General features: G+C 56.7%; 203 protein-coding genes, 1 tRNA gene, 1 other RNA gene, 1 pseudogene and 1 other annotated feature (2 of these 207 running past the window's edge). Of the genes and pseudogenes, 84 read left to right on the top strand and 122 right to left on the bottom strand.

Annotation, left to right across the window (positions count from 1 at the left end; genetic code table 11):
* The 3 genes from WFO70_RS11410 to ybbA all read right to left on the bottom strand — a co-directional run.
* A protein-coding gene (locus WFO70_RS11410; protein WP_337016224.1) for a porin crosses the window boundary here: on the bottom strand, nt 1–583 show its 5' portion. Its footprint begins 563 nt before the window's first position; the window shows 583 of its 1,146 coding nt (coding positions 1–583); its start codon is at nt 581–583; its stop codon lies off the left edge, out of view.
* 182 nt (nt 584–765) lie between these two features.
* Nucleotides 766–3,180 (bottom strand): putative ABC transporter permease subunit YbbP, encoded by a 2,415-nt coding sequence (gene ybbP / locus WFO70_RS11415; protein ID WP_337016226.1) that lies wholly within the window; start codon nt 3,178–3,180, stop codon nt 766–768.
* Nucleotides 3,177–3,863 carry a putative ABC transporter ATP-binding protein YbbA gene (ybbA, locus tag WFO70_RS11420; RefSeq protein ID WP_337016228.1) on the bottom strand — a complete coding sequence of 229 codons (687 nt, stop codon included), beginning with the start codon at nt 3,861–3,863 and terminating at the stop codon, nt 3,177–3,179. The genes ybbP and ybbA overlap by 4 nt, the downstream gene beginning before the upstream one ends.
* Between ybbA and tesA the strand changes: the two genes are divergently transcribed.
* From tesA to WFO70_RS11455, 7 genes are all read left to right on the top strand, one after another.
* Nucleotides 3,831–4,457 (top strand): multifunctional acyl-CoA thioesterase I/protease I/lysophospholipase L1, encoded by a 627-nt coding sequence (gene tesA, locus WFO70_RS11425; RefSeq protein WP_185902338.1) that lies wholly within the window; start codon nt 3,831–3,833, stop codon nt 4,455–4,457. The genes ybbA and tesA overlap by 33 nt on opposite strands.
* Nucleotides 4,447–5,253, top strand: a complete 807-nt coding sequence (locus tag WFO70_RS11430; RefSeq protein WP_337016230.1) for an SDR family oxidoreductase — start codon at nt 4,447–4,449, stop codon at nt 5,251–5,253. The genes tesA and WFO70_RS11430 overlap by 11 nt, the downstream gene beginning before the upstream one ends.
* Nucleotides 5,254–5,310: 57 nt before the next feature.
* A complete protein-coding gene (locus WFO70_RS11435) occupies nt 5,311–6,165 on the top strand; it encodes a co-chaperone YbbN (protein WP_337016232.1) in 855 nt (284 codons plus the stop codon).
* Between the two features lie 173 nt (nt 6,166–6,338).
* Entirely contained in the window at nt 6,339–7,253 is a 915-nt protein-coding gene (locus WFO70_RS11440; protein WP_337016234.1) for an SPFH domain-containing protein, read from the top strand.
* Complete coding sequence (locus tag WFO70_RS11445; RefSeq protein WP_337016235.1) at nt 7,250–7,708, top strand: NfeD family protein; 459 nt, start codon at nt 7,250–7,252, stop codon at nt 7,706–7,708. The genes WFO70_RS11440 and WFO70_RS11445 overlap by 4 nt, the downstream gene beginning before the upstream one ends.
* A 15-nt stretch (nt 7,709–7,723) precedes the next feature.
* On the top strand, nt 7,724–9,868 hold the full coding sequence (locus WFO70_RS11450) for a hypothetical protein (protein WP_337016237.1): 2,145 nt from the start codon (nt 7,724–7,726) through the stop codon (nt 9,866–9,868).
* Nucleotides 9,838–10,572, top strand: a complete 735-nt coding sequence (locus WFO70_RS11455) for a DUF3142 domain-containing protein (protein WP_337016238.1) — start codon at nt 9,838–9,840, stop codon at nt 10,570–10,572. The genes WFO70_RS11450 and WFO70_RS11455 overlap by 31 nt, the downstream gene beginning before the upstream one ends.
* On the opposite strand, the gene cueR is transcribed toward WFO70_RS11455, so the two are convergent.
* Nucleotides 10,551–10,961 (bottom strand): Cu(I)-responsive transcriptional regulator, encoded by a 411-nt coding sequence (gene cueR / locus WFO70_RS11460; protein WP_337016240.1) that lies wholly within the window; start codon nt 10,959–10,961, stop codon nt 10,551–10,553. The genes WFO70_RS11455 and cueR overlap by 22 nt on opposite strands.
* A gap of 107 nt (nt 10,962–11,068) precedes the next feature.
* Between cueR and copA the strand changes: the two genes are divergently transcribed.
* From copA to ybaK, 3 genes are all read left to right on the top strand, one after another.
* Nucleotides 11,069–13,567 (top strand): copper-exporting P-type ATPase CopA, encoded by a 2,499-nt coding sequence (gene copA, locus WFO70_RS11465; RefSeq protein ID WP_337016242.1) that lies wholly within the window; start codon nt 11,069–11,071, stop codon nt 13,565–13,567.
* A gap of 78 nt (nt 13,568–13,645) precedes the next feature.
* The gene (locus WFO70_RS11470; RefSeq protein WP_337016243.1) at nt 13,646–14,440 is read left to right on the top strand and encodes a TraB/GumN family protein; all 795 of its coding nucleotides are present in this window, start codon (nt 13,646–13,648) and stop codon (nt 14,438–14,440) included.
* Between the two features lie 200 nt (nt 14,441–14,640).
* Nucleotides 14,641–15,120, top strand: a complete 480-nt coding sequence (gene ybaK / locus WFO70_RS11475; RefSeq protein ID WP_337016244.1) for a Cys-tRNA(Pro)/Cys-tRNA(Cys) deacylase YbaK — start codon at nt 14,641–14,643, stop codon at nt 15,118–15,120.
* Nucleotides 15,121–15,210: 90 nt separating this feature from the next.
* Here the strand turns inward: ybaK and ushA are convergent, their stop codons facing one another.
* Nucleotides 15,211–16,863: a bifunctional UDP-sugar hydrolase/5'-nucleotidase UshA gene (gene ushA, locus WFO70_RS11480; RefSeq protein WP_337016246.1), complete on the bottom strand. Its 1,653-nt coding sequence runs from the start codon at nt 16,861–16,863 to the stop codon at nt 15,211–15,213.
* 163 nt (nt 16,864–17,026) lie between these two features.
* Here ushA and WFO70_RS11485 point away from each other — a divergent pair, with 163 nt between their 5' ends.
* Nucleotides 17,027–18,232, top strand: coding sequence for an MFS transporter (locus tag WFO70_RS11485; protein ID WP_337016248.1), 1,206 nt, complete (start codon nt 17,027–17,029; stop codon nt 18,230–18,232).
* A 234-nt stretch (nt 18,233–18,466) separates the two neighbouring features.
* Nucleotides 18,467–20,143: a YbaL family putative K(+) efflux transporter gene (ybaL, locus tag WFO70_RS11490; protein WP_337016250.1), complete on the top strand. Its 1,677-nt coding sequence runs from the start codon at nt 18,467–18,469 to the stop codon at nt 20,141–20,143.
* Between the two features lie 76 nt (nt 20,144–20,219).
* On the opposite strand, the gene WFO70_RS11495 is transcribed toward ybaL, so the two are convergent.
* From WFO70_RS11495 to WFO70_RS11535, 9 genes are all read right to left on the bottom strand, one after another.
* The gene (locus tag WFO70_RS11495) at nt 20,220–21,524 is read right to left on the bottom strand and encodes an inosine/guanosine kinase (protein ID WP_337016252.1); all 1,305 of its coding nucleotides are present in this window, start codon (nt 21,522–21,524) and stop codon (nt 20,220–20,222) included.
* A 62-nt stretch (nt 21,525–21,586) separates the two neighbouring features.
* Nucleotides 21,587–22,549 (bottom strand): ferrochelatase, encoded by a 963-nt coding sequence (gene hemH / locus WFO70_RS11500; RefSeq protein WP_142488475.1) that lies wholly within the window; start codon nt 22,547–22,549, stop codon nt 21,587–21,589.
* Between the two features lie 124 nt (nt 22,550–22,673).
* A complete protein-coding gene (adk, locus tag WFO70_RS11505; RefSeq protein WP_337016254.1) occupies nt 22,674–23,318 on the bottom strand; it encodes an adenylate kinase in 645 nt (214 codons plus the stop codon).
* 169 nt (nt 23,319–23,487) lie between these two features.
* The gene (htpG, locus tag WFO70_RS11510; protein WP_337016256.1) at nt 23,488–25,362 is read right to left on the bottom strand and encodes a molecular chaperone HtpG; all 1,875 of its coding nucleotides are present in this window, start codon (nt 25,360–25,362) and stop codon (nt 23,488–23,490) included.
* 111 nt (nt 25,363–25,473) lie between these two features.
* Nucleotides 25,474–26,079 carry a recombination mediator RecR gene (gene recR, locus WFO70_RS11515; protein WP_337016257.1) on the bottom strand — a complete coding sequence of 202 codons (606 nt, stop codon included), beginning with the start codon at nt 26,077–26,079 and terminating at the stop codon, nt 25,474–25,476.
* Complete coding sequence (locus WFO70_RS11520; protein ID WP_032616874.1) at nt 26,079–26,411, bottom strand: YbaB/EbfC family nucleoid-associated protein; 333 nt, start codon at nt 26,409–26,411, stop codon at nt 26,079–26,081. Before WFO70_RS11520 ends, recR begins: the two co-directional genes overlap by 1 nt.
* A 53-nt stretch (nt 26,412–26,464) precedes the next feature.
* Nucleotides 26,465–28,399: a DNA polymerase III subunit gamma/tau gene (gene dnaX / locus WFO70_RS11525; RefSeq protein ID WP_337016259.1), complete on the bottom strand. Its 1,935-nt coding sequence runs from the start codon at nt 28,397–28,399 to the stop codon at nt 26,465–26,467.
* Nucleotides 27,071–27,135: a sequence feature (DnaX frameshifting element), on the bottom strand. It overlaps the preceding gene by 65 nt.
* Before the next feature lie 89 nt (nt 28,400–28,488).
* Nucleotides 28,489–29,040: an adenine phosphoribosyltransferase gene (gene apt / locus WFO70_RS11530; protein ID WP_000127359.1), complete on the bottom strand. Its 552-nt coding sequence runs from the start codon at nt 29,038–29,040 to the stop codon at nt 28,489–28,491.
* A 152-nt stretch (nt 29,041–29,192) separates the two neighbouring features.
* On the bottom strand, nt 29,193–29,561 hold the full coding sequence (locus WFO70_RS11535; RefSeq protein ID WP_337016261.1) for a DUF454 family protein: 369 nt from the start codon (nt 29,559–29,561) through the stop codon (nt 29,193–29,195).
* 50 nt (nt 29,562–29,611) lie between these two features.
* Here WFO70_RS11535 and priC point away from each other — a divergent pair, with 50 nt between their 5' ends.
* Nucleotides 29,612–30,139, top strand: a complete 528-nt coding sequence (priC, locus tag WFO70_RS11540; protein WP_337016263.1) for a primosomal replication protein N'' — start codon at nt 29,612–29,614, stop codon at nt 30,137–30,139.
* Nucleotides 30,140–30,151: 12 nt separating this feature from the next.
* The gene (rsmS, locus tag WFO70_RS11545) at nt 30,152–30,310 is read left to right on the top strand and encodes a pleiotropic regulatory protein RsmS (RefSeq protein WP_337016265.1); all 159 of its coding nucleotides are present in this window, start codon (nt 30,152–30,154) and stop codon (nt 30,308–30,310) included.
* 63 nt (nt 30,311–30,373) lie between these two features.
* On the opposite strand, the gene mscK is transcribed toward rsmS, so the two are convergent.
* A complete protein-coding gene (gene mscK / locus WFO70_RS11550) occupies nt 30,374–33,721 on the bottom strand; it encodes a mechanosensitive channel MscK (protein ID WP_337016267.1) in 3,348 nt (1,115 codons plus the stop codon).
* A 111-nt stretch (nt 33,722–33,832) separates the two neighbouring features.
* Nucleotides 33,833–34,486, bottom strand: coding sequence for a multidrug efflux transporter transcriptional repressor AcrR (gene acrR / locus WFO70_RS11555; RefSeq protein ID WP_337016269.1), 654 nt, complete (start codon nt 34,484–34,486; stop codon nt 33,833–33,835).
* A 142-nt stretch (nt 34,487–34,628) separates the two neighbouring features.
* On the opposite strand from acrR, the gene acrA reads away from it, so the two are divergent.
* The 5 genes from acrA to WFO70_RS11580 all read left to right on the top strand — a co-directional run bounded on the left by acrA (nt 34,629) and on the right by WFO70_RS11580 (nt 40,752).
* Nucleotides 34,629–35,822 carry a multidrug efflux RND transporter periplasmic adaptor subunit AcrA gene (gene acrA / locus WFO70_RS11560; protein WP_337016271.1) on the top strand — a complete coding sequence of 398 codons (1,194 nt, stop codon included), beginning with the start codon at nt 34,629–34,631 and terminating at the stop codon, nt 35,820–35,822.
* Nucleotides 35,823–35,844: 22 nt separating this feature from the next.
* Nucleotides 35,845–38,985, top strand: a complete 3,141-nt coding sequence (acrB, locus tag WFO70_RS11565; RefSeq protein ID WP_337016272.1) for a multidrug efflux RND transporter permease subunit AcrB — start codon at nt 35,845–35,847, stop codon at nt 38,983–38,985.
* A gap of 491 nt (nt 38,986–39,476) precedes the next feature.
* On the top strand, nt 39,477–39,869 hold the full coding sequence (tomB, locus tag WFO70_RS11570; RefSeq protein ID WP_337016273.1) for an Hha toxicity modulator TomB: 393 nt from the start codon (nt 39,477–39,479) through the stop codon (nt 39,867–39,869).
* Nucleotides 39,870–39,877: 8 nt separating this feature from the next.
* Complete coding sequence (locus tag WFO70_RS11575) at nt 39,878–40,096, top strand: HHA domain-containing protein (RefSeq protein ID WP_032616864.1); 219 nt, start codon at nt 39,878–39,880, stop codon at nt 40,094–40,096.
* Nucleotides 40,097–40,287: 191 nt separating this feature from the next.
* A complete protein-coding gene (locus WFO70_RS11580) occupies nt 40,288–40,752 on the top strand; it encodes a YlaC family protein (RefSeq protein ID WP_337016275.1) in 465 nt (154 codons plus the stop codon).
* Between the two features lie 59 nt (nt 40,753–40,811).
* Here WFO70_RS11580 and ykgO read toward each other — a convergent pair whose 3' ends face one another.
* Nucleotides 40,812–40,952, bottom strand: coding sequence for a type B 50S ribosomal protein L36 (gene ykgO, locus WFO70_RS11585; RefSeq protein WP_142488461.1), 141 nt, complete (start codon nt 40,950–40,952; stop codon nt 40,812–40,814).
* Between the two features lie 268 nt (nt 40,953–41,220).
* Between ykgO and WFO70_RS11590 the strand changes: the two genes are divergently transcribed.
* Nucleotides 41,221–42,789, top strand: a complete 1,569-nt coding sequence (locus tag WFO70_RS11590) for an EAL domain-containing protein (RefSeq protein WP_337016277.1) — start codon at nt 41,221–41,223, stop codon at nt 42,787–42,789.
* A gap of 32 nt (nt 42,790–42,821) precedes the next feature.
* Here the strand turns inward: WFO70_RS11590 and WFO70_RS11595 are convergent, their stop codons facing one another.
* The 4 genes from WFO70_RS11595 to yczE all read right to left on the bottom strand — a co-directional run bounded on the left by WFO70_RS11595 (nt 42,822) and on the right by yczE (nt 48,184).
* Nucleotides 42,822–43,175, bottom strand: a complete 354-nt coding sequence (locus WFO70_RS11595) for a DUF1428 domain-containing protein (RefSeq protein ID WP_337016279.1) — start codon at nt 43,173–43,175, stop codon at nt 42,822–42,824.
* A 59-nt stretch (nt 43,176–43,234) separates the two neighbouring features.
* Complete coding sequence (locus tag WFO70_RS11600) at nt 43,235–46,321, bottom strand: beta-galactosidase (RefSeq protein WP_337016281.1); 3,087 nt, start codon at nt 46,319–46,321, stop codon at nt 43,235–43,237.
* 104 nt (nt 46,322–46,425) lie between these two features.
* Nucleotides 46,426–47,499 carry a LacI family DNA-binding transcriptional regulator gene (locus WFO70_RS11605; RefSeq protein ID WP_337016283.1) on the bottom strand — a complete coding sequence of 358 codons (1,074 nt, stop codon included), beginning with the start codon at nt 47,497–47,499 and terminating at the stop codon, nt 46,426–46,428.
* A gap of 76 nt (nt 47,500–47,575) precedes the next feature.
* On the bottom strand, nt 47,576–48,184 hold the full coding sequence (yczE, locus tag WFO70_RS11610) for a membrane protein YczE (RefSeq protein WP_337016285.1): 609 nt from the start codon (nt 48,182–48,184) through the stop codon (nt 47,576–47,578).
* Nucleotides 48,185–48,268: 84 nt separating this feature from the next.
* Between yczE and yczR the strand changes: the two genes are divergently transcribed.
* On the top strand, nt 48,269–49,690 hold the full coding sequence (gene yczR, locus WFO70_RS11615) for a MocR-like transcription factor YczR (RefSeq protein WP_337016287.1): 1,422 nt from the start codon (nt 48,269–48,271) through the stop codon (nt 49,688–49,690).
* 123 nt (nt 49,691–49,813) lie between these two features.
* Here yczR and WFO70_RS11620 read toward each other — a convergent pair whose 3' ends face one another.
* The 3 genes from WFO70_RS11620 to ffs form a co-directional block, all read right to left on the bottom strand.
* Nucleotides 49,814–50,032, bottom strand: coding sequence for a hypothetical protein (locus WFO70_RS11620; protein WP_032616855.1), 219 nt, complete (start codon nt 50,030–50,032; stop codon nt 49,814–49,816).
* Nucleotides 50,029–50,280 (bottom strand): hypothetical protein, encoded by a 252-nt coding sequence (locus tag WFO70_RS11625; RefSeq protein ID WP_039032396.1) that lies wholly within the window; start codon nt 50,278–50,280, stop codon nt 50,029–50,031. The genes WFO70_RS11620 and WFO70_RS11625 overlap by 4 nt, the downstream gene beginning before the upstream one ends.
* Nucleotides 50,281–50,553: 273 nt before the next feature.
* Nucleotides 50,554–50,650: signal recognition particle sRNA small type (ffs, locus tag WFO70_RS11630), an RNA gene on the bottom strand.
* Nucleotides 50,651–50,829: 179 nt separating this feature from the next.
* On the opposite strand from ffs, the gene WFO70_RS11635 reads away from it, so the two are divergent.
* Nucleotides 50,830–51,141: an MGMT family protein gene (locus tag WFO70_RS11635; RefSeq protein WP_442913062.1), complete on the top strand. Its 312-nt coding sequence runs from the start codon at nt 50,830–50,832 to the stop codon at nt 51,139–51,141.
* 32 nt (nt 51,142–51,173) lie between these two features.
* On the opposite strand, the gene WFO70_RS11640 is transcribed toward WFO70_RS11635, so the two are convergent.
* Nucleotides 51,174–51,743, bottom strand: a complete 570-nt coding sequence (locus tag WFO70_RS11640; protein WP_337016289.1) for a YbaY family lipoprotein — start codon at nt 51,741–51,743, stop codon at nt 51,174–51,176.
* A gap of 208 nt (nt 51,744–51,951) precedes the next feature.
* Here WFO70_RS11640 and tesB point away from each other — a divergent pair, with 208 nt between their 5' ends.
* The gene (tesB, locus tag WFO70_RS11645; RefSeq protein ID WP_337016291.1) at nt 51,952–52,812 is read left to right on the top strand and encodes an acyl-CoA thioesterase II; all 861 of its coding nucleotides are present in this window, start codon (nt 51,952–51,954) and stop codon (nt 52,810–52,812) included.
* Between the two features lie 94 nt (nt 52,813–52,906).
* On the opposite strand, the gene amtB is transcribed toward tesB, so the two are convergent.
* From amtB to WFO70_RS11670, 5 genes are all read right to left on the bottom strand, one after another.
* Nucleotides 52,907–54,193, bottom strand: coding sequence for an ammonium transporter AmtB (gene amtB / locus WFO70_RS11650; RefSeq protein ID WP_337016292.1), 1,287 nt, complete (start codon nt 54,191–54,193; stop codon nt 52,907–52,909).
* A 33-nt stretch (nt 54,194–54,226) separates the two neighbouring features.
* Nucleotides 54,227–54,565 (bottom strand): P-II family nitrogen regulator, encoded by a 339-nt coding sequence (gene glnK / locus WFO70_RS11655; protein ID WP_032616849.1) that lies wholly within the window; start codon nt 54,563–54,565, stop codon nt 54,227–54,229.
* 196 nt (nt 54,566–54,761) lie between these two features.
* Nucleotides 54,762–56,540 (bottom strand): SmdB family multidrug efflux ABC transporter permease/ATP-binding protein, encoded by a 1,779-nt coding sequence (locus WFO70_RS11660; protein ID WP_337016294.1) that lies wholly within the window; start codon nt 56,538–56,540, stop codon nt 54,762–54,764.
* Nucleotides 56,533–58,305 carry a SmdA family multidrug ABC transporter permease/ATP-binding protein gene (locus WFO70_RS11665; RefSeq protein ID WP_337016295.1) on the bottom strand — a complete coding sequence of 591 codons (1,773 nt, stop codon included), beginning with the start codon at nt 58,303–58,305 and terminating at the stop codon, nt 56,533–56,535. The genes WFO70_RS11660 and WFO70_RS11665 overlap by 8 nt, the downstream gene beginning before the upstream one ends.
* 42 nt (nt 58,306–58,347) lie before the next feature.
* A complete protein-coding gene (locus WFO70_RS11670) occupies nt 58,348–58,806 on the bottom strand; it encodes an Lrp/AsnC family transcriptional regulator (RefSeq protein WP_106992153.1) in 459 nt (152 codons plus the stop codon).
* 116 nt (nt 58,807–58,922) lie between these two features.
* On the opposite strand from WFO70_RS11670, the gene WFO70_RS11675 reads away from it, so the two are divergent.
* Nucleotides 58,923–59,969: a PLP-dependent cysteine synthase family protein gene (locus WFO70_RS11675; RefSeq protein WP_337016299.1), complete on the top strand. Its 1,047-nt coding sequence runs from the start codon at nt 58,923–58,925 to the stop codon at nt 59,967–59,969.
* 40 nt (nt 59,970–60,009) lie between these two features.
* Here WFO70_RS11675 and cof read toward each other — a convergent pair whose 3' ends face one another.
* Nucleotides 60,010–60,828 carry an HMP-PP phosphatase gene (gene cof / locus WFO70_RS11680; protein ID WP_337016301.1) on the bottom strand — a complete coding sequence of 273 codons (819 nt, stop codon included), beginning with the start codon at nt 60,826–60,828 and terminating at the stop codon, nt 60,010–60,012.
* Between the two features lie 101 nt (nt 60,829–60,929).
* Between cof and WFO70_RS11685 the strand changes: the two genes are divergently transcribed.
* Complete coding sequence (locus tag WFO70_RS11685; protein WP_337016303.1) at nt 60,930–62,630, top strand: SgrR family transcriptional regulator; 1,701 nt, start codon at nt 60,930–60,932, stop codon at nt 62,628–62,630.
* Between the two features lie 66 nt (nt 62,631–62,696).
* The gene (gene queC, locus WFO70_RS11690; protein WP_337016305.1) at nt 62,697–63,392 is read left to right on the top strand and encodes a 7-cyano-7-deazaguanine synthase QueC; all 696 of its coding nucleotides are present in this window, start codon (nt 62,697–62,699) and stop codon (nt 63,390–63,392) included.
* 54 nt (nt 63,393–63,446) lie between these two features.
* Here queC and WFO70_RS11695 read toward each other — a convergent pair whose 3' ends face one another.
* The 9 genes from WFO70_RS11695 to bolA form a co-directional block, all read right to left on the bottom strand.
* Nucleotides 63,447–63,845, bottom strand: coding sequence for a YbgC/FadM family acyl-CoA thioesterase (locus WFO70_RS11695; RefSeq protein ID WP_337016307.1), 399 nt, complete (start codon nt 63,843–63,845; stop codon nt 63,447–63,449).
* Nucleotides 63,846–63,940: 95 nt separating this feature from the next.
* On the bottom strand, nt 63,941–64,309 hold the full coding sequence (locus WFO70_RS11700; protein ID WP_337016309.1) for a helix-hairpin-helix domain-containing protein: 369 nt from the start codon (nt 64,307–64,309) through the stop codon (nt 63,941–63,943).
* A gap of 148 nt (nt 64,310–64,457) precedes the next feature.
* Complete coding sequence (gene ppiD / locus WFO70_RS11705; protein ID WP_337016311.1) at nt 64,458–66,329, bottom strand: peptidylprolyl isomerase; 1,872 nt, start codon at nt 66,327–66,329, stop codon at nt 64,458–64,460.
* 211 nt (nt 66,330–66,540) lie between these two features.
* The gene (gene hupB / locus WFO70_RS11710; RefSeq protein WP_002444653.1) at nt 66,541–66,813 is read right to left on the bottom strand and encodes a nucleoid-associated protein HU-beta; all 273 of its coding nucleotides are present in this window, start codon (nt 66,811–66,813) and stop codon (nt 66,541–66,543) included.
* A gap of 210 nt (nt 66,814–67,023) precedes the next feature.
* Nucleotides 67,024–69,378 (bottom strand): endopeptidase La, encoded by a 2,355-nt coding sequence (gene lon / locus WFO70_RS11715; protein WP_337016313.1) that lies wholly within the window; start codon nt 69,376–69,378, stop codon nt 67,024–67,026.
* A 184-nt stretch (nt 69,379–69,562) separates the two neighbouring features.
* Nucleotides 69,563–70,837, bottom strand: coding sequence for an ATP-dependent protease ATP-binding subunit ClpX (gene clpX, locus WFO70_RS11720; RefSeq protein ID WP_032616836.1), 1,275 nt, complete (start codon nt 70,835–70,837; stop codon nt 69,563–69,565).
* 127 nt (nt 70,838–70,964) lie between these two features.
* Entirely contained in the window at nt 70,965–71,588 is a 624-nt protein-coding gene (gene clpP / locus WFO70_RS11725) for an ATP-dependent Clp endopeptidase proteolytic subunit ClpP (protein ID WP_032616835.1), read from the bottom strand.
* Between the two features lie 260 nt (nt 71,589–71,848).
* Complete coding sequence (tig, locus tag WFO70_RS11730; protein WP_337016315.1) at nt 71,849–73,147, bottom strand: trigger factor; 1,299 nt, start codon at nt 73,145–73,147, stop codon at nt 71,849–71,851.
* A 331-nt stretch (nt 73,148–73,478) separates the two neighbouring features.
* The gene (gene bolA / locus WFO70_RS11735) at nt 73,479–73,796 is read right to left on the bottom strand and encodes a transcriptional regulator BolA (RefSeq protein WP_039032378.1); all 318 of its coding nucleotides are present in this window, start codon (nt 73,794–73,796) and stop codon (nt 73,479–73,481) included.
* Between the two features lie 304 nt (nt 73,797–74,100).
* Between bolA and WFO70_RS11740 the strand changes: the two genes are divergently transcribed.
* The 9 genes from WFO70_RS11740 (at nt 74,101) to WFO70_RS11780 (ending at nt 83,692) form a co-directional block, all read left to right on the top strand.
* Nucleotides 74,101–74,679, top strand: a complete 579-nt coding sequence (locus WFO70_RS11740) for a lipoprotein (protein WP_337016317.1) — start codon at nt 74,101–74,103, stop codon at nt 74,677–74,679.
* Between the two features lie 45 nt (nt 74,680–74,724).
* The gene (gene ampG / locus WFO70_RS11745; protein ID WP_337016319.1) at nt 74,725–76,200 is read left to right on the top strand and encodes a muropeptide MFS transporter AmpG; all 1,476 of its coding nucleotides are present in this window, start codon (nt 74,725–74,727) and stop codon (nt 76,198–76,200) included.
* A 477-nt stretch (nt 76,201–76,677) separates the two neighbouring features.
* Nucleotides 76,678–77,625: a cytochrome o ubiquinol oxidase subunit II gene (cyoA, locus tag WFO70_RS11750; RefSeq protein WP_337016321.1), complete on the top strand. Its 948-nt coding sequence runs from the start codon at nt 76,678–76,680 to the stop codon at nt 77,623–77,625.
* A gap of 16 nt (nt 77,626–77,641) precedes the next feature.
* On the top strand, nt 77,642–79,633 hold the full coding sequence (cyoB, locus tag WFO70_RS11755; protein WP_337016323.1) for a cytochrome o ubiquinol oxidase subunit I: 1,992 nt from the start codon (nt 77,642–77,644) through the stop codon (nt 79,631–79,633).
* Entirely contained in the window at nt 79,623–80,237 is a 615-nt protein-coding gene (locus WFO70_RS11760) for a cytochrome o ubiquinol oxidase subunit III (RefSeq protein WP_337016325.1), read from the top strand. The genes cyoB and WFO70_RS11760 overlap by 11 nt, the downstream gene beginning before the upstream one ends.
* Nucleotides 80,237–80,563: a cytochrome o ubiquinol oxidase subunit IV gene (locus WFO70_RS11765; RefSeq protein ID WP_032616827.1), complete on the top strand. Its 327-nt coding sequence runs from the start codon at nt 80,237–80,239 to the stop codon at nt 80,561–80,563. The genes WFO70_RS11760 and WFO70_RS11765 overlap by 1 nt, the downstream gene beginning before the upstream one ends.
* A gap of 11 nt (nt 80,564–80,574) precedes the next feature.
* Entirely contained in the window at nt 80,575–81,462 is an 888-nt protein-coding gene (gene cyoE, locus WFO70_RS11770) for a heme o synthase (protein WP_337016326.1), read from the top strand.
* A gap of 238 nt (nt 81,463–81,700) precedes the next feature.
* On the top strand, nt 81,701–82,033 hold the full coding sequence (locus WFO70_RS11775) for a hypothetical protein (protein ID WP_337016327.1): 333 nt from the start codon (nt 81,701–81,703) through the stop codon (nt 82,031–82,033).
* Nucleotides 82,034–82,330: 297 nt separating this feature from the next.
* Nucleotides 82,331–83,692, top strand: coding sequence for an MFS transporter (locus tag WFO70_RS11780; protein ID WP_337016328.1), 1,362 nt, complete (start codon nt 82,331–82,333; stop codon nt 83,690–83,692).
* Nucleotides 83,693–83,721: 29 nt separating this feature from the next.
* Here the strand turns inward: WFO70_RS11780 and WFO70_RS11785 are convergent, their stop codons facing one another.
* Nucleotides 83,722–84,213: a YajQ family cyclic di-GMP-binding protein gene (locus WFO70_RS11785; RefSeq protein WP_106992136.1), complete on the bottom strand. Its 492-nt coding sequence runs from the start codon at nt 84,211–84,213 to the stop codon at nt 83,722–83,724.
* Between the two features lie 129 nt (nt 84,214–84,342).
* Between WFO70_RS11785 and panE the strand changes: the two genes are divergently transcribed.
* Both panE and yajL read left to right on the top strand, forming a co-directional pair.
* Nucleotides 84,343–85,254, top strand: coding sequence for a 2-dehydropantoate 2-reductase (gene panE, locus WFO70_RS11790; RefSeq protein WP_337016330.1), 912 nt, complete (start codon nt 84,343–84,345; stop codon nt 85,252–85,254).
* Nucleotides 85,217–85,810, top strand: coding sequence for a protein deglycase YajL (gene yajL / locus WFO70_RS11795; protein WP_337016331.1), 594 nt, complete (start codon nt 85,217–85,219; stop codon nt 85,808–85,810). Before panE ends, yajL begins: the two co-directional genes overlap by 38 nt.
* Before the next feature lie 83 nt (nt 85,811–85,893).
* On the opposite strand, the gene thiI is transcribed toward yajL, so the two are convergent.
* The gene (gene thiI / locus WFO70_RS11800) at nt 85,894–87,342 is read right to left on the bottom strand and encodes a tRNA uracil 4-sulfurtransferase ThiI (RefSeq protein ID WP_337016333.1); all 1,449 of its coding nucleotides are present in this window, start codon (nt 87,340–87,342) and stop codon (nt 85,894–85,896) included.
* Nucleotides 87,343–87,534: 192 nt separating this feature from the next.
* Here thiI and xseB point away from each other — a divergent pair, with 192 nt between their 5' ends.
* The 4 genes from xseB (at nt 87,535) to WFO70_RS11820 (ending at nt 91,604) form a co-directional block, all read left to right on the top strand.
* A complete protein-coding gene (gene xseB / locus WFO70_RS11805; protein ID WP_103824033.1) occupies nt 87,535–87,777 on the top strand; it encodes an exodeoxyribonuclease VII small subunit in 243 nt (80 codons plus the stop codon).
* The gene (gene ispA / locus WFO70_RS11810) at nt 87,778–88,677 is read left to right on the top strand and encodes a (2E,6E)-farnesyl diphosphate synthase (protein ID WP_142488423.1); all 900 of its coding nucleotides are present in this window, start codon (nt 87,778–87,780) and stop codon (nt 88,675–88,677) included.
* 24 nt (nt 88,678–88,701) lie between these two features.
* Nucleotides 88,702–90,564 carry a 1-deoxy-D-xylulose-5-phosphate synthase gene (gene dxs, locus WFO70_RS11815; RefSeq protein WP_337016334.1) on the top strand — a complete coding sequence of 621 codons (1,863 nt, stop codon included), beginning with the start codon at nt 88,702–88,704 and terminating at the stop codon, nt 90,562–90,564.
* Nucleotides 90,565–90,629: 65 nt separating this feature from the next.
* Nucleotides 90,630–91,604 carry an aldo/keto reductase gene (locus WFO70_RS11820; protein WP_337016335.1) on the top strand — a complete coding sequence of 325 codons (975 nt, stop codon included), beginning with the start codon at nt 90,630–90,632 and terminating at the stop codon, nt 91,602–91,604.
* A gap of 99 nt (nt 91,605–91,703) precedes the next feature.
* On the opposite strand, the gene thiL is transcribed toward WFO70_RS11820, so the two are convergent.
* From thiL to nrdR, 5 genes are all read right to left on the bottom strand, one after another.
* A complete protein-coding gene (gene thiL, locus WFO70_RS11825; RefSeq protein WP_337016337.1) occupies nt 91,704–92,675 on the bottom strand; it encodes a thiamine-phosphate kinase in 972 nt (323 codons plus the stop codon).
* Between the two features lie 78 nt (nt 92,676–92,753).
* Nucleotides 92,754–93,173, bottom strand: coding sequence for a transcription antitermination factor NusB (gene nusB, locus WFO70_RS11830; protein ID WP_032616814.1), 420 nt, complete (start codon nt 93,171–93,173; stop codon nt 92,754–92,756).
* A gap of 21 nt (nt 93,174–93,194) precedes the next feature.
* Entirely contained in the window at nt 93,195–93,665 is a 471-nt protein-coding gene (gene ribH / locus WFO70_RS11835; protein ID WP_039032362.1) for a 6,7-dimethyl-8-ribityllumazine synthase, read from the bottom strand.
* 90 nt (nt 93,666–93,755) lie between these two features.
* Entirely contained in the window at nt 93,756–94,862 is a 1,107-nt protein-coding gene (gene ribD, locus WFO70_RS11840; protein WP_337016338.1) for a bifunctional diaminohydroxyphosphoribosylaminopyrimidine deaminase/5-amino-6-(5-phosphoribosylamino)uracil reductase RibD, read from the bottom strand.
* Nucleotides 94,863–94,866: 4 nt separating this feature from the next.
* Nucleotides 94,867–95,316, bottom strand: a complete 450-nt coding sequence (gene nrdR / locus WFO70_RS11845; protein WP_032616812.1) for a transcriptional regulator NrdR — start codon at nt 95,314–95,316, stop codon at nt 94,867–94,869.
* Between the two features lie 153 nt (nt 95,317–95,469).
* Here nrdR and WFO70_RS11850 point away from each other — a divergent pair, with 153 nt between their 5' ends.
* Nucleotides 95,470–96,009, top strand: coding sequence for a DUF3251 domain-containing protein (locus WFO70_RS11850; RefSeq protein ID WP_337016339.1), 540 nt, complete (start codon nt 95,470–95,472; stop codon nt 96,007–96,009).
* 262 nt (nt 96,010–96,271) lie between these two features.
* Nucleotides 96,272–97,156: a nucleoside-specific channel-forming protein Tsx gene (locus WFO70_RS11855; RefSeq protein WP_333851069.1), complete on the top strand. Its 885-nt coding sequence runs from the start codon at nt 96,272–96,274 to the stop codon at nt 97,154–97,156.
* 113 nt (nt 97,157–97,269) lie between these two features.
* Here the strand turns inward: WFO70_RS11855 and WFO70_RS11860 are convergent, their stop codons facing one another.
* From WFO70_RS11860 to queA, 7 genes are all read right to left on the bottom strand, one after another.
* On the bottom strand, nt 97,270–97,950 hold the full coding sequence (locus WFO70_RS11860; protein WP_337016340.1) for a helix-turn-helix transcriptional regulator: 681 nt from the start codon (nt 97,948–97,950) through the stop codon (nt 97,270–97,272).
* Nucleotides 97,951–97,963: 13 nt separating this feature from the next.
* On the bottom strand, nt 97,964–98,329 hold the full coding sequence (locus WFO70_RS11865; protein ID WP_337016341.1) for a VOC family protein: 366 nt from the start codon (nt 98,327–98,329) through the stop codon (nt 97,964–97,966).
* A gap of 142 nt (nt 98,330–98,471) precedes the next feature.
* Nucleotides 98,472–99,443 (bottom strand): protein translocase subunit SecF, encoded by a 972-nt coding sequence (secF, locus tag WFO70_RS11870; protein WP_142488414.1) that lies wholly within the window; start codon nt 99,441–99,443, stop codon nt 98,472–98,474.
* 10 nt (nt 99,444–99,453) lie between these two features.
* A complete protein-coding gene (gene secD, locus WFO70_RS11875; RefSeq protein ID WP_337016342.1) occupies nt 99,454–101,301 on the bottom strand; it encodes a protein translocase subunit SecD in 1,848 nt (615 codons plus the stop codon).
* Nucleotides 101,302–101,326: 25 nt separating this feature from the next.
* Nucleotides 101,327–101,659: a preprotein translocase subunit YajC gene (gene yajC / locus WFO70_RS11880; protein ID WP_032616800.1), complete on the bottom strand. Its 333-nt coding sequence runs from the start codon at nt 101,657–101,659 to the stop codon at nt 101,327–101,329.
* Nucleotides 101,660–101,681: 22 nt separating this feature from the next.
* Nucleotides 101,682–102,809 carry a tRNA guanosine(34) transglycosylase Tgt gene (gene tgt / locus WFO70_RS11885; protein ID WP_106992120.1) on the bottom strand — a complete coding sequence of 376 codons (1,128 nt, stop codon included), beginning with the start codon at nt 102,807–102,809 and terminating at the stop codon, nt 101,682–101,684.
* Between the two features lie 53 nt (nt 102,810–102,862).
* Entirely contained in the window at nt 102,863–103,933 is a 1,071-nt protein-coding gene (queA, locus tag WFO70_RS11890) for a tRNA preQ1(34) S-adenosylmethionine ribosyltransferase-isomerase QueA (protein ID WP_337016343.1), read from the bottom strand.
* A gap of 91 nt (nt 103,934–104,024) precedes the next feature.
* On the opposite strand from queA, the gene acpH reads away from it, so the two are divergent.
* Nucleotides 104,025–104,606: an ACP phosphodiesterase gene (gene acpH, locus WFO70_RS11895; RefSeq protein WP_337016344.1), complete on the top strand. Its 582-nt coding sequence runs from the start codon at nt 104,025–104,027 to the stop codon at nt 104,604–104,606.
* Nucleotides 104,607–104,733: 127 nt separating this feature from the next.
* Nucleotides 104,734–105,336 carry a peroxiredoxin gene (locus WFO70_RS11900; RefSeq protein ID WP_040076949.1) on the top strand — a complete coding sequence of 201 codons (603 nt, stop codon included), beginning with the start codon at nt 104,734–104,736 and terminating at the stop codon, nt 105,334–105,336.
* 43 nt (nt 105,337–105,379) lie between these two features.
* On the opposite strand, the gene WFO70_RS11905 is transcribed toward WFO70_RS11900, so the two are convergent.
* The 7 genes from WFO70_RS11905 to phoB all read right to left on the bottom strand — a co-directional run bounded on the left by WFO70_RS11905 (nt 105,380) and on the right by phoB (nt 116,606).
* Nucleotides 105,380–106,765, bottom strand: a complete 1,386-nt coding sequence (locus WFO70_RS11905; protein ID WP_337016345.1) for a DUF3999 domain-containing protein — start codon at nt 106,763–106,765, stop codon at nt 105,380–105,382.
* Complete coding sequence (locus WFO70_RS11910; protein ID WP_337016346.1) at nt 106,762–109,377, bottom strand: DUF2339 domain-containing protein; 2,616 nt, start codon at nt 109,375–109,377, stop codon at nt 106,762–106,764. The genes WFO70_RS11905 and WFO70_RS11910 overlap by 4 nt, the downstream gene beginning before the upstream one ends.
* Nucleotides 109,378–109,468: 91 nt before the next feature.
* Nucleotides 109,469–111,286, bottom strand: a complete 1,818-nt coding sequence (gene malZ / locus WFO70_RS11915; RefSeq protein ID WP_337016347.1) for a maltodextrin glucosidase — start codon at nt 111,284–111,286, stop codon at nt 109,469–109,471.
* Nucleotides 111,287–111,417: 131 nt separating this feature from the next.
* Nucleotides 111,418–112,791: a proline-specific permease ProY gene (gene proY / locus WFO70_RS11920; RefSeq protein WP_156263075.1), complete on the bottom strand. Its 1,374-nt coding sequence runs from the start codon at nt 112,789–112,791 to the stop codon at nt 111,418–111,420.
* A gap of 79 nt (nt 112,792–112,870) precedes the next feature.
* Nucleotides 112,871–114,190, bottom strand: coding sequence for a branched-chain amino acid transporter carrier protein BrnQ (gene brnQ, locus WFO70_RS11925; RefSeq protein WP_337016348.1), 1,320 nt, complete (start codon nt 114,188–114,190; stop codon nt 112,871–112,873).
* Nucleotides 114,191–114,599: 409 nt separating this feature from the next.
* Nucleotides 114,600–115,895 (bottom strand): phosphate regulon sensor histidine kinase PhoR, encoded by a 1,296-nt coding sequence (gene phoR, locus WFO70_RS11930; RefSeq protein WP_337016349.1) that lies wholly within the window; start codon nt 115,893–115,895, stop codon nt 114,600–114,602.
* Nucleotides 115,896–115,916: 21 nt separating this feature from the next.
* A complete protein-coding gene (gene phoB, locus WFO70_RS11935) occupies nt 115,917–116,606 on the bottom strand; it encodes a phosphate response regulator transcription factor PhoB (protein WP_032616792.1) in 690 nt (229 codons plus the stop codon).
* A gap of 194 nt (nt 116,607–116,800) precedes the next feature.
* Here phoB and sbcD point away from each other — a divergent pair, with 194 nt between their 5' ends.
* Nucleotides 116,801–118,006 carry an exonuclease subunit SbcD gene (gene sbcD, locus WFO70_RS11940; protein ID WP_337016350.1) on the top strand — a complete coding sequence of 402 codons (1,206 nt, stop codon included), beginning with the start codon at nt 116,801–116,803 and terminating at the stop codon, nt 118,004–118,006.
* Nucleotides 118,003–121,134 (top strand): exonuclease subunit SbcC, encoded by a 3,132-nt coding sequence (gene sbcC, locus WFO70_RS11945; RefSeq protein WP_337016351.1) that lies wholly within the window; start codon nt 118,003–118,005, stop codon nt 121,132–121,134. The genes sbcD and sbcC overlap by 4 nt, the downstream gene beginning before the upstream one ends.
* A 36-nt stretch (nt 121,135–121,170) precedes the next feature.
* On the opposite strand, the gene mak is transcribed toward sbcC, so the two are convergent.
* Nucleotides 121,171–122,076, bottom strand: a complete 906-nt coding sequence (gene mak, locus WFO70_RS11950) for a fructokinase (protein ID WP_337016352.1) — start codon at nt 122,074–122,076, stop codon at nt 121,171–121,173.
* A gap of 124 nt (nt 122,077–122,200) precedes the next feature.
* Between mak and rdgC the strand changes: the two genes are divergently transcribed.
* Nucleotides 122,201–123,112: a recombination-associated protein RdgC gene (rdgC, locus tag WFO70_RS11955; protein ID WP_337016353.1), complete on the top strand. Its 912-nt coding sequence runs from the start codon at nt 122,201–122,203 to the stop codon at nt 123,110–123,112.
* A 57-nt stretch (nt 123,113–123,169) separates the two neighbouring features.
* On the opposite strand, the gene ppnP is transcribed toward rdgC, so the two are convergent.
* The 5 genes from ppnP to WFO70_RS11980 all read right to left on the bottom strand — a co-directional run bounded on the left by ppnP (nt 123,170) and on the right by WFO70_RS11980 (nt 125,936).
* The gene (gene ppnP / locus WFO70_RS11960) at nt 123,170–123,454 is read right to left on the bottom strand and encodes a pyrimidine/purine nucleoside phosphorylase (protein WP_106992107.1); all 285 of its coding nucleotides are present in this window, start codon (nt 123,452–123,454) and stop codon (nt 123,170–123,172) included.
* 72 nt (nt 123,455–123,526) lie between these two features.
* A complete protein-coding gene (locus WFO70_RS11965; protein WP_337016354.1) occupies nt 123,527–124,204 on the bottom strand; it encodes an AroM family protein in 678 nt (225 codons plus the stop codon).
* A gap of 238 nt (nt 124,205–124,442) precedes the next feature.
* Nucleotides 124,443–124,634 (bottom strand): protein YaiA, encoded by a 192-nt coding sequence (gene yaiA, locus WFO70_RS11970; RefSeq protein WP_032616784.1) that lies wholly within the window; start codon nt 124,632–124,634, stop codon nt 124,443–124,445.
* 46 nt (nt 124,635–124,680) lie between these two features.
* Nucleotides 124,681–125,205, bottom strand: coding sequence for a shikimate kinase AroL (aroL, locus tag WFO70_RS11975; RefSeq protein WP_337016355.1), 525 nt, complete (start codon nt 125,203–125,205; stop codon nt 124,681–124,683).
* A gap of 272 nt (nt 125,206–125,477) precedes the next feature.
* On the bottom strand, nt 125,478–125,936 hold the full coding sequence (locus tag WFO70_RS11980; RefSeq protein ID WP_337016356.1) for a YaiI/YqxD family protein: 459 nt from the start codon (nt 125,934–125,936) through the stop codon (nt 125,478–125,480).
* A gap of 85 nt (nt 125,937–126,021) precedes the next feature.
* On the opposite strand from WFO70_RS11980, the gene proC reads away from it, so the two are divergent.
* Nucleotides 126,022–126,831: a pyrroline-5-carboxylate reductase gene (gene proC, locus WFO70_RS11985; RefSeq protein WP_337016357.1), complete on the top strand. Its 810-nt coding sequence runs from the start codon at nt 126,022–126,024 to the stop codon at nt 126,829–126,831.
* Between the two features lie 14 nt (nt 126,832–126,845).
* Here proC and adrA read toward each other — a convergent pair whose 3' ends face one another.
* The 6 genes from adrA to WFO70_RS12015 all read right to left on the bottom strand — a co-directional run bounded on the left by adrA (nt 126,846) and on the right by WFO70_RS12015 (nt 132,558).
* On the bottom strand, nt 126,846–127,961 hold the full coding sequence (gene adrA / locus WFO70_RS11990) for a diguanylate cyclase AdrA (protein WP_337016358.1): 1,116 nt from the start codon (nt 127,959–127,961) through the stop codon (nt 126,846–126,848).
* 90 nt (nt 127,962–128,051) lie between these two features.
* Nucleotides 128,052–128,372, bottom strand: coding sequence for a phosphate starvation-inducible protein PsiF (psiF, locus tag WFO70_RS11995; RefSeq protein ID WP_337016359.1), 321 nt, complete (start codon nt 128,370–128,372; stop codon nt 128,052–128,054).
* A gap of 92 nt (nt 128,373–128,464) precedes the next feature.
* Nucleotides 128,465–129,883: an alkaline phosphatase gene (gene phoA, locus WFO70_RS12000; protein ID WP_337016360.1), complete on the bottom strand. Its 1,419-nt coding sequence runs from the start codon at nt 129,881–129,883 to the stop codon at nt 128,465–128,467.
* A gap of 99 nt (nt 129,884–129,982) precedes the next feature.
* Nucleotides 129,983–130,243 (bottom strand): anti-adapter protein IraP, encoded by a 261-nt coding sequence (iraP, locus tag WFO70_RS12005; RefSeq protein ID WP_337016361.1) that lies wholly within the window; start codon nt 130,241–130,243, stop codon nt 129,983–129,985.
* A 239-nt stretch (nt 130,244–130,482) separates the two neighbouring features.
* Nucleotides 130,483–131,706 carry a multidrug efflux MFS transporter gene (locus tag WFO70_RS12010; RefSeq protein ID WP_337016362.1) on the bottom strand — a complete coding sequence of 408 codons (1,224 nt, stop codon included), beginning with the start codon at nt 131,704–131,706 and terminating at the stop codon, nt 130,483–130,485.
* A gap of 132 nt (nt 131,707–131,838) precedes the next feature.
* Nucleotides 131,839–132,558 (bottom strand): extensin-like domain-containing protein, encoded by a 720-nt coding sequence (locus WFO70_RS12015; protein ID WP_337016363.1) that lies wholly within the window; start codon nt 132,556–132,558, stop codon nt 131,839–131,841.
* Between the two features lie 106 nt (nt 132,559–132,664).
* On the opposite strand from WFO70_RS12015, the gene ddlA reads away from it, so the two are divergent.
* Complete coding sequence (gene ddlA, locus WFO70_RS12020) at nt 132,665–133,765, top strand: D-alanine--D-alanine ligase (protein WP_337016364.1); 1,101 nt, start codon at nt 132,665–132,667, stop codon at nt 133,763–133,765.
* On the opposite strand, the gene WFO70_RS12025 is transcribed toward ddlA, so the two are convergent.
* Nucleotides 133,762–133,980: a DUF2754 domain-containing protein gene (locus tag WFO70_RS12025; RefSeq protein WP_106992097.1), complete on the bottom strand. Its 219-nt coding sequence runs from the start codon at nt 133,978–133,980 to the stop codon at nt 133,762–133,764. The genes ddlA and WFO70_RS12025 overlap by 4 nt on opposite strands.
* Before the next feature lie 247 nt (nt 133,981–134,227).
* Here WFO70_RS12025 and WFO70_RS12030 point away from each other — a divergent pair, with 247 nt between their 5' ends.
* Nucleotides 134,228–134,530: a DUF2755 family protein gene (locus WFO70_RS12030; RefSeq protein ID WP_337016366.1), complete on the top strand. Its 303-nt coding sequence runs from the start codon at nt 134,228–134,230 to the stop codon at nt 134,528–134,530.
* Here WFO70_RS12030 and WFO70_RS12035 read toward each other — a convergent pair.
* A complete protein-coding gene (locus tag WFO70_RS12035) occupies nt 134,527–135,627 on the bottom strand; it encodes a DUF1615 domain-containing protein (protein WP_337016368.1) in 1,101 nt (366 codons plus the stop codon). The genes WFO70_RS12030 and WFO70_RS12035 overlap by 4 nt on opposite strands.
* Before the next feature lie 14 nt (nt 135,628–135,641).
* A complete protein-coding gene (gene sbmA, locus WFO70_RS12040; RefSeq protein ID WP_337016370.1) occupies nt 135,642–136,862 on the bottom strand; it encodes a peptide antibiotic transporter SbmA in 1,221 nt (406 codons plus the stop codon).
* Between the two features lie 285 nt (nt 136,863–137,147).
* On the opposite strand from sbmA, the gene ampH reads away from it, so the two are divergent.
* Complete coding sequence (gene ampH / locus WFO70_RS12045) at nt 137,148–138,317, top strand: D-alanyl-D-alanine-carboxypeptidase/endopeptidase AmpH (RefSeq protein ID WP_337016372.1); 1,170 nt, start codon at nt 137,148–137,150, stop codon at nt 138,315–138,317.
* Here the strand turns inward: ampH and WFO70_RS12050 are convergent.
* Together WFO70_RS12050 and WFO70_RS12055 are read right to left on the bottom strand one after the other, a co-directional pair.
* Nucleotides 138,314–138,940, bottom strand: a complete 627-nt coding sequence (locus WFO70_RS12050; protein ID WP_337016374.1) for a helix-turn-helix domain-containing protein — start codon at nt 138,938–138,940, stop codon at nt 138,314–138,316. The genes ampH and WFO70_RS12050 overlap by 4 nt on opposite strands.
* 67 nt (nt 138,941–139,007) lie before the next feature.
* Nucleotides 139,008–141,782, bottom strand: coding sequence for an autotransporter outer membrane beta-barrel domain-containing protein (locus WFO70_RS12055; protein WP_337016376.1), 2,775 nt, complete (start codon nt 141,780–141,782; stop codon nt 139,008–139,010).
* A 527-nt stretch (nt 141,783–142,309) separates the two neighbouring features.
* Between WFO70_RS12055 and hemB the strand changes: the two genes are divergently transcribed.
* Together hemB and WFO70_RS12065 are read left to right on the top strand one after the other, a co-directional pair.
* On the top strand, nt 142,310–143,284 hold the full coding sequence (hemB, locus tag WFO70_RS12060; protein WP_337016378.1) for a porphobilinogen synthase: 975 nt from the start codon (nt 142,310–142,312) through the stop codon (nt 143,282–143,284).
* A gap of 118 nt (nt 143,285–143,402) precedes the next feature.
* The gene (locus tag WFO70_RS12065; protein ID WP_337016380.1) at nt 143,403–145,091 is read left to right on the top strand and encodes a lysophospholipid acyltransferase family protein; all 1,689 of its coding nucleotides are present in this window, start codon (nt 143,403–143,405) and stop codon (nt 145,089–145,091) included.
* Between the two features lie 44 nt (nt 145,092–145,135).
* Here the strand turns inward: WFO70_RS12065 and tauD are convergent, their stop codons facing one another.
* The 13 genes from tauD to WFO70_RS12130 all read right to left on the bottom strand — a co-directional run bounded on the left by tauD (nt 145,136) and on the right by WFO70_RS12130 (nt 155,892).
* On the bottom strand, nt 145,136–145,987 hold the full coding sequence (tauD, locus tag WFO70_RS12070) for a taurine dioxygenase (RefSeq protein ID WP_337016382.1): 852 nt from the start codon (nt 145,985–145,987) through the stop codon (nt 145,136–145,138).
* Entirely contained in the window at nt 145,984–146,811 is an 828-nt protein-coding gene (gene tauC / locus WFO70_RS12075; protein WP_337016384.1) for a taurine ABC transporter permease TauC, read from the bottom strand. The genes tauD and tauC overlap by 4 nt, the downstream gene beginning before the upstream one ends.
* Nucleotides 146,808–147,575 (bottom strand): taurine ABC transporter ATP-binding subunit, encoded by a 768-nt coding sequence (gene tauB, locus WFO70_RS12080; protein WP_337016386.1) that lies wholly within the window; start codon nt 147,573–147,575, stop codon nt 146,808–146,810. Before tauB ends, tauC begins: the two co-directional genes overlap by 4 nt.
* Nucleotides 147,576–147,584: 9 nt before the next feature.
* Complete coding sequence (tauA, locus tag WFO70_RS12085; RefSeq protein WP_337016388.1) at nt 147,585–148,547, bottom strand: taurine ABC transporter substrate-binding protein; 963 nt, start codon at nt 148,545–148,547, stop codon at nt 147,585–147,587.
* A gap of 131 nt (nt 148,548–148,678) precedes the next feature.
* Nucleotides 148,679–149,398: a cytochrome c-type biogenesis protein gene (locus WFO70_RS12090; RefSeq protein ID WP_337016391.1), complete on the bottom strand. Its 720-nt coding sequence runs from the start codon at nt 149,396–149,398 to the stop codon at nt 148,679–148,681.
* Nucleotides 149,395–149,952, bottom strand: a complete 558-nt coding sequence (locus WFO70_RS12095; RefSeq protein WP_337016393.1) for a DsbE family thiol:disulfide interchange protein — start codon at nt 149,950–149,952, stop codon at nt 149,395–149,397. The genes WFO70_RS12090 and WFO70_RS12095 overlap by 4 nt, the downstream gene beginning before the upstream one ends.
* Nucleotides 149,949–151,832, bottom strand: a complete 1,884-nt coding sequence (locus WFO70_RS12100) for a heme lyase CcmF/NrfE family subunit (protein WP_337016395.1) — start codon at nt 151,830–151,832, stop codon at nt 149,949–149,951. The genes WFO70_RS12095 and WFO70_RS12100 overlap by 4 nt, the downstream gene beginning before the upstream one ends.
* A complete protein-coding gene (gene ccmE, locus WFO70_RS12105) occupies nt 151,829–152,296 on the bottom strand; it encodes a cytochrome c maturation protein CcmE (protein WP_337016398.1) in 468 nt (155 codons plus the stop codon). The genes WFO70_RS12100 and ccmE overlap by 4 nt, the downstream gene beginning before the upstream one ends.
* Nucleotides 152,280–152,471: a heme exporter protein CcmD gene (gene ccmD, locus WFO70_RS12110; RefSeq protein ID WP_337016400.1), complete on the bottom strand. Its 192-nt coding sequence runs from the start codon at nt 152,469–152,471 to the stop codon at nt 152,280–152,282. The genes ccmE and ccmD overlap by 17 nt, the downstream gene beginning before the upstream one ends.
* On the bottom strand, nt 152,468–153,205 hold the full coding sequence (locus WFO70_RS12115; protein ID WP_337016402.1) for a heme ABC transporter permease: 738 nt from the start codon (nt 153,203–153,205) through the stop codon (nt 152,468–152,470). Before WFO70_RS12115 ends, ccmD begins: the two co-directional genes overlap by 4 nt.
* A gap of 19 nt (nt 153,206–153,224) precedes the next feature.
* Nucleotides 153,225–153,884 (bottom strand): heme exporter protein CcmB, encoded by a 660-nt coding sequence (gene ccmB, locus WFO70_RS12120; protein ID WP_337016404.1) that lies wholly within the window; start codon nt 153,882–153,884, stop codon nt 153,225–153,227.
* Complete coding sequence (gene ccmA / locus WFO70_RS12125) at nt 153,875–154,483, bottom strand: cytochrome c biogenesis heme-transporting ATPase CcmA (RefSeq protein ID WP_337016406.1); 609 nt, start codon at nt 154,481–154,483, stop codon at nt 153,875–153,877. Before ccmA ends, ccmB begins: the two co-directional genes overlap by 10 nt.
* A gap of 11 nt (nt 154,484–154,494) precedes the next feature.
* Nucleotides 154,495–155,892 (bottom strand): cytochrome-c peroxidase, encoded by a 1,398-nt coding sequence (locus tag WFO70_RS12130; RefSeq protein ID WP_337016408.1) that lies wholly within the window; start codon nt 155,890–155,892, stop codon nt 154,495–154,497.
* A 391-nt stretch (nt 155,893–156,283) separates the two neighbouring features.
* Between WFO70_RS12130 and WFO70_RS12135 the strand changes: the two genes are divergently transcribed.
* From WFO70_RS12135 to fbpC, 6 genes are all read left to right on the top strand, one after another.
* Nucleotides 156,284–156,913, top strand: a complete 630-nt coding sequence (locus tag WFO70_RS12135) for a response regulator transcription factor (protein ID WP_337016410.1) — start codon at nt 156,284–156,286, stop codon at nt 156,911–156,913.
* The gene (locus tag WFO70_RS12140) at nt 156,913–158,454 is read left to right on the top strand and encodes an MASE1 domain-containing sensor histidine kinase (protein ID WP_337016412.1); all 1,542 of its coding nucleotides are present in this window, start codon (nt 156,913–156,915) and stop codon (nt 158,452–158,454) included. The genes WFO70_RS12135 and WFO70_RS12140 overlap by 1 nt, the downstream gene beginning before the upstream one ends.
* Nucleotides 158,455–158,539: 85 nt before the next feature.
* Nucleotides 158,540–159,841 (top strand): MFS transporter family glucose-6-phosphate receptor UhpC, encoded by a 1,302-nt coding sequence (uhpC, locus tag WFO70_RS12145; protein WP_337016414.1) that lies wholly within the window; start codon nt 158,540–158,542, stop codon nt 159,839–159,841.
* Between the two features lie 13 nt (nt 159,842–159,854).
* Nucleotides 159,855–160,886, top strand: coding sequence for an ABC transporter substrate-binding protein (locus tag WFO70_RS12150; protein ID WP_032616757.1), 1,032 nt, complete (start codon nt 159,855–159,857; stop codon nt 160,884–160,886).
* 74 nt (nt 160,887–160,960) lie between these two features.
* Nucleotides 160,961–163,039, top strand: coding sequence for an ABC transporter permease (locus WFO70_RS12155; protein ID WP_337016416.1), 2,079 nt, complete (start codon nt 160,961–160,963; stop codon nt 163,037–163,039).
* 4 nt (nt 163,040–163,043) lie between these two features.
* Nucleotides 163,044–164,090 (top strand): ferric ABC transporter ATP-binding protein, encoded by a 1,047-nt coding sequence (gene fbpC / locus WFO70_RS12160; RefSeq protein ID WP_337016418.1) that lies wholly within the window; start codon nt 163,044–163,046, stop codon nt 164,088–164,090.
* Between the two features lie 114 nt (nt 164,091–164,204).
* Here fbpC and mmuM read toward each other — a convergent pair whose 3' ends face one another.
* Nucleotides 164,205–165,137, bottom strand: a complete 933-nt coding sequence (mmuM, locus tag WFO70_RS12165; RefSeq protein WP_337016420.1) for a homocysteine S-methyltransferase — start codon at nt 165,135–165,137, stop codon at nt 164,205–164,207.
* The gene (gene mmuP, locus WFO70_RS12170; protein WP_337016422.1) at nt 165,124–166,521 is read right to left on the bottom strand and encodes an S-methylmethionine permease; all 1,398 of its coding nucleotides are present in this window, start codon (nt 166,519–166,521) and stop codon (nt 165,124–165,126) included. The genes mmuM and mmuP overlap by 14 nt, the downstream gene beginning before the upstream one ends.
* Before the next feature lie 412 nt (nt 166,522–166,933).
* Between mmuP and WFO70_RS12175 the strand changes: the two genes are divergently transcribed.
* Entirely contained in the window at nt 166,934–168,043 is a 1,110-nt protein-coding gene (locus WFO70_RS12175; protein WP_337016424.1) for an AI-2E family transporter, read from the top strand.
* A gap of 14 nt (nt 168,044–168,057) precedes the next feature.
* Complete coding sequence (locus WFO70_RS12180; RefSeq protein ID WP_337016426.1) at nt 168,058–169,842, top strand: diguanylate cyclase; 1,785 nt, start codon at nt 168,058–168,060, stop codon at nt 169,840–169,842.
* A gap of 49 nt (nt 169,843–169,891) precedes the next feature.
* On the opposite strand, the gene WFO70_RS12185 is transcribed toward WFO70_RS12180, so the two are convergent.
* Complete coding sequence (locus WFO70_RS12185; RefSeq protein WP_337016428.1) at nt 169,892–170,209, bottom strand: helix-turn-helix domain-containing protein; 318 nt, start codon at nt 170,207–170,209, stop codon at nt 169,892–169,894.
* Nucleotides 170,206–170,457: a toxin gene (locus WFO70_RS12190; protein ID WP_337016430.1), complete on the bottom strand. Its 252-nt coding sequence runs from the start codon at nt 170,455–170,457 to the stop codon at nt 170,206–170,208. The genes WFO70_RS12185 and WFO70_RS12190 overlap by 4 nt, the downstream gene beginning before the upstream one ends.
* A 108-nt stretch (nt 170,458–170,565) precedes the next feature.
* Here WFO70_RS12190 and WFO70_RS12195 point away from each other — a divergent pair, with 108 nt between their 5' ends.
* The 3 genes from WFO70_RS12195 to WFO70_RS12205 all read left to right on the top strand — a co-directional run bounded on the left by WFO70_RS12195 (nt 170,566) and on the right by WFO70_RS12205 (nt 171,692).
* On the top strand, nt 170,566–171,021 hold the full coding sequence (locus tag WFO70_RS12195; RefSeq protein ID WP_337016662.1) for a GNAT family N-acetyltransferase: 456 nt from the start codon (nt 170,566–170,568) through the stop codon (nt 171,019–171,021).
* 71 nt (nt 171,022–171,092) lie between these two features.
* The gene (locus tag WFO70_RS12200) at nt 171,093–171,425 is read left to right on the top strand and encodes a DUF1294 domain-containing protein (protein ID WP_337016433.1); all 333 of its coding nucleotides are present in this window, start codon (nt 171,093–171,095) and stop codon (nt 171,423–171,425) included.
* Nucleotides 171,426–171,515: 90 nt separating this feature from the next.
* Nucleotides 171,516–171,692 (top strand): hypothetical protein, encoded by a 177-nt coding sequence (locus WFO70_RS12205; RefSeq protein WP_337016435.1) that lies wholly within the window; start codon nt 171,516–171,518, stop codon nt 171,690–171,692.
* Between the two features lie 318 nt (nt 171,693–172,010).
* Here the strand turns inward: WFO70_RS12205 and WFO70_RS12210 are convergent, their stop codons facing one another.
* Genes WFO70_RS12210 through WFO70_RS12225 form a run of 4 tightly spaced genes read right to left on the bottom strand, consistent with a single transcriptional unit; the run spans nt 172,011 to nt 176,877 of the window.
* A complete protein-coding gene (locus tag WFO70_RS12210; RefSeq protein ID WP_337016437.1) occupies nt 172,011–173,048 on the bottom strand; it encodes a fimbrial protein in 1,038 nt (345 codons plus the stop codon).
* A gap of 12 nt (nt 173,049–173,060) precedes the next feature.
* Entirely contained in the window at nt 173,061–175,583 is a 2,523-nt protein-coding gene (locus WFO70_RS12215) for a fimbria/pilus outer membrane usher protein (RefSeq protein ID WP_337016439.1), read from the bottom strand.
* 41 nt (nt 175,584–175,624) lie between these two features.
* Nucleotides 175,625–176,284, bottom strand: a complete 660-nt coding sequence (locus WFO70_RS12220) for a fimbrial biogenesis chaperone (protein ID WP_337016441.1) — start codon at nt 176,282–176,284, stop codon at nt 175,625–175,627.
* A 41-nt stretch (nt 176,285–176,325) separates the two neighbouring features.
* Nucleotides 176,326–176,877, bottom strand: a complete 552-nt coding sequence (locus WFO70_RS12225; RefSeq protein WP_337016443.1) for a fimbrial protein — start codon at nt 176,875–176,877, stop codon at nt 176,326–176,328.
* 701 nt (nt 176,878–177,578) lie between these two features.
* Between WFO70_RS12225 and paoA the strand changes: the two genes are divergently transcribed.
* Genes paoA through WFO70_RS12250 form a run of 5 tightly spaced genes read left to right on the top strand, consistent with a single transcriptional unit; the run spans nt 177,579 to nt 182,897 of the window.
* Complete coding sequence (paoA, locus tag WFO70_RS12230; protein WP_337016445.1) at nt 177,579–178,253, top strand: aldehyde dehydrogenase iron-sulfur subunit PaoA; 675 nt, start codon at nt 177,579–177,581, stop codon at nt 178,251–178,253.
* A complete protein-coding gene (locus tag WFO70_RS12235) occupies nt 178,250–179,206 on the top strand; it encodes an FAD binding domain-containing protein (protein WP_337016447.1) in 957 nt (318 codons plus the stop codon). The genes paoA and WFO70_RS12235 overlap by 4 nt, the downstream gene beginning before the upstream one ends.
* Nucleotides 179,203–181,401, top strand: a complete 2,199-nt coding sequence (gene paoC / locus WFO70_RS12240; protein ID WP_337016449.1) for an aldehyde oxidoreductase molybdenum-binding subunit PaoC — start codon at nt 179,203–179,205, stop codon at nt 181,399–181,401. The genes WFO70_RS12235 and paoC overlap by 4 nt, the downstream gene beginning before the upstream one ends.
* Nucleotides 181,402–181,410: 9 nt before the next feature.
* Entirely contained in the window at nt 181,411–182,334 is a 924-nt protein-coding gene (locus tag WFO70_RS12245; protein WP_337016451.1) for an XdhC family protein, read from the top strand.
* Nucleotides 182,334–182,897, top strand: a complete 564-nt coding sequence (locus WFO70_RS12250; protein ID WP_337016453.1) for a nucleotidyltransferase family protein — start codon at nt 182,334–182,336, stop codon at nt 182,895–182,897. Before WFO70_RS12245 ends, WFO70_RS12250 begins: the two co-directional genes overlap by 1 nt.
* Before the next feature lie 17 nt (nt 182,898–182,914).
* Here the strand turns inward: WFO70_RS12250 and WFO70_RS12255 are convergent, their stop codons facing one another.
* The gene (locus tag WFO70_RS12255) at nt 182,915–183,307 is read right to left on the bottom strand and encodes a VOC family protein (protein ID WP_337016455.1); all 393 of its coding nucleotides are present in this window, start codon (nt 183,305–183,307) and stop codon (nt 182,915–182,917) included.
* A gap of 33 nt (nt 183,308–183,340) precedes the next feature.
* The gene (locus WFO70_RS12260) at nt 183,341–184,252 is read right to left on the bottom strand and encodes an alpha/beta fold hydrolase (protein ID WP_337016457.1); all 912 of its coding nucleotides are present in this window, start codon (nt 184,250–184,252) and stop codon (nt 183,341–183,343) included.
* A 92-nt stretch (nt 184,253–184,344) separates the two neighbouring features.
* Here WFO70_RS12260 and WFO70_RS12265 point away from each other — a divergent pair, with 92 nt between their 5' ends.
* The 4 genes from WFO70_RS12265 (at nt 184,345) to WFO70_RS12280 (ending at nt 187,765) form a co-directional block, all read left to right on the top strand.
* Entirely contained in the window at nt 184,345–184,920 is a 576-nt protein-coding gene (locus WFO70_RS12265) for a CGNR zinc finger domain-containing protein (protein ID WP_337016459.1), read from the top strand.
* Between the two features lie 130 nt (nt 184,921–185,050).
* Entirely contained in the window at nt 185,051–185,617 is a 567-nt protein-coding gene (locus WFO70_RS12270; protein ID WP_337016461.1) for a TetR/AcrR family transcriptional regulator, read from the top strand.
* Nucleotides 185,618–186,098: 481 nt separating this feature from the next.
* Nucleotides 186,099–186,575, top strand: coding sequence for a nuclear transport factor 2 family protein (locus WFO70_RS12275; RefSeq protein WP_337016463.1), 477 nt, complete (start codon nt 186,099–186,101; stop codon nt 186,573–186,575).
* A gap of 215 nt (nt 186,576–186,790) precedes the next feature.
* Nucleotides 186,791–187,765, top strand: coding sequence for an alpha/beta hydrolase (locus WFO70_RS12280; RefSeq protein ID WP_442913375.1), 975 nt, complete (start codon nt 186,791–186,793; stop codon nt 187,763–187,765).
* 211 nt (nt 187,766–187,976) lie between these two features.
* On the opposite strand, the gene WFO70_RS12285 is transcribed toward WFO70_RS12280, so the two are convergent.
* The 5 genes and pseudogenes from WFO70_RS12285 to WFO70_RS12305 form a co-directional block, all read right to left on the bottom strand.
* Nucleotides 187,977–190,871 carry a UvrD-helicase domain-containing protein gene (locus tag WFO70_RS12285; RefSeq protein ID WP_337016467.1) on the bottom strand — a complete coding sequence of 965 codons (2,895 nt, stop codon included), beginning with the start codon at nt 190,869–190,871 and terminating at the stop codon, nt 187,977–187,979.
* A gap of 312 nt (nt 190,872–191,183) precedes the next feature.
* Nucleotides 191,184–194,315, bottom strand: coding sequence for a type I restriction endonuclease subunit R (locus WFO70_RS12290; RefSeq protein WP_337016469.1), 3,132 nt, complete (start codon nt 194,313–194,315; stop codon nt 191,184–191,186).
* Entirely contained in the window at nt 194,315–195,502 is a 1,188-nt protein-coding gene (locus WFO70_RS12295) for a DUF4268 domain-containing protein (protein WP_337016472.1), read from the bottom strand. The genes WFO70_RS12290 and WFO70_RS12295 overlap by 1 nt, the downstream gene beginning before the upstream one ends.
* Nucleotides 195,495–196,979 carry a restriction endonuclease subunit S gene (locus WFO70_RS12300; protein WP_337016474.1) on the bottom strand — a complete coding sequence of 495 codons (1,485 nt, stop codon included), beginning with the start codon at nt 196,977–196,979 and terminating at the stop codon, nt 195,495–195,497. Before WFO70_RS12300 ends, WFO70_RS12295 begins: the two co-directional genes overlap by 8 nt.
* Nucleotides 196,969–198,678 (bottom strand): annotated as a pseudogene (locus WFO70_RS12305) (class I SAM-dependent DNA methyltransferase). Before WFO70_RS12305 ends, WFO70_RS12300 begins: the two are co-directional and overlap by 11 nt.
* A 360-nt stretch (nt 198,679–199,038) precedes the next feature.
* Here WFO70_RS12305 and zorA1 point away from each other — a divergent pair.
* The 4 genes from zorA1 to zorD are packed head-to-tail and all read left to right on the top strand — an operon-like array spanning nt 199,039 to nt 206,903.
* On the top strand, nt 199,039–201,228 hold the full coding sequence (gene zorA1, locus WFO70_RS12310) for a type I Zorya anti-phage system protein ZorA1 (protein WP_337016476.1): 2,190 nt from the start codon (nt 199,039–199,041) through the stop codon (nt 201,226–201,228).
* A gap of 13 nt (nt 201,229–201,241) precedes the next feature.
* On the top strand, nt 201,242–201,982 hold the full coding sequence (gene zorB1, locus WFO70_RS12315; RefSeq protein ID WP_262802443.1) for a type I Zorya anti-phage system protein ZorB1: 741 nt from the start codon (nt 201,242–201,244) through the stop codon (nt 201,980–201,982).
* Entirely contained in the window at nt 201,979–203,661 is a 1,683-nt protein-coding gene (gene zorC, locus WFO70_RS12320) for a type I Zorya anti-phage system protein ZorC (RefSeq protein WP_337016480.1), read from the top strand. Before zorB1 ends, zorC begins: the two co-directional genes overlap by 4 nt.
* Nucleotides 203,661–206,903, top strand: coding sequence for a type I Zorya anti-phage system protein ZorD (zorD, locus tag WFO70_RS12325; RefSeq protein WP_337016482.1), 3,243 nt, complete (start codon nt 203,661–203,663; stop codon nt 206,901–206,903). Before zorC ends, zorD begins: the two co-directional genes overlap by 1 nt.
* 31 nt (nt 206,904–206,934) lie before the next feature.
* On the opposite strand, the gene WFO70_RS12330 is transcribed toward zorD, so the two are convergent.
* Nucleotides 206,935–207,010, bottom strand: a tRNA-Thr gene (locus WFO70_RS12330).
* Nucleotides 207,011–207,327: 317 nt separating this feature from the next.
* On the opposite strand from WFO70_RS12330, the gene WFO70_RS12335 reads away from it, so the two are divergent.
* On the top strand, nt 207,328–209,958 hold the full coding sequence (locus WFO70_RS12335; RefSeq protein WP_337016484.1) for a bifunctional diguanylate cyclase/phosphodiesterase: 2,631 nt from the start codon (nt 207,328–207,330) through the stop codon (nt 209,956–209,958).
* A gap of 34 nt (nt 209,959–209,992) precedes the next feature.
* Here WFO70_RS12335 and proA read toward each other — a convergent pair whose 3' ends face one another.
* Together proA and proB are read right to left on the bottom strand one after the other, a co-directional pair.
* The gene (proA, locus tag WFO70_RS12340; RefSeq protein WP_337016486.1) at nt 209,993–211,246 is read right to left on the bottom strand and encodes a glutamate-5-semialdehyde dehydrogenase; all 1,254 of its coding nucleotides are present in this window, start codon (nt 211,244–211,246) and stop codon (nt 209,993–209,995) included.
* A 10-nt stretch (nt 211,247–211,256) separates the two neighbouring features.
* Nucleotides 211,257–212,360, bottom strand: coding sequence for a glutamate 5-kinase (proB, locus tag WFO70_RS12345; RefSeq protein ID WP_032616689.1), 1,104 nt, complete (start codon nt 212,358–212,360; stop codon nt 211,257–211,259).
* Nucleotides 212,361–212,664: 304 nt separating this feature from the next.
* Between proB and phoE the strand changes: the two genes are divergently transcribed.
* Nucleotides 212,665–213,717, top strand: a complete 1,053-nt coding sequence (gene phoE, locus WFO70_RS12350; protein ID WP_337016488.1) for a phosphoporin PhoE — start codon at nt 212,665–212,667, stop codon at nt 213,715–213,717.
* Nucleotides 213,718–213,785: 68 nt separating this feature from the next.
* Here the strand turns inward: phoE and crl are convergent, their stop codons facing one another.
* From crl to gpt, 3 genes are all read right to left on the bottom strand, one after another.
* Nucleotides 213,786–214,187, bottom strand: coding sequence for a sigma factor-binding protein Crl (crl, locus tag WFO70_RS12355; protein ID WP_337016490.1), 402 nt, complete (start codon nt 214,185–214,187; stop codon nt 213,786–213,788).
* A 57-nt stretch (nt 214,188–214,244) separates the two neighbouring features.
* Complete coding sequence (frsA, locus tag WFO70_RS12360; protein ID WP_337016492.1) at nt 214,245–215,489, bottom strand: esterase FrsA; 1,245 nt, start codon at nt 215,487–215,489, stop codon at nt 214,245–214,247.
* Nucleotides 215,490–215,587: 98 nt separating this feature from the next.
* Nucleotides 215,588–216,046 carry a xanthine phosphoribosyltransferase gene (gpt, locus tag WFO70_RS12365; RefSeq protein WP_337016494.1) on the bottom strand — a complete coding sequence of 153 codons (459 nt, stop codon included), beginning with the start codon at nt 216,044–216,046 and terminating at the stop codon, nt 215,588–215,590.
* 260 nt (nt 216,047–216,306) lie between these two features.
* On the opposite strand from gpt, the gene pepD reads away from it, so the two are divergent.
* Nucleotides 216,307–217,764 carry a cytosol nonspecific dipeptidase gene (pepD, locus tag WFO70_RS12370; RefSeq protein ID WP_337016496.1) on the top strand — a complete coding sequence of 486 codons (1,458 nt, stop codon included), beginning with the start codon at nt 216,307–216,309 and terminating at the stop codon, nt 217,762–217,764.
* Between the two features lie 94 nt (nt 217,765–217,858).
* Here the strand turns inward: pepD and dinB are convergent, their stop codons facing one another.
* The 8 genes from dinB to WFO70_RS12410 form a co-directional block, all read right to left on the bottom strand.
* Nucleotides 217,859–218,917, bottom strand: a complete 1,059-nt coding sequence (gene dinB, locus WFO70_RS12375) for a DNA polymerase IV (protein WP_337016498.1) — start codon at nt 218,915–218,917, stop codon at nt 217,859–217,861.
* A 91-nt stretch (nt 218,918–219,008) separates the two neighbouring features.
* Nucleotides 219,009–219,209, bottom strand: a complete 201-nt coding sequence (gene nqrM / locus WFO70_RS12380) for a (Na+)-NQR maturation NqrM (protein WP_442913376.1) — start codon at nt 219,207–219,209, stop codon at nt 219,009–219,011.
* 2 nt (nt 219,210–219,211) lie between these two features.
* A complete protein-coding gene (gene nqrF / locus WFO70_RS12385; protein ID WP_337016502.1) occupies nt 219,212–220,435 on the bottom strand; it encodes an NADH:ubiquinone reductase (Na(+)-transporting) subunit F in 1,224 nt (407 codons plus the stop codon).
* 11 nt (nt 220,436–220,446) lie between these two features.
* The gene (gene nqrE / locus WFO70_RS12390; protein WP_337016504.1) at nt 220,447–221,043 is read right to left on the bottom strand and encodes an NADH:ubiquinone reductase (Na(+)-transporting) subunit E; all 597 of its coding nucleotides are present in this window, start codon (nt 221,041–221,043) and stop codon (nt 220,447–220,449) included.
* A 6-nt stretch (nt 221,044–221,049) separates the two neighbouring features.
* The gene (locus WFO70_RS12395; protein ID WP_032616678.1) at nt 221,050–221,688 is read right to left on the bottom strand and encodes an NADH:ubiquinone reductase (Na(+)-transporting) subunit D; all 639 of its coding nucleotides are present in this window, start codon (nt 221,686–221,688) and stop codon (nt 221,050–221,052) included.
* Nucleotides 221,681–222,475 carry a Na(+)-translocating NADH-quinone reductase subunit C gene (locus WFO70_RS12400; RefSeq protein ID WP_337016506.1) on the bottom strand — a complete coding sequence of 265 codons (795 nt, stop codon included), beginning with the start codon at nt 222,473–222,475 and terminating at the stop codon, nt 221,681–221,683. The genes WFO70_RS12395 and WFO70_RS12400 overlap by 8 nt, the downstream gene beginning before the upstream one ends.
* Nucleotides 222,468–223,706, bottom strand: coding sequence for an NADH:ubiquinone reductase (Na(+)-transporting) subunit B (locus WFO70_RS12405; protein ID WP_337016508.1), 1,239 nt, complete (start codon nt 223,704–223,706; stop codon nt 222,468–222,470). Before WFO70_RS12405 ends, WFO70_RS12400 begins: the two co-directional genes overlap by 8 nt.
* Nucleotides 223,707–223,709: 3 nt before the next feature.
* Nucleotides 223,710–225,053 (bottom strand): Na(+)-translocating NADH-quinone reductase subunit A, encoded by a 1,344-nt coding sequence (locus tag WFO70_RS12410; protein ID WP_337016510.1) that lies wholly within the window; start codon nt 225,051–225,053, stop codon nt 223,710–223,712.
* 425 nt (nt 225,054–225,478) lie between these two features.
* Here WFO70_RS12410 and dpaA point away from each other — a divergent pair, with 425 nt between their 5' ends.
* Nucleotides 225,479–226,219: a peptidoglycan meso-diaminopimelic acid protein amidase gene (gene dpaA / locus WFO70_RS12415; protein ID WP_337016512.1), complete on the top strand. Its 741-nt coding sequence runs from the start codon at nt 225,479–225,481 to the stop codon at nt 226,217–226,219.
* On the opposite strand, the gene WFO70_RS12420 is transcribed toward dpaA, so the two are convergent.
* Together WFO70_RS12420 and lpcA are read right to left on the bottom strand one after the other, a co-directional pair.
* The gene (locus WFO70_RS12420) at nt 226,190–226,957 is read right to left on the bottom strand and encodes a class II glutamine amidotransferase (RefSeq protein WP_337016514.1); all 768 of its coding nucleotides are present in this window, start codon (nt 226,955–226,957) and stop codon (nt 226,190–226,192) included. The two genes, dpaA and WFO70_RS12420, sit on opposite strands and share 30 nt — an antisense overlap.
* 45 nt (nt 226,958–227,002) lie before the next feature.
* A complete protein-coding gene (lpcA, locus tag WFO70_RS12425) occupies nt 227,003–227,581 on the bottom strand; it encodes a D-sedoheptulose 7-phosphate isomerase (protein WP_095280885.1) in 579 nt (192 codons plus the stop codon).
* 238 nt (nt 227,582–227,819) lie between these two features.
* On the opposite strand from lpcA, the gene fadE reads away from it, so the two are divergent.
* Together fadE and WFO70_RS12435 are read left to right on the top strand one after the other, a co-directional pair.
* Nucleotides 227,820–230,264 carry an acyl-CoA dehydrogenase FadE gene (gene fadE / locus WFO70_RS12430; RefSeq protein WP_337016519.1) on the top strand — a complete coding sequence of 815 codons (2,445 nt, stop codon included), beginning with the start codon at nt 227,820–227,822 and terminating at the stop codon, nt 230,262–230,264.
* 109 nt (nt 230,265–230,373) lie between these two features.
* Nucleotides 230,374–230,686: the start of an amidohydrolase gene (locus WFO70_RS12435; protein WP_337016521.1), read on the top strand. 458 nt of this gene lie beyond the right edge of the window; the window shows 313 of its 771 coding nt (coding positions 1–313); the start codon lies at nt 230,374–230,376; the stop codon falls past the right edge of the window.

Below are 230,686 nucleotides of genomic sequence, written 5' to 3' on the forward strand. Positions count from 1 at the left end.
AGATGTCAGCATCGCCGAGGGTTTTCTTGTACTTCAGCATCTGGCGTGAACGGTATGAGCCGTCGTAGTCGCCGTTGATGCCGTTACCCGGTGCCTGGCCGATCATGTCGTAGTCCCAGATATCGGTTTTCGCGCCCACCACATCGTAATAAACGCTGTTCTGCTGGCCGAAGGTCAGGGTGCCCCAGGTGTCGCTCTTCAGGCCGGTGTAGAGCATACGGCGGGAGGTGTCGTGCGCGCCGTCAGCATGGTGATTGTCCCAGTCGAACTGGGCCGGAATGTTCACACCCAGCTCGTAGTAGCTGATCCAGCTGATGTCATCAAAGAGGTAGTAATCGGCTGCGAAACGGAAGCGGGTGCCGCCATCAAAGCCGTTACGCTTGTAGCTGTTCTTGCCGTCGTCGCCGGTCATGTTCTGGAACTGCGGACGGATGCTGCCGCCAACGGTGAAGTTCAGACGGCTCAGCGGGTTACCCGCCTGCGGATCCTGTTTCAGGACGGTGATTTCAGCCTGGGATGCAAAAGACGCCAATGCCACTGCTGCGCCGATCGATACCGCCAGCGCTTTTTTAGTTATGGTCATTATTTTTCCTTAATAGACACACTGCCACTTATTTAGCAGGTGAATATTAACCAGGATTTATCTGCTCGTGTTGTCCGGTTTTTAATGATTTGTGCTACTAAAACGCAGTGTTTTATCTTTTTATGCTACTTAGACATCACGTGCCGGTATAAAAACCGGCACGTGATGGTTACGGAGGGGGATTAACCGGAGAACTGACGGAACAGCGCTTTGCCTTTCAGCAGACGGGCACCCAGCCAGCCGCCGCACAGGGAGAGCATCACCGCCCCGCTGAGCGGTAGGATCGCCCACAGCCGCCAGTCCGGCTCCCACGGGAAGTCGAACACCCGGGTTTGCAGCACCGCCAGCGCGGTTTCTGCACCAATGGCCGCCACCAGGCCCGCCACCAGCCCCAGCAGGGCAAACTCGCTCCACAAGGTGGTGCGCAGCAGCTTTTTGCCCGCCCCCAGGGTGCGGTAGACCACCAGCTCCTGATGACGCTGGCGCATCCCGACCTGCACCTGAGCCAGCAGTAACAGCACGCCGCAAATCGTTACCAGCACCACCATCACCTCCAGCGCCCGACTCACCTGCTCCAGCACCTGGCCGACCTGTCTGAGGATCGCCCCGATATCCAGCAGGCTGACGGTCGGGAACTCGCGGTTAAGCTGGGTGAGCATGCCGTTGCCATTCTCCCAGCGGAAGCTGGTCAGCCAGCTCTGGGGCTGCCCGTCCAGCGCCCCGGAGGGGAAGATAAAGAAGAAGTTCGGCCGCAGGCTCTCCCAGTCCACCTTGCGCAGGCTGGTCACTTTGGCGCTGAAGTCCTGAGTATCGCCGGTAAAGGTCACCGTATCCCCCAGCCCGACGTTAAGGCGCTTTGCCAGCCCCTCCTCCATCGAGACCTCACCCGCTTTCGGCGGCCAGCTGCCGGCGACGATCGGGTTATGATCCGGGCGTTTATCCTGCCAGGTGAGGTTCAGCTCGCGGTTAAGCGACTCATCCTTATTGCCCTCGGTGGACTGGCCGTTAATCTGCGTCAGACGCGCCCGCACGATGGGGTAGAAAGACTCCGGGATAATCTGGTGCTCAGAGAGGAACCCCTTCAGCGGCGTCACCTGCTCCGGGGCGATGTTGATGAGGAAATAGTTCGGGCTCTCCGGCGGGAGCTGCTGTTGCCAGCGATCCAGCAGGTCGCCGCGTAGCACCAGCAGCAGCGCCAGCAGCATAAACGACAGCGAAAACGCCGACAGCTGGCTGAGGGTCGACCACGGCTGGCGCAGCAGGCGGTTCACCGCCAGACGCACCGGGAGCGATTTCACCGTCAGCCCTTTCAGCACGCTGAGCAGCATCCAGCCCAGCACGCCGCAGAGCAGCGCCAGTACCACCGCCCCGGCCAGCACCGCCCACAGCAGCATGCTGCCGCCCATCAGCCAGGCGAGCAGCGCCACGACCACCGCCACGATAACCGGCAGATAAAATTTCAGCGGCCAGACGCTGGCGACCACGTCACGACGCAGGACGCGCAGCGGCTGGGTCGCCAGCAGGAGGCGGTACGGACGCAGCCCCACCAGCAGCGAGATGACGATCATCGCGCCAATCGCCCACAGCCACGGCCAGAGGCTGGCAGGCGGCAGCGCCGCAGGCAGGACCGGCTTGAGCAGCACCATCAGCACCTTTTCAAACAGCAGCCCCATCGCCCCGCCGGTAATGGCGGAGAGCGCCAGCACCGCCAGCCACTGGCCGACAATCAGCTTACGCAGCTGCGCCCTGCCCGCCCCCAGGGTTTTGAGGATCGCCACCAGGTCGTAGCGGCTGCGGCAGTAGTGGCTCATCGCCACCGCCACTGCGGCGACCGCCAGCAACAGCGTCAGCAGCGCCGAGAGCAGCAGGAACTGCTGGGAACGCTCCAGCGATTTGCCAAGTGCCCCGTCTTCCTGCTCCATCCCGGACCAGCGGTGCTCCGGCTTCAGCTGCGGCAGCAGCCACTTCTCGTAACTGGCTAATTGTGCAGGGGTGCCGCCAAACTTAATGCGCCAGGTCACGCGGCTGCCGGGCTGTACCGCCCCGGTTTTGGCTACGTCCGCGGTATTCATCAGCAGACGCGGCGCCATCTGGAAGGGGTTGAAGCCGGAGTCGGGCTCCTGGAGCACCTCCCCGGCAATTTTCAGGGTCGCATCCCCGACATCGATGCTGTCGCCGGTTTTTAAATTCAGCAGCGCCATCAGACGCGAGGCCAGCAGCACCGTGCCCGGAGCCGGTTTCAGCCCCGGCGGGTTGGTCTGTAGCGCGCCGTACATCGGATAGATATCATCCACGGCCTTTACGCTCGCCAGCTGCGGCGTGTCGGCGGCAAAGGTCATGGTCTGGAAGCTCAGCTGCTCGCTGACCTTCAGCCCCGCTTTTCTCGCCTCCTCAAGCCACGCCTGCGGCACCTCGCGGGAGCTGCGCAGCGTTCGGTCGCCGGCCATAAACTCGCGGCTTTGCTGGCTAAGCCCCTTTTCCATCCGATCGCTGACGCTGCCCAGCGCCAGCACGCAGGCTACCGCCAGGCTTAACGCCAGCCAGACGATCAGCAGCGAGGGGGAGCGCCATTCGCGCCAGAACCAGCGGGCAATCATGCTTCCTCCCGCAATTCGCCATTCACCAGGCGCAGGCGGCGATCGCAGCGGGCCGCCAGCTGCGGATCGTGAGTAACGAGGATCAGCGTGGTGCCGTGCTCGCGGTTCAGGGAAAACAGCAGATCGGCGATTTTATCCCCGGTCTGGCGATCGAGGTTGCCGGTGGGTTCATCGGCAAAGAGCACTTCCGGCCGGCCGTTAAATGCCCGGGCCAGAGCCACGCGCTGCTGCTCGCCGCCGGAGAGCTGCGCCGGAAGGTGATCGAGACGCTTGCCGAGCCCCAGCTGCTCCAGCAGGGCTTTGGCGCTTTCGCGGCTGTGGGCGCTATTCTCGCCGCGCAGCAGGCCCGGCAGCTCGACATTCTCCAGCGCATTGAGGGTCGGGATTAACATAAACGACTGGAAAACAAAGCCGATGTGCTTTGCGCGCAGGGCGGCGCGCGCCTCTTCATCCAGGTTGTGCAGCGGTTGCCCGACGAGGTGAACCTCACCGCTGCTGCCGTCATCCAGACCGGCAAGGATCGCCAGCAGCGTCGACTTTCCGGAGCCCGACTCCCCAATCAGGGCGATGCTCTGCCCGCGTTTGACAATGAGTTCAACTCCGGTAAGGATGGAAAGCTCGTGCTCACCCTGACCCACGGACTTCTTAAGATGATGAACTTCAACAATGTTTTCCGCTGGCATTTGCCCTTCCTGTTTCTGATTCTGATGACATTTCGCGCCGCGGCGGCGGACACGTTATTAATTCTGGGCGATAGCCTCAGCGCGGGCTACCGGATGGCGGCCAGTGCCGCCTGGCCTGCCCTGCTGAACGATAAATGGCAGACTAAAACGTCGGTGATCAACGGCAGCATCAGCGGTGATACCTCCCAACAGGGGCTTTCGCGCCTGCCGGCCCTGCTGAAGCAGCATCAGCCGCGCTGGGTGTTGGTTGAGCTCGGCGGCAATGACGGCCTGCGCGGCTTCCAGCCTCAGCAGACCGAGCAGACCCTGCGCAAAATTTTGCAGGATATCCGCGCCGCCAATGCCCAACCGCTATTGATGCAAATTCGCCTGCCCGCCAACTACGGTCGTCGGTATAATGAAGCCTTCAGCGCGATCTATCCGAAGCTTGCCAAAGAGTTCGATGTGCCGCTGCTGCCCTTTTTTATGGAAGAGGTCTACCTGAAGCCGCAGTGGATGCAGGATGACGGTATTCACCCCAATCGGGACGCACAGCCGTTTATTGCCGACTGGATGGCAACCCGGCTGGCTCCTTTAGTTAAACATGACTCGTAATTCAGCGGAGATCCTGACAGGTAAAGTTATGCAAAAATCGGTCTTAATAACAGGATGTTCCAGTGGTATTGGCCTTGAAAGTGCCCTTGAACTGAAGCGCCAGGGATTCTGGGTACTGGCCGCCTGCCGTAAACCCGAAGACGTTGAAAGGATGAACGGGATGGGGTTGACCGGCGTGCTGTTGGATCTGGATTGTGCCGACAGCATTGAGCGCGCCGCCGACGAGGTGATCGCGCTCACCAATAATCGTCTGTACGGGCTGTTTAACAATGCCGGTTTCGGCGTTTACGGCCCGCTGCAGAGCGTCTCCCGCCAGCAGCTTGAGCAGCAATTTTCCGCCAACTTTTTTGGCGTCCACCAGCTCACCATGCGCCTGCTGCCCGCCATGCTGCCGCACGGCGAAGGGCGAATTGTCATGACCTCCTCGGTGATGGGGCTGATCTCCACCCCGGGCCGCGGGGCCTACGCCGCCAGCAAATATGCGCTGGAGGCCTGGTCCGATGCGCTGCGTATGGAGTTGCGCCACAGCGGCATTAAGGTGAGCCTGATTGAACCTGGCCCCATCCGCACCCGCTTTACCGACAACGTCAACCAGACCGCCGATAAACCGGTAGAAAATCCCGGCATTGCCGCGCGTTTTACGCTGGGGCCGGAGGCGGTGGTCGCCAAAGTGCGCCATGCTTTTGAGAGCAAAAACCCCAAAATGCGTTATCCGGTCACGCTGGTGACTCACGCCGTCGGCCTGCTGAAGCGCCTGCTGCCTGGCCGGATGATGGACAAAATTTTACAGGGCTGAGTTGAAGCCACGCGCCACGCCCCCATGTAAATACAAACTCATAACAGAGAATGCCGCATGTCCGTACAGAATATTGTCAACATTACCGAAGCCAACCTGCACCAGATCCTTGAACAGTCGATGACCAAACCGGTGCTGTTCTACTTCTGGTCTGAACGGAGTCAGCACTGTCTGGAGCTGACGCCGGTGCTCGAGAAGCTTGCGGCCCAGTACAACGGTCAGTTTATTCTGGCGAAACTGGACTGCGACGCCGAGCAGATGATCGCCTCCCAGTTTGGCCTGCGCGCCATCCCAACGGTGTATCTGTTCCAGAACGGTCAGCCGGTTGATGGCTTCCAGGGACCGCAGCCGGAAGAGGCGATCCGCGCCCTGCTGGATAAAGTGCTGCCGCGCGAAGATGAACTGAAAGCGCAGCAGGCAGCGGCCCTGATGGCCGAAGGCAAGCACGACGAAGCCCTGCCGCTGCTGAAAGAGGCCTGGCAGCTCTCCGGTCAGAACAGCGAAACCGGCCTGCTGCTGGCGGAAACGCTGATTATCCTCAAGCGCTCCGACGATGCCGAAGTCGTGCTGAAGACCATCCCTCTGCAGGATCAGGATACCCGTTATCAGGGTCTGGTGGCGCAGATTGAACTGCTGAAGCAGGCCGCGGATACGCCGGAGATTCAGCAGCTGCAGCAGCAGGTCGCCGCCAACCCAACCGACGCCGCGCTGGCCAGCCAGCTGGCACTGCAACTGCATCAGGTAGGTCGTAACGAAGAGGCGCTGGAACTGCTGTTCGGTCATCTGAAAACCGATCTGGCGGCCGCTGACGGCCAGGCGCGTAAAACGCTCCAGGATATTCTGGCGGCGCTCGGAACGGGTGATTCCCTGGCCTCGACCTATCGCCGTAAGCTTTACGCCCTGCTGTACTGATCTTCTGGTCGCATTATTCATCAGGCCCCGCCATTTTTAGCGGGGCTTTTTTATGTCTGGATCCTGCCCGCACCGTTGATTCGGCGCGAATTCGTCCCTGTTTGTCGGTATACTTATGGACAACAAACGAACAGTTGTTATCGCAACATGGAAGACAAAACAGGAGGTTTTATATGTTCATCGTTATCCCCATTCTGATCTTCGTCGCGCTGGTTATTGTTGCCGCCGGGGTGAAAATCGTTCCCCAGGGCTATCAGTGGACGGTTGAACGTTTTGGCCGTTACACCAACACCCTGCAGCCGGGCTTAAGCCTTGTGGTGCCGTTCATGGATCGCATTGGTCGCAAGATCAATATGATGGAGCAGGTGCTCGATATTCCTTCCCAGGAGGTTATCTCCAGGGATAACGCCAACGTTACTATCGACGCGGTCTGTTTTATTCAGGTGATCGACGCGCCGAAAGCGGCCTACGAGGTGAGTAACCTTGAGCTGGCGATCATCAATCTGACGATGACCAACATCCGTACCGTTCTGGGCTCTATGGAGCTGGACGAGATGCTCTCCCAGCGCGACAGCATCAATACCCGCCTGCTGCACATCGTCGATGAAGCCACGAACCCGTGGGGCATCAAAGTCACCCGAATTGAGATTCGCGACGTGCGTCCGCCCGCCGAGTTGATCACCTCCATGAACGCCCAGATGAAGGCCGAACGAACCAAACGCGCCTACATTCTGGAGGCCGAAGGGGTGCGCCAGGCCGAGATCCTGAAGGCCGAAGGGGAGAAACAGTCGCAGATCCTCAAAGCCGAGGGGGAACGCCAGTCTGCGTTTTTACAGGCGGAGGCACGGGAACGCTCCGCCGAAGCGGAAGCCCGCGCCACGCAAATGGTCTCAGAGGCCATCGCGGCCGGGGATATCCAGGCGATTAACTACTTTGTGGCGCAGAAATATACCGAAGCGCTGCAGCAGATCGGTTCGGCGGACAACAGCAAAGTGGTGATGATGCCGCTGGATGCCAGCAGCCTGATGGGCGCCATCGGCGGCATCGCGGAACTGATCAAAACCAGCGGCAACGAGCGCAAATCATGATCGAGACAATCGCGGCACATCCGCATGTCTTCTGGCTGAGCCTCGGCGGCCTGTTGCTGGCGGCTGAAATGCTCGGCGGTAACGGCTACCTGCTGTGGAGCGGCGTGGCGGCGGTGATCGTCGGCCTGCTGGTGTGGGTACTGCCGTTCGACTGGGCGTGGCAGGGGGCGCTGTTTGCGGTGCTGACCCTGACCGCCGCCTGGCTGTGGTGGCGCTGGCTCTCAAGGCAGGTGCGCCGGCAAAAGCCCGCCGATGCCCGGCTCAACCAGCGCGGACAGCAGCTGGTGGGGATGCAGTTTACTCTGGATACCGCCCTGGTTAACGGGCGCGGTCATATGCGTGTCGGCGACAGTTCGTGGCCGGTTATTGCCGACGATGATTTAAGCGCCGGCACCAAAGTTGAGGTAGTGGCCGTCGAGGGGATCACCCTTCGCGTCCGGGCCCTTTCCCGATAAAGACAGGATGAGATGATGGTCAGGAAGACAACGCTGGCATTCAGCGTTAGCGCATTACTGGCGAGCGCCGCCCCGGCATTCGCCTCCTTTGATATGGAAGACTGCAACTGGAGCGATACGCACTGTCTGCTGAAGGGCGACCCGGTGCTGACGCCCGGCAACGACTCCCGCGACAACCTGCTGCGTCTGCTGAGCGAAGCCAAATCCTTCCCTCTGCCGGTTCAGGCGATGCCTGCGGATATTACCCGCTCCCGGGATTTCTACTTTGCTTATCATCCGGAGTGGGATGACCTGGAAGCACCGACCCGCGCAGCGACGGATAAACCGGCTGAAGAGTCCCCTCTCAACCAGCAGCTGGCCGTGTTGCAGCTTGAACCGGTCGATACCCATCAGGACGGCGAGCAGGAAAACCGCTTCGTCTCGAACAGTGCCGACAGCATGAGTCAGTTTTTTGCCGCGCTGCTGGCCGACGACTCGCTGACGGCGGAACAGCGCCATGCGCTGGGTCAGGCGCGTCTGGGTCTCTACTCGGGTGCCACCGACGAGCAGATTTCCGCTGCCCTCGCGTCTCTCCCGGCAGGCTCCTCTGCCCTGCTGTATAAAACCTATCTGACCGGGGCGGCCCTTTTTTATGCCGGCGATTACACCGGCGCGGATGGGGCCTTTACCTCGCTTATCGACAGCGATCGTCCGTGGCTGGCAGAAACCGCCAGCTATATGCTGATGCGCACGGCGCTGAACAAAAGCAGCCAGAACAGCACCGGCGAGTACGGCGATTTTGATATCGCCCGCATCGACCGCCCGGCCGCTGAACAGGCGCAGAAAGCGGCCCAGGCCTACCTCCAGCGCTGGCCGGAGGGGCGTTACGCTGATTCGGCGCGCGGCATGCTGCGTCGCATTAACTGGTATCTGCAGGCGTGGCCACAGCTGGCGGGGCTGTACGAGCAGCGATTCCAGCAGGCGGAGAACGCTGAGTCGCTGCACGCCCTGGTGACCGAATATGACAATGTCTACGGCATGCAGTTTTACGGTCGCGCCGTGCGGGAGGCCTTCCCCGACGCGCCGCAGGTCAGCTATATCGAACTGCTGCGCGCCCTGCGCCTGAACAGCGACGAGAAACCGACCCTGACGCAGGAAGATCTCAACGGCAGCAAACCGGCGTTTGAACAGAGCGGCAAGCTGGCGCTGTGGCGCAATTTACAGTTGAACCTGTGGCAGGCGACCGATAACGCTGCCGCCATTCTTCAGGACGTTAAACCAGCGGACAAACTTCCGCCGCACGATATTCTCGCCTTCAGCGAGCAGGTACTCTACGGCCAGGCGCTGATGGCGCAAAAGCAGTGGCCCGCCGCGCGCGATTTCTGGCTGAAGCTGCTGAAACTCAGCCAGGATCCTGAGCAGCAGCAGTACGTACAGTCCAGACTGGCGGCGACTCAGGTCTTTAGCGGCAATGCGGAGGCGATGTTTGCCGCCGACAGCGCCGTCACCAGCCTGCGTTTTCGCTCTCAGGTGCTGAAGACGGTGGCCTCGCCCGAGCGGTTGCGCCAGCAGGCCAGCCAGGGGCCCAACAACGAAGAGCGCACCATTGCGCTGCATACCCTGCTGGTGCGCGACTTAACGGAGCACCGCTTCAGCGACTGGTTAAGCGACAGAAAACTCGTCAGCGCCATTACGCCACCCGTGGTGGGCAAGGCGTTTGACGATGTGAATCTCAGCACCTTCGACTGGAACGGCGATACGGCCGAAGCCGGTTACGTCTGCCGTAGTCTGGATAAAACCGTGCAGGTACTCAGCCAGAACGCCAAAGACGCCCATGCCCTGAACTGCCTGGGCGAGTTTTTCCGCACCACCAACACCCATGTTGATATCTGGAAGGACAGCGCGGGCAACGGCGTGCTGGAGACGGCGGTCCACCGCAAAGAGCCTTACGGACAGTTCAACAGACAGGCTTACTACCAGCAGGTCATCGCCTCACCGAAGGCGGAACCGGAAGATAAAAGCTACGCGCTCTATCGGGCCATCATGTGTTATGCCCCGTCCGGCTATAACGAATGTGGCGGAGCTGAGGTGGACAAAGCCCAGCGCAAAGGCTGGTTCTCGCAGTTAAAAAGTCAGTATCCGGGCAGCCCGTGGGCGCAAAAGCTCAAATACTACTGGTAGCCGCGCTGCTGGCCGGACAGGCGCATGCGGCGGAAACCGTCACCGCCCGCGAGCATCCGGCCTTCTGGCTCTGGTCGGGCGTGAAAGCCAGCGACGCCCTGAAGGGGGCGCACACCGTCTATCTTCATCAGGGGGAAGTGCTGGCCCGACCGAATGAGGTGGTGTTTCAGCGCCTCGGGCTGCCGGTCAGCCGCCTGACGTTTCCCACCCTCTGGCTGACCGTGCGCTTTACCAGCCTCGACGTGCCGCCGACCATCGTGCCGAAAATTGTCCGCCTGATGCAGCGCTGGCAGGCCGCCGGTAATCAGGTGGTGGGTTTGCAGGTCGATTTCGATGCGGCCACCCACCAGCTGGCGGACTATGCTCGCTTTCTGCGGGAATTACGCCAGCAGCTGCCGCCGGAATTTGCGCTGGGGGTGACCGGGCTGCTGGACTGGGCGAAAACCGGAGATGTCGCCACGCTGAACGCACTGGCGGTGGATGAGCTGGTGATCCAGAGCTATCAGGGCCGCCATACGGTGGACAACTATCAGGCTTATCTGCCCGCCCTTACCCGGCTGCGCATTCCGTTTAAGCTCGGGCTGGTTCAGGGCGGCAAGCGGGATGTTCAGGCCGAAGCGCAGCTCCAGCGCTCTCCCTGGTATCGCGGGACGGTGGTGTTTATGCTCAACCCGCCGCGCGGTCAGGACGTCGCCTTGCGGTGACAGCAGCCGGAGAGGTTATCGATGATCGGGCAGTCGGCGCTCTCATCCCCCGGGCAGCTCTCGGCCAGCGCCAGCAGCTGGTCGCGCATCGCCTGTAACTCCAGGATATGGCGTTCAATTTCGGCCACCTTCTCCAGGGTCCGGCTTTTGACATCGGCGCTGTGGCGGGCGGGATCGTTAAACAGGTTCACCAGGTCGCCGCACTCGTCCAGATTGAACCCCACCTGACGGGCCTGGCGCAGCAGCGTCAGTTCATCGAGGTGCTTTTGGGTGTAGCTCCGGTAGCCGTTCTCGCTGCGCAGCGGCGGCGTCACCAGCCCCTTCTCTTCGTAAAAGCGGATAGCTTTGCTGGTTAACCCGGTTTTTTTGGCAACATCACTGATATTCACGTTTCCCCCTTGACCTTCCCCTTGATGGAAGGTTTAACCTTCATAACAGTTAGATGAAAGTGTCCCTCCGGTCAATATCTGGCTGGAGATTTATAAGGAGTATTCGTATGTCTCACACCATCGATCTGACACTGGACGGCCTCTCCTGCGGCCACTGTGTCAAACGCGTTAAAGAGAGTCTGGAGCAACGCCCGGACGTTGAAACCGCAGACGTCACCATCGACCACGCCGCCGTCACCGGCAGCGCCAGCGCCGATGCCCTGATCGACACCATTAAACAGGCCGGTTACGGTGCGGCGTTAAGCCACCCAAAGGCTGATCCGCTGACAGCGTCAACAACGCCGTCGGAAGCACTGACAGCGGACCCCTCTGAGCTTCCGGCAGCTCACGACGGTGATGACAGCCAGCAGCTGTTGATCAACGGCATGAGCTGCGCCAGCTGCGTCACCCGGGTCCAGAACGCTTTGCAGGCGGTTCCGGGCGTGGCACAGGCACGGGTCAACCTGGCGGAACGCACTGCGCTGATTATGGGCAGTGCCTCCGCCGCTGATTTAGTGCAGGCCGTCGAAAAAGCTGGCTATGGTGCCGAGGCGATTGAAGACGACCTTAAACGTCGTGAACGCCAGCAGGAGACCGCCATCGCCACCATGAAGCGTTTTCGCTGGCAGGCGATTGTTGCCCTGCTGGTGGGGATCCCGGTGATGGGCTGGGGAATGCTCGGCGACAACATGATGGTCACCGACGACAACCGCACGCTGTGGCTGGCCATCGGCGTTCTTACCCTCGGGGTGATGATCTTCGCTGGCGGCCATTTTTATACCAGCGCCTGGAAGAGCCTGAAAAACCGCACCGCCACCATGGACACGCTGGTGGCGCTGGGTACCGGCGCGGCGTGGCTCTACTCAATGAGCGTCAACGTCTGGCCGCAGTGGTTCCCGATGGAAGCACGCCACCTCTATTATGAAGCCAGCGCGATGATTATCGGCCTGATTAACCTCGGCCATATGCTGGAGGCGCGGGCCCGTCAGCGCTCATCGAAAGCGCTGGAGAGATTGCTCGATTTAACCCCGCCGACCGCCCGGGTCGTCACAGAAAGCGGCGAACAGAGCGTTCCGCTGGCGGAGGTCCAGGCGGGGATGATCCTGCGCCTGACCACCGGAGACCGCGTCCCGGTGGACGGGGAGATCACCCAGGGCGAGGCCTGGTTTGACGAAGCCATGCTTACCGGCGAGCCGGTACCGCAGCAGAAAAGCGACGGGGAGAGCGTTCACGCCGGTACGGTGGTGCAGGATGGCAGCGTGCTGTTCCGCGCCAGCGCCGTCGGCAGCCACACTACTCTGTCGCGCATCATCCGCATGGTGCGTCAGGCCCAGAGCAGCAAGCCGGAGATCGGCAAGCTGGCGGATAAAATTTCGGCCATCTTCGTGCCGGTGGTGGTGGGGATTGCCCTGTTCAGCGCCGCTATCTGGTATTTCTTTGGCCCCGCGCCGCAGATTGTCTACACCCTGGTGATCGCCACCACGGTGCTGATCATCGCCTGTCCGTGCGCCCTGGGGCTGGCGACGCCGATGTCGATTATTTCCGGCGTTGGCCGGGCCGCAGAGTCCGGCGTACTGGTACGCGACGCCGATGCCCTGCAGCGTGCCAGCACGCTGGATACGCTGGTGTTTGATAAAACCGGCACCCTCACCGAGGGTAAACCGCAGGTGGTCGCTGTCGATACCACAGGCGGGATCGGTGAAGCCGAGGCCCTGCGGCTGGCGGCTGCGCTCGAACAGGGTTCCAGCCACCCGCTGGCGCGGGCGATTCTGGAGAAAGCCGACAGCGCCCTGCCGCAGGTGAATAACTTCCGCACCCTGCGCGGGCTGGGAGTCAGCGGCGAGGTGGATGGCCGCAGGCTGCTGTTGGGCAACCAGGCCCTGCTGGCCGAAAACGGCATTGATACCGGAGCGCTGGATGCGCAGCTTCAGGCCCATGCCGCTCAGGGCGCCACCCCGGTGTTGCTGGCGGTAGAGGGTCAGATTGCGGCGCTGTTTGCCGTTCGCGATCCGCTGCGCGCTGACAGCGTAAGTGCGCTGCAACGTCTGCACCGCGCGGGCTATCGTCTGGTGATGCTCACCGGGGATAACGCCGTCACCGCCCAGGCTATCGCCCGCGAGGCCGGTATTGATGAGGTGATTGCAGGCGTCCTGCCGGATGGCAAAGCGGACGCGATTATCAAACTGCAGGGCCAGGGCCGCCGGGTGGCGATGATTGGTGACGGTATCAACGACGCCCCGGCGCTGGCTCAGGCGGATGTCGGGATTGCGATGGGCGGCGGCAGCGATGTCGCTATCGAAACAGCGGCTATCACCCTGATGCGCCACAGCCTGATGGGGGTGGCCGACGCGCTCGCCATCTCGAAAGCGACCCTGCGCAACATGAAGCAGAACCTGCTGGGGGCCTTTGTCTATAACGCCCTGGGCATTCCGATCGCCGCCGGGATCCTCTGGCCGCTGACCGGGACGCTGCTCAACCCGGTGGTGGCAGGTGCCGCGATGGCGCTCTCCTCGATTACCGTGGTGAGCAATGCCAACCGCCTGCTGCGCTTTAAACCCAAAGCGTAACGAGGTGCATAAGACAAGGACGTCTTGCACCGCCCCTCCCCACGCGCTAGCATGAATTTTTCCCTTCCTGGAGCGCGTATGAGTCTGTTTCAACGTATAAAAGCATCGTTTCGCGCCCTGTTCCCCCGTCGTTACCGCTGGCCGGGCCTCGATATCTCCCTGCCCGGCGGCCAGCATCTGCATCTGGTTGGCAGTATTCATATGGGTACCCGGGATATGTCTCCTCTGCCCGAGGGGCTGATTGCCAGGCTGCATCACGCCGATGCGCTGATCGTGGAAGCGGATATCTCCGGGAATGAGTCGCCCTTCGCCGATCTGGCGATCCCGCCGCCGCTGGATGAGCGTCTCAGCCCTGACCAGCTGGCCGAGCTGGAGCGGCTTGCCGACGAGCTCGGGTTATCGCTCTCCATGCTTGAGAGCCAGCCTTTATGGCAGATCGCGATGGTATTGCAGGCTACCCAGGCCCAGCGTCTGGGGCTGCGGGGCGATTACGGCATCGATTATCAGCTGTTGCACGCCGCACGGGCGCAGCAGTTGCCCATTATCGAGCTGGAGGGTGCCGCCAGCCAGATTGCCCTGCTGCGCCAGATGCCGAACGACGGGCTGCTGCTGCTGGAAGATACCTTGACCCACTGGCACACCAACGCGCGGTTGCTACAGACCATGGTGAGCTGGTGGCTGGATTCGCCCCCCATCGTCGACAGACTGGCGCTGCCGGCAACCTTCAGCGAATCGCTGTATGACGTGCTGATGCACGAGCGTAATCAGGCCTGGTGCGAGAAGCTGAACGGACTGCCTGCGGGGCGGTATGTGGTGGCGGTTGGGGCGCTGCATCTGTACGGCGAGGGAAATTTGCCGTCGTTGCTGAGATAAAAAAGTGGCCAATATTTCTATTGGCCCGTCAAAGAGGAATTTCATCGTTGTTATTATGCCGGAGGAGACCCCCGGTTGAGCCGATTGTCGCTCAAAGTGACCATCACTGCCAACACTATATGCGCAAGATGGTGCTATTTTTTAGCCTCTTCTGAGGCGTATGCTTAGGGCGTTTATTGTCCGGGCTAAGAAGGATTGCTATGACTCCCGCCGTTAAATTACTCGAAAAAAACAAGATTAGTTTCCGGATCCATACCTACGACCACGATCCCAGCGAAACCAATTTTGGTGATGAAGTGGTGCGTAAGCTGGGGCTGAACGCCGACCAGGTCTATAAAACCCTGCTGGTGGCGGTCAACGGTGATATGAAGCACCTCGCCGTGGCGGTGACGCCGGTTGCCGGACAGCTGGATCTCAAGAAGGTGGCGAAGGCTCTGGGCGCGAAAAAAGTGGATATGGCTGACCCGATGGTGGCGCAGCGCACCACGGGATATCTGGTGGGCGGTATCAGTCCGCTGGGGCAGAAAAAGCGCCTGCCGACGCTGATTGATGCGCCCTCTCAGGCTTTTGAGACGATCTATATCTCGGGCGGCAAGCGCGGGCTGGATATTGAGCTGGCGGCCAGCGATCTGGCCAAAATGCTGGACGCGCAGTTTGCGGATATTGCGCGCCGGGATTAAAACATTGCCCGGTGGCGCTTCGCTTACCGGGCCTACAAAACCCCGAACGTAGGCCGGGTAAGCGAAGCGCCACCCGGCACAGCAGCACGGTTACTGCCAGCTCACTTCACCTTTCGGTTCATAGGCATTCACATCCAGCGGAGAGTTCTGCTGGATGTACTGCTTCAGCACCTCGGCGTCGATAAAGCCGGTATTCACATAGCCCGGTTTATTATCGATCTGCGGATAGCCATCGCCGCCGGTGGCATTAAAGCTCAAGGTCGCCATCCGGTAGGTTTTCGCTGGATCCACAGGTTCACCTTTGATCTTCAGGTCGTTGAGCACCCCATCCTTCGCCACAAAGCTCACGTTGGCGAACTGCGGATAGGCTCCGGAGTCAGGCTTCATCTGCGCTACCGCGGTCAGGTAGTCCGTCACCTCTTTGCCGCTCATATCGACATACACCACCACGTTGCCGAACGGCTGCACTTTCAGCACATCTTTGTAGGTGATATCGCCGCCTTCAATGGAGTCGCGGATCCCGCCGCCGCTCATCACCGCAAAATCGGCATTGGTGCGCGCCATCTGCGCCGCCAGCACCAGATGGCCCATATTGGTCTGCACGAAGCGGACTTTGCTGCGATCCCCTTCCAGACGACCATTCAGCGTGCCAATCTTCACCTCCAGCTGCGCTTTACCTTTGTTCTGGAAAGGCGTCAGCAGGGAGAGCATCTGCGGGTTCTCTGCGATTTCCGGGGTGTAGAGGACGCGCTCGCTCTGGCCGTTATCGTAGGTCACCTTCTTCTTCAGGTTGACCGGGATCAGCTGGTAATGCACCAGCTTCATCTCGCCGTTGCGGAATTCAAAATCGGCGCGACCAACGTATTTGCCCCACTCATGGGCCTGCACAATCCAGATGCCGTTCTGTTTGTCCGGCGCGCACGGCGTGCCTGGCACATAGTCCACCTGCTTTTTATTCTCTGAGGCCATGCAGACCGGATCCTGGGAGTGACCGCCCACAATCATCGCCAGCGAACCCGCCGGCAGGCTGCGCGCCATCTCCACATCGCCCGGGGCATTCGACCCGTGCTCGCCATTATCGTAATGACCCATATGGGTGGTAGCGATAATCACGTCCGGTTTTTCGTTCTGCTGTAGCTCCTGGATCACCAGCTTCGCTTCGTCGGCCGGTTTACGGAATTCGATGTCAGTGAAATATTCCGGGTTGCCAATTTTTGCCGTGTCGTCGGTGGTCAGCCCCACCACGGCAATTTTAAGATCCTGACGTTTGAAGATGGCCCAGGGTTTAAATAAACGCTCTCCGGTGCTTTTCTGATAAATATTGGCGGAGAGGAACGGGAATTTGGCCCACTTCTCCTGCTGGCGTAATACTTCGATTGGGTTATCAAATTCGTGGTTACCGACGGCCATCGCATCGTAGCCAATCAAATTCATGCCGCGGAAATCGGGCTCCGCATCCTGTAAATCCGATTCCGGCACGCCGGTATTAATGTCGCCGCCGGAGAGTAACAGCACGCTCCCCCCCTTGGCCGCTACCTCTTTGCGGATCCCGTCCACCAGCGTCTTCTGCGCCGAGAGGCCATATTCACCGTATTCACTGCGCCAGAAGTGGCCGTGATGATCGTTGGTATGCAGGATGGTGATGTTATAGGTTTTATCCTGTTCCCAGGCCTGGGCCGGCAGGCTTAACAGACCGCATGCCGCGATTATTGCCAGCGCTACGCCTCGCTTCATTAACTTCATCTCTTCACTCCCTGACTCATAGACAAACGCAAAAATTACAATGAGTAATCAGAATAGACAAATATGTTTTCAGAATTGCGACTTTCCTCAAATGTCGGGGACAGGTATGTTAGCGGGATAATAATGACTCCCTGCACTTCCTATAACAATCGACGTGGTATTTATGGCAATCAGTGAATCTACTCCTCCGGTGTCGACCGCTAAGGCGCGCACCTCCTTTGGTATTCTCGGTGCAATCAGTCTTTCACATCTGCTGAACGATATGATCCAGTCGCTTATTCTGGCGATCTATCCGCTTTTACAGTCCGAGTTCTCTCTCACCTTCGTGCAGATCGGCATGATCACCCTCACCTTCCAGCTGGCGTCGTCGCTGCTGCAACCGGTGGTAGGCTACTGGACGGATAAATATCCGATGCCCTGGTCGCTGCCGATTGGCATGTGCTTTACCCTCAGCGGCCTGATCCTGCTGGCGATGGCGGGCAGCTTTGAGGGCGTACTGGTGGCCGCCGCGCTGGTGGGTACCGGCTCGTCGGTCTTCCACCCGGAGTCGTCCCGCGTGGCGCGCATGGCTTCCGGTGGCCGTCACGGGCTGGCGCAGTCGCTGTTCCAGGTGGGCGGTAACTTCGGCAGCTCCCTCGGCCCCCTGCTGGCGGCGGTGATCATCGCCCCGTACGGTAAAGGCAACGTGGCCTGGTTCGTGCTGGCCGCCCTGCTGGCGATTGTGGTTCTGGCGCAAATCAGCCGCTGGTATGCTGCCCAGCACCAGGTGAATAAGGGCAAACCCAAAGCGCCGGTGGTTAATCCCCTGCCGCGCAACAAGGTGATTCTGGCCGTCAGCATCCTGCTGATGCTGATTTTCTCCAAATACTTCTATATGGCGAGCATCAGCAGCTACTACACCTTTTATCTGATGGAAAAATTCGGATTATCGGTACAAAACGCCCAGTTCCACCTCTTCGCCTTCCTGTTTGCGGTTGCTGCCGGGACGTTTATTGGCGGGCCATTGGGGGATAAGATCGGGCGTAAATATGTCATTTGGGGCTCTATCCTCGGCGTTGCGCCCTTCACGCTTATTTTGCCCTATGCCACCCTGTGGTGGACGGGGGTTTTAACCGTAATCATTGGTTTTATCCTCGCCTCGGCCTTTTCGGCCATTCTGGTGTATGCCCAGGAGCTGCTTCCGGGGCGTATCGGCATGGTTTCCGGGCTGTTTTTTGGATTTGCCTTTGGCATGGGTGGCCTTGGCGCCGCGGTGTTAGGGCTGATTGCAGACCATACCAGCATCTTTTTGGTCTATAAAATCTGTGCTTTCCTGCCTCTTCTCGGGATGTTGACTATATTCTTGCCTGATAACCGGCATAAAGCCTGATTTATCTGCGGCCAAACTCCTGATTTGGCCGCAACCTTCCCTACTGCCATAAGCCTTTCTTAGCACAGCCTCTTAAAAATCGTCCTGTTCTCCTTTTGTTTAACCCTTATTGCTGTTTTACTCAAATTTCAACAATTATTCATAAACATAATCATTAAATTTGTCATAAACTATTACTCGGCTTTTTGGTTTTTGGACCAAAAATGGAGTAACTCAGCAACGAAAGGAGACGGAATGCATCACGCCACACCGCTTATCACCACCATTGTCGGTGGACTTGTACTCGCATTTATACTCGGCATGATTGCCAACAAACTTCGCATTTCTCCTCTGGTGGGCTATTTGTTAGCGGGCGTGTTAGCCGGCCCTTTTACCCCAGGTTTTGTTGCTGATACGAAACTTGCCCCGGAACTGGCGGAGCTTGGCGTGATCCTGCTGATGTTCGGTGTTGGTTTGCATTTCTCCCTGAAGGATCTGATGGCGGTAAAGTCGATCGCCATTCCCGGCGCGATCGCCCAGATAGCCGTGGCGACGTTGCTGGGTATGGCGCTTTCAGCGATGCTGGGCTGGCCGCTGATGACCGGCATTGTATTTGGTCTCTGTCTTTCCACCGCCAGTACCGTGGTGCTGCTGCGCGCGCTTGAAGAGAGACAGCTGATTGACAGCCAGCGAGGGCAGATCGCCATTGGCTGGCTGATTGTTGAAGATCTGGTGATGGTATTAACCCTGGTGCTGCTGCCCGCGGTCGCCGGGATGCTGGAAAAAGACAACGTCGGCTTTGCCTCGCTGGCGCTGGATATGAGTATCACCATCGGTAAAGTGGTGGCCTTTATCGCCATTATGATGCTTGTGGGCCGTCGCCTGGTGCCGTGGATCCTCTCCCGCAGCGCCGCCACCGGTTCACGCGAGCTGTTTACCCTTGCGGTGCTGGCCCTGGCGCTGGGCATCGCCTTTGGAGCCGTGGAGCTGTTTGATGTCTCCTTCGCTCTGGGCGCTTTCTTCGCCGGGATGGTGCTGAACGAATCGGAACTGAGCCACCGTGCTGCCCACGATACCCTGCCCCTGCGCGACGCTTTTGCGGTGCTGTTCTTCGTCTCCGTGGGGATGCTGTTCGACCCGCTGGTGCTGATTGATCAGCCGCTGGCGGTGCTGGGCACCCTGGCGATCATCATCTTTGGTAAGTCGGTAGCCGCGTTCTTCCTGGTGCGCCTGTTCGGCCACTCGCCGCGTACCGCGCTGACCATCGCCGCCAGCCTGGCGCAGATCGGTGAGTTTGCCTTTATCCTCGCAGGCCTGGGCATGGCGCTGGATCTGCTGCCGCAGGCTGGACAGAACCTGGTGCTGGCGGGGGCGATCCTCTCGATTATGCTCAACCCGGTGCTGTTCGCCCTGCTGGAAAAATACCTCGAGAAAACCGAAACCCTCGAAGAGCAGACCCTGGAAGAGGCAACGGAAGAGGAGAAGCAGATCCCGGTGGATATCTGCAACCACGCCCTGCTGGTCGGCTTTGGCCGCGTCGGCAGCCTGCTGGGTGAGAAGCTGATGGCCCAGGGCATTCCGCTGGTGGTGATTGAGACCTCCCGCACCCGGGTGGACGAGCTGCGCGAGCGCGGGGTTCGTGCGGTACTGGGTAATGCGGCCAACGAAGAGATCATGAATCTGGCGCATCTGGACTGCGCGCGCTGGCTGCTGCTGACCATTCCTAACGGTTACGAAGCCGGTGAGATTGTGGTCTCCGCCCGCGAGAAATACCCGCACCTGGAGATCATCGCCCGGGCGCATTACGACGATGAAGTGGAATACATTATGGAGCGCGGCGCCAATCAGGTGGTGATGGGCGAGCGTGAAATTGCTAATACCATGCTGTCGCTGCTGGAGAAACCGTCGGTTGAAGTGGTGGTGACGGGGTAAAAAAAAGCCTGCTGGCGCTTCGCTTAGCAGGCCTACGTTGTAGCCCCGGCAAGCGCAGCGCCGCCGGGGAATTCTGCTATCGATCCCAATAAGACTCTTCCAGGCTATCTTCCCTTTCCGGCAGGCCGCGTGTCAGACGCGGTGAATGCTGGTTCAGCACCTGATAACTCACGCGGTTCGCGTACTTACACACCTGGGCCAGCGACGAGTAGGTCAGCCAGTTAAACTTGTGTTTGCTGGAGTTCGGCACGTTGGTGCGGTGGAAGGCGTTAGCGGTGATATCGTGTAGCAGCGCTGCCAGCGCGCCGTCGCCTGCGCCGTTGGTGTTCATGATCTTCTCCGGCCCGCCCATGTACGGGGCGATGTGCGAGAAGATACGCAGCGGGTTGACGCAATCCTTGTGGCGCATCGCGCGGCTGAATTCGAACTGGTTGAACTCGGCAATCGCCCCCGGCAGCAGCGGATGCTGGGTTTTGCGCTTCGCCTCTTCTTCGGTGAAACCGGCCATATACAGGCCTACCGGTCCGGCGGTGCAGAGCACCAGATCGACCCAGTCCAGCGCCTTGTCGGACGCCAGCAGCGGATCGCTCTCCCCGGTCAGGGCTTCAGCTTCTTCCTCGTTCATCGCCAGAATCGAGACGTGCTGTTTCAGGAACGCCTGCCACCACTCGGGATTATCGGCGATAACGAATTTGGTGCCCAGGGTCAGGACCACCGGCACGTTGTACTTCTTCGCGTACTCCACCGCCTTCATGGTCGCTTCCGGCATCGGCTCGCCCGGCTTGCAGCGTACCAGATAGGAGGTCAGCACCAGCGCCGACGCCCCGGCAATCACCTCTTCCGGGATGCTCTCGGCCCGCAGCTTGTTCATGTGCCCCGGGCTGATGGCGAAGGTCCGCTCGCCGGATTCCCCGATCAGCGTAAAACAGCGGCCAATCGCCCCGTCCACGCCCTGCAGGTAGTTCAGATCGGTACGGCTGGAGGTGTTACAGAGATAGCGATAGGCGTAACTGCCAATCTGGATGTTGCTGCACATCACCCCCAGCAGCACGGAGCGGTCATCAGCCAGCACGGAGTAGTTGTGCATGGTGTTACCGATGGTACCACCGGCAAACTGATGGGTGATCAGGTTATCCCGCACCAGCTCCTGGTACAGCGCCTCCGCCACATCGTCTTCGATGACCAGCGAGTGCCCGGCGCTCAGGCCGTAACGCGCGACAAACGCATCGTCCACTTTTGCTTCAATATCCACCAGCGTCTGATCGATACCCACCACCCAGGCGGCGTTGGTCTCATTTTCCGGCTGAATTTGCTGCAGCAGCGGATCGCGGGCGTTGACGGGAAAGTAGTGTTTGGATTTGCGTTTACCGGGAAATTTCATGTTCTGAGCTACGAGTGACGATTGGGCCGGAAATGGTAGCACAAACCCGGCCCGGAGTGCGATTAGCGGCTGTTGGTCACCAGGGAGACCATCATCTCGATGTGCTCAGGATCGTCGTTCAGCGCCGGAATGTACTCGTACTTCTCTCCGCCCGCTTCGAGGAAGAACTCCCGGTTTTGCACCGCGATCTCCTCCAGCGTCTCCAGACAGTCTGCCGCAAAGCCCGGCGACATCACCTGGATATGCTTCACCCCCTTCTCGCCCAGCATTTTGAGGGTTTCGTCGGTATAAGGCGTCAGCCACGGCTCGCGGCCAAAGCGCGACTGGAAGGTCATCATCACCTTCTCCGGCGGCAGGCCGAGCGCGGAGACCAGCTCACGGGTGGTATCGCGGCAGCGCTGAGGGTAGTCGTCCCCTTCGTCGGCAAATCGCTGGGGGATACCGTGATAGGAGAGCAACAGCAGATCCGGCTCGCCGTGCTTCGCAAAGGATGCGCGTGCGCTGCTGGCAAGGGCATTGATATACATGTCGTTATCCGCGTAGTCGCGAATAAAGGTCACGGAAGGAATACGGCGTCGGGTCGCCAGAATGCGCGCCAGCTCGTCCCAGACGGCGGCCACGGTGGAGCAGGAGTATTGCGGATAGAGTGCCAGCACCACGATGTGGTCCACGCCCTGCGCCAGCAGTTCCGTGACGGCGCTTTCCAGCGACGGTTTACCGTAGCTCATCCCCAGCGCGACGGGGGTATCCGGCAGACGGGCAGCGAGGGCTTTCTCCTGACGACGGCTGTAGACCATTAGCGGTGAGCCCTCTTCCATCCAGACGGACTGATAGAGTTTTGCCACGCGCGGCGAACGGATCGGCAGGATCACGCCGCGCAGCAAGGGCCACCACAGCAGACGCGGGGTATCCACAACGCGCGTATCGCTCAGAAACTGGCGCAGATAACGGCTGACCGCTGCGGGGGTTGGGGCTTCGGGGGTACCTAAATTGGCAAGCAGGATGCCGGTTTTCGCCTGACTCATTCACGCCTCATAACCTTTTAACAGGCTGATAAGTGTATCTGAAAAGTGCGTAAACGGAACCAATTGCAGTAAGAGGTGAGATGAGAATTTTTCTCACCCGGGGACCCGGGTGAGAGAGGTGCGATTAGCCGAGGATTTTTTCCAGCTCTGCACGAACTTCCGCGACAGGCTTAGTGCCGTCGACTTTAGCGTATTGGGTATTACCCGCCTGCGCTTCTTTAGAGTAGTAGCCGATCAGCGGCGCGGTCATCTGATGGTATTCCACCAGGCGCTTACGCACGGTCTCTTCCTGATCGTCTTTACGGGTGGTCAGCTCTTCGCCGGTCACGTCGTCTTTACCTTCAACCTGCGGCGGGTTGAACTTAACGTGGTAAACGCGGCCGGAAGCAGCGTGTACGCGACGACCGATGATACGGTCAACGATCAGCTCGTCCGGTACGTCGAACTCCAGCACGTAATCTACGTTGATGCCCGCTTCTTTCATGGCATCAGCCTGAGGAATGGTACGTGGGAAGCCGTCCAGCAGGAAACCGTTGCGGCAATCTTCCTGAGTAATGCGTTCTTTAACCAGCGCGATCACCAGCTCGTCGGTCACCAGCTTGCCGGCGTCCATAATATCTTTCGCCTGTTTGCCCAGCTCGGAGCCAGATTTAACAGCGGCACGCAGCATGTCACCGGTAGAGATTTGCGGAATACCGTATTTCTCCATGATGAACTGAGCCTGAGTTCCTTTACCCGCGCCCGGAGCGCCAAGCAGAATAATACGCATTGCGAAAATCCCCTCAAAAGTTGGTTCAATTTTTCAAAAGCGCTAAACAATACCATCAGAACGGATGTGGCTCAAGAAAGGCGGGAAGGCTGAAACGGTTAATGAGGGGAATTTATTAGAAGCTACGGTGATGACCCCTCTCCCCACGGGGGAGAGGGATTTGAGGAACTTAGCTCAGCAGCAGCGCATTCACGCGCTTGATGAACTGGTTCGGATCTTCCAGCGTGCCGCGCTCGGCCAGCAGGGATTGATCCAGCAGCAGCTCAACCCACTCGGCAAAGCGGGCTTCGTCCTGCGTCTCGGCCGCACGTTTCACCAGGGCGTGATCCGGATTGAGTTCAAAGATGTACTTCACTTCCGGTACCGCCTGGCCCGCAGCGGCGAACAGCTTCGCCATCTGGGTGCTCATCTCGTCGGCTTCGGTGGTGACGATGGCCGGGGTATCCGTCAGACGGTGGGTGAAACGCACCTCTTTCACGCGGTCGCCCAGATGGGTTTTCACGCGCTCAACAAACGGCTCCAGCGCCTTTTCCGCCTCTTTCGCGGTTTCGTCCACTTCATCCGCCAGCTTGTCGATGGACTCATCGGCTTTGGCAACGGACTGGAACGCTTTACCGCTGAACTCGGTCAGGTAGTTCATCATCCACTCATCGATGCGATCGGAAAGCAGCAGCACTTCGATGCCTTTCTTACGCAGCAGCTCCAGGTGCGGGCTGCTCTTCGCCGCGGCATAGCTGTCGGCGGTGATGTAGTAGATCTTCTCCTGCCCTTCCTTCATGCGGGAGATGTACTCTTCCAGCGACACGGTCTGCTCAGAAGAGTCAGTGTGCGTGGAGGCAAAGCGCAGCAGCTTAGCAATGGCTTCAACGTTAGACGCATCTTCCGCCGGGCCCTCTTTCAGCACCAGGCCGAACTGTTTCCAGAAGGTCTGGTATTTTTCCGCGTCGTCTTTTGCCAGCTTGTCCAGCATCTGCAGGGCGCGTTTGCTCAGGGCGGTACGCAGGTTGCGGGTCACGGTGCTGTCCTGCAGGATCTCACGGGAGACGTTCAGCGGCAGGTCGTTGGAGTCGATCAGGCCACGCACAAAGCGCAGGTAGTTCGGCATGAACTGCTCAGCTTCGTCCATGATGAACACGCGCTGAACGTACAGCTTCAGGCCGTGCTTGTGATCGCGGTTCCACATATCCCACGGCGCCTGTGCCGGGATATACAGCAGGCTGGTGTACTCCTGCTTACCTTCAACACGGTTGTGGCTCCAGGTCAGCGGGTCGGTAAAGTCGTGGGCGATGTGTTTGTAGAACTCGGTGTACTCTTCGTCTTTGATCTCAGACTTGTTGCGCGTCCACAGCGCCTGGGCCTTGTTGATCTTTTCCCAGGAGATGACGGTTTCGCCGTCCTGCTCTTCCTGTTTTTCGATCTCGACCGGCAGGGCGATATGGTCAGAATATTTGCTGATGATAGAGCGCACGCGCCAGTCGTTGAGGAAATCGTCTTCCCCTTCGCGCAGGTGCAGGGTGATCTCGGTACCGCGATCGGCTTTGGTAATGCCCGCTACGGTGTATTCACCTTCGCCGTGGGATTCCCAGAACACGCCGCTTTCGGCGCTTTCGCCTGCCGCACGGGTGCGCACGGTGACTTTATCCGCCACGATGAATGCCGAATAGAAGCCCACGCCGAACTGGCCGATCAGCTGGCTGTCTTTCGCCTGATCGGAACCCATCGACTGCAGGAAGGCTTTGGTGCCTGATTTGGCGATGGTACCGAGGTGGTCAATGGCTTCATCACGGGTCATGCCGATGCCGTTGTCGGCGATGGTCAGGGTGCGGTTCTCTTTATCAAAGGAGACGCGCACGCGCAGTTCACCGTCACCTTCATACAGCTCTGGCTTCGACAGCGCGCGGAAACGCAGCTTGTCTGCCGCATCAGAGGCGTTAGAGATAAGCTCGCGCAGGAAGATTTCTTTATTGGAATAAAGAGAATGGATCATCAGGTGCAGAAGTTGTTTTACCTCTGACTGGAAACCACGGGTTTCTTGTCCTTTCATACTAAGTCGACCTCAACAATGCCATTTAATGGGGTTTAAAAGCGTTGAGGGAGAGATGGGGATAAGGGGAAAGGTTTTCAAGCGGAGGCCACGGCTGCAGCCTCCGTTTGGTCAGAAAATAATCTTGTGACGCCCGGCCAGAGAGTGTGACAGCGTGGTGCCGTCCACCATCTCCAGCTCGCCGCCCACCGGAACGCCGTGGGCGATACGGCTGGCATCGACGCCGGACTCCGCGCACAGCTCGGCGATGTAGTTGGCCGTCGCCTCCCCTTCCACCGTTGGGTTGGTGGCGAGGATCACCTCGCTGATCGTTTCCGATTTCAGACGCTGTTCAAGACGGTCCAGACCGATATCATCCGGCCCGATGCCGTCCAGCGGCGACAGGTGGCCCATCAGCACAAAGTAGCAGCCGGAAAACTGCCCGGTCTGTTCGATGGCGTAGATGTCCGCAGGACTCTCCACCACACAGATCTGACCATTTTCCTGACGGCGCGGATTGGCGCAGATGTTACACACCTCCTGCTCGGTAAAGGTGCGGCAGTCCGCACAGTGACCGATTTCTGACATGGCGCGGGTCAGGGCCTGCGCCAGACGCATGCCGCCGCTGCGATCGCGCTGCAGCAGGGTAAACGCCATGCGCTGCGCCGACTTCGGGCCTACGCCCGGCAGGCAGCGTAGCGCTTCCATTAACTGCGTGAGCAGCGGACTGGTTTGCATCAGAATGGCATCTTAAAGCCCGGTGGCAGCTGCATTCCGGAGGATACAGAGGCCATTTTTTCTTTCTGGGTTTCGTCGATACGGCGCGCAGCATCGTTAAATGCAGCGGCGACCAGATCTTCCAGCATATCTTTGTCGTCTTCGAGCAGGCTTGGGTCGATCTCCACGCGACGGCAGTTATGTGCGCCGTTGATGGTCACTTTGACCAGGCCAGCGCCTGATTCGCCAGTGACTTCCATCTGCGCGATCTCTTCCTGCATCTTCTGCATTTTTTCCTGCATCTGCTGGGCCTGCTTCATCAGACCACCCAGACCGCCTTTACCACCAAACATAGGCTTCTCTCTTCTTTCACGTTAAAGATAACAACCGTAAGTCAGACTCACGATCAAATGGGTCGAATACTCTCTTCATCCAGTTCTGCATCAAAGTAACGCTGCAGGGTCTGAATGTTATTATCCGCGATAATCGACTCACGCGCCTGCGCGAGTTTCTCTTCATAGATGGCCTGTCGCCACTCCAGCGGCGTTCGCACCGCCGGATTATCATCTTCAATGATGGTCAATTCAACAGGCGCACCCTGTAATGTGGAGAGCGCCTCCGTCAGTACCTGCTGCGCACTCGCCGAGTTCAGATGACGCTGACCCGGACGCAGATGCAGGCAGATGCGGTTGCCGTCCTGTTCACGCCAGGCGTTCAGGGCGACCTGCTCCACCAGCTTCGGCAGCTTGAGTTTACTGACCTCAGCCGCCCAGGCGTCACGCTCCAGCGCCTCCCCGGCCAGCTTGGCGGCCAGCTCCGGCGTCTTCTCATGCTCCAGCGCCTTTTTCAGCGCCTTCGGCGTGGCGACCTCCACCTTCACCTCTTCGACGACGGTGGTGGCTTTCCAGCGATAGGCCTCTTTCTTTGCCGGAGCCTGGGGCTCAGACGTGGCCGAGGCGGAACGTGACTGGACGCGGTCCGTGACCGAGGCCAGACGTTCAAGCGCGGCGTTATTTACCGGCCGCGCTCTTGCAGGCGCTGCCGGTTCACTCTTTTTTGGCTTGGTTGCTCCCTGCGCGCGTTGCAACTGACTGCGGGCGGCGAGCACCGAACTGGTGGCATCCGACAGCGGTGCATCCTGGCGCGGCGGCGGTGGCGCACTCTGCTGCGCGGGCACCTGCGGCGGCGTCAGCACGGCCGTGGGTGCGACCGGGGCAAACGATGGCTGCTGAACCTCGGGCTCCGGCAGCGGCATGCGCGGATGGAACGCCAGCGCGCGCAGCAGGGTCATTTCGACCCCCATACGTCTGTCGGGAGCGAAAGGCAGCTCTTTGCGACCAATTAACAGGGTTTGATAGTAGAGCTGCACGTCCGTTGGCGGAATGGTTCGCGCCAGCTCGCGCATCCGCTGTTCAATGGCGGCCATATCCGGGCCCAGCGCCGCCGGGGAGAGCTGCACCATCGCAATGCGGTGCAGCAGGCTGAGCATCTCCACCAGCAGGGCTTCCCACTCGATGCCGCGTGACGCCGAGGCGTTAACCAGCTCCATCACCCGCTCACCGTTGGCCTCGACTACCGCCTCAATCAGCGACAGGGCCTGATCGTCGTCCAGGGTGCCGAGCATGGTGCTCACCGCCTGGGTGGTGAGCTGCCCGTCGCCGCTGGCAATCGCCTGATCGGTCAGGCTGAGGGCATCGCGCAGGCTGCCGTCGGCGGCACGCGCCAACAGCTGCAGGGCACGCGGTTCGTGCGTCACCTGCTCTTCGTTCAGGATATGTTCGAGCTGATCGCGGATCTGCCCGACGTCCAGCGCCTTCAGATGGAACTGCAGGCAGCGGGATAAGATGGTCACCGGCAGCTTTTGCGGATCGGTGGTCGCCAGCAGGAATTTAACGTGTGCTGGCGGCTCTTCCAGGGTTTTCAGCAGAGCGTTGAAGCTGTGGCGCGACAGCATGTGCACTTCATCGATCAGATAGACCTTGAAGCGGCCACGCGCCGGGGCGTACTGGACGTTATCCAGCAGATCGCGGGTATCTTCAACTTTGGTGCGCGAGGCGGCATCGATCTCAATCAGATCGACAAAGCGCCCCTGCTCGATTTCACGGCAGTTATCGCAGACGCCGCACGGCGTGGCGGTGATCCCGCTTTCGCAGTTGAGGCCTTTCGCCAGCAAACGGGCGATAGAGGTTTTACCGACGCCGCGGGTGCCGGAAAAAAGATAGGCGTGATGGATACGTCCTAGCGATAAGCCGTTCGCCAGGGCGGTCAGCACATGTTCCTGGCCGACAACGTCAGCAAAGGTTTGGGGTCGCCATTTACGGGCTAACACCTGATAACTCATGGGCAGGCTCTGCAACGCTGGAAGGTGGATATTCAGGGGGGTAATGCTAACACAACCTCACCCGTTGGGCGAGGTTGCGGGCGGGCGGATTAATGTCCCGGGAATGGCACGAGGCTGTAGCTGGTGATGCCCTGTTTTTCCAGGCGCTGTTCGCCACCCAGATCGAACAGGTTGATGATGAAGGCCGCATCGGTCACTTCGCCACCCAGACGACGGATCAGCTTCACGGTCGCCTCGATGGTGCCACCGGTTGCCAGCAGATCGTCCACTACCAGCACTTTGTCGCCAGGCTTGATCGCATCTACGTGGATCTCAAGCTGGTCGGTGCCGTACTCGAGCTCGTAGCTTTCGGCAATGGTTTCGCGTGGCAGTTTGCGCGGCTTACGCACCGGCACAAAACCGACGCCCATCGCCAGCGCTACCGGGGCGCCAAACAGGAAGCCACGGGCTTCGGTGCCGACAACTTTGGTGATCCCGGCGTTTTTGTAACGCTCGACCAGCAGTTCAATGCTGAGCGCGTACGCTTTCGGGTCTTCCAGCAAGCTGGTGACATCACGGAAAAGAATGCCAGGTTTCGGATAGTCCTGGATGCTTTTGATGCTGTTTTTAAGGTATTCAAGCTGCTGCGCAGTTGCGGTCATAAATGGATGCCTGATGAAAACGGTGTTACTCACGGAGCGGATCGATGGTTGGTCAAAGTAACAATTGTTTAACCTTTAACCAGGCCTGCCCGTGCTCGAAAACGGTCGAATTTACTGGCTGCGCACAAGAATTGCAACAGCCATCCTGAGGATTATTGCTTTTCATCAACCACCGGGATCCGCCACATGAAAATCAGCAGGCAGGAGAGGATCGCCAGCAGCAGGATCCGCACCCACATGATTTTTACCATCCATAATGAAAAGGCGAAGGTCACAAGGATCACCGCAATGGCTCGCGGCTTCGCCCCGGGCGGCATGGCGCGGTATTGTTGCCAGTGGCGCAGATAGCCGCCAAACCAGGAGCGGTAGAGCAGCCAGTGGTGAAAACGCGGCGAGGAGCGGGCGAAGCACCAGGCCGCCAGTAATATAAAGGGCGTGGTCGGCAGAAGAGGTAAAACAACGCCCAGCGTGCCGAGCACTACCGCAAGCCAGCCAATGATGATTAGAATAGTACGCTGCATAATGCGAATCGTTATCAAACTGAACGGCTACTGTACCACTGGAGAGCGGATTGAAAACAGCCTTGCTTTTACAGACGCTGCAAAATCAGCTGACGGCCCTGCGTACCCAGGCCGCCCCTCTGATGCAGCACGCTACCCTGAAGCCGCGTTTTGACCGGCAGCTGTTCCGCACCCGCAGCACCCTCATTAAAGATTATCTGGAGGAAGCCCAGCACAATCTGGATGAGCTGGGCCACGCGGTGGAGAAAGCGCAGACGGAGCAGGTCAACTGGCTGGCCACCCATCTGGCGGAGCAGATCGCTGCCCTGCATCGGGAGATTGCCGCCTGGCCTTTGCGCGTCTGGGACAGCCCTGCTGCCGGGGCGACGAAGTGGCAGCGCAAGCGCCTGGAGCATCAGGAGTTTGAGCGGCGGCTGTGTGAGATGAAGTCTGAACGCGAGACGCGGCTGAACCAGGCCGAAACGCTGGAAGAGCAGCAGATGCTGATGCGCGAAATTACCGCGCTGGAGGGGCGGCTGGAACGCTGTCGTAAGGCTCTGGATGATATTGAACGCGTGATTGCGCGTCTGACCCGTTAACAGGAGTAGTGTGTGTCACTGGAAAACGCCCCCGATGAAGTGAAGCTGGCCGTGGATCTGATTATGTTGCTGGAGAATCATGCTATTCCGGCCGAGACGGTGCTGAAGGCGCTGGAGATTGTGAAGCGGGATTTTGAGGGGAAAATACCCTCACCCCTGCCCTCTCCCTGAAAGGGAGAGGGAGCCAACCATTCCCTCGCCCCTTTGGGGAGAGGGTCAGGGTGAGGGGTAAGGTTACGCTGGCGTCGGGTCATCACCCTTCACGTCACGTTTCACTTCCGTATGCTCGTCGCCCTTCTCATTGCGCAGATGCACTTCAAGCTGGTTGAACGCAATGTTGATATTGTTCTCGCGGCACAGGCGCTCAATAGTGCGGTTCAGCTCATCCACCGTGTAGCTGCGATCGCGCAGTTCACGCACGTACAGACGCAGCTCATGATCCAGCGTGCTCGGCCCGAAGGTGGTGAAGAACACCGACGGTTCCGGATCGTGCATCACTTTGGGATGATCCATCGCCGCTTTCAGCAGCACTTTTTTCACCATATCCAGATCGGAGCCGTAGGCCACGCCCAGACGGATCACCACGCGGGTGATGGTGTCGGAGAGCGACCAGTTAATCAACCGTTCGGTCACGAAGGCTTTGTTCGGGATGATCACCTCTTTCCGGTCGAAGTCGGTGATGGTGGTGGCACGAATACGGATCTTGCTGACGGTCCCGGAGAAGGTGCCGATGGTGACGGTATCGCCGATACGCACCGGACGTTCGAACAGGATAATCAGGCCTGAAACGAAGTTACCGAAGATCTCCTGCAAACCAAAACCAAGACCGACCGACAGGGCCGCCGCCAGCCACTGCAGTTTATCCCACGAGACGCCGAGCGAGCCGAAGACGGTCATTGCCCCCGCCACCAGAATCACATAGTTGAGAATGGTGGTGATGGCATACGACGCCCCCTGGCGCATATTCAGGCGCGAAAGAACCAGCACCTCCAGCAGACCCGGCAGGTTGCGGATCAAGGCCCAGGCCACCATCGACGACACCAGGGCAAACAGCAGGCTGCCCATGGTGACATTTTTCACCACCGCCGCACCCGCTTCGGTGCCGTTGTAGTGCCACAGGGTAATGCTGTCGAGATAGGCAAAGACGGTGATTAAATCAGACCAGATAGCCCAGAACATTACGCCGAACAGGGCGATCATCACCAGCATGGTGATACGCAGCGTCTGCTGGTTGACCTGCTCCAGGGCGATGGTCGGCTCCTCCTGCGGCTCAGCGCCTTCGGCCCCCTCTTTCACCATATTCTGCCGACGCGCCAGGGCGCGGCGATAGGCGATACGACGGGCGGCCACGCTCAGCCCGCGCAGGACGGTCTGGTACAGCAGGTTCCAGAGGATCACCAGATAGACGGTTTCAATCCAGCGGCCCGACAGGCGCAGAGTGGTATAGAAATAGCCGGTGGCCGTCAGCACCATCAGGGCCAGCGGAACAATGGACAGCACGGTGACTGTCGCCAGGCGAATGGTATGGGACTCTTTATCGCGCCAGCTGTCGCGGCACATCGGCCACATCAGAACGCTGATGAGCACCAGGTTCAGCAGGATCACGAACTGCCCCAGCACGTCGTCCATCAGGTGCAGCGGAGAGAGTTCCGCCACCACCGACCAGAAGTGCAGCGGCAGCAGCGCCAGGCTGATGCGCACAATCTGGCGTCGCCAGTGGCTGGTCAGCTGGGCAGGCATATTGAAGTGGCTCACCGCCACGCCGTCTTTCTCAAGCACTTTCCAGCACAGGCCAAACACCAGCCAGAACAGCGCCAGTTTTTTACTGAAGGCCCACAGCAGATCGCTGACGTTGAGCTGCATGGTGAGCAGGATCAGCCCCGCCGCCAGAATTAACAGGCAGACCGGCAGGGCGCGGATCAGATCGATCAGAATGGCTTTGGGGGTATGAAGCTGACTGTCATTACGCAGTTGCCCCACTTCATTTGCCAGCTTCGCCTGGTACTTTTTCAGCCAGCCGAGACGCCAGCGGATTAACCCGGCAATCAGCAGCAGCGGCAGGCCCGCCAGGAAGGCGAAGGCCACCGCCGGACCGGCTTTTTCCCAGTTAACGGTGATTTTCATCCCTTTAATCTGGTCTTTCAGCATGCCCGGGAAGGATTTGATCCAGTCCCAGTCCATCGGTTTGTTGCTGTTTACCCAGAAGATTTGCTGGGTGAGGATCTCCTGCAGGCTTTTGGAGACGCTTACCAACTGCTGCTGGTTGATCTGCAGGTTGATAGCCATCATCAGCTGATTGCCCAGCTGTTTATTCAGCTGATCGAGCAGCTCGCGGCGCATATCCACCACCTGCAGCAGCGCATCGTGGACTTCATCATTGACGTCGCTGCTGTGGCCCTCTTCCACTTTGGCAACATATGCATCGCTCTGGAACAGGGCGTCGCGCTGCTGGTTGACCTCGAACTGCTCCAGACGCAGATCCGCAATGCGGTTGGTCATGTCTTCCAGTTCATCAGCGGAGGGTAAGGTCTGCTGTTGCTGATACAGGATACGCGACAGCAGCAGGCTGCCTTTCAGAACGGCGATCTGCTCTTTAATGTTGCGTTCAGATTGCAGGGCACGATCCAGCCAGTTTTTAACTTTGATGTTCTGCTGAACCAGCGAGTTGCCGTTTTCGGTGGCGGTAATCAAACGCTGGCTGAGCTGATGGTTGGCATCCAGCTCCTGCTTCACCAGCGGGTTTTCCTGAATACGCGCAGTTTCGTCCGGGTTAACGGCCTCCTGGGCGGTTTTCTCCGTCAGGGTCAGGCGCTTGCTGTTGACCGCCTCCTGCAACAGCTGCAGTTGATGCTCCAGACGGTTGATGTTGGCGGTAACGTAGTCGCGCTGTTTTTGCAGGGTATCCTGCAGGACGGTGTTGCCTTCCAGGCTCTTACGCTGTTGTTCGATCTGCGCATTGAGCAGCTGCTGCTGCGCCAGCAGTAAGGTTTGCTGGGTGGGACGTAACGCCGCCTCGCCCGCAGAGGTGCCGTTCAGGCGATTGCGGATCTGCTGCAGCTGCTGAGACGCGGTGTACATCGCATTCTGTACGCGCTCCGGCTGGGTTTGCAGGGAGACCAGCTGGCTGTTGTAGGTGGCGAGATCGCTTTGCGCGGTTTGTAAGTCGTCGAGGAGCTGCGCCACGCGCAGCTCCAGCTGACGCAGGGACAAGGTCGCCAGCGTTTTGCGGGTCTCCGCATCATTATCGACATCGCTTAGCGCGTTAAGGCTCTCGGTCGCCTTACGCATCGTTTCCGGTGCCTGGGCTACCTTCTGGCGTAGCTGCGTGGTTTCAGCTTTGACCCGCTCGAGCTTGTCGACGGTCTCCAGGGTTTCCGTCAGATCCTGCTGGACCAGCTTGTCCTGCGGGGTAAGCTCTTTCTGTTTACTCAGGGCGTCAAGCTGGCTCTGGATATCTGCCCGCGTTGGCGTGTCACTGGTATTATCGGCACGCGCCAACGCAGCCGGTGAAGCCGTCAATGCGAGAAAGAAAACCAGAATAAAAGCCAGGAGAGGATGCTGTTTGCGTGTGTAGTGCAACATAGTTATATGTAATTCGTGTGATGAATGACAAAAAAAGACCGGCGTGAAGAATATCACGGCAATCGGGTGCAAAATAGCGTCAACTGTCGGCTCCCGGACAATTCCTGGCCGTCAGGCAGGGAGCGACTCCGGCTGCGCGCGCAGCGTTGGGCAGAACTGAAACATCTCCAGCAGGATCGCCACATAATTACGGGCTTCCCGTTGTAGATCAAAAGACTGGGGGGCAAAAAGCCAGTTTTCCATAATGCCGGAAATATAGCTGCGCGTCAGAATAGCGGCGCGGCGGGTCAGCAAATTGGCGGGCAGCATTTTCGCTTTAATACAGTGCGTCAGGGTCTGTTCAATACGATCGTAACTTTCCAGGCATAAACTGCGCTGTGCCTGTTGCACAACGGCCATTTCCCCGACAAACTCGCATTTGTGGAAAATGATCTCCATCATCAGGCGGCGACGCTCTTCAATAACAGTCGCCTCAAGGATATAGACCAGAATCTCTCTTAAAACTGAGAGTGGATCGTCGGGGAATTTTGCCCGATACTCAGTTTCGAGATCCCCAAGACTGGATTCTGAAAGCTCCCAAATTTCACCAAATAAATCTGACTTATTTTTGAAATGCCAGTAAATCGCTCCCCGGGTTACCCCCGCCGCCTGAGCAATCTGTGCCAGCGAAGTGGATGAGACCCCCTGTTGCGAGAACAAGCGCAGAGCAACATCAAGGATGTGCTGGCGTGTCGCAAGTGCTTGTTGTTTGGTTTTTCGTGCCATACGTTGGTGAATTTACAGGAGTCAGATTTACATACATTTATGAATGTATGTACCATAGCACGACGATAATATAAACGCAGCAATGGGTTTGTGGACGCGTGATCCATTGATCAATTTGAAATCGGAAACTCGAGGTTTACATATGAACAAAAACAGAGGGTTAACGCCTCTGGCGATCGTTCTGATGCTCTCAGGCAGCTTAGCGCTTACAGGATGTGACGAAAAACAGGCTCAACAAGGGGCTCAGCAGGTGCCAGAAGTTGGCGTCGTGACGCTCAAATCCGAACCTCTCCAGATAACAACAGAATTACCCGGCCGAACCAGCGCTTACCGCATTGCTGAAGTGCGTCCACAGGTGAGTGGCATCATCCTGAAACGTAATTTTACGGAAGGTGGTGATGTTAAAGCAGGTGATTCTCTGTATCAGATTGATCCCGCTACCTACCAGGCGAATTACGAAAGTGCAAAAGGCGATCTGGCTAAAGCCCAGGCTGCGGCGAAAATTGCTCAGCTGACCGTCAGCCGTTATCAGAAACTGTTGGGTACTCAGTACATCAGCCAACAGGAATACGATAGCGCCCAGGCCGATGCTCAGCAGGCTAACGCTGCGGTTACCGCTGCGAAAGCCGCCGTCGAAACCGCACGTATCAACCTGGCTTATACCAAAGTGACCTCGCCTATCAGCGGTCGCATTGGTAAATCGTCCGTGACCGAAGGTGCCCTGGTGCAGAGCGGCCAGACCAACGCGCTGGCTACCGTGCAGCAGCTTGACCCGATCTATGTCGATGTCACTCAGTCGAGCAATGATTTCCTGCGTCTGAAACAGGAGCTCGAAAACGGCACCCTGAAGCAGGAAAATGGCAAAGCGAAAGTGGAGCTGGTCACCAGCGACGGCATTAAGTTCCCCCAGGCCGGCAGCCTCGAGTTCTCTGACGTAACGGTCGATCAGACCACCGGTTCCATCACCCTGCGCGCCATCTTCCCGAACCCGAACCATACGCTGTTACCAGGTATGTTCGTTCGCGCAAGCCTGGAAGAAGGGACTAACCCAACCGCACTGCTGGTTCCTCAGCAGGGTGTAACCCGTACGCCGCGCGGCGATGCCAGTGCCATGGTCATTGGCGCTGAAGACAAAGTCGAAGTCCGTCAGATCACCGCCACCCAGGCGATTGGTGACAAATGGCTGGTCACCGACGGTCTGAAAGATGGCGATCGTGTCATCATTACCGGTTTACAAAAAGTTCGCCCGGGCGCCCAGGTTAAAGCGCAAGAGGTCACGTCTGACAATCAACAACAAGCCTCCGCAGGCGGCCAGTCAGAACAACCTAAGTCTTAACTTAAACAGGAGCCGTTAAGACATGCCTAATTTCTTTATCGATCGCCCCATTTTTGCGTGGGTGATCGCCATTATCATCATGCTAGCCGGGGGACTTGCGATCCTGAAGCTGCCAGTCGCGCAATATCCAACCATTGCGCCACCAGCAATTTCAATCGCTGCAACCTACCCAGGGGCTGATGCCAAAACGGTGCAGGACACCGTAACCCAGGTTATCGAACAGAACATGAACGGTATCGATAACCTGATGTACATGTCCTCCAACAGTGACTCCACCGGTACGGTGCAGATCACGCTGACCTTCGAATCCGGTACGGATGCGGATATCGCGCAGGTTCAGGTGCAGAACAAACTGCAGCTGGCGATGCCGTTACTGCCGCAGGAAGTTCAACAGCAGGGTGTGAGCGTGGAGAAATCCTCCAGTAGCTTCCTGATGGTTGTCGGCGTTATCAACACCAACGGCACTATGACGCAGGAGGATATTTCCGACTACGTGGGTGCCAACATGAAGGACGCCATCAGCCGTACTTCAGGCGTGGGTGACGTGCAGCTGTTCGGTTCCCAGTACGCGATGCGTATCTGGATGGATCCGAACAAACTGAACAACTTCCAGCTGACGCCGGTAGACGTGATCACCGCGATTAAAGCGCAGAACGCCCAGGTGGCGGCCGGTCAGTTAGGCGGTACGCCGCCGGTGAAAGGCCAGCAGCTGAACGCCTCGATCATCGCACAGACCCGTCTGACCTCGGCCGATGAATTCAGCAAAATTCTGCTGAAAGTGAATCCGGACGGTTCTCAGGTTCGCCTGCGTGACGTGGCGAAGGTAGAGCTGGGCGGTGAAAACTACGACGTCATCGCCAAGTTTAACGGCCAGCCGGCTTCCGGTCTGGGGATTAAACTGGCAACCGGTGCTAACGCCCTGGATACCGCGGAAGCGATCCGTGCTGAACTGAAGAAAATGGAACCTTTCTTCCCGTCAGGCCTGAAAATCGTTTACCCGTATGACACCACGCCGTTCGTGAAAATCTCGATTCACGAGGTAATCAAAACGCTGGTGGAAGCGATCATCCTGGTGTTCCTGGTGATGTATCTGTTCCTGCAAAACTTCCGTGCGACGTTGATTCCAACCATCGCCGTGCCGGTCGTTCTGTTGGGGACGTTCGCAATCCTCTCGGCCTTCGGCTTCTCGATAAACACCCTGACGATGTTCGGGATGGTGCTGGCGATAGGCCTGCTCGTGGATGACGCCATCGTGGTGGTGGAAAACGTCGAGCGTGTGATGTCTGAAGAGGGGCTACCGCCGAAGGAAGCGACCCGTAAATCAATGGGTCAGATCCAGGGCGCACTGGTGGGTATCGCCATGGTGCTGTCGGCGGTATTTATCCCGATGGCCTTCTTCGGTGGCTCTACCGGTGCGATCTATCGTCAGTTCTCCATCACTATCGTCTCGGCAATGGCCCTGTCGGTGCTGGTGGCGTTGATCCTGACCCCGGCACTGTGCGCCACCATGCTGAAACCGGTGGCAAAAGGCGATCACGGCGAAAACAAAAAAGGCTTCTTCGGCTGGTTTAACCGCATGTTCGATAAGAGCACGCACCACTACACCGACAGCGTGGGCAACATCCTGCGCAGCACCGGTCGTTATCTGCTGCTCTATATCATCATCGTGGTCGGCATGGCGTATCTGTTCGTTCGTCTGCCAACCTCCTTCCTGCCGGACGAAGACCAGGGCGTATTCCTGACTATGGCGCAGCTGCCAGCAGGTGCATCCCAGGAACGTACCCAGAAAGTGCTGGATGAGGTGACGGATTACTACCTCACCAAAGAGAAAGCCAACGTTGAATCGGTGTTTGCGGTTAACGGCTTCGGCTTTGCGGGTCGTGGCCAGAACACCGGTATTGCCTTCGTTTCTCTGAAAGACTGGGCCGAGCGTCCGGGCGAAGAGAACAAGGTTGAAGCCATTACTGGCCGTGCGATGGGTACTTTCTCCCAGATCAAAGATGCGATGGTCTTTGCCTTTAACCTGCCAGCGATCGTCGAGCTGGGTACGGCAACCGGCTTTGACTTCCAGCTTATCGACCAGGGCGGTCTGGGCCATGAAAAACTGACTCAGGCGCGTAACCAGCTGTTTGGTGAAGTTGCGAAGCACCCTGAGCTGCTGGTGGGCGTGCGTCCTAACGGCCTGGAAGATACGCCACAGTTCAAAGTGGATATCGATCAGGAAAAAGCCCAGGCGCTGGGCGTCTCTATCAGTGACATCAATACCACGCTGGGCGCGGCCTGGGGCGGTAGCTACGTCAACGACTTCATCGACCGCGGTCGTGTGAAGAAGGTGTACGTGATGTCTGAGGCGCAGTACCGTATGTTGCCGAACGATATCAATAACTGGTACGTACGCGGCAGCAACGGACAGATGGTGCCATTCGCCGCCTTCTCTACCTCACGTTGGGAATACGGCTCGCCACGTCTGGAGCGTTACAACGGTCTGCCATCGATGGAAATCCTTGGTCAGGCGGCACCGGGCAGAAGTACCGGTGAAGCCATGGACCTGATGGAACAGCTGGCACAGAAACTGCCGGCGGGTATCGGCTATGACTGGACGGGGATGTCCTATCAGGAACGTCTGTCCGGCAACCAGGCCCCTGCCCTGTATGCCATCTCGCTGATCGTGGTATTCCTCTGTCTGGCGGCGCTGTACGAGAGCTGGTCGATTCCGTTCTCTGTTATGCTGGTTGTGCCACTGGGGGTCATTGGTGCCCTGTTGGCGGCCACGTTCCGTGGGCTGGGTAATGACGTGTACTTCCAGGTGGGCCTGCTGACAACCATTGGCTTGTCGGCGAAGAACGCGATACTTATCGTGGAATTCGCCAAAGATCTGATGGATAAAGAGGGCAAAGGGCTTATCGAAGCTACGCTGGAAGCGGTTCGTATGCGTCTGCGTCCAATTCTGATGACCTCCCTGGCGTTTATCCTCGGGGTTATGCCGCTGGTCATCAGCTCGGGTGCAGGCTCCGGTTCGCAGAACGCCGTAGGTACTGGCGTAATGGGCGGGATGGTCACCGCCACCATCCTGGCGATCTTCTTCGTTCCGGTCTTCTTTGTGGTGGTACGTCGTCGTTTCAGCCGTAAAAACGAAGACCTCGAACACAAACATCCGGTGTAACAGACCAGGATCCTCCTGTTAACCGTTAAAAAGGCCGCAAATGCGGCCTTTTTTTTAGCAATTGAAAATCATAAAATAAGCTTATTGGCGGATTATATATTTTATGTCAGCTTTAAATGACTTATCATATTTAACCTAATCCTCTTACACAAATTCTCAAATTCTTGCGTTGCTTCTTAGTTATTAAGAGTTTTCCTGGTGTTTTTTTGTATATGATCGCGCCTGGTAGCGATTATAGAAACAGCTAAGAATTGGTGTCAGTGGATTAGAGAAGTTCACATCCGGATAAAACAATATATAACATAGTGTCCGTAACAACCTCTCACTGGCGCGTAATTGTAATTTTTCGTAATAGCGCGGTGAAATCCTGATTAGAGTAGATTATAGTTAAAGCTAAGACGCATTACAGTAGTCGTTGACGCTAAGTCAGTTGTACCCTTCCCGACAACGATGTTCGGTGAGTAAAAAATCACTCAAAAAGGGGATGCGCTATGGACGAATACTCGCCCAAAAGGCAAGATATTGCACAGTTGAAATTCCTTTGTGAATCCCTGTACCATGACTGCCTTTCCAATCTCGATGAAAGCAACCATGGCTGGGTTAATGACCCTACTTCTGCCATAAATTTGCAGTTAAACGAGTTGATTGAGCATATAGCAACCTTCGCCCTTAATTATAAAATTAAGTATAACGAAGATAATAAGTTGATTGAGCAAATTGACGAATACCTGGATGACACTTTTATGTTATTCAGCAGCTACGGCATTAACGCGCAAGATTTGCAAAAATGGCGTAAATCGGGCAACCGGCTTTTTCGTTGTTTCGTCAATGCAAGCAGGGCTAACCCGTTAGCTTCTCCGGTTAAAACTATTACAAACAATTAGGTGAATTTATGTCTGATAAGCCCTTAACCAAGACTGATTATTTGATGCGTTTACGACGTTGTCAGTCAATTGACACCCTTGAGCGCGTCATTGAGAAAAATAAATACGAGCTTTCTGATAATGAGTTAGCGGTTTTCTATTCCGCAGCGGATCATCGCCTGGCTGAACTTACGATGAATAAGCTCTACGATAAAATTCCTACTGCGGTATGGAAATTTGTACGCTGATTGGGTGACGCACCTTGAGGGCATCACCCCCGCATTAGTTTATGCTTAACAGAATCACCGCATCATCTGGCTCGCCCTTTCCCTGCAACTGTTATGTTTTTTCTTAGCGTAACTGTTACTTTCCACAAACATTGTGGTCACTTAAAATACACGGATCCCCCGTTTTAAGTTGATTTGAGAAAGGGCAGAAGATGACCGAGATACAACGCCTGCTAACCGAAACCATTGATGATCTCAATGTACGTGAAAAGCGTGACAACAAACCGCGCTTTAGCATCAGCTTTATTCGCAAACATCCGGGCCTGTTTGTCGCTATGTATGCTGCCTGGCTGGCAACGCTGGTGGTGATGCTGCAGTCGGAAACGCTGATCGGTTCCGTCTGGCTTCTGGTGGTGTTGTTCATCGTCTTTAACGCCTTCTTCTTCTTTGACGTTAATCCGCGCTACCGCTATGAAGATATTGATGTGCTCGATTTTCGCGTCTGTTACAACGGGGAGTGGTACAACACTCGCTATGTGCCCAACCAGTTGATCGACAGCATCCTGCACTCCCCGCAGGTTGAGTCGCAGCAAAAAGAGAAATTGCAAAAAATGATCGCCACCAAAGGCGAGCTCTCTTTCTACGACGTCTTCACCCTCTCCCGCGTGACCGCCTGACATCCGCACAGACCTGCCGCCGACAGCCTTGCTGTTAGCGGCAAGCCTTCTGTTGTGACCTAACGTTTTTTCTTACGCCCCTGCACCGCCTTGAAGCGCGGATTGGATTTGCAGATCACATACAGCCGCCCCTTACGTTTGACGATCTGGCAATCTGCATGACGTTGTTTTGCACTGCGCAATGAATTGAGAACCTGCATCGTTAACCCTTATTAACTGTTTTGTTATAACATAACAATTAGCATATCCGAGTCAGGGTGCAAAAACAACTCATACCGGATAAGCGGCTCCCCCTGCGTTTCCCGCTCCATAGAACCTGCCCGACATATTTTTTTATTTGCCCGCCTGATTGCTGAATGAAATCAATGCCAGCAACGCACTATAACGCTACACTTCAGCGTAGCTTTCCGTATTGATGTCATCGACTTGTGGGTCCCTCGCCCGGGGTTATAAAAAGGAAACAGGAGCATGACAACCCGACACCTGGTTAGTGTGGTGACCTGCGTACTGATTATTGCAGTGCTTGTTCCTGTGTGCCTGAGCGTCTGGCTGGCGCACCGTAGTGCGGAAGATAAATTTGTTGAGGATCTGAACGACTATACTGCGCGCGTCCAGATTCGTACCGACAAAGTGGTGACCCAGGCCAAATCCGCGCTCAACGAAATGGAGGCCTACAAAGGGATCCCCTGCAGTCGCGAACATGCGCTGGTGATGCGTCGCGCCTCTTTCTCCTGGCGCTATATCCAGGAAGTGATCTACGTTAACGATCTCAAACCGCTCTGCTCATCGCTGGAACAAGAGAGCCAGGCCGCCCCCTTTCCGCCGGCAATGCGGATCACTTCCGATGGCTTTCGGGCCTGGGTCACCTCGCACAACGATCTCAACCTGAAGCGCTATATGGCCGCCATCGGCACAGGCCACTATATCGTGATGATCGATCCGGGCTCGCTGATCGACGTGATCCCTTTTGGCTCCTGGCCGATTGACGTCGCGCTGGTTGGCACCCGTCGCAATATCGTTTTCGCCAGCAGTAACAGCCTGGATATGCAGGTGTTCAACAAGATGCAGCGGGATGGCAGCTCGCATTTTCAACATAACGGCGCGATGTACGATGTGCACAACGTGCCCGACCTGGGGTTTTCCATTGTGGCCTGGGCTTCCCTGAAGCCGCTTAAAGAGAGCTGGCACCACCAGCTCTATTTCTGGCTGCCTTTTGGCGTGCTGATCAGTTTGCTGACGGCCTGGTTTGTCTTGCGCGTGTTACGTCGCCTGCAATCACCCCGTCATCGTCTGCTGGACGCCATCAATGCCCGGGAGTTCCAGGTCCATTTCCAGCCCATTGTCGCGTTAAACAGCGGCAGACTGACCGGGGCAGAAGCGCTTGCCCGCTGGCCGCAGCAGGACGGTAGCTATCTCTCTCCCGATATTTTCGTCTCCCTGGCAGAGCAGACAGGCCTGATGAACCAGCTAACCACGCTGATCATTGAAAAAGTGTTTGAGGAGATGGGGGAGTGGCTGCGCCAGCATCCGGACCAGCATATCTCGATTAACCTTGCGCCTGAGGACCTGATCTCGGGTACCGTGCCCCCGCTGCTGAGCCGTCTTTTGAATCAATGGCGCATCCCGCCGTCGCAGATTGCGCTGGAGCTTACCGAGCGGGGATTTGCCGATCCTACCGTCAGTGCCCCCGCCATTGCCGGATTCCGGCGTGCCGGGCACTCAGTCTATATTGACGATTTCGGCACCGGATACTCCAGCCTCAGCTATCTGCAGGATCTTGACGTTGATACCCTGAAAATCGATAAGTCATTCGTCGACGCGCTGGAGTACAAAAACGTGACGCCGCATATCATTGAGATGGCCCGATCGCTCAATCTGGCGATGGTGGCGGAAGGAATCGAAACCGAAGGCCAGCTGACCTGGCTGCGCCGCCACGGGGTGCAATACGGTCAGGGATGGTTTTACAGCAAAGCGCTGCCAAAAGAGGCCTTTATCCGGTGGGCTGAAAACAATCTCGATCCGGAATCAAACGAGTAACACCCGGCGGAAAGCCCCGCCGGGCACCAGATTTACTCGTCCAGCAGCGGAGAGAAGCCGCCAAAAATCATCCGTTTACCGTCGAACGGCATCGATTCGCCGAATTCTTTCATCCGGGGATCGTTCATCATCTTCTGATTCGCCTCGTCGCGAACCGCTCTGGAAGGATATTCAATCCAGCTAAATACGACCTCTTCGTTCTCCTCCGCCTTCACTGCCAGGCGAAAGTCCGTTAATATGCCGTTGGGAACGTCATCAGCCCAACACTCTACAATACGAAGTGCGCCAAACTCCTTGAACAGCGGTGCGGCTTTCGCAGCCATCTCGCGGTAAGCTTCCTTATTCTCCGCGGGAACGGCAACCACAAAACCATCGACATACTTCATCAGATAAACCTCCGAAGTGAATGTGCGGCCATAGAATGTGACCGCATCAGCGATTAAGTTTAGTTCTGTTGCCAGCTAAAGGCGTAACGCACCTTTTTCCCCGGCAGGATAAACTCCGGCGACACGCTGGGGCTCCAGGAATCATCACCGCCCACGCCCATATGGAATGCATCCAGATTCAGCCAGCAGCCGGGCTCTTCCCGCAGCAGATGGTGATGGGAAGTCTCGCGCAGCTGCGTCTGGCTGTAACGGCTCACCCCGAAATGGAAGTCGCCGTCCAGCTGATGCTGCCCCAGCGTCAGCTGGCGGGTATCGCAGCGCAGGCCGTTTTCGGTCGGGAAAATGTAAGGCGTATGCAGCGCCGCCAGCGGCAACTCCCAGCGTCCCTGGCGGGCAGCAAGTTTGCGATCCGGGTAGTTCTCATACGGCCCGAGCCCGCTCCAGCGTACGGTTTGCGGCGCCTGCGCCAGCTGACAGCAGAGCCCGATACGCGCGGGCTCCGGTATGTCGCTCGCCACCTGCACCTCAACATCGCCATGCAGCACGCCGTGACTGTCGATGCGCCAGCATTTGCGGCTCAGGAACAGCACCTGGCTGTCGTACTCCCAGGCATGCAGGGTGGTGATGATCACCGCCTGTGCCAGCTGCTCGCCGTCGCACTCCAGCAGACGCGGCGTCAGGCTGTACATCCCCGCCGCCTTCCAGCGTTCCACCCAGGCATTCGGATCGATGCGGGTTGCTTCGCTGACCCCGATGTCGTTATCCAGCGGAGCGCGGGTAAAGTTGTCGGTCAGCGGCGCAAGCAGCGTCGCTTCTCCCTCCCGCCACCACTGGGTCAGGTCGCCGCTGGCGCGGTTAAACTGCCAGCGCTGCTGCTGATGGGTCACCACCAGCGCATCATCATCACGGGTGAGCTGAGGCGTTACCCCGGCAACCTTCGGCGGTGCAATAAACAACGGGGCGGGGAGCGGCCATTGCTCCCAGGCGCAAAGATGATTGTCCTCAGACCACGGGGTTGCCGCGGGCTGGAATACCTCGACGTTCAGCCACAGCTCGCCCGGTGCTGGTGTCCACTGCGGAAGGGCGATCTCCAGCCGCTGGGTACCCTGCGCCGGGATGTTAAGCGTCACCACCTCAGAGGCCAGCACCTCGCCATCACGTATCACCGACCAGCGCAGCTGCTCGTTGTCGGTCTGGCGGAAGAGATAGTCGCTGCGCACCTCCACCACCAGCGGCGAATGGCTGATTAGCGTAAAGGTGAAGAACTGCTGGGCGCGCTGGGCCTCATACAGGGCCGGATGCGGCGTACGGTCGGGGAAGACCAGCCCGTTCAGACAGAACTGGCGGTCGTTAGGCTTATCGCCAAAATCGCCGCCGTAGGCCCAGAAAGGGTGGCCCTGCGCGTCATGCTTCGTCAGCGCCTGGTCTACCCAGTCCCAGACGAAACCGCCCTGCAGACGAGGATGCTTGCGGAAGGCGTCCCAGTATTTCGCGAACCCGCCGAAGCTGTTGCCCATCGCGTGGGCGTATTCGCAAAGAATCAGCGGGCGCGTCTCATCCGGCATGCCGATCCACTTTTTAAGGGACCATTTCGGTACCGCCGGGAAGGGCTGATCCTGATCGACGCGGGCATACATCGGGCAGACGATGTCGGTGGCCGCGGTGTTGGCCCCGCCGCCCTCGTACTGCACCGGCCGGGTGGGATCCGTCGCCTTCACCCAGTGGTAAAGGGCATCGTGGTTGGCCCCGTGACCGGACTCATTGCCCAGGGACCAGATAATGATCGACGGGTGGTTGCGATCGCGCTGCACCATGCGGGTGACGCGTTCACTCATGGCCGGCAGCCAGCGCGGATCGTCGGCCAGACGGCTCATCGGTACCATGCCGTGGGTTTCGATGTTGGCCTCATCCACCACATACAGCCCATAGCGGTCGCACAGGCGATACCAGAGGGGGTGGTTAGGGTAGTGCGAGCAGCGCACGGCGTTAAAGTTGTGCTGCTTCATCAGCTCGATGTCGCGACGCATAGTGGCTTCGTCCATCACCTGCCCGCGCTCAGGGTGATGTTCATGGCGGTTCACGCCGCGGATCAGCAGCGGCTTGCCGTTGAGCTTCAGCAGCCCGTTGCTGATGTCGACCCGACGAAAACCGACGTCACAGGCTTCAACGTCCAGCACCTGCCCCTGCCCGTCGCGCAGCACAAGGGTTAAGCGATAAAGAGCGGGGATTTCCGCGCTCCACAGGGCCGGTTGATCCACCTTCAGGGAGACATTCACCCTCTCGTGCCAGGAGCCGCGCTCGTCGACAATAGCCGAGCCCGGCGTGCCGGTGGCGCTGGCGATACACTCCCCTGCCCGCCACAGATTGACGTTGACTTCGCAGCCCGCGTAGTCGGCTCCGCCGAGGGTCAGCGCCAGCTGGAGCTGGGCCCGATCGTAGTCGGCGTTCAGCTCAGTCACGACCTGGTAATCGGCAATATGGGTTTCAGGTTTGTGCAGCAGGGTGACATCCCGGAAGATGCCGCTCATCCGCCACATGTCCTGATCTTCAAGGTAGCTGCCGTCGCACCAGCGAAGCACCATCACCGCCAGGCGGTTGCTGCCCGGGCGCAGGAAGGGGGAAACATCAAACTCCGCAGGCAGACGGCTGTCCTGGGAGTAGCCGACCCACTCCCCGTTACACCACAGGTAAAACGCCGAGTTGACGCCCTCAAACACCAGCCGCGTCTGCCCGCTCTCCAACCAGCTGGCGTCCATATCGAATGTGAGCGAGTAACAACCGGTCGGGTTCTCGGCCGGCACAAACGGCGGATTGACCGGAATCGGATAGGTCACGTTGGTGTAGATCGGGGTGTCAAAGCCCTGCATCTGCCAGTTGGAGGGAACGGGCATCACCACCGCATCCGCACAATCCTCCTGCGTCCAGCTATCGGGCACCTGCTCCGGCGCGGCAAAGAAGCTGAACTGCCAGTCGCCGTTCAGCGAGCGAATGGAAGAGGAGCTCCCCTCCTCCCGCGCCGCCTGCTCGTCACGCCAGCCGCTGAGCGGCACGTGGGCAGGGAGTCGATTCCATTGGGTGACACCGGGGTTTTCCCAGTCACGACGGGCAAGAAGCGTGCTGAGAGTCAGGGGGGCAGGATGGAACATAATTACCTCTTTGCGAAGCGCTCACAATTTTTAACTACCATGCCCTGTCGGGATGACAGGGTAAAGCGGGAGAGCGTCATGAAGCGATGGCGATCACAAAAGCGTTAGCGACGCGCCAGCTGTTCGGCCAGCAGCGCCAGGGATTTTAGCTGCTGGGCCAGATCCTCACTGCCCTGAGGGATCCCTGCCCGGGCGGTAGAGTGACGCTCGATCAGGGTGACCGGGAGACAGGTTTGCGCAGGATCCTGCCCGACATGCCCCTGCTGCGCCAGTAGCCACTCCACGCTGCGCAGCCCGGCCTCGCGAAAGGCCTGGCGAACGGTGGTCAGCGGCGGGGTAAACCAGGCGCTGTCGGTGGTATCGTCAAACCCCACCACCGACAGCTGGCCTGGCACGGCAATGCCCTTTTCAGCACAGGCGCGCATCACGCCGAGCGCCATCTGATCGTTTGCCACCAGGATCGCCTGCGGAAGCGCAGCCCCGGCCAGCAGCTGGTGGCCTTTCTCATACCCCGAGGCGGCGCTCCAGTCACCCTCGGCGATGGCGCTGGGCTCCAGGCTCGCCGACTTCAGCGCGGACAGCCAGCCCGCCAGACGAGCCCGCGCCGAAACGGAACTTTGCGGCCCGCCGAGCAGGGCGATCCGCTGATGGCCCAGCGCCAGCAGAAGCTGCGCGCCAAGGGTTGCCCCCTGTTCGGCATCAAACACCAGACTGTGCACCCGGGCGGTGGGCGAGACATCAAGGAATAATACGGGCACCGGAACGGCCTGCGCCTGCAGGCTTTCCGCCTGCTCGTTCTCCAGCGGCACGTTGACCAGCAATCCTTCGACCCGCTGGGCCAGCAGCTCCTGCACGGCGGCCAGACACTGCTGCGGATTTTCGACCATCGAGATCAACACGCTCGCCCCGCGCTCGCCTGCCCGGGTCTTGACCGCCGAGGCAATTTGCGACGGGGCGTGCAGGGCCAGATCGGTGGTGATCAGCCCCAGCGTGCGGGTGCGTTTCCCGGCCAGCTGTTGGGCACCACGGTTAGGGACATAGTGCAGCTCGGCCATCGCCTGCAGCACTTTCTCCCGGGTCCGGGCGGAGACATGCGCCGCATCGTTAATGACCCGCGAGACGGTTTGATAGGAGACGCCCGCCAGGCGGGCAACATCGTAAAGGGTTATGGCTTTCATGCGCGCCGCATTACAGTGAGTGATGCGCCTATTCTGTCATAACCCTACATTTAAAGCATGTGAGCGCTTCGCAAAATCAGACAACCCGCTCAGGCTCAGGGGCTAAGATTCGTGGCTTCTGACGAAACCACGGCAAACAGATCTGGATCAGCGGGCCAATGCTTAACGCATACAACACAGTGCCTACGCCAAACGTCCCCCCCAGCACGCAGCCAGTCAGCAGGACAGTAATCTCAATTGCCGTGCGCACGCTGCGGACCGACCAGCCGGTGCGGGCGTTAATCCCGGTCATCAGGCCGTCGCGCGGCCCGGCACCAAACCCGGCGCCAATGTACATGCCGGTCGCCAGCGCATTGACGATCAGCGCGCTGACCAGCAACAGGCTGCGCGCTACCAGGGAGTCGATAGCCGGGATAAACGTCAGCGCCACGTCGGCAGCCAGGCCAATGACAATGACGTTACTGATGGTGCCCAGGCCCGGGCGCAGCCGCAGCGGGATCCACAGCAGCAGCACCAGCACACCGGTCAGAATGATGACGGTGCCAATATCCATTGCCAGCAGTTTTGCCACCCCAAGGTGGAAGACATTCCAGGGATCGGCCCCCAGATCCGAACGCACAAACATCGCCGTTGACAGGCCATACAGGCTTAATCCGACGTAAAGCTGAAGTAATCGACGCAACATGATCTTTCTCCGGTTATCTCTGCTTTCATCATGACCTGAAATGGCACTATGATTAATGTCCAGTTTTTGAAAAGTGGACTGCATATGTCATCGCGTCGTTTTGGAAGCCAGTCACTGGTGCGCCTGTTAGGCCACTGGCAGCAGGAGACCTCCCGTACCCCACTGTGGCGTCAGCTGGCCGATGCGCTACGCCTGCTGATCCTCGACGGCAGACTGGCGCTGGATACGCGCCTGCCGGGCGAGCGCGAGCTGGCCTTAGCCCTGGAAGTAAGCCGTACCACGGTCAGTAGCGCGCTTGCGCATCTGCGCGATGAAGGCTATCTCGAAAGTCGCCACGGCAGCGGATCCCGGGTGATCCTGCCCGACAGCCGCACGCCCCCGACCCGCGCCAACGCCAGTGCGGCGCTGGATCTCTCCACCGCGGCACTGGGGGCCGGGCCGGAGATCCATCAGGCCTACACCCATGCCCTGACCGCCATGACGCAGCATCTGACGCAAACCGGCTACGACCAGCTGGGGTTACTGGCGCTGCGCGAGGCCATTGCCGCACGCTATACGGCTCGGGGTCTGCCTACCCGGGCGGAAGAGGTGATGGTAGTTAACGGTGCGGTCAGCGGGCTGGCGCTGGTGCTGCGGATGTTTACCGGGCCCGGCGATCGGGTAGTGGTGGATCATCCCACCTACCCGCTGGCTATCGCCGCCATCCAGGGGGCCTCTTGTCGACCGGTCGGTGTATCGCTGCCGCACTCCGGCTGGGACATCGACGGTTTTGCGGCCACCCTCGCCCAGACCGCACCGCGGCTGGCTTACCTGATGCCGGACTTTCATAACCCCACCGGCCGCTGTATGGATGCGGCCAGCCGTGAGGCCATCGCCGCCATTGCTGCCCGGGCCCGCACCACGCTGGTGGTGGATGAGACCATGGCCGATCTCTGGTTCGATGCCCCTCCTCCACCGCCGCTGGCCGCCTTCTGCCCGAACGGCAATGTCATCACCCTCGGCTCGGCGGGAAAAAGTTTCTGGGGAGGCCTGCGTCTGGGCTGGATTCGTGCTCCGTCGCGCACTATCGCCACCCTGGCGCAAACCCGCGATACCCTCGATCTGGGCTCGCCGCTGCTGGAGCAGCTGGCCACCCTGTGGTTGATTGAGAATGGCGACACCTTTTTACCGGCGCGGCGGCAGATGCTGCGCGCACGACGCGATCGCTGTGCGGCGTTACTGCGGGAACATTTTCCAGAGTGGCGTTTCCAGATGCCTGAGGGTGGCCTCTCCTACTGGGTGGAGCTGCCGGATATGCTGGCTACCCAGCTGGCTACCCGCGCTGAAGCGGCTGGGATCCATCTGGGAACCGGGACGCGCTTTGGCCTGTCCGGGGCCTTTGACCGCTATCTGCGGATGCCCTTCTCGCTGGAACCTGCGGAGCTTGAAAGTGCGCTGGTGCGCATCAAGCCGCTGTGGCTGGCGCTGAATAAAAGCGGACAATTGTTAAAACGCACCCTTGTATAACTGCAACTGCGCTATTTATTATCAGGAAAAAGTGAGCGGGCGCACAAATAGCAGCGGAAAAAAGACGAGGTAAAAACGTCTGACTGTATTCGTTACAGTCAGACATTTTCTGCAGGAAGGAAGTCAGTGCTGAGCAGGGATAGGAAAACCTTTCAGGGAAATAACAAAACTATCGCCTTCTTTCTTTATTTTTGCGCCGGTATCACACCAGTCAGACGCAATTCGAAAGAACTCATCACTGCCAACATCCCAGCCCAGGCGGACATGTTTGACATAGCCAGAGCGCAGAAGCGTGCAGGCTTCCGAGTAGCTGCTGGCGGTTGATTGCTGATGTTGTTTCATTTTTTCTTCTTCAGAATTTTTCTTAATGCTTTGATTTCTTTAGGAGTAAAAGGTGCTACGCTCTCTTCTTCCGTATGTTGATTGTCAATATCCTCTTCCGTTACTCCCGCCTCGTCTGCTACAGCAAAGGCCATTTGCAGCAGTTTCTCTGTGGTAACGCTGAGATTCTCATTATTCACTTCTGCGTAATGACGAAGCTTCTCTTTTAGCGCTTCGTCAATTTTTACATTCAGCACGGCAGTGGTCATGGTGGCTACATCCTTGACATCAATTTGTTAAATTAATACACGAAGTTATCATTATTATCCAGATATATATTGCCTGCTTATATATCATCAAAATGTCACACTTACCCTGCACAACATTTATGACAAAATAATGACAACCACATTTCAGTATGATGACAATTAAGGAAATAAACAGGCCAGCCCAGAAATATATAATGTGCTGAATGTCGCGATGAGCAAGGGGCTGTGATGTCTGAAGAAGAAAATTTTGAAGGAGGCAGAAATGGGTGGGGGCCCTGCCAGCTACATCCCGGCACACACGTCGTCTGCCCTGGCTGCTTCCTTCCGGACCTGACCTGGTGAACAGAGTAGCGTTGCGGGAGAACCAACAGAGCCCCCATTGAGAGCGTTGTTAACCAACGCGCTGGCGCATTATCACTGTACCAGATAGCAATTGCAAGTTAACTGCGTCCGGGTGATGGTTTATTGCGCAAAGCGTTTACAGAGTGCGCACATTCTTCCTGTCCTGCCGCGTAATCTTTATGATGCTCTCAACACAGGAGCAAAAAAATGGACGAGCACGACTCATTTCCCCAGCGGGTCTGGCAGATAGTGGCCTCAATTCCAGAAGGGACAGTCACCACCTATGGCGAAGTGGCACGGCTGGCCGGTTCTCCGCGCGCGGCACGGCAGGTGGGCGGCGTGCTGAAACGGCTGCCGGAAGGAAGTACCCTGCCCTGGCATCGGGTGGTGAACCGCCACGGCGCGATCTCCTTAACCGGCCCTGATTTACAGCGTCAGCGTCAGGCCTTGCTCAGCGAAGGGGTGCAGGTATCAGGAAGTGGACAGATCGATTTGCAGCAGTACCGCTGGCGGTATTAAAAGCCCCTCTCAGGCGAGAGGGGCTGACGACATTAAAGCTGGGTCGGAGCCGGGGTAGCCGTAGACGGGCTGACCTGAGTTGGCGAGGTGGACGGAACGGTAGTAGGTGCACCGCCGCCAGGCTGTAACGGCAATGAGGTCTGCTGAACCGGTACCAGTACCAGATCGGCTTTGGTGCCGCCCTGGTTAATGACCGGTTTCACGATATCGGTCATCAGCACAACCTTGTCATTAATGGTGATCGCAGCGCTCAGCAGGATACGGGCATTAGGCTGCACATCCGCCGGGTTAAACGGCAGTTCAAACTTGAACGGCGCCTGTTTACCTTCGGTACGGGTCGCCTGCTGCGCCAGTACTTTCGACGGTGAATCGGCCAGCGAGGCATCAGACAGGGTGACGGTTAATACCGCATCCGGCGGCAAAGCCACTTTCTGACGGATCCAGATGGTCCCGGAAACATTAGGCTGCTGAATGGTCGGCTGAGCCGCCACGCCAGCAGTATTTGGGTTTGGCGCTGGCGTCTGGATGTCTGCACTTTTATCCGCGCAGGCAGAGAGAGCAACCGCTACCGCTAAACCACTTAACACGTGCACGAGTTTCATTGAGTTCTCCTTATCATCAATGCACCAGCGGGATCGATACCGCCAGATGAGTGGTTAATACCAGGTTAACGAGACTAAGTGTGGCACACATCACTTATTAATGCCTGGAATCTCCCTGTTATTCAGATTATTGCACCCATCGGACCACTTCCATTTCTGCGTTATACTCTGCCTATCTTTCGCCACGGCGTTTTAATTGAGGACGACTATGAGTCAGGCACTAGGCAATCTGCTGACATTATTAAACCTGGAAAAAATTGAAGAAGGACTCTTTCGGGGACAAAGCGAAGATCTGGGCTTGCGCCAGGTATTCGGCGGTCAGGTTGTGGGGCAGGCCCTCTACGCAGCTAAAGAGACAGTACCTGCAGAACGCTTTGTGCACTCCTTTCACAGCTACTTTTTGCGCCCTGGCGACAGCCAGAAACCGATCGTCTATGACGTGGAAGTCCTGCGCGACGGTAACAGCTTCAGCGCCCGTCGCGTGGCGGCCGTGCAGAACGGCAAACCAATCTTCTATATGACGGCGTCGTTCCAGGCCCCGGAGCCGGGCTATGAGCATCAGAAAACGATGCCCCCTGCTCCGGCACCGGATGACTTAAAGTCTGAAACGGACATTGCCCGCGCACTGGCGCATCTGCTGCCCCCTCAGGTGAAAGAGAAGTTTCTCTGCGACAAGCCGCTGGAGATCCGCCCGGTTGAGTTCCATAACCCGATGAAGGGCCATACCGCCGAGCCGGCGCGTCAGGTCTGGATCCGCGCTAACGGCACGGTGCCGGAAGATTTCCGCGTCCACCAGTATCTGCTGGGTTACGCATCCGATTTCAACTTCCTGCCGGTTGCCCTGCAACCGCACGGCGTGGGCTTCCTGGAGAAAGGGATGCAGGTTGCCACTATCGACCATTCGATGTGGTTCCACCGTCCGTTTGATATGAACGACTGGCTGCTGTACAGCGTGGAGAGTACCTCGGCGTCGAGCGCGCGCGGGTTTGTTCGCGGTGAGTTTTATACCCAGGACGGTGTGCTGGTAGCTTCTACGGTGCAGGAAGGGGTGATGCGCAACCGGGGATGATGTAAAAAAGCCGGGTGGCGGCTTCGCCTTACCCGGCCTACGGTACGCTTTTGTAGGCCCGGTAAACGTAGCGCCACCGGGCAAGACTCTCAACTCACGCGTTATACGCATTCTCGCCGTGGCTGTTGACGTCCAGACCTTCGCGCTCCTGCTCTTCCGGTACGCGCAGACCCACCGTCATGTCCGCCAGCTTGTAGCCGATAAAGGCCACCACGCCGGACCAGACCACGGTGATGCCGATACTTTCCAGCTGCACCAGGACCTGATGACCCATGGTCACGCCTTCTGCGTAGCCGACGCCGCCCAGGGAGGTCGAGGCGAAGATGCCGGTCATAATGCAGCCGACGATGCCGCACACGCCGTGCACGCCAAAGACATCACAAGGATCGTCCACACGCAGCACACGTTTCAGCGCCGTGACGCCCCACAGACCCGCCAGGCCTGCCACAATCCCGACGATCAGCGCACCGCCGACACCGACAAAACCACAGGCCGGGGTAATGCCAACCAGACCCGCAATGGCACCGGAACAGGCACCCAGCAGGGAAGGTTTACCGCGTACCGCCCACTCGCCAAAGATCCAGGAGAGAATCGCACCCGCCGTCGCAATCACGGTGTTCACGAAGGCCAGCGCCGCGATCTCGTTGGCTGCACTGGCGGAACCGGCGTTAAAGCCAAACCAGCCGAAGTAGAGGATCGCCGTACCGGTAAAGACCATCGGCAGGTTGTGCGGTTTGAAGGCCTCTTTGCCAAAACCAACGCGTTTGCCAATCAGGTATGCACCGACCAGGCCCGCCACCGCGGCGTTAATGTGAACCACGGTACCGCCCGCAAAGTCCAGCGCGCCATGGGAAGCTAACAGACCGCCGCCCCAGACCATATGCGCCACCGGCACGTAGGAGAGGGTCAGCCACACCACCACGAAGATCAGCACCGCGGAAAAGCGAATACGTTCCGCCAGCGCCCCGACAATCAGGCCGACGGTGATACAGGCGAATGAGCCCTGGAACGCCACGTGGATGTACTGATAGAAGCTGCCCATCACCGCGGTCAGCTCGATATTTTTCAGCATCGCCCAGTTGAAACTGCCGAAGAAGGCGTTGCCTTCACCGAAGGCCAATGAATAGCCGTAGACCACCCACAGGACGCACACCAGAGCGAAAGTTACCGTCACCTGCGTGAGCATGGAGAGGACGTTTTTACCGCGGATCAGGCCGCCGTAAAATAATGCAATCCCCGGAATGGTCATAAACAGCACCAGCGCGGTGCAAATCATCATAAAGGCGTTATCGGCTTTATCTGCGACCGCCGGTGCCGCCATTGCCAGCCCCGGCAGCAGTGCCAGAGACCCCAGACCTGCTTTGAGTGTTGTTGTGTTCATTTTCTCGCTCCCTATCACTGTGTGCCTGATGTTTTACAGTGCCGCTTCGTCGGCTTCGCCTGTACGAATGCGAATAACGCGTTGCAGCTCAGCAACGAAAATTTTGCCGTCGCCAATTTTGCCGGTGTAGGCGGCTTTACTAATTACGTCGATAACTTCATCCAGCTGATCGTCGGCGATTGCCACGTCAATCTTCACTTTTGGCAGGAAGTTGACGCTGTATTCCGCACCACGGTACAGCTCCGCATGACCTTTCTGTCGCCCAAAGCCTTTCACCTCGGTGACGGTCAGTCCCTGAATACCCATAGAAGAGAGTGCTTCACGCACGTCTTCGAGCTTGAATGGTTTGATGACCACGGTAACCAGCTTCATATATCTCTCCAGTCAGAATTCGGTAATGGCTCGCGAACTGATTAGTTATTGCAAGGGGTGTGCCAGAATTAAAAAGAGAGGAAAGATGAGGCGTGGCGCTGAGAGGACGAAAAAAAACGCACCATGACGGTGCATGATGCGTTTCATTTTTGCACCAACCGATTCAGCGGCTGGCAGGTTGCTTAATTTTAGTGCATCAGGCGCTGAGCGACTCTTCGCGCGTGCTGGCCGCCAGCTCTTCACCGGCCAGCTGCAGCTGATACATCTGCCAGTAACGCCCTTTCGCCTCAAGCAGTTGCTTGTGGGTGCCGCGCTCAACCGCCTGGCCACGATGAAGCACCAGAATGGTATCGGCCTCGACAATGGTCGACAGGCGGTGGGCGATAACCACCAGAGTGGTGTGTTCACGCACTGCGGCCAGCGCCTGCTGGATCGCCTGCTCGGTGCCGGAATCAATGCTGGCCGTGGCTTCATCAAGGATCAGCACCTGCGGCGTTTCAATCAGCACCCGGGCCAGGGCCAGCAGCTGTTTCTGCCCCACCGAGAGGTTATTCCCCTGCTCGCCCAGACGGGTTTGAATGCCGTCATGCAGGCCGCGGGCCAGCTCCGCCAGCTGAACTTTTTCCAGCACGTCCCATACCTGCTCCTCGCTGAACGGCCGCCCGAGCGTGACGTTGGCGAAGAAGGTATCGGCCAGCACCACCGGATCCTGCTGCACCATCGCCACCCCTTTACGCAGCGCGGCGTGGCTCAGGGTGGCGAGCGGACGCCCGTCGAGGCGAATCTCCCCTTCGGTGAGCGGGTAGTAGCCCATCAGCAGGCTGGCGAGAGTACTCTTACCGCTGCCGGTATGGCCCACCAGCGCGACAAAGCTCCGGGAGGGCACCTTCAGATCGATGTCCTGTAAAACCAGCCGGTCATCGCGATAGGCGAAGGAGACCTTATCAAACTCAATGGTGCCGCTTTGCAGGTCACGATTGTCATTGCCGTAGGCCTGACGCGGGCGATCCATCAGCTCGAAGACGCGCTCGCCGGCAACCACCGCCTGCTGCAGCATCGACTGCTGGGTGGTCAGCTCGATCAGCGGCTCGTTAAGACGGCCCAGATAGCTGATAAAGGCATACAGCACCCCGACCTCAATGGTGCCGCCAGCGGCAAAACCAAACTGCATCAGCAGCCCGCACAGCACCAGCGCCGAGAACAGGCTGAGCAGCGGGCGCAGGAGAAAACCATCCAACCGCAGGGTCTGCATGCGGGCCATATAGTGGGAGCGGCTGGCCTCGCCCATGCGCTCGCCAAAACGCTCCTGCTGGCGGAACTGCTGGATAACGCTCATGCCGTTGATCACTTCGTTGAAGCCATCGTTAATATCCGCCAGATAGGCCCGCACGCGGCGGACGATCGGCGTGCTGTAACGCTGGTAGATGATCATCACAATCATCACCGCCGGGAAGATGGCCATCGCCACCAGCGCCATGCGCCACTCGAGGCTGAACATCGCCACCAGCATGGCACCGACCAGGGCGGCGCTACGCAGCACCGTGGCTACCACCGTGACATAGAGATCGCGGATCACTTCCGTATCGTTGGTGACGCGGGAGATGATCTGCCCGACGGGCTGAGTATCGAAGGCGCTCAGGGGCTGGCGCAGGGCGGCATCCATCACGTCGGTACGTAACTGCTGCACCACCCCGACGGCCGCCTGGTTAAACAGCAGCGACTGGGCATAGTGCAGCCCGGCCGCCAGCAGCTGCAGGCCGATATAGGCCACCGCCAGCCCGGTCACCAGGCCGAGCGGAAGGTAGTTTTTAGCCACCATGTTGTCGATGAAATAGCTGATCAGCAGCGGGCCGGTCACTTCGGCAATCGCCGCAATCCACAGCAGTACCACCGCCAGCGACAGCGGTTTGCGCCACGGCGAGCCATACGCCAGCAGGCGTTTAAGGGTGGGCCACAGCTGGGAAAAACTACGCATCGGCGGCCTCCTCGTTCATTTCCGGCACCTCATCCAGCGCCGCTTCCAGTTGTTGATAGCGATACATATCGCGATACCAGCCCGGCTGCTCCGCCAGCTGTTCATGCTGTCCGCGCTGGGCAATATGCCCGTGCTGCATCACCAGAATTTCGCTCGCCTCGGTCAGGGCCGACAGACGGTGGGCACTGATGATCACCGTGCGCCCCTCTCCCCACTGGCGCAGGTTATGCAGGATCTGATGTTCGGTACGCCCATCCACGGCGGACAGGGCATCGTCGAGGATCAGGATCTCGGCATTGAGCAGCAGCGCCCGGGCAATGGAAATACGCTGCTTCTGGCCGCCCGAGAGCATCACCCCGCGCTCGCCCACTTCGGTTTCATAGCCCTGAGGCAGGCGCAGAATATCCTCATGCACGCTGGCAAGACGGGCGACGTGCTCGATGGCTTCCCGGGTCGCTTCCGGGCAACCCAGCGCAATATTGTTGGCGACGCTATCGGAGAAGAGGAACGGCGTCTGGCTCACCACCGCCAGCCGGCTACGCCAGCTGTCGAGTTGCAGTTGAGTGAGCGGAATATCGTGGAAACGGATCTCGCCCTGGTCAATATCAAAGTGGCGCTGGATCAGGGAGAGCACGGTACTTTTCCCCGCCCCGGTCGGGCCACAGATCCCCAACATTTGCCCGGGTTGCAGCGTGAAATGGACGTTTTCAAGCGTCGTTTTTTCCGTATGCGGATAGGCAAAGGCCCGCACTGAGAAGTTCAGCTCGCCGCGCCCGTCCGGCACGCGCTCGCTGCCGTCGTTGACCACCGGTGCTTCAGCGAGCATGGCGCGGATCCGGCTGTAGGCCGCGCTACCGCGCTCGACGATGTTGAACATCCAGGCCAGAGCCAGCATCGGCCAGATCATCAGCCCCAGATACATGGCAAAGCTGGTCAACTGGCCGAGGGTCAGCGAGCCGTTTATCACCATCCAGCTACCGCCGCCGATGGCCAGCAGATTAGCGGTGCCAATGGCGATATAAATGGTGGGATCAAAGCGGGCGTCGATCCGGGCAACGCGCAGGTTTTTGGCCCCGGTATCGGCAGCATCGGCAGCAAACAGCGCCGACTGGCGATCTTCCAGGCCGAAGGCTTTGATCATCCGGATACTGGTCAGGCTCTCCTGGGTCCGGTCGTTGAGCGAGGAAAACGCCGCCTGCGCCAGCTTGAAGCGCTGGTGCAACTGATCGCCGTAGCGTTTGATCGCCAGCGCCATAATGGGCATTGGCAGCAGCGCCAGCAGGGTCAACTGCCAGCTGATTTGGGTCGACATCACAATCAGTACCGCGCAGCCCATCACCAATGAGTCCACCAGGGTCAGTACCCCTTCCCCGGCGGCAAAGACCACGCGATCCACGTCGTTAGTGGCGCGGGCAATCAGATCCCCGGTGCGGTGACGCAGGTAAAATTCCGGATGCTGGCGGCTGAGCTGACGGTAAAAATCTTCCCGCAGCTCGACTGCCAGCTGGTAAGAGGCTCCGAACAGCAGCACGCGCCAGACATAGCGCAGCAGATAGACCACCACCGCTGTCAGCACCAGGGTGCCGATCCACATCATCACCCGTGCGGTGGTGTAATGCTGTTCCGTTACGCCATCCACGACATAGCCCACCACTTTTGGCGGGATGAGCTGCAGGACGGCAATGATAATAAGCAGGGCCACTGCACCGAGATAGCGTCGCCACTCCCGGCGGAAGTACCAGCTTAACTGAGCAAATAATCGCACGCGGTCTTTTCCTGAGGATCGTATTCCGGCGGGGCCGGGAAGTTATTCAATGGGTAAGGCGGTGGTGTATTTTATCTGTTCCATCGCAAAGCTGGAGGTGACATTCGACAGACCTGGCACGCTGTTGACCAGCCGTTTATAGAAATCATCATAGCGTTTCATGTCCGCCACCTGAACGCGCATCAGGTAGTCGTATTCGCCCGCCATGCGCCAGAAGCCCAGCACTTCCGGCATCTCGGATACCACGCTGACGAACCCGCAGTACCAGTCGCTGCTGTGGTGCTGCGTTTTTATCAGAACAAACGCGGTCAGTCCAAGCCCCAGTTTTTCAGGATCGAGCAGCGCCACGCGTCCCAGCAGGATGCCTTCATCTTCGAGTCGCTTGAGGCGTTTCCAGCAGGGCGTGGTGGTCAGATTAACGGCATCCGCCAGCGCCTGCAAAGAGAGGGTGCAGTCGCTTTGCAGTAAGGACAGCAGCTTACGGTCAATTTTATCTAGCATACCCACCCCCGCAGAGAAAATTTTTCTCCTTACATTCTATTTTAAAGGCCAGATAGCAACAATTTTTTCTGTGCTTTTCGCTATGCTGGGCACAAAATGACAAACGGATTACCGAGATGAACAGCTCCTGGGTTAAAAACGCCATCAGTGAAATTAACGCCGATTATCAGCGCTCGGCGGACACGCACCTTATTCGCCTGACCCTGCCGGGTTTTGCCGGTATTCAGCTCTATCTGAAAGACGAAAGCACCCACCCCACCGGCAGTCTGAAGCACCGTCTGGCGCGCTCGCTGTTCCTGTACGGGCTGTGTAACGGCTGGATCAATGAAGGCACCACCATCATTGAATCCTCTTCCGGCTCAACCGCCGTTTCGGAAGCTTATTTCGCCCGCCTGCTCGGCCTGCCGTTTATCGCCGTGATGCCCTCCTGCACCGCAAAACGCAAAATCGAACAGATCGAATTTTACGGTGGTCGCTGTCACTTTGTGGAAAGCGCCTGTGAAATTTATGCCGCTTCGGAGATGCTGGCCCGGGAGCTGAACGGCCACTATATGGATCAGTTTACCTTTGCCGAACGGGCCACGGACTGGCGCGGCAACAACAACATTGCCGACAGTATTTTCCGCCAGATGCAAAATGAGCCCCATCCGGTGCCGGCCCATATCGTGATGAGCGCCGGAACCGGCGGCACCTCGGCCACCATTGGCCGCTATATTCGTTGCCAGGGCTACGATACCCGTTTGATGGTGGTGGATCCGCAGAACTCGGTGTTCCTGGATTACTGGCAGCAGCGCGATCCGGCCCTGCGCAGCCCGGTGGGCAGCAAAATCGAAGGTATTGGCCGCCCACGCGTTGAACCGTCGTTTATCCCGGATGTGGTGGACGAGATGCTCCGCGTACCGGATGCCGCCAGCGTCGCCACCGCCCACTGGCTGGAGACTCAGCTTGGCCGCAAGGTCGGGGCCTCTACCGGGACCAATATGTGGGGCGCATTACAGCTGGCAGCGCGGATGCGCGACGCCGGGCAAACCGGCTCGATCGTCACCCTGCTGTGCGACAGCGGTGAACGCTATCTGGACACCTACTATAATGCCGGGTGGGTGAAAGCCAACATTGGCGACGTGACGCCGTGGCTGGCGGAGATTGCCCGGCTGGTGAAATAAAAAAAGCCAGACTTTCGTCTGGCTTGCTGGAAGGGTCTCACTATTCGGGGGAATAAGGAAGATCAGGTGTATCCAGCCAATGGGTTAAAAAGTGGGACACGGCCTCGTTGCGGCAGTGTCCGATAACCGGTAAATGCGAGAGCTCAGCGATCAGTTGCGGCATCGCATTACCCATAATCAGGCCGCGTCCCACGCTGCCCAGCATCTCGCGATCGTTCATCGCATCGCCAAACGCCATACACTCCTGCAAGGTTAAGCCCAGATGATCGCTCAGCACCGCCAGGGCGGAACCTTTGTTGCACCCGACCGGCAGCACCTCCAGGCAATCGATCGCCGAGAAGGTCAAATGGGCACGGTTACCCAGCGCCTCGTTGAGCTGAATGCGCAGGCGGCACAGATCGTCGTGATCGCCGCAGAAACAGACTTTAGTCACCGCATGCGCCGGGATACGACGCAGATCGGTCAGCTGATACTGGAAGCCACTGTAGACGTGCGCATCCAGTAGCGCCGGGAGCGCTTTTCCGGTCAGCCAGCCGGTGTCGTTAAACACGTGGATGCTGGCCTGGGTGTCCCAGGTGGTATGCAGTACCTGCTCCGCCACGTCCGGGGCCAAATCCTGACGATAAAGCACCTCCCCCTCCAGAGAGTGGATGCGCGTGCCGTTGCCGGTAATCAAAAAGGCATCGAGGGAGAGTGCCCCCATCAGGTGACGCATCTCCAGCACATGACGGCCCGTGGCGAAGGTGAGCGTAATGTCGCGCTCATGCAGTCGCTTCAGCGTGCTCAGCGTCTTGTCGCCTAAACGGTGGTCCGGCATTAACAAGGTGCCGTCCATATCAAATGCAGCCAGCCGCGCCATAGGAACTCCGAAAATGTGAGGGGGTTAACTTGTGCATCAGTATTGCGTGATATATACGGAAGTAATACTGAATAGATGGAAATTATTGTTCCGGGTTTACTATGCGCCAGCTTAATCGACTTAATCAGTACCAGCGGCTGTGGCAACCCTCAGCCGGTGCGCCGCAGCAGGTCAGCGTCGCCGAGCTGGCCAGCCGCTGTTTTTGCAGCGAACGGCATGTGCGCACGCTTTTGCGTCAGGCCCAGGAGGCCGGGTGGCTAAGCTGGCAGGCCCGGTCAGGGCGCGGTAAGCGCGGCGAATTGCGCTTTCACGTCACGCCGGAATCGCTGCGCAATACGATGATGGAACAGGCGCTGAAACGCGGCCAGCAGCACAACGCTCTGGAACTGGCGCAGCTGGCACCCCAGGCGCTGCGTGCTTTGCTGCACCCGTTTCTGGGCGGACAGTGGCAGAACAACACTCCGACGCTGCGCATTCCCTATTACCGTCCCCTCGATCCGCTCCATCCGGGCTTTTTGCCCGGCCGCGCCGAGCAGCATCTGGTCGGGCAGATCTTTTCCGGTCTGACAAGGTTCAACGACACCAGCAGCGAGCCGGGCGGCGATCTGGCGCATCACTGGGAGATCTCAGCCGACGGGCTTAGCTGGCACTTCTACATTCGCTCCACGCTGCACTGGCATAACGGTGACAAAGTCGAGGCGGCCCAGCTCCAGAACCAGCTGGCGCGGCTGCTGACCCTGCCCGCCCTGCGCAAACTGTTCAACAGCGTCAAGCAGATTGAGGTGACCCATCCCCAGTGTCTGACCTTCGTGTTACACCAGCCGGACTACTGGCTGGCGCACCGCCTGGCGAGCTACTGCAGCCGTCTTGCCCATCCGGATCAGCCCCTGACGGGGAGCGGACCCTTCCGGCTGGCAATCTTCGACGCGGATCTGGTCCGGCTGGAGAGCCACGAGCAGTACCATCTGGGGCATCCGCTGCTGAAAGCAATTGAGTACTGGATCACTCCTCAGCTTTTTGACCAGGATTTAGGCACCAGCTGCCGCCATCCGGTACAGATCGCCATTGGCGAGCCGGAGGAGCTGGCCAGTCTGCGGCTGGTCAGTAACAGTATCAGCCTCGGTTTTTGCTATCTCACGCTGAAGCAGAGCGGCAGGTTAAGCGAGGCGCAGGCCCGCAGGCTGATCGACATCATTCATCACACCTCCCTGCTGCATACCCTGCCGCTGGATGAGAACCTTATTACCCCGACCCAGGAGTTGCTGCCGGGGTGGTCAATTCCGCAGTGGCCGCAGGTGCACACTCCTGCCCTGCCGGAGGCGCTGACCCTGATCTATCACCTGCCGGTGGAGTTACACACCATGGCGGAGCAGCTTAAACGCTACCTGGCTCTGGAAGGCTGCCAGTTAACGGTGATTTTCCATGATGCCAAAACCTGGGATGGCTGCACCGCCCTTGCGGATGCCGATATGATGATGGGCGACAGGTTGATTGGCGAAGCGCCGGAATACACCCTGGAGCAGTGGCTGCGCTGCGATGCGCTCTGGCCGCACCTGCTCAGTGCCCCGCAGTTCGCGCACCTGATGGCGACCCTGGATGCGGTTCAGGTTCTGCCCGATCCCGCGGCGCGCCATCTGGCGTTGAAAGAGGTGTTCTCGCAGTTAATGGAGCGTGCCGTCCTGACGCCGCTGTTTAACTATCAGTACCAAATCAGCGCCCCGCCGGGCGTGAACGGCATCCGCCTGAATCCGCGCGGCTGGTTTGATTTTACCGAGGCCTGGCTGCCGGCCCCGAAAGCGTGAAGAAGCTGGTCGCCGCCACGGGCAGACGTTACCATAGGCCTTTAACCGTGAAAGTTGGGAAGATTAATGAAACGTGCCGTTGTCGTGTTCAGTGGAGGCCAGGACTCCACGACCTGTCTGGTTCAGGCTCTGCAGCAATATGATGAAGTCCACTGTGTGACTTTTGACTATGGTCAGCGCCATAGCGAAGAGATTGAGGTCGCGCAGAAACTGGCGGTGAAACTCGGCGCACGGGCGCATAAGGTACTGGATGTCACCCTGCTAAATGAACTTGCGGTGAGCAGCCTCACCCGCGACAGCATTCCGGTGCCGGACTACGAACCGGATGCCGAAGGGATCCCAAATACCTTCGTGCCGGGACGTAATATCCTCTTCCTGACCCTCACCGCCATCTACGCGTATCAGGTCCAGGCCGAGGCAATCATTACCGGCGTGTGCGAAACCGACTTCTCCGGCTACCCGGACTGCCGTGACGAGTTTGTGAAAGCCCTCAACCACGCCGTGAATCTGGGGATGGCCAAGGATATCCGCTTCGAAACGCCGCTAATGTGGCTCGATAAAGCCGAAACCTGGGCGCTGGCCGACTACTGGGGCAAGCTGGATCTGGTGCGTAACGAAACGTTGACCTGCTACAACGGCATTCAGGGCGATGGCTGCGGCCAGTGCGCCGCCTGTAACCTGCGTGCCAACGGCCTGAACCACTACCTGGCGGATAAAGTCGGAGTCATGGCGGCCCTGAAAAAGAAAACCGGTCTTAACTGATCCTGGCCCGTCTGCCGGGGAAGCCTCCGCTTCGCCCGGCATCAAATTCCGGATTTACTTGATTAACAGCTCCAGCTTCTCACGTAACTCCCCTTCCAGCGGCAGCGCTTTCTGGGTTTGCAGATCGATGCAGACAAATGTGATCAGCGCATCTGCCACCACCTGCCCTTCCGGTTCCAGCGTTACAACCTGGCTCAATACTCCGCTTTTACCGTTCAGCTGCTGTAACTGGCTGGTGACGGTGAGGAGATCGCTGAGTACCGCGGGACGGCGATAGTTAATGTTGATGTTCGCCACCACAAAGGCGATACGACGCGCGGTCATCCACTGAAAACTTTCGCTGTTTTCCAGCCCATCCCAGCGCGCCTCTTCAAGAAACTCAAGATAACGTGCGTTATTAACGTGTTGATAAACATCGAGGTGGTAACCGCGTACTTTGATTTGAGTCTGCATAGCGCAATAGCCTTCAGGGTTGTTATTTATAAGATTCAGAGGTCATACTGGTATGACCTCTTTATCCTGGCAAATTTTAGCCACTGTGCAAGTTATTACAGCGTCAGGAACGCAAGATTACGCTCCACCAGCGCCCCACCCATGCCGGGCACCTGCTTCAGGTCGTCGAGGGTTTCAAACGGGCCGTACTCTTCCCGGTAGCTGACGATCGCCTGGGCTTTCTTCAGCCCCACCCCGTTCATCACCCGCGCCAGCTCCTCCGCCGGGGCGGTATTGATGCTGATCCGCCCCTTCTCCGCCTCCGCCGCTTTCGACTGCTGGGGAGTGGTGGTGAGGGGCGGCGCATCGGGCCTGGCTTGTGCGGCCTGTGTTTTGGCGGCCGGTGTCGCCGCCAGCGCGCAGTGGCTCATCCCGGCAGACACAAAGGCAAGCGTAATCAAGAGGGCTTTGATTCCATATTTCATGCTGTTTTCTCCTTGTTTGTTGACAGCCCATTCACCATAGCCGGGTCATTTTTAAGGGACAAACAGCAGATTGCAGAAATGGAAAAGGCCGCGAAAGCGGCCTTTTGGTGTTGCAGTACGTTGCTTAAAGTTGCGAGCAGCTACGTAATTACTGCTGGGTAATGATATCGCCCAGCTTGATTTTGGCTTCTTTACGCAGGTTGCTCATCAGTGCTTCGAAGGCAATTTGCGCGTTGTTCTGGGTGATACCCTGAACCATCGCTTTCTTCTGCGCTTCCGGCATGGTGCCCGCTTTCACTTCGTCCAGCGCCAGAACCACCACGTTGCCCTGCATATCGTTGGCGATACCGAAGCTCGGCTTGTCTTTCGCCGGCAGGCTCAGACCGAATGCCGCCTGGCTGATCGGATCCTGACCGGTACGGCTCAGCGTTTTCGCCTCGCCAAAGCTCAGGCCAGCCGCTTTCAGCGCCTCATCACCTTTACCGGCTTTCAGCTCGGCCAGCAGCTTCTCAGCGTCCAGCTTCGCCTGTTGCACGGCTTTGTTATGTTTCACCAGCGCCGTGATTTGATCTTTCACCTCATCCAGCGGCTTGATGGCTTCCGGCTTGTGCTCGCTCACGCGCAGAACAAAGGCCCGGTCACCGTCGACGGTGATGATGTCAGAGTTGCTGCCCGGAGTGCCGTTTTCGCCGACCAGACCGCCATTGAAGATGGCATCCGCAACCGGTTTGAAGTTCAGCTCTTCCGGCAGATTGTCATGACCAAACCAGCCGGTAGTGACCGCTTTCGCACCTGCGGCCTGCTCTGCGCCCGCCAGCGACTCGTTGTCATTGCTCGCCGCGTCGCTCACTTTCTGCTGCAACGCATAGAAACCATCCAGCGCTTTCTCCTGCTTCACTTTCGCCGCGATGTCATCACGAACGTCAGCCAGCGGTTTGGTGGTCGCCGGGGTGATGTCATCCAGACGCACCACCAGGAAGCCGACGGAGGATTTGATCACACCAGAAAGTTGACCTTTCTCTTTCAGACCGGCATTTTTCAGCTCGTCCGGGGTGGTGCCCTCTTCCAGCCAGCCCATGTCACCGCCGTTTTTGGCGGAGATGATGTCGGTGGATTTCTCTTTCGCCACCGTCGCGAAGTCGGTGCCTTTGTTAAGCTCTTCCAGCGCCGCTTTGGCGTCGTCTTCAGTTTTGGTCTGAATCACGCTGAAACGGTTACGCTGTGGCTGAGTGAACTGTTCCTGATGCTGATCGTAGTAAGACTGGATCTCCGCATCGGTTGCGTTTTCCTGCATCGCAGCCGCATCCAGCTTGATGTAGCTTACGCGGAACTGCTCCGGGGCGGTGAAGTTGTTTTTGTTCTGCTCGTAGTAGCTCTTCACCTCTTCGTCGCTCGCCTGCTGCTTAGCGGCCAGAGCATTAACGTCGAAAGTGGCTTCGCGCACGACGCGCTGCTGTGAGACCAGCGTCGCCAGTTCATCCGCTTCGCCTTTGAGCATGAAGTCAGTGCCGACAACAGCGTTGATCAGCTGCTGAGTGGTCAGCTGGTTACGCAGCGCCTGAGCGTATTGATCCGGCGTCATCCCCATCTGATTCACGATAGCGTTATAGCGGGTGTTATCGAATTTGCCGTCATTCTGGAAAGCCGGGGTGGAGAAAATGGCTTTCTTAACCTGATCGTCGCTGATGCTCAGACCGAGGTCACGGGCGTACTGATCCAGCAGCGCTTCGTCGATAAGACGGTTCAGCGTCTGCTGACGCAGGTTTTTCATGTACCCTTCATTCGCCGCCAGTTCAGAGAACTGATCGCCCAGCTGTTGCTGCATGCGGTTACGTTCACCGGCGAATGCATTCTCAAACTGCCCACGGCTGATTTCCTGGTCGTTCACTTTTGCGGCGTAGTTTGCACTACCGCCAATCAGGTATCCGCTCACGCCGGTCAATATGAACGACACGATAATGATACCGAAAATAATCTTGAGCACGAGGCTGTTAGCAGCCGTGCGTAAGCTGTCCATCATGGTGTAACCACACTCCGCTGTAGGTGACTGGTGACCTGACGCTGGCGGAAATCCTGACCGCAGCGCGTAAAGACGTATTGTGACAAGAAACCGGGGCGATTGTCAGCCCACAACTCGCAGAAACTCACATAAATCAGGCCTGGACAAACAAAAAAGGCACATCAAACGATGCGCCCTTGTACTTTTCTACTTCCCTGACGTAAGAAAGCGATCAGTTTACTGCGTCTTTCAGCGCTTTGCCGGCGCGGAAGCCCGGAACTTTAGCAGCAGCGATGGTGATCTCTTTACCGGTCTGAGGGTTGCGGCCAGTACGGGCAGCACGCTCTTTAACAGCAAAAGTACCAAAACCTACCAGCGCCACGTCGTCCCCAGCCTGCAGAGATTCGGTAACAGAAGCAATCAAAGCATCTAACGCACGTCCAGCCGCAGCTTTGGAGATATCAGCACCCGCAGCAATTTTGTCAATCAGTTGAGATTTATTCACTCTTCTCTTCCTCTCTTTATAATTTATATCGCGCCTGAATCCTTCACAACGCGACCGCGCAGCAGTTATATCAGGCCTGCCATGACCTTACAACACCCGTTGTTGATGGCTGGCCCAATCAGCAATCTAAATTAGCTATACAAAAAAAGGCTGGCAAGCCCGAAATGGCTCACCAGCCTTGTTTTTATTGACGCTCTTTGCGCGAGGTCACTATTTTGCGGTCACAACCTGCATTCCGTAAGGCTCGTTCTGCAGTGCAAGGGTCAGAACTTCCTCAATACGTTTCACCGGATGGATATCCAGATCGGCGATAACGTTATCCGGAATCTCTTCCAGATCGCGCTTGTTCTCATACGGGATGAGGACCGTTTTAATGCCGCCACGGTGAGCTGCCAGCAGTTTTTCTTTCAAACCGCCAATCGGCAGAACCTGACCACGCAGGGTGATTTCACCGGTCATTGCCACATCGGCACGCACCGGGTTGCCGGTCAGACAGGACACCAGGGCACTGCACATGGCGATACCCGCGCTTGGGCCATCTTTCGGCGTTGCCCCTTCCGGCACGTGAACGTGAATGTCGCGTTTTTCGTAAAAGTCCGGATTGATACCCAGTTTTTCCGCACGCGCGCGCACCACGGTCAGCGCAGCCTGAATGGACTCCTGCATCACTTCACCCAGCGAGCCGGTGTAGGTCAGCTTGCCTTTACCCGGTACGCAGGCGGTTTCGATGGTCAGCAGATCGCCGCCCACTTCCGTCCACGCCAGGCCAGTCACCTGACCGACGCGGTTTTCGCTGTCCGCACGGCCATAATCGTAGCGCTGAACACCGAGGTATTCATGCAGGTTGTCGCCATTAATTTCAATGTGCTTCAACGACTTGTCGAGCAGCAGCTGTTTCACCGCCTTACGACACAGCTTGGAGATTTCACGCTCCAGGCTACGCACGCCCGCTTCACGAGTGTAGTAACGAATAATGCCGATAATCGCACTGTCATCAACGGTCAATTCGCTTTCTTTCAGTGCGTTACGTTCAATCTGCTTCGACAGCAGGTGACGACGGGCAATATTCAGTTTTTCGTCTTCGGTGTAGCCAGAAAGACGGATCACTTCCATACGATCCAGCAGCGGAGCCGGGATATTCATGGAGTTGGAGGTCGCCACGAACATCACATCGCTGAGGTCGTAGTCCACTTCCAGGTAGTGATCGCTAAACGCCACGTTCTGCTCTGGATCCAGCACTTCAAGCAGGGCTGAAGCCGGGTCGCCACGCATGTCAGAAGACATTTTGTCGATCTCATCCAGCAGGAACAGCGGGTTTTTAACGCCCACTTTCGCCATTTTCTGGATCAGTTTGCCTGGCATTGAACCAATATAGGTCCGACGGTGACCGCGGATTTCCGCTTCGTCACGCACGCCGCCCAGCGCCATACGGATGTATTTACGGCCGGTGGCTTTGGCAATCGACTGACCCAGAGAGGTTTTACCCACCCCCGGCGGCCCGACCAGGCACAGAATTGGGCCCTTGAGCTTGTTAACACGGCTCTGAACCGCGAGATACTCGAGGATGCGGTCTTTGACGCGTTCCAGACCGTAGTGGTCGGTATCCAGGATCTCCTGGGCCTGACGCAGGTCTTTTTTGACCTTGCTGCGGGCATTCCACGGAACCTGAACCATCCACTCGATATAGCCACGTACAACCGTCGCTTCTGCCGACATCGGAGACATCATTTTCAGCTTCTGCAGTTCTGCTTCGGCCTTCTCTTTTGCCTCTTTCGGCATTTTCGCCGCGTCGATCTTACGCTTCAGCGCTTCGTTTTCGTCCGGTGCGTCGTCCATCTCACCGAGCTCTTTCTGAATGGCCTTCATCTGCTCGTTCAGATAGTACTCGCGCTGAGATTTCTCCATCTGCTTTTTGACGCGGTTGCGAATGCGTTTCTCAACCTGCAGCAGATCGATTTCAGACTCCATCATCGCCATCAGATATTCCAGACGCTCGTTAACGTCGGACATCTCCAGCACGGACTGTTTGTCAGCCAGCTTCAGCGGCATGTGCGCAGCGATGGTGTCGGCCAGACGTGCAGGATCGTCAATGCTGTTCAGCGACGTCAGCACTTCTGGCGGGATTTTTTTATTCAGCTTGATATAGCCTTCAAACTGACTGATCGCGGTGCGAACCAGTACCTCTTGCTCACGCTCGTCGAGCTGAGGCGAGTCCAGGTATTCCGCTTTTGCTGCGAAGTGTTCACCATCATCAGATAGCGTGGTAATACGCGCACGCTGCAGCCCCTCGACCAGCACCTTCACGGTGCCATCAGGCAGCTTCAGCATTTGTAAAATAGAGGCCACGGTCCCGACGGTGAAAAGATCGTTTACACCCGGCTCATCCGTTGATGCTTCTTTCTGCGCAACCAGCATGATTTTTTTATCATGATCCATGGCGGCTTCAAGGCAACGGATAGATTTTTCCCGCCCTACAAATAAGGGTATGACCATGTGCGGATAAACCACCACATCGCGCAACGGCAATACGGGGATTTCAATGCGTTCAGAACGCTCAGGATTCATAGAGCTCTCTCTTAGTTTAGTGTCCGCCAGGTAATCAGGTTGCAGGACTGTGCTTCATGCAACCATTAACATGTAATCCAGTATATGGGGATGATTCCCACACATTCAACGCCATGTTTACGGAAAAATAAAAGGGGGGATTAAATCCCCCCTTTTTGATTAACTGCTTGTATGCTCTGGTTAATTATTCACCAGAGGCCTGCTGCGCTTCCGGCGTACCGTAAATCAGCAGCGGCTTGCTTTGGCCGGCAATGACCGACTCGTCGATAACCACTTTTTCAACCTCTTCCATGGAAGGAAGATCGTACATGGTATCCAGCAGGGCAGCTTCAACGATTGAACGCAGACCACGTGCACCGGTTTTACGAGCCATCGCTTTCTTGGCAATCGCATCCAGCGCTTCGTCGCGGAATTCCAGTTCAACGCCTTCCAGATTGAACAACGCCTGATACTGTTTGGTCAGGGCATTTTTCGGCTCTTTCAGGATCTGAATCAGCGCATCTTCACTCAGTTCTGTCAGGGTGGCGACAACCGGCAGACGACCAATGAACTCAGGGATCAGACCAAACTTAATCAGATCTTCTGGCTCAACCTGGGTCAGCAGTTCGCCCTCTTTCGCTTTTTCAGACTTCGCCTTCACCGTGGCGCCAAAGCCAATACCCGAGCCGGTTTCAACACGGTTAGCAATGACTTTATCCAGGCCGGCAAACGCACCGCCACAGATAAACAGGATTTTGGACGTATCAACCTGCAGGAACTCCTGCTGCGGATGCTTACGGCCTCCCTGCGGTGGAACAGCGGCAACCGTCCCTTCGATCAGTTTCAGTAATGCCTGCTGCACGCCTTCACCGGACACGTCACGAGTGATGGACGGGTTATCGGATTTACGTGAGATTTTGTCGATCTCATCGATATACACGATACCGCGCTGGGCTTTCTGTACGTCGTAATCGCACTTCTGCAGCAGTTTCTGGATGATGTTTTCCACATCCTCACCCACATAACCGGCTTCGGTCAGGGTGGTGGCATCCGCCATGGTAAACGGAACATCCAGCAGACGTGCCAGGGTTTCTGCCAGCAGGGTTTTACCGGAACCGGTTGGGCCGATCAGCAAAATGTTACTTTTGCCCAGCTCAACGCCGTTGCTGTTATCCCCGTTACGCAGACGTTTGTAGTGGTTGTACACCGCCACTGCCAGCACTTTCTTCGCCTGTTCCTGACCGATGACGTAGTCATCAAGGTGATGACGGATCTCATGCGGCGTCGGTAACGCGCTGCGCTCACGGTGTGGTGCGACTTCTTTAATCTCTTCGCGGATGATGTCGTTACATAAGTCGACACATTCGTCGCAGATATACACGGATGGCCCGGCAATCAGTTTGCGCACTTCATGCTGGCTTTTGCCGCAAAAAGAGCAGTACAACAGTTTGCCCGATCCATCTTTGCGTTTATCTGTCATGAGTCAAAACCTCTTTTTAAGTTCTTTGTGCCGCACATGACGACGCAAATGCCATTCTCAGACGCAGGCTGCTGGTAAGCCAGGTGCCGCCCTACCATAGTATAGCGGCACACCCGCGCCGTGGGCATCAATTACGGTGGGTCAAAATGGAGTCGACTAAGCCGTACTCTACTGCCTCTGGTGCGGACAGGAAGCGATCGCGCTCGGTATCACGCTCGATCTGCTCTAGTGATTGACCCGTATGGTGAGCCATAAGTTCATTCATGCGCCCTTTTACCTTCAGGATTTCACGGGCATGAATTTCAATATCTGTCGCCTGGCCCTGGTACCCGCCCAGCGGCTGGTGAATCATTACGCGCGAGTTTGGCAGGCAGAAACGCTTGCCCTTCGCCCCTGCGGTCAGCAGGAATGCGCCCATCGATGCCGCCTGGCCCATACAAATGGTGCTCACATCAGGCTTGATGAACTGCATGGTATCGTAAATGGACATCCCGGCAGTGATCACGCCACCTGGGGAGTTGATGTACAGGTAAATGTCTTTTTCCGGGTTTTCCGCTTCCAGAAACAGCATCTGCGCTACGATCAGGTTCGCCATGTGGTCTTCCACCTGGCCGGTCATGAAGATAACGCGTTCTTTAAGCAGACGGGAGTAGATATCAAAAGAACGTTCACCTCGAGAGGTCTGTTCAATAACCATTGGCACCAGCGCCATATGGGGTGCAAAGTTATCTCGTTCGCCACTGTATGACATTTCCGTCTCCTGGATAAAAAATGAAAATACCTGCTGTACTGATTGTAACCTTGCGGACGGATTATCAGCCAGTCTCTTTAATACTGCTTCCCCACTAATGGGGGCGGCTCAGCCCTATTTCAAGCATAACAATCTTTTGTTGTAACGCTAACACTGAAAAAGCGTTTTATCACGCTTTGGGATTTATAACTGTGATAAAAAAAACCCGCCGCCGGGAGGCAACGGGTTTTTTGCTCAAACTTTAAACGAAGCAGGCAGGATTAAGCCTGTTGGTTCATCAGTTCGTTGAAAGAAGTGGCTTTTTCGGACACTTTCGCTTTGGCCAGAACGGCTTCAACAGCCTGCTCTTCCAGAGCCACGTTGCGCATGTTTTCCATCAGCTCTTTGTTGCTGCCGTAGAAAGCAACTACTTCTGACGGATCTTCATAGGCAGAAGCCATCTCTTCGATCAGACCTTTAACGCGCTCTTCGTCAGCTTTCAGCTCGTGGGTACGAATCACTTCGCCCAGCAGCAGACCAACAACAACGCGGCGTTTAGCCTGCTCTTCGAACAGCTCACGAGGCAGTTCCAGAGCCTGTTTCTCGTTGCCACCGAAACGCTGTGCAGCCTGGCGACGCAGAACGTCGATTTCGCTGTCGATCAGGGCCGCAGGGATTTCGATTTCGTTAGCTTTAACCAGACCGTCGATCGCCTGAGACTTAACGCGGTTACGCACGGCGCCTTTCAGCTCGCGTTCCATGTTTTTACGCACTTCTGCACGCAGGCCTTCAACAGAACCATCTTCAACGCCGAAACGTTTGATGAAATCTGCAGTCAGTTCTGGCAGTTCGCGGTCTTCAACTTTCTTCAGGGTAATGGCGAATTTCGCCGCTTTACCTTTCAGGTTTTCAGCGTGGTACTCTTCCGGGAAGGTCACGTCGATGGTGAACTCTTCGCCAGCCTTGTGGCCTTTGATACCGTCTTCGAAGCCTGGGATCATACGACCCTGGCCCATCGCCAGTACGAAGTCAGACGCTTTGCCGCCTTCGAACTCTTCGCCGTCTACAGAGCCGGAGAAGTCGATGGTGACACGGTCTTCTGCATCCGCAGCGCCGTCTTTGTCTTTCCAGGTCGCCTGCTGCTTACGCAGGGTGTCCAGCATGCCGTCAACGTCGGCTTCAGTCACTTCTACGATTGGTTTTTCAACTTCGATCGCGTCCAGACCTTTCAGCTCAACTTCTGGGTACACTTCGAACTCTACCGCGTAGGTGAAGTCTTCGCCCAGTTTGTATTCGCCCGGAACATAGGTCGGGGAACCGGCTGGATTGATTTTTTCTTTGATGATCGCGTCAACGAAGTTACGGCTCATCAGGTCACCCAGCACGTCCTGGCGAACAGAAGCGCCATAACGCTGAGCAACGACATTCATCGGTACTTTGCCCTTGCGGAAGCCGTCAATACGGACTTTCTTTGCTACGTTGACCAGCTCGCTTTTTACAGCGTTTTCGATGCTGTCAGCAGCGATTGTAATCGTTACACGGCGGCCAAGGCCTTGAGTGGTTTCAACTGAAACTTGCATCTTGTTACCTCAAAAAAATCACAGTGCTCGGTCAACTCTGAATTTGCCTCGCAATACCGGGATGCTCTCTTAGCAGATTCACATTCCCTGTCGCCAGAATCATCCCGAAGACATTCATATTAAGACGCGGCATTATAGCGGCATCACTTTAGTGAGTCGAGAACGGTTGGCGCATGTTGCTGCGGCTTTTTTCACAATTTCAGGCTATTTTCACCCTTAAAATCGCGCCACCGGCTCAAAACCCGGACAAAACAAAACGGCCCGCAGGCCGTTTTGACGTAATCTTTATGCAACATACTGGAAAAGCTCCCGCTGTTGCAAACAGGATTTATTACGCGATCGTCCCGGCTCCCCGGCACGGTGGCGATGCGAAAATCGTATCCTGCAAGCCCTTCCACTCTTTTATCGTATAAGTGTGCAACGCCAGCGCATGGACCGTGGTCGAGAGTTCTTCCGTCAGGGTGCCGTAAATCATACGGTGCCGATTCAGAAAACGTTCACCAGCGAAACGATCGCTGACCAGCACCACTTTAAAGTGGCTCTCAGAGCCTGCCGGTACGTTATGACGATAGCTTTCGTCGACGACTTCAAGGAACACAGGTTCAAACGCCGCCCTTAACTTATCTTCAATCTGTTCACGTATCATCATGAAATTACTCCTCCGACAACGCTGAGATGTCACCCATCCCTTTAAATGTTAGCCGCTTTTACCGCTTGCATAACAAGAAGACAACAAAAATTTAGCTTTCATCTGATTTTCTCATTCAAGCGTATGAAGTCCTATAAGGGGAGAGTCGTTTTGTCGTCCGGATAACGGAAAAGCGTTTCAGGTGGTCAGTTTTCAGACAAGGCGATGAATTTACATGCGTTGACCACTTCCCCTTGCCGTTGGCGATGTTATGATGGCGGCAATTTTTTTCTATATACGCTTACGATTCGTTGAGAGCCTGAACATGTTAAAAAAACTCATTTTCCCTTTAGTCGCCCTGTTTATGCTGGCCGGCTGTGCTACCCCACCGACGACCATTGACGTTTCGCCGAAGATTTCTCTGCCGCAGCAGGATCCAAGCCTGATGGGCGTCACCGTCAGCATCAACGGCGCGGATCAGCGTAAAGACCAGGCGCTGGCGAAAGTCACCCGCGATAACCAACTGGTAACGCTGACCGCTTCCCGCGACCTTCGTTTCCTGCTGCAGGAAGTGCTTGAGAAGCAAATGACCGCACGCGGTTACATGGTTGGCCCAAGCGGCGCGGTTGATCTGCAGATTATCGTCAATAACCTGTACGCAGACGTCTCCCAGGGTAACGTGCGCTACAACATCGCGACCAAAGCGGATATCGCCATCATCGCCACCGCGAAGAACGGCAACAAGATGAACAAGAACTACCGTGCAAGCTACTCTGTTGAAGGTGCCTTCCAGGCCACCAACGCCAATATCGCTAATGCCGTGAACAGCGTGCTGACCGACACCATCGCCGATATGGCGCAAGACACCAGCATTCACGAATTTATCAAGCAGAACGCACGTTAATTCTGCCTGCTGACCCGACGCCCGGTCGGGTCAGCTAGCCTGCCTATGTCCAGTCAATACTTACGTATTTTCCAGCAGCCTAAATCAGCTATCCTGCTGATCCTCGGTTTCGCCTCCGGTTTACCCCTTGCGCTGACTTCGGGCACGCTGCAGGCGTGGATGACCGTCGAAAATATCGATCTCAAAACCATCGGCTTCTTCTCACTGGTCGGCCAGGCCTATGTCTTCAAGTTCTTATGGTCGCCGATGATGGACCGCTACACCCCGCCGTTCCTCGGCAGGCGTCGTGGCTGGTTGCTGATGACGCAGGCGATGCTGCTGCTGGCGATTGCCGCGATGGGCTTCCTCGAACCTGCGTCGCAGCTGCGCTGGATGGCCGCGCTCGCGGTGGTGATTGCCTTCTGCTCCGCGTCGCAGGATATCGTTTTTGATGCCTGGAAAACGGACGTGCTCTCGGCCGAAGAGCGTGGCACCGGGGCCGCTATCAGCGTGCTGGGTTACCGGCTGGGGATGCTGGTCTCCGGCGGGCTGGCATTATGGCTGGCAGACCGCTATCTCGGCTGGCAGGGTATGTACTGGCTGATGGCCGCCCTGCTGATCCCATGTATGATCGCCACCTTCCTTGCTCCGGAACCGAGCGATGTTATTCCCGTCCCCCGCTCCCTCGAGCAGGCGGTTGCGGAACCGCTGCGCGACTTCTTTGGCCGCAACAATGCCTGGCTCATTCTGCTGCTGATAGTGTTGTATAAGCTCGGCGATGCGTTTGCCATGAGCCTGACCACTACTTTTTTGATCCGCGGCGTGGGCTTTGATGCCGGCGAAGTGGGGGTAGTGAATAAGACGCTGGGGCTGATTGCCACTATTATTGGCGCGCTGTATGGCGGCGTCCTGATGCAGCGTTTGAGTCTGTTCCGCGCGCTGCTGATCTTCGGCATCCTGCAGGGGGTGTCGAACGCGGGTTACTGGCTGCTGTCGATTACCGATAAGCACATGCTCAGCATGGCGGCAGCGGTGTTCTTTGAAAACCTGTGTGGCGGGATGGGGACGGCTGCGTTTGTCGCCCTGCTGATGACCCTGTGCAACAAATCCTTCTCCGCGACGCAGTTCGCCCTGCTCTCTGCGCTCTCTGCCGTGGGTCGGGTCTACGTCGGCCCTATTGCGGGCTGGTTTGTGGAAGCGCACGGTTGGGCTGAGTTTTATCTCTTCTCCGTCTTTGCGGCTATCCCAGGATTGCTGCTGCTCTTAATATGTCGCCGCTCGCTGGAATATACCCAGCAGACGGCACACTTTATGGTCAGGAGTCGTTTCCCGTCAGCCTATCGACTGGCGTTAAGAATATTGATGGCGGGATCGCTGGCCCTGGCCCTGTGGCTTATCGTGACGATCGTCAATGCCACCACCTCCCTCGCCCTGCCGTTTAGCCTGCTGTTGCTGGATATTGGCGCGCTGCTGGCGCTGACCGGGATCCTCACGGGCGCGCTTCTTGACTATCTGGCTATGCGCGAGAGTCAGAAGGTGTAGAACCGGCGCAAAATGTTATTTTCCGTTGTAATCACCCATGTAAATTATAACGGTAAATAAATTTAGTCATGGAAAAATAATATTTGTTGTTTCGTGCCTCTTAGAATTCCGGAAATTATTGGAACGTGGAGGAGAAGGTATTTTCCGTTAACCGATTCAGCAAACGAAACATTAATTTTACGTTTTTTATTTGTCTTTTTATTGATAATTATTTGTTAATGATTTGTGTGTTTTTGGCAATGGTTATACCAATTGCCCTTTTTACCCCACCTACAGAGTCTGTTTCGTTATAACGCCCGTCTGGCGGTGCTTGCGTCTGAAAAGCGGTTATAATTTGCAACATCTGTGACTTCCCTGGCAGAACCTGGTAACACGTTCCTGACACAGGTCTAATGATGTTTACAGTAATGTAACGTTCCCGTAAAATGCCCCCACACTTTAAACGCCACCAGGTCCCCGTGGAATTGAGGTCGTTAAATGACACTTAGGAAATACAATAAAAGTTTGGGATGGTTGTCGTTATTTGCAGGCACTGTATTACTCAGTGGCTGTGATTCTGCGCTGCTAGACCCCAAAGGACAGATTGGACTGGAGCAACGTTCGCTCATTCTGACGGCCTTCGGCCTGATGATGATCGTCGTGATTCCCGCCATCTTGATGGCTGTTGGTTTCGCCTGGAAGTATCGTGCGAGCAATAAAGATGCGAAGTATAGCCCTAACTGGTCACACTCCAATAAAGTGGAAGCTGTGGTCTGGACGGTGCCGATTCTGATCATCCTGTTCCTTGCCGTACTGACATGGAAAACCACTCACGCGCTCGAACCTGCAAAACCGCTGGTTCACGATGAGAAACCGATCACGATCGAAGTCGTCTCCATGGACTGGAAATGGTTCTTCATCTACCCGGAACAGGGCATTGCTACCGTGAACGAAATCGCCTTCCCGGCGAACGTCCCGGTGCAGTTCAAAGTAACGTCTAACTCCGTGATGAACTCCTTCTTTATCCCTCGTCTGGGTAGCCAGATTTACGCGATGGCCGGTATGCAGACCAACCTGCACCTGATCGCGAATGAAGCAGGCACCTATGATGGTATCTCCGCCAGCTACAGTGGCCCGGGCTTCTCTGGTATGAAGTTCAAAGCCATTGCCACGCCTGACCGTGCCGCTTTCGACCAGTGGGTTGCTAAAGCGAAACAGTCTACGAACACCATGTCTGACATGGCGGCGTTCGACAAAGTGGCAACACCTAGCGAATACAACAAGGTGGAGTACTTCTCTGACGTGAAACCTGATTTGTTCAAAGATGTCATTGGCAAATTTATGGATCATGGCAAGAGCATGGACGTGACCCAACCGGAAGGTGAGCACAGCTCGCATGAAGGTATGGAAGGCATGGACATGAGCCACGCGGAAACCGCTCACTAAGGGGCCGAGGAAGAAAATGTTCGGAAAATTGACACTGGATTCAGTGCCGTACCATGAACCGATTATCATGGTTACGATCGCTGCAATTATCATTGGTGGCGCAGCCTTAGTTGGCTTGATCACTTACTTCGGTAAGTGGAGCTACCTGTGGAATGAGTGGCTGACTTCGGTTGACCACAAAAAACTCGGTATCATGTACTGCATCGTCGGTATCGTCATGTTAATTCGTGGCTTTGCTGATGCAATCATGATGCGTAGCCAGCAGGCGCTTGCGTCTGCGGGTGAAGCAGGCTTCCTGCCACCGCACCACTACGATCAGATCTTTACCGCCCACGGCGTTATCATGATCTTCTTCGTAGCGATGCCGCTGGTTATCGGTCTGATGAACGTGGTTGTGCCGCTGCAAATCGGCGCGCGCGACGTTGCGTTCCCGTTCCTGAACAACCTGAGCTTCTGGTTCACGGTTGTCGGTGTGATTCTGGTTAACCTCTCTCTGGGCGTCGGTGAGTTCGCGCAGACCGGTTGGCTGGCCTATCCGCCGCTGTCGGGAATTGAGTACAGTCCTGGCGTAGGTGTCGATTACTGGATTTGGGCGCTGCAGCTCTCCGGTGTTGGTACTACCCTGACCGGTATTAACTTCTTCGTGACCATTATCAAGATGCGTGCCCCTGGCATGACCATGTTCAAGATGCCGGTATTTACCTGGGCATCTCTGTGCGCCAACATCCTGATTATCGCGTCATTCCCAATCCTGACAGTCACCGTCGCGCTGCTGACCCTGGATCGCTATCTGGGCACCCATTTCTTCACCAATGATATGGGCGGCAACATGATGATGTACATCAACCTGATTTGGGCATGGGGTCACCCTGAAGTGTACATCCTGGTTCTCCCGGTCTTCGGTGTGTTCTCCGAAATCGCGGCAACCTTCTCGCGTAAACGTCTGTTTGGTTACACCTCGCTGGTGTGGGCAACCGTGTGTATTACCGTTCTGTCGTTCATCGTTTGGCTGCACCACTTCTTCACCATGGGTGCGGGCGCGAACGTAAACGCCTTCTTCGGTATCACCACCATGATTATCGCGATCCCAACCGGGGTTAAGATCTTCAACTGGCTGTTCACCATGTACCAGGGCCGCATCGTGTTCCACTCAGCAATGCTGTGGACCATCGGCTTCATCGTCACCTTCTCCGTGGGTGGGATGACCGGCGTACTGCTGGCCGTGCCGGGTGCTGACTTCGTTCTGCACAACAGCCTGTTCCTGATTGCGCACTTCCATAACGTTATTATCGGCGGTGTGGTGTTCGGTTGCTTCGCAGGCGTGACTTACTGGTGGCCAAAAGCCTTCGGTTACACGCTGAACGAAAAATGGGGCAAACGCGCGTTCTGGTTCTGGATCATCGGCTTCTTCGTGGCATTTATGCCGCTGTACGTGCTGGGCTTCATGGGTATGACCCGTCGTCTGAGCCAGCAGATCGATCCGCAGTTCCACCCAATGCTGATGGTTGCAGCGGGCGGGGCGGTGCTGATTGCCTGTGGTATCGCGTCTCAGCTGATTCAGTTCTACGTCTCTATTCGTGACCGCGATCAGAACCGTGACCTGACCGGTGACCCATGGGGTGGCCGTACGCTGGAGTGGGCAACCTCTTCTCCACCGCCGTTCTATAACTTTGCCGTTGTGCCGCACATTCATGAGCGTGATGCATTCTGGGAAATGAAAGAGAAAGGCGAAGCGTATAAGCAGCCGGCGCAGTACGAAGAGATCCACATGCCGAAAAACAGCGGTGCGGGCATTGTGATTGCCGCCTTCGCGACGGTATTTGGTTTCGCTATGATCTGGCACATCTGGTGGCTTGCGATCGTCGGCTTTGCTGGCATCGTTATCAGCTGGATTGTGAAGAGCTTTGATGAGGACGTGGACTACTACGTACCAGTCCGTGAAGTTGAAATTCTGGAAAAACAGCATTTCGACGAGATTGCTAAAGCGGGGCTGAAAAATGGCAACTGATACTTTAACCCACGCGACTGCCCATGCGCATGATCACGGGCACCACGATACAGGGCCGATGAAAGTCTTCGGCTTCTGGATCTACCTGATGAGCGACTGCATCCTGTTCTGCTGTCTGTTCGCGACCTATGCCGTTCTGGTGAACGGCACAGCGGGCGGCCCGACCGGCAAGGACATTTTCGAGCTGCCGTTCGTTCTGGTTGAAACCGCACTGCTGTTATTCAGCTCCATCACCTACGGCATGGCGGCTATCGCCATGTACAAGAACAACAAGAGCCAGGTTGTCTCCTGGCTGGCGTTGACCTGGCTGTTTGGTGCTGGATTTATCGGGATGGAAATCTATGAATTCCACCACCTGATCATGGAAGGTTTCGGTCCGGATCGTAGTGGCTTCCTGTCCGCGTTCTTCGCGCTGGTAGGTACCCACGGTCTGCACGTGACTTCCGGTCTGATCTGGATGGCGGTACTGATGTTCCAGGTATCCCGTCGCGGCCTGACCAGCACTAACCGCACCCGTATTATGTGCCTGAGCCTGTTCTGGCACTTCCTGGATGTGGTCTGGATCTGTGTGTTCTCTGTAGTGTATCTGATGGGGGCGATGTAATGAGTCATTCAAACGATCATGGCGCTTCCCACGGTAGCGTAAAAACCTACATGACAGGTTTTATCCTGTCGATCATCCTGACGGTGATCCCGTTCTGGATGGTGATGAGCGGTACTGCTTCTCACGCGGCAATCCTGGGCACTGTCCTGGTAACTGCGGTAGTGCAGATTCTGGTGCATCTGGTTTGCTTCCTGCACATGAACACCAAATCTGATGAAGGCTGGAACATGACGGCATTCATCTTTACCGTGATTATCATCGCAATCCTGGTAGTCGGCTCCATCTGGATCATGTGGAACCTCAACTACAACATGATGGTTCACTAAGAGCGGCGAGTATGTTTAAGCAATACCTGCAAGTCACAAAACCTGGCATCATCTTTGGCAACCTGATCTCGGTGATCGGAGGGTTCCTGCTGGCCTCTAAGGGCAGCATCGATTACACCCTCTTTATCTACACGCTGGTTGGGGTGTCACTGGTTGTCGCGTCCGGTTGTGTATTTAATAACTACATCGACATGGATATCGACAGGAAGATGGAAAGGACGAAAAATCGGGTGCTGGTAAAAGGCCTGATGTCCCCTGCCGTCTCGCTGGTGTACGCCACCTTGCTGGGTATTGCTGGCTTTATGCTGCTGTGGTTCGGCGCCAACCCTCTGGCCTGCTGGCTGGGGGTGATGGGTTTCGTGGTGTATGTGGGCGTCTACAGCCTGTATATGAAACGTCACTCCGTCTACGGTACGCTGATTGGTTCACTCTCCGGCGCTGCGCCGCCGGTGATTGGCTACTGCGCGGTCACCAACGAGTTCGACAGCGGTGCGGCTATCCTGCTGGCTATCTTTAGCCTGTGGCAGATGCCGCACTCCTATGCCATTGCGATTTTCCGCTTTAAGGATTATCAGGCAGCGAATATTCCGGTACTGCCAGTGGTGAAAGGCATCTCCGTTGCCAAGAACCATATCACGCTCTACATCATTGCCTTTGCGGTTGCTACGCTGATGCTCTCACTGGGCGGTTACGCCGGGTACAAATATCTGGTGGTTGCTGCGGCGGTGAGCGTCTGGTGGCTCGGCATGGCGCTGCGGGGTTATAAAGTGGAAGACGACAAAGTCTGGGCACGCAAACTGTTTGTGTTCTCGATTGTCGCTATCACCTCCCTGTCGGTAATGATGTCCGTCGACTTTATGGTGCCGGATTCACATAATCTGCTGACCTACGTCTGGTAAGTTCGCCAGACGGCGTCACTCAACAGCCCGCCACCGTAATGGTCGCGGGCTGTTTTTTTGCATAATAAAAATAAATTACTTTAGCTAATTGATTCTCATAAAATATTAATTGAGTTGAAAAAACAACATATAAATCCTCTCTTTCAAATATTACTGTCTCAATCCTCTCTCCTGGTGATAACCTTCCGCCGTGAGTATTTCTCTCACAATCTCTTTTTCATTTAATAAGGAAATAAAAATGAAAGAATTATCAATGAATGAAATGCAGTATGTCTCTGGTGGATTTAATCTGATGGGCGCAGCAACCAGCTTCGTCAGTTTTGCCTGTAACTCCGGGATTGGCTTTGGCTCCTTCGTCCTGACCTCTGGCGCTGAGTTTGCTGAGTTCGTAATTAACAGCACCATCGCCTTTGGGTCCTTCGTGGTAGGGGCGTCCAACTGGGATACCTTCGTTAATACCAGTTCAAATAACTGGAACGGTTTTGTCGAAACGGCGGGAAACAGCTGGACATCTTTCACCAACAATGCCGCGACTGACTGGAATAAATTCCTCACCAGCGCTAATGCGTAAGTAGATATAAATAGGGGGGTCAGGATCTCAGTGTCGTTGTCCTGCCCCTTTTTCTGGTTAAACGACTTCTGCTACATTTATTTATTAACGCTATTATTTATTCCAGCATTTAATTTGCCTGAGTAATATTTAACGCGCCTGTTCCGCTCATTAGCCCCTCATTGTTCGTCAACCATTATCCCGATTTCTGTTTAATCGCACGAATCATTAACCACAGTAATAATTGTTTATCATCGCTCTGTTTACCCCACCCCTCACTCAGATTACACTGAACGCGCTTTTTAGACAGAGGTGGTAATGAACGATTATAAAATGACGCCAGGCGAGCTTCGCGCGACCTGGGGTTTGGGCACAGTTTTTTCGTTGCGTATGCTCGGCATGTTTATGGTCTTGCCCGTTCTGACCACATACGGCATGGCGTTACAGGGAGCAAGCGAGGCGTTAATTGGCCTGGCAATCGGCATTTATGGCCTGGCGCAGGCGGTCTTTCAGATCCCCTTTGGTCTGCTCTCCGATCGTGTTGGTCGCAAGCCGCTCATCGTCGGTGGGCTACTGGTGTTCGTCGCCGGTAGCGTGATCGCCGCCCTCTCCCACTCCATCTGGGGCATCATTCTTGGCCGCGCATTGCAGGGCTCCGGCGCTATTGCCGCCGCTGTGATGGCGCTGCTGTCCGATCTGACCCGCGAACAGAACCGCACCAAAGCGATGGCCTTTATTGGCGTCAGCTTCGGCGTGACCTTTGCTATCGCCATGGTGTTGGGCCCAATCATTACCCATGCGCTTGGGTTAAATGCCCTGTTCTGGATGATCGCCGTGCTGGCGACCCTTGGCATCGCGCTGACCATTTGGGTGGTTCCCGACAGTAAAAACCATGTCCTGAACCGTGAATCGGGAATGGTTAAAGGCTGCTTCAGCAAGGTGCTGGTTGAGCCGCGTCTGCTGAAGCTCAACTTCGGCATTATGTGTCTGCATATCCTGCTGATGTCCACCTTTGTCGCCCTACCCGGCCAGCTGGCCGCAGCCGGTTTTCCGGCGGCGGAGCACTGGAAAATCTATCTGGTCACCATGCTCATCTCGTTTGTTTCCGTGGTGCCCTTTATTATCTATGCCGAAGTGAAGCGCCGGATGAAGCGCGTCTTCCTGGCCTGCGTTGCCCTGTTGCTGATCGCTGAAATCGTGCTCTGGGGTTCCGGCCCGCACTTCTGGGAGCTGGTCGCGGGCGTGCAGTTGTTCTTCCTCGCCTTTAACCTGATGGAAGCCCTGCTGCCGTCGTTAATCAGTAAGGAATCTCCGGCAGGCTATAAAGGCACGGCGATGGGGATCTACTCCACCAGCCAGTTTATCGGCGTGGCAATCGGCGGGTCGCTGGGCGGCTGGGTCGATGGTCTGTTTGATTCACAAACCGTCTTCCTGGCAGGTGCGCTGCTGGCAACGCTCTGGCTGCTGGTAGCCAGCACCATGAAAGAGCCACGTTACGTCAGCAGTCTGCGCATCGAAATTCCGCAGGATGTTGAGATCGGTGATGCATTAAAACAGCGTCTTGAAGCAAAAGAGGGTGTCAGCGAGGTATTACTGGTACCGGAAGAGCGCAGTCTGTATGTCAAAATCGACAGTAAATTGACCAATCGCTTTGAAGTTGAGCAGGCGCTTAAAGCCTGAAAAAAAGCCCGGCATCGCCGGGCTTTTTCTTAATCGCGGAAGTTCTTGAACTGGAACGGCTGGCCGAGATCGCCGCCGCGCACCAGCGCCATCACACCCTGCAGATCGTCGCGGGATTTCCCGGTGACGCGGATCTCTTCGCCCTGAATCTGCGCCTGCACCTTCAGCTTGCTGTCTTTGATGAGCTTAACGATTTTCTTCTGCATCGCGCTCTCAATGCCCTGCTTCAGTTTGGCTTCAACAAACCAGGTTTTGCCGCTGTGAACGAAGGTTTCTGGCACGTCGAGGGAGGTCCCTTCGATGCCGCGCTTCAACAGCTTGGCGCGCAGAATATCCAGCAGCTGCGTGACCTGGAAATCGGACTCGCTGAGGATCTTAATGGTCTTATTTGCGTCGTTCAGCTCAAAACTGGCCTCAACGCCGCGAAAATCGAAGCGTGACTCAACTTCACGGCTGGCGTTGTCCACGCCGTTACGTACTTCCTGGATATCAACTTCGGAAACAATATCGAAAGATGGCATCTTTTCTTCTCCCTTCACTTTTGTTGCGTTGCATAATACCCGCTACGGGGCATAACTCAACAGAAGCTTAGTTGTCGACGCTATACTATATGTTGTAACACCTGGCGCAGGTGCAGGTGAGGAGGAACGATGAAAATTACCGTGCTCGGATGCGGGGCACTGGGACAACTCTGGCTGGCCGCACTTCGCAAACAGGGACACGAAGTCCAGGGCTGGCTGCGCGTGCCACAACCTTATTGCAGTGTAAACCTGATTGAAGAAGACGGGAGTATCTTTAACGAATCTCTGATCGCTAACGATCCTGACTTCCTGGCGCAAAGCGATTTGCTGCTGGTCACCCTGAAAGCCTGGCAGGTCTCCGACGCCGTGCGGGCGCTGGCATCCACGCTTCCCCCATCCTCACCGATTATGTTGCTTCACAACGGAATGGGCACGATTGAAGAGCTTAAAAGCGTTTCCCAGCCGCTGCTGATGGCCATCACCACCCATGCGGCTCGCCGTGACGGCAATGTGATTGTTCATGTCGCCAGTGGAATGACGCACATCGGCCCGGCCAGAGCGCAGGAGGGGGACTACAGTTATCTGGCGGATCGTTTCCAGCAGGTGCTGCCGGATGTCGCCTGGCACGATCACATCCGTCCGCAGATGTGGCGCAAGCTGGCGGTAAACTGCGTGATTAATCCGCTGACCGCCCTGCTGGATTGCCCGAACGGTGAGCTTAAAAACCATCCGCAGACCGTGGCAACCCTGTGCGCCGAGGTGGCTGCCGTGGTGGAGCGCGAGGGCATTCACTCCTCGGTGGATGACATTCGCTATTATGTTGAAGAGGTGATTGAGAGCACCGCCCAGAACATCTCTTCGATGCTGCAGGATATCCGCGGGCTACGGCATACCGAAATTGACTACATTACTGGTTACCTGTTAAAACGCGCCCGCGCGCACGGTATCAGCGTGCCGGAAAATGTCCGTCTGTATGAACAGGTTAAACGTAAGGAGAGTGAGTATGAGCGCGTCGGCACTGGTATGCCTCGCCCCTGGTAGCGAAGAGACCGAAGCGGTCACCACCATCGATCTGCTGGTTCGCGCCGGGATTAGCGTCACGACCGCAAGCGTCGCCAGCGATGGCAATCTGATTATCACCTGCTCACGCGGGGTGAAAATTGTCGCCGATGCCCCGCTGGTGGAGGTTGCCGACGGGGATTACGACGTCATCGTTCTGCCGGGTGGTATTAAGGGTGCGGAGTGCTTCCGCGACAGCCCGCTGCTGGTAGAGACGGTCAGGCAGTTCCACCATTCCGGGCGCATTGTCGCCGCCATCTGCGCGGCTGCGGCCACGGTGCTGGTTCCGCACAATATCTTCCCGATCGGTAATATGACCGGTTTCCCGACGCTAAAGGATAAGATCCCCGAGGAGCAGTGGGTGGATAAACGGATGGTCTGGGATCCGCGCGTCAACCTGTTAACCAGCCAGGGACCTGGCACGTCGATTGATTTTGCGCTGAAGATTATTGAGCTGCTGGTCGGACGGGCAAAAGCCTATGAAGTGGCCTCATCGCTGGTGATGGCGGCGGGGATTTATAACTATTACGAAGCGTAGGAATTGCCCGGCGGCGCTGCGCTTGCCGGGCCTGCAAGGTTAGACCAGGCCGGGTCAGGCGTAGCCGCCACCCGGCGCAACCACTACGGGCGATATACCTTCACATTGGTAAAGCCCTGCTCGCGCAGATAGAGCGCCTGCAGGCGACTCATCACTCCGCGCTCGCACCACAGCAGATAGGTTTTGCTCTTATCCAGATCGCCAAATTTGGTGCTCAGCTTGTAGAACGGCAGCGAGGCCACTTCCACACCCTCCGGCTCAAACGGCTTCGCATCCTGCTCATCCACAGAGCGAATATCCAGCAGCACGTCGTCAGGACCGAAACCGTTGACGGTCTCGACTTCAACTACCTCCTGCTCGGTCTGCTGGGCGATCTCGCGGATATCGATGTTAGAGGCTTCGGCCACCACTTTCTCAAGGATGCTGAAATCGAAGTTCTCTTCTTCCGCTTCGATCTTCGCCTTCACCGCTTTCACGGTCGGGCTTTTTGAGATCACACCGCAGTATTCCGGCATGGTGCGGGCGAAATCTTCAGTACCAATTTCACGCGCCAGATCGATGATGTGTTCTTTATCGTGGGAGATCAGCGGACGCAGGATCAGCGTATCCGACACGTTGTCGATCAGACGCAGGTTGGTCAGGGTCTGGCTGGAGACCTGGCCCAGCGCTTCGCCGGTGACCAGCGCCTGCACGCCGTAACGCTCAGCCACTTTCGACGCCGCACGCACCATCATGCGCTTCAGAATCACGCCCATCTGGCCGTCGTCGACTTTCTCAAGGATCTCACCCACCACCGGCTCAAAGTTGATCGCCACAAAACGCACGCGGTGGGAGCTGCCGAAGCGGTTCCACAGATAGTGAGCCACCTGACGCACGCCAATTTCGTGTGCCGCCCCGCCGAGGTTAAAGAAGCAGTAGTGCACGCGGCAGCCGCGACGCATCAGCATATAGCTGGAGACACCGGAGTCGAAACCACCGGAGATCAGCGACAGCACATCTTCCTGAGTCCCAATCGGGAAACCGCCGATACCTTCATAACGGCCTTTCACCAGCAGCAGACGGTCGTTTTCGATTTCCAGATTAACGGTCACTTCCGGGTTGGTGAGGCGCACGCGCGCAGACTCAACGTGCTGGTTCAGCCCGCCGCCGACGTAGCGCTCAACTTCAATGGAGCTAAACTCATGCTTACCGCGACGCTTGGCGCGCACGCAGAAGGTTTTGCCTTCGATCTGATCGCGGTACTGCGCCAGCGCTTTTTCGAAGATATCGTGCAGGGAAGTGAAAGGGACATCTTCCACTTCCAGAATATGGTGGATCCCCGGAATACGGGTTAAGGCATCACGAATATCCAGGCGCTTGTTTTCATCTTTAGCGCGGACTTCAACGTGATCCCAGTGACGCACGACGGCCAGCGTCTCGTCGTAGTGCTTCAGAACGTTACGAATGTTCCCGGTTAAAATTTTAATAAAGCGCAAACGCACAGATTGGCTTTTGATGGTGATTTCCGGGAACAATTTAATGATAAACTTCATGGCGGCAATGTTTCTTTGGCAAGCGATAAGGCTTGTAATGGAAAAGTACAGCAACCCCTATACCGAAGGCTGCATCCAGGCGCGGAAGTATACCACCATCACGTGGCTCCTGTGCACATTGCGCGTTATTTGATAATTACCCTGAGTCCGATACCATATCAGGGATAAAAAACTGAGAGTCAGACATTCACTATGCCGAAGAAAAACGATGCACCCGCCAGTTTCGAAACTGCGCTGAGTGAACTGGAGCAAATCGTTACCCGTCTGGAAAGCGGCGACCTGCCGTTAGAAGAGGCGCTTAATGAATTCGAACGCGGCGTGCAGCTCGCGCGCCAGGGCCAGGTTAAGCTGCAACAGGCGGAACAACGCGTGCAGATCCTGCTCTCCGATAACGAAAACGCTGCCACGACCCCCTTCACCCCGGATGCCGAGTAGATGGACTTTTCGAACCAGCTTCAGGCATGCGTCGGGCGTGCTGACGACGCACTGCGCCGTTTTATCGCTCCGCAGCCTTTTCAGAACACTCCACTGGTTGAGGCCATGCATTATGGCGCACTGTTAGGCGGCAAACGCCTGCGTCCTTTTCTGGTGTACGCCACCGGCGGGATGTTCGGCATCAGCGCCGATACGCTGGATGCGCCAGCAGCTGCGGTGGAGTGTATTCACGCCTACTCGCTGATCCACGACGATCTGCCGGCAATGGACGACGACGATCTGCGTCGCGGCCAGCCGACCTGCCACATTAAGTTTGGCGAAGCGAACGCCATCCTGGCAGGCGATGCCCTGCAAACTCTGGCGTTCTCGATTCTGAGCGATGCGCCGATGGTGGAAGTGGCGGATCGCGATCGTCTGGCGATGGTTTCTGAGCTGGCGATGGCCAGCGGCGTTGCCGGTATGTGCGGCGGTCAGGCACTGGATCTGGAGGCCGAAGGCCGTCAGGTTAATCTGGAACAGCTGGAGCGCATTCATCGTCACAAGACCGGGGCATTGATTCGCGCCGCCGTGCGTCTGGGCGCGCTGAGCGCGGGTGAGCAGGGTCGCAAAGCCCTGCCGGTTCTGGATCGTTACGCAGAAAGTATCGGTTTAGCCTTCCAGGTTCAGGATGACATTCTGGATGTCGTGGGCGATACTGCAACATTGGGTAAACGTCAGGGTGCCGATCAGCAGCTTGGCAAAAGTACCTACCCCGCCCTTCTGGGCCTTGAGCAAGCCCAACAAAAAGCCCGGGACCTGATTGCGGATGCCCGCCAGTCGCTTGAGCAACTGGCCGCGCAGTCGCTGGATACCTCGGCACTGGAAGCGCTAGCGGACTATATAATCCAGCGTGATAAATAACGAAAACACCACGATGAGTCTCTGATGAGTTTTGATATTGCCAAATACCCGACACTGGCGTTGGTTGACTCCACCCAGGAGTTACGTCTGTTGCCGAAAGAGAGCCTGCCGAAGCTGTGTGACGAGCTGCGTCGCTATCTGCTCGACAGCGTAAGCCGCTCCAGCGGCCATTTCGCCTCCGGGCTTGGCACGGTGGAACTCACCGTGGCGCTGCATTATGTCTATAACACGCCGTTCGATCAGCTGATCTGGGACGTGGGTCATCAGGCTTATCCGCACAAAATTCTCACCGGCCGTCGCGATAAAATTGACACCATTCGTCAGAAAGGCGGCCTGCATCCGTTCCCGTGGCGGGGCGAGAGCGAGTACGACGTACTGAGCGTCGGCCACTCCTCCACCTCCATTTCTGCCGGGATCGGTATTGCCGTAGCCGCCGAAAAAGAGAACAAACAGCGCCGTACCGTCTGCGTGATTGGCGACGGTGCCATCACCGCCGGGATGGCCTTTGAGGCGATGAACCACGCGGGCGATATCAAGCCCGACATGCTGGTGGTGCTCAATGACAACGAGATGTCGATTTCCGAAAACGTCGGAGCGCTGAACAACCACCTGGCGAATCTGCTCTCGGGCAAGCTCTACTCCAGCCTGCGCGAAGGCGGCAAAAAAGTCTTCTCCGGCGTACCGCCGATCAAAGAGCTGCTGCGCCGCACTGAAGAGCACATCAAAGGCATGGTAGTTCCCGGCACGCTGTTTGAAGAGCTGGGCTTTAACTACATCGGTCCGGTGGACGGGCACGACGTGCTGGGCCTGGTCTCGACGCTGAAAAACATGCGCGACCTGAAAGGCCCGCAGTTCCTGCACATCATGACCAAAAAAGGCCGGGGCTACGAACCGGCCGAAAAAGACCCTATCACCTTCCACGCGGTCCCCAAATTCGACCCGACCAGCGGCTGCCTGCCAAAAAGCAGCGGCGGGATGCCGAGCTACTCGAAAATTTTCGGTGACTGGCTGTGTGAAACCGCCGCCAAAGACAGCAAGCTGATGGCCGTGACCCCGGCGATGCGTGAAGGCTCCGGTATGGTGGAGTTTTCCCGCAAATACCCGACGCAATATTTTGATGTCGCCATTGCCGAACAACATGCGGTGACCTTTGCCGCGGGCCTGGCCATTGGTGGTTACAAGCCGGTGGTGGCGATCTACTCCACCTTCCTGCAGCGCGCTTACGATCAGGTGATCCACGACGTCGCCATCCAGAAGCTGCCGGTGCTGTTCGCCATCGATCGGGCGGGCATTGTCGGCGCCGACGGCCAGACGCACCAGGGGGCGTTCGATCTCTCCTTCTTGCGCTGCGTCCCGGACATGGTGGTCATGACCCCGAGCGACGAGAACGAGTGTCGGCAGATGCTGTTTACCGGCTATCACTATCAGGATGGCCCAACCGCCGTACGTTATCCGCGCGGTAACGCCGTAGGCGTCACCCTGGAGCCGCTGGCAAAACTGCCGATTGGCAAAGGCGTTGTCAAACGTCGTGGTGAAAAGCTGGCGATCCTGAACTTCGGTACCTTGATGCCGGAAGCGGCAAAAGTGGCAGAATCCCTCAACGCAACCCTGGTGGATATGCGCTTTGTGAAGCCGCTCGATGAGGCGCTGATTCTGGAGATGGCGTCACAGCACGAGGCGCTGGTCACTCTGGAAGAGAATGCCATCATGGGTGGCGCAGGCAGCGGCGTGAACGAAGTGTTGATGGCGAAGCGTAACGTCGTGCCGGTGCTGAACCTCGGCCTGCCGGATCGCTTTATCCCGCAGGGTACACAGGACGAAGCGCGCGCCGATATCGGCCTGGATGCCGCAGGCATCGAAGCCCACATCAGCGCCTGGCTGGCATAATCCCTCCCCTTTCCGCTCCTGCTATGCTTAACGGTACGTTTTAAGCAATCAGCAGGAGTGGAACCATGCAATACAATACATTAGGAAAAACGGATCTTAAGGTTTCCCGTCTTTGCCTGGGCTGCATGACCTTTGGCGAGCCGGACCGGGGTAAGCACGCCTGGACGTTGCCGGAAGAGAGCAGCCGTCCGATCATCAAACACGCCCTCGAGGGTGGCATTAACTTCTTTGATACCGCCAACAGTTACTCCGACGGCAGCAGCGAAGAGATCCTGGGCCGGGCGCTGCGCGACTTCGCCCGCCGCGACGAGGTGGTGGTTGCCACCAAGGTTTATCATCAGGTGGGCGATCTGGCGGAAGGCCTCTCCCGGGCGCAGATCCTGCGCTCCATTGATGACAGCCTGCGACGCCTGAACATGGATCACGTCGATCTGCTGCAGATCCACCGCTGGGATTACAACACCCCAATTGAAGAGACGCTGGAAGCGCTGAACGATGTCGTCCGGGCGGGCAAAGCGCGCTATATCGGTGCCTCGTCGATGCATGCCGCCCAGTTTGCCGAAGCGCTGGCGCTGCAGGAACAGCACGGCTGGGCACCCTTTGTAACCATGCAGGACCATTACAACCTGATCTACCGTGAAGAAGAGCGCGAGATGTTGCCCCTGTGCTATCAACACGGCGTGGCGGTGATCCCCTGGAGCCCGCTGGCGCGTGGACGCTTAACCCGCCCCTGGGGCGAAACCACTGCCCGCTCGGTATCGGATGAGTTTGGCAAAACGCTGTATGAAGAAACTGAAGCCAATAACGCGCAGATTGCCGAACGCTTAACGGGAATTGCTGAGGAGCTTGGCGTGACGCGCGCCCAGGTGGCGCTGGCATGGGTACTAAGCAAGCGGGGCGTTGCCGCTCCGATTATCGGCACCTCGCGCGAAGAGCAGCTCGACGAGCTGATTAACGCCGTGGATATCACCCTGACGCCGGAACAGATTGCCGAGCTTGAGACGCCGTACAAGCAGCACCCGGTGGTGGGATTTAAGTAATAAAAAAGCCCGGTGGCGGCTTTGCCTTACCGGGCCTACGACCGCACTTGTAGGCCGGGTAAGGCGAAGCCGCCACCCGGCAATACAGGCCGCACCAGATCAAGCAAAGTGGTCGTACCCTTTCCAGTCTAGCGTCACCGGCGCGCCGTTGTGCACAAACTGCATCCCTTCGCTTTCCGGCATGATCTGGCCGATACAGGTAAACCCGGCGCCCAGATTGGCTAACGCCACATCCAGCGTGCCGCGGTTCAGCTCGGGAACGGTAAAGCACAGCTCATAATCTTCGCCGCCGGAGAGTGCCCAGCGCAGCGCCTGCTCTGGCTCCACGTGCCGGCGCATCGCGTCAGAGAGCGGGAACAGATCCAGATCGATCCGTGCGCCCACGCCGCTGGCTTTCAGGATATGGCCCAGATCGGAGATCAGCCCATCCGAGAGATCGATAGCGGAACTGGCGCGGTCGCGCAGCGCCTGGCCGTGCAGAATACGCGGCGTCGGACGCAAATGGCGTTTCACAAAGTACGCCGCATCATCCGCATCCGGCACGGTTAACCTGTTCTGCAAAATAGCCAGCCCTGCTGCGCTGTCGCCCGGCGTACCGGTGACGTAAATCCAGTCGCCCGGTTTTGCGCCCGAGCGCTTCAACGCGCGCCCTACCGGCACATAGCCGTGGATCGCCAGCGTCATCGACAGCGGACCAGCAGTAGTATCACCGCCGATCAGCTGCATATCGTAATAGTTAAGCTGTTCAAACAGCGCGTCGCTAAAGGCTTCAAGCCAGCTTTCATCAATTTTTGGCAGGGTCAGCGCCAGCGTTAACCACGCAGGATCGGCGCCCATTGCCGCCAGATCGCTCACGTTCACCGCCAGCGCCTTATACGCCAGATCGGCAGGATCGATATCCGGCAGGAAATGATGCCCGGACACTAAGGTGTCGGTGCTGATCGCCAGCGTCTGTTTGTCGGGGATATTGAGAAGTGCACAGTCGTCGCCGATGCCGGTTTCCACATCGAGACGCGAGCTTCTGACTCGGTCAAAATAACGGGCAATCAGGGAAAATTCGCCACATGCCATACGTTATGCCTCAGCAAATAAAATAAAAAAACCGGAGCCCGCACCGCCCAAAGGCGATACGAAACTCCGGCTTGCGGATCACTTTTTACGGGGACGGATCGCAGGTGCAGCTTTATCCAGTACGCCATTCACAAATTTGTGGCTGTCTTCAGCACCGAAGGTTTTCGCCAGTTCGATCGCTTCGTTGATGGCCACTTTGTAAGGCACATCGTCACGTTTAGACAGTTCAAACAGTGCGATACGCAGCACCGCTTTTTCAACCTGGCCCAGCTCTTCGAGCAGACGGGACAGGTACGGCTTCATCAGACCGTCGAGATACGCGCTATTAGTCGCCACTCCCGACAGCAGTTCACGGAAGTACACGACGTCAACGTCTTTGACGTCTTGTTCCGCCAGGAACTGGTATTCAACATCAGCGATGTCGTTCTGGGACAACTGCCAGGAGTAAAGTGCCTGAACGGCACATTCACGGGCGCGGCGACGAGCAGCAGGTTTCACGGAATTCCCCTTACAAAAAAATCAGGCCTTGATGGCTTTCAATACGTTGATCATTTCAAGCGCGGTCAGTGCAGCTTCTGCACCTTTGTTACCGGCTTTGGTGCCAGCACGTTCGATGGCTTGTTCAATACTTTCAGTGGTGAGTACGCCGAAAGCGACAGGAATTTCTGCATCCTGTGCCACGTGCGCCAGACCGTTGCTTGCCCCACCCGCAACATATTCAAAATGGGCGGTACCGCCACGAATCACAGTACCCAGTGCGATAACCGCGTCGTACTTGCCGGTTTTCGCCAGTGCGCCCGCTGCCAGAGGCAGTTCGTAAGCACCCGGAACCCAGACAACGGTAATGTTTTCGTCTTTCACCTGGCCGATACGTTTCAGGGCGTCAATCGCGCCGTCCAGCAGGCTGTCGTTGATGAAGTTGTTGAAACGCGCAATGGTGATGGCGACGCGAGCGTCCGGGGTAGCAACGGCTGCTTCAATAATGTTCATACTCTTCCTTAACGGGTTCATTTGGTGGCCCCGCAGGGGGGCGGATTTTATCATAATATTTTGCGCACTGCTTCCCTATTTAGGCAAGCCTTACGCGGTGGTCAGGTGGAGACAGAGATCCGGGCCAACCGGGCGTATCTCGCTAAAGTTAAACGCAGGCGCATCAGCCAGTTTTTCCAGCCCTGGCAACACGCACAGGCCGCGGGCGTCGCTGCCTAAAAGTTTAGGCGCCAGATAGACAATCAGCTCATCCACCAGCCCGGCCTGCAACAGCGCCCCGGCCAGCGTGGGGCCCGCTTCGACCCAGATGCTGTTGATCTGCTGCTGTTTACCCAGCAGCATCATCAGCACCACGAGATCCAGATGCCCGTTGTGCTCCGGCACCATAATGCTGCGCACGCCTTCCGGCCAGCTGCGCGCATCTTCCTGCGTGCGGGCAAACCAGGTCTCGCCCGGCTGCTGCACAATGCGGTGCTCAGGGGTAACCTGGTTCTGCCGATCCACCACAATCCGCAGCGGCTGACGTAAATTCTCCTGCGGATAGTGCGCCTGGGTATCCGCGTTTAACTCATCCCAGCGCACGGTCAGCGCAGGATCGTCGGCCAGTACGGTGGCATGGCTGGTGAGAATAGCATGGCTTTGCGCGCGCAGACGTTGCACATCGCGCCTTGCCTGCGGGGAGGTGATCCACTGGCTTTCCCCGCTGGCCATCGCCGTGCGGCCATCCAGCGAAGCACCCAGCTTCAGCTGAATATAGGGAAAACCGGTCCGCATCCGCTTGAGGAAGCCTTTGTTCAGGCGTTCAGCTTCGCTCATCATCAGACCGTGGCTGACTTCAATACCGGCCTGCTGCAGGCGATAGAGGCCGCGACCGGCCACCTGCGGGTTGGGATCCTGCATCGCCGCAACAACCCGTGATACGCCCGCTGCGATAAGGGCATCACAGCACGGTGGGGTGCGGCCATGATGGCTGCAGGGCTCCAGCGTGACGTAGGCGGTAGCACCGCGCGCCTTCTCGCCGGCCATGCGCAGGGCATGGACTTCGGCATGCGGCTCACCGGCACGGTAGTGAAAACCTTCCCCGACGATCTCGCCATCTTTAACAATAACGCAGCCGACGTTGGGATTCGGGTGGGTGGTAAACCGACCGCGTTGCGCCAGCTTCAGCGCTCGCGCCATGTAAATCTCATCCTGCATGTGCTTAATCCTGTAGGCGGGCGATCTCTTCACCGAACTCTTTGATGTCTTCAAAGCTGCGGTAAACAGAAGCAAAGCGGATATAGGCTACTTTATCGAGCTTTTTAAGCTGTTCCATCACCAGGTTGCCGATCATTTTGCTCGGTACCTCGCGCTCGCCGGTGGCGCGCAGCTGGGTTTTGATGTGATTAAGCGCCATTTCGACGTCATCTGCGCTGACTGGCCGTTTTTCCAGTGCTTTTAGCATCCCGCTGCGCAGCTTTTCCTCGTTGAAAGGTTCGCGGACGTCGTTACTTTTCACGACGCGGGGCATCACCAGCTCCGCCACTTCAAAGGTGGTGAAGCGTTCGTTACACACCAGGCACTGACGGCGGCGGCGCACGGATGAGCCCTCTCCTACGAGTCGGGAGTCAATTACTTTGGTATCCACGGCGAGACAGAATGGGCAATGCATACGGTGTCCTGGCTATCGGGTTGACTGAACTCCATTTTACCCTGAACAGGGCTGACAACAAAGAAGGAGCGTTTTTGAGATAAAGGATCTATACGCAGGGCAGCTTCGTTGACTACCCTTAGCAGAATCCGTTATTTCAGGGAAATAATTGCCATGACAAGACGTTACCTTCATGTTCTGCTGCTGGGAAGCCTTTTTAGCCTCAGCGCCTGTGCACAGCAAAGCGAAGTGCGCCAGATGAATCAGAGCATCAGTTCACTGAATAGCACCATGAACAAGCTCAACCAGGAAACGGTCAAAATCACCCAGCAGAATGCGCTGAACGCCAAATCGACCAGCGGCGTCTATTTGCTGACCGGATCCAACACTCCTGCCCGACTGAACAGCCAGATTGGCACGCTGAAGATGTCGCTGGTAAACGTCGCGCCTAACGCCGACGGCACCCGCGCAACGCTGCGCATTCAGGGAGAATCAAACGATCCGCTGCCAGCCTTTAGCGCCACCGTTGAGTGGGGCCAGATCCAGGGCACAACCGACAGCTTCCAGGAGCTGAACGTCCAGACCCAGCTGATCAATGCCCCGGCCAGCGTGCTGGCACCCAGCGATGTCGACATTCCGCTTCAGCTGAATGGTCTGACGCCTGACCAGCTCGGTTTTATCCGCATCCACGATATTCAGCCCGTCGCGCAATAATCCCCCTGCGGAACGTGTTACACGTTCCGCACTCTTCTGAGCTTTGAAACATTGGCAACAGAAATGTTTGCCATTACAATCCGCTCCGTTAAAAATACGCAAACGTGAACGCAATCGATTACGTATGTGAGAGAACTGTGAAACAACACATATTTTTGTGAGCAAGGATTCCTATAATAGGCTCCCAGAAACACGAAATATTTAGAAACGCAATTCGCGCCTTTTTCACTCCCGTAAGGGATTTCAAATCAGTGGCATTATTATGAAAAAAACATTACTGGCAGCCGGTGCAGCGCTGGCACTCTCCTCTACTTTCGCTGTGCAGGCAGCCGAAAACGATAAACCCGAGTACGTTTCCGACTGGTGGCACCAGAGCGTTAACGTCGTCGGCAGCTACCACACCCGTTTTGGACCACAGATCCGCAACGATACCTACCTGGAATACGAAGCCTTCGCCAAGAAAGACTGGTTTGATTTCTATGGCTACATGGATGCACCGGTCTTCTTCGGCGGTAACACGGATGCGAAAGGTATCTGGAACCACGGTTCTCCACTGTTCATGGAGATCGAACCGCGCTTCTCCATCGATAAGCTGACCGGCACCAGCCTGGCGTTTGGTCCGTTCAAAGAGTGGTACTTCGCAAACAACTACATCTACGACATGGGCCGCAACAAGTCCGGTCGCCAGAGCACCTGGTACATGGGTCTGGGTACTGACATCGACACCGGTCTGCCGATGAGCCTGTCCATGAACGTGTATGCCAAATACCAGTGGCAGAACTATGGCGCAGCGAACGAAAACGAGTGGGATGGCTACCGTTTCAAAGTGAAATACTTTGTGCCAATCACCCAGCTGTGGGGCGGCAACCTGAGCTACATCGGGTTCACCAACTTTGACTGGGGTTCAGATCTGGGCGACAACGACTTCCGTGACCTGAACGGTAAGAAAGCGCGTACCAACGACTCCATCGCCTCCAGCCACATCCTGGCGCTGAACTACGATCACTGGCATTACTCTGTTGTGGCCCGTTACTGGCACAACGGTGGTCAGTGGAACGACGACGCCAGCCTGAACTTTGGCGATGGCAACTTCAGCGTCCGCTCTACCGGCTGGGGTGGTTACCTGGTTGTGGGTTACAACTTCTAATAAGTTGTGCCTGTATCGCCGGGTGGCGCTTCGCTTACCCGGCCTACGGTGTTGTAGGCCCGTGCAAGCGCAGCGCCGCCGGGCAAAAAAGCCAGCTCAGGAGCTGGCTTTTTTTATTGCTTAACCTTTCTCAAAAAATCCGCCAGTGAGCGATCCGCGCTCTCACTAAAGCGTCTGTCCGTGAGGGTGATATTCAGACATCTGTCGAGCCGGAAACAGCGATAGTCATCGCGCCGTTCACACCACGCCGCCAGCAGCCAGTGTTCCCCCCAGAAGAACAGCCCCAGCGGCTGCACATCGCGAGAAGACAACTGCCCGCTCTCATCACGATAGTGCAGCGCCAGCACGCGCTGGGCTGAAATCGCCTGATGGATCACGTCGAAGCCGCTGCGGGAGTGGGGTTGCATGGCGATATCCGGCGCGTAGATCCGGGTCTGCTCGGCCTTGCGTCGGCTCTCTTCCGGCAGGATCGCCAGCACCTTTTCCTGCGCCGACTCCAGCTCACGTGACAGCGACTCCCCGCCCCAGGTTTTGAGCAGGCGGATCGCCACCATCAAGGCTTCGGACTCCCTGTTGGTCAGCATCAGCGGCGGCAGGTCGAAGCCCGACATCAGACGATAGCCGCTCCCCGCCTCCCCTTCCACCGGCACGCCAGAGAGTGACAGATCCCGGATATCACGGTAGACCGTACGCTCGGAAACGCTCAGCCTCTCTGCCAGATGCGCTGCCGTTGTCAGACGCCTGCCCCGCAGGATCTGTACAATCTGGAACAAGCGGTCAGCGCGTCGGGTCATGTTATTTTTGCTCTCAGGCGGGTTGATGGAGGCCGACGCGATTACCTTCGCTGTCGGTAAACAGGGCAATAGTGCCAATACCGTTGGGTAACTCCAGCGGACCAAACACGCACTCACCGCCTGCAGAAGCTACGCGATCCAGCGTTGCCGCCAGGTTGTCAGTATGCAGGTAAATAATAGCGCCCTGGGGCGAGGGTGTAATGCCGTCAAATTTTGCCAGCGCGCCTCCGGTGGCCGGATCCTCATGAGGGAAAATGGCCAGCTCTGCAACATCCATTTTCTCGCGTCTCAGCGCCACCTGCATCACCGGCTCGTAAAATTTGATGGCACGATCCATATCCGCGACCGCAATTTCAAACCAGTTAATCACACTTTTCATACATCCTCCTGCCTGTTGTTTGAGTTCAGAAGGAGTCTACGCCAGGCCTCCTGACAGCATAGTGTCAGGAGTGTTTGTCAGGAGCAGGCAAAAAAAATCCCGGCCAATTGACCGGGATTCTGTTAACGCGAAAGACGGTGTCTTACGGCAGAATGGACGGCTGATCCGCCCCCTCTTTCTCGACTTTCTGCTGGAGCAGGTGCTCGCGCTTCATGCCCAGTTTCAACGCCAGCGCGGACGCGACGTAGATGGACGAGGCCGTACCGATGGAAACACCGATCAGCATGGTCAGCGAGAAGCCTTCCAGAATCGGGCCGCCGAAGAGATACAGCATCAGGATCACCATCAGGGTGGTCCCGGAGGTGATCAAGGTACGGTGCAGCGTCTGGGTCAACGACACGTTAAAGATTTCGTACGGCGTACCGCGACGGATCTTACGGAAGTTTTCACGGATACGGTCCGATACCACGATACTGTCGTTCAGCGAGTAACCGATAACCGACATCAACGAGGCCACAATGGTCAGGTCGATCTCGATATGGAACAGCGACAGAACGCCCATGGTGATCACCACGTCGTGCGCCAGGGCGATAACCACCCCGGCAGCCAGACGCCACTCGAAGCGGAAACCGACATACGCCAGGATACAAAGCAGCGCCACCAGCAGTGCCATCGCACCGGTCTGGGCCAGATCCGCACCCACGCTCGGGCCAACGAATTCGATACGTTTTACCGTCGCATTCTGGCTGGTCGTTTCGTTAATCACGGTCACGACCTTGCTGCCCAGCTCCTGGCTGCCGTTAGCATCTTTCACCGGCGGCATACGCACCATGATGTCGCGGCTGCTGCCAAAGTTCTGCAGCAGCGGCTCTTCAAAGCCCGCCTTCTCAAGCGACTGACGCATCTGGTCCATATCGACCGGTTTTTCCAGGGTGATCTCAATTACCGTACCACCGGTAAAATCGAGACCCCAGTTAAAACCCTTCACGCCGATGATGGCGATGGACAGGATCAGCAGAAAACCTGATATGCCAAAGGCCCAGTAGTCCCAGCGCATAAAGTCCCAGACTTTACGGCCGTAGTTCAATTGTTCAACAGTATATTCCTGTGCCACAACGCACTCCTCAGATAGACAGCTTTTTAACGCGCTTGCCGCCGTACAGCAGGTTCACGATGGCACGGGTGCCGACGATAGCGGTAAACATTGACGTTGCCACACCGATACCGGTGGTGATAGCAAAGCCCTTGATCGCGCCGGTACCCACTGCATACAGGATAATTACCTTAATCAGTGTTGTTACGTTCGCATCAAAGATGGAGCTGAAGGCACCACGGTAACCTTCGTCAATCGCCTGCTGGACTGAGCGACCGTTGCTCAGTTCTTCTTTGATACGTTCGTTGATCAGTACGTTGGCGTCGACCGCCACCGCAAGGGTCAGAACGATACCCGCAATGCCTGGCATGGTGAGCGTCGCCCCCGGCAGCAGGGACATAATGCCGACGATCAACACCAGGTTAGCGATCAGCGCACTGGTCGCAATCAGGCCGAACTTCTTATAGAAGAAGATCATAAAGATGATGGAGATGATCAGACCTGCCAGGCAGGCTTCCAGACCCTGAGTAATGTTCTGCATACCCAGTGTTGGACCGATCGTCCGCTCTTCAACAATCTGAATCGGCGCAATCAGCGCACCGGCACGCAGCAGCAGCGAGAGCTGACGGGCTTCGTTCGGGTTGTTGATGCCGGTGATACGGAAGCTGTTCCCCAGGCGAGACTGGATGTTGGCGATGTTAATCACCTCTTCCTCTTTCACCAGGATGGAGCGACCGTTCGCATCTTTTTTACCGCTGTCTTTGTACTCCACGAACAGGGTCGCCATCGGTTTACCGATGTTGTCCTTGGTGAAGTTAGACATGATGTTACCACCCGCGCTATCCAGCGAGATGTTAACCTGCGGCTGGTTGTATTCGTCCTGGCTGGAGGTCGAGTCGGTGATGTGGTCACCGGTCAGGATCACCCGCTTGTACATCACAACCGGCTGGCCTTCACGGGTCTGTTTCACTTCAGAGTCGCCCGGAACGCGGCCAGAAGTGACAGCAGACTGATCGACGCTGGTGTTCACCAGACGGAATTCCAGGGTCGCGGTCGCGCCCAGAATCTCTTTCGCACGTGCGGTATCCTGGATACCCGGCAGCTCAACCACGATACGGTCAGCACCCTGACGCTGTACCAGCGGTTCAGCAACGCCAAGCTGGTTTACACGGTTACGCAGGATGTTGATGTTCTGCTGAACCGCATATTCACGTGCCTCTTTCAGACGCGCATCGGTCATCACCGCGCGCAGCTGATTGCTGCCCTGAGAAGAGAGCACCAGATCACGATGACGCTGGGTCAGATAATCCATCGCCTGATCGCGGGCGCTGCTGTCGCGGAACGCGATGCTCATCCCGTAATTCTCTTCCTTACGCACGGTGGTGTAAGGAATGCCTTTGTCGCGCAGATCGCTACGCAGGCTGTCGATGTTTTGTTCCTGGAGTTTGCCCAGCGCGGTTTCCATATCCACTTCCATCAGGAAGTGCACGCCGCCACGCAGGTCGAGACCGAGTTTCATCGGCTCCGCGTTGATAGACGCTAACCAACGGGGCGTCGCAGGAGCAAGGTTTAGCGCCACGACATATTTATCACCCATCACGCCCATCAGCGCTTCACGAGCGCGGAGCTGCGTGTCGGTGGAGTCGAAGCGAGCAAGAATAGCGCCCTCTTCCAGTGCCACAGACTTAGCGGTAATTTTTTCTTCTTGTAACGTTTTCTGGACCTGGATCAGCGTTTGCTCACTGGCGGCGACACCGCGCGCGCCAGTGATTTGAACGGCCGGATCCTCACCATACAGGTTGGGAAGCGCATACAGCAGGCCGACGACAATGACGACGACCAGCATGACGTACTTCCACAAAGGATAACGGTTTAACACGGCAGTTCCCTTTGGGAAAAGTTAATTACAGCGCTTTCATGGTGCCTTTCGGCAGAACGGCAGCGACGAAGTCACGTTTAATCACTACTTCAGTAGTATCGTTCAGCGCGATAACGATATAGCCGTTATCTGCTACTTTGCTCACACGACCTACCAGACCACCGTTAGTCAGCACTTCATCGCCTTTTGCGATGGAGTCCATCAGCTTTTTGTGCTCTTTGGTGCGCTTCTGCTGTGGACGCAGGATCATGAAATAGAAGATCAGACCGAACACCACCAGCATCAGGATCAGAGACATCGGGCTGCCCTGCGCCGGTGCACCTGTTGCCGCTACCGCATCAGAAATAAAAAAGCTCATTAAAATTCCCTCATTAAATAAATTAATCAACGTTCAAAGGTGGGACATCCCGACCCTGTCGTTGGTAAAAATCGGTCACGAAGCTCTCTAATTTACCCTCTTCAATAGCCTTGCGTAAACCAGCCATTAAGCGCTGGTAATAGCGAAGGTTATGAATCGTGTTGAGACGCGCGCCCAGTATTTCATTACAACGATCAAGATGATGCAAATAGGCACGAGAATAATTGCGACAGGTATAGCAATCGCACTCGGCATCGAGCGTGCTGGTGTCGCTTTTATGCTTCGCATTACGGATTTTTACCACGCCGTCGGTCACGAACAGGTGACCATTACGGGCGTTGCGGGTCGGCATAACGCAGTCGAACATATCAATGCCGCGACGTACGCCTTCAACCAGATCTTCTGGCTTACCGACGCCCATCAGGTAGCGAGGCTTATCTGTTGGAATTTGCGGGCAAACATGCTCCAGAATACGGTGCATATCTTCCTTCGGCTCCCCGACAGCCAGACCGCCGACAGCGTAGCCATCAAAACCTATCTCTACCAGACCTTTAACAGAGATATCGCGTAAATCTTCGTAAACGCTTCCCTGAATAATACCGAAGAGCGCATTTTTGTTGCCGAGGCCATCAAAGCGGTCGCGGCTGCGCTTCGCCCAACGCAGGGACATCTCCATCGAGCGCTTGGCGTAGTCCCAGTCCGCCGGGTATGGCGTACATTCGTCGAAGATCATCACGATGTCGGAGCCGAGATCGTACTGAATCTCCATCGACTTTTCCGGATCGAGGAAGATCGGGTCGCCGTTGATAGGGTTACGGAAATGAACGCCTTTTTCGGTGATCTTACGGATATCGCCGAGGCTGAAGACCTGGAATCCGCCGGAGTCGGTCAGGATTGGGCCTTTCCACTGCATAAAGTCATGCAGATCGCCGTGCAGCTTCATCACTTCCTGGCCCGGGCGCAGCCACAGGTGGAAGGTGTTGCCGAGGATAATTTGCGCGCCTGTAGCTTCGACCTCTTCCGGCGTCATCCCTTTTACGGTGCCGTAGGTGCCCACAGGCATGAAAGCAGGCGTTTCAACGACGCCGCGATCGAACACCAGACGGCCACGGCGAGCGCGACCATCGGTGGTATCAAGTTCAAATTTCATTTTTTCTCCAGCGTCAGAAAAACAGTCCGGCGCGTTAGACCAGTGCCGCGGCGTTATTCCCCGACACGTTCATTCAAAGCCTGCGGATTGTACGTGATAAACATCGCGTCACCGTAGCTAAAAAACCGATATTTTTGTTCTACCGCAGTCTTGTAGGCATTCATGGTGTTTTGATAACCAGCAAAAGCCGACACCAGCATGATCAAGGTCGACTCCGGCAGGTGGAAGTTGGTCACCAGCGCATCGATTACCTGATACTGATAACCCGGGTAGATGAAGATTTGGGTGTCGCCAAAGAAGGGTTCGATCAGATCGTTTTTGGCGGCCTGCGCGGCGCTTTCCAGCGAGCGAACCGAGGTGGTGCCAACGGCAATCACGCGGTTACCGCGCGCTTTCGCCGCCAGAACCGCATCCACAACCTCCTGCGGCACTTCGGCATACTCGGAGTGCATGATGTGGTCTTCAATGCTATCCACTCGCACCGGCTGGAAGGTTCCCGCGCCGACGTGCAGCGTCACAAAGGCCATCTCAATGCCTTTTGTACGCAGTTTTTCCAGCAAAGGTTCATCAAAGTGCAGGCCCGCCGTCGGCGCAGCCACCGCGCCAGGCTTCTGGCTGTAGACGGTCTGATACAGCTCGCGGTCAGCCTCTTCATCCGGACGCTCAATGTACGGCGGCAGTGGCATATGGCCAATGGCGTTCAGGATGTCGAGCACCGTGCGATCGTCATTGAACTCCACTTCGAACAGCGCATCGTGACGCGCCACCATGGTGGCATTGATGCTTTCGTCGTCGCCCAGCAGCAGCTCTGCACCCGGCTTTGGTGCCTTGGAGGCGCGAATATGTGCCAGAATACGTTTATCATCGAGCATTCTTTCGACCAGCACTTCGATCTTGCCGCCGCTGGCTTTACGGCCAAACAGACGGGCCGGGATCACTCGGGTATTGTTGAACACCAGCAGGTCACCCGGGTTGAGCTTGTCGAGCAAATCGGTGAAAGTACCGTGCGTCAGCGCCCCCGTCGGCCCATCCAGCGACAATAAGCGGCAGCTACTGCGCTCTGGCATAGGATAGTGGGCAATCAGGGACTCGGGTAATTCAAAGGAGAAATCGGCGACGCGCATGGCATATACTCGTGACTTAAAAACAGGCGGCTTAGTCTAGTGCTCACACCTCTTTGCTGCAACAACTAGCCGACCCCGGATAACGAATCGCATGAATTTTCTCGCTCACCTGCACCTCGCCCACCTCGCTGACAGCTCCCTTTCCGGCAATTTGCTGGCCGATTTTGTGCGCGGCAATCCCGCCGGGGATTATCCCGCCGAGGTGGTGGAAGGTATTTTCCTGCACCGTCGGATCGACGTCATGACCGATAACCTGCCCGAAGTGAAAGAGGCCAAAGCCTGGTTTCGCCCGGAAACCCGCCGGGTCGCCCCCATTACGCTGGATGTGATGTGGGATCACTTTGTTTCCCGCCACTGGGAACAGCTCTCCCCGGAGATGCCGTTGCCAGCGTTTGTGCGCTATGCCCACGCCCAGGTTGCGATGATTCTCCCGGACGCTCCGCCGCGCTTTGTGAATCTGAATAACTACCTGTGGTCAGAGCGCTGGCTCGAGCGCTACAGCGAGATGGACTTCATTCAGCGGGTGCTTAACGGCATGGCCAGCCGCCGCCCGCGGCTCGACGCCCTGCGCGACTCCTGGCAGGATCTGGATGCCCATTACGATGCGCTGGAGACCCGCTTCTGGCAGTTCTATCCGCAGATGATGGCGCAGGCGAAATCTCAGCAGCTTTAATATAACTGTCATTGATAGGTAAAAGCTGGGTTAACGATTGTCAGCGCCTCTTTGTCTTTAGGACGAACACTCTCTATACTGGCCCGCGTTGCGTTCCAAATAACCTTAGTATCTACAGGAGAATCATATGGTTCTGGTAACTCGTCCGGCTCCGGATTTTACAGCTGCAGCAGTTCTGGGCAACGGTGAAATCGTTGAAAACTTCAACTTCAAACAGCACACCAACGGTAAAGCCACCGTTCTGTTCTTCTGGCCAATGGACTTCACCTTCGTTTGCCCGTCTGAACTGATCGCGTTCGACAAGCGTTACGAAGAATTCCAGAAGCGTGGCGTGGAAGTAGTTGGCGTCTCCTTCGACTCTGAATTTGTACACAACGCATGGCGTAACACCCCTGTCGACAACGGCGGCATCGGTCCAGTGAAATACGCAATGGTTGCGGACATCAAACGCGAAATCCAGCAGGCTTACGGTATCGAGCATCCGGACGCGGGCGTTGCCCTGCGTGGTTCTTTCCTGATCGACGCTAACGGCATCGTTCGTCACCAGGTTGTGAACGATCTGCCGCTGGGTCGTAACATCGACGAAATGCTGCGCATGGTTGACGCGCTGCAGTTCCACGAAGAGCACGGTGAAGTGTGCCCGGCTCAGTGGGAAAAAGGTAAAGAAGGCATGAACGCGTCTCCAGACGGCGTTGCTAAATACCTGTCTGAGAACGTATCCAGCCTGTAATCGGCACGGTTTACGAAAAAGGCCCGCTTATGCGGGCCTTTTTTTATGCCTTACGCTGCGTCTCCCGCCAGATGCGCCAGGCCATGCCCGCGAGCAGAATCACGCCCGCAATCAGCACGCCCCACACCAGCAGTGTGTTCATCCTGCTCTCCCGCTCGGCCGCGGAGGTAGCGGTCAGACGCTCCTCGCCGCCTAACGCGACATTATCCTGAATGTCAGCCTGCGGCAGGTTTGCCACATCATAGGTTTTACGCAGGTCGGCAGGGATCAGCATATCGGGCTCCACGCTGGCAGACTTTGCCGCCCCGTTGCCCCAGGCGAGCACGTACGGCGCTTTCCCCTGCGCGTTGAACACCAGATCGTAGCGGTCGCGATGCCCCGTGACGCCCGGCAGGTATTCTGGCAAACGCGCATTCAGCGTGGTGATTTTCACCGCCTGCACCGGGCCTCCGTTAAGCGAAACCGGTGGCGACGTTTTCCCCTCCAGACGGTAAAGGACCACTTTTTTCAGGGGGTGCCATGCGTCTTTTTCGGTACTCCGCCAGGCTATCTCCACGGGAAGGACGCCGTCGCCGTTCAGTGAAATGCTGACAGCACTCAGCGGTTGCGGTCGCGTCCAGTGCCATTGCACTTCACTTGTCGATAACTGTTCTCCTTCCCCTTCCACACTGATCTCTTCCGGGGCCGCCTGCGCAGGTGCACTAATTGCGTTTACGCCGGTCAGGGTTATCCCCTTGCTCTGCGAATTCAGCACCACCATGAGATAGCGATTCGCATCGGGAGACAATACGATGTCGGTGTCGATCCGATCGAGCTTAAGGCGATCCTGGCCGCTAACAACGTCCAGCAGGGGCATATCCTCGCGCAGGGTATACCAGCGCTTAAGATCCTCGCTGTAATAGACCGACGCCTTTCCCTGCCACGACGTCTGAGGGGTATTCCAGAGCAGCTGCAGTTGGGACAGGGTCATCTCGCCCGTAGCTTGCTCCGGCAAGGTCAGCAGATAATGTTGCCCGGCTGCGGCGGCTTTTTGCCCCTCCAGCACAATCTCCACGCCGTTTCGGGAACGGAGCAGGATTTTATCGCTATCCTCATCCCCTCGCGCAGGTGCAAGCGGCGAGGCGTCCAGAGGGAAGAGGCGCAGAGCCGTGGACTGCACTGACGCCTGCGGACGCGTGGCGGTGACCAGGCTGAAGGGAACCGGCTCGCCCGACTGATTAAAGACACGAACATCATGCAGATCGGGTGAAGTGCTCTGCTCATAGACGGCGAGCGGCAACGTGACCCGGTACCACTGGGAAGGGACGGACGTATCCAGGGAGCGACCAAAGGCATAATCCCGTGGCGATTCCGTTTGTCCCTCGTCGCTGAACGCCGGGCCGGAAAGCGCCAGCAGCGCGCTACAGGCTACCGCTTTCATCCATTTCATTTTTCATCTCCTGTTTTGGGCGGCAGCGGTGAGAAATAACCGACAATCAGCACCAGGATCGCCACGCCGATAAACGTCACCGCGCGCGACAGACCGCCTCCGCCCGCGCTGTCCACCAGCATCAGTTTAACCATCACTACCCCCAGCAGCACCGCGCCGCAGAGCCACGCCTGCCGGGAAGCCCGACGGGTGGCATGGATCATGACCACCAGCGCGCTCAGCATCCAGAACAGGGCAAAACAGGTCTGGATAAGCCGCGAATCCCACAGCGATGCCATATTCCAGGCCACATCGCCATACCAGGCTAGCGCGCGCATCAGCGCACCGTTCAGCCACCAGAAGCCAAACGCCATCAGCGCGACGGCAGGCCACGGGCGGGCTTGCGAAAGCTGCGCAGGATAGTAGCGATCCACCGCCCGATAAAAGACCACCAGCGCCAGCAGCGCGAACGCGGCACCTTCCTCAAGCGGGTTCATCAGCGGCAGCCAGGTCTGACGATAGACCACACCGTCCTGGAAATTGGTCACGACCAGCAGCGCCAGCAGCGCCACGACCACAGGGATCGGTGCCAGGCAGGCGTAAAGCGCAGGCCACTCCCGGAACGGCCAAACGCGACGCTTTACCGCCGCGGAGAGCGCCATAATCACCCCACCTCCGGCGGCCATCGCCAGTCCACTGCCCCAGGCCGCCATGCCCCACGGCAGTGACCGGGCAAACCAGTAAAGCTCCGCGGCCAGCGCCAGCAAAATCATCCAGAACAGCGACAAATGCAGCCCCATCGCGATGCGCGTCAGGAGTCTTTCACCGTCGCGCCGCAGCAGCATCAGCGCGGCAGGAAGCGCAACGCACCAGGCCAGATTTGCCCAGCCGGCGGCAACGATCTGCTGATGCCAGAACTGATACCCCACCATCAACAGCATAACCGGCCACAGCAGCCATTTGCTGGCATCCAGCTCCCGCCACGCTAAACGCGCAGCCACCTGCCGCCAGCCCCAGACCGAGGCCGCCGTCAGCGCCAGCACGCCCGCCAGAATCGGTAATTCCTGCGTCATCACCAGCCCCGATGCGCCCAAGAGCGCCACCAGCCAGAACAGCAGCCCACCGGCCAGCAGCGCCCAGCTGACCGGCATAAAGAGAGTCCGCCACAGCCAGGCCGCAGCCAGCCAGCAAAGGCTGAGGATGGTGAAGATCAGCAGCAGGCTCAGCGACGTAACGCCGTTGTTTTGCGCCCACAGCGCGCTCCCCAGCGCCAGCACCAGCAGCGCCGTCCCGCTATAGCTCATGCGTCGCTGCTGCTGTTGCACGCCCAGCCAGAGGATACCCAGTCCCTCCAGCGCCCAGGCCATCGCCGTCCAGCGCGCCGACAGCGCCAGCGGAATGGCGAGCGTGGCAAAGCCGCCGCCGATGGCCAGCGCCGCCATAACCAGCGGTCGTCCGATTGAGGGGTAGCGCCGCAGGGCGAGGAACGCGAGGGTAAGATAAAAGGCGCCATATCCGAGGGCACTCAGCGCCGGGCCGTAGGTCCAGTGCTGCGTCATGCCATACTGCATGCCAAAACCAACCAGCGGCGGGGCGAACAGCAGAACGCCGTCAATAACCTGCTTCCCTTTCTCCTGCGCCCGCAGTGACAGCGCCACGCTCAGCACGCCGAATATCAGCGTATTGGCTATCAGGAATAGCTGGCAGATCCAAAAGTCTTCAGGCCGGTAGTCGTTCAGCCCCCACAGGCCGCCCACGCCGAACGTAAACAGCAGCCCGAGCAGATTCAGCTCGCGCCAGTGCTGCCAGATGCTGATAGCGAGAATGCCAATGGAAAGCAGGAGATAGAAAGAGAACAGCGCCACAAAGCTGCCGCCTCCGGTAGACAACAGCAGCGGCGCAAGATAGCCACCGAGGCTTGCCAGCATGGCAAGGCTCAGCGCCTTCTGCAGCACCGCCAGCCCAACGCTCGCCGCGCAAATGACCACCAGCAGCGCAAAGGCCAGCGTCATCGGCAACATCTGCCAGAGCCGGAAGGCCCCAAAGACCGTCAGGTAGAGAATGCCTGTCGCGCCACCCTGAAGGATCAGCGAATAGACGCGCTGTCTGTGCCGTAGCCGCCACCCGAGGGCCAGCAGGACCATTGCAAACAGCGCCGTCGCGGCCAGGCGAAGTTCAAGCGGGAACAGGGAGTGCTCGACGGTATAGCGCAGGAGGAATGAAAGCCCGAGAAAGAGCAGCAGGATCCCCAGCTTCGCCAGCGGATTGCCCTGCATGAACCAGCGCACCAGCGACGTCAGTATGCCGCCAAAGGCAGAGGGCTGTTTTGCCGCTGGCGCAGAAACCGGAGCGGGTTCTGCCGCGGCAGCGGGGATCCTGGAGCGCCAGGGGTCGACAGGCGCGGGCGCCTCGTCAACCATCGGCTCAGCCATGACCACCGGCGCAGCGGCCTGTTCAGGCTCCGCCGCTTTCTCCGCCACACCGCGCTGCTCAAGGGCCTCAATGCGCTGGCGAAGCCGGGCGATCTCCTGTTTCGCCGCCGTACTTCGATTAAAGCCGATAACCGCAAGCACGGGCGCAACCACAAGCGCAAAAACCAGGAACAAACCGCCAAAGATGTAAAGCTCGTCCATGTTTCCACCTTCACCGTAAACAATTCGTTAAGATTGACACAAACTGTTGCATTTACGCCATCTTAAAAGGTGAAAACCGTTCCGCCCGCGGTTAACTGCCGATCCAGACCGCAGCCGAGATCGCAGGAAGCGTGAGCACGCCCTCATGGAACGTCGCTTTACCCTCTTTAACCATCCACGTTTTACCCGCCAGCAGCGGTGAATCTTCCAGCACCACTTCGCAGGCCTCGCCCCGGTTGATGGCCACCAGCACCCGCTGCTGATTATAGACACGGACAAAGACCACCACGTTGTCATGGGCGTAGACCACCTGGCAGCCACCGTAGCGCAGCGCCTGGCTCTGCTTGCGCAGTTTAATCAGCCGCTGATAGAGCGCCAGCAGCGCCGTATCCTGCTTCTCAGGTGCCCACGGGAAGGTCTTACGGCAGAAGGGATCGTTATTGCCGTCCAGCCCCACCTCATCCCCGTAGTAAATGCACGGCACACCCGGCCAGGTAAAGAGCCAGGTGACCGCCAGCGGCAGACGCGCCACGTCTTTGCCGAGCAGCGACTTAAAGCGGGCGGTGTCATGGCTGTCGAGCTGATTGAACATGCGGAGCTGTTGCTGATGCGAGAGGCTGGCGCGGTAGTTATCCATCCACTTCATGCAGGTTTCAGCGTCAATCAGCTGCGGATCGTAGGAGATATCGGTATTAGCCAGGAAGCCCCACAGCGGGAAGGTGAAGCCGCGGTAGTTCATCGCCGAATCTTCCGCGTCGGCCTGCAGCCACTGGCGGGCATCCCCAAAATGTTCGCCAAAGACGAAGGCATCGGGCCGGGCCTGCTTCGCGGAGCGGGTGATCCCGGCCACGTGCTGCAGGTTGTTACGCGCCCCGCCCCCTTCCCCGAGCATATGCACCACATCCAGCCGCCAGCCGTCCATATTCCACGGCGCTTTCAGCCAGTGGCGAACGATACTGTCCTCGCCGCCGTAGATCTCGTCCACCATCGTGGGTGACTGGTAATCCAGCTTCGGCAGGCTGGCGTAGCCCAGCCAGTCGAGGGCGCGGCCTTCGTCGTCAAAGCTGTACCAGTCCCGCTGGGACGAGTCCGGGTTATGGCAGGCACCGCCCGTTCCGCGATTGTGGCGATCAAACCAGGCGTGAGAATCGCCGCTGTGGTTAAACACGCCGTCGAGGATCAGGCGCATCCCTTCCCGGTGGGTGTTTTCCCGCAGGCGTAACAGGGCCTCGTCGCCGCCAAACTGCTCATCCACGTGGCGGTAATCTTCGGTGTCGTACTTATGCACGCTGGGAGCGACAAACACCGGATTGAGGTACAGCGCCGTGACGCCGAGTTTTTTCAGATACGGCAGCTTCTCGCTGATGCCGTCCAGATCGCCGCCGTAAAAGGTTGAGCCCCCCGCCTGAGCGGTAACCGGCTCGTCCCATTCATGGAAGATGGTCTCGTGACCGGCGGCATGGTGATAGTAGGTTTTGTCCCGCTCCGGGTTGCGCTGCTGGCTGCGGGCAAAGCGGTCCGGGAAGATTTGATAAAAGACCTGCTCGACCACCCACTCAGGCCCGGCATCCGGGTAATCGACGGCGAACTGCTCCAGCCGGGCGGGCGGAAAACGGCTAAACCCCTGCGGGGTAAACCACAGCTGGCGGTTATGCCAGAGCATCTTAAAGCTGTAGCGGTGCCGCGGCTGCCCTTTCGTGGTGTCGAGGGTTGCGCGCCAGGCGGTGACGCCGGGCTGCGGCTGGCTGCGCTGCTTGTGCATCGGCAGCGAGGTCTCTTCATTGTCGAATTCAGCGCGCATCGTCACCCGCTCAGGCAGGTGCTCACCCGTCAGCCACAGCGTGATGACGAGTTTATCTTTGTTTTGCTTAACAAATGGGGCAACCGGCAGGTGCCATGCATTCAACATCTTTTATCCCCTATCCCAGAAATGAGGTCACCTTGCCACAGGGTAGTTGATGTTCACTCATCACGAAGTGGTTTATTGGGGGAGGAGGCAGGGGGAGGAGAAAAATGCCCGGCGTTTGCCGGGCATTCTGCTTACTGTACTTCCGCTAACTGGCGCTCGCGGCGGCGTTTAAACACCCAGCCGACCAGCAGCAGGGCAATCCACGCGAAGCCGACATACAGCGAGATGCGGGTCTCCGGGTGGTAACCAATCAGGCCGATAATAAAGACCAGGAAGATCAGGCCGCCAACGGTACTTGCCACGCCGCCCGGCACTTTAAACTTCAGGGCTTTCACCTCTTCAGGCGACAGACGACGGCGGAAGCCAATCTGCGACATCAAAATCATGATCCACACCCAGACGGTGGCGAAGGTCGCCAGCGACGCAATCACCAGGAAGACGTTCTCCGGCATGATGTAGTTCAGATAGACCGACAGCAACAGCGCCACGGTCATCACCAGCACCGTCACCCACGGCGTACCGCGGCTGGAAGTTTTGGCGAAGGCCTTAGGCGCACTGCCCTGCTCTGCCATGCCGTGCAGCATACGCCCCACACCAAAGACGTCGGCGTTAATGGCGGAGAGCGACGCAGTCAGCACCACAAAGTTAAGGATACTGGCGGCAAAGGTGATCCCGAGATGCTGGAAGGTGAGCACAAACGGGCTGCCGTTAGTGCCGACCTGGTTCCACGGGTAGATGGACATGATCACAAACAGCGTCCCCACGTAGAAAACCAGAATACGCATCGGCACCGAGTTAATGGCGCGTGGGATAGACTTCTCAGGATCTTTCGCTTCACCGGCGGTGATGCCGATGATTTCGATCCCGCCATAGGCGAACATCACCATCTGCAGCGACATCACCATGCCAATCCAGCCGTTGCTGAAGAAGCCGCCGTTGCTCCACAGATTGTGGATCCCGGTCGGTTGTCCGCCGTTGCCAATCCCCCAGATGATGATGCCGATACCGGCTGCAATCATGATGATGATAGTGGCGACTTTAAAGAAGGAGAACCAGAACTCCAGTTCGCCAAACACCTTCACGCTCATCAGGTTGATGGCGCAGATGATCAGCACCACGCTGAGCACCCAGACCCAGTGCGGCACCGTCGGGAACCAGACGCCCATATAGATGCCGAATGCCGTCACGTCGGCAATGGCCACGATCAGGATTTCGAAGCAGTAGGTCCAGCCGGTGATATACCCGGCGAGCGGGCCTAAGTTTTCCTGGGCATAGCGGGAGAAGGAGCTGGCCGATGGGTTATGAACGGACATCTCCCCCAGCGCACGCATGATGATGTAGGCGGCAACACCGCCGATAAGATATGCCAGCAGAACGCTGGGACCGGCCATTTTGATGGCATCTGCCGAGCCATAAAAAAGACCGGTACCGATTGCAGAACCCAGCGCCATAAAGCGGATGTGGCGGGCGCTCAATCCACGCTTGAGTTTGTTAGTGCTTTCCATTTGTTGTCATGCCATTCAGACTAAAAAAAACAAAAAACCACGGGGCATTACGCCCCGTGGTTTAACATTCAGCCGTTGATTAGTGCGCGTTCGAAGTAACCTGACGCCCTGCAGCACGATCCCAGATAATAGCCAGTACCAGTGCAACAACGGTAGGCATCAGCCACGCCAGACCCTGTTCAGACAGCGGCAGACGCTGTGTCCAGGCGGGCAGGATGGCGCTGAATGCCGATGCCTTAATGCCGTCAAGCATACCAAAAAGCAGACTGATAAACATGGCCGGAGCGATAATTCGTGTGGAATTATTCCACCAGCCGCGGGTGAAGCTCAACACTACCAGCACGATACACGGCGGGTAGATGGTGGTCAGCACCGGAATAGAGACCTGAATCAGGTGGCTCAGACCCAGGTTCGACACCGCCATCGAGAAGCCGCCGAGGATAAACACCAGCGTACGATAGGAGAGCGGAACGTACTGAGCAAAGAACTCAGCACAGGCACAGGTCAGGCCAACCGCCGTTACCAGACAAGCCAGGAAGATCAGAATAGCCAGCATCATGCTGCCCGCACCACCAAAGGTGTGCTGTACGTAGGCATGCAGAATCGCCGCACCGTTCGCGCCCTGGTCAACCAGCACGCTGCTGTCGGAACCCAGACGGAACAGCGCCAGATAGAGCAGCGCCAGACCCGCACCCGCCATCAGGCCAGCCCAGACGGTGTAGCGGGTCAGCAGACGCGCTTCGGTCACGCCGCGGGAACGCGCCGCGTTAACGATCACGATACCGAACGCCATTGCGCCCAGCGTATCCATGGTCAGGTAGCCGTTCACGAAACCGTTAGAGAAGGCCGCGTTCTGATAGGCTTCGGTGGCGGAACTCAACGGGCCAGCAGGCCAGATAATCGCCGCGACCGCCAGCACCAGCAGGGCCAGAATCTTCATCGGCGCCAGGAAGTTGCCCACGGTATCCAGCAGCTTACCCGGATAGAGCGACACCAGGATCACGATAGCGAAGTAGACCAGGCTGTAGATAAACAGCGGCAGCGGGCCATCGCCGGTCAGCGGGGCAATCCCCACTTCGAAGGAGACGGTCGCGGTGCGCGGGGTCGCGAACAGCGGTCCGATCGCCAGATAGCAGACTACCGCCAGCATCACCCCGGCCACTTTACCGATGGGTGCGCTGAGGCTGTCGACGCCGCCGCCCACTTTCGCAAGCGCCACAACGGTGAGTACCGGCAGACCGACTGCGGTGATCAGAAAGCCGATCGCCGCGGTCCAGACATGTTCACCCGCCTGCAGGCCAACCATAGGTGGGAAGATGATGTTGCCAGCGCCGACGAACAGCGCAAATGTCATAAAGCCCAGTGCGATGATGTCACGCGATTTCAATTGATGGGTCATAAAACCTTACTGCCTGTGGATGTGGTGTTGAAAACGTTGAATTTTTCGCTATCCCATGCGGAACAAAACAGCGGAAAAAATGTGCAATTTCAGCGGGAAATGCTCCCCAACTGCCGTGGTCAGGAATATTTTTTCGATTTACCACGCAAATACAGTCTGTCCGACGATATCAGGGGGGCAATTTAAACGCTTATAACGTTTAAAGGCAATATGGGATCGTAAAACCAGAACAATATGCCAGGTTGAAAGTCAGACCTGAAACATTACACCAATTATAAGAAAAACCCATGGCTAATCATGCGAACAAAAAAGCATCAGGCGTATAAAATTTACCCGCGCTTCGGTTGACTGCAAAGCAAACAGGCCAGCTTACGCTGGCCTGTGGCAATATCTGATTACAGGGGGCTGATCAGGCGCTGTTACTGGCAATCAAACGTTCCGGGATCACGAAACTGAAACGCGTGCTTTTGCCCGGCGTGCTGACGATATCGAGACGGCTGTCGTGGTGATTGATAGCGTGTTTCACGATAGCCAGCCCCAGTCCGCTGCCGCCCGTCTGGCGGGAACGGGCTTTATCAACCCGATAAAAACGCTCGGTCAGGCGCGGAATATGCTCCGGGCCGATACCCGGGCCATCATCCTCCACGCTGAACTCCGCCCCGGTGGGGGCATGCTGCCAGCGCACGATAATGTGGGTCCCTGCGGGCGTGTGGTTCACCGCGTTATAGACCAGATTGGAGATGGCGCTGCGCAGCTCATCGTTACTGCCGCGCACTTTAAGGCTGTTATCCACCTCGAAGGTGATCTGGTGCTGCTGCTGGCTTAAGGTTTGCGCCTCACGCTCTAACATCCGCAGCATCATCGGCACATCGATAGTTTCATTGAGCGCAAGGGTTGGCGCGGCCTCAATGCGGGAGAGGGTCAGCAGCTGCTTCACCAGTCCTTCCATGCGTTGCGTCTGCTCGCGCATGGTCTGCAGCGCTTTTTCCCGTGGGGCGCCCTCGAGGGTCTGCTCCTGCATCATCTCCAGATAGCCCTGTAAGACCGTCAGCGGGGTGCGTAACTCGTGACTGACGTTGGCAAAGAAGTTGCGCCGGGCCCCTTCCAGCTGGTGCATCTGCGTTACATCCCGCGCCACCATCAGCCACTGTTTGTCGCTGTAGGGCATGACGCGGATCTCCAGATGGCGACCATTGTTTAACACCAGATTATGCGGACGGGTAAAATCGCGTTTTTTCAGATACTGCGCGAACTCGGGGTAGCGCAGCAGGTTGAGGATGTTCTGTCCATTATCGTCCGGCCAGCGCAGGCCCAGCAGCTGTTGCGCCAGTCCGTTGCACCAGAACATTGCCCCCTCTTCGGTGGTAAGCACTACCGCATCAGGAAGGGATTCTGCGCCGCTGCGAAAGCGTTTGATCAGGCTGCCCAGCTCGCGTCGGCGTTTCTTATTACGCATCTGCATCTGGTGCAGGCCATACAGCAGAGGTTCCCAGCTCCCGCTTCCCGGCGGGGGCGTCATGCTTCGGTCAACCCACAGCCACCATGAGAGGCGGAGCAGATTCCAGAAGTGCCAGACCAGCAGCCCGGTGACGGCCGCCAGCAAAAACCAGGGTAAATAACCGAAAACGGCCCCGAGGATCAGGGCCGGAATACAGCACAATATCAGTTCAAAACAGAGCCTTTTCCATGACAGACGTTCCAGCACGCGTCACACTCCTGTCATTGTTCAGAAACGGGTTGAGAAACGGTAACCCGTGCCGCGGACGGTCTGCACCATGCGGTCGTGACCGCTGGTTTCGAGGGCCTTACGCAGACGACGAATATGCACATCCACCGTCCGGTCTTCAACATAGACGTTAGTGCCCCAGACATTATTGAGCAACTGCTCGCGGCTGTAGACACGTTCCGGGTGGGTCATGAAGAAGTGCAGCAGTTTGAATTCCGTCGGCCCCATATCGAGGGGATTTTCACCGGTCATCACGCGGTGTGAGGTGGGATCGAGGCTCAGACCCTGCATCTCAATTACCTCTTCCACCGCCATCGGTGAAATACGGCGCATCACCGCCTTGATACGCGCTACCAGCTCTTTCGGTGAGAAAGGCTTGGTGATGTAATCATCCGCCCCGGTCTCCAGACCGCGAACGCGATCTTCCTCTTCCCCACGGGCGGTCAACATCATCACCGGAATATCGCGGGTTAAGGCTTCACGTTTGATGTGTTTGATGAATTGCAGACCAGAGCCGCCGGGCAACATCCAGTCGAGCAGGATCAGATCGGGCCAGGGTTCGTTGAGCTGATTCACCGCGCTGTCGTAATCTTCAGCTTCCACCGGTTGAAAGCCATTTTGTTCGAGCACGAAACAGACCATTTCACGAATGGGTGCTTCATCTTCTACGACCAGAATACGTCTCGCCATACTTAGCCCTGTCTTATTTAGGTTACATGTTTGTAATACGGCGTCATTATGCGTCAGATTTATGACAGATTTATGAAAAACCTGCCCGCCAGTAAAGGCAAGCCGTTGTTTTCTGGCCGCCCTGATTGTAGCGGTTATCTTCCTCCCCCTGAATGTTTATAATCCCGCTTACTTTTTTTTGCCACGGATCTGTTATGCGCATACTTCACACCTCGGACTGGCATCTGGGACAGAACTTTTACAGTAAAAGCCGCGCCGCCGAACATGAAGCCTTCCTCAACTGGCTGCTTGAGATGGCGCAATCCCACCAGGTCGACGCCATCCTCGTGGCCGGGGATATCTTCGACACCGGATCGCCGCCGAGCTATGCGCGAGAGCTGTATAACCGTTTCGTGGTCAACCTGCAGAAGACCGGATGCCATCTGGTGATTGTGGCCGGCAATCATGATTCCGTGGCCACGCTGAATGAATCCCGTGAAATTCTGGCCTTTCTTAACACCACCGTGGTGGCCAGCGCCGGGCACGGGCCGCAAATTCTGCACAAACGCGACGGGACGCCCGGAGCGGTGCTTTGCCCCATCCCGTTCTTACGCCCGCGTGACGTGATGAAAAGCCAGGCGGGCCTCTCGGGGATCGAGAAGCAGCAGCAGCTGTTAGAGGCCATCACCCACTATTATGCCGATCAGTATACCGCCGCCTGCCAGCTGCGCGGTGACAGCCTCCTGCCGATTATCGCCACCGGCCATCTCACCACCGTCGGGGCCAGTAAAAGTGACGCGGTACGTGACATCTATATCGGCACGCTGGATGCCTTCCCCGCTCAGCATTTCCCGGCGGCCGACTATATCGCGCTGGGCCACATCCACCGGGCACAGAAGATTGGCGGCTGCGACCACATTCGCTACTGCGGCTCGCCTATCCCCCTCAGCTTTGATGAAACCGGCAAAAGCAAAAGCGTGCATCTGGTGAGTTTTGACCAGGGCAAGCTCAGCGCCGTTGACGCTCTGGAGGTGCCCATGACCCAACCGCTGGCGGTGCTGAAGGGCGATCTGGCGGCCATCGCTGCCCAACTGGAGCAGTGGCGTGGCGTGGAGCAGACGCCTCCCGTCTGGCTGGATATCGAAATTGCCACCGAGGAGTACCTGCACGACATGCAGCGTAAGATTCAGCAGCTGACGGACGATCTGCCGGTGGAGGTACTGCTGGTGCGGCGCAGCCGCGAACTGCGCGAGAAGCTCCTCGCCAACAGCCTGCGTGAAACCCTCAGCGAGCTGCGGGTGGAGGAGGTCTTTGAACGCCGCCTGGCGCAGGAGACTCTCGACGATGCACAGCGGGCGCGGTTAAACGAGCTGTTCAGCCATGCGCTGCACGCGCTGGATAACGACGAGGATAACGCATGAAAATTCTCAGCCTGCGTCTGAAAAACCTCAACTCGCTCAAGGGCGAATGGAAAATCGACTTTACCGCCGAGCCTTTCCTCAGCAACGGCCTGTTTGCCATCACCGGCCCGACCGGTGCCGGGAAAACCACCCTGCTGGATGCCATCTGCCTGGCGCTGTATCACGAGACGCCGCGCCTTAACACCGTATCGCAATCGCAAAACGATCTGATGACCCGCGACACCGCCGAATGTCTGGCGGAGGTGGAGTTTGAGGTAAAAGGGGTAGCCTGGCGCGCCTTCTGGAGTCAGAACCGGGCGCGCAATCAGCCGGACGGCAATCTGCAGGTGCCGCGGGTGGAGCTGGCCCGGTGCGAAGACGGCAAAATCCTCGCGGATAAAGTGAAGGATAAACTGGAGCTTGTCGCCTCGCTGACCGGGCTGGACTATGACCGCTTCACCCGCTCGATGCTGCTCTCCCAGGGGCAGTTTGCCGCCTTCCTCAACGCCAGGCCAAAAGAGCGCGCCGAGCTGCTGGAGGAGCTGACCGGCACCGAGATTTACGGTCAGATCTCGGCGATGGTGTTTGAAAAACACAAAGCGGCGCGCAGCGAGCTGGAACGGCGTGAAGCCCAGGCCGCCGGGGTGGTGTTGCTCAGCGACGAGCAACAACAGCAGCTCCAGCAAGGTTTGCAGGTACTTACTGACGAAGAACAACAGCTGCTGGCCCGGCAGCAGGCGCAGCAGAACGATTATCACTGGCTGACCCGCCACGATGAGCTGGTGCGCGAGCAGCAGCGATCGATGGCCGCACAGCAGCAGGCGCAGCAGGCCCTGATTGACGCCACCCCGGAGCTGGATAAGCTGCATCTGGCCCAGCCCGCTGCCCTGCTGCGCCCGCAGTGGGAGCGGCAGCAGGAGCAGATCGCCCGCCTGGCGCAAACCGAACAGCAGATGCTGGATGTGAATACTCGCTTACAGTCCAGCACGGCGCTGCGCGCGCGGATCCGTAACGGGGCGCTGCGCATCCAGGATCAATTGCAGACCGAGTTCACCGCCCTGACGCAGTGGCTGACCGATCAGGATCGCTTCCGCCAGTGGGGTCAGGAGATGGCAGGCTGGCGCGCACACTTCTCCCAGCTCAACCGGGATAAAACCCAGCTCGCCACGCTGACCCGGCGTATCACTGACTTACGCCAGAAGCTGGCGGGTCTGCCGGAAAATACCCTGACGCTTACGGCGGAACAGGTCACTGCCGAAATGGCGCAGCAAACCCAGGCCCGGACGGCGCGTCAGCGTCTGACTACCCTGCATGCCCGCTATCAGCCCCTGCAAAAGCGCTTCAGCCAGAATAATGAGAGCGTGCAAAAGGCGCAGATCGAGCTGGCAAAACTAAACGAAACGCTGACCCTGCGTCGCCAGCAGTACAAAGAGAAACAGCAGCACTACCTCGATCTGAAGGTCTTGTGTGAGCAGGAAGAGAAGATCAAAAAGCTCGAGAGCTACCGGGCCGAGCTGGAAGCCGGGAAACCCTGCCTGCTCTGCGGATCTACCGACCATCCGGCGATTGCGCAGTACCAGGCTTTAGCGCTTACGGAAAACCAGCGCCGCCGGGACGCGATGGAAAAAGAGGTCGCCGCCCTTAAAGAGGAAGGCCTGCTGGTGCTGGGCCAGGTGAATGCCCTTAACGCCCAGCTGCAGCGGGAAACCGACGAGGCGCAGACGCTGGCTCAGGAGGCGCAATCGCTCACCGCAGAGTGGCAGCAGGTTTGCGCGTCCCTGAAAGTTACCCTGAGTATTCAGGACGATATTGCCCCCTGGCTGAATCAGCAGGAGCAGTACGAACAGCAGCTCTACCAGCTTAGCCAGCGCCTGACCCTGCAAAGCCAGCTGAACGACGAGGAGGCCCAGCAACAAGGCTACCTCCGACAGCTGGCGGCCACGCGTTCCGCGATGGATAACGCGCTTCAGGCTCTGTCGCTGATGATGCCTGAGGACGGCGCGGAGTCGGCCTGGCTCGCTGAGCGTGAAAAAGAGGCGCAGCACTGGCAGGCGCAGCAGTCTCAGCACAGCGTCCTGCGGGAACGCCTCTCTGCCCTGACGCCGCTGCTGGAGACCCTTCCGGCCACGGAGTCCACGGAAGCAGAAAGCGTTATTCCCGAGAACTGGCGCGACATCCATACTGAATGCGTCTCCCTGCATAGCCAGCTTACCACCCTGCAACAGCAGTTCAGTCTGGAAAGCGAGCGCCTGCAGCAGGCCCAGGGGCAGTTTGACGCCGCGCTGGCCGCCAGCATCTTTAGCGATCGCGAGGCGTTTCTCGCGGCCCTGCTGGATGACGCGACCCTTCACCGTCTGGAGCAGCTGAAACAGACCCTCGAGAACCAGATCCAGCAGGCCACGGCGCTGCTCCAGCAGGCAGGCCAGCGGCTGAACGTGCATCTTGAACAGCGTCCGGACAATCTGACCGCAGATGTTCCACTTTTACAGGCGCAGCTACAGCAGCTCGCGCAGCAGCTGCGCGAAAACACCACCCGCCAGGGGGAGATCCGCCAGCAGCTCAGGCAGGACAGCGATAACCGCCTGCACCAGCAGGCGCTGATGCAGGAAATTGCGGCCGCGGCCCGGCTGGCGGATGACTGGGGATACCTCAACGCGCTGATCGGTTCTAAAGAGGGGGATCGCTTCCGTAAGTTTGCCCAGGGCTTAACTCTCGACAATCTGGTGTGGCTTGCCAACCAGCAGCTGACCCGCCTGCATGGCCGCTATCTGCTGCAACGCAAGGCCAGCGACGCGCTGGAGCTGGAGGTGGTGGACACCTGGCAGGCGGACGCGGTGCGCGATACCCGCACCCTTTCCGGCGGCGAAAGCTTCCTTGTGAGTCTGGCGCTGGCGCTGGCGCTCTCCGACCTGGTGAGCCATAAAACGCAGATTGACTCACTGTTCCTTGATGAGGGCTTCGGCACCCTCGACAGTGAAACCCTGGATACCGCCCTGGATGCGCTAGATGCACTGAACGCCAGCGGCAAAACCATAGGCGTGATCAGCCACGTCGAGGCGATGAAAGAGCGCATTCCGGTGCAGATCAAAGTGAAGAAAATTAACGGGCTGGGGTATAGCAGGCTGGATAAAGAATTTGCCGTTTCGTAGGCCGGGCAAGCGCAGCGCCGCCCGGCATTAGCACGATCAGTGCGGCCACAGCCACGCCGCGCCGCGCACTCCGCTGGAGTCGCCGTGCACCGCTTTGCGGATCGGCGTCTCGCATTCACCGCCAAACACCCACTGCTTCACCAGCTGCGGAACGGTGGTGTACAGGCGATCCACGTTGCTCATCCCGCCGCCCAGCACGATCACATCCGGGTCGAGAATATTCACCACGTGCGCCAGGGATTTGGCCAGCCGCAATTCGTAGCGGCTGAAGGCCAGTTCCGCAACCGCGTCCTGCTCTTCGACCAGGCGCATGATCTCATTGCCCTTCAGCGGATGCCCGCTCAGACGGCGATAATCGGTGGCGAAGCCGGTGCCGGAAATAAAGGTCTCGATACAGCCCTGTTTTCCGCAGTAGCACGGCACTTCAGCGCGGTACTTCAGCTCGTCCTCATCCATCCACGGCAGCGGGTTGTGTCCCCACTCGCCTGCGGTGCCGTTGCCGCCAATATGGGCCCGGCCATTAAAGGCCACGCCTGCCCCGCAGCCGGTACCGATGATCACCGCGAACACCGTCTGCGCGCCCGCCGCCGCGCCGTCGATCGCCTCAGACACTGCCAGACAGTTGGCGTCGTTCGCCAGCCGCACTTCCCGGTTCAGGCGCTGGCTTAAATCGCGGTCGAAGGGCTGGCCGTTAAGCCAGGTGGAGTTCGCATTTTTCACCACCCCGGTATAGGGCGAAATCGAGCCCGGAATACCCATGCCCACCGTACCCGTCTGGCCGGTGGCCTGTTCGGCCATCTCCACCAGGCTGGCGATGGTTTCAATGGTCTGCCGGTAGTCATCGCGCGGGGTCGGCAGGCGATGGCGGAACAGCTGTTCCCCCTGCTCGCCCAGGGCGATAACTTCTGTTTTGGTGCCGCCGAGATCAATACCAATTCGCACAGGACGTTCCTCATTTTTTTGATTATCAACAGAGTAGAAGCCCGCTACCCGATTAGCAATGCAAGCGATGCGACAATTCGCTATCATGCCCGCTGAATTAAACGACAAGACCGTGGAAATTATCATGCTGTGGTTCAAAAATTTGATGGTTTACCGTCTCAGCCGCGACATCGAGCTGCGCGCCGACGAGATGGAAAAACAGTTAGGCCTTTACGCATTTACCCCGTGTGGCAGCCAGGACATGGCGAAAACCGGATGGGTTCCGCCTATGGGATCACAGAGCGATGCGCTGACCCACACTACCAATGGTCAAATCATCATCTGCGCGCGCAAGGAAGAGAAGATCCTGCCGACGCCGGTGGTGAAACAGGCGCTGGAAGCCAAAATTTTCAAGCTTGAAGCCGAACAGGGCCGCAAGCTGAAAAAAACGGAAAAAGATTCGCTGAAAGATGAAGTTCTGCACTCGTTGCTGCCGCGTGCCTTTAGCCGCTTCAGCCAGACAATGATGTGGATCGACACGGTTAACGGCCTGATTATGGTCGACTGCGCCAGCGCCAAAAAAGCGGAAGATACCCTGGCGCTGCTGCGTAAAAGCCTCGGTTCGCTGCCGGTGGTGCCCCTGACGATGGAAAACCCGATCGAGCTGACCCTCACCGAGTGGGTGCGGGCCAACAACGTTCCGCAGGGTTTCCAGCTGCTGGACGAAGCCGAGCTGAAAGCGATCCTCGAAGACGGCGGCGTGATCCGTGCCAAGAAGCAGGAGCTGGTCAGCGACGAGATCGCGGTACATATCGAAGCCGGCAAGCTGGTGACCAAGCTGGCGCTCGACTGGCAGCAGCGCATTCAGTTCATGATGTGTGACGATGGCTCGATTAAGCGCCTGAAGTTCTCCGATGAGCTGCGCGATCAGAACGACGATATCGACCGAGACGACTACGCCCAGCGTTTTGATGCTGACTTTATTCTGATGACGGGTGAGCTGGCGGCGTTGATTAAGAGCGTGGTGGAAGGGTTAGGCGGCGAAGCACAGCGTTAATGCTTCATGCCAGGCTTTATGCCAGAAACAGGAGCCGGGTTAACCCGGCTCTTTTTTTTACAGATAACGACAGAGATAGGAGGCAGGTTCAGCGACCTGCAGATGGAATTCGCTGTGGCCTGGTACGTTAAACACGTCGCCCGGGTTATAGACCTTCCACTCGGTTTCCCCCGGCAATAACACTTTCAGTGAACCGCTGACGACGGTCATCTCTTCAGGCTGCGCGGTACCGAAGGCATACTCCCCTTCCGCCATCACGCCAACGCTGGCACGGCCAGTAATGCTGCTGGTAAAACCAATGGACTTCACTTTACCGGAAAAGTATTCATTACTCTGAAGCATGGACGGGTCCTTATTGTCGTTGGATGTGAATCCAATATAGGGGTGACACTCCATGGCTGTCACGCAAAATCATCAGACCAACAATTCCGAGGCCAGCCGGGCTACCAGCACGTTTGACAGCAGTACCGGCACATCCAGAGATTTTTGCAGTAAATCGCGGTGGCGTTGATGGAAACCGAGGCAATCGAGCATTAAAACATCCGCGCCACGCTCCAGCAGATCGCGTCCGGCATCGATCAGCGTCGCTTCGCTGTCCCAGAATGGATTCGCCACGGCCAGCAGCGGAGTGTTGGTCAGCCCGCGCCACTTGTGCGACTGATTCGCCAGCAGTTCAGGCATAGGCACGATCACCCCCACCTGATGGCTGTCGACAATCGATCCCACCAGCGGCGGGATGATCCGCATCGGCTCCAGCAGGATCGCCTTACGGGCAACAAGGCCGGTGATGGGTGCCGTGCTCATCAACAGGATCACCTCATAGTCCCGGTTATCAAGGACCTCGATGACGCCCTGCAGTGCGCGCTCGATCTTTGGCAGCGAGACGTGGCCCAGCTTGCCGTCGCTGAGCAGGGTTGGCAGCAGCGCCTCGCCCGGTTCAGGGGCGTAGTCCTGCATGACCTCTTCTCTGCTCAGCGTACCGAGCAGACTGTGGTGCGTAATCTGTTGTTCAGAGATGTGCTCCGTTAAGAGCGGGAGCACTTCGCTTACCGGGACTACCCCAATGGTGAGGATCGCCAACGTCGCTTTCATTATTCTCGCCTTTCTTACTACCACCGACCGTGACACAGAGACAGGCTCGCTTCGCTGTACAGTGCGCTGTTCAGGAAAAAGTGCTGAAAAGCGTAGCAGCAGATGACTGTGCCGTTATGTAAAGATCCGCGAGCCTGACAGGATGTGTCTGTAAAACCTGTACATTACCCTCCGTTCAACGTTACTGCTTTTTAAATAGTGTGATGAGCGTACGGTTTTTTCCGGTTTCAGATTTTTATCAGGCCTTATCAGGGTCCTCGTAACGCACTTTGGCGTCCTGCGCTTCCTGCTCCGTTTCGTGCTCGCTAATCAGCGAATCGGGTTTTGGGTGGTCGGCACGGAGCTGATACCAGGTGACAGTCTGGCCCGTCGCACCTTTTTCAACGGCAACAATACGGGCTTCACGCGGATAGGGAGGTCTGGTTGGCATAGTTCATCCTTTTTTTAAATGGTTGAACTATCAGTATAGACATCAGTTAGCTGGCGCATGCCAGATGCAGCGCGTTGACGATATTTTGCACCACCTGGGCCGGGGGCAGCGACGCATCCACCACGTGGTGAGCGGCTTCGCGATAAAGGGCGTCGCGCTCTGCCAGCACGGCGCTCACCTCTTCGCTGATGGGCTTGCCGGTCAGGGTCGGACGCTGGCCCTCTTCCGGGGAGGCTTCGAGGCGTTCGACCAGCACCGGCACCGGCGCGCAAAGGTAAATGACCCTCCCCTTTTCGCGCATAAACTGCCGGTTATACGCCGACAGAATAATGCCGCCGCCGGTAGCAATGATGCCGGAACCCGCCGTCACCGCCTCAAGGGTTGCCGTCTCGCGGGCGCGGAAACTCTCCCAGCCTTCCTGCTCAACGATGCTGGCAATGCTCTGACCGGCGTGGGTCTGCAACCAGTGATCGGTGTCGACAAATTCGCTCTGGCACCGACGAGCCAGTTCCAGACCGACGGTTGTTTTTCCACAGCCGCGGGGGCCAATTAAAAAAATAGGCTGGGTCATAACCAGGAGTTCCCTTTGAGGCCGCGCACATGCGGGAGATAAAGTCGAAAAGCGTGCAATGATACCATTAAACTAGTACATAAGTTAATTGTAAAAATATTATTACACCAGATGGGATATTAAAATGACACTCCAGTCAGCCCCGGACAGATAAGGGGGGCGCTGTAAAGAAATCATGGCACTGAATGGTGCGCTCACCTTACCTGAACCGACCCGCCGTTGACAACCCCGGAACGGCGACATCGTAGCCGAATCATATGTCACAGTGATGATTAACCCTGGCGGCGCTTCACTTCCAACAGCCATTTATCGAGTTCGGCGGCAAACTGCTGCCTGTCGCGCTGGGATAAACTGTCCGGCCCGCCGGTCTGAACGCCGCTGGCGCGCAGGGTATCCATAAAATCGCGCATCGTCAGCTTTTCGCGGATGGTAGCCGGGGAGTAACGTTCCCCGCGCGGGTTCAGCGCTGCCGCGCCTTTCTCCAGCACTTCTGCCGCCAGCGGGATATCGGCGGTGATCACCAGGTCGTCGGCGCTGCACTGGCGCACGATTTCGTTATCGGCCACGTCAAAACCGGCTGGTACGCGCAGGGTGCGAATAAAGCGGGACGGCGGCACGCGCAGGTTCTGATTCGCCACCAGCGTCATCGGCATCTGCGCCCGCTCGGCGGCACGAAACAGGATCTCTTTAATGACATTCGGACACGCATCGGCATCCACCCAAATCGCCATCTTCTCTCTCCGGCTATAATGCTGCGTAATAAAACCTGATAGGGTAAAGTTCCACAATCATAACAAAGTTTAAGAGGGAGACGTGATGGAGAAGAAAATCGGTTTTATTGGCTGCGGTAATATGGGCAAAGCCATTCTCGGCGGTCTGATTGCCAGCGGGCAGGTGCTGCCCGGCCAGATTTGGGTTTATACCCCGTCGCCGGACAAAGTTGCCGCCCTGCACGACCAGTACGGGATCAACGCTGCGCAAAGCGCCCAGGAAGTGGCGCAGGTAGCCGATATCGTCTTCGGCGCGGTGAAGCCGAACATGATGGTGAAAGTTCTGAGCGACATCACCTCCAGCCTGAATAAAGATACGCTGGTGGTCTCCATCGCCGCGGGCGTCACCCTCGATCAGCTGGCCCGCGCGCTGGGCCATGACCGTAAAATCGTCCGCGCCATGCCTAACACCCCATCGCTGGTCAATGCGGGTATGACCTCCATCACCCCTAACGCGCTGGTGACCGCCGAAGAGGTTGCCGATGTGATCAACATCTTCCGCTGCTTCGGGGAAGCCGAAGTGATTGCCGAGGCGATGATCCACCCGGTGGTCGGGGTCAGCGGGTCAGCCCCAGCCTACGTGTTTATGTTTATCGAAGCGATGGCCGATGCGGCGGTTCTCGGCGGGATGCCGCGTGCGCAGGCCTATAAATTTGCCGCACAGGCGGTGATGGGCTCCGCGAAAATGGTGCTCGAAACCGGTAAGCACCCTGGCGAGCTGAAAGATATGGTCTGTTCCCCGGGCGGCACCACCATCGAAGCGGTGCGCGTGCTGGAAGAACGCGGCTTCCGTGCCGCGGTCATTGAAGCCATGACCAAATGCATGGAAAAATCAGAGCAGTTGAGTAAGTCCTGACCGACTGCCGGACGTCAGGCCGCCACTTCAGTGCGGTTACGTCCGGCATTTTTCGCTTTGTAGAGCGCGATATCCGCCGCTTTAAGCCACTCCTGGTAATGCACCATCGACGTCGTGAGCGGCGCTACGCCGACGCTGATGGAAATCTTTACCTGAGGTGATCCCGGCAGATGTAAATCTGCCAGCCGTTCGTGCACCCGCGACATCGCCGCAATGGCGCTTTCCGCCGTTGTACCGCTCATAATCACCGCGAACTCATCCCCGCCGAAACGGCCAACGATATCGCTGGCGCGCAGCGTGAGCTGCAATTGCCGGGTGACGGCGACAATCGCCTGATCGCCCACGTCGTGGCCCCAGGTGTCGTTAATACTCTTGAAGTGATCGATATCGATCAGCAGAAGCGTGGCGCTACGGTGGTAGCGGCGACAGTTTTCATATTCCGTGCGCAGCAAAACTTCCCAGTGGCGACGGTTAAACACGCCCGTCATGCCATCGAGGGTACTCATTAGCTCCAGCCGGCGTTTATGTTCCACCAGCCGACTGGTGGTATGGAAGCTCAACCAGGCAAACAGCATCGGGTAAAAGACGATCACCGGTAGCGCGAGCCCGATCTCCAGTGGCGTACTGACGTAGTCCGGCGTCACGTGCGTCAGTTGCAGGGAGACGAGTGCCGTGAGCCCGGTCATTATCACCCCGGGGCCGTACAGCCGGATGCCACCCACGCCAATCAGGTTCATGCTGATCATCATGATCAGCGCCGCGCTGGGCATGGCGTTAATCCCCATCACCCCAATCCAGACCCCGGCCATAATGGCGTCGGCTCTGAGGTTAAACATCTCGCTGTTGTAAGGATTGGCAGAACGCGCGGCTAATTGCCAGGCCAGATGGGGCCAGACGAACGCCCAGCCAACCAGCAGCAGCCACCAGACGCCGTTGACCGGTTGCGCGACCAGCACGCTGGCAATCGGGAAAAAGAGGATCGCCAGACCGACCGCGCGCGGCCAACGTAGCTGACGCGCCAGGCGGATACCCGAGCGATGATGCTCATCCGCTGAACGCGCCTGACTTATCCCCTCCCGGGCAAAGACTTTGCTGTAAAAGTTTTCATCATTCATGGTTTTTGGGAACACTCAAAAGCATTTTCCCAAATTATAGAAAGGCTTACTTTAGGCTAAGTATGATATTTCGGGTGAGCCGTCGTGCTCGCTCACCCGTTTGAACTAGCCATTTTTCTTCAGGCAGGCGCTCATAAACTTATTCCTATCGTCGCCTTTAAGCGATTGTTGGGTCGCCTGACCGTTGCATTCACGCATCTTCTGTTGCTGTGGATTCAGGCTTTTTTCGGCGGGTTTAGAGGAGGCATTTTTCAGGCAGTCGCTCATATAGGTCTTGCGGGAATCGCCCTTCAGGGCCTGAGCGGTGGCCTGTTGATTACAGGTGGTCATACGTTGTTGCTGGGGGGTGAGCTGTTTATCCTGCGCCCCCACCGGCGTGAGAGAAAACAGACCGAAGAGTAACGTAACCAGCAGTGTGATTTTCATAGCACTTTCCTTCTGTGGATGATCACAGTAAGTCTGGTTCGTGCTGCTGAAAAAACCACCCGGCAGCCATTTTTTCCTGCCGGGCAGTGGGGTTATTTCAGACCTAACGCGGCTTTCATGGTGTAGAACAGATCGGTCTGATCCGTCAGGCCCACCACGTTGGCGGCATGCGGGCCGTAGGCCGCGATACGCAGCTGGCTGCCGGTATGCTCCATCGACTCCCCTTCCGCATTGCCGTAGCTCATCGCCATCACAGCACCGTCTTTGGTGGTCAGCGCCTGGGTCAGCCCCGGCGCTTTGGTATCCGGGGCGACGATCTGGCTGGAATGGGCATGATCCGCCGTCACAATGACCAGCGTGTTGCCGTCCTGCTTCGCAAAGGCCAGCGCCTTCTGTACGGCCTCATCCAGATCGACAGTTTCACCGATCTGCCCGCACGGGTTCGCGGCATGATCCTGCTTGTCGATCGAGGCACCTTCTACCTGCAGGAAGAAGCCTTTTTCATTTTTGCTCAACAGGGAGATGGCTTTGTCGGTCATCGCCGCTAAGGTTGGCACGCTGTCATTGCGCTGCGGATTCGGCGTACAGGTGACGGGCGGCTTGTCGAGGTTGCCATGGTAGCTGGCTTTCGGCCCTTCCCAGCGCACCGGCATATTGCCTTCGGCAAAGAGACCCAGCAGCGGTTTGTCCTGACCCGCCTCGGTAACAGCAGCCAGGGACGACGCATCGCTCACCAGCTGATAGCCGCGCGCCTGAGCCTGTTCGCGCAGAGTTTTGCCCTGCCATTCGCCGGTGGTGGCGGTTTCCGCGAAGGTCTTCGCCCCGCCGCCGAGGGTGACGTCGGCGCGGGCGTTCAGCAGCTGTTCGGTAATGGAGCCTTTGCCGCCTTTTTCCAGCGCGTTGCTGGCGCATTTTTCACTGGTGACGGACGGGCCGTAGCATTTGCGTGACGTCACATGGGCCACCAGCGCCGCCGGGGTCGCATCCTGCAGCTCGGCAGTCGAGACGTTGCCGGTTGCCAGCCCCGCCGCTTTCGCCATCTCGAGGATGGTCTGATGATCTTTTTCGTGGATATCCACCCCTAACGCACCATTGTAGGTTTTCACGCCGGTGGTCCATGCCGTTGCGGAGGCCGCGGAGTCGGTAACGTAATCGGGCTTGCCAGACTTTTTATCCAGCGCATAGTGGGTATATTGCCCGGTCAGGGGTAAGGCATCGATGCCTTTAAAAAAGCCGCCCGCGCCTTCGGCATAATTTCGTGCTGCGGTTATTTCGGAGTCGCCCATGCCGTCGCCAATCAGCAGAATAATATTTTTAGCTGGCTTGTCATTCAGCGACGCGCGTATTGCGGCGGTCTGATCTTCCGTCAGGCGGCGGGCCCCGCCAGGCTGGGTGATATCGCCCTGGGCGGCACGATTATCCAGAACTGCGGTCGTTGCCACAGTTTCAGCATAAAGGGTGGGGGTAACTAACAGGGGTAATAATGCTAAATAAAGTGCGCTCTGTTTCACTTATTTTCTCCATGTAGAAATACATAAAAAAATAAAACAGAGCGACTATAGGCAACCGATGTGACGGTTCAATGACAGAAGATTATGTCAGATGAACGTTCAGCTGCGCGGGTGCCTTAACAGCTTTTTTACGTATTGTTGCAGCATCTCGCTGTCCTGCTCAGATACCGGGGCGTCCGGTCGGGCCTCATCCAGTGCGCCTTCCACGCTATCAATCAGCGCCTGCTGCTCACTTTGCGCCATCTGTCGTAACAGCGCAGTCACGACAATTTCTAACGCTTCGACCTGGGCTACCAGCTCTTTTGACTCTTCTTCCTTTTGTGCAAGCTTAAGCAACAACTCAGCAATGAGATTTTTCACAGCGCTATTTCCTTATGAGATTTTTTCCGACGTTATCATTATGCCTGAGGCTTGCAAAGTAGTTAAAAGTACTATTTTTAGCCAAATAACGCACTACAGATAAAATAATGTGGCTGACCGCAAAGAAAGCGGTGCCTTAAATTAAATTTATATTCTGTTGGCAACCTCAAATAAAAGCAGAACCGCTATTTCAAATTAAAGATAAGAGCAGCCCTGCTTAAATATATTATACAGCGGCACTACACTGGCTTAATCGCCCGCGCCCGGGCCTCCTGCTGGCGACGACGGCGCATAGCCCATGCCAGCTGGATAATATTCAGCAGGACCACCACCGCGGTGGCGGCAAATACCCAGCGGAACCCGGCCATCGCCGAGACCGCCGCGCCCATCATCGGGCCGGCGACGTTCCCCAGATACATAAACGACTGGTTATACCCGAAGATCCGCCCGGTCACCCGATCGCTGGAGTATTTAATCAGCAGAGTTTGCACCGCAGGCAGCATGGCACCATCAGCAAAGCCCAGCAGGAAGCGCAGCACCCCGAGCTGGAATGGCGTGGTGACGAAGGACATGGCAAAAAAGAGCACCACCGCCACGATAAGCGTCGCCATCAGAATTCGACCGGTACCGAGGCGGTCCCCCAGCTTGCCCAGCCGCGGGGCGGACATCAGCGCCGAGATCCCCGGCACGGCGGCAATCATCCCGCTGAGGAAGGCGATGTTATTGCTCTCTGGCGCCATCGACTGGATAAAGAGCGCAAGGATCGGCCCCACTGAACCGTTGCAGAGCTGGATCACCATGGTGGTGATAAACAGGCTGATCATCAGCCAGGGATAGGGAAGCGAGGCAAAGACGGCCTTGCCGCTCAGCCGCTCCGCTTTGCTGGTCGTTGGCCGAGCCCCCTCTTTAATCAGGAATAGCGTCACCAGAAAGCTGATCACCAGCAGGACGGCGGTGATGAGGAATACCGCGCGCAGGCCCACGTGGTCAGCCAGAAAGCCCCCCATCAGCGGGCCGCCAATCACGCCGCTGATCTGCGCCGTCGACAGCGTACTGATGGCCCAGCCGCTGCGCTCCCGGGGCACCTGCGACGCCACCAGCGCCATAGCATTCGGAATATAGCCGGAGGTCAGCCCCATCAGCGCGCGCAGCAGGAACAGTTGCCAGACGTTGGTGGCAAAGGCCTGGAGCAGGATCGCAATCGCCATTCCCAGCGAGGCGCGCAGCAGCATCAGCTTGCGCCCTTTGCGGTCGGCAAGGCTGCCCCACATGGGCGAAACGATGGCGGACACCAGAAAAGTGACGCTGAAGGTCAGTCCCGACCACATGGACAACGCCTCGTGGGACGAAACGCCAAGCTGGGACACGTACAGCGGCAAAAAAGGTAAAATCTGACTGATGGCAAGGCCGGTGAAAAAACAACCAAACCAGACCGAAATGAGGTTAACTTTCCAGGATTCCATAGGCGGACAGGCCTTTATTTTGCGTAAATTCGCTATCAGATTAGCAAGTTAGGCTGCGCCGAAAGTTATCAGAGATGCGCCTGCCGCGACTTTGGTGTTTTATCTTCCCAGTCATCATATTTGTGAAACATGTCACATATCTTCGCCTTTTGTCTGGTGATTTATGCTTTGCGGGCAGTAACCAAAACCCCGCATCCCCAGATGAAAATGGTTGGCGTGGGCGGCGTTGTAGTCCGGGCCGAGGGCATTACCAAAGTAGCCGCAGCTGGCCCCCAGCATGGCGTGCAGCCACGGCCCGGCGGTGGCATTTTTCCAGCCGCGCAGGACAGAGATCCGCTGCCCGTTCTCCAGGGTAAAGCCGCTGATATCCAGCGCCTCAGCGGTAGCGTGCTCGCTGCGTCGGGCATTGGGGCGATGGTAGATATTCCGGCAGGCAAAGCTGCCAAAATGGTCAATACGCGACAGGCTGCTGCCCATCATGGTTTGGGTCAGGGGCCGGGCCTGCTGGTCGACGAACAGCGCCGAACTGAGCGCCAGCGGGCAACTGGCGAGAAAACTGCTGCTGAGGCTGACGCGGCCAAAACTGCGCACCCGCACCACATCATTCAGCGGACAGGCTCCCGTGCTGTCGGCCACCGTCTGGGTGCGGATCAGCTGGCGTGCATTGGCCTGCGCCAGCAGGGTTTCACAATGTTCAGGGGTCAGGCGTCTGAGCTTAAACTGGGTCAGGGTACCGGGGGGATCGTCGAGGGAAAGCGGCGCAAAGGGGTTGTAATACGACGGCAGCCAGCGGTAGCCCGCGATGGCCGCAGCAACAACAGCAAGACAGATAATCAGGCTTTTCCCTTTCACTCACCCTCCTGAAACAATGTGCCAAAACATTATGGCAGAAGGCGGCGAATCCCGCCGGGCATCGTGATATGGTAAGCGTTTTGAGTCAGAGTGGATGAGCGAAGTGATGGCGAAGTTGCGGGTAGGTATTGTCTTTGGGGGAAAATCAGCCGAGCACGAAGTGTCGCTGCAATCGGCCAAAAATATCGTTAACGCGATTGATAAGAGCCGCTTTGAAGTGGTGCTGTTAGGGATCGATAAACAGGGTCAGTGGCACATTAACGACGAGCAGGGCTATCTGCTCAATGCTGACGATCCGGCGCACATCGCGCTGAACCCGTCCGAGATTAGCGTGGCCGCCGTGCCGGGCGTGACGCAGGGCCAGCTGATCAATGCCAGCACCGGGCAGACGCTCTCACATCTCGACGTCATTTTCCCGATTGTCCACGGCACGCTGGGCGAAGACGGCTCCCTGCAAGGGATGCTGCGGATGGCCAACCTGCCGTTCGTCGGCTCCGACGTACTTGGATCCGCCGCCTGCATGGATAAGGACGTTACCAAGCGCCTGCTGCGCGATGCCGGGCTGAACGTGGCACCTTTTGTCACCCTGACCCGCGCCAACCGCGACCAGCACAGCTTTGCCGATCTCAGCGCCCGCTTCGGTCTACCGCTGTTCGTCAAACCGGCGAACCAGGGCTCCTCCGTCGGCGTCAGCAAGGTGAACAGCGAAGCGCAGTTTAGCGACGCGGTGCGTCTGGCCTTTACCTTCGATCATAAAGTGGTGGTGGAACAGGGAATTAAAGGACGTGAAATTGAATGCGCGGTGCTGGGGAATGATTTTCCGCAGGCCAGCACCTGTGGCGAAGTGGTGCTGAACAGCGAGTTCTACTCTTACGACACCAAATACATCGACGACCAGGGCGCGCAGGTTGTGGTACCCGCCGTGCTGGATGCTGAGGTTAACGACGCGATCCGCGCCATTGCTATCGAGGTATATCAGGCGCTGGGCTGTCGCGGCATGGCGCGTGTCGATGTCTTCTTAACGGCGGATAACCGCGTCGTTATCAATGAAATCAACACCCTGCCAGGCTTCACCAACATCAGCATGTATCCGAAACTGTGGCAGGCCAGCGGCCTGAGCTACCCGGATCTGATCACCCGCCTGATTGAACTGGCGCTGGAGCGACATGCCGCTGACAGCGCCCTGCAGGTTTCCGTTAACGGTTAATCTGCCTCGTTTGCCGTCGTCTCTTCCGGGCGACGGCGAATGATAAAGCCCGCCAGCCAGAAACTGACCACCCAGGTCACCAGCCCTACCGCATAGGTTTGCCAGCCCTTCGCTTCAAAGCCCAGCAGCCCCACCACCCCGTTCAGAATAAAGATCAGCCCAATTGCAAAGGCGTAGAAATGCCAGTCACGGCGAATTTTGGCAGGCAGTTTCATGGTCGCTCCAGAAGAAAAAATCTATCCTCGCACAGTTTTATCGCCAGGTCTGCGGCCTGTGCGGAAAATCTGAAATGAGAGTGAATTTCACTTAAGTAAAAAATCTGTGATGTGCGGCAAAAATCGCATAACCAGGAGGATTCCCCAGGCCAAATTACCATCATTCCGATATTGACATCTGCCATGAGCTGTCAAACTCAGCGTGTACAACAGGCATATAGCCAGAAAGAACACTCCGGAGGTAGTTATGGCAGACTTTACTATGTCGAAGCCGATTTTCAGCACCCGACAACCTAAGACCTCCACGGCAGGAAATATCGCATACGCTCTGTTTGTGCTGTTCTGCTTCTGGGCAGGATCACAGCTGCTGAACATCCTTGTGCATGCGCCTGGCGTGTATGAACACCTGATGCAGGTGGAAGACACTGGTCGCCCGCGCGTGGAGATTGGGCTGGGCGTCGGTACCGTCTTCGGGCTGATCCCGTTCCTGGTCGGTCTGGTGGTGTTGGGCGCCATTGCCCTGGTAGTGCGCTGGCGCCGCTACCGTTAATTCAGCGCCATACACTTCGCCCGGCGGTCGTCAACGCGCTGGGCAAACCAGGCGGTGGTCAGATTACGGGTGATTTTCGGGCTCTCAAGCTGGATCCCCGGCAGCATCGCCTTCGGTAATGTCTTGCCGCTCTTCTGCTCCGCCAGTTTATACACCTGCTGATAAAGCTCGGTTTTCTCAAACGCCAGACTGTCGCCTTTCGCCAGCTGCTGGTGGATCTCAGTGTCGCTCATCCCCAGCTTGCCTTTCAGCTTGCGCACCGCGAGTTCGGTCTTGCCGGCCTCGCTGCTGCCATAGACGATCAGATCGCCGTCCAGCGCCAGCTTCACCCCGCTGACGCGGCTGACTGCGTTCTGGAAAGCCGCATTGCGACTGGCATACCAGCCGGCGTTAAAGTCAGCAAAGCGGTAGAGCGGCACCTCATAGTTGGCGGGATAGTTCAGCAGGTGGTAAGTGCCGAACCACAGCCCGCCGCGCAGGGAGAAGACCTCCTGGCGCACCGTATTTTCTATTTTCCACGGGTAGCCGTCGGTGTGCTTTTCTGCAAAGGCGATACTCACCTGCATTGGCCCGCCGGTATGAACCGGGTTCAGGGAGCCAAACAGGGTCTGCCCCATTGGCACCGTCCCGATCATATCGTCGAAGATGGCGCTGAGCTGTTTCTCGGTTTTCACCGTATCCAGCCGCTCGCTGTAGCTTTTGCCGTTCGGCGAGGTAATTTTCAGCGCGGTGTGGACCAGAAACGCTGGGACGTGCAGCTTCTCGGCCCGGCGGTCAATCTCTTTCCAGGCGATCTTGTTCAGCCCCGGCACCACCGGATCGGACTGATACATCGACTCCTGCTGCGCCACCGCCAGCACCGAGCAGATATTCTCCTCGGTAGGGGCAATCTTCTGGCTCTCAAAGGTTTTCGCCAGCGCCGAGGCCCACTGGTCCCGGTCTTTCACCGTGGCGGGCATTTTTTGCCGCACCACGCTCGCCACATCCACAGGCTTCTCACCTTTTTTGAGCGGAGCAGCCCCTTTTTCGGCACAGCCCGCCAGCACAAAGGCAGCGAGCAAGGACAGCGGTAACGCACGCGGTACGGTAAAAGACATAACAACTCCCTGTATTAACTCAACGTATGGGTCACTTCCTGCAGATCCTGACCATCCAGCTCACGTTCGAAACTGCGTAAACGTTTATAAATGGACATCAGCTCCACCAGCGTGGTCCATGAACTGATCAGATACTGGAACGAACCCCGTACCTGACCAAACACGTTGGTGATCTGCGTCATCAGACCCAGGGTGATAGTACCGGCCACAATCGACGGGAACAGCAGGAACAAGCCGAAAACGTTATCCACCTGCAGATAAAGGATGCGGGCGATGTTGAAATACATGTAGTGGAAATAGAGGCGGAAATAGTTGCGACGCACCGCGCCGAACAGCTCGCGCACCGTCGGCGGCGAGGCTCGACTGGCATCGTCTTCGCCATAGACCAGCTCTTTACGGTAGGCCGCCTCGACGCGCTGGTTTTTGAACTCCAGCCCCGGGAGCTTGATCCCCACCACCGCCAGCAGGCCGGTACCGATCAGCGACCAGACAATCGCGGCGATCACCAGACCGTACGGCAGATGGCCGACAATCGGCAGATCCGGCACGTGAGCCGACAGCGTCACCAGCACCGGCAGGAAGGCGATCAGCGTCATAATGGCGTTAATAAAGCTGACCCCCATGTCCTCCAGGGTGGTGGCAAAGCGCATGGTGTCTTCCTGCACACGCTGGGCGGCACCTTCGATATGACGCAGCTGCTGCCAGTGGGCCATATAGTATTCGTTCATCGCGGTACGCCAGCGGAACACGTAGTGGCTGACAAAGAAGTTATTCATCACGCCAATAATAACGGCGATCAACGCGATCCCGAGGAACACGCCCACTTCGTGATAGAACTGGTTAATGGTGACCTTATGCGGCGCGCTGAGGGCGGTCTGGATCAGATCATAAAACGGGGCATACCAGGCGTTGACCGCCACCCCGACCTCCACCAGAAACCAGGTGACGAAGATGATCAGCGAGGTGCCGAGAATCGACCAGTACTGCCAGCGGTGCGGCGAGTAGATAAACCAGAACAGGGCGAAAACCCCGACGCAGAATGCATAGTAAGCATAAAAGAGCAGATAGTCCGGCGACCAGAAACGCGCCGCGCTGATGGGCACATCTCCTGTGGCACCGATCAGGCGCGCAAACCCGTCACCGCCACCGGCCTGCCAGAAAATGACAGCGATCAGAGCCCAAATAAAGGCCGAAAGGAAAAAGGGTCCCGGTTTGGGGAAAAACGACTTAAACATAACGCTTCCTTCTTGTAGTTATCGCTACTGCTGTGGACGACGGATTATCAGACCTGTCGGCCTGGTTTTAGTTCGCCGTCAACCGCCACCTGCGCGGAAAGTAAATGAACCTGACGGGTATCATAAGCGCAATGTCACAAAACATGAGATCGGTAATAGCGAAATTGTTTGTATTTACCCATGGTTACGTTTTTCACGCTATCGTTATGCTGTTCAGGCCTTTGCAATACGCCGTTTAGTAGTATAAATACGCATACTTTTTCATTCACTTCATGGATGCTTTCGTTGAAACGTAGTCTGTTACTCTCCGCCGCGCTGTATGCGGCCACCCTCACCTGCGTGCAGGCTGCCCCTGCCCAGCCGATTGCCGATCCGGCCTTTGCTTCGGATGTGGTCGATCGCTATGCGAATCATATTTTTTACGGCAGCGGCGCAACGGGGATGGCCCTGGTGGCGATTGACGGCAACCAGCGCGTATTCCGCAGCTTTGGCGAAACGCGTCCGGGAAACAATGTCCATCCGCAGCTCGACTCAGTGATCCGCATTGCCTCCCTGACCAAATTAATGACCAGTGAGATGCTGGTGAAGTTGCTCGATCAGGGTGTGGTGAAGCTGAACGATCCGTTAAGCAAATACGCCCCGCCGGGCGCCCGGGTGCCAACTTATCAGGGCGCGCCAATTACGCTCGTCAACCTTGCCACCCACACCAGCGCCCTGCCGCGCGAACAGCCGGGCGGCGCCGCGCATCGTCCGGTGTTTGTCTGGCCAACCCGGGATCAACGCTGGAACTGGTTATCAACGGCGACCCTGAAATCGGCGCCAGGTTCGCAGGCCGCCTACTCAAACCTGGCGTTCGATCTGCTGGCCGATGCGCTGGGCACCGCCGCGGGTAAACCTTATGCTCAGCTGTTCGACGAGCAAATCGCCCGTCCGCTGGGGATGAAAGACACCACCTTTACCCCCTCACCCGATCAGTGCAAGCGTCTGATGATAGCGGAGAAAGGGGCCAGCCCGTGTAACAACACGCTGGCGGCAGTGGGCAGCGGCGGGGTTTACTCCACGCCGGGCGACATGATGCGCTGGATGCAGCAGTTCCTCACCTCTGATTTCTATGCACGCAGCAATCAGGCCGACAGAATGCAGACCCTGATTTATCAGCGCAGCCAGTTAACGCGGGTGATCGGCATGGATGTGCCGGGCCGCGCGGACGCGCTGGGCCTCGGCTGGGTCTATATGGCACCGAAAAACGGTCGTCCGGGCATTATCCAGAAAACCGGCGGCGGCGGTGGATTCATCACCTATATGGCGATGATCCCGCAATCTAACGTGGGTGTGTTCGTGGTGGTGACCCGCTCGCCGCTCACACGCTTCGTCAATATGAGCGACGGCGTGAACCAGCTGGTGACTGAGCTGAGCGAGAACAAGCCGCGGGCGATCCCCGCGTCCTTAGACTAATATTCAGCGGGCAAACGGTTGACGCTAACCAGTTTGCCCCTGTCCATGGTGATGTAGTTCCCCTGCCGTAACGCTGCCAGCACCTCAGCCACCACCGAACGCGAAATGCGCGTGCGACGCTGAATGTAGCTCATCACCCCTACCCGCATACGTAACGACTCTTCCCACTGGGCCATATCCAGCAGCGTGGCGCGGATCTGGCTGTAGGAGTTGTTGCCGACCAGCTGCTTATCGCGGATCTCCATCACCCGGTGGTGCCAGGAGAGCCAGCAGAACGCATCACACCATAAACCGGCCTGTTGGATAAGTTGGCGGGCGCTGGCGGCGGGAAGATAGAACCCGGAACAGGGAGATTGCGTCACCAGCAGGTACTCGGTGCTGCAGCCCATCATGCCCGCGTTTATTCCGAAGATGTAGGGCGCGGCGATCATTTCAACCAGCAGATCATCCTGCTGACGGTGAATACTGAGCGATCCTGACTGCAGCACAACTGTGTAGTGATTTTCTTCATTGCGCTCTCCCAGCAGCGGAAGCTGGGCAGACAGTTTGAACGGCGTGCTGTGCGCAGAGAGGCACTTTTCGAGCCGGGAGAATTCAGAAATGGGTTTGGCATACCGGTTCATGCAGATCTCAAACCATCCTTAACTGACGCTAAAAAGCGGGGAGGCATGCCTCCCCGCATCAGGCGTGTTACCAGGTGTATTTCACACCCAGGTTGGCGCCCCAGTTTTGATCCACGTCACCACCACCGAGGTAAGTGGCATCAGTGTAAGCACTGAAGTTTTTAGTGAAGCTAAACTGTGTACCCAGGCCTACCCGCACCGCGGAACCTTTCACACCGTTATCGATGTTGTCACCGTTCACTTTGGCATCTTCACCGGCATCGTCGTAGACATAAGCCAGTTTGAAGAACGGTGTCAGCGCCTGATCGTCGCCGTAACCGATGGTGTAGCCCGCGTCGAAACCGGCTTCATAACGCATGCTGTCGTAAGACTGGCTGCCTACGCGCAGTTTGTTGCTCAGACGGTAATCGTCGCCAGACTGGAACAGACCGGAGATGGCAGCATACGGGGTAAGGTAACCGGCATCGTTCGGTTTCCAGTCGTATCCCAGTTTCAGCCCAAAGCCCCAGGCGTCGGTCGTGGTGTTGCCATCGACGTATTCGCCATTGCTCATGTTGGCAGAGAGATCGTTATTGAAGCGTGAGTAGCTCAGGGAGCTGTCGATGAAGACATCGTTAGCAAAGCGCGCTGCGGAGTAGAGCATTGCGGTCTGGCTGTCCTGATCCACCTGGCCACTGCGATCGTTCATATCGCCTTTGGCAAAGCCCGCGGCCGCACCGAAGATCCAGTCGGCGTTGTTGCCATCAATATGGGTATCGAGACCCACCATGATGCCGCTGACGTCCTGATCGTAGTGGATAGTGCCGTTATCGCCGTCGAAATTACCGCCGAAGACGTTCACCCATGCGCCACCGTTGTCGGTCAGGCCGTGACGGCTGTTGGTCAGACGGTTAGCCAGCGCATCCTGCTGCAGATGCCAGATGTTGGTGTTAGCAGACGGAATGCTCAGCGCCATGTTGGCGTAATCGGTCAGGCGCTTCTGATTCAGCACCACGGTGTCACCCTGCTGCTGAGCCTGATAGGTATAAGCCCCGAGATCCGCTTTGTTGGCCGCGGTGAAGCTGGCCTGGGTATCCGCGTTGTTATCGTAAATGCGGACGATCTCTTTGTTTTTGTAGTCGGCAACGGAACCGGTGCCGGTGGCGTTATCCAGACGAACTTTGTAGTTGCCGGACACTTCACCGTTCACCGCCAGGTGACCATCCGAATTCAGCGCGATTGTCCCGAAGTCGTACTCTGCCTGGTGGATATCGTTGGTGACGTAGCGAGCGTTGTTCAGATCGGAATTGAACACGTAGTCGCGGCTGCCAACGTTCAGTACGCCGCCGTCGGTCAGCACCAGTTTGTGGGTGTCGACCTGGCCCAGACCCAGCGCCAGCTCTGCACGGTTATCCACGGTAATGGTGTTGGCATACAGCTCTGCCGTTTCCTGAGTCAGGGTGGTCAGGCTGGAACTGTCGAGATACAGGCTGTCGGTTGCCACGCCACCGGTATCACCGATATTCATGGTTGAGGCGTTGGTCAGCGTGATGCTGTCGGCCAGCAGGCTGGAGTTCTCAACGTTCACCTGCGAACGGTTGTTGACGGTCAGGGTATCGATGTTGGACTGTTTACGGGTATCCCACTCGGAACCGTTATCCAGCGTGACGTTGAACAGGCCGCTCTGATAAACCTGATTGCCCACCAGATGACCGTTGCTGTTGAAGGTCGATTCCGGCCAGATGCTGTTTGGCACCAGGCTACGCCAGTCGACGCTGCTGTAGCCCAGACCATACATCTGAGATGGGGTGATCATCTCGACGTTAGAGACTGCCGCACCTACCCACTTACTGCGGTTGGTGAGCGTCAGATCCAGCTTGTCGGTGCCGTCCCAGCCGTTGGTGGTTGGGTTGTAGACGCCGTCAGCGGTGGTGTCGGTGGCAGGATCGCCAGTCGGGTAGAAGTTGTTATCGAAGGTGCTGGTGAACAGCACATCGCCGGTCAGGGTGGAGTGATCGAAGTTCGCCGTGGTGCGCATGGCGTTATCTGCACTGCCTGCGGTGACAATCAGTGCCGCATCGTCAGCGCCGGTAGCGCGGCTTTCGCCGTAATCGCTTGGTTTTGCCGACTGGCCATAGAAGCCGCTGGTGCCCAGATCGCTATAGGCGCCGGAGGTGACGACGGAATCCTTCACCTGCAGGGTGTTAGTGAAGACATGGCTGTTATCTTCAATGCCGGTGGTGGAATCATAAGGGGTGTTATCCAGCTGGTGATAACCCTGCGTCAGGGTGATCCCGGCGATGCGGGAGTTATTCTGGATAACGATGTCAGATTCAACGTCGAGGGTAATCGCGTTGCCCAGCGCGTGAGTATCCCAGTAGTGGGTAGTGGTCGTGGAGCCGCTCACCACGTCGTAAGCGTAATGCTCATAGGTATCATTGACGGTGGTGTTGTCCAGGGTCAGTGCGAAACGATCGTACTGCTGATGCGTCGTACCGTCGGCGTTCAGACCGCCCGCGCATTCGGTGGTCATGCACTCAGAAGTGATCATCCCGTTGATGGTGCTGTTGGAGATCGACAGGGCATTGGCACGGCCGCCCGCGCCATCATCCAGGTAATAGGTTGAGATCACGCCGTTTACAGTCGACTTATTGATGACAGGATAGATATCGCCATCGTGCGTCGCACTGGAGTAATTCCAGTCGGTATATCCGTTATACAAGGCCGAGGTGGCGGTATTATCGTAACCAAAGGTGTTGTAAGTGCTACCAGAAATATCTTTTGCATTGGCCTGAGAAGCGATAGCCAGCGTGCAGGCTAATGCAAGTTGAGATACAACAAGTTTCTTTTTCCATGTTTGCATTGGGTCATCCCTCCTCAGGGACGTAAGCAAGTTTGTCCGTAAATACAGTGCAAATATATTGCGAGGAGAATTATGCAGCCTCAAAACAAAATGGTTCAATGAATCCATCAATTATGTCCGGAAACAGACAGAATAATATAAATACTTTTTGAAATATTTAAAATAATAAAAAACACAATACATATCACGCACTTAAATTCATTCGAAACTAAAGACATGAAAGGTGAAAGATCATTGAAGGTTATAAAACAAAAGGCAATGAGACATAAAATAAATAAGTCACAAGACGCAAGTAAAAAAAGAATCCCACGAGATTAGGATGTTGCCTGGGCTGGATATATTGTTGGCACAGATTTAACTGGCGTAAATAAAGCGTAAACTTATTTCAGCCGATAAAATGAAAACCGGGGAATAATGTCAGGCGACCATGCCCTGCATTCTGCAGGCTAAACGACAACTTTAGTAAAACAGACATCGGGCATTTCGGGTACACTGACCCTCTTTGATTCACACTCGTCAGGCATATCATGAACGATTTAATTGCTCGTCCCCGTCGTCTGCGCAAATCCCCGGCTCTGCGCGCGCTTTTTGAAGAGACAACACTGACCTTAAACGATCTGGTGTTGCCGATTTTTGTTGAAGAAGAGATTGATGACTACAAAGCCATCGACGCCATGCCGGGCGTAATGCGTATTCCGGAGAAACACCTGGCGCGCGAAATTGAGCGCATCGCCAACGCAGGTATTCGGTCGATCATGACCTTCGGCATCTCCCACCATACCGACGCCACCGGCAGCGATGCCTGGAAAGAGGACGGGCTGGTGGCACGCATGTCGCGCATCGCCAAAGACACAGTGCCCGAGATGATCGTCATGTCCGACACCTGCTTCTGCGAATACACCTCCCACGGCCACTGCGGCGTGCTATGCGATCATGGCGTGGATAACGACGCGACCCTGCTGAACCTCGGCAAACAGGCGGTGGTGGCGGCTGCTGCAGGCGCGGACTTTATCGCCCCGTCAGCCGCAATGGACGGCCAGGTGCAAGCCATTCGTCAGGCGCTGGACGCGGCGGGCTTCACCGACACGGCGATCATGTCCTACTCCACCAAATTCGCCTCCTCCTTCTACGGTCCGTTCCGTGAAGCGGCGGGCACCGCGCTGAAAGGCGATCGCAAAACCTACCAGATGAACCCGCTGAACCGCCGGGAAGCGATCCGCGAATCGCTGCTCGACGAAGCCCAGGGTGCCGACTGCCTGATGGTGAAACCGGCTGGTGCCTATCTGGACATCCTGCGTGATATCCGCGAGCGCACCGACCTGCCGCTGGGTGCCTATCAGGTGAGCGGTGAGTACGCGATGATCAAATTCGCCGCCCAGGCGGGGGCGATCGACGAAGAGAAAGTGATCCTCGAAAGCCTGGGGGCGATCAAACGCGCGGGCGCGGATCTGATCTTCAGCTACTTCGCGCTGGATCTGGCCGAGAAGAAAATTCTGCGTTAATCCGTAGGGCCGGGTGGCGGTTTCGCCTGATCCGGCCTACATACAAGCTTCACTCCGCTGCAATACAACCGACATCTGGCGCTTCTACTGTCTGAGCAGGACAGCAGGAGGTGCCATCATGTTTAGTCTCGACAGCGTTCTGGATGACCTTTGGCCGCAGGCGAGGCCTGCCCCCTGGCAAAAAAGGCTGTTAAAGAAATTATTCCACGAAGAGGAGTTCCGGCAGTTTGCCGCCGACCACCGCCACCTGAAAGGGCTGGATATGGTGGAACAGGTTCTGGAACATCTCGATATCCTCTGCACCATTCCGGCTCACGACCTCGAACAGATCCCCGCTAACGGCCCGCTGATTGTTATGGCCAACCACCCCACCGGTACGCTGGACGGGCTGGCGCTGCTGTATGCCGTCTCCCGCGTGCGCCGGGATGTGAAAGTCGTGACCAACCGCATGCTGACGCATCTGGAGCCGCTGAGTTCGCTGTTTATTCCGGTAGACAATATGGGCGGGCGGACGGCGAAATCCTCGTTCACCCTGATGGAGCAGCACCTGCAAAATGCCGGCGTGCTGATCTTCTTCCCGGCGGGGGAAGTCTCCCGCCCGACGCGCACCGGGATCCGCGATAAAAAGTGGCAACCCGGCTTTATCAAGCTGGCGGGCAAATTCCGCGCGCCGCTGCTGCCGGTAAATATCCACGCCCGCAACAGCCTGCTGTTCTATGCCAGCACCCTGCTCTCCCCGAACCTGTCGATGCTGCTGCTGATGCAGCAGATGTTCCGTCGTCGCCACAGCCGCCTGCCGGTGAAAATCGGTCAGCAGATCGGCTGGAACCACTGGTTTAGCCCCACGCTCTCCGCCCGGGAGATGGCTGAGCAGTGCCGCCAGCACGTGCTGCGTCTCGGCAAGGGGTTGCCGGGGGTGTTCAAAACCGAATCCGCCATTGCCCGTGCGGAAGACCGCGCCACCCTGAAGCGCGAGCTGGCACAGGCGGAGTCTCTGGGCACCACCGCCGATGGCAAAACCATCTATCTGTGGCAGCGCAACGGCCAGGAAGACGCGCCGATCCTGCGCGAGCTGGGGCGACTGCGGGAGATCGCCTTTCGCGCGGTGGGGGAAGGCAGCGGCAAGCGCCGGGACACCGACAGCTTTGATGATGACTATCTGCACCTGATTTTGTGGGATGACGAGGATCTGGAGATCGTCGGTGCCTACCGCTTTATTCCTACGGCGATGCGGGAGCCGGAGGCGCTCTACAGCTACAGCCTGTTCCACTACGACGATAAAATGCAGGACATCCTCGAACAGGGCATTGAGCTGGGGCGCAGCTTTATTCAGCCGCGCTACTGGGGACGGCGCGGGCTGGACTATCTGTGGTCCGGGATTGGTGCCTACCTGGCGCGCTATCCGCACTATCGCTACCTGTTCGGACCTGTGTCGATCTCCGGCGGACTACCGCCCGCGGCGCGGGATCTGCTGGTGGCCTTCTACCGGCTGTGGTTCCCGGCACCCCATCCGCTGGCCGCCTCGCGACGCCCTTATCCCGCCTCGTTACCCGAGGTGCTGGCACAGTTTAGTGGGGAGGATTATGTAGAGGATCTGACCCGGCTGAAATCGCTGCTCGGCAATCTGGGATGCGGCATCCCGCCGCTTTATAAACAGTATTCCGAACTGTGCGAGCCCGGCGGCGTGCAGTTTATTGATTTCGGCAGCGACCCGGCGTTTAACAACTGCGTGGACGGGCTGGTGCTGGTGGACTTGTGTTATCTGAAGGCCAACCGTTATCAGCGGTATATCGAGGCACATTTGTAACGCCCGGTGGCGGCTACGCCTTACCGGGCCTACGGGGACAGGTGTCATGGGGCACGATAAAACGGCTTATCCCCCAATATCGTCGCCCGCTGCATAATCCGCCGCTGCGGCAGGTAATCGGCATTGGCGTAATGCTGCGTCACCCGGTTATCCCAGATCGCCAGATCGTTCTCCTGCCAGCGCCAGCGCACCTGGAACTCCGGCTTAGTGATATGGGCAAACAGGAACCCCAGCAGCGCCTCGCTCTCTTTCTCGCTCAGATCCACAATCCGCGTGGTGAAGCCTTCGTTAACGAACAGCGCCTGCTTGCCGGTCACCGGATGGGTACGCACCACCGGATGCAAAAGCGGCGGATGTTTCGCCACGGCTTCCAGCCAGCGCTGATGCTCCTCTTCCGTTTTACGGTATTTGTACTCCTGGAAGGACTTTTTGAAATCATGCTCCGCCCGCAGGCCGCTTAGCAGCTGCTGGATCGGGGCGGATAACGCCTCAAACGCCGCGATGCCGCTGGCCCACAGGGTGTCACCCCCGCTCTCCGGCAGCTGTTTGGCGGCAAGGATCGCCCCCGCAGGCGGGGTCTCAATAAAGGTGACATCGGTGTGCCAGTTGTCGTTGTCCGGCGGATTATCGTTGTGGGTATCCAGAACGATAATCTCCTCCACCCCCTCGGCGTGCGGATAGACCGGATGGATATGCAGATCGCCGAACCGCAGCGCCAGGGCGCGCTGCTGCTGGGGGGTGATTGCCTGCTCGCGCAGGAACACCACCTGATGACGCAGCACCGCGTGATAGAGCTGCTCGAACTGGTTATCGCTTAATGGCCGGGTCACATCGAGCCCGGAAATTTGCGCGCCAATGTATGGCCCCAACGGGGTAATGGTCAGACGTTCACTCATTGTATCTCTCCATGCCAGGGCGTCAGGCGGCGCTGTAGCGCGCGCAGCCCCAGTTCTAATCCGAAGGCGATCACGGCGATCACCGCGATCCCTGCCAGTACCACGTCCGTCGCCAGGAACTCCCCCGCCGACTGGACCATAAAGCCTAATCCGCGCGTGGCGGCGATCAGTTCAGCCGCCACCAGCGTCGACCAGCCGACCCCGAGCCCGATACGCAGCCCGGTGAGGATCTCCGGCAATGCGCCGGGTAAAATCACAAACCACAGCACCTGTGCGCGGCTGGCACCCAGCGACTGCGCCGCGCGGATCCGCACCTGCTGGGCGCTTTTAACCCCTGCCACTGCCGACATCGCCACCGGGGCAAAAATCGCGAGATAGATGAGCAGGATCTTCGAGGTCTCGCCGATGCCGAACCAGATCACCATCAGCGGCAGATAGGCCAGCGGCGGCACCGGGCGATAAAGCTCAATCAGCGGATCGAGGATCCCGCGCACCGTCGGGCTTAAGCCCATCGCGATGCCCACCGGAATACCAAGGATCACCGCCGCCAGCAGGGCCACCAGAATGCGCCCCAGGCTGGCCGCCAGATGCTGCCAGAGCGTGGCATCCATAAATCCCTGCGGACCGGCGATGGTGAAGAGTTTCACCAGCACCTGGCCCGGCGGCGGCAGAAACAGCGGGCTGACCCACTGCGCCGCCGCGACTGCCCACCATACGGCCAGCAGCACCAGCAGGGTGCTGACGCTGAGCGTCAGCTGGCGGGAGAAAGGCCAGCGCAGGGTCAGGCGTTTGCCCGCCGTTTTATCATTCACCACAATGCTCATGAGAAGGCCTCCCGCTGTTCAAACACGCGGCTCAGCACGTATTCGCGCTGGGCGATAAATTCAGGGTCAGACTTGATGCTGCGCACCGGCTCTCCCGCCACAAAGCGGCGGGCAAAGTTGAGCGGCAGACGCTCCAGCACCCGGCCCGGCCCCGGCGAGAGCAGTACCAGTTCGGTGGCCATAAACACCGCTTCTTCGATGTCATGGGTGATCAGCAGTACCTGCTTGCCGGTTTCATGCCACAGGCGCAGCAGCAGGGTTTGCATCTGTTCGCGGGTAAAGGCATCCAGCGCCCCGAAAGGTTCATCCAGCAGCAACAGCTGCGGATTCGCGGCCAGCGCCCGGGCGATGCCGACCCGCTGACGCTGGCCGCCGGAGAGCTGCCAGATAAAGCGTTTTTCCGCCCCTTCCAGGCCCACTTTTTTCAGCATCTCCCGGGCAATTGCCAGTCGTTCCTCCCGCGAAGTGCCCGCCAGCTGCAGGCCGAAGGCGACGTTCTCCTGCACGTTACGCCACGGCAGCAGCCCTTCGTTCTGGAAGACCACGCCGCGCTCCGCGCCCGGGCCTTCCACCTTTTTGCCTGCCAGTTGAATGGTTCCGTGCTGATAGGGTACAAACCCGGCGATCAGATTCAGCAGCGTGGTTTTCCCGCAGCCGGACGGGCCGAGCACCACCAGCAGCTCGCCGCTATCCAGCGTCAGGTTGATATCCTCCAGCGCAGGCTTGCTAGCGTAATCGGCGTACAGATTTGTAATATTCAGCATACGGCCCCCTTACTTCACAAAGCGGTCAGTCACGTACTGGCTGTAATCCGCCGCCACCGCGGGCACTTTGCCCTGCTCTTTCAGGAAGCCAGCGGTATCAATAATCGCTTTATTCACCGGGCCTGACAGCTGCTGCTGTTGCTGGGCGGGGGTCAGGTAGGTATTGCCTTTCACCAGCCCCGGCACGTCGGCCTCCGGCACGCCGCTCAGGCGGGCGAGTTTCTCCAGATTCTCTGGCTGTTTCAGCCAGGCATCCGGGTTGGCAATATAGGGCTGCTGGGCATCGATGGCGCTTTTGGCGAAAGCTTTCACAATCTCAGGGTGCTTCTCGGCAAAGTCTTTACGCACGACCCAGACGTCGAGGGTTGGCGCGCCCCACTGGCCCACCTGGGCGGAGTCGGTCAGCACGCTGCCGTCTTTTTCCAGCTCGTTTACCGCAGGGGACCAGACGTAGGCTCCGTCAATATCGCCACGCTGCCAGGCGGCGATAATGGCCGGGGGCTGCAGGTTGATGATTTCCACCTGCCCCGGCTTGATGTTCCAGTGTTTCAGGGCGGCGAGCAGGCTGTAATGCGTGGTGGAGATAAAAGGCACCGCGATGCGTTTGCCGATCAGATCTTCGGGCTTAGTGATGTTTTTCTTCACCACCAGCGCTTCGGAATTGCCAAGCTGCGAAGCCAGCAGGAAAACTTCGATGGGCACCTGTTGGCTGGCAGCGACCGCCAGCGGGCTGGAGCCGAGGTTGCCAATCTGCACGTCGCCGGAGGCCAGGGCCCGCACGATGCTCGCCCCGCTGTCGAACTTACGCCAGTCGACTTTCGCGCCGCTCGCTTTCTCGAAAGTTTTATCCGCCTGCGCCACTTTGGCGGGCTCAGCGGAAGTTTGATACGCGACGGTGACATCCACCGCCTGCGCCTGGAATGCCCACAGCGCCAGCGCGCCGAGTAAAGTGATACGCGATGAAATAGCCATAATGTCTGCTCCCCTCTGTTGTTATGGGGGCAGTATTTCCGGCGGCGTAATTTTGATAAAGGAATTAAAAGGCATCGTTAATGCCGAATCGTTTTTAGAAAAAATTCGGCAAAGCAAATACCAAACCTGACTTACTGAGGCTCCTCTTCCGCCAGCAGGGCAGCGATCTGCGACAGCACCTTCGCCTGCTGACGATCGCCCTCCCCCTGCAGCAGCCGCGCGCGCAGCCCCAACTCCAGCTGGCGAAGCCCGACGAGATCCAGCGGCTCGGCGCGCGGGTTCTCCAGCCGCGCCAGCAGACCAGGCGCGGCGGCGGCGGCGGCCCGCATCTGCGCCACTTGCCGGTAGCCGCCAGTTTGCCAGTAGCTGTAGAAACCGATCCCCAGCGCCAGCGCCGCAGCGGGGATGAGCCGCCAGATATTCAGCGGCCTGCCCGCCCCCTCTGGCTCCGGGGGTTGCGGCGCGGGCGATGCCCGCCTGCGCGAGCGGATATAGATCGCCCCGCATCCGGCCAGCACCACGGCCCCGGGGAGGATCCACAGCAGGGCGGTGAAAGGGGTGAATGGCGGATCGTAGGTCACAAAGTTACCGTAACGCGCCACCATGTAATCCACCACCTGCTGCGGACTTTTTCCCTCCTGCAGCAGGTCGTAGACTTTCTGCCGCATGTCGACGGCAATCATCGCGCTGGAGTCGGCGATGCTGTTGTTCTGGCATTTCGGGCAGCGCAGCTGTGCCGTCAGCTGGCGCCAGGCCTGCTCCTGCTCCGCATCGCGAAAGGTCATCACCTCGCTGCTGGCGCTGACCAGCACAGGAAGCGCCAGCAGCAGCATCAACAGAATGATTCTCATGGCGTCGTCTCCCTGACAGCCTGTAACCACAGGGGCTGGAGCCTCTCCTGCCATACCCGCGCATCCAGCGCGCCGACGTGGCGGTAGCGTACCTTCCCCTGCCCATCAATCAAAAAGGTCTCCGGCGCGCCGTACACCCCCAGCTCCATCCCGGCCATTCCCTCCCCGTCATACAGACTCAGGACATAGGGATCGGCCAGCTCCCGCAGCCAGTCTCTAGCCCGCTGCCGATCGTCTTTATAGTTCAGCCCGACGATCCGCACCCCCTGCCCGGCAAGCTGGTTAAGGAACTGATGCTCGGCGCGGCAGGTCGGGCACCAGGTGGCCCAGACGTTGAGCAGCAGCGGACCGCCTTGGGCCAGGGTTGTCGAGTCTACAGCCTGCTGCGGTGCCGCCAGCGTCGGCAGGCTGAAGGCGGGCAGCGCTCTCCCCACCCGCACCGACTCCAGCGCGGTGGGATCCTCTCCCTGCGCGTTGCGCGCCAGCTGCCAGAAGAGCGCGATGGCCACCAGCAGAAACAGCGCCAGCGGTAAAAGATAGAGTTTGCGGATCATACGGCCTCCCGGGAGCGGCTTCGAACCAGACAGAGCCCGCCGCCGAGGGCCATCAGCAGGCCACCGGCCCAGATCCAGCGCACAAAGGGCTTGATGTACAGACGCAGCGCCCAGGCGCCGTCGTCCAGCTCTTCGCCGAGGGCGACATAGAGATCCCGCGTCAGGCCGCCATCGATCGCCGCCTCGGTCATCACCATCCGCTCGCCGTACTGCCTTTTTTCCGCCAGCAGGGTAGTGACCGGTTTGCCATCACGGGAGACGGCGACAGAACCCGCCACCCCGCGCCAGTTCGGGCCGACGATGGCTTTTACCCCGTTGAAGGTAAAACGGTAATCGGCGATCCGGACCTCGTCTCCGGCCTGCATTCTGACATCCCGCTGGAGGCTGTAATTCTGGCTGAAGGCGATCCCGACCACCGTGACCGCCACGCCAAGGTGGGCCAGCACCATGCCCCACTGACGCGCCGCCAGAGGGATCCCCGCCGCCCGCCAGCGCTGCACCGTCGCCAGGGTCAGGCAGGCAATCAGAAAGGCTATCGCCACCCCCAGCGCCGCCAGCCACACCACCCGGCCCTGCAACAGCCACGGCACCAGCAGCGCCGCGCCCAGCGTAGCCCCGGCGGTCCCTGCCAGCAGTCGCGTCAGGCTGCCGGGACGATCCCGGCCCCAGCGCACCAGCGGCCCCAGCCCCATCAACAGGGCAAAGGGCACCATTAACACCACAAACAGGGTATTAAAAAACGGCTCGCCGACGGAGATCGCCCCCAGCCCGAGCTGCTTATGCACCAGCGGGAACAGCGTGCCGAGCAGCACCACCAGCATGGCGGCCATCAGCAATACGTTATTCCCCAGCAACAGCGACTCCCGCGACCAGAGCGCATTGTTGACCCGGGAGCGCACCCGATGCCCGCGCAGGGCGAACAGCAGCAGCGCGCCGCCCGTCACCAGGGCGATAAAGGCGAGGATAAACAGCCCCCGCGCCGGATCGGCGGCAAAGGCATGTACCGACACCAGCACCCCGGAGCGCACCAGAAAGGTCCCGAGCAGACAGAGGGAAAAGGCGAGGATCGACAGCAGCAGCGACCAGGCTTTAAACCCGGCGCGCGCGTCGGTGGCCCGCAGGGAGTGCAGCAGCGCGGTGCCCACCAGCCAGGGCATCAGCGAGGCATTCTCGACTGGATCCCAGAACCACCACCCGCCCCAGCCCAGCTCGTAATAGGCCCACGCCGAGCCGAGCACCATCCCGAGAGTGAGAAAGATCCACGCCGCCAGGGTCCAGGGACGGGCAAAACGGGCGCTGTCGCGCTCAAAGCGTCCCCCGATCAGCGCCGCGATGGCGAAAGCAAACGAGACTGAAAAACCGACATACCCCATGTACAGCAGCGGGGGATGCAGGATCAGGCCCGGGTCCTGCAACATTGGGTTGAGATCCCGCCCTTCCAGCGCAAAGTCCAGCGTGCGGGCGAAGGGGTTAGAGGTAAAGATAATAAATAACAGAAAGCCCGCGCCGATCGCGCCCATCACCGCCAGCACGCGCGTCACGGTGGCGCGCGGCATTCGGCGGCTGCCGAGGGCAACGGCCAGCGTCCAGCCGCCCATCAGCGTGACCCACAGCAGCAGCGAGCCTTCGTGCGCCCCCCATGCCGCGGCCAGGCGGTACCACACCGGCAGTTGGGTGCTGGCGTTCGCCGCCACGTAGATCACGCTGAAGTCATTCACCGCCAGAGCGTACATTAATGTGCCCTGCGCCCCCGTCAGACTGAGAAAAAGCAGCCACGCCAGCCCGGTCATGCGGCTGTCGCCGATAAGCGGCCAGACCGCCATCAGCACCGCCGCCGTCAACGCCAGACAGAGCAGGATATTGCCCAGTTCCGGGATCATAACGCCTCCTGCCCGGCACGGTGATGGTGGTCCTGTATCGCCCTGTTCACCTCCGGCGGGGTGTAGTTTTCGTCATGCTTCGCCAGCACCTCTTTTGCCAGCACCACATTGCCCGGCAGCAGTTCCCCCTGCACCACCACGCCCTGCTCCTCGCGGAACAGATCCGGCAGGATCCCGGTGTAGTGAATCCTGATTTCGCTCCGGGTGTCATACAGGTTAAAGGCTATTGTCAGCGACTGCGGTGAGCGCTTGACGCTGCCCGCTTTCACCATCCCTCCGACCCGCAGCCGCTGTCCCGGCACCGGGCGCTGCCCGGTCTCCCGCTTGCCGAAGTGGATCTCCTCCGGGGTGTAGAACAGGTCGATGCTGGCGCTCAGGGCATAGAGCACCAGACCGGCGGCCAGGCTGATACCGCCCAGCACGGCCCCGGCGATCAGCAGACGGTTTTTACGCCGCAGGTTCATGGTGTTTCCTCCGCTGCTCCCGGGTGATTTCGCGTAGCACCCGCCGGTGTTGCAGCCAGCTGTCCAGCGCCAGAAGCGCCAGCGGGCCGAGGGTAAAGGCCACCGACAGCCAGACGTAAAGGGCGTACCCGCCCATGGTGAAAAAGTCCGCCCATGAAGCAAAAGCGCTGTTCATTGCCCACCTCCCTGCGCGAGCGTCTCGCTGACCCAGGGGCGACGTCGCTCCTGCTGCAAAATCAGGGTGCGCAGGCGCATTAACGTTAGGGTGACGCATATCAGCAGAAAACCCGCTATCGACCAGCGGAGCGGCGCGCGCATCGCCGGGTCGATACTTTGCTGCATGCGAGTAGAGCCCTGATGCAGGGTGTTCCACCACTCGACCGAGAAGTGGATGATCGGCAGGTTGACCACGCCAATCAGCACCAGAATGCCCATCGCCCGTCCGGCCTGCCGACGATCGTCAATCGCCGACCAGAGCGCAATCGCCCCCATATAAAGAAACAGCAGCACCAGTTCGGAGGTGAGCCGGGCATCCCACACCCACCACGCGCCCCACATCGGTTTCCCCCACGCGGCCCCGGTGACCAGCGCAATAAAGGTACATATCGCCCCCACCGGCGCCATGGCTGCCACCGCCAGGTTTGCCATTTTCAGCTGCCAGACGAGGCCGATAAAGGCGGCCCCCGCCATCGCGGCGTAGATCCCCATCGACCCCATCGCCGACGGAACATGAAGATAAATAATGCGATATCCGTCGCCCTGCTGATAATCCGCCGGGGCAAAGGCCAGCCCCCAGCCGAGGCCCGTCGCCAGCAGCAGCACGCCGGCCGCGGCAAGCCAGGGGAGACAATAACTGCACAGCCGGTACAGACCGGGCGGCAGAGCGAGTTGATGAAACGTTTTCCACATTGTGCGATCCCTCAATGGATTAATGCAGGCTGATCCTCAGCGCAGCGGCGGTGACAAAAGGACTCAGGGTAGCGCTGACCGCCAGCAGCGCCCCGAGCAGCGCCAGATAGCCCGACACGGGCAGATGCAGCGCGGCGGCGTCCATCGCCGCGGTGGCAAAGATAAGCAGCGGGATGGCAAGGGGCAGCAACAGCAGGCTCAGCAGCACCCCGCCCCGCCGCAGCCCAACGGTGAGCGCCACGGCGGGAGCCCCGAGAAAACTCAGCGTCAGGGTGCCGGGCAGCAGGGTCGCGGCCATCACCTGCCAGCCGTTGAAATCTATCCCCAGCAGCAGCGCCGCCAGAGGCGAAAGCAGAAGCAGCGGCAGGCCGGCAACCAGCCAGTGGGCGAGGATTTTCGCCAGCACCGCCAGCGGCAGCGCTACCGGGAGCAACATCAGCTGTTCGAGACTGCCGTCCTGCAGGTCGTCGCGGAACAGGCGCTCCAGCGCCAGCAACGACGCCAGCAGCGCCGCTACCCACACCACGCCGGGGGCGATCCGCGCCAGCATCTGCGGCTCCGGCCCCATCCCGAGCGGAAACAGCGTAATAACGATCAGAAAAAACCACAGCGGGTTCAGCAGCTCGCCCCGCTGACGGAACGCCACGCGCAGCTCCGTCCGGCATATTTTCAGGAACATGGCGCGTCTTCCTTGAGTGCGATCCGCCGCAGCGGCAGCGTTAACCCGTCCAGCGGCTGGTGACTGGTGAGGATCGCCGCCCCGCCCTCCCGGGCATGCTGCTCCAGACGGCGGGTCAGCAACGCAACGCCTGCGGCATCGATCGCCGTAAAGGGTTCATCAAGGATCCACAGCGGGGCGTGGCTTAACCACAGCCGCGCCAGGGCCACGCGCCGCTGCTGTCCGGCGGAGAGCTGGTAAACAGGGCGATCTTCCTCGCCCTGCAACCCCAGCAGGCGTAGCGCCTCATCGGGGCACGCCGGGTGGTAAAAGCCTAAGTTTTCCCGCGCCGAAAGACGGGCTTTGATCCCCGGCTGGTGCCCCAGCCACAGCAGCTGCGAATGAAAGGTCTCACGTACCTCAGGGAGGGGCGCGCCCTGCCAGCGCACCTCGCCGCTCTCCGGCGACGTCAGCCCGGCCAGCAGACGCAGCAGCGTGGTTTTCCCCGCACCGTTGCCCCCGGTCACCTGCACCAGGTCGCCGGGCCGCACGGCGAGTGACAGGCCGCTAAACAGCGGTCTGTCGTTCCGTTCACAGCAGAGATTTCGGGCGTCAAGCATGCGGCATCCGATCAGCGGCGTTCAGGCTGCCACGGGGTGTAGACCCCGGTCAGGCCGTTGAGGAAGGCGACAATATCGTCCACCTTGTTTTGCGGCAGGCTGGTGCCCACCTGATAGCGCAGCATCAGCTTGACCGCCTCGTCGAGGGAAGGCACATCCCCGCGGTGGAAGTACGGCGCGGTCAGGGCGACATTGCGCAGGCCCGGGACTTTCTGACGCAGGCGGTCACGCACCTCGTGGGTGACGTTCATGCGCCCGATGTCCGCCGTAGTCACCTCGCCAAAGTCATACTCTTTTTTCAGCCCCAGCGGTTCAAACGAGCGCCCGCCGAGGATCACCCCGCCGTGGCAGGTGGCGCATTTGTTCTCCTTGAACAGGCTGTAGCCGCGTTTTTGCTGGGCGGTCAGGGCGTTTTCATCCCCGCGCAGCCACTTATCAAAGGGCGCATCAGGGGTGATCAGGGTTTTTTCATACTCGGCAATCGCATCGGTAATGGTGTCGCCGCTAAAGCCCTGGGGATACACCGCTTCAAACGCGGCTTTCAGCGCCGGATCGGCATCCAGCTTCGCGATGATGTCATCCCAGGATTTTGAGGCCATTTCAATCGGGTTCAGCGGTGGCCCCCCCGCCTGTTTTTGCAGATCGGCGGCGCGACCATCCCAGAACTGTTCGAGGTTAAAGGTGGCGTTGAATACCGTTGGCGCGTTGATCGGCCCCACCGCGCCGTTGACGCCAAGGGAGGTCTGTCGGCCATCCACCCCACCCGCGTTCAGGGAGTGACAGCTGGCGCAGGAGAGCGTGCTGTCCCCGGAGAGACGGGTGTCGTGATAGAGACGGAAGCCAAGCGCGACTTTGCTGTCGTCAACCGATAAGGATCGCGGCACCGGCTGCACCGGCTCATTGCGATGGGCGGCGGCCATGTCGAGGCTGGCATAATGGCTTTCGCGCTGCTTTTTGATCCAGTTGAGGATCAAAAGCCGCTCGTCGTCGTTCATTTTCCCGGCCCAGTGCAGCGAGACATAGCGCGTCGGCGGCATGGTCTGATGCTGCGTCACCCATTCGATTTTATTGAGATCGCTTTGCGACACGGCGCTGTCTTTAATTAATGCGCTGCGCACCGCTTCGAGATTAAAGGATTTATAGCCAAGGCGGGTGTCATATTCCATGAGCTGTTTCGCCACCGGAAATGAGGCATAAAAAGGTAGAGCGGCGGAAGGGGTATGGCAATAATCACACCCTTTTTCACGAAACATACTCAGAATTTGATTATTCTCTTTTATGGCAGAGAGCTGAACATCATTTTCCTGAATACGCGCTTTATCGTGATACCAGACGTAGCCTGACAATCCCAGATAACAGACCACCGCGCCTGCAGCACATACAGCAGCAATACGGGTTAATTTCTTCATTTTCCATCCTTAGGAAAAGGGCATCCTGAATAAGAATTGGTTTTATATTTTTAGCCTGTCCATCATAAGAGGGCGCGGGACGGGTTTGTTGACAGCAATCAAAATTGATTATTGGCAAATTCTATTGTTTGAATAGGATTTAACGATTAATAACCTTGCGCTTATTTATTTAAATAATATTTTGGCCGCTATAAATATATATTAAAAATATTTGCCGCTTGAGTTAATCAGGGTGGCTTATGCCCGGCGGCGCCAGGCTTGCACGGGCCTACGGCTGACCGCAGGTGCTTTATTGCATTTTTGTTACATTCGTTACATAACCGCAGCCATATGATTGCCAGACACACATTGGCAGGCATCATAGGTGGATTATTCCGCAAAGGACTCTGAGATGATCAAAGTGGTGCTGGTGGACGATCACGTGGTGGTGCGTTCCGGGTTCGCCCAGCTGTTAAATCTGGAAGAGGATCTGGTTGTCGAAGGCCAGTACAGCAGCGCCGCCGAGGCCTGGCCCGCGCTCAGCCGCGATGCCATCGACGTGGCGGTGCTCGACGTCGCCATGCCGGACGAAAACGGTCTCAGCCTGCTGAAACGTCTGCGCCAGCAGCGGCCAGGGTTTCGCGCGATTATTCTCAGCATCTACGATACCCCCGCCTTTGTGCAGAGCGCGCTGGACGCCGGAGCCAGCGGCTATCTCACCAAACGCTGCGGCCCGGAGGAGTTAGTCCAGGCCGTGCGCTCGGTCGGGATGGGCGGTCATTATCTCTGTGCCGATGCGGTCAAAGCCCTGCGCGGCGGCGAGCCGGTATCCCAGGCGCTGGCGGCGCTGACCCCGCGCGAGAAAGAGGTGTTCGAGCTGCTGGTTCAGGGCGAAAGCGTCAAGGAGATCGCCTTTAAGCTCGAGCTCAGCCACAAGACCGTCCACGTGCACCGCGCCAACGTGCTGGGCAAACTGCAGTGTCACAGCACCATCGAGCTGGTGCACTTCGCGCTTGATAACCAACTGCTGACCGGCCACTGATGCGACGCTCCCTGCGGCACGTCATCCTCTCGCTGTTTATTATGCTGGCCTGGGGCACCGGCTGGCTGATGCTGTGGACGCTGAGCTTTTACCTCACCCGCAACGGCCAGCAGGCGGCGCTGTTTTTGCCACAGGGCGTGTATCTGGCGCTGCTGATCCTGCTCTCGCGCCGCTTCTGGCCGGCGCTGATCCTCCCCCCGCTGGCCGCCATGCTCTGGCTGCACGCGGAACAGCTCCTGACCCATTACCTGATGCTGGTGGTGCCGCTGGTGGGCACCGTCTGTGCCTGGCTGGCGCAACGCTACTGGCACCGCTTCCCGCTCTACTGGCAGCGCCTGTCATTACTGATCGCCGCGGTGACCCTGAACGCCCTGCTCCAGACCCTGATCCTGGCTCCCTTTCTCGCCAGCCCGGCCACGCTGCTGGCGCTGGCCTCCTTTACCGGCGGGGTGCTGCTGACCCCGTTCGTCTACCTGGTGTTTGAGTTTTTACGCCAGCAGCACCGCTATCACCTGCTGGGGCTGGACACCAGCAACCCGCCCCTGCGCACCTCGCTGATCATCTGGTGCAGCCTGTTTTTTATCATCGGCATCGGCACCCAGATGGTGCTCTCCCCGGCGCTGGAGCGGCTGCTGCTGATCGTGGTGTTCCTGCCCAACGTGGTGATGGCGTGGAAGTTTGGCTGGCAGGGCGGCGTGCTCTCCGGGCTGCTGGGCAGCATGATGATCACCATCGCCCGTCAGGTTGGGGTGGGGTTCAGCGATCTGCTGGAGCTGGAGATCTTCCTCGCCACCCAGTCGCTGCTGGGGATTGGGCTGGGGATCGCCATCAGCCGCCAGCAGCATCTGGCGATGAACCTCGATCACTACCGCCGTCGGCTGGAGGCGGAGCTCCAGGCCCGGCGGGCGCTGGCGGAAAAGCTGATCCACACCGAAGAGGACACCCGCAAGCACCTCGCCCGGGAGCTGCACGACGAGATTGGTCAGAACATTACCGCCATTCAGATCCAGTCCCAGCTGGTGAAACGGGCGGGCGATACCCCGCAGGCGCTGGAGGCCGCCGGGCAGATCAACGAGCTGGCGCGGCGCATCCACCACTCCACCCGCCAGCTGCTGCGCCAGTTGCGCCCGCCGGTGCTGGATGAGCTGTCCCTCAATGAGGCGCTGCACCATCTGGTCAATGAATTTGCCTTTGCCGAGCGCGGGATCCAGTGCCGGTTCGATTACCGCCTGACCACCCCGCCCCAGAGTGAAACCCTGGTCTTCACCCTCTATCGCCTGCTGCAGGAGCTGCTGAATAACGTCAGCAAACATGCCGATGCCAGCGAGGTCAGCGTCCTGCTCTGTGAGCACGACAACCAGCTGCGCCTGGAGGTACGGGATAACGGCAGCGGCATCAGCCCGCAGCAGATCCCCGGTTTTGGTATTCAGGGGATGCGCGAGCGCGTGCATGCCCTCGGCGGGGAGTTGACCCTTGAGTCGCAGGGCGGCACGCGGGTAATTGTTAACCTGCCCACAGTTTTGCAACAAACACACCGCTAACCAGGAAAAAGTCTTAGTCACGCCAGACTTTCTCTCATCCCTTTTTCGTCGCGCTTTCATACAGTCATTGCAAATGGAGAACGCCATGCCCGCACTGTCCGCAGAACAGGTTACTCAACGCTATCGGGCGCTGCGCCCGCGACTGCTGATCTGCATGGTGATCGGCTATGCGGCGTTCTACCTGACGCGCAAAAGCCTCAACTACGTTCTGCCTGCATTGCAGATGGATCTGGGGCTGAGCAAGAGCGATATCGGCCTGATCGGCTCGCTGTTTTACCTGAGCTACGGCCTGTCGAAATTCGCCGCCGGGCTGTGGCATGACAGTAAAGGCCAGCGGGCGTTTATGGGCATCGGCCTGATGGCGACGGGCGTGCTGAACGTGCTGTTCGCCTTCGGCGACTCTCTGCCGCTGCTGCTGTTTATCTGGACGCTGAACGGCTTCTTTCAGGGATGGGGATGGCCGCCCTGCGCCAGACTGCTCACCCACTGGTATTCGCGCAACGAGCGCGGCTTCTGGTGGGGATGCTGGAACACCTCTATCAATATCGGCGGGGCCATTATCCCGCTGATCTGTGCCTTCGCCGCCCATCGCTGGGGCTGGCAGGCAGCGATGCTGACACCGGGGATTATAAGTATCGTGCTCGGCCTGTGGCTGACCACACAACTGCGGGGCACACCGCAGGAAGAGGGTCTCCCGCCGGTCGGGGAGTGGCGCAACGATCCGCTGGAGTTGCGCCAGCAACAGCAGAGCCCGCCGATGGGGCTGTGGCAGATGTTACGCACCACCATGTTGCAGAACCCGATGATCTGGCTGCTCGGGGCGTCCTATGTGCTGGTCTACCTGATCCGCATCGCCCTGAACGACTGGGGCAACATCTGGCTGGCGGAGAGCCACGGGGTCAACCTGCTGAGCGCCAACGCCACGGTGATGCTGTTTGAAGTCGGCGGCCTGCTCGGGGCGCTGTTCGCCGGATGGGGCTCGGATCTGCTGTTCAGCGGCCAGCGGGCACCGATGATTTTGCTGTTCACGCTGGGGCTGATGGTGTCGGTCGCCGCCCTGTGGCTGGCCCCGGTTCACCACTACGCCCTGCTGGCGATGTGCTTTTTTACGGTGGGATTTTTTGTCTTTGGTCCGCAGATGCTCATTGGCCTTGCCGCCGTGGAGTGCGGGCACAAGCAGGCAGCGGGCTCAATTACCGGTTTTCTCGGCGTGTTTGCCTATCTGGGGGCGGCGCTGGCCGGGTGGCCGCTGTCACTGGTTATTGAACGCTACGGCTGGTCGGGGATGTTCAGTTTGCTCTCGATTGCCGCGGTGCTGATGGGTTTACTCCTGATGCCCCTGCTGATGGCGGGCATCACCGCTTCTCGCAGTCACATAACGTCATAACAAGGGCTGAATAATGAAAACAACGCTTCTCTCTACCCTCATTGCTTCCGGGATCGCGCTGGCGACCTTAACCGGTGCCGCACAGGCCAAAGGCCGTCTGGTGGTGTATTGCAGCGCCACCAACGAAATGTGCGAAGCCGAAACCAAAGCGTTTGGCGATAAGTACGACGTCAAAACCTCGTTTATCCGCAACGGCTCTGGCAGCACGCTGGCAAAAGTCGACGCTGAGAAGAAAAACCCGCAGGCCGACGTCTGGTACGGCGGCACCCTGGATCCGCAGTCCCAGGCCGGTGAGATGGGGCTGCTCCAGCCGTACAAATCGAAAAACCTGGAACAGATCATGGAGAAATTCCGCGATCCGGCCAAGGTGAAAGGCAACCTCTCCTCGGCGGTCTACGTGGGCATTCTGGGCTTCGGCGTTAACACCCAGCGCCTGAAAGAGAAGAACCTGCCGGTGCCACAGTGCTGGAAAGATCTGACCAAACCGGAATACAAAGGCGAGATCCAGATTGCCGATCCGCAAAGCTCCGGCACCGCCTATACCGCGCTGGCAACCTTCGTCCAGCTGTGGGGGGAAGATCAGGCCTTCGACTACCTGAAGCAGCTGAACGGCAACGTCTCCCAGTACACCAAATCCGGCATTGCCCCGGCGCGTAACGCCGCCCGCGGTGAAACCGCCATCGGCATCGGCTTCCTGCACGACTACTCGCTGGAGAAAGAGCAAGGGGCTCCGCTGGAGCTAATCTCCCCGTGCGAAGGCACCGGGTATGAAATCGGCGGTGTCAGCATCCTGAAGGGCGCGCGTAACGAAGAGAACGCGAAGCTGTTCGTGGACTGGGTGCTGTCGAAAGAGGCCCAGGAGCTGGCGTGGAAGCAGGGCAAGTCCTATCAGATCCTGACCAACACCACCGCCGAAACCTCCCCGAACTCGCTGAAGCTGGATGACCTGAAGCTGATCAGCTACGACATGGATAAGTACGGCTCAACGGACGTGCGCAAAGCGTTGATCAACAAGTGGGTCAGCGACGTGAAGATGGGTAAATAAGCTCACTACCGCGGTAATTGCCGGGTGGCGCTACGCTTACCCGGCCTACAATTTCCTCAACACCCGGAATTGCTATGTCACAGACACTCGCTCTTCATCCCGTGAAAAAACGGGATGCGGTCTTCCTTTGGGTTTTCGTTGGCTGGCTGGCCTTTGCCCTGCTGCCGAGCTGGAGCCTGGATTATGGCCTGCTGGAATCCACCGGCGACGAGATCCTCGCGGCCTACAGCTGGTCGCACTTCAACATCAGCTGGCTGTGGTACCTGCTCCCCACCCTGCTGCTGGTACGCCCGTTCAGCGAGGCGAAGCGTGAACAGCGCAGCCGCCACTACCTCGACGCGGGCTGGGCGCTGCTGTGTATGGCGTTTATCGTCATCAGCGCCACGATTGAAGGCCGCGGTTTAGGCTACGCCACCATCGTGTTGTTTGTCGCCCTGGGGGCGATCATGACCCTGGCCCTGACCCGCCTCGAGTGGCTGGGCGGCGACCGCTTTGTGATTGGCTCGCTGATCGCCATCGTGGCGCTGATTGGCATCTTTATCGTCTGGCCGAGCATCGCCATCTTTATTCCGATGTTCACCAACGACGCGGGCGAGTTCGCCCCGCTGGCGTTTATGAATGTGCTGTCCCAGTCGCACATCATTCAGGTGATCATCAACTCGATCCTGCTGTCGATTGCGGTGGGGATCGGCTGCACCTTCTTCGGCCTGGTGCTGGCGATCTACACCACCCGCATCGCTAAACGCAGCGCCATCATTGGGCGCATCTTCTCGATCCTGCCTATCGTGACCCCGCCGTTCGTGGTGGGCCTGGGCGTGACGCTGATGATGGGCCGCTCCGGGTACGTCACCGAACTGATGGTGGACTGGTTTGGGCTGACCAACACTAACTGGCTGTACGGCTTCACCGGCATCTGGCTGGCGCAGGTGCTGGCCTTCACCCCGATGGCCTTTATGATCCTCGACGGGGCGATCAAGACCATTCACCCGTCGCTGGAGGAGGCCTCGTACACCCTGCGCGCCAGCCGCTGGCAGACCTTTAACGGCGTCTTCGTGCCGCTGCTGAAACCGGCGCTGGCGAACGCCTTTTTGATTGTCATCGTCCAGTCATTGGCCGACTTCAGTAACCCGCTGGTGCTGGGCGGGAACTTCGACGTGCTGGCCACGCAGATCTACTTCTACATTACCGGCTCGCAGCTCGATTATCAGGCGGCGAGTACCCTCGGGGCCTTCCTGCTGCTGTTCTCGCTGCTGGTGTTCTGCATCCAGTACATGTGGATCGGCAAGCGCTCCTACGTCACCGTGTCCGGCAAGTCCTATCGCGGCGACGTGCAGCCCCTGCCGGTGACCCTGGTGTGGAGCGTGATCGCCCTGCTTACCCTGTGGATCGCCTTTAACGCCCTGCTCTACGGCAGCATTTTCTACGGCAGCTTTACCGTCAACTGGGGCGTGGATTACACCCTGACGCTGGATAACTTTATCAAGCTGTTCGGCCAGGGGATGAGCGACGGCGCGTGGCCTTCGCTGCTCGATACCCTGCTCTACGCCGGGATTGCCGCACCGATCACCGCTGCCTTCGGTCTGCTGATTGCCTGGGTGGTGGTGCGCCAGCAGTTCCGGGGCAAAAAGACCATCGAGTTCACCACCATGCTGTGCTTCGCCGTACCGGGCACCGTGGCAGGGGTCTCCTACATTCTGGCCTTTAACAGCGCCCCGGTGTACCTCACGGGCACTGCCGCCATCGTCATTATCTCGATGGTGATGCGTAACGTGCCGGTGGGCATTCGCGCCGGGATCGCAGGTTTAGGCCAGATCGACAAGTCGCTGGATGAGGCCTCGCTGAGCCTGCGCGCCGGGTCGCTGCGGACGATCACCCATATCCTGCTGCCGCTGCTGCGCCCGGCCATTCTGTCGGCGCTGATCTACAGCTTTGTGCGCGCCATTACCACCGTCAGCGCCATTGTGTTCCTCGTCACGCCGGACACCCGCGTGGCAACGGCCTACATTCTGAACCGCGTGGAAGACGGCGAATACGGCGTGGCGATTGCCTACGGCTCGATCCTGATTGTGGTCATGCTGGCGATCATTTTCCTCTTTGACTGGCTGATCGGCGAGGCGCGTATCTCCCGTTCAAAAGCCAAAAACCAGGCGTAACACTATGACTCAGAAACATTTCGTTGAACTGCGTAACGTGACCAAGCGCTTTGGCGCGAACACGGTGATTGAAAACATCAACCTCGCGATCCCGCAGGGGCAGATGGTAACGCTGCTCGGCCCGTCCGGCTGCGGTAAAACTACGGTGCTGCGTCTGGTGGCCGGGCTGGAAAAGCCCACCAGCGGGCAGATCTTTATCGACGGTGAGGACGTGACCCACAGCTCCATTCAGCAGCGTGATATCTGCATGGTGTTCCAGTCCTACGCCCTGTTCCCGCACATGTCGCTGGGGGAGAACGTCGGCTACGGCCTGAAGATGCTCGGGGTGCCGCGCGCCGAGATCAAAACCCGCGTCAAAGAGGCGCTGGCGATGGTGGATCTGGAGGGCTTCGACGATCGCTATGTGGATCAGATCTCCGGCGGTCAGCAGCAGCGCGTAGCCCTGGCCCGCGCCCTGATCCTCAAACCCAAAGTGCTGCTGTTCGATGAGCCGCTAAGTAACCTCGACGCCAACCTGCGCCGCAGCATGCGCGACAAGATCCGCGAGCTGCAAAAGCAGTTCAACATTACGTCGCTGTACGTGACCCACGATCAGAGCGAGGCCTTTGCCGTCTCCGATACCGTGCTGGTGATGAACAAGGGCAACATTATGCAGATTGGCTCGCCGCAGGATCTCTACCGCCAGCCGGCCTCACGCTTTATGGCGAGCTTTATGGGGGATGCCAACCTGTTCCCGGCGCGCTTCAGCCAGGATTTTGTCGAGATCCACGGCTACCGTCTGCCGCGCCCGCTGCACTTTGCCGCCCAGGGCGATGGCACGGTCGGCGTGCGCCCGGAGGCGATCACCCTGAGCCAGCACGGTGAGGAGAGCCAGCGCTGCGTGATCTGCCATGTCGCTTATATGGGGCCGCAGTACGAGGTGATCGTGGAGTGGCACGGGCAGGAGATTTTGTTGCAGGTGAATGCGACAAGACTTCAGCCGGACGTCGGGGAGACGTATTACCTGGAGATCCACCCGTACGGGATGTTTGTGTTGGCTGAGGTGGCCTAGGTAAAAGCAAAACGGCAACTCTGTTGCCGTTTTTAGTGTTTGCGCCCTCTCCCTGTGGGAGAGGGAAAGCCGTCGTTCGTAGGCCGGGTAAGCGTAGCGCCACCCGGCAAAAACTCAGCGCTGTGCGGTCAATTCCGCTATATCCTTCGGCGTTGTCCGGCAGCACCCGCCGATCAGCTTCGCACCTGCCGCTAACCACTGCGGAAGATAGCCCGCCAGCGTCGCGCAGGCCTCGCCGTGGTGATGCCAGGTTTTGCTCACCGCGTCGTAATGCTCGCCCGAGTTCGGGTAGACCACCAGCGGCAGCGCGGTCAGGCTTTGCAGATGCTGTAGCGCGGCGGTAGTGTTCTCCAGCGCAATACAGTTAATGCCCAGAGCGACAATTTGCGGGTAATTCGCCAGCACGGAAACCACCTCGCGCAGCGGGGTGCCGTCGCTCAGGTGCTCGCTGTCGCGCAGGGTGAAAGAGAACCACGCGCGGGCGCGCGGCCAGGCCGTTAGCAGCTCCGCCAGAGCTTTTATTTCAGCAAAGGACGGCAGGGTTTCGCAGGCCAGCAGGTCGGCGCCAGCGTCCAGCAGCGCTTCTACCCGCGGGCGGTGAAACCCCTGAAACACCTCCGTACTGCGCACGTAGTCGCCGCGGTATTCCGACCCGTCGGCCAGATAGGCGCCATAGGGCCCGACCGAACCGGCGACCAGCAGCGTACCGGCCTGCGGATTTTCCGCCAGATACGCCTCCCGCGCCTTGCGCGCCAGCTCCACGCTTTTACCGATCAGCGCCCGGGATTGCGCCTCGTCCAGCCCGCGGGCGGCAAACCCGTCCGGCGTGGCCTGATAGCTGGCGGTAATCGCCACCTGCGCCCCGGCGCGGAAGTAGTCGAGGTGCACGTCGCGGATCAGCGCCGGGTTTTCCACTAACACTTTGGCCGACCACAGGCTGTCGGCCAGGTTACAGCCGCGCGCTTCCAGTTCCGTTGCCATCGCCCCGTCCAGCACCACAAAAGGCCGGGTTTCAAGGAGGGCGGTAAGCGGATTATTCTGCGACATGTTCAGGCTCCTGCGTTTTCAGATGTTGAGTAAGGTAGTGCGCGCCATAGCACAGCGCCACAAACGGCAGCCCACAGTAAAGGGCAATGCGCTGGCTCGGGTCAAAGGCCAGGCCGACGCAGGCCACCAGGCACAGGACAAAGCCCAGCACCGGCACCAGCGGATACCAGGGGGCGCGGTAGTGCAGATCCCCGAGCGGTTTACCGGCCTGCAGATGGCGGCGGCGGAAGACAAAGTGCGAGGCGCAGATGCTGATCCACACCGCCACTACCGCAAAACCGGAGATGGCCGACAGCGCCACAAACACCGTATCCGGGGCAATCACGCTGGAGAAGAGCGCCAGCACGCCGCCGAGCATCGACACTGACAGAGCGGTGAGCGGCACGCCGTTTTTGTTCACCCGGGCAAAGCAGCGCGGCAGGGTTTTCTCGTTCGACAGCGACCACAACATGCGCCCGGAGGCGTACAGCCCGGAGTTGGCCGCCGAGAGGATCGCTGTCAGGATGACAAAGTTAACGATATCCGCCGCATAGGGAATGCCGACCTTCTCAAACACCAGCACGAACGGGCTTTTTTCCACCCCGGCCTGCTGCATCGGGATCAGCGCTGCCAGCACGAAGACGGTGCCGATAAAGAAGATAATCAGCCGGGCAATAGTAGTGCGAATGGCGACAGGGATGACCTTGTGCGGATTTTCGGTTTCCCCCGCCGCAATGCCGATCAGCTCGGTGCCGGAGAAGGCAAAGTTAACCGCCACCATGGTCATCAGGATCGGCAGACCGCCGTGCGGGAACCAGCCTTCAGCGGTGATGTTGCTCAGCCCCGGCGCGGGCGATCCGTCCTGCATCGGGATAAAGCCGAAGATCGCCGCCCCGCCGAGAATAATAAAGGCAATAATGGTGATGACCTTCACCAGCGAGAACCAGAACTCCCCTTCGGCAAAGAAGCGGGTTGAGATAACGTTGAGAGCAAAAATGACCGCGCAGAAGACCACGCACCAGACCCAGACCGGCACCTGCGGGAACCAGTACTGCATGCAGAATCCGGCGGCGGTAAAGCTCGATCCCAGCGCCACCGTCCAGGTGAGCCAGTAGAGCCACGCCACGGTGTAGCCGGTCGCCGGGCCGAGATAGCGCGCGGCGTAAACGTGAAAGGCACCGGTCTCCGGCATCGCCACGGAGAGTTCGCCGAGGCACTGCATCACCAGCCAGACCACCAGCGCGCCAATCAGATAGGCCAGCAGCGTCCCCGCCGCCCCGGTGGTTGAAATTATGTATCCCGTATTAAAAAACAGCCCGGTGCCGATCACGCCGCCGAGGGAGAGCATGATCAGGTGGCGGGTCTTCATGGTGCGCTGTAGCTGCCCGTTTTGTTGTGTTTGCATATCACCTTCTATACGTATGGACATCTAAACATCCAAAAGAAGGTGATTTTATACCGCGATTGTTAACAAAATGCTAGCCATGCACCAGACGAAGACGCGCGCGACGGGTGCTCAGCCGGGGCCTAACCGTGTAAATGACGTAAAGATAGGGTCGCCATGCCATAGGACACCTCCTGCAAGCCGGTAATTAGAGCATGTACCGCGCCGGTCCTCCCGTCGGTCAGGCGAAAGTGGTATCTGGTTTTCAGGGGCTAAACTGGCGGCCTGTTGCCCGGTGGCACTTCGCTTGCCCGGGCCTACTAATCCACCCAGGCCAGGTAAGGCGCAGCCGCCACCCGGCAGCAAACCGCAATATGTTAAATTACGCAAAACACTCTATAGTCGTAGTGATTATTTAAAAAAGGATGAACTAATGCGATTTAACGGACTGACCAAAGGGTTTTTCATTCTCATACTCCTGCTTGTCACCTGGGCGTTTTTTGATGTCTTGTCGCCCTACTTCTCGGCGATCCTGTGGGCCGCGATCCTGGCGGTGATTTTCTACCCGGTCAAAAACACGCTGCGAATTAAAATGGGAGATCGCAACGGGCTGGCGTCGCTGCTGAGCGTGCTGCTGATCTGCCTGATCGTCTTCATTCCGTTGATGGTGATCTTCTCCTCGTTAGCCTTTGAACTGAATATCGTTTACACGCGCCTGCAGCAGAACGACACCCAGTTTTCCACCGTGGTGGCGAGCCTGTTTGCCCATCTGCCCGGCTGGCTGCGTGCGCTGTTGATCGAGCACGATCTGGATACCGCTGCAGAGATCCAGAAAAAGCTCTCTGACGCCGCGTTAAGAGGCGGGCAATACCTTGCCGGCAGTGCCTTCCTGATCGGTAAAGGCACCTTTGGCTTCGCCATCAGCTTTGGCGTGATGGTCTATCTGCTGTTCTTCCTGCTGAAAGATGGCCCCTGGCTGGTGCGCCAGATCCTCGACAGCATGCCGCTGTCGGATTTCGCCAAACAGCACCTGTTTGCCAAGTTCGCCGGGGTCGCCAGAGCGACGGTGAAGGGCACGGCCGTGGTCGCGCTGGTGCAGGGTTTTCTGGGTGGACTTGCCTTCTGGTTTGTCGGTATCAACGGCAGCATCTTGTGGGGCGCGCTGATGGCGTTCCTGTCGCTGATCCCGGCGGTTGGCTCGGCAATCATCTGGGTACCGGCGGCTATTTTCCTCTTCGCCACCCATCAACTGTGGCAGGGCCTGTTTATCGTTGGGTTCTTTGTGCTGGTGGTCGGGCTGGTGGATAACCTCCTGCGTCCGCTGCTGGTGGGTAAAGACACCAAAATGCCTGACTACCTCATCCTTATCACCACCCTCGGCGGGATGGAGATCTACGGCATCAATGGCTTCGTGATTGGTCCGCTAATCGCCGCCCTGTTTATCGCCTGCTGGAACCTGCTCTCGGGTCGCGATCATGCCGGTAATGCTGAAGAGATTGATGACGCGATCATCGAAGAAGGGAAGAATTCACCTGATTTATGAAGAAGGAATAAGCCGTGCGTATCGCCACTATTACTAACTGGGCATACGGTGCCACGGTCTGTCTGACCATCGCTTCCGGCGTGGCCATGCTGATGGCCTCCAGCGCCGAAAACGTCGAGCGGCAGGCCGTTGAGCAGCGCTACGTCTTCGATCAGCTCACTGAAGAGGTGGAGACCGACGCCTGGGCGCTCTCCGACCTGGCACGGTTGTATGTCGTTAAACAGGACCCGGCGGTGGCGGACAAATATCGCCAGAAAGCGGAAAGCATGGTCAGGATCGAGCATCGCCTGCAAAAGCTGAAAGACGCGGGGGCCGGTGATGAGGAGCTGGCCCTGCTGCACGAAGGTTTACAGGTAGCCGATGCCCTGATGGATGAGCAACAGAGCGCCATCGCCAGCGTGGAGCGCGGGGAGCAGTCCCAGGCCATCGCGCTGATGTATAACGAGCGATATGAGAACGAGCTGGAGCAGGTCCAGAATCAGCTCGACCATTTCCGTCAGATGCTGGACCGGCGTACCGACGCGGCGATTGACGATGCCACGGTAAAATCCCGCGGGCTGCGTACCCTCTCGGAAGTAATGGTCGGCCTGACCGCGCTGATGTTCCTGTTTGTCCTCGGTTTTATCCTCAAACGCCGGGTGCTACGCCCGGTGGTACGCCTGAGCGACGTGGTCAACCGGCTGGCCTCCCAGGATTATGCGGTGGAAGCCCCCGACTACCGCCAGATCGATGAGATTGGCGATATGGCGCAGGCGATCCGCATCTTCCGTGAAAACGGCCTGGTGCGGCAGCGGCTGGAAAAGGAGCGTGATGCCGACTGGGCGATCCGCGAGTTGCTGGCGCGCATGACCCAGCGGCTGCAGGGCTGCGAGTCGGTCGAAGATGTGCTGAACGTGGCGCGGCTGTTCGCGCCAGGCATTGCGCCGGGTATTCCCGGGCGGTTGTATCTTCTTGAACGCGATCCGTGGGAGATGCACTGCGCCGCCGAATGGCTCGACCCACAGGATGAGTCCGATCCCTTCCACCCGGACCAGTGCTGGGCGGTACGCCGCGGGCAGAGCCATCCGCCGGTGACCGGCGAGCCGGATATCGTCTGCTATCACCTGCCTGCGTCCTGCGCCAGCCATGCGCTCTGCGTCCCTCTGATTGCCCAGGGCGAGACCATCGGCCTGCTCTCATTCCAGAACGTCACTCCGGCGATGGCCCCGTCCCGCGCCTATCTGGAGCTGATGGCCGAGGCCCTCGGCCTGGCGCTGGCCAACCAGCGCCTGCGCGATGCCCTGCTGGAGAAAGCGCTGTTCGATCCCCTGACCAATCTGCGCAACCGTCATCATCTGGAGGATGCCCTGCGCACCCAGATGAGCCAGGCGCAGCACACCGGTCAGCCGGTAAGCTGTCTGATGATTGATATCGACCACTTCAAAGCCATTAACGACAAGTTCGGCCATGATGCAGGCGATCTGGTGATCAAAAGCGTGGCAACGGTGGTGCAGCGTGCGGTAGGTGATAAAGGGATGGCGTTCCGCTATGGCGGGGAGGAGTTTATGGTGCTGCTTCCGGGGGCGGACGAGGCGGCGGCCTTTGCCTGCGCCTCCGATATCCATACCCGCGTCCACAGCCTGGCGCTGCGTTATGAGTTGGTGGAGATTGGCACGGTGGATGTATCGATCGGCATTGCCAGCTATCCACAGCACGCCCAGAGCGACAGCCTGCTGCGCGCTGCCGACGTGGCGCTGTACCGGGCCAAGGAGCTGGGGCGCTCAAGGATTGTCAGTTTTGGGGGGCTGGAGACGGGGTGATGAGCCAGCCCAGCGTCAGCCTGTTCCGGCCAGGCTGACGTAAAGGAGATCAGTTCATTGCTGCCAGAAGTGACAATGCCTGAGGGCTTTTTTGTACAATACGAATCAGTAACGCCGCCTGTCGATTAGGTTTTGCCAGGCCTTGTTCCCAGTTCTGATAGGTCCTGGTTGCGGTATGCAGATATCTCGCAAACAGCGCCTGGGATAAATTCAAATCACGACGGATCTCTTTGATTTCCTCAGGGGTTAAAGTCGTTTCCTTACGAATGGCAACGTGGTGCGTACGAAGCGTCCGTTTGCCTTCCTTATGCTCCTGTAAGGCATCCATACCTTCCATCAGTTCTGAAAAAATATCTCTGCTCATCATTCCCCCTTGATACGCTCTAAAGCGTGCCTCAAAGTCTGGCGCTGCTCTTTCGTCAAATCGCTTGCCTGGTCTTTGTCATACAAAGTGAATAAATAAAATTCTGACTCTGTTTTCCACCAGTAATAAATAATGCGAATTCCCCCGCGCTTACCCTTCCCTCTGCGCTCGTCGACCGTCATCGGAAAGGTACTCGGCGCGGTATCGTTCAAACGCGGGTAATTCAATAAAAATCGCTTCCATTGCGTCACCTTATCCTGTTCCCTGAGTCATTATATACCCAGGTTGGGTATATTTGTATTCAGAAGTTTTTCCTGTGAGCACAGGATACCGCGCTCTTCTATAATGACATCATGCATATGATAACCATCGAAAAATCCAGCCCGGCCTCCGTCGACTCGCAGGCTCTAATAGAGCAACTCTCCGCCGAGCTGGCCGCGATTACCGGTGACAGCGGCAAAAGTCACTTTAATCCACAGGATGTCTCAGGCGCGCGGGCCGTGTGGGCCGTCGCGAAAGATGAAAACCGCCAGCCCGTGGGCTGTGGCGCGTTACGGCCCCTCTCGGATACCACCGCCGAACTCAAACGGATGTTCTCTACCCGCACCTATCCGGGAACGGGGGCTGCTCTGCTCGCCTGGCTTGAAAAGGCAGCGCTGGGGCTGGGCTATCGCGAGCTGTGGCTGGCGACGCGAAAAGTTAACACCCGCGCCGTACAGTTTTATCTGAAGCATGGCTATACACCGATAGCCAACTATGGCCCCTACATCGGGCGCGAAGAGGCAATGTGCCTGGCAAAACGGTTAACAGATTAGCTCGGATTACTCTCCCACCAGAATCACGTATCATTGCACTCCCCTGTTTTCGCTCAGACCCTTGCTGCCCTATGAACCTTAATTACCTCTGTTATTTTCTTCTGGCTCTCGCCGCTGCGGGCAGCGCCCTGCTGCCACACCCGTTAGCGATGTGGTTTGTGCTCGCCAGCGTGCTGACGTTCGTTATTTATGGCGCGGATAAAATGGCGGCCCGTAAAGCCTGGCGCCGGGTGCCTGAAGCCACGTTGCTGATCTGTGGATTTGTGGGTGGCTGGCCGGGGGCGATTATTGGCCAGCAGCTGTTTCGTCATAAAACCCAGAAACAGCCGTTTAAAACGTACTTTATGATCAGCGTGATTCTGAACGTCGCGGTGTTACTGGCGGTATGGCACTTTTGGCCTTAATTGGCAGCCATTTGTGAAACATGGTTGTATAGTACAACTATATTTTAGCGTCATCAGCGATCGCTGGTGGAACGGTTTTACCCCGGTGATATGGCAGGTGTTCAGATAGCTATCCAGCGCATCCCGGGCAGCGATCTTCAGTTCTTTTATATCGCTCGCCATAAAGCGGGCTTCACTTTTGGTATGCAGAAATACGCCACGAAACATATCAATCACGGGATCGTAGGTCACGTGAGCTTTATGTCCGTCGATAAAGAGAGTATTTGAACGGCTCATCCTTGAGAATCATCCTAATCAACTTAATTGGTGTGGATATGACGACTCAAAAAGCAAATTAAAAAGGTGTTTTGAAAATAAAAAATTTTAATAAATCCGAGATGCGCGCTCTGCCAGCCTTCTGCGCTTGCGCAATTATCCCGCCCGCATCGCCGACTATGCTTAACGTTTAAAAAACAGACGATACAGTTGTACTTTTTTCCTTACTTATCCCCTTAAAAACCGTATCGACTGGCAACCTTGTGCTGATCGACGGGCGTTCGGTAGAGGTGCAAGCCAACGCTCATCTGGCGAAGCTGTCGCTGTATTCTATTTAAACGTGATCGTCACCGTTGCCGCCGCGCTGTAAGTACCCACCAGAGCAGTCGTTGCCGTCCAGATAAACCCGGCATAGTAGTTCTTTGTCAGTTGCTCACTGTTAATCACGCCAAATGTCTGCGGCGTGTTAAGTGGAATACGGGACTGTAGATTGTCTTGCTCAGAAATAATAAAGCCAAATCCGCTGTTAGCTGCAGGCATGATTATTTCGTTATCTTTGACCAAATTGCTGGAGCTTAACGTCATCAACAGTGTCTCATTGGTGCAGTTTTTTCCCCCCGCACCGGATTCCTGGGTCAGGTCCACCTGTACAGTAAAAGGTTGGATCTTTTCAATACGACCCGGGTAAGCCCGACGGCGATTAATTGAGCCAAAATCAATCTCTTCCGGCATCAGCTTGATGGTGGGCGTACAGGAAAGAAAGGTAATATTATCCAGCCCTGTAATGTACAGATTAAAATTACCGTCATCCCCATCAGTGATACCACGTAGGCCACCCACTCCATCGACCTGGAAAAGGGAGAGTTTGACGTTGCCCATCACTTTGCCATCCGCTGCCGCAGGTAATCCTGTGGTTTTAATATACACCTGGTAAGATAGCGTAAAGGTTTGAGGCGTGGCCGGGGTAAGATAGCCACCTTTACCGTCTGGACGACCGATGGTACCCGGACCAATTTCAATTTTGGCGTCTTTGACAAGTTTGTAATCGATATTGTTATAAGTGATCCCGACTTCCAGTGAATTATGGACATTTCTCATCATATTATTCGGATCCAGCCATAAATAGGCGCTTTCACCCTGCGGATAACCGTTAGTATCGGTGCATTCAAAGGTGGCCGTAATCGGTGATGACACCCATATCTTTCTGTTACTGCCTAAGTCACCAATCGATGCCTTTAATATGCTGTTAATAGCCACTGTTTCGCTTACGGAGTTTGATGCTTTGCAGGTGAGTGCCTGCGCCATTGAAGAAAATAGCGTGAGACCCAACAAGGTAAGCCATAAAAAATATCGTCCTGCGGTTTTCATAGTGTTATCCCTTTATTGGCAAACCGCGCTGACTTCGCGATAACCCGTGCTTTTTTGCCCATTACTCGCTGGAATTTTAATGCGACACTGCTCGTCAGGCAGATCGCCCCAACGGATAACCAGAATTTCTCCCTGCTCAACACCGGATACAAAGATTTCCCCGTCTGGCCCGACAATGCCGTTATTGCGATCTCTTTTACTGTAAGCCTGTGCACCCACAGGAGGAAAACTGTTATCGGCTAACCGACTGTGGATCAGCAGGCTCTCCCCACTATACGTGTCGAAATGAACACGGGTTATTGCCCCCCGGGTAGGCACTGTATTTTGTGTTGCCATTGGCACATCCAGGTCGTCAGGGAGATCGTGGGTATTCAGCGTATAGGTATTGTTGCGGTACGGGATGGCGTTGGGGGCTACAGCGTAACCAAAGGGATCAATACGGACGCCTGTAAGGTTTTGAAGACCCACACCCTGAGCATTTTTGGCTTCAATCAGTGTAAATGTTGTACCCAGCGGCTGCGAGAGCGTGATCCCACCAGAGTGAGCAACAATGCCACCAGACAGGTTCATACTGCTTTGCTGGGTATTCTCTGCGTTAGCATAGCCAAGCCACAGGTTTCCGGCCTGACCCTGATAACCGATGCTCATGCTACCTGCTGTACGCGTTGAGTTGTCCTTTTCTGCCTGGACGCTATAGCTAAGTCTGCTATCTTCCAGCAACGAGCCGCTAAGGCCTGCAGTAGAAGAGACTTTACCCGAACGGTCAGTGTGAAAATCTGCCGTTGCGTTGGTTTGATGATTGCCAAAGTTTAACGGCAACGATAGACGAAGATTAAAACTGCTATCGTTCGACATATAGTGACTGCGGGTATTCTGGTAATAAAGGCTCCAGGTCATCTTTCCCAACCGCGAAGTTAAACCAGACTGTATGGACGTATCCGAACGACTATTCTGCCAATAGCTTTGCTTACTGAAGGTGAGATAAAACTGACTCAGCTCGCCTATCTGCTGATTGAGCGTTAAATCTAACCGATCTTTTTTGATAGCGTAATTTGCCTGGTAAGTTATCTCCGGCCGGGTGTCCATCCATTGCGGATCGCTGCTATCTTCTTCATCCCAGTAATAGCTTTTATAATGGCCGTCATCCCAACGCCGTCGTTCCTGCACCGCCTCCTGAAAATCATAATAGCCCGCAGAGGAATAACGATAGCCAGCCACCAGGAAATCAGTATGTGAATCAATAAATGACTTCGCATATAAAAAACGTGCACTGCCCCCCTGCCGACTATCGCCTCGGGCAAGGCGGGTATCAGAGAGGGAAAGATCGAACGAAACGGCGCCTAAGTTGCCCATATTTTTTCCCACGCCCGCAGCCACGCTGCTGTAGTTTTCAGCAGCAAGCACCCCACTATTCAGCGTTATTGTGTTGCTCATTCCCCAGGAAAGCTGGCTTTCAGCAAATGAAGGCGAGTACCCGCCTGCGCCGTCATGATATTTACCGACAACCAGTTCATAGTTGTATTGCCCGTATCGCACCAGGCCAGGAAGGACGGTATAGGGAATCACGATGTTGTTACGACGTCCATCCGTTTCAATAATGGAAACATCGAGATTGCCGCTGCGGCTAACGGCAACTATGTCGTTAAATTCAAAAGGGCCTGGCGGAACATTCGTGGAATAAATAAGGTAATTATTCTGCCTGACTTCCACACGAGCATTGCTCTCCGCCACGCCACGGACGACCGGTGCATATTGTGTCTGGCTGGTAGGCAGCATCATCTGCTCAGAAGCAAGCTGTATACCCCGGAAGGGCACACTGTCAAAAAGCGTATTTCCAGTGCTGGCCTGACCAATAATAATGCGACTTTGCCAGGAAGGCAGTGCCCGCTCCATCCAGGTAGAGACATTCTGCCAGCGATGTTCCTGGCCGCTATTTTTGGTCAGGTTAGAAGTCGTGCGCAAACGCCAGGCATCTAAATTCAGCCCGCTATTCAGATAGAGATAAGCGTACTGACTCTCATGTCCGTAGCTTTTAAGATTATTAGCCACCAGGTTGTAATTAACAAACGCGCCCGTGATACCGTCGTCATACATCGTCGTAGGAATTGCCCCACGAGGTCGCTTATTCATATAAATTTGCGGCATCTGAATATTCAGGCGGTGTTCCGCCAGATTGGTATTGACAGAGGCTCCGGGGAATTGTTGAGCCAGATCCACGCAGCTATTATCCAGTTGTGCCGATATACTGACAGACCATGCCCGCAATTGGCTGGCACTGAGGCAGGGACGTACCTGATTTTTATCATTGTCTCTGACCAGTTCGATATCATGTTGATCAACAAGGTTGTGGTTAATATAGACATCGAGCTTATAAATTCCGGGCAAAATACCATAATCAGGATCAATAAGCTTAATTAACTCACCCGCGTTGGCTCCATGAAAAAAGGCAGTGTTATACTCACTTTGCGCGGTACACTCTGTGGCGGTAAATAAACATGAAGTCAACGCATAACATTTCATCCATGATCGTTGCATAGTGATCCTTCCCTGGTAATAATTTAACCTGCAACGAAGGGTTAATCGAATTTAATGTTCTCGATCCCACCATAATCGTTAATATAGGTTAGCCTGACGATTTTCGATCCTGTGATGAACTCCAGCTTTTCATCGCTAAACGGTAAAATCATTGATGCAGGTATTTTCTTCTCCACGCCCTGCGGAGTACGAATAATTAACTGACTCAGATTTATATGCAAAGGCCCATTGTTATTAATAACCAGCGCATCGCTACGTCGTTCAAACTTGAGTTTTTCGACTTGTTTTACAAGCGTTGTTTTAAGCGATACTGGGCGATAAAAGAGTTTCAACCGCGTACGTACGGCCAGTTGCATCACATTGGGTTCACTGGCGCGCGGAGGTATCTCCTGCACATTTATCCAGATAACACTTTCTCTGTCCGTTGGTAGACCTGTGCCAGAATAAATAAAGCGCAATACCGCCGACTGGTCTGGAAGCAACTTAAGCAACGGTGGCGTCACCACCATAGCCTTATTACGATTGCTGTCATCGTCATCAAGCCAGGACTGCACGATATAACTTTTTTTCGAAGCATTCTGAATACTGAGCGAGGCAGACTTATATTCTCCCGGATATATGACCCTGGAGCTGTTGATCTGAATAGCGCCAAAAGCGTGCGTAACAAATAACGCCAGAAATAAGGCAATAAAGGGTTTCATAGGACACCTGAAAAAGGCAGGCCCGACAGGCCTGCATTAATTTATTGCTGAACGATAGTGAAATATGCCGTGGCGTTAGCTGAGCCTGCTTCTAAATTTGTTTTATCATAGGCATAATAATTAGCTTTAAGATCAAAAATACCTTCATCACCCTTTTGATTAATGACTATTTTAGCGTCATTGACATCCAAAGACTTCGTCAGTGTGACAGGCTTCTCTGTAATATCTTTAATTTGAATACCGACACCTTTGGCAGTGCTGCCAGTATCAAGGGCTAAAACGTTAGGCTGGTTAGCAGGACTCGTTCCGTCAAGCACGATATAATAAGTTCCGGCTTCACAATTTTCTACAGCGATCTGAAAACCTACTTCTGGACCTGTGACATCTCTACCCAGAACATGAACTGGAATTTTCCCCATAGGCACATCAATATCAACGTTTTGAGCTACGCCATCTGTTATTGTTGCCCCTTTAATTGTACAAGATGAAGTCGTGACCTCTCCTTTAAAATGAAGCGTACCATCTGCAGCCAAAACAGAGGTTGAGGAAAGGCCAATTATTAACATAGCAAGGCACATAGGTTTAATTTTCATGGACAGCTCCTTCTGCGATTCCAATTGATAGGTTTATCGTTGCGCAATTCAGGTGATAAAGAGAAAGGCAATTTCTCAATTAAATGAAGCAGAAACATATCTACTGGAATGAATTTAGTGATACATTCCTGCTTCCGTTTATTGAGAAAACTGAAAACCTGTAACTACATTTTTATTCCATACCTGCATTATTTGGCTCAAATCAAAAAAACACAATTCAGAATAGAGAGGCTAGTTGTACGAATTATCTCAAAGAAGATTAAGCGTTATGATGGTTTAAAAAAATAATGCATTATAATCAATAAATTAAGTGAAACCTTTAAAAAGGCATTATGCTTATTCACGACAGAATCATGCTATTTCTATGATCTTGCGCATATTTAAAAGATACAGTATGCCAAAAGTAAAATATTAGTAGATAACGCGTTCCCAACATAATTATCCCGGCCAAAGCAATGGTTAATAGGATGGGCGCATTTATTCAGGAACCAGGCGGTAAATAGCGGCTCATCAAAAGGGTGTTAAGCCAGGTACCTGACCGACGTCCATGATGCTCGCACTTATCACCCTCGCTCATAACAGCATTCACGATTTAAGAATAATCCCGCTCACATCGCCGTCTATGCTTAACGTTTAAAAATCAGACGACACAGTCGCACCCTCTTTTATTTTCCATCCCCTTTCAACACCGGAGGCCTGGCATGAGCAACCAAGGCGAATATCCTGAAGACGATCAGTCACACGACTTCAGCCTGTCCCGACGGGATCTGATCAAAGTCAGCGCCGCAGCAGCGGCAACCGCGGCGGTTTACCCTTGTGGCGCACTGGCCGAGGGCGAGCCCGCCGTTACACCTCCGCCGGAGATCCTGCCCCTGACGCTACGCGTCAACGGCAAAAGTCAGCAACTTGAGGTCGATACACGCACCACCCTGCTGGATGCGCTGCGCGAGAATTTACAGCTGACCGGCACCAAAAAAGGCTGCGACCACGGACAGTGCGGAGCCTGTACCGTGCTGGTGGATGGCCGCCGGATCAACGCCTGCCTGACGCTGGCGATCATGCATCAGGATGCTGAGATCACCACCATCGAAGGGCTGGGTACGCCTGACCATCTGCACCCCATGCAGGCGGCCTTTATCAAACACGATGGCTTCCAGTGCGGGTACTGCACATCGGGGCAAATCTGCTCCTCTGTCGCGGTACTGAAAGAGATCGAGGCGGGCATTCCCAGCCACGTTACGCTCGATCTGGTCTCTCCGCCGGAAATGACGGCGGATGAAATCCGCGAGCGCATGAGCGGCAACATCTGTCGCTGCGGCGCATACGCCAACATTCTGGACGCCATCGAAGAGGCCGCAGGGGAGCTTAAATCATGAAAGCCTTTACTTACGAACGGGTAAAAACCCCGGCCGAGGCCGCCGCCAGCGCCAGGAATAACAGCGGGGCAAAATTTATTGCCGGTGGCACCAACCTGCTCGATCTGATGAAGCTGGAGATTGAGACCCCCACCCATCTGATCGACGTCAACGGGCTTGGTCTGGACAAGATTGTCGCTACCGACGCGGGCGGTCTGCGCATCGGTGCCCTGGTGCGTAACACCGACCTGGCCGCGGATGAGCGCGTGCGCCGTGACTATGCCGTGCTTTCCCGGGCGCTGCTTGCCGGGGCTTCCGGCCAGCTGCGCAACCAGGCCACCACGGCAGGGAATCTGCTGCAACGTACGCGCTGTCCCTATTTTTACGACACCAACCAGCCCTGCAATAAGCGCCTTCCCGGCAGCGGCTGCGCGGCGCTTGAGGGTTTTAGCCGTCAGCACGCGGTCGTGGGTGGCAGCGAGGCTTGTATCGCCACGCATCCCGGCGATATGCCTGTCGCCATGCGGCTGCTGGATGCGGTGGTAGAAACCATTTCCGCCGACGGCAAGGCGCGCAACATCCCGCTGGCCGACTTTTATCGCGCCCCGGGGAAAACGCCCCATCTTGAAACCGTCCTGACGCAAGGGGAGCTGATCACCGCCGTCACCCTGCCGCCGCCCGTCGGTGGGCAGCATATCTACCGTAAAGTCCGCGATCGCGCCTCCTACGCCTTTGCGCTGGTCTCCGTCGCGGCGATTGTCCAGCCCGACGGCAGCGGACGCGTGGCGCTGGGCGGCGTGGCCCATAAACCCTGGCGGGTTGAGCAGGCCGATGCCCGGCTCCCTCAGGGCGCACAGGCCGTCTATGACGCGCTGTTTGCGGATGCTCACCCGACGTCTGAGAACGCCTTCAAACTAACCCTGGCGAAGCGAACGCTTGCCTCCGTGCTGACAGAAGCGAGGGCTGTGGTATGAAATTCGATAAACCAGCAGGCGAAAACCCGATCGACCGCTTAAAGGTGGTCGGTCAGCCCCGGGATCGTATCGACGGCCCGTTAAAAACCACCGGCATGGCGCACTACGCCTATGAGTGGCATGACATTGCGCCCAACGCGGCCTATGGCTATGTCGTCGGCTCGGCAATTGCCAGGGGGGAAATCACCACCCTCGACACCCAGGCCGCAAAAAACGCGCCGGGGGTGTTAACAGTGATCACCGCCAGTAACGCGGGGGCGCTCGGCAAAGGCGAGAGAAACACCGCCACGCTGCTGGGCGGCCCGAAGATAGAGCACTACCATCAGGCCGTGGCGCTGGTGGTGGCAGAGACCTTTGAGCAGGCCCGGGCGGCGTCGTCGCTGGTTCAGGTTCAGTATCGTCGTGAAAAAGGATCCTACTCGCTGGCGGATGAAAAACCCGCCGTCAGCCAGCCTCCCGAGGATACGCCGGATAAAAACACCGGCGATTTCGACGCCGCCTTTTCTGCCGCCGCGGTGAAGCTGGATGCGACCTATACGACCCCCGACCAGAGCCATATGGCGATGGAGCCGCACGCCTCGATGGCCGCCTGGGAGGGCGACAAGGTGACCCTCTGGACTTCGAACCAGATGGTGGCCTGGTGCCGTACCGATCTGGCGGAAACCCTGAAGATACCCCAGGAGAATGTGCGCGTTATCTCGCCGTATATCGGCGGTGGCTTTGGCGGCAAGCTGTTCCTGCGCAGCGATGCCCTGCTGGCCGCGCTGGCCGCCCGCGCCATCAGGCGCCCGGTTAAGGTGATGCTGTCGCGCCCGACGATCCCCAATAACACCACTCACCGCCCGGCCACCGTTCAACATATCCGCATCGGGACGGACAGCGCCGGGAAAATTACCGCCATCGCGCATGACAGCTGGTCCGGCAACCTGCCTGGCGGCACGCCGGAGACCGCGGTTCAGCAGACCGAACTGCTTTACGCGGGTGCCAATCGTCATACCGGCCTGCGGCTGGCGAAACTGGATCTGCCCGAAGGCAACGCCATGCGCGCGCCCGGCGAAGCGCCGGGTCTGATGGCGCTGGAGATTGCCATCGACGAACTGGCGGAAAAAGCGGGCATCGATCCGGTTGAATTTCGCATTCTCAATGACACCCAGGTCGATCCCGCCGATCCCAGCCGGCCTTTCTCACGCCGTCAGCTTATCGAGTGCCTGCGTACCGGGGCTAAAGAGTTCGGCTGGCAACAGCGCAACCCTACGCCCGGCCAGGTTCGCGACGGGCGCTGGCTGGTGGGCATCGGCATGGCGGCCGGTTTTCGCAATAACCTGTTAGATAAATCCGCCGCCCGGGTGCATCTCGACGCGGCGGGCAACGTGACGGTCGAAACCGACATGACCGACATCGGCACCGGGAGCTACACCATCATTGCCCAGACGGCGGCGGAGATGCTGGGCGTCCCGCTGGAAAAGGTGACGGTCCGCCTTGGGGATTCGAACTTCCCGGTCTCCGCCGGTTCTGGCGGGCAATGGGGGGCGAACACCTCCACCTCGGGGGTGTATGCCGCCTGCGTGAAGCTGCGCGAAACCATCGCCACCACCCTGGGTTTTGATCCCAACCAGGCGCAGTTCAGCGACGGCAAGATCGCTAATGACACCCGCAGCGCGGACATTGCCGAAGCCGCTGCCAACGGCACCCTGACCGCCGAAGAGGGTATCGAGTTTGGCGATCTCGATAAGCAGTATCAGCAGTCGACCTTTGCCGGACATTTTATCGAGGTGGGCGTGGACAGCGCCACCGGGGAAGTGCGGGTGCGCCGGATGCTGGCGGTGTGCGCGGCCGGACGCATTCTTAACCCAAAAACCGCCCGCAGCCAGGTGATTGGCGCGATGACCATGGGGCTGGGCGCGGCGCTGATGGAAGAGCTGGCGGTGGATACCCGGCTGGGCTATTTCGTTAACCACGATATGGCGGGGTATGAAGTGCCGGTCCATGCCGATATCCCCGAGCAGAGGGTGATATTCCTCGATGATACCGACCCTATCTCCTCGCCGATGAAAGCCAAAGGCGTGGGGGAGCTGGGCCTGTGCGGCGTGGGCGCGGCCATTGCCAATGCGGTCTATAACGCCACGGGGGTGCGCGTGCGCGACTATCCCATCACCCTGGATAAGCTGCTCAACGCCCTGCCGGACGTGGTTTAAGGAGGAACGATGTCCCAACTTTTTAATCTGGCGGACGATCTGCGCCGGACGCCGGAACGGGCGTTTCTCACCGACGACAGCCGGGAGATATTGCGCTTCGCGGTGGAGACCCTGATGTCCGGCCAGGCGGCGGCGCTGGTAATGCTGACGGAGATCCGCGGCGGCGCGGCGCGATCCCTCGGGGCGCAGATGGTGGTGCGTGAGGATGGTCAGTACTGTGGCTTTGTCTCCGGGGGCTGCGTCGAAGCGGCGGCGGCCTTTGAGGCGCTGGAGGTCATCGCCACAGGCGCGGATCGCGAGGTGCGTTATGGTCAGGGCTCGCCCTGGTTTGACATTGTCCTCCCCTGCGGGGGCGGAATCACCCTGTCGATTCATAAGCTGCGTTCGGCGCAGCCGCTGCTGGCGGTGTTGAACCGCCTTGAGCAGCGCTTGCCTGCCGGATTGCGCTACACGCCAGAGACGCAGACGCTCAACTGCCTGTCGGAAGTCATACCATCCGGCTGGTACAACGGCGGTTTTCAGACCGGGTTCCAGCCCTGCGTGCGGGTGCTGATCCATGGCGGTTCCATCGAAGCCCAGGCGACGGCAGAGCTTGCAGCCGCAGCCGGGTATGACATCTGTCACTTCGATCCCTGCTCTGTACAGATTGATGCCGACACGGCGGTGATCCTGCTGTGGCACGACCTTCACCGGGAGCTGCCCGTTCTGCAGGCCGCCCGCGACGCGAAGCCGTTTTACATCGGCGCGCTGGGCAGCCAGCGAACCCACATGCAGCGGCGGAAAAAGCTCAGCGAGCTGGGCTGGCGGGAGGAAGAGATCGACCGGATTAAAGCCCCGATCGGTATCTTCCCGAAAGCCAGGGATGCGCGCACTCTGGCCCTGTCGGTTCTGGCAGACGTGGCCGCCGCACGCCTGCGTCAGGACGACCGTTAATGTCCCCGCCGGTGGTGATTATTCTCGCCGCCGGACGCGGCGAACGCTTTCTCGCCTCGGGGGGGAAAACCCATAAGCTTGAGGTGCTGTTAGGCGGGAAAACCGTGCTGGCGCATGTGATTCAGGCGGTTGAAACCGCGGGTCTGGCGTGGCATCTGGTTCGCCCCGAGGGCGGTACGCGGGGCATGGGGGAGTCGATTTCGCTGGGGGTAAAGGCGACTTCTGCGGCGTCCGGATGGTTGATTCTGCCGGGCGATCTGCCGCTGATCCAGCCCGCCTCTTTGCTGAGGGTTGCTGAAGGGCTTGGCGAGAATGGGGTTGTGGTGCCTCACTATCAGCAACAGGCGGGGCATCCGGTGGGGTTCCGGCGGGAATATGGCGAGGCGCTGCTGGGGTTGGCTGGGGATAGAGGGGCCAGGGAGATTGTGATGGGCGCACGACGACGGGGGGATGTGGGGGATATTTGGTTATCCGATCCTGGGGTTGTGTTTGATGTTGATACGGTAGGGGATTTAAGGACAGCGCAGGAAATACGGTACGTAACCTCCGTCTTTCCTGACTGAAACTGTTTTAACTACTTTTATCCAGGGTAGTAGAATTCAATTCTTATCCCGCTGGGTTCATAACACATCATATGCATCGACGGCCCTTCTCTGATAAAGATTGGCTCAAATTCAATTTCAATCTGATTTGCCTTTAATACATCGAGAAGCCGGAACAGTTCCTCCTGATTTTCGACGCGCAAAGCCAGGTGATGGAGTCCAATATTCGTTTTACGATCAAACTTAACGGGCTCATCGGTTTGTGTTTTCCAGAGCGTTATCGTCAGGGCACTATCTCTTACGAAGATAGCGGGATAATCTTCGCGTCGTTTAACTTCTTCCCAACCCAATATTTTAGTAAAGAACTCAGCGCTTTCTTCGAGTTTAGATACGGCTAAGCCAATATGTTGCGCACCATGAGTCACTGACATTGTCTTGATCTCCTGCTCTAACCGGAAAGCGCGTTAATTTGACTGGCGGACATGCCGTTCGAGAAAATTACGTACGTCGACACCTATCTCTTTAGCATGCGTTTCCAGGGCGAAGTGGCCGGTGTCATAAAAGTGTATTTCAGCTTCAGGCAGATCACGTTTCCAGGCTTCTGCTCCCGCCGCCATGAAAAACGGATCGTTTTTTCCCCATACGGCTAATAACGGAGGCTGATACTGGCGAAAATATTGTTGAAACAGAGGATACATCTTCACGTTCGAGGCGTAATCCAGTAACAGGTCCAGCTGAATCTCTGCATTACCCGGCCGTAATACCTGCATCCCTTCAAGTGAATAGCCATCAGGTGAAACCAGACTCTGATCGGTAACGCCTTCCAGATACTGCCATTTGATTGAAGCTGGCGTCGGAAATTCACTCAACGCACGTCGGTTTTCAGATGTGGGGTCGGCCCAGTATTTCTGTATAGGTGCCCAGGCCTCTCCCAGCCCCTCTTCGTAGGCATTGCCATTCTGGGAAATAAGGGCTGTCACGCGCTGCGGATGGGCTAACGCCAGACGCCAGCCGACAGGCGCCCCGTAGTCGTGGACCATCAGAGCATAGCTATCGAGATTGAGCGCTTCGGTAAACTGCTCAATGGTCTTAGCAAGCTGGTCAAAGGTATACGCATATTCACCACGTGCTGGCGCCTCGGTAAAACCAAAGGCTGGCAAGTCTGGCGCAATGAGATGATACCGCCCGGCCAACTGGGCAATAAGATCACGGAACATAAAAGATGAGCCCGCGAAGCCGTGAAGCATCAGCAATACAGGTGCTGTCGGATCGCCAGCTTCACGGTAGAAAACATTAACATCGCCTGACTGTTGATAGCGGTAATGGATCTGTGTAGCTGGCAAAGCAGATGCGTTATCTGTAGTGGAAGTGGTCATGATAAACCCTCTGTAACCGTTAAATTCACAATTTGAAGGTTACACGCGAATTTGGTAACCTGTCAAAATGATTTTATGAGTTACGGATAATTATGGAATTCAAACAACCTCCCTCTCAGCCACTCTTCCTTGCCGATAACCTCGCACTGGATTTCATTAACAGTGAATATGGGACAGGTGATGAGCGGCATGATTGTTTTGAAGACAATCTCAGCGTCATCGACTGGCTGGAAACGGCGGGCCTTGTGCCGAAAGGCACTGAAGCACCCGCTGACTTACTGGTTGAAGCCCGTCAGCTGCGCGATGCCGCCAGAACTGTGGTCCACGCCGCGATGAAATCCGATGCGGCTAACCTGACGGTCATCAACAAGCTGCTGCAAGCTGGACGTCCTGAGATCGGGCTGCAATGGGATGAAAATACGCAGCGATACTGTATTGATATCTGTTCCGACGTGCATAGCTCCGCAGGCCTGCTCTGGCCCGTGGCGGATGCACTGGTGAAACTGGTCACGGACGAAAAGTTTGAATACGTGAGACAGTGTGAAGCACATAACTGTATTTTACTTTTCCATGATTTGAGCAAATCGCATCGCCGCCGCTGGTGCAGTATGGCAACGTGCGGTAATCGCATGAAAGTAGCGGCATACCGAAACAGAAAGGGTTCATAGCAATTCTGGTCGCCTGGTGTTTGTCAGACGACGCGTCCAGGCTGACCCTATCCCTCTCCTTAACCCATCTGGTCAAAAAGAGTGTCAACGCGCACTTGACCGAGGAGAACGATCGTTCTACCATTAACCCATGAACAAAAATACGTCTGATACCCGAGAAAAAATTCTCGCTACCGCTGAACAGCTCATTTACCAGAACGGTATTCATGCCACCGGTATGGATCTTCTTGTAAAGACTTCAGGTGTGGCGCGCAAAAGTATTTATCGCTATTTCGCCAATAAAGACGAAGTGGCGGCAGCAGCGCTGAACGCACGGGATGTACGCTGGATGGAATGGTTCAGGACTGAGTGCAACAAAGCGGATACGCCGCAGGAACGCATCCTGAATATGTTCACCGTGCTCAAAGGATGGTTTGAGTCAGAGGGCTACCGCGGGTGCGCATTTATTAATACTGCGGGGGAAGTGGGCGACAGTGCCGATCCCGTTCGCCAAATCGCCAGACTGCATAAACAAAAAATACTGGATTATGCGCTTGAACTTACCGGACAGCTGAATATTGAGCACTCCTCAGCACTGGCAAGGCAGTTGCTGTTATTGATTGAAGGTGCCATCACCATGTCACGTGTTATGGGCGATTACAGTGCCGCAGATGATGCCAAAGATATTGCTCAGCTGTTACTGAAACAGGTCTCATAACAGAGACCTGAATATCAGGAATGAAATATTTATTAAAATATCCAGTACTACTGGAGGCTTTGACCTATATGTGATTAATTTAATTCCACACTTCGCCATGGAATATTAACACCCCGCATCTATTTTTATTATCGTTAATTCATACATAACGATAGATATCGTATTCATTTTTTCCTCCGCATTATCTCCACCACTAATCCATACTTCAAAAAAAATCTTATAAATCAGCATCTTAAAACCTCTATCGAGAGGTTTTTTATTTTTTAAGTATTTTCATAAAGACTATCTTGACGATGTAGAACGATCGTTCTACCATCAATTCATAGATACGACGCCCCCTCTGAAAATGAATGTCAGTGCTAATGGACAATGCTGAATCAGCATGGATACCAAAGACGCTAAATAACAGGAGAGGAATTTATGTCTGAGTTTCATCAAGCAGGATCATACCGATCCCCCCAAATTTACAGGAGTCTTTACCATGTCTGATGCACAAATTCGTCCACCGCTTCCGCCGTTTACGCTTGAATCAGCGATTGAAAAAGTAAGGCTTGCTGAAGACGGCTGGAACAGCCGCGACGCTGAAAAGGTCTCTCTGGCCTATTCTCTGGATACCAAATGGCGTAACCGCGCAGAATTTGTGAATAATCGCGAAGAGGCCAAAGGATTTCTTGAGCGCAAATGGAAAAAGGAACTTGAGTACCGTCTTATTAAAGAATTGTGGGCATTTGGGGGCAACCGCATTGCGGTCCGATATGCCTACGAGTGGCGCGATGATTCAGGTAACTGGTTCCGTTCTTACGGCAACGAGAATTGGGAATTCGGCGAGGATGGTCTGATGCAACGTCGTTTCGCGTGTATTAATGATATGCCCATCAAGGAAAGCGAGCGCAAGTACCACTGGCCGCTGGGGCGTCGTCCGGACGATCATCCGGGGTTATCGGAGCTGGGCCTGTAACGTTCCGGTTTAATCCGTAAAGCCCGGCTACCAGCCTGGTCGGGCGCTTATTTATTCCTCTACCGATATGATTTTCAAAATTTAACTATTGCCCTGGGCTTATAAAGTAGTGATAAGCCTGACGGTTCGCTCATATAAAAAGCACGCAAAATAATGGCATGCATTACTCATCAGGTGACACTATGAATATCAAGTCCGCGTTATTGTCTGTCGCAATGGCTGCAGTTTCAGCCAACAGCTTTGCTGATACAACTACCCCAGAACGTCATGTTCAAGAATTCCTGAATGCGCTGAACGGTAGCGGAGGGAAGCCCATTGAGCAATTGTCTCCCCAGGCAGCACGTCAGGTCTTGATCGATGCGCAGAAAGGGGGAGCACTGCCTGCGGCCGACGTCAGTGAAAAAACGATTACTGTTAATGGGCAAAAAATAACGCTGAATATTGTGAAGCCTCATAACGCGACAGGCATCCTGCCAGTATTTATGTTCTTCCACGGTGGTGGCTGGATCCTTGGCGATTTCCCGACACATGAGCGTCTGGTTCGTGATCTGGTTAATGCGTCCGAAGCGGCGGCCGTTTTCGTAAACTATACGCCATCGCCGGAAGCGCATTTCCCTATTGCAATTAATCAGGCATACGCAGCAACCCGATGGGTAGCCGAGAACGGAAGTGAAATAGGCGTTGATGGCAAACGTCTGGCGCTGGTGGGTAACAGCGTCGGCGGTAATATGGTCGCGGCCGTAGCGCTTCAGGCTAAACAACATAAAACACCTGCCATTCGCTATGACGTCATGCTCTGGCCTGTAACTGACGCGAATTTTCATACTGATTCTTATAATCAGTATGAAAACGGGTATTTTCTGACGCGCAACATGATGAAGTGGTTCTGGGACGCCTACACCCCAAATGAGAGCGACAGAAATAACATTCTTGCCTCTCCGCTACGCGCAACAACAGAGCAGTTGCAGAGGCTGCCACCCACGCTGATTCAGACTGCTGAACTTGATGTGCTGCGCGATGAAGGCGAGGCTTTCGGTCGCAAACTTGACGCTGCTGGTGTCGACGTGACGGTTACGCGTTACAACGGATTAATTCATGATTATGGTCTGCTGAACGCGCTGAGTGACGTTCCTGCCGTGCGGACTGCTATTAGTCAGGCAGGATATCAGTTGAAAGAACATTTGAAATAACGACAAGGCGACCAGCGGGGCTTACCGGCTGGTCATTCTCTGCACGTTTTCTCGATGCAGGATGATTGTGGGGTGGAATACTAACAGATCTAGAGTGTCAGGCATTTCAGTGAGTTTGAGTAGACGCCCTTTTGCAGCAACAGTAATGGTGCAGCCTGAAAGCATTCGCAGATACTATTGTGCATTACGTATCCACTCGAATTTTGATGTCTCATCTCTCCTGCATGATCGCTGCATTCTGTTTTGCAGTGTCGACTCTGCGCTCAAACTCTTCGCTCGTAATGTTTTCATAACAACAGTCCGCCTCATCCTTACGATAACGGTTGCAACCATAGAAAACGCCTCCGTCTTTGTTCTTACGCTTAACCATGGTGCCGAGACCGCAGCGCCGACAGACGATTTCAATCTCCTGACATTCTGGATTCGCGCATACCCTTTGCATGCCATTGTGCATCACCATCGGTGAGCTGCATTGCTTGCAGGAACTGGCCATATAATCACAGGCGGGTGAGTGAGAGCAGACATAGAATTTCTTATCATAGCGGCTCACTTTGCCCGTTAAGGAGCCGGACTCACAATCTGGACAACTCCATTGACCGACTTCAAGAGAATCACTTTTCGTAATGAGCTGTTTACCCATTTTTGCAATTTCCTCAACGAAAGCTGAGGTATTCTGGCTATCAAAGATCATAAACACATAGTGTCGGGCACGGGTAACGGCGACATAAAATAACCGACGCTCTTCGGCAAACAGGTATGGCTCTTGCTCCGGGAGAAGAAGGTCTATCAACTCATCATTTTCTTTGGCTGATGGAAAACTCCCCTTTTCGAGCCCCAGCAGGAGCACGTAATTTGCTTCCAGGCCTTTACTGGCATGCGCCGTCTGGTATTGAATATCCAGTAGTGGAAATTCGGCCATTAGCGCCTTTAGATCCAACCCCTTAAGATCCCTCATATTTTCCAGACGATAACGACCAATCAGCATAACGGGTGCGCGACGGGTACTGTTGAGCCTCACTTCCCGGCTATGGCAACGAGCAAGCGCTCTCCTGATTTGCTGACGATAAGCCTCAGCTTTTCTTTGGTTGCGCTCGGCAATGTGGATATTAGCGATTTGTTCCTGAATATCGAGCAGTTGGACTGCCGCATGTTCCACCTGGGTATGCGTCGTGATCTCTTTCTTCAACTGCGCCGGATTTCGAGTAACAAAGGTAGAACTAAGCTCATGTATGCGATTGTTAAAGCGATAACTTTTGTCCAGAGGTAGCATTTTTGCAGGCGAAAACTGATGATCAAAACGGGTAAAAAAACGAAGGTCTGAGCCATTGAAACGATAAATGGCCTGCCAGTCATCCCCTACTGCAAACAGCCGCATATTATCCCGGGTTGCCAGTAATGCCTTTAACAACTTCCCTCGCCCACCCGAAAGGTCCTGAAACTCATCAACCAGAACATAGTCATAACGATGATGAAATTGCCCTTCCTCAAGTGCAGTTGTTGCTTCCGCGATCATATCGCTGAAGTCCATTTCTTGTTGCTCTTTGAGATGGGCTTCATAAGCATCATAGACGGGTTTAAACAACGCGATAAATGCCTGGGTGCGCCCCATATCTATACGTTGAGGTGACGTCAGCAGTTCTGAAAATGAAAATTGCCCTTCCTTGAAAAGGCTAAGGAAACGGAGCATCAAATCGATAAAGCCTTGCCACGGCGATGAACCCGAGCTTTTAAGCTCATCCAGGAGTGTGTCTGTGTCACGTAAATGCTGCGGCTCCTTCACCCGATTAAGTAAATCGAGGATATTTTCTTCCAGCGTTCCTTCACTCAACTGGTAGCTGTATAACTCTTCCAGTCGGGTTTTGTGCTGTTGATGCAGTTTCCGCTTCCAGGCTAATCCTTCAAGATATGCGGCCTGATCGACAAAGGGGGCCGTTCTCATCTCTCGATCTACGCCAAGGTATTCAATATAGGTCTTACTGACCGGCAAGTAGAAGTCAGGCTTATACTGGCGGCGTTCTATGGTTGCTGTATTAACCTCATAATTTGCTTCATAAGCAAAGGGGACTGAATACAAATAGAGATAGTTGGCAACCCGTAATTCACCGACACTTTTAACCCATTGCCCGGTCAGGGTAATCAGGCGGCAGCTTTGGAGAAACTCATGATATTCTTCAATGGCATTGAAATCATATTCACAACGGCCAGGTGTACTGTAACAAACAAAATATTTAACTAGTTGGGTTTTATAATCATCGCTGAGACTTATTTCTGCTTCTAAAGTCGCTTCAATAAATTGTCGTAACTCATTATTTTGTTCAGCAAAACGCGTAAGTGAACGTTTGACGCCAACACTTTGAGCGACAATACGATTGCCGAACGCATGGAAGGTAGTCGCTTTTAATTTATCCCCACTTTCCGGCAGTCGCTCAGCAATACGTTCAGCCATTTCCCGCGCGGCCTTGTTACCAAAGGCCAGCATTAAGATATTTTCAGGCTGAGCTAAACCCGCCTTCAACAGATATCCAGCCTTACCAATTAGTGTCGACGTTTTTCCCGTCCCGGCACCTGCAACAACTAAAGTATGATCTTCATTCGTGACACAAGCTTTACGCTGAGGGGAACTCAGGGGCTGTGATTCGATGTTATCAAAAAAGATTTGATACGAAGATACTAACTGCGGGACGACCCGTTCGTTAAAGTGATGTCGTCCCGCTTCAGAAACATCGTCCATTGATAACTTCAGGGCCAGCTGCGCAATGGGGTTATCGCTTTCTTGCGCAATAAAATCGGCATCAATATCAAGATCATAAAGACGCTTTTTAACCAAAGTGAGCTGTGACAAAGCGCGCCACTCCCACGAAGAGAAATAGTGATCGCCTTTCTGATAGCGTCTGACAACCTCAAGTAGATCCCGCCACTCAGCGCTATGCTGAAAAATATCCAGCGCTGCACGTTGAATCTTTTGAATAAGTGTTTCGAGCTGCTGAACATTGAAACCATTAAGCCGATAGGTTTCACCGTCTGTCCCAATAGACACATTAGAATACAGCCAACTGCGTCTGACCTTAATATTTCTAATCGCATCGATCGACAGTTGCACGCTCACATTTTGGTGCCTGAATGCCAGCAGGCCTGAAGACAGAGTTATTTTATTCGAGCGTCGGCGAATAAGTCCCCACAAATCATACAGTGGATGCGTACTGAGGTTCTGTTCACTTTGCAACTGTGAGGTCAATTTGTTCATTCTTGATGGAAAAATCGAAAATGGAGAAGTTTTAAAATAACTGAATCAAGGAGCATTCAGTACCGCCGTTGAGTCCTGGCAATGAAGTTCTCGCATGCTTAATCAGAACTATTTTCACTCTTCAGGTACAACGGAGGGCGATACTCTGCCCTCGCTATCAGCAGTTGGACGTCGCTATGACGTCCAGCTGTTCGACACCACTTCCGCCTGCTTCAAAATCAGCTCTACGGCACCCGCTGTTTTATCCGGCGGATACTTGTACTTACGCAGGGTCTGGCGCACCAGAATACGCAGCCGCGCACGCACGCTTTCACGTACCTGCCAGTCGACGGTGGTAGATTTCCGCAGCTGTCGTGTGACCTCAATAGCCAGCTTTCTTAGCGTTTCATCGCCCAGTTCACGCACCGCGCTTTCGTTTTCCACCAGCGCATCGTAGAAAGCGATTTCGTCCTGGTTTAAGCCCAGCGCATCATCGCGCTCCATCGCCTCCTGGAACGCTTTCGCCATCTGGATCAACTCTTCAATCACCTGTGCGGTTTCAATCGCCCGGTTATTGTATTTGAGCAGCACGGCTTTCAGGCGGTCGGAGTATTTCTTCTGCTGCACTATGTTATTTCCGGAGCGAGCATGAATACCGTCATTAAGCAGTTTTTCCAGCAGTTCCACCGCCAGGTTGCGTTGCGGCATTTCCCGCACTTCTTCCAGGAACTCATCGGACAGCAACCCTATGTTTGGCTTATCCAACCCGGCCAGAGCAAAAACATCCTCAACGCCTGTAGCGACAACCGCGTTATCGAGGATCTTGCTCAGCAGCGAGTTCTTTTCTGACTGGCTAAATTTTGCCTTTGGATCAAGTTTGATAAGCCCCACTCTGACCGCCGAAAGGAACGCGAACTCCTCCTGTAAGGGTTCAGCTTCATCAAGGGTGTTACAGAGCGACCAGGCTTTACTCATCGCCAGTGAAACGTCGAGATAACGCTTTTTACCGTCATCCAGACCCAGAATGTAGTTAACGGCATCGCGCAAGAACGCTAATGGATCGCGAGAAAAGCCTTCGTAGCTAAAGCCGGGTTTTCCTGCTGACGGCGCAAACATCCCGTGAATGACATCGATTTTTTCCAACAGAATGGCAAAAGCTTCCCGCGCATCGACGGTAGTCTGCCCTTTCCCTTTCGAATCCGTGTAGGTTTTTAGCGCCTGCTTCAGTTCGTTGGCGATACCAATGTAATCCACCACCAGCCCGCCGGGTTTATCGCGGAACACGCGGTTAACGCGCGCAATAGCCTGCATCAGGTTATGACCGCGCATCGGCTTGTCGATATACATGGTGTGGCAGCACGGCGCATCAAACCCGGTCAGCCACATATCACGGACAATCACCAGCTTCAGCGGATCGTTCAAATCCTTAAAGCGGGCTTCAAGACGCTTTTTAGTCTGCTTGTTGTAGATGTGCGGCTGAAGATGGTCTTTGTCTGATGCTGAGCCGGTCATAATGACTTTGATCGCGCCTTGTTCAACATCCGTGCTGTGCCAGTCCGGACGGATCTCTGTGATGGCGTTGTAGAGCTTCACACAGATATCACGGCTCATGGCCACAATCATCGCCTTGCCGTTCATGGCCGCATTGCGTGTTTCAAAGTGCTGAACCAGATCGGCGGCAACCTGTTTGATACGCGGCTCTGAACCCACCAGCTTTTCCAGACGACTCCAGTCACCTTTGGTTTTCTCCTGCTGACCCGTCTCTTCATCTTCCACCAGCTCATCCACCTTGTCGGAGAGCGTTTCCAGCTCCTCATGATTCAGGTCGAGTTTTGCCAGCCGGGATTCGTAGTAAATCGGTACCGTTGCGCCATCATCAACCGCATCCTGAATATCGTAGATAGAGACGTAATCGCCGAATACGGCACGGGTATCTTTATCTTCAGACGCAATCGGCGTACCGGTAAAGCCCATAAACGACGCATTCGGCAGCGCATCGCGCATGTGTTTGGCGTAGCCGTATTTGTAGACCCCGGTTTCGCGGTCCAGCGTGGCGCTCAGGCCATACTGGCTGCGGTGCGCTTCATCGGAAATCACCACGATGTTGGTGCGCAGGTTGAGGGCCGGATGGCTCTGCTCGCTGTCCAGCGGCGCAAACTTTTGCACGGTGGTAAAGATGATGCCGCCGGATTCGCGGGCATTAAGCAGCTCACGCAGCTCGTCGCGGTCGTTGGCCTGTAAAGGCGTTTGCTTCAGTAAATCTTGCGCCTGACAAAAGGTTGCATAGAGTTGCCCGTCCAGATCGTTACGATCCGTCACCACCACGATGGTCGGGTTGTTCATCTCCGCCTGTTGCAATAGCTTTCCGGCGTAGCAGCACATAGAGATACTTTTGCCGGATCCCTGTGTATGCCACACCACACCCGCTTTTTTACTGCCGGGAGTAATGTTACTGCGCAGCGGCAGATGTTTGCCGGTAGACGCCACAATCGTCGCCGCGACAGCTTCACGCACCGCGTGGAACTGGTGATAGGCGGCAATCTTTTTGATGAGGCGTTTGCCGTCATTTTCGAACAACACAAAGTAACGAATGTAATCGAGCAGAAGCGCACGGTTAAAGAAGCCCTTCACGACCGTTTGCAACTGCCAGTCAAACTGTGGCTTATCGTCTTCGTTAGCCACAGTTTTCCACGGTAGAAAACGCTCTTCGTCAGCAGTGAGCGAGCCAATACGCGCATTTTGCCCATCGCTCACCACCAGCGCTTCGTTGCAGATAAACAGGTCGCTGAGTTCGTTTTTATAGGTCTGGAGCTGGTTAAACGCAGCCCAGATATCGGCATTGGCATCAATCGGGCTTTTCAGCTCAATCACCGCCACCGGCAGGCCGTTGATATAACCAATGATATCCGGACGACGGACCTGTTTTATCCCCTGAATAGCGACCTGATTCACGACCATAAAGCGGTTATTGCCGGGATGGTTAAAATCCATCAGCAGCGCTTTATCGTGAACCGTCTTGTCTTCACGCTTGTACTCAACGGGGACGCCGTCAAGCAGCAGATGGTGAAAGGCCTTATTGCTGACGACCAGATCCGGGCTTTCGGGGCGGGTAATACGCAGTATCACCTCTTCCAGCACGGAAACAGGGAGATGGGGATTGATGGTTTTCAGCTGCTCCAGCATCACCGGGCGCAGAAACACATCATGGAATGATTCACGCAGCGGGTTGTCGCCGTCCGGCGCGATATCCGGCCCGTGCAGCACTTCCCAGTCCTGTTCAGCAAACCATTTCAGGCATTGCTGCTCTAAATCGTCTTCGCTCAGCATCAGGCTTCCTCTGTCTCAGGTTCTTCCGTCTCTTCCGGCGCATTAGAAATATCTTTAAGCGCCATATTCAGTGGGGCGATAAAGGGATCGAGCGCTTTTTCAAACGCCGTCAGGTTAACCAGCAGCCAGTCGATCATTGCTGGCCAGTTGCTCTCGTCGAGGCTGGTGGCGGGCGTGGCGAAAGAGATTCGGCACGATTTTTTGCCTGGAAGCGGCTCCCATTTCAGCGCCTGACCAAAGGTATTTTCAATCGCCTCTTTATGCTCATAGAGCCAGTTAAACGCAAAGGTGTTGCTCTCCGCCGAGGATTTGGCAATCCACAGTTCAACGCGACTCTCTTTTTTACTGAAAATTAGATTCCAAGAAACGGCGCTGATACCGGAACCCGCGCTGATCCAATGGTCGGTCGACGGGCTGATATTGTTGTACAACGTGCAGGAGCTGGCTTTAAGACGCTCAAGGGTTTTGGTCCAGAAGGCTTTGCGGATCATCAGGATAGCTTTAACTCCACCGCTGGTGGATTGCTCTTCGGCTTCCTTCTGCGCCATGCCGATCATGAAGGATTCGGCTTCCGGCGTCGGGATCACCTGGCGAATATCAACGAACACATCGTCGTTGAATTTATACGGCTTAACCTTAAAGCACTGCACCCGCAGACCAAACTGCATCAGCCACAGTGCGGTATTGGTCACTTCTTTGCGGAAGCTGGCTGCCACCATCATCACTCGCTGCGTGCGGCTCTGGTTGATTTGCACTTCATCCAGGCTTTCACACTCCAGAAACTCGGCCATCACTTCCGCCGCCGGGCGAGTCTCTTCCGGTTCGTATTTATCGAGATAGAGCTGGAAGATGTCGAGGATCTGTTCTTTGCGCAGGTTGGCGCAGTAGCCGGCATATTTCAGCGCTTGCCACACCACATCGCGCCCGGAGTCATCGAGCTTGTTTTCGATGATCACCAGGTTGCGTTGTTTATCGATCGCCAGCAGGTCAAGGCGCTCTTTGGTGTCGTCAAAACCGGCGAACTCTTTCTGGATGATCAGCAGTTCATCATCGTTATCGCGGGTCAACGCCTGAGGGTTCTTCGCCAGCCACTCCTGCAGGTGATAGCGCTCGGTATAACCAAGGCTGCTGAACGACACCTCTTGCAGAGAGTGCAGGCTGTTGGTCGGCGTATCGACTTTATACATTTTCCGCCTCGCTTACCGCCTGCTCGGCTTCCGGCAGGGTGATTTCGCCGGAGAGGAGTTTGGGGAGAAGGGTGTCGCGGAGTTGGGTTAACTTTATATTCTCAGAAGAGTGCATTAATTTAACAAAAGGCAGCGTTGCTTTGTAAAACAACTTTAAAATTTCGGATTGCGCAACAGCAACCATCTCATTTTCTAAAAACACTTTTGTCTGAAAATTACTAATCCCAGTACTTTGATTTTGATATAACCATGTTTTCCCATCTTGATAAATCTTCTCAAGATGAAGGCCCAAAACCATGCCTAACTCCTTACTTTTTGGACGGAAAAGTCGGCAAAAACTTGCAGGCTCCACAGGTAGTGATAGTCGCTTAAGAATCTCATCAGTAACATAGATAGAACGGCCTGTGGGTTGAGTCGGGCTGCCTCCTGATACTTCAATAACAATATCACCAGCATTTAGACTACGTGTTTTTAATTTTTTCTCTTCTACATAACGAAAAGGAACATTGCTATCTTGGCAAGACTTTATATTAGGAATATCTGTTCCTCGAATAATACGCACTGGCATTTTATGCTTATCATCAGATTCATCTTTACCCCAGTCTCCCCCGATTGTATGAGATAAAAGCTCTCCAAAAGGTTGGAATTTCCACCCTTCCGGCCCCCCCCCTAACTCACTCTCCTGCATTGCAGACGGAAACAGTTCTGCCGTGGCTTTTATCTCGGCATATTGCTCAGGGTGTTCATGCTCAAATACCGTCAGCGCATCAGCATCTTTCCCGGAAATCGCCGTCATGGCGGCAAGCGTCGCGTCTTCCTGCGAACCACCCGCTTCCAGCGCTGCCATTTTGGCTTTTACCGGTTCAAAATCGACAAACCAGCTTTTGAACAGGGCTTGCGCCATTTGTTCCAGGGTTTGGTTGATTACTTGATTAAGTTCTATTTTTTCATCTAACTCCCCGAGAATTTTCGCTATTTTCGATTGTTCATTTAATGTTGGCAAAGGTAATTCGATAGCTTTAAGGGAAGACAATGGTTGGCCAATCCCAGGCGTACCAACTTGAGATGAATTTTTGAGTAACTCATGTCGCCCCTGATTACTTTTAAAGAAATAATATATATATTTGGGACATGCTTTATGGGGGTCACATGTTAGCTTCATGAGGCTGCTTGAAAGAACGTATCTTTTATCATGTTCTACAATACCGACTTCCCCTATTGAACCCCTATGAGGAAATACTAAATCATTTTTATATACATTGCATGATGCTAGTTCATCTGCTTTATCTATGGTTATGTATACAAATTCATTTATAAAATTAGGTGTCGGACCTAGATTCGTCCCCCGAATAACCGGAATACCAGATTCAACATAGCAATCACTTTTCATTCTTGACCCAAAAGGGCCAATCGTGATTGCATTTTTTAAATCAGCTTTAATGTCATCTATTAGTACAACAGGCCATTTAGAACTCATAACCTAACTCCCCCAGATTCGCCTTAATCTGTTCTTCCAGCTTCGCGCTCTCTTCCAGCTGATCTTTGAGCTGCGCCGTCAGTCGCGCCATCTTCTCGGCAAACGGTTCATCGTCTTCATCCTGCTCTGCGGCACCGACATAGCGCCCAGGGGTCAGCACAAAGTCGTTTTTCTGAATATCTTCCAGCGTTGCGGAGAAGCAGAATCCTGCTTCGTCTTAGTAGTCTTTATCCGCCTGCCAGGCGTGGAAGGTATCGGCGATTTTGGCAATATCTTCGCGGCTAAAATCACGCAGTACGCGGTCTTTCATAAAGCCAATCTGGCGGGCATCGATAAATAGCACTTCGCCTTTGCGGTGCGCTTTGCCGTTGCCGCCGGTTTTGTCTTTAGTCAGGAACCAGATACAGGCCGGGATTTGGGTGTTGGTAAACAGCTGACCTGGCAGCGCCACCATGCACTCCACCAGATCGGCCTCGATCAGGTTGCGACGGATCTCGCCTTCGTTGTTGGTATTGGAGCTCATAGAGCCGTTAGCCAGCAGCAGCGCCATCGAGCCTTTCGGGGCCAGGTGGTGGATCATGTGCTGCATCCACGCGAAGTTGGCATTGCCCTGCGGCGGGGTGCCGTACTTCCAGCGCACGTCGTTTTCCAGCTTCGCGCTCCACCACTCCTTCATGTTGAACGGCGGGTTAGCCATCACGAAGTCTGCACGCAGATCCGGATGCTGGTCGTCCAGCAGGGTATCGGCGTTTTTACTGCCGAAGTTAAAGTCGATGCCACGGATCGCCATGTTCATCGCCGCCAGTTTCCAGGTGGTCGGGTTGGACTCCTGACCGTAAACGGAGATTTTCTGCTTCTGCTCGGCGGCGTTGTACTGCTTCTCGCCCGCGTGCTCTTCAATAAAGCGGTCGCTGGAAACAAAGAACCCGCCCGAGCCCATCGCCGGATCGTACACACGGCCGTTATACGGCTGTAAGCATTCGACAATCAGGGTAACGATGCTTTTTGGCGTGTAATACTGGCCGCCCTGCTTACCTTCTGCCAGCGCGAACTGGCCGAGGAAGTACTCGTAAACGTGGCCGAGAATATCTTTGCTCTTTAAGTTGAGCTTCTCGCCGTTATATTCCGGATTGCTGAAGTTGGCATCCGAGAAAGTATTAATCAGCCCGGTTAGCACCTCGTTACCCAACTGATATTGGCTGATGCGGTTCAGAATACCTTTCAGCTTCGGGTTGGTTTTTTCGATTTCATCTAAGGCATTGTCCACCAGCCAGGAGACGGAGCGCAGCTTGACGTCATTCCCGGTGGCTTCATCCACCCACAGCACCGTGCCGGTTGGCAGCATGGCTTTGTTTTTCAGCGTGTCCCAGCGCGCGGCTTTTGGCACCCAGAAGATGTTCTTTTCGGTGTAGTAATCTTCCACTTCCAGTTCATCAACAATCGCCTGCGCATACTCTTCATCAGAGTCGTAACCGTCACGCGACATGGCGTAGATGTTGTCCGGGTTGCCAACATCGCGGAACAGAGTAATGAGCTCCTGCTGACGGGCCTCAAAGGCATCGGATACATACTTCAGGAAGATAAGCCCCAGCACCACGTGCTTGTAGTTGGCGGCATCCATATTGGCGCGCAGCTTGTCGGCGGCCTTCCAGAATTTGTTATCCAGCTCGTTCAGGAACTGTTGTTCGGCGTTGTTCATAAAAATCCTCGAGGCAGATCGCAGCGAAAACGCAACGATGCCATATTGCAAATACGATTTTGGAATGCAGTTCGCAAAATGATACCCGGAACAGGAACGATTACAAACGACACAACGTAAAGAAGTTTGCATTTGAGAGGTGAATAATAGGAAACTAAACCGCCGTTTCGTATGCAACATCAGTGCTCTCGCCCAATACGCAGTTCATCCCCAGGGCAACAACACCCGTTCTGCAGCATCGAAACGATAAATTTGAAAAGTGTTGAAAGTGTGTAGCCGCGCGTCGATTTTGATTAAAGGTAATCAAAATGTTGTCGATGGTTATTCTGTGTGTGTATTTAATATAAAACAGGTAAAACTATGTCCTGGCTTAATTCCGTCTTACTGGCGCTAACCTCTGTGCAGCCTTATATGGTGCCAGCAACCGTTATCGGCCTTGTCAGTTTTGCATTTCTCTGTTTTATTCTTTTTTACCTGATCAGATCTATTAACATTGTTAATAGATTAAAAAAATATACACATTCAATTAATAGTATTGAAAAGAACGAGCCTGAAGATCAACTTCAGCACTTACAAAATTTGTTTGTGCAGCCGGAACTGAAACACGCCTGGAATGAGTTTGCTGAATCCCTGCACCCCCAGCACGAACTGGTCGGCAGCGAAGAGAAGATTGTCAAAATTCGCGCGACAGCACCCAGCGCTAGCTACTTTTCAGAGCAGCAACTTGTAGACATTCCACTCAACACCGAATTCTTCAAGCATCTCCCCGGCATTCTGACCGGTGTGGGGATTATCGGTACGTTCTATGGGTTGATGATTGGCCTGAACCACTTTGACCCCAGCACGCCGGAGCAGGTCGCCAGCAGCGTCAATAATCTGCTGCACGATGTGCTGTACGCTTTCCTTGGTTCTGCGGTTGCTATTTTTGCATCCATCGTCGTCACATGGCTGGAGAAATTTTCTCTGGCGAAGTGCTATAAGTATCTGGAAAAGTTTACCGCTTCCATCGACAAGCTATATGTCAGCGGCGTGGGTGAGGAGTATCTCGCCTCACTGGTGAAATCCAGCAACGAAAGCGCCACTCAGGCGCGCCACCTGAAAGAGAGCCTGGTCACCGATCTTCGCGACATGCTGCTGCATCTCGCCGAAAGCCAGAAAGTTGAAAATGAACGCCTCGCGAATACATTGAGCAACACCTATCGCGAATCAGGCGCGCAGTTTGCCGACCAGGTGAGCGGCGCAATTGAAAATAGCCTGAAGTCACCGCTGGATAAAATTGCGGGTGCAGTTCAGACCGCCAGCGGCGATCAAAGCGGCATGGTACAAAACATGCTGCAGGATGTGCTGACCGCGTTTATGGCGAAGCTCGATACCACCTTTGGCCAGCAGTTTACCAATCTCAACGAAATGATGGGGCAAACCGTCGGGGCGATCCAGACGATGCAAAGCGGGTTCTCCGCTCTGCTGCAGGATATGCGTCAGGTCAGCGACGATTCCCGCCAGGGCAGCGCACAGTTAATTGAACAGCTGCTCTCAGAAATGAAATCGGGCCAACAGGCCATGCAGGCTGGCATGAATGACATGCTTACCAGCTTACAGTCCTCTGTCGCCAAAATCGGTGCTGAAGGCGAAGGTGCCGGTGAACGTATGGCGCGCCAGCTTGAGAAAATGTTTGCCGACAGCGAGGCGCGGGAAAAAGCCCAGGCAGAACATATGTCCGCCTTTATTGAAGCCATTCAGAATTCAGTGCAGCAGGGCCAAAGTGCCACGATGGAAAAAATGGCGGCCTCTGTCGAAGCACTCGGGGATCAGTTGGGCAGTCTGTTTGGTCAGATTGACAATGGTCAGCAACAGATATCAGCGAACCAGCAGGCTAATCAGCAGTCCCTGCACGAACAGACGCAGCGAGTGATGAGTGAAGTAGACGATCAGATCAAACAGCTGATTGAAACCGTTGCCAGCCAGCATCAGGGCACTACCGATACCCTTAACAAACTCGCAGAACAGACCAATCGCCAGATTCAGGATATGCAAAACGGCGCGGACAAAATGCGTATTGCCGCCGAACGTTTTGAACATGCAGGCGATAAAGTGTCGGAAGCGAATCACCTTACGGCTGACGTGTTGAATAAAGCGCAATCGGCGGGTTCATCGCTTTCGCTTGCCACCAGCGAACTCTCTTCGGTAGTAGCCGATTACAGAAACAATCGGGAAGCCGTCAGCAAATCCATTGCCATGCTGGAGTTGCTCGCCGCAAATACCCAGTCTGAACAAACCACCCGCAGCCAGTTCATCACCGATCTCAAACAGCACGGTGAACGCTTGCAGAGCTATAACCGCGAAGCGCAGACCTTCATGGAGAATGTCAGTGACGTGCTCGGAAAAGGGTTTGAAGATTTCGCAGGGGGAGTATCCAGAAGCCTGGACCAAACACTTGGCAAGTTGGACAAAGAGCTGGCTAATGCCACCGCTCTATTAGGGGGTTCTGTCGAGCAGATCGCAGATAGCGTCAGCGAGCTTGATGATGTTCTGTCACGTGTTCGTGCTTAAGGAGTGACCGCTGATGTTTGGGAATGCATTTGGCGTTAAAAAGCGCCGCAGTGATGAAGCTGAGAAGCCCTTCTGGATTTCTTACGCCGATCTGATGACCGCCATGATGGTGTTATTTCTGGTGGTGATGGTCGCGTCGCTGAGCTCCGTTACACAGCGTATTCAACGCGCGGAGCAAGGGGAAAAAGTCAGGGGGCAGGATATCGCCAGATTATGCGAGCGCCTGGAGCTGCATGCCCGCAGTGTGAATAAAACCATCGTGGTGGATTGCCACGATAACCGTATCAGCTTTGGCGAGGCAGGTCGTTTCGACCACAACCGTTTTTTCCTGAATGCGGAAGGGCAAAAAGCACTCCAGGATGTCGTTCCGCTGGTGCTGGAGGCCTCTGACAGCGAAGAAGGCAAAAAGTGGTTTAAGCAGATCGTGATTGAAGGGTTTACCGATACCGACGGCTCGTACCTTTACAACCTGCATCTCTCCCTGCAGCGCTCTGAGTGGGTGATGTGCAGTTTGCTCGATAGCCGTAGCCCTTTGCAAAACAGCATCTCTGCGGAGCAGCAGATCCAAATTCGAAAACTTTTCCTGGCCGGTGGGGTTTCGTTTAATAACGCGAAAGAGAGCAAAGAAGCCAGTCGCCGCGTTGAGTTGCGCATGCAGTTCTTTGGACTCAAGGATAAACGTGATGGGGCCGAGGAGGTGGATTTCCCTCCGGTCGTTAATAAAGAAGTTTGCCAGCTGGTAATGCCGCAATGACGCCCGCGCTGAGTTCTCTTGCACAACGCATAGCGGCTAAACTGTCCTCCAGCCAGCAGGATGATAATTTCCTGCGTAATGATTTTCATGCTCTGACCTCTGCGGGTCTCGACATGGAAAAACGGCTTGATAAGGCAGAGAAAATCCCTCCACCGCCTCATGAAATGCGGCTGGCAGCCCTGCGTCGTTTTCGTCTTGCGGAAGATCTGACTGCTCGTGAATGGCGGATGGTGTTTTATGGCCTCGCCGATACCGATCCGCTCTATCCTGACAGGCCAGTATTACTGGAAGATGATACATTCTTCCCACATGTAGACAGTGCTATCAAAAAACAGATTGAATCTAAGTCACTGAAGCGCAAGGAATGGGCAGCACTCTGTTCAAGTTATTTTGCCTACAAACACGAATCGCCAGAAACAAACCCGCACTGGTGTGTACTGCGTGGGCATATCGCCAGGGGGTACCCCGTAGTAAAAGCCGCTATCCGCAGAGAAAAGTCGTGGATGAAAACCATTGAGTTTTATCACGACATTTTTACGCCTCAAGCTGGCGGTGTAATATCCCAGCAGCTCCTTTCCGGTGAAAGCAACTCCTTATCATCATTAGAAAAAATAGCGCAAATCCCCGATAGCAGCTGGTTATGGAAGCGTATTTTTACGGTGTTGCTGGCGCAGCTTGATACTCTGGACGATCCGCAATATCTGGACAAAATCAGTTGGCTATTAGGCCTGGCGGCGCAGTGGGTACGTTTTCGCGATGACATCATAACGGCGACGCTGACCCGCTATTACCATTCTACCTATCGCGATCAAGCACATTCCGCTCTGAAACAGGCCGCCCTGGAATACTGGGATAACCCGCAACTGAAAAGCCAACAGAACAAATGGCATCAGTATGTTTCTGAACCCGTCGCAGCGATGGTGCGAGGCTGGTTGGCAAAACAGGATCTGATGCATTTCTTTGAGCTGTTACGCGGCAATGGCGACGTTGACCAGGCAAGGCTGCACTATTGGCTACGTTTCGCGAATCAGATGGGATTCACCCGTATCGTGATGGGACCGGATGCCTGGCAAGATCGTGGCAGCGACTTTGTGAAATTCCGCGAGGAGAATCGTGGGCGACTAAGTCATTTGCGCGGTGGGCGTAGTTTTGATAATGCCATGATCATGCAGATTAACGACTACATTTTCGTTGAGTTTTCCGGGACGGGGAACGCAATGTATGCCTACCGGGTGAGTCAGGCTCCATTTAACCCGGAGTCACACACATTAGATATTAATATCCAATTAAAAGATAAATACCGTAATGTACTTCGTCTTCCACATACCCCACGAGCCGAAGGGTACAACAAGACCCGAATCACTGGCTGGATGCTGAAATATGACGATGAATTACGTCAGCTGGGTATCCGCTGGATGGCTGAAGAGCCCGTCAAATTTGTAGATAACAAAGCGCCCTCACCCGCCTCGGTATCTGACATCAAAATCATCAATCCATTGCGGGATACAGCAATACAGCGCCTGGTTGAAAATACCTCATGCATCGTCAGCGATAACCGACAAAAAGGTGGAGTGCTGTCCGTTCAGCTCAAATCAGCTGACGACACAACAGAAAGAGAGTTGCTTCGACTCGGTTTCGCCCCTGTGACCAAAGAACCGCATCGCTATTGGATCAAATAATGCTGAAACGTCTGTTAAGTAAACTGACGGGAAACCGTCAGCAGATAGAACGCCACCTGAAGAATCAGTACCAAATTGAGGAAAGCGGGCTCAGTTTTCCACAATCGTTGATTGATGACTCAGAGCTTTGGGCGCTGGCATCCTGGATTGAACAACTGGCAGAAGAAGACTATCTGATATCACTCACAGACCGCTGGTTATTGAGCTGGGATGCCTTGTATCGATTACTGGAAGACGAGGAACATTCCAGCAGTCTGCCTCTTATTGGCATCCCTGAGGTATTACCATTACGTGCAAGCCTGAGTTCGCGAGGGGCATTAAGCGATAGTGATTTTCGAGTCTGGATAGCGGAGTGGATTTCGGTTCCTGCACGCCAGTCGATTCGTTTCAATCGTACCGGCGCTATTTTTACTTATGAAAATCAACAGTACCTGTTATCGCGGGAAAACTGGGCACTCTTACAAGCAATAGAGCAGCTTAGTACCCAGCAAATTCAGTCGACTGGCGAAACCACTAACCAGCTGGGATGGGCCGCTATTCGCAAATGTGCGAAACAAGCTGCCGCAAAATTTGATGACTATTTAGAAAAGACGCACGTTATCAAACCGACGTCGTTATCATTACGCCTGCGTAAGGCAACAATTGCTGATACTGCCGTTATCGAGATTGAGCCACACTTCGAGGACCAGCCCGCTAACTGGCTCGGCAGCTTTGACAAGAACTCACAGGTTCACGATAGCTACCGTATTCCCGGAGAGAACGGCGAACTCAGCCATGTCATCATCCCACCCGAAGTGAAAGACGTCCTGAATTCAATACACGCAATCCCAGGCCGTCGGGTGGCCGGTAGTGAAGCGCTTTCCTTTGTTCGCAACCCCTACACTTTCCTGGGTGAAGATGCCGCCAGTGTTATTGCCCCCGAGGAACACGAACAAGCACTGTTTGATGCCCATATTTTCTTTCATCACTTTAGGCTTCAACCCCAAATCAATGATGAGAATAAGATAGAGAGCATTACGCTAATGCTTGAACCTGTCTCACCGGTGCCACAACCCGAGACGTCATTCCTCTTCTCTGCTCCATGGGAACTGGAAAAATTTGTTCAGGCCGTAGGGATCAGCGTTGCCGCGCAAATGCCAGCGGGTTCCTGGCAGGGTTACGAACTGGAACTGAGCCAATTCACTGAACAACAATGGCATGATTGCCAGTCGCTGTTGTTGCGTTGGCAACAGGAAGTCGAGGGCAAGGAATTTAACGATGTCCTGGATCTGAATAAATATGGCGATCGCGTTATCGGCATTGGTGAGTTCGAAAAAATATCCTCACCCTGGCTGACCAAGGCAAAAAGTGAAAACTGGCTTCCTGATGACATCGACTTCTCCGAGTTTTCGGTTGAAACACTGGATGGTTGGCAACCTGATAACCTGCAGCATTTTGATGAACTGCAGGAGAGAATCACCCAGGCAGAAGCAACTGGCGAAACGCATATCATCTCCCCCTGGAATGAGACTGAACTGCCACTGGATGCGGCGAAAACCTTCAGTAAGAACTGGGAAAAACAACAAAATGCGGCACATGAATCAGAGGGCAATGTTGTTGAAAAAGCGGCCCGGGCAGTGCTCAAAATTGAACAGAATATTGAAGAAGCGGTTTACATTAAACAGCGCCGAAATTCACTCCTGAATGCCCGCCATGCTGAACCTGAAATTCCACTGAGCCTGAAAGAGCACATCCGGCTCAAAGACCATCAACGTGAAGGTGTGGCCTGGCTTCAGCAGCTTTTCCTTCGCTCACCTCAGGAAACTGCAGGTTGCCTGTTAGCGGATGATATGGGGCTGGGGAAAACGCTGCAGATCCTGAGCTTCCTGGTGTGGTTCATTGAAAAATTCTCTGACGAGCCACCAAGCCTCATCGTTGCCCCCGTTTCTCTTTTGGATAACTGGGAACGCGAACTCGACAATTTCTTCTACACCTCTGGGATTTCGGTGATGAAATTGTATGGCGACACCATCAAAGCGGTAAAATACCCGAAACAGGCTATTCCTGCTCATCTGCAGTCTCAGGGAATCAAAAATCTGCTCAAACCCGGCTGGCAGGGTGAGGCGAAAATCATTCTGACGACCTACGAAACGCTTCGCGATCAGGAGTTCTCACTGGCGCGCCAGCCATGGTCCATCATGGTCTGCGACGAGGCACAAAAAATAAAGAACCCGGCAGCATTAATCACTCATGCAGCCAATGCGATACAAGCAAGATTCAAAGTGGCATGTACCGGCACGCCTGTCGAAAACACGCTTGTAGACCTCTGGAGCCTCTTTGATTTCGCTCAACCTGGTCTGTTAGGGGCGCTCAATGAATTTGGCAAACACTATGTTCGCCCTATCGAGAACGAAGCGGGCCGTGATACAGAGCGGCTTGAAAGTTTAAGGGCGTTGATTGAACCCCAGACATTACGCCGAACTAAAGAAGAAGTTGCGCGTGACTTACCGCAAAAAATCGAAGTTATCAGCTGTAAGCAACTGCCGCTTTCTGGCCCTCAAAAGCAACTGTATCTTTCTTCGATTGCAAACTGGCAACAACAACAGGCGCTCAGCGAGGGAATGCAGCAGGCAGGTGCGGGAATGTTAGGGTTATTACATCGTCTCAAACTCATATGCGCGCACCCGGCAGTTGTTAACCCTGAGCCTCGATATCGGGAAGGGTCGCCAAAACTTAACTGGATGCTGAAAACGCTGGATGAAATTAAACACACCAGTAAAGACAAGGTGATTATCTTTACTGAGCTGCGCGATCTTCAGCGCGAAGTCCAACATGCTATTCAACAGCGTTTTGGTTTCCGTCCGGTGATTATCAATGGTGATACCAGCACCAAAAGTCAGAGCCAGAACAGCCGTCAGCGATTGATTGATGATTTCCAGGCTCAACCCGGCTTCGGCGTAATTATTCTCTCCACGGTCGCGGTTGGTTTTGGGGTTAACGTCCAGAAAGCTAATCACGTTATTCATTTCACCCGTTGCTGGAATCCGGCCAAAGAAGATCAGGCAACCGACAGGGCATATCGAATTGGGCAAACAAAAGATGTATTTGTGTATTACCCAACGGTAAGAGACAGCGAAATTACAACATTTGAAGAGACATTAGATGAGCTTCTTAACCGCCGCCGCGCACTGGCAAGAGATATGCTCTGTACATCACCAGATTTGAATGGTGCAGATTTTGACGCCGTACTGAAGGGTGCGTAAAGAATAAATAAAACAGAATTAACAAGTTAGATGGTGCCGATAATAGGAGTCGAACCTACGACCTTCGCATTACGAATGCGCTGCTCTACCAACTGAGCTATATCGGCTTTCAGGAAAGGTACTACGGTGTAAAAGGGTAAGAAAAAGCGCCCACCCCGTCAACCCCTCGCCTTTTAGTCGTTGATTTTTACACCAACACGCGCAGAAACCATACGAAATAAAGGGTTAAGGCCCGCCTTTCGTTCTTCCATAACCCATACTCGTCACATTTTGCGGCTATTTGTCCGTACCAGCGACCCGATCTCCCTTCTTCGTTCCAGGATCGGCTATCTTGAAAATTATCTTATTGAAATCAAGCCCCGCCATAACAGGTCGATACTAATTCTAATCGGAACACAGAAATGCCTGAGCGAGTGGGTAACTAATGCATAAATTTTTTGTCACCGATGATATATCCGGCGCGGATGTGGAGCCTAAAAGAACGGCGACCTTCATCAAACGTGCCCTGCTGCTGATGGTTTCTCTGCTGACAGGGCTGTTTATCATCGCCATCATCGCGCTGCTGACCATCGTGCGAAACATCAATCAGGATAGCGATAAGCACAGCGCCATGCTGCTGGAAAAGGCGATCCATAACCGCGTGGATACGCTCACCACCCATATCAAAGACTACGCCTGGTGGGGTGAAGCCTACCAGCATCTTCATCCGAGGGTGGATACTGACTGGGCCTATACCCGGCAGAATATGGGTGCCACGCTGTGGCGCGATTTTGAGTACCAGGGTGTGTTCGTGCTGGACGGCAGCGGGCAGACCCGTTACAGCGTGATTGACGGCAAGCTGGCGACGGGCTCGCTGCAATCCTGGCTGGGAGCCGATCCCGTGCCTGAGCTGATTCAGAAATTAAACAAGCCGGACGCTATCCCTCTGTCCAGTACGGTGGTGATGAAAAACGGCCATCCGGCGCTGGTGGCGGCGGCACGCATCACCACAGGTGACGATGCCAGTATCCCTGTGGCTTCCGGCCCGGCCTCGGTGCTGGTTTTTGTTGATGTGCTGGATGACCGAAAGCTCATCGCGCTGGGCGAGGAGTACGGTATCGCCCAGACCCGCGTGCAGCACAAGGATGCCCCGAAACTGGCAGGACGACGCGGGGTGGCAACGCTGCCTATTGACGGTCAGCAGATCACCATTGAGTGGAAAAGCGATAACCCGGGACGGGAGCTGCTGCGCTATATCCTGCCGCTGCTGATCCTGCTGGCGCTCTGTACCGCCATTCCCGGCGTACTGCTGGGACGCAACGCACTGAAAAAGGCGCGGATGTATGATGAAAACACCTACCTGCTGGCCCAGAACCGTCTGGCGCTCACCGCCAGCGAACGTCGTTTTCGTGACGTTGCCGAGGCCACCACGGACTGGATCTGGGAGACCGATCCCGAGCTGCGTTTTACCTGGCTTTCTGAGCGTTTTCCCGGCATTACCGGGCACAGTATCTCAGCCTGGATCGGTCGTCCGCTCAGCGAGTTCATGGCCGCCGACAACCAGTCGCTGGCGGAGTGGATCACCCTACCCGGCCAGACGGGCCATCGCCGCCTGCTGCACTGCCGCTATCTCTCCGCGATGGGCCACCAGCGCTACTGCCATATTGCCATCAAACCGGTGATCACCCCGGAGGGAATCGCTGGCTACCGCGGCACCGCCACGGATGTCACCCTTGAGGTTGAGGCCCAGGCGCGGGTGGAGTATCTCTCCCGCCATGATGAGCTCACCGGGCTGCCCAACCGGGTACGGATGCGCGAGTTTCTGGAGGGCAAGCTGCGGGCGCAGCCCACGCAGGTGCATCCGCTGGCGATGCTCAGCCTCGATCTCGATAAGTTTAAGCCGGTCAACGATCTGTTCGGCCACGGTGCCGGGGATACCGTGCTGCATGAGGTCTCAGCCAGGCTCCGACACTGCATCCGCGATTACGATCTGGTGGCGCGCCAGGGCGGTGACGAATTTATTCTGGTGATCTCCGACATTCACGATCGGCGGTACATCGATACCCTGTGCGAACGCATCATCGCCGAGCTGACGCGCCCCTTCCTGATCAACGGAAATGAGATCGTGATTGGGGCCAGCATCGGGATCGCCATGGCACCGCATGATGCCGTTGACGCGGGCGAACTCCTGCGCTTCTCGGACATCGCCCTGTACAAAGCCAAAAGCACCGGACGCAACAAATGGGTGTTTTATACCCCTGAGATGGCGGAACAGATGGTGCAGCGCCGGGAGATGGAGGCGAGCCTGCGGGATGCCATCAAAAAAGAGCAGTTCCGTCTGGTCTACCAGCCACGTTACGGCCATGACTCCTCGCGGATCATCGCCGTGGAGGCGCTCATCCGCTGGGATCACCCCGAGCTTGGCCTGATCATGCCGGATCAGTTTATTTCGCTAGCCGAAGAGACCGGGTTGATTATTCCGCTCAGCGACTGGGTGCTGAAAACCGCCTGTCGGGACGCGCAGCAGATGCTGCACGGCCTCTCGGTGTCGGTGAATATCTCTGCCGTTGAGTTCCAGTCCTGGCAGGTGGTGGACCGCATCAGGGATGCGTTGCAGGCATCGCAGTTAGATCCGGCCCGGCTGGAGATCGAAATTACCGAAAACGCCACCCTGTGGAATCCGGAAAACAGCCTCGAAATCATGCTGGCGCTGAAGAAACTGGGCGTGAAGCTGCTGATGGATGATTTCGGCACCGGCTACTCCTCCCTGAGCTATCTGCGCAATTTCCCGTTCGATGGCATCAAGCTGGATAAATCCTTTATCGACGGCATGCCGGACAGCGACAGCGCCAATACCATCGTCGAGAATATTATCGGTCTCGGCAAAGCGTTCTCGCTGAGTATTACGGCAGAAGGGGTGGAGACCGAAGGGCAGTTGCAGAAGCTGATGATGATGAAGTGCGATGAAACCCAGGGCTACTTAATCAGCAGGCCGCTCAGCCTGACGGCGTTACAGGAACAAATTGCCGCGCTGGACTCGGCGGCACAGGAACGGATGGAGCAGAAATTACCGTGATAACGCGGGCAGCAGACGCCGCCCGCGTGGAGGATCACGCCCGAATGGTGTCGTCGCCGAAGCCGATCCACTTGTAGGTGGTCAGCGCTTCCAGCCCCATCGGGCCACGCGCGTGCAGCTTCTGGGTGCTGACCGCCACTTCCGCACCGAGGCCAAACTGGCCGCCGTCGGTAAAGCGGGTGGAGGCGTTCACGTACACGGCAGATGAATCCACTTCGTTCACAAAGCGGTTGGCATTGCTCAGGGTGCGGGTAAGGATCGCGTCCGAGTGCTGGGTGCCGTGGGCGCGGATATGGGCGATGGCGTCGTCCAGATCGGCCACCACCTTCACGTTCAGATCCAGCGACAGGAACTCGTCGTCGTACTGTTCTGCTTTCACTTCCTCAACCTTCGCCGGGCCATCTTTCAGCAGCGTCAGCGCGTTGGCATCGGCGTGCAGGATGACGCCGCTCTCTGCCATCTGCTTGCTCAGCGCAGGCAGGAAGGTGTCAGCGATGTCCTGATGCACCAGCACTGTCTCCACCGAGTTACAGGCACTCGGACGCTGGATTTTGGCGTTAACGATGACGTTAAGGGCCGGGTCGAACCCGGCGGTGTCATCCACAAAGATGTGGCATACGCCGATACCGCCGGTGATCACCGGGATGGTCGACTGCTCACGGCACAGCTTGTGCAACCCTGCCCCGCCGCGCGGGATCAGCATGTCGATGTATTTGTCCATGCGCAGCATTTCGTTCACCAGGGCACGATCCGGGTTTTCAATCGCCTGAATCGCCCCGGCCGGCAGGCCGCACTCCTCCAGCGCCTGCTGGATCACTTTTACCGTTGCGGCGTTAGTGCGCCATGTCTCTTTCCCGCCGCGCAGGATCGCGGCGTTGCCGGTTTTCAGGCACAGGGAGGCGACATCAACGGTGACGTTCGGGCGCGCTTCGTAGATCACGCCGATCACCCCAAGCGGCACGCGGCGACGTTCAATGCGCAGGCCGCTGTCCAGCAGTCCGCCGTCAATCACCTGCCCGACCGGATCGGCGAGGCTGCACACCTGACGCACGTCGTCGGCAATGCTTTTCAGGCGCGCGGGGTTTAAGGCCAGGCGATCGAGCAGCGCCTCGCTCAGGCCGTTGCGGCGGGCTTCTAACAGATCCTGCTCGTTAGCGAGCAAAATCTCGTGAGACTGGGCTTCGAGATACTCTGCGATTTTTTCCAGCACGCGGTTTTTCTCGCGGCTGGAAAGGAGCGCCAGTTTGTACGAGGCGGCTTTGGCAGCGGCGCCCATTTGTTCCAGCATGTCCTGCTCCTTAACGGGTGATCATATCGTCGCGATGGACAGCAACCGGGCCATACTCATAGCCGAGAATGGCGTCGATCTGCTGTGAATGGTGGCCTGCAATACGGCGCAGCGCGTCGCTGTTATAGCGGCAGACGCCATGGGCAATGTCGCGCCCTTCCAGATTACAGATACGGATCACTTCACCACGAGAGAAGTTGCCTGTCACGTTTTTAATTCCTTTTGGAAGCAATGAGCTGCCTCGTTCCAGAATCGCAGCAGTAGCGCCTTCATCAACGGTGATCTCCCCGGCAGGCGGTGCGCCGAAAATCCAGCGTTTACGGTTTTCCAGCGGGGTGGCTTCGGCGTGGAAACGGGTGCCGACCGAAATGCCTTCCATCACATCACCAATCACGCCCGGACGGCTGCCCGCGGCGATGATGGTGTCAATCCCGGCCCGGCACGCCACGTCGGCGGCCTGCAGTTTGGTGCCCATGCCGCCGGTGCCGAGGCCCGACACGCTGTCGCCCGCAATGGCGCGCAGCGCATCGTCGATGCCTTTCACATCGGTGATCAGTTCTGCCTGCGGGTTGGTGCGCGGGTCGGCGGTGAACAGCCCCTGTTGATCGGTGAGCAGCAGCAGTTTATCGGCACCCGCCAGAATCGCGGCCAGCGCCGAAAGGTTATCGTTGTCGCCGACCTTAATTTCTGCGGTGGCGACCGCATCGTTTTCGTTAATCACCGGCACGATGTTGTTATCCAGCAGCGCGCGCAGGGTATCGCGGGCGTTGAGGAAACGTTCGCGGTCTTCCATATCGGCGCGGGTCAGCAGCATCTGACCGACGTGGATGCCGTAGATAGAGAACAGCTGTTCCCAGAGTTGAATCAGGCGGCTCTGCCCTACCGCCGCCAGCAGCTGCTTGGAGGCAATGGTGGCGGGGAGTTCGGGGTAACCCAGGTGCTCACGTCCGGCGGCAATCGCCCCGGAGGTCACAATCACAATACGGTGCCCTGCGGCATGCAGCTGTGCGCACTGGCGGACCAGTTCGACAATGTGGGCGCGATTAAGGCGGCGCGATCCGCCTGTTAACACACTGGTACCGAGTTTTACCACCAGCGTCTGGCTGTCACTCATGATTCTCTGCCATTCAACAATAAGGGAAATGATATCAATCAGACTTTTTATCAGGACTGGAGCCCGTTGCCAACCGCCTTCACTCACAGGCGACGACTTTGTTGCGCGGGATCAGGAAGCGTAGCGGCAAACGTTGACACTTTTATTACTGAAATAAAAAAACACAGTTTTTTAAACTTATTCTGTATTTGTCATAAAACGTTCATTTCATCACGTTAAAACCCTTCCTGTTTTTTCACGGAACATAAGCATGAGCTGACTGTTCAGCGAATATTAGCGCGTTTATAAGAAACCAGGATTGAAAATGAAAAAGAGTACTCTGGCATTAGTGGTAATGGGCGTCGTAGCATCTTCATCTGTACAGGCAGCCGAAGTATTTAATAAGAACGGCAATAAACTGGACGTGTACGGGAAAGTAAAAGCCATGCGTTATATCAGCGATGATGACGCTAAAGATGGCGACCAGACTTACGTGCGTTTCGGCTTTAAAGGCGAAACTCAGGTTAACGAACAACTGACCGGTTATGGTCGCTGGGAAGCGGAATTCTCCGGCAATAAAGCCGAAAGCGACGCGACGCAAAAAACCCGTCTGGCGTTTGCCGGTCTTAAGCTGAAGGACTTCGGTTCAATCGATTACGGTCGTAACCTCGGCGCGCTGTATGACGTCGAAGCCTGGACCGATATGTTCCCGGAATTCGGCGGTGACTCCTCCGCACAGACCGACAACTTCATGACCAAACGCGCCAGCGGCCTGGCAACCTACCGTAATACCGACTTCTTCGGCGCCATTGATGGCCTGGATCTGACCCTGCAATATCAGGGTAAAAACGAAGGTCGCGAAGCGAAGAAACAGAACGGCGACGGTTTCGGTACTGCGCTGACCTATGATTTCGGCGGCAGCGATTTCGCCATCAGCGGCGCGTACACCAACTCTGACCGCACCAATGCCCAGAATCTGCTGGCGCGTGGTGAAGGTGAAAAAGCCGAAGCCTGGGGCACCGGTCTGAAATATGACGCCAATAACCTTTACCTGGCCACCATGTACACCGAAACGCGCAATATGACGCCAATCTCCGGCGGCTTTGCGAATAAAGCGCAGAACTTCGAAGCCGTGGCGCAATATCAGTTTGACTTTGGTCTGCGCCCGTCCCTGGGTTATGTCCAGTCTAAAGGCAAAGATATTGAAGGTATCGGTGATGAAGATATCGTGAAATATATCGACGTCGGCGCGACCTATTATTTCAACAAAAATATGTCGGCGTTTGTTGATTATAAAATCAACCAGATTGATGACGACAATAAACTGGGCGTGAGCAGCGATGATATCGTTGCCCTGGGCATGACCTACCAGTTCTGATTGTGCGAAATAAAAAACCCGGCGCTGGATGGCCGGGTTTTTTTATTGTCTGTTTTTCACGTCGAAGGTTAAGCGGTCAGCTTCACCGGCTCGTTGGTGAAATCATCAGCAGGCTCGAGTTTCAGATCGAACGTCGCCAGCAGCGTGCGGGCTTTCTCGTGGAATTCACGCAGGGTATGCTCCAGGCGCTGGACCACTTCCGGATCCTTAATCGCCGTCGCCTGCCAGTGGCCCTCTTTATCGAACAGGCCAAACTGGTAGCTATAGGTGAAGCGTGATGCTTCGGCTTCCATTTCCATCCACCATCCCCAGAATTCGCGCTTCTCCGGCGCTGGCTTTACGTTAACGCACACGGCCAGGCAGTCGAAAAAAAAGCAATTCTCTTCGCACTGCTCTTCGCGGATGTAGGGGCCAAGAGCCATAAACTTCTTGATCATTCTACTTTTCGGATGTCCACTCGGTAACGTCATTGCGATCTCCTTTTATGAAGCCACTGTTGTACCAAACCTTAAGAAATTAGCAATCTATTAACACAATCTCTGATGGATCCACTGCGTAATCTGCTGCAATCCCTTGTCAAAATTCTCATACACCGGGCTGAACGGCACCTCCAGCAGCTTACCGTCGACAGATGACGAGGTGATTAAGCGGGACTCCTCCTCCGGGCTGAAAGGATCGTTTTTCCAGAAGCCGGAGAGCATCGGTGTGGGACACCGGCGGCCCAGTAATCCCTGAGTTTTCAGCGAGTAGCGATTAAGCTCCACGCGCAGGGCTTCGTCGGAGGCATCGTGCATGCCGAGGCTACTGGCCAGCACGTCAAGGTACATTTCCGGCACGTTCCCCTGGCGAGCAGGTTCGCTTAACAGCGCATGCACTACCGGCCCCAGACAGGCTACCGCTTTCAGGCGTGAAGATTCCAGATAGGCCAGACGCACGGCGACGTTAGCGCCGAAGCGGAAGCCAAACGCCGCTACCCGGGTGTGATCCACCCACGGATTCTGTTCCAGCGCTTTCAGGGCATGCTGGTGGAGCAAGCTGGAATCCTGAGTCAGCTTCCATTTGGATGAGAAACCGATCGACGGCATGTCGAGGGTCAGCATCGCCAGCCCTTTTGGGGCTAAGTAGCGCTCATAGAGGCTGTAGTAATCGGTTTGTAGCGAGTCGAGGCCGCCGCACATCATCACCGTCGGGAAGGGGCCGTCGCCCGGTGGCAGATGCAGGAAGCCGGTCACCGCCGGGCCGCCGGGTACGTTAAAGGTGAGTTCACGCATCTGGCCCGGCAGATGCTGGGCCGCCTCCTGGTAGGCGCGGTTCGCCAGCGCCTGGGCCTGCTCCGCCAGTTCGTCGCCTTTGAGGTGTGGGTAAGCCGCGATGCTGTAGAGGTTACAGGCATGCAGCCAGTGCTTGCCGCTTAACAGGGGATCCTCTTCCTGACTCGCCTTTTGCTGCCAGATCATCGCCTGTTTTGCCCACTCGTAGATCCAGTTGCCGCCGCGATAGCCCACCACAGTGTCGTACAGATCGTCGTCGGTACGTTCGGCCTGGCTCATCACGATACGCGCCTGCACATCCAGAATTTCACGGGGATCGATGCCGCGCCAGATCCACATCAGACGGTTAACCATGCGATACCAGTGCGGGATGTTTTTGCCATCCAGCGCCGATTGCACTGACGGTTGTACGCCAGGATTAAAGCGACGAACCAGCGTCGAGGTTTCCGGATGTTTGAATTTTGGCTTGAAGAGAATTTCGCTGAGATTCGCCTGGGACATTGCGCGCTGCCTCTTAAGATACGTCAGAGGGCGGTATTGTAACGCGACAGAGGCGAAAAAATAACGCCCGGCATCACCGGGCGTTAAAAATGTATGGATTAGCGGCCTGAAATAGGTGGGATGAATGCTACGCCCATATCCCATGGCTGTTCGATCCAGGTATCCTGCGGGATATCAATCACATAATCGTCAACCAGCGGCTTACCTGCCGGCTTAGCGAAGATGGTCACGAAATGCGCTTTTGGATACATGTCGCGGATGGCGACTGCGGTACCGCCGGTATCAACCAGATCGTCAATCACGATGAAACCTTCACCATCGCCTTCGGCGCGTTTCAGCACTTTCAGCTCACGCTGGTTGTCGTGGTCGTAGCTGGAGATGCATACGGTATCGACATGGCGAATACCCAGCTCACGTGCCAGCAATGCCCCCGGTACCAGGCCACCGCGGCTAACCGCGATGATGCCTTTCCACTGTTCAGATGGCATCAGACGTGCAGCCAGTTTACGTGCATGAATCTGCAACATGTCCCAGGTGACGATGTATTTTTCGCTCATGTGAATTGTCCCAGCCTGTTTATATACGGCTTAAAAAGTGTTCGAGGGGGAAAATGGTTGCGCGAGATTATAGAGATCTGGAGCACTAAAAACCAGTGCTAAGCGGTTCCGCCCGGAGTTTTTACTTGCTTTATACTACCCGCCGCCAGAGAAAGTGGTATTCTCAAACCCACCTCGCAAGTCTGACTTGTGGTAACTCTAAACCTGCTAACCCCGTGACCTGCAACATTGTCTGCCGGCCATCGACAAGGAGACTTACTGTGTCTGAACTGTCTCAGTTATCGCCACAACCGCTGTGGGATATTTTTGCCAAGATCTGCTCCATTCCTCACCCGTCTTATCACGAAGAACAGCTTGCCGAACACATTATGGGCTGGGCGAAGGAAAAAGGGCTGCACGCCGAGCGCGACCAGGTTGGCAACATTCTGATCCGTAAACCTGCCACAGCCGGGATGGAAAACCGTAAACCGGTTGTGCTGCAGGCGCACCTGGACATGGTTCCGCAGAAGAACAACGACACCGTTCACGATTTCACCAAAGATCCGATTCAGCCGTACATTGACGGCGAGTGGATCAAAGCCCGCGGCACCACTCTGGGTGCGGACAACGGCATCGGTATGGCCTCTGCGCTGGCAGTGCTGGCCGACGATGGCGTTGAGCATGGTCCGCTGGAAGTGCTGCTGACCATGACCGAAGAAGCGGGTATGGATGGCGCCTTTGGTCTGCAACCGAACTGGCTGCAGGCGGATATCCTGATCAATACCGATTCCGAAGAGGAAGGCGAAATCTACATGGGTTGCGCGGGCGGGATCGACTTTATCTCCACCCTGCCGCTGACCCGTGAAGCGATCCCGGCGGGCTTCCAGACCTTCAAGCTGACGCTGAAAGGGCTGAAAGGCGGCCACTCCGGCGGTGATATTCACTTAGGTTTAGGCAATGCCAACAAGCTGCTGGCCCGTTTCCTCGCCGGTCACGCTGCCGAGCTGGATCTGCGTCTGGTGGACTTCAACGGCGGTACGCTGCGTAACGCGATCCCGCGCGAAGCCTTCGCCACCCTGGCCGTTGCCGCTGACAAAGCCGATGCGCTGAAAAAGCTCTCTTCCGTTTACCTGGATATCCTGAAAAACGAACTGGATGCGAAAGAGAAGAACCTGACCGTGGTGCTGGAAGCGGTCACGACGGATAAAGCCGCGCTGACTCAACAGTCCCGCGACCGCTTTGTTCAGCTGCTGAATGCGACCCCGAACGGTGTGATCCGCAACTCTGACGTGGCGAAAGGCGTGGTGGAAACCTCCCTGAACGTCGGCGTGGTGACCATGGCTGACGACAGCGCAGAGATCATCTGCCTGATCCGCTCCCTGATCGACAGCGGGAAAGATTACGTGGTGAGCATGCTGGAATCTCTCGGCAAACTGTCCGGCGCGAAAACCGTTGCCAAAGGCAGCTACCCGGGCTGGCAGCCAGATGCGAGCTCCCCGGTGATGGCGCTGGTGCGTGAAACCTATCAGCGTCTGTTCAACAGCACGCCGAACATTCAGGTGATCCACGCCGGTCTGGAGTGCGGTCTGTTCAAAAAACCGTACCCGGATATGGACATGGTTTCTATCGGGCCAACCATTACCGGTCCTCACAGCCCGGATGAGCAGGTGCATATCGAAAGCGTGGGCCATTACTGGACCCTGCTGACGGAACTGCTGAAAGCGATCCCGGCGAAGTAATCAGCCGTCTGTTGCCCGGCGGCACTGCGTTTGCCGGGCCTACGGGGCAAGCGCCTTTTGTAGGCCCGGTAAGCGTTAGCGCCACCGGGCTTTTTTACAGCCCCAGCACCAGTTGCCGCTCCAGTTGCGGATCCAGCAGGGTGACATGTAACCCCACCAGCCGCACGCCCCGCCCTGCCCGACGCTCTTCCCAGGCTTTCTTCGCGGTGGCAATCAAATCCTCTTTGTTCAGCCGCGGCCAGACGTGCTCCTGGGTGGTTTGCTGAAAGTCATTAAACTTGAGTTTCACCCCCTGGCGGGCAATCAGCAGATCCGGTTTGACCTTTGCCAGCCGCCGCTCAAGCTCAGGATAAAGCTGCCCGACGATAATGGCTTCGCAGTCCGCCCAGTCGTGGATATCCTCGGCCAGGGTGCGTTCCACGCCCACCGATTTCCGCAGCCGCTCGCTGTTAACGTTGCGCTCATCGATGCCCTGGCTGCGCTCCCACAGCACCCGGCCAAACTTACCAAAGCGCTTTAACAGCATCGCCAGATCGCTGTTTTGTACATCCTCGCAGGTGCGCAGCCCCATGCTCTCCAGCCTGGCCGCCGAGACTTTCCCCACCCCGGGGATCTTGCCGAGGGGCAGCGTTTTGATAAACGCCGGCACTTCGTCAGGGGTGATCACATACTGGCCGTTGGGCTTATTGAGATCCGAGGCAATTTTGGCGAGAAATTTAACCGGCGCGATGCCCGCCGAAGCGGTGAGCTGCAGCTCATCAAAAATCGTCTGGCGGATCTCCTGAGCCATCAGCGTAGCGGAGCCATGGCAGTGCAGGCTGTCGGTGACATCGAGATAGGCTTCGTCCAGCGACAGGGGTTCAATCAGGGAGGTGTAGCGGGAGAAGATCTCGCGAATATGGTGGGACGCTTCTTTATAGGCCTCGAAGCGGCCCGGTAATAAGGTGAGGTGCGGGCAGAGTTTTAACGCCATCGCGGTCGGCATGGCGCTACGTACGCCAAACTTACGCGCCGGATAGTTCGCGGTGCTGATCACTCCGCGTTGTACACGGCTGCCGCCAATAGCAATGGGGATATCCCGCAACGCCGGGTTGTCCCGCATTTCCACCGCAGCAAAAAAACAGTCCATATCAACATGGATGATTTTGCGCATAGTAAGCCCTCACTGATGACTGGATAAGTATACAGCTATCGGTGAGGGTTGAAAATGCCCGGTGGCGGCTTCGCCTTACCGGGCCTACTCGCTACAAAATACGTCGGGCGTCGAGTTCCATGCGCTTTTTCCGCGCGTCGCAGGGCTCCGGGCAGTCGCAGATTTTCTCCATCCCCAGCGAGGAGATGCCGCCGCAGCTGCCCTGAATGCTTTTACGCTTAATCAGCCAGCCGAGCGACATGCCAAATATCACCAGCACAAAGATGGCAAAGGTCAGCAGAAAGGTCACCATCATCAGCCTCCAAAATCATCCAGCATGATGTTCTCATCTTCCACGCCAAGATCCTGCAACATTTTGATGACGGCGGCGTTCATCATTGGCGGGCCACACATATAGAATTCGCAGTCTTCCGGCGCGGCGTGGTGTTTGAGGTAATTTTCATACAGCACGTTATGGATGAACCCGGTATAGCCGGTCCAGTTGTCTTCCGGCAGCGGATCGGACAGCGCAATGTGGAAGCTGAAGTTAGGGTTATCCCGCGCCAGCTGTTCAAACTCTTCCTGATAGAACATCTCCCGCAGCGAACGGGCACCGTACCAGAAGCTGATCTTACGCTGGCTGCCGAGGCGCTTAAGCTGGTCGAAAATATGCGAACGCATGGGCGCCATCCCGGCACCGCCGCCGATAAAGACCATTTCCGCGTCGGTCTCTTTGGCAAAGAACTCACCAAACGGCCCGGAGATAGTCACCTTATCGCCCGGCTTCAGCGACCAGATATAAGACGACATGATCCCCGGCGGCGCATCCGGTACCGCCGGCGGCGGCGTGGCGATACGCACGTTGAGCATGATGATGCCCTTCTCGTCCGGGTAGTTGGCCATGGAGTAGGCGCGTAGCGTCGGCTCTTTCACCTCAGAGACAAAGCGGAACAGGTTAAATTTGTCCCAGTCGCCGCGGTACTCGTCCGGCACGTCAAAGTCCTTGTAAGCCACAGTATGTTCCGGGCATTCGATCTGAATGTAGCCGCCGGCGCGGAACGGTACATCTTCACCATCGGGCACCCGCAGCTTCAGCTCTTTGATGAAGGTGGCTTTATTATCGTTAGAGATAACCTCGCACTGCCACTTTTTCACGCCGAAGATCTCCTCCGGCAGCTCAATCTTCATGTTCTGCCGCACCGCCACCTGACAGGCCAGACGGCAGCCCTCTTTCGCCTCACGCTTGCTGATGTGCGACAGTTCGGTCGGCAGAATATCGCCGCCGCCCTCTTTCACCGTGACCCGGCACTGTCCGCAGGAGCCACCGCCGCCGCAGGCAGAAGAGATAAAAATGCCATTGCCGGAGAGGGTGTTGAGCAGCTTGTCACCCGCCGGGGTGCGGATCTGCTTATCCGCCTCATCGTTAATCTCGATGATCACGTCGCCGGAGTTCACCAGCTTTGATCGTGCCACCAGGATCAGCCCCGAGAGCACCAGCACGATCAGCGTGAACATCACTACGCCAAGTATAATTTCCATACATTTTGCCCTTACAGCTGCACACCGGAGAAGGACATAAAGCCCAGCGCCATCAGACCGGTGGTGATAAAGGTGATCCCTAAGCCGCGCAACCCGGCCGGCACGTTGGCATACTTCATTTTTTCGCGCAGGCCCGCCATCGTCACGATAGCCAGCATCCAGCCAATGCCGGAGCCAAAGCCGTACACTACCGACTCGCTGAAGTTGTAATCACGCTGCACCATGAACGACACGCCGCCGAAGATGGCGCAGTTCACGGCGATGAGCGGCAGAAAGATCCCCAGCGCCGTGTAGAGTGACGGAAAGTATTTATCGAGGATCATCTCGAGGATCTGCACCAGCGCCGCGATCACCCCAATGAAGGTGATGAAGTTGAGAAAGCTAAGATCAACGCCGTCCACCAGCGCGCCATCGCGCAGCACAAGGTTAAAGACAAGGTTGTTGATCGGCACCGACAGCCCCAGCACCACCGTAACAGTAACGCCCAAACCGAAGGCGGTCGATACCTTTTTGGAGACCGCAAGGAAGGTACACATGCCGAGGAAAAACGCGAGCGCCATGTTTTCAACAAACACCGCCCGCACAAACAAACTCAGGTAATGAGCCATTGTCGGTTACTCCTTTTCCTGCTGTTCAGGGCGCCAGGTTCTCACCGCCCAGATCAGCAAACCGATAATGAAGAACGCGCTGGGGGCCAGCAGGAACAGGCCGTTCGGCAGATACCAGCCGCCGTTTTGCACGGTGTCGAGGACGGTGATGCCAAATAGCTTGCCGCTGCCGATCAGCTCGCGCAGGAAACCGACCGTCAGCAGGATCACGCCATAGCCGAGACCGTTGCCGATGCCATCCATAAAGCTCGCCAGCGGCGGCATCTTCATGGCATAGGCTTCTGCACGCCCCATCACGATGCAGTTGGTGATGATCAGACCGACAAACACCGACAGCTGTTTTGAGGTTTCGTAAGCAAAGGCCCGCAGAAGCTGATCCACCACGATCACCAGCGAGGCGATGATCGCCATCTGCACGATGATGCGCACGCTGTTGGGGATGTGGTGGCGGATCATCGAGATGAACATGCTGGAAAATGCCGTCACCAGGGTGACGGCCAGGGTCATCACCACTGCTGTTTCCAGTTTGGTGGTGACCGCCAGCGCCGAACAGACCCCCAGCACCTGCAGGGTGATCGGGTTGTTGGCGATGAGCGGCCCGATAAGAACCCGTTTAACTTCTTTCAGTTCGCCCGCATCAGCCATTGTTCAGCTCTCCTTCACGTACCTTTTTAAGAAAGGGGCCAAAACCCATCTCACCCATCCAGAAATCAAAGCTGTGCTGCACGCCGTTGGAGGTCAGCGTGGCCCCGGAAAGGCCATCCACAGCGTACTCATCCCCCGGACGCGCGGCCCCTTTCATCACCTTCAGCGCCGGCTGGCCGTTATCATCCAGCACTTTTTTGCCGACAAACTGCGCTCGCCAGGTCGGGTTTTCCACTTCACCACCCAGCCCCGGGGTTTCGCCCTGATCGTAATAAGTGATGCCTTTCACCGTGCGGCCATCGGTGTTGAGGGCGACGAAGGCATACATCATCGACCACAGCCCGTTGCCGTATACCGGCAGCACCAGCTCCTGCACGCGCTTTTGTTCATCGTGTACCAGGTAGATCTCCGCCGTATTGCTGCGGCGCTTGATGCCTGCCGGATCCTGGCTGGCGTCCAGTTCGGTGCTGCGCTGCGGATCTTTCAGCGCCTGCGCCTGGTTGTAGCTGGACGGATCGCTCTTCAGCAGCTCGCCGGTATTGAGATCCACCAGACGCGGCGTGATGCGTTCAGCAAAGACCTGCGCCACATCGTCGGCGCTCATCTCGCCCTGCATCAGCCCCGCCACCGCCAGAATGTTACGCTGCTTATCGAGGGCGCGTTGCTCCTGCTGGCGGGACTTGAGGCCCACCGCAGAGCCTGCCACCACGATGGAGCAGACCAGACACAGCACCACGACCACCATCAGCGTCTTGCCGATGCTGTCATTATTTTTTATCTCAGCCACGCGCCTTCCTCCGTTTGATGTTGGCCCGCACCACCAGGTAATCGAACAGCGGCGCAAACAGGTTGGCGAACAGGATCGCCAGCATCATCCCTTCCGGATAGGCCGGGTTCACGACGCGGATAAGCACGCACATCACGCCAATCAGCGCGCCGTACCACCATTTGCCTTTGTCGGTAAAGGAGGCTGAAACCGGGTCGGTGGCCATAAACATCATGCCGAAGGCAAAACCGCCCAGCACCAGATGCCAGTACCACGGCATGGCGAACATCGGGTTAGTCGCCGAGCCAATCAGGTTAAACAGCGTGGCGGTGAGGATCATGCCGAGCATCACGCCCGCCACAATGCGCCAGGAGGCGACGCGGCCAAACAGAATGATGGCACCGCCAATCAGGATCATCAGCGTAGAGACTTCACCAACAGAGCCCGGGATGGTGCCGATAAAGGCATCGAACCAGCTGACCGGCTGGCCTGTGGCGTTGTTGACCAGCGCCTCGCCGCCGTGGGCAGCCCACTGCGACAGCGGCGTCGCCCCGGAGAAGCCGTCCGCCGCCGTCCAGACCAGATCGCCGGAGATTTGCGCCGGGTAGGCAAAGAACAGGAACGCGCGTCCGGCAAGAGCCGGGTTGAGGAAGTTGCGTCCGGTACCGCCGAAGATCTCCTTCGCCATCACCACGCCAAAGCTGATGCCCATCGCCGCCTGCCACAGCGGCAAGGTTGGCGGGACGATCAGGGCGAACAGAATGGAGGTGACAAAGAAGCCTTCGTTGATCTCGTGCTTGCGGATAATTGCGAACAGCACTTCCCAGAAGCCACCTACCAGAAATACCGTCAGGTAGATGGGCAGGAAATAGACCGCCCCCAGCGTCATCATGCTGATCCAACCGGCATCAGAGGTGAAGCTGACGCCCAGCATCTGCGCCACCCGGTAGTGCCAGTTGCCGGCGATAATCTGCGGCAGCTGCTGGGCATCATAAAGATGCGTCAGCGCCGGTAGGGTCTGCAGACCGACGTTGTACATGCCCCAGAACATCGCCGGGAACACCGCGAACCAGACGAGGATCATCATGCGCTTGAGGTCGATGGCGTCGCGTACGTGCGCGGCCCCTTTGGTGACCTGTCCAGGCGTATAAAGGAGCGTCGCGGTCGCTTCAAACAGCGGGTAGTACTTTTCCAGCTTGCCGCCGTGGGTAAAATGCGGCTCCAGCTTTTCAATAAGATGTTTCAGGCCCATCAGTTATCCTTCCTGCTCAATGCGGGTTAACACCTCGCGCAATACGGGTCCGTATTCGTATTTACCAGGGCAAACGTAGGTGCACAGCGCCAGATCTTCTTCATCCAGCTCGAGGCAGCCCAGCGCCTGAGCGCCGTCGGTATCGCCCGCCAGCAGATCGCGCAGCAGCAGGGTCGGCAGGATGTCGAGCGGCATCACGCGCTCGTAGTTGCCGATGGGCACCATCGCCCGCTCGCCGCCGTTAGTATCGGTGGAGAAGTTAAACAGCTTGTTGCGCAGGAAGTGGCCCAGCGTGGTGCGGGTCACGGAGAACTTCTCTCTGCCGGGCATCACCCAGCCGAACAGCTCTTTCTCACGCCCCTCTCTCACCACGCTGACCTGTAAATGAAAGCGCCCGAGATACGCCTGCGCGCCTGTGGCATGCCTGCCGCTCAGTACCGAGCCCGAAATATGACGGTTTTCGCCGTCCAGGGTTTCGTCCACCAGCAGGTCATTGATGTCTGCGCCCAGACAGGTGCGCACCAGACGCGGGTTGCGCATCTGCGGGCCGCCCAGGGCGATAACCCGCTCGGTGCAAAGCTCGCCGGTAGTGAACAGTTTGCCGATGGCGATAACGTCCTGGTAATTCAGATGCCAAACCTGTTTGGTCAGACTGACGGCCTCCAGGAAATGAATGTGCGTTCCGGGCAGCCCTGCCGGATGCGGCCCGGTAAAGGCATTGAAGGTCACCTTCCCCTGTGGGTGGCCACCCAGCTTGCCGCCGCCCGCCTGGCAGACATGCACTTTGCCCTCGGTCAGGCGCGTCAGGATAGTCAGCCCGGCATCAAATGCCTGACGCTGCGCCAGAATAAGGGGCTGCGGATCGGCGCTGAGCGGGTTGGTGTCCATGGCGGTGACAAAAATGGCGGCCGGGACGGTATCGGGCACCGGGGTTTTGCTGAAGGGACGGGTACGCAGCGCCGTCCACAAGCCTGATTCCAGCAGCTGCGCCTGCACCGCCTGGCGGGAAAGCGTGGGCAGATCGACTATATCGTGGCGGGTAAACTCGCGCTGGCGATCGCCTTCCAGGCGGATGACCACCGATTGCAGCACCCGACGCTCACCGCGATGGATAGCCGTGATGGTCCCGCTGGCGGGGGCGGTGAAGAGAACGCCGGGATTTTTTTTATCTTCGAAGAGCGGCTGGCCTTTTATGACGCTGTCGCCTTCCTGCACCAGCATGGTGGGACGCATACCCACGTAGTCGTCACCGAGGATCGCCACATGGCGGGGGGGCGTACAGGGCGAAATTTGCTGTACGGGGATGCCGGAAATCGGCAAATCAAGTCCTTTTCTTATTCTAATCATAGTGTTAGTTGATATCCATGAATAACCGTTCCGGTCAGAAAGCCGGACGAGTCAGAAGTCGTTGCACAGGATGAAGAAAGGCGGCGAGAACTCGCCTGTGTGAGCAGCAGGATCGCGGATGATCCTGAAAAAGCGTCCTTTCTTACCCTTCGGTCATAAGACGGGCGCAGTGTACCATTTTCACCGATCGGGCGGCAGCGATAACGCAGCGGCGGGTGCTAAAATGCGACCGATTACGCAAAGTTCTCAAAGCCAGCGCGGGCAATCCAGGTTATAAGGTAAAACTATTTTGTAAACCGACGTGCTGACGCTTGCGAAAAAATGCAGTGGTGCTAATGTGAGCACGCCTCATACAGATTAATCTGATTTGGGATCTCTTTTGCCGTCCTGGCAAGTTGGTTAGGTTTTATCAAGGAACATGTAGTATGCGTAAAATCGCATTGTTCATTGCGATGCTTCTTATTCCGTGCGTTTCGTTTGCCGGGCTACTCAGCAGCAACAGCTCCACGACGCCCGTTAGCAAAGAATACAAGCAGCAGTTGATGGGCTCTCCGGTCTATATCCAGATCTTTAAGGAAGAGCGCACGTTAGACCTGTTCGTGAAGATGGGTGAGACGTATCAGCTGCTCGACAGCTATAAAATCTGCAACTACTCCGGTGGCCTTGGCCCGAAACAGCGTCAGGGCGATTTCAAAAGCCCGGAGGGGTTCTACAGCGTTCAGCGTAGCCAGCTAAAACCGGATAGCCGCTTCTATAAAGCCATCAATATCGGCTTCCCGAATGCCTATGACCGTGCCCATGGTTATGACGGTAAATACCTGATGATCCACGGTGCCTGTGTTTCGGTGGGTTGCTATGCCATGACCGACAGCGGGATTGATGAGATCTTCCAGTTTGTTACCGGCGCGCTGGTGTTTGGCCAGTCTGCGGTGCAGGTGAGCATCTATCCGTTCCGGATGACCGACGCCAATATGGCGCGTCACAAAAGGTCCTACTATGCAGATTTCTGGAATCAGCTGAAGCCGGGCTATGACTACTTCCAGCAGACGCGTAAGCCGCCGACCGTTTCAGTGGTGGATGGACGTTACGTGGTCAGCAAGCCGTTGAGCCACGAAGTCGTCCAGCCACAGCTGGCGTCAAACTACGCGCTCCCCGAGACAAAATAAGATCCACTCACCTGGCATAATCTTTTGCCAGGTTTCGTTGCCCGTCAGCGGCTGCGTCGCAATCACAGTGACCACATCGTTCGGTGTGGTCTCTGTCTGAAAATCAATTTCCACATCCTGATCCAGCAGCTTTGCCACGCCGAACGGTGCCCGCCGGGTGATCCAGAACAGGTTCGTGGAGCAGAACGCCATCACGTAGCGCCCGTCAGACAGCAGCATGTTGAACACACCCTTCTCACGAAGCTCGGACGCCAGCGAGGCAATGTATTTAAATACCGCGGTCATGTTGCTGGGGGTACGTGGGTAGCGCTCGGTCAGCTTATGCAGCAGCCAGCAGAAGGCCTTTTCACTGTCGGTTTCCCCCACCGGGCGGAAGTTGCCGGTCTCCAGCGACTTATAGCCGCTCAGCTGGCCGTTATGGGCGTAGGTCCAGTTGCGACCCCACAGCTCGCGGGTAAACGGATGGGTGTTTTCCAGCGCGACTTCACCGCGGTTGGCCTGGCGAATGTGGGCCACCACCGAGCGGGATTTAATCGGATAATCCTGCACCAGTTTGGCAATCGGAGAGTTGAAGCTGGGTTGTGGATCCTTGAACGTGCGACAGCCTTTCCCTTCATAGAAGGTGATACCCCAGCCGTCTTTATGCGGCCCGGTTCCTCCACCGCGCTGCACCAGCCCGGTGAAACTAAAGCAGATATCGGTTGGCACATTGGCGCTCATCCCGAGCAGTTCGCACATATATCACCTCCACAACAGCGGGGGCGATATGCCCCCAGCGAAGTCTTACTTGACCATCTCTTTTTCAATTAACTGAATCAGAATGTGGATCACTTTGATGTGAATTTCCTGAATACGGTCAGCGTAACCGAAGTGTGGCACGCGAATTTCGATATCCGCCGTACCTGCCATTTTGCCGCCGTCTTTGCCAGTCAGGGTGATGACTTTCATCCCCTTCTCACGCGCCGCTTCAATCGCCTTGATCACGTTGCCGGAGTTGCCGGAGGTGGAAATCCCCAGCAGGACATCCCCTTCACGCCCCACCGCTTCAACATAGCGGGAGAAGATGTGATCGTAACCGAAGTCATTGCCCACGCAGGAGATGTGGCTGACGTCAGAGATCGCAATCGCCGGATAGCCCGGGCGGTTTTCACGATAACGACCGGTCAGCTCTTCGGCAAAGTGCATGGCATCACAATGTGAACCGCCGTTGCCGCAGGAGAGCACTTTACCGCCCGCTTTGAAGCTGTCGGCCAGCAGGACCGCCGCGCGCTGAATAGCGTGAATATTGGCTTCATCTTTCAGAAAGTTAGCCAGCGTTTCCGCCGCTTCGTTCAGTTCGTTACGAATAAGATCCTGGTACATGAGGATAATCCTTCAGTATTGATGAAATAACAGAGCAAGTTTACCGGATAGCGGGAAAAGCGAGAAGCTAAAGCCGCATGAATCGGCAGCCGTTTTGCGCTTTTGTGCCGCGTAAAACATGAACAATGTGAACCAGGTTGTAATTATTTTGTGAATGCATTGCTAAAAGAAATAACATCCACTACAACCATATCATCACAAGTGGTCAGACCTCCTACAAGACAGGGAGCATTTCTTTATGATGATTTTAAGTATTCTCTTATCGGTTGTTCTGCTCGGGGTGTTGTTCTATCACCGGGTCAGCTTAATTCTGAGCAGCTTTATTTTATTGGCCTGGACCGCTGCGCTTGGCGTTGCCGGCATCTGGACGACCTGGGTGCTGGTCCCGCTGGCGATCATCCTGGTGCCGTTTAACGTCCGCTCCATGCGTAAGTCGCTGATTTCTGCTCCGGTATTCCGTGGCTTCCGTAAAGTGATGCCGCCGATGTCGCGCACAGAGAAAGAGGCGATTGATGCGGGTACCACCTGGTGGGAAGGCGACCTGTTCCAGGGTAATCCTGACTGGAAAAAGCTGCATAACTACCCGCAGCCGCGCCTCACTGCAGAAGAGCAGGCCTTTATTGACGGCCCGGTGGAAGAAGCGTGCCGCATGGCCAACGACTTTGCCATCACCCATGAGATGGCCGATCTGCCGCCGGAACTGTGGGCATTTTTAAAAGAGCATCGCTTCTTCGCGATGATCATCAAGAAAGAGTACGGCGGGCTGGAGTTCTCCGCTTACGCTCAGGCTCGCGTGCTGCAAAAACTGTCTGGCGTCTCCGGGATCCTGGCGATCACCGTTGGCGTGCCTAACTCCTTAGGCCCGGGCGAACTGCTGCAACATTACGGTACCGAAGAGCAGAAAGATCACTACCTGCCGCGCCTGGCTCGCGGTCTGGAAATCCCTTGTTTCGCACTGACCAGCCCGGAAGCGGGTTCCGATGCCGGTGCCATTCCGGATACCGGCGTGGTCTGCATGGGCGACTGGCAGGGTGAGCAGGTGCTGGGCATGCGCCTCACCTGGAACAAACGCTACATTACGCTGGCGCCCATCGCTACCGTGCTGGGTCTGGCCTTTAAACTCTCCGACCCGGAAAAACTGCTGGGTGGCGAAGAAGATCTGGGCATTACCTGTGCGCTGATCCCCACCTCTACCCCGGGCGTGGAAATTGGTCGTCGCCACTTCCCGCTGAACGTGCCGTTCCAGAACGGTCCGACCCGCGGTCAGGATATCTTCGTGCCGATTGACTACATCATCGGCGGTCCGAAAATGGCCGGTCAGGGCTGGCGTATGCTGGTGGAATGTCTGTCGGTTGGCCGCGGCATTACCCTGCCGTCGAACTCAACCGGCGGTCTGAAATCGGTGGCGATGGGGATTGGCGCTTACGCCCACATCCGCCGTCAGTTCAAAGTCTCTATCGGTAAGATGGAAGGGATTGAAGAGCCGCTGGCGCGTATCGCAGGCAACGCCTACGTGATGGATGCCGCTGCTTCCCTGATTACCTACGGCATTATGCTGGGCGAAAAACCGGCCGTACTGTCGGCGATTGTGAAGTACCACTGTACCCACCGCGCGCAGCAGTCAATCATTGACGCGATGGATATCGCAGGCGGTAAAGGCATTATGCTCGGCGAAGGCAACTTCCTGGCGCGCGGCTATCAGGGCGCACCTATTGCCATCACCGTGGAAGGGGCCAACATCCTCACCCGCAGCATGATGATCTTCGGTCAGGGCGCAATCCGCTGCCATCCGTACGTGCTGGAAGAGATGGCTGCCGCGCAGAATAACGACGTGGATGCCTTCGACAAGCTGCTGTTCAAACATATCGGTCACGTGGGCAGCAACAAGGTGCGCAGCTTCTGGCTGGGTCTGACCCGCGGCCTGACCAGCTCCACGCCAACCGGCGATGCCACCCGTCGTTACTATCAGCATCTGAACCGTCTGAGTGCCAACCTTGCGCTGCTCTCCGACGTGTCGATGGCGGTGCTGGGCGGCAGCCTGAAGCGCCGGGAACGTATCTCCGCGCGTCTGGGCGATGTGCTGAGCCAGATCTTCCTCGCCTCGGCGGTACTGAAACGCTACGACGATGAAGGCCGTCATGAGGCGGATCTGCCGCTGGTACACTGGGGCGTGCAGGATGCGCTCTATCAGGCGGAACAGGCGATTGACGATCTGCTGGTGAACTTCCCGAACCGCTTTGTCGCGGGTGCCCTGCGCGTGGTCATCTTCCCGACCGGTCGTCACTATCTGGCACCGTCCGATAAGCTGGATCATAAAGTGGCGAAGATCCTGCAGGTACCGAGTGCAACCCGCTCCCGCATCGGTCGCGGTCAGTATCTTGAGCCAACCGAGCATAACCCGGTGGGTCTGCTGGAAGAGGCGCTGCTGGATGTGATGGCGGCCGATCCGATTCATCAGAAGATCTGCAAACAGCTGGGCAAAAACCTGCCGTTCACCCGTCTGGATGAGCTGGCGAAACAGGCCCTGGCGGGTGGCATTATCAGTAAAGATGAAGCGGCTCTGCTGGTGAAAGCCGAAGAGAGCCGTCTGCGCAGCATTAACGTAGATGATTTCGAGCCGGAAGAGCTGGCAACGCAGCCGGTAAAGCTGACAGAAGTCGTCCGTAAACCTGAAGCCGCATAACCGGTTTCAGGGCTAAACAACCCCGCCTGGTGCGGGGTTTTTTATTGCCACCCGTTTCTCTGATTGTCGTGCTACAGTGTCAAAATGTGGTTTTTCGAGGAGTCTTACTGTGCCTGGTTTGAAGATTACGCTTTTGCAACAACCGCTGGTGTGGATGGATGGCCCCGCCAACCTGCGCCATTTTGATCGTCAGCTGGAGGGGATCGCCGGGCGCGACATCATTATCCTGCCGGAAATGTTCACTACCGGCTTTGCCATGGAAGCGGCAAAACAGTCCCTGCCGCAGGAGGATGTGGTCGCCTGGATGCAGGCCAGAGCCCAGCAAACCCAGGCGTTAATCGCCGGGAGCGCCGCGCTGCAGACCGAACGCGGGCCGGTAAACCGTTTTCTGCTGGTTGAGCCCGAGGGCAAGGTGCACTTCT

Source organism: Leclercia sp. AS011 (genome assembly GCF_037152535.1).
Lineage (GTDB): Bacteria > Pseudomonadota > Gammaproteobacteria > Enterobacterales > Enterobacteriaceae > Enterobacter.

Excerpts from the sequence above, each read along its gene's own strand:
- WFO70_RS11520 (WP_032616874.1), bottom strand. The coding sequence starts at position 26,411 with ATGTTTGGTGGTAAAGGCGGTCTGGGTGGTCTGATGAAGCAGGCCCAG.
- cof (WP_337016301.1), bottom strand. The coding sequence starts at position 60,828 with ATGGCGCGGCTGGCTGCATTTGATATGGACGGCACCTTGTTAATGCCG.
- ybbP (WP_337016226.1), bottom strand. The coding sequence starts at position 3,180 with ATGATTGCCCGCTGGTTCTGGCGCGAATGGCGCTCCCCCTCGCTGCTG.
- fbpC (WP_337016418.1), top strand. The coding sequence starts at position 163,044 with ATGACTCAGAAACATTTCGTTGAACTGCGTAACGTGACCAAGCGCTTT.
- proC (WP_337016357.1), top strand. The coding sequence starts at position 126,022 with ATGGAGAAGAAAATCGGTTTTATTGGCTGCGGTAATATGGGCAAAGCC.
- yaiA (WP_032616784.1), bottom strand. The coding sequence starts at position 124,634 with ATGCCAACCAGACCTCCCTATCCGCGTGAAGCCCGTATTGTTGCCGTT.
- WFO70_RS11980 (WP_337016356.1), bottom strand. The coding sequence starts at position 125,936 with ATGGCGATTTGGGTGGATGCCGATGCGTGTCCGAATGTCATTAAAGAG.
- WFO70_RS12290 (WP_337016469.1), bottom strand. The coding sequence starts at position 194,315 with ATGCTGAGCGAAGACGATTTAGAGCAGCAATGCCTGAAATGGTTTGCT.
- WFO70_RS12035 (WP_337016368.1), bottom strand. The coding sequence starts at position 135,627 with ATGTCTTTTACCGTACCGCGTGCGTTACCGCTGTCCTTGCTCGCTGCC.
- zorB1 (WP_262802443.1), top strand. The coding sequence starts at position 201,242 with ATGTTTGGGAATGCATTTGGCGTTAAAAAGCGCCGCAGTGATGAAGCT.
- WFO70_RS12185 (WP_337016428.1), bottom strand. The coding sequence starts at position 170,209 with ATGATGAGCAGAGATATTTTTTCAGAACTGATGGAAGGTATGGATGCC.
- WFO70_RS12295 (WP_337016472.1), bottom strand. The coding sequence starts at position 195,502 with ATGTATAAAGTCGATACGCCGACCAACAGCCTGCACTCTCTGCAAGAG.
- WFO70_RS11900 (WP_040076949.1), top strand. The coding sequence starts at position 104,734 with ATGGTTCTGGTAACTCGTCCGGCTCCGGATTTTACAGCTGCAGCAGTT.
- WFO70_RS12265 (WP_337016459.1), top strand. The coding sequence starts at position 184,345 with ATGGAATTCAAACAACCTCCCTCTCAGCCACTCTTCCTTGCCGATAAC.
- WFO70_RS12010 (WP_337016362.1), bottom strand. The coding sequence starts at position 131,706 with ATGGAATCCTGGAAAGTTAACCTCATTTCGGTCTGGTTTGGTTGTTTT.
- WFO70_RS11495 (WP_337016252.1), bottom strand. The coding sequence starts at position 21,524 with ATGAAATTTCCCGGTAAACGCAAATCCAAACACTACTTTCCCGTCAAC.
- tesA (WP_185902338.1), top strand. The coding sequence starts at position 3,831 with ATGATGAACTTCAACAATGTTTTCCGCTGGCATTTGCCCTTCCTGTTT.
- WFO70_RS11600 (WP_337016281.1), bottom strand. The coding sequence starts at position 46,321 with ATGTTCCATCCTGCCCCCCTGACTCTCAGCACGCTTCTTGCCCGTCGT.
- proB (WP_032616689.1), bottom strand. The coding sequence starts at position 212,360 with ATGAGTGACAGCCAGACGCTGGTGGTAAAACTCGGTACCAGTGTGTTA.
- WFO70_RS12275 (WP_337016463.1), top strand. The coding sequence starts at position 186,099 with ATGTCTGATGCACAAATTCGTCCACCGCTTCCGCCGTTTACGCTTGAA.
- WFO70_RS11785 (WP_106992136.1), bottom strand. The coding sequence starts at position 84,213 with ATGCCATCTTTCGATATTGTTTCCGAAGTTGATATCCAGGAAGTACGT.
- ybaL (WP_337016250.1), top strand. The coding sequence starts at position 18,467 with ATGCATCACGCCACACCGCTTATCACCACCATTGTCGGTGGACTTGTA.
- WFO70_RS11670 (WP_106992153.1), bottom strand. The coding sequence starts at position 58,806 with ATGCTAGATAAAATTGACCGTAAGCTGCTGTCCTTACTGCAAAGCGAC.
- dpaA (WP_337016512.1), top strand. The coding sequence starts at position 225,479 with ATGCGTAAAATCGCATTGTTCATTGCGATGCTTCTTATTCCGTGCGTT.
- WFO70_RS11660 (WP_337016294.1), bottom strand. The coding sequence starts at position 56,540 with ATGCGTAGTTTTTCCCAGCTGTGGCCCACCCTTAAACGCCTGCTGGCG.
- brnQ (WP_337016348.1), bottom strand. The coding sequence starts at position 114,190 with ATGACCCATCAATTGAAATCGCGTGACATCATCGCACTGGGCTTTATG.
- ccmE (WP_337016398.1), bottom strand. The coding sequence starts at position 152,296 with ATGAACCTGCGGCGTAAAAACCGTCTGCTGATCGCCGGGGCCGTGCTG.
- WFO70_RS11760 (WP_337016325.1), top strand. The coding sequence starts at position 79,623 with ATGGCAACTGATACTTTAACCCACGCGACTGCCCATGCGCATGATCAC.
- aroL (WP_337016355.1), bottom strand. The coding sequence starts at position 125,205 with ATGACCCAGCCTATTTTTTTAATTGGCCCCCGCGGCTGTGGAAAAACA.
- mscK (WP_337016267.1), bottom strand. The coding sequence starts at position 33,721 with ATGTTGCACTACACACGCAAACAGCATCCTCTCCTGGCTTTTATTCTG.
- queC (WP_337016305.1), top strand. The coding sequence starts at position 62,697 with ATGAAACGTGCCGTTGTCGTGTTCAGTGGAGGCCAGGACTCCACGACC.
- WFO70_RS12050 (WP_337016374.1), bottom strand. The coding sequence starts at position 138,940 with ATGAACCGGTATGCCAAACCCATTTCTGAATTCTCCCGGCTCGAAAAG.
- ccmD (WP_337016400.1), bottom strand. The coding sequence starts at position 152,471 with ATGAACAGCGCTTTTGCTTCATGGGCGGACTTTTTCACCATGGGCGGG.
- WFO70_RS12175 (WP_337016424.1), top strand. The coding sequence starts at position 166,934 with ATGCGATTTAACGGACTGACCAAAGGGTTTTTCATTCTCATACTCCTG.
- WFO70_RS12095 (WP_337016393.1), bottom strand. The coding sequence starts at position 149,952 with ATGATCCGCAAACTCTATCTTTTACCGCTGGCGCTGTTTCTGCTGGTG.
- WFO70_RS12220 (WP_337016441.1), bottom strand. The coding sequence starts at position 176,284 with ATGAAACCCTTTATTGCCTTATTTCTGGCGTTATTTGTTACGCACGCT.
- sbmA (WP_337016370.1), bottom strand. The coding sequence starts at position 136,862 with ATGTTTAAGTCGTTTTTCCCCAAACCGGGACCCTTTTTCCTTTCGGCC.
- zorA1 (WP_337016476.1), top strand. The coding sequence starts at position 199,039 with ATGTCCTGGCTTAATTCCGTCTTACTGGCGCTAACCTCTGTGCAGCCT.
- ykgO (WP_142488461.1), bottom strand. The coding sequence starts at position 40,952 with ATGCAGGTTCTCAATTCATTGCGCAGTGCAAAACAACGTCATGCAGAT.
- glnK (WP_032616849.1), bottom strand. The coding sequence starts at position 54,565 with ATGAAGCTGGTTACCGTGGTCATCAAACCATTCAAGCTCGAAGACGTG.
- htpG (WP_337016256.1), bottom strand. The coding sequence starts at position 25,362 with ATGAAAGGACAAGAAACCCGTGGTTTCCAGTCAGAGGTAAAACAACTT.
- dnaX (WP_337016259.1), bottom strand. The coding sequence starts at position 28,399 with ATGAGTTATCAGGTGTTAGCCCGTAAATGGCGACCCCAAACCTTTGCT.
- WFO70_RS11700 (WP_337016309.1), bottom strand. The coding sequence starts at position 64,309 with ATGAAATATGGAATCAAAGCCCTCTTGATTACGCTTGCCTTTGTGTCT.
- WFO70_RS12410 (WP_337016510.1), bottom strand. The coding sequence starts at position 225,053 with ATGATTAGAATAAGAAAAGGACTTGATTTGCCGATTTCCGGCATCCCC.
- panE (WP_337016330.1), top strand. The coding sequence starts at position 84,343 with ATGAAAATTACCGTGCTCGGATGCGGGGCACTGGGACAACTCTGGCTG.
- proY (WP_156263075.1), bottom strand. The coding sequence starts at position 112,791 with ATGGAAAGCACTAACAAACTCAAGCGTGGATTGAGCGCCCGCCACATC.
- WFO70_RS12405 (WP_337016508.1), bottom strand. The coding sequence starts at position 223,706 with ATGGGCCTGAAACATCTTATTGAAAAGCTGGAGCCGCATTTTACCCAC.
- ybaK (WP_337016244.1), top strand. The coding sequence starts at position 14,641 with ATGACTCCCGCCGTTAAATTACTCGAAAAAAACAAGATTAGTTTCCGG.
- WFO70_RS11765 (WP_032616827.1), top strand. The coding sequence starts at position 80,237 with ATGAGTCATTCAAACGATCATGGCGCTTCCCACGGTAGCGTAAAAACC.
- WFO70_RS12025 (WP_106992097.1), bottom strand. The coding sequence starts at position 133,980 with ATGAAACTGCCTGCCAAAATTCGCCGTGACTGGCATTTCTACGCCTTT.
- thiL (WP_337016337.1), bottom strand. The coding sequence starts at position 92,675 with ATGGCATGTGGCGAATTTTCCCTGATTGCCCGTTATTTTGACCGAGTC.
- WFO70_RS11780 (WP_337016328.1), top strand. The coding sequence starts at position 82,331 with ATGAACGATTATAAAATGACGCCAGGCGAGCTTCGCGCGACCTGGGGT.
- psiF (WP_337016359.1), bottom strand. The coding sequence starts at position 128,372 with ATGAAAATCACACTGCTGGTTACGTTACTCTTCGGTCTGTTTTCTCTC.
- tig (WP_337016315.1), bottom strand. The coding sequence starts at position 73,147 with ATGCAAGTTTCAGTTGAAACCACTCAAGGCCTTGGCCGCCGTGTAACG.
- WFO70_RS11445 (WP_337016235.1), top strand. The coding sequence starts at position 7,250 with ATGATCGAGACAATCGCGGCACATCCGCATGTCTTCTGGCTGAGCCTC.
- tauB (WP_337016386.1), bottom strand. The coding sequence starts at position 147,575 with ATGCTGAATATTACAAATCTGTACGCCGATTACGCTAGCAAGCCTGCG.
- WFO70_RS11965 (WP_337016354.1), bottom strand. The coding sequence starts at position 124,204 with ATGAAAGCGACGTTGGCGATCCTCACCATTGGGGTAGTCCCGGTAAGC.
- WFO70_RS11850 (WP_337016339.1), top strand. The coding sequence starts at position 95,470 with ATGACAAGACGTTACCTTCATGTTCTGCTGCTGGGAAGCCTTTTTAGC.
- WFO70_RS12115 (WP_337016402.1), bottom strand. The coding sequence starts at position 153,205 with ATGTGGAAAACGTTTCATCAACTCGCTCTGCCGCCCGGTCTGTACCGG.
- WFO70_RS12250 (WP_337016453.1), top strand. The coding sequence starts at position 182,334 with ATGTCCCCGCCGGTGGTGATTATTCTCGCCGCCGGACGCGGCGAACGC.
- WFO70_RS11620 (WP_032616855.1), bottom strand. The coding sequence starts at position 50,032 with ATGAAACAACATCAGCAATCAACCGCCAGCAGCTACTCGGAAGCCTGC.
- nrdR (WP_032616812.1), bottom strand. The coding sequence starts at position 95,316 with ATGCATTGCCCATTCTGTCTCGCCGTGGATACCAAAGTAATTGACTCC.
- WFO70_RS11675 (WP_337016299.1), top strand. The coding sequence starts at position 58,923 with ATGAACAGCTCCTGGGTTAAAAACGCCATCAGTGAAATTAACGCCGAT.
- nqrM (WP_442913376.1), bottom strand. The coding sequence starts at position 219,209 with ATGGTGACCTTTCTGCTGACCTTTGCCATCTTTGTGCTGGTGATATTT.
- acrR (WP_337016269.1), bottom strand. The coding sequence starts at position 34,486 with ATGGCACGAAAAACCAAACAACAAGCACTTGCGACACGCCAGCACATC.
- WFO70_RS11855 (WP_333851069.1), top strand. The coding sequence starts at position 96,272 with ATGAAAAAAACATTACTGGCAGCCGGTGCAGCGCTGGCACTCTCCTCT.
- acrB (WP_337016272.1), top strand. The coding sequence starts at position 35,845 with ATGCCTAATTTCTTTATCGATCGCCCCATTTTTGCGTGGGTGATCGCC.
- crl (WP_337016490.1), bottom strand. The coding sequence starts at position 214,187 with ATGACGTTACCGAGTGGACATCCGAAAAGTAGAATGATCAAGAAGTTT.
- yczE (WP_337016285.1), bottom strand. The coding sequence starts at position 48,184 with ATGTTGCGTCGATTACTTCAGCTTTACGTCGGATTAAGCCTGTATGGC.
- sbcD (WP_337016350.1), top strand. The coding sequence starts at position 116,801 with ATGCGCATACTTCACACCTCGGACTGGCATCTGGGACAGAACTTTTAC.
- WFO70_RS12055 (WP_337016376.1), bottom strand. The coding sequence starts at position 141,782 with ATGCAAACATGGAAAAAGAAACTTGTTGTATCTCAACTTGCATTAGCC.
- WFO70_RS11640 (WP_337016289.1), bottom strand. The coding sequence starts at position 51,743 with ATGAAACTCGTGCACGTGTTAAGTGGTTTAGCGGTAGCGGTTGCTCTC.
- WFO70_RS12090 (WP_337016391.1), bottom strand. The coding sequence starts at position 149,398 with ATGAGAATCATTCTGTTGATGCTGCTGCTGGCGCTTCCTGTGCTGGTC.
- WFO70_RS12200 (WP_337016433.1), top strand. The coding sequence starts at position 171,093 with ATGAACCTTAATTACCTCTGTTATTTTCTTCTGGCTCTCGCCGCTGCG.
- malZ (WP_337016347.1), bottom strand. The coding sequence starts at position 111,286 with ATGTTGAATGCATGGCACCTGCCGGTTGCCCCATTTGTTAAGCAAAAC.
- WFO70_RS11740 (WP_337016317.1), top strand. The coding sequence starts at position 74,101 with ATGTTAAAAAAACTCATTTTCCCTTTAGTCGCCCTGTTTATGCTGGCC.
- WFO70_RS12130 (WP_337016408.1), bottom strand. The coding sequence starts at position 155,892 with ATGAAGAAATTAACCCGTATTGCTGCTGTATGTGCTGCAGGCGCGGTG.
- copA (WP_337016242.1), top strand. The coding sequence starts at position 11,069 with ATGTCTCACACCATCGATCTGACACTGGACGGCCTCTCCTGCGGCCAC.
- WFO70_RS12100 (WP_337016395.1), bottom strand. The coding sequence starts at position 151,832 with ATGATCCCGGAACTGGGCAATATCCTGCTCTGTCTGGCGTTGACGGCG.
- hemB (WP_337016378.1), top strand. The coding sequence starts at position 142,310 with ATGAACGATTTAATTGCTCGTCCCCGTCGTCTGCGCAAATCCCCGGCT.
- ddlA (WP_337016364.1), top strand. The coding sequence starts at position 132,665 with ATGGCGAAGTTGCGGGTAGGTATTGTCTTTGGGGGAAAATCAGCCGAG.
- cyoB (WP_337016323.1), top strand. The coding sequence starts at position 77,642 with ATGTTCGGAAAATTGACACTGGATTCAGTGCCGTACCATGAACCGATT.
- paoA (WP_337016445.1), top strand. The coding sequence starts at position 177,579 with ATGAGCAACCAAGGCGAATATCCTGAAGACGATCAGTCACACGACTTC.
- WFO70_RS11865 (WP_337016341.1), bottom strand. The coding sequence starts at position 98,329 with ATGAAAAGTGTGATTAACTGGTTTGAAATTGCGGTCGCGGATATGGAT.
- WFO70_RS11590 (WP_337016277.1), top strand. The coding sequence starts at position 41,221 with ATGACAACCCGACACCTGGTTAGTGTGGTGACCTGCGTACTGATTATT.
- lon (WP_337016313.1), bottom strand. The coding sequence starts at position 69,378 with ATGAATCCTGAGCGTTCTGAACGCATTGAAATCCCCGTATTGCCGTTG.
- frsA (WP_337016492.1), bottom strand. The coding sequence starts at position 215,489 with ATGTCCCAGGCGAATCTCAGCGAAATTCTCTTCAAGCCAAAATTCAAA.
- amtB (WP_337016292.1), bottom strand. The coding sequence starts at position 54,193 with ATGAACACAACAACACTCAAAGCAGGTCTGGGGTCTCTGGCACTGCTG.
- ppiD (WP_337016311.1), bottom strand. The coding sequence starts at position 66,329 with ATGATGGACAGCTTACGCACGGCTGCTAACAGCCTCGTGCTCAAGATT.
- uhpC (WP_337016414.1), top strand. The coding sequence starts at position 158,540 with ATGCCCGCACTGTCCGCAGAACAGGTTACTCAACGCTATCGGGCGCTG.
- WFO70_RS11440 (WP_337016234.1), top strand. The coding sequence starts at position 6,339 with ATGTTCATCGTTATCCCCATTCTGATCTTCGTCGCGCTGGTTATTGTT.
- yajC (WP_032616800.1), bottom strand. The coding sequence starts at position 101,659 with ATGAGCTTTTTTATTTCTGATGCGGTAGCGGCAACAGGTGCACCGGCG.
- lpcA (WP_095280885.1), bottom strand. The coding sequence starts at position 227,581 with ATGTACCAGGATCTTATTCGTAACGAACTGAACGAAGCGGCGGAAACG.
- cyoA (WP_337016321.1), top strand. The coding sequence starts at position 76,678 with ATGACACTTAGGAAATACAATAAAAGTTTGGGATGGTTGTCGTTATTT.
- clpX (WP_032616836.1), bottom strand. The coding sequence starts at position 70,837 with ATGACAGATAAACGCAAAGATGGATCGGGCAAACTGTTGTACTGCTCT.
- clpP (WP_032616835.1), bottom strand. The coding sequence starts at position 71,588 with ATGTCATACAGTGGCGAACGAGATAACTTTGCACCCCATATGGCGCTG.
- paoC (WP_337016449.1), top strand. The coding sequence starts at position 179,203 with ATGAAATTCGATAAACCAGCAGGCGAAAACCCGATCGACCGCTTAAAG.
- hemH (WP_142488475.1), bottom strand. The coding sequence starts at position 22,549 with ATGAGTCAGGCGAAAACCGGCATCCTGCTTGCCAATTTAGGTACCCCC.
- WFO70_RS12245 (WP_337016451.1), top strand. The coding sequence starts at position 181,411 with ATGTCCCAACTTTTTAATCTGGCGGACGATCTGCGCCGGACGCCGGAA.
- ccmB (WP_337016404.1), bottom strand. The coding sequence starts at position 153,884 with ATGTTCCTGAAAATATGCCGGACGGAGCTGCGCGTGGCGTTCCGTCAG.
- WFO70_RS11635 (WP_442913062.1), top strand. The coding sequence starts at position 50,830 with ATGGACGAGCACGACTCATTTCCCCAGCGGGTCTGGCAGATAGTGGCC.
- xseB (WP_103824033.1), top strand. The coding sequence starts at position 87,535 with ATGCCGAAGAAAAACGATGCACCCGCCAGTTTCGAAACTGCGCTGAGT.
- queA (WP_337016343.1), bottom strand. The coding sequence starts at position 103,933 with ATGCGCGTCGCCGATTTCTCCTTTGAATTACCCGAGTCCCTGATTGCC.
- WFO70_RS12335 (WP_337016484.1), top strand. The coding sequence starts at position 207,328 with ATGCATAAATTTTTTGTCACCGATGATATATCCGGCGCGGATGTGGAG.
- WFO70_RS12065 (WP_337016380.1), top strand. The coding sequence starts at position 143,403 with ATGTTTAGTCTCGACAGCGTTCTGGATGACCTTTGGCCGCAGGCGAGG.
- WFO70_RS11605 (WP_337016283.1), bottom strand. The coding sequence starts at position 47,499 with ATGAAAGCCATAACCCTTTACGATGTTGCCCGCCTGGCGGGCGTCTCC.
- tauC (WP_337016384.1), bottom strand. The coding sequence starts at position 146,811 with ATGAGCATTGTGGTGAATGATAAAACGGCGGGCAAACGCCTGACCCTG.
- WFO70_RS11905 (WP_337016345.1), bottom strand. The coding sequence starts at position 106,765 with ATGAAATGGATGAAAGCGGTAGCCTGTAGCGCGCTGCTGGCGCTTTCC.
- cyoE (WP_337016326.1), top strand. The coding sequence starts at position 80,575 with ATGTTTAAGCAATACCTGCAAGTCACAAAACCTGGCATCATCTTTGGC.
- WFO70_RS12030 (WP_337016366.1), top strand. The coding sequence starts at position 134,228 with ATGGCAGACTTTACTATGTCGAAGCCGATTTTCAGCACCCGACAACCT.
- ampG (WP_337016319.1), top strand. The coding sequence starts at position 74,725 with ATGTCCAGTCAATACTTACGTATTTTCCAGCAGCCTAAATCAGCTATC.
- ushA (WP_337016246.1), bottom strand. The coding sequence starts at position 16,863 with ATGAAGTTAATGAAGCGAGGCGTAGCGCTGGCAATAATCGCGGCATGC.
- WFO70_RS12135 (WP_337016410.1), top strand. The coding sequence starts at position 156,284 with ATGATCAAAGTGGTGCTGGTGGACGATCACGTGGTGGTGCGTTCCGGG.
- nqrF (WP_337016502.1), bottom strand. The coding sequence starts at position 220,435 with ATGGAAATTATACTTGGCGTAGTGATGTTCACGCTGATCGTGCTGGTG.
- zorC (WP_337016480.1), top strand. The coding sequence starts at position 201,979 with ATGACGCCCGCGCTGAGTTCTCTTGCACAACGCATAGCGGCTAAACTG.
- tomB (WP_337016273.1), top strand. The coding sequence starts at position 39,477 with ATGGACGAATACTCGCCCAAAAGGCAAGATATTGCACAGTTGAAATTC.
- tesB (WP_337016291.1), top strand. The coding sequence starts at position 51,952 with ATGAGTCAGGCACTAGGCAATCTGCTGACATTATTAAACCTGGAAAAA.
- yczR (WP_337016287.1), top strand. The coding sequence starts at position 48,269 with ATGTCATCGCGTCGTTTTGGAAGCCAGTCACTGGTGCGCCTGTTAGGC.
- WFO70_RS11435 (WP_337016232.1), top strand. The coding sequence starts at position 5,311 with ATGTCCGTACAGAATATTGTCAACATTACCGAAGCCAACCTGCACCAG.
- acrA (WP_337016271.1), top strand. The coding sequence starts at position 34,629 with ATGAACAAAAACAGAGGGTTAACGCCTCTGGCGATCGTTCTGATGCTC.
- tauA (WP_337016388.1), bottom strand. The coding sequence starts at position 148,547 with ATGGCTATTTCATCGCGTATCACTTTACTCGGCGCGCTGGCGCTGTGG.
- rdgC (WP_337016353.1), top strand. The coding sequence starts at position 122,201 with ATGCTGTGGTTCAAAAATTTGATGGTTTACCGTCTCAGCCGCGACATC.
- WFO70_RS11775 (WP_337016327.1), top strand. The coding sequence starts at position 81,701 with ATGAAAGAATTATCAATGAATGAAATGCAGTATGTCTCTGGTGGATTT.
- WFO70_RS11820 (WP_337016335.1), top strand. The coding sequence starts at position 90,630 with ATGCAATACAATACATTAGGAAAAACGGATCTTAAGGTTTCCCGTCTT.
- WFO70_RS12225 (WP_337016443.1), bottom strand. The coding sequence starts at position 176,877 with ATGAAAATTAAACCTATGTGCCTTGCTATGTTAATAATTGGCCTTTCC.
- ppnP (WP_106992107.1), bottom strand. The coding sequence starts at position 123,454 with ATGCTTCAGAGTAATGAATACTTTTCCGGTAAAGTGAAGTCCATTGGT.
- ribH (WP_039032362.1), bottom strand. The coding sequence starts at position 93,665 with ATGAACATTATTGAAGCAGCCGTTGCTACCCCGGACGCTCGCGTCGCC.
- ccmA (WP_337016406.1), bottom strand. The coding sequence starts at position 154,483 with ATGCTTGACGCCCGAAATCTCTGCTGTGAACGGAACGACAGACCGCTG.
- nqrE (WP_337016504.1), bottom strand. The coding sequence starts at position 221,043 with ATGGCTCATTACCTGAGTTTGTTTGTGCGGGCGGTGTTTGTTGAAAAC.
- WFO70_RS11535 (WP_337016261.1), bottom strand. The coding sequence starts at position 29,561 with ATGCAGCGTACTATTCTAATCATCATTGGCTGGCTTGCGGTAGTGCTC.
- bolA (WP_039032378.1), bottom strand. The coding sequence starts at position 73,796 with ATGATGATACGTGAACAGATTGAAGATAAGTTAAGGGCGGCGTTTGAA.
- dxs (WP_337016334.1), top strand. The coding sequence starts at position 88,702 with ATGAGTTTTGATATTGCCAAATACCCGACACTGGCGTTGGTTGACTCC.
- WFO70_RS11595 (WP_337016279.1), bottom strand. The coding sequence starts at position 43,175 with ATGAAGTATGTCGATGGTTTTGTGGTTGCCGTTCCCGCGGAGAATAAG.
- yajL (WP_337016331.1), top strand. The coding sequence starts at position 85,217 with ATGAGCGCGTCGGCACTGGTATGCCTCGCCCCTGGTAGCGAAGAGACC.
- fadE (WP_337016519.1), top strand. The coding sequence starts at position 227,820 with ATGATGATTTTAAGTATTCTCTTATCGGTTGTTCTGCTCGGGGTGTTG.
- dinB (WP_337016498.1), bottom strand. The coding sequence starts at position 218,917 with ATGCGCAAAATCATCCATGTTGATATGGACTGTTTTTTTGCTGCGGTG.
- phoB (WP_032616792.1), bottom strand. The coding sequence starts at position 116,606 with ATGGCGAGACGTATTCTGGTCGTAGAAGATGAAGCACCCATTCGTGAA.
- WFO70_RS12210 (WP_337016437.1), bottom strand. The coding sequence starts at position 173,048 with ATGAAAACCGCAGGACGATATTTTTTATGGCTTACCTTGTTGGGTCTC.
- WFO70_RS12260 (WP_337016457.1), bottom strand. The coding sequence starts at position 184,252 with ATGACCACTTCCACTACAGATAACGCATCTGCTTTGCCAGCTACACAG.
- phoE (WP_337016488.1), top strand. The coding sequence starts at position 212,665 with ATGAAAAAGAGTACTCTGGCATTAGTGGTAATGGGCGTCGTAGCATCT.
- zorD (WP_337016482.1), top strand. The coding sequence starts at position 203,661 with ATGCTGAAACGTCTGTTAAGTAAACTGACGGGAAACCGTCAGCAGATA.
- WFO70_RS12205 (WP_337016435.1), top strand. The coding sequence starts at position 171,516 with ATGGCAGGTGTTCAGATAGCTATCCAGCGCATCCCGGGCAGCGATCTT.
- WFO70_RS12300 (WP_337016474.1), bottom strand. The coding sequence starts at position 196,979 with ATGAGTTCTAAATGGCCTGTTGTACTAATAGATGACATTAAAGCTGAT.
- WFO70_RS11685 (WP_337016303.1), top strand. The coding sequence starts at position 60,930 with ATGCGCCAGCTTAATCGACTTAATCAGTACCAGCGGCTGTGGCAACCC.
- WFO70_RS12150 (WP_032616757.1), top strand. The coding sequence starts at position 159,855 with ATGAAAACAACGCTTCTCTCTACCCTCATTGCTTCCGGGATCGCGCTG.
- ybbA (WP_337016228.1), bottom strand. The coding sequence starts at position 3,863 with ATGCCAGCGGAAAACATTGTTGAAGTTCATCATCTTAAGAAGTCCGTG.
- WFO70_RS11470 (WP_337016243.1), top strand. The coding sequence starts at position 13,646 with ATGAGTCTGTTTCAACGTATAAAAGCATCGTTTCGCGCCCTGTTCCCC.
- WFO70_RS11575 (WP_032616864.1), top strand. The coding sequence starts at position 39,878 with ATGTCTGATAAGCCCTTAACCAAGACTGATTATTTGATGCGTTTACGA.
- WFO70_RS12255 (WP_337016455.1), bottom strand. The coding sequence starts at position 183,307 with ATGTCAGTGACTCATGGTGCGCAACATATTGGCTTAGCCGTATCTAAA.
- WFO70_RS12215 (WP_337016439.1), bottom strand. The coding sequence starts at position 175,583 with ATGCAACGATCATGGATGAAATGTTATGCGTTGACTTCATGTTTATTT.
- proA (WP_337016486.1), bottom strand. The coding sequence starts at position 211,246 with ATGCTGGAACAAATGGGCGCCGCTGCCAAAGCCGCCTCGTACAAACTG.
- gpt (WP_337016494.1), bottom strand. The coding sequence starts at position 216,046 with ATGAGCGAAAAATACATCGTCACCTGGGACATGTTGCAGATTCATGCA.
- WFO70_RS12270 (WP_337016461.1), top strand. The coding sequence starts at position 185,051 with ATGAACAAAAATACGTCTGATACCCGAGAAAAAATTCTCGCTACCGCT.
- WFO70_RS11430 (WP_337016230.1), top strand. The coding sequence starts at position 4,447 with ATGACTCGTAATTCAGCGGAGATCCTGACAGGTAAAGTTATGCAAAAA.
- WFO70_RS11695 (WP_337016307.1), bottom strand. The coding sequence starts at position 63,845 with ATGCAGACTCAAATCAAAGTACGCGGTTACCACCTCGATGTTTATCAA.
- tauD (WP_337016382.1), bottom strand. The coding sequence starts at position 145,987 with ATGAGTGAACGTCTGACCATTACCCCGTTGGGGCCATACATTGGCGCG.
- WFO70_RS12280 (WP_442913375.1), top strand. The coding sequence starts at position 186,791 with ATGGCTGCAGTTTCAGCCAACAGCTTTGCTGATACAACTACCCCAGAA.
- WFO70_RS12195 (WP_337016662.1), top strand. The coding sequence starts at position 170,566 with ATGATAACCATCGAAAAATCCAGCCCGGCCTCCGTCGACTCGCAGGCT.
- sbcC (WP_337016351.1), top strand. The coding sequence starts at position 118,003 with ATGAAAATTCTCAGCCTGCGTCTGAAAAACCTCAACTCGCTCAAGGGC.
- WFO70_RS11450 (WP_337016237.1), top strand. The coding sequence starts at position 7,724 with ATGGTCAGGAAGACAACGCTGGCATTCAGCGTTAGCGCATTACTGGCG.
- thiI (WP_337016333.1), bottom strand. The coding sequence starts at position 87,342 with ATGAAGTTTATCATTAAATTGTTCCCGGAAATCACCATCAAAAGCCAA.
- acpH (WP_337016344.1), top strand. The coding sequence starts at position 104,025 with ATGAATTTTCTCGCTCACCTGCACCTCGCCCACCTCGCTGACAGCTCC.
- WFO70_RS12395 (WP_032616678.1), bottom strand. The coding sequence starts at position 221,688 with ATGGCTGATGCGGGCGAACTGAAAGAAGTTAAACGGGTTCTTATCGGG.
- WFO70_RS11910 (WP_337016346.1), bottom strand. The coding sequence starts at position 109,377 with ATGGACGAGCTTTACATCTTTGGCGGTTTGTTCCTGGTTTTTGCGCTT.
- recR (WP_337016257.1), bottom strand. The coding sequence starts at position 26,079 with ATGCAAACCAGTCCGCTGCTCACGCAGTTAATGGAAGCGCTACGCTGC.
- WFO70_RS11860 (WP_337016340.1), bottom strand. The coding sequence starts at position 97,950 with ATGACCCGACGCGCTGACCGCTTGTTCCAGATTGTACAGATCCTGCGG.
- WFO70_RS12420 (WP_337016514.1), bottom strand. The coding sequence starts at position 226,957 with ATGTGCGAACTGCTCGGGATGAGCGCCAATGTGCCAACCGATATCTGC.
- WFO70_RS11485 (WP_337016248.1), top strand. The coding sequence starts at position 17,027 with ATGGCAATCAGTGAATCTACTCCTCCGGTGTCGACCGCTAAGGCGCGC.
- mmuM (WP_337016420.1), bottom strand. The coding sequence starts at position 165,137 with ATGTCGCAGAATAATCCGCTTACCGCCCTCCTTGAAACCCGGCCTTTT.
- WFO70_RS12155 (WP_337016416.1), top strand. The coding sequence starts at position 160,961 with ATGTCACAGACACTCGCTCTTCATCCCGTGAAAAAACGGGATGCGGTC.
- adk (WP_337016254.1), bottom strand. The coding sequence starts at position 23,318 with ATGCGTATTATTCTGCTTGGCGCTCCGGGCGCGGGTAAAGGAACTCAG.
- ribD (WP_337016338.1), bottom strand. The coding sequence starts at position 94,862 with ATGCAGGATGAGATTTACATGGCGCGAGCGCTGAAGCTGGCGCAACGC.
- WFO70_RS11625 (WP_039032396.1), bottom strand. The coding sequence starts at position 50,280 with ATGACCACTGCCGTGCTGAATGTAAAAATTGACGAAGCGCTAAAAGAG.
- mmuP (WP_337016422.1), bottom strand. The coding sequence starts at position 166,521 with ATGCAAACACAACAAAACGGGCAGCTACAGCGCACCATGAAGACCCGC.
- WFO70_RS12235 (WP_337016447.1), top strand. The coding sequence starts at position 178,250 with ATGAAAGCCTTTACTTACGAACGGGTAAAAACCCCGGCCGAGGCCGCC.
- tgt (WP_106992120.1), bottom strand. The coding sequence starts at position 102,809 with ATGAAATTTGAACTTGATACCACCGATGGTCGCGCTCGCCGTGGCCGT.
- ispA (WP_142488423.1), top strand. The coding sequence starts at position 87,778 with ATGGACTTTTCGAACCAGCTTCAGGCATGCGTCGGGCGTGCTGACGAC.
- WFO70_RS11580 (WP_337016275.1), top strand. The coding sequence starts at position 40,288 with ATGACCGAGATACAACGCCTGCTAACCGAAACCATTGATGATCTCAAT.
- apt (WP_000127359.1), bottom strand. The coding sequence starts at position 29,040 with ATGACCGCAACTGCGCAGCAGCTTGAATACCTTAAAAACAGCATCAAA.
- WFO70_RS12140 (WP_337016412.1), top strand. The coding sequence starts at position 156,913 with ATGCGACGCTCCCTGCGGCACGTCATCCTCTCGCTGTTTATTATGCTG.